The organism is Lentzea jiangxiensis, from assembly GCF_900104175.1.
In the GTDB taxonomy this organism is placed as follows: domain Bacteria; phylum Actinomycetota; class Actinomycetes; order Mycobacteriales; family Pseudonocardiaceae; genus Lentzea; species Lentzea jiangxiensis.
Genome location: NZ_FNIX01000005.1, coordinates 167609 through 393699 on the forward strand (window position 1 = coordinate 167609; position 226091 = coordinate 393699).

220 protein-coding genes, 4 pseudogenes and 1 riboswitch (2 of these 225 running past the window's edge) are annotated in these 226091 nt (G+C 71.0%); of the genes and pseudogenes, 130 read left to right on the top strand and 94 right to left on the bottom strand.

What is annotated here, in order from left to right; genetic code table 11:
- The 3 genes from BLQ91_RS17505 to BLQ91_RS17515 form a co-directional block, all read right to left on the bottom strand.
- On the bottom strand, positions 1 to 461 hold the 5' end (the start) of the coding sequence (locus BLQ91_RS17505) for a right-handed parallel beta-helix repeat-containing protein (protein WP_143022691.1). Its footprint begins 643 nt before the window's first position; only the first 461 of its 1104 coding nucleotides appear in the window; its start codon is at positions 459 to 461; the stop codon falls past the left edge of the window.
- A 271-nt stretch (positions 462 to 732) separates the two neighbouring features.
- Entirely contained in the window at positions 733 to 1500 is a 768-nt protein-coding gene (locus BLQ91_RS17510; protein ID WP_245733565.1) for an enoyl-CoA hydratase/isomerase family protein, read from the bottom strand.
- A 7-nt stretch (positions 1501 to 1507) separates the two neighbouring features.
- Entirely contained in the window at positions 1508 to 2464 is a 957-nt protein-coding gene (locus BLQ91_RS17515) for a magnesium transporter CorA family protein (RefSeq protein WP_090097939.1), read from the bottom strand.
- 69 nt (positions 2465 to 2533) lie between these two features.
- Between BLQ91_RS17515 and BLQ91_RS17520 the strand changes: the two genes are divergently transcribed.
- Positions 2534 to 3859, top strand: a complete 1326-nt coding sequence (locus tag BLQ91_RS17520) for a serine/threonine-protein kinase (RefSeq protein WP_245733567.1) — start codon at positions 2534 to 2536, stop codon at positions 3857 to 3859.
- Here BLQ91_RS17520 and BLQ91_RS17525 read toward each other — a convergent pair.
- Positions 3844 to 4710, bottom strand: a complete 867-nt coding sequence (locus BLQ91_RS17525; protein ID WP_090097940.1) for a hypothetical protein — start codon at positions 4708 to 4710, stop codon at positions 3844 to 3846. The two genes, BLQ91_RS17520 and BLQ91_RS17525, sit on opposite strands and share 16 nt — an antisense overlap.
- Positions 4703 to 5200, bottom strand: a complete 498-nt coding sequence (locus BLQ91_RS17530) for an RNA polymerase sigma factor (protein WP_143022692.1) — start codon at positions 5198 to 5200, stop codon at positions 4703 to 4705. Before BLQ91_RS17530 ends, BLQ91_RS17525 begins: the two co-directional genes overlap by 8 nt.
- A 79-nt stretch (positions 5201 to 5279) precedes the next feature.
- On the opposite strand from BLQ91_RS17530, the gene BLQ91_RS17535 reads away from it, so the two are divergent.
- Positions 5280 to 5774 carry a GNAT family N-acetyltransferase gene (locus BLQ91_RS17535; RefSeq protein ID WP_090097942.1) on the top strand — a complete coding sequence of 165 codons (495 nt, stop codon included), beginning with the start codon at positions 5280 to 5282 and terminating at the stop codon, positions 5772 to 5774.
- Positions 5775 to 5789: 15 nt separating this feature from the next.
- Positions 5790 to 7106, top strand: coding sequence for a YVTN family beta-propeller repeat protein (locus tag BLQ91_RS17540; RefSeq protein ID WP_245733568.1), 1317 nt, complete (start codon positions 5790 to 5792; stop codon positions 7104 to 7106).
- 20 nt (positions 7107 to 7126) lie between these two features.
- Here the strand turns inward: BLQ91_RS17540 and BLQ91_RS17545 are convergent, their stop codons facing one another.
- Positions 7127 to 7315: an MbtH family protein gene (locus tag BLQ91_RS17545; protein ID WP_090097943.1), complete on the bottom strand. Its 189-nt coding sequence runs from the start codon at positions 7313 to 7315 to the stop codon at positions 7127 to 7129.
- 113 nt (positions 7316 to 7428) lie between these two features.
- On the opposite strand from BLQ91_RS17545, the gene idi reads away from it, so the two are divergent.
- Positions 7429 to 8004, top strand: a complete 576-nt coding sequence (idi, locus tag BLQ91_RS17550; RefSeq protein ID WP_090097944.1) for an isopentenyl-diphosphate Delta-isomerase — start codon at positions 7429 to 7431, stop codon at positions 8002 to 8004.
- Positions 8005 to 8150: 146 nt separating this feature from the next.
- Here idi and BLQ91_RS17555 read toward each other — a convergent pair whose 3' ends face one another.
- On the bottom strand, positions 8151 to 8699 hold the full coding sequence (locus BLQ91_RS17555) for a LysE/ArgO family amino acid transporter (RefSeq protein WP_090098215.1): 549 nt from the start codon (positions 8697 to 8699) through the stop codon (positions 8151 to 8153).
- 99 nt (positions 8700 to 8798) lie between these two features.
- On the opposite strand from BLQ91_RS17555, the gene BLQ91_RS17560 reads away from it, so the two are divergent.
- From BLQ91_RS17560 to BLQ91_RS17590, 7 genes are all read left to right on the top strand, one after another.
- Positions 8799 to 9656 (top strand): LysR family transcriptional regulator ArgP, encoded by an 858-nt coding sequence (locus BLQ91_RS17560; protein WP_090098216.1) that lies wholly within the window; start codon positions 8799 to 8801, stop codon positions 9654 to 9656.
- A 93-nt stretch (positions 9657 to 9749) separates the two neighbouring features.
- The gene (locus BLQ91_RS17565; protein ID WP_245733570.1) at positions 9750 to 9899 is read left to right on the top strand and encodes an SDR family oxidoreductase; all 150 of its coding nucleotides are present in this window, start codon (positions 9750 to 9752) and stop codon (positions 9897 to 9899) included.
- Positions 9900 to 10035: 136 nt separating this feature from the next.
- Complete coding sequence (locus BLQ91_RS17570; protein WP_245733571.1) at positions 10036 to 10743, top strand: DUF998 domain-containing protein; 708 nt, start codon at positions 10036 to 10038, stop codon at positions 10741 to 10743.
- A complete protein-coding gene (locus tag BLQ91_RS17575; RefSeq protein WP_090097945.1) occupies positions 10668 to 11078 on the top strand; it encodes a type III secretion system chaperone family protein in 411 nt (136 codons plus the stop codon). Before BLQ91_RS17570 ends, BLQ91_RS17575 begins: the two co-directional genes overlap by 76 nt.
- A complete protein-coding gene (locus BLQ91_RS17580; RefSeq protein ID WP_090097946.1) occupies positions 11078 to 11644 on the top strand; it encodes a TIGR03086 family metal-binding protein in 567 nt (188 codons plus the stop codon). Before BLQ91_RS17575 ends, BLQ91_RS17580 begins: the two co-directional genes overlap by 1 nt.
- Before the next feature lie 20 nt (positions 11645 to 11664).
- Entirely contained in the window at positions 11665 to 11994 is a 330-nt protein-coding gene (locus BLQ91_RS17585) for a hypothetical protein (protein WP_143022693.1), read from the top strand.
- Between the two features lie 82 nt (positions 11995 to 12076).
- Positions 12077 to 12862: a hypothetical protein gene (locus BLQ91_RS17590; protein ID WP_143022694.1), complete on the top strand. Its 786-nt coding sequence runs from the start codon at positions 12077 to 12079 to the stop codon at positions 12860 to 12862.
- Here BLQ91_RS17590 and BLQ91_RS17595 read toward each other — a convergent pair.
- Positions 12789 to 13553: a class I SAM-dependent DNA methyltransferase gene (locus tag BLQ91_RS17595; RefSeq protein ID WP_090097949.1), complete on the bottom strand. Its 765-nt coding sequence runs from the start codon at positions 13551 to 13553 to the stop codon at positions 12789 to 12791. The two genes, BLQ91_RS17590 and BLQ91_RS17595, sit on opposite strands and share 74 nt — an antisense overlap.
- 111 nt (positions 13554 to 13664) lie before the next feature.
- Positions 13665 to 15143, bottom strand: a complete 1479-nt coding sequence (locus BLQ91_RS17600; RefSeq protein ID WP_090097950.1) for a glutamate-cysteine ligase family protein — start codon at positions 15141 to 15143, stop codon at positions 13665 to 13667.
- A gap of 450 nt (positions 15144 to 15593) precedes the next feature.
- Between BLQ91_RS17600 and BLQ91_RS17605 the strand changes: the two genes are divergently transcribed.
- Positions 15594 to 17339 (top strand): AfsR/SARP family transcriptional regulator, encoded by a 1746-nt coding sequence (locus BLQ91_RS17605; protein ID WP_090097951.1) that lies wholly within the window; start codon positions 15594 to 15596, stop codon positions 17337 to 17339.
- 1 nt (position 17340) lies between these two features.
- Here the strand turns inward: BLQ91_RS17605 and BLQ91_RS17610 are convergent, their stop codons facing one another.
- Positions 17341 to 17991: a 4'-phosphopantetheinyl transferase family protein gene (locus BLQ91_RS17610; protein WP_342670646.1), complete on the bottom strand. Its 651-nt coding sequence runs from the start codon at positions 17989 to 17991 to the stop codon at positions 17341 to 17343.
- A complete protein-coding gene (locus BLQ91_RS17615) occupies positions 17988 to 18806 on the bottom strand; it encodes a metallophosphoesterase family protein (RefSeq protein WP_245733573.1) in 819 nt (272 codons plus the stop codon). The genes BLQ91_RS17610 and BLQ91_RS17615 overlap by 4 nt, the downstream gene beginning before the upstream one ends.
- 659 nt (positions 18807 to 19465) lie before the next feature.
- Between BLQ91_RS17615 and BLQ91_RS42700 the strand changes: the two are divergent.
- Positions 19466 to 19819: pseudogene (locus tag BLQ91_RS42700) on the top strand (transposase); the annotation flags it as partial.
- Positions 19820 to 19991: 172 nt separating this feature from the next.
- Here the strand turns inward: BLQ91_RS42700 and BLQ91_RS17625 are convergent.
- From BLQ91_RS17625 to BLQ91_RS17645, 5 genes are all read right to left on the bottom strand, one after another.
- A complete protein-coding gene (locus tag BLQ91_RS17625) occupies positions 19992 to 21167 on the bottom strand; it encodes a sensor histidine kinase (RefSeq protein ID WP_090097954.1) in 1176 nt (391 codons plus the stop codon).
- A gap of 13 nt (positions 21168 to 21180) precedes the next feature.
- Positions 21181 to 22923, bottom strand: coding sequence for a sodium/solute symporter (locus BLQ91_RS17630; RefSeq protein WP_090097955.1), 1743 nt, complete (start codon positions 22921 to 22923; stop codon positions 21181 to 21183).
- Entirely contained in the window at positions 22920 to 23294 is a 375-nt protein-coding gene (locus tag BLQ91_RS17635) for a DUF485 domain-containing protein (RefSeq protein WP_245733575.1), read from the bottom strand. The genes BLQ91_RS17630 and BLQ91_RS17635 overlap by 4 nt, the downstream gene beginning before the upstream one ends.
- 23 nt (positions 23295 to 23317) lie before the next feature.
- Positions 23318 to 24241 carry a LytR/AlgR family response regulator transcription factor gene (locus BLQ91_RS17640; RefSeq protein ID WP_090097957.1) on the bottom strand — a complete coding sequence of 308 codons (924 nt, stop codon included), beginning with the start codon at positions 24239 to 24241 and terminating at the stop codon, positions 23318 to 23320.
- Between the two features lie 245 nt (positions 24242 to 24486).
- A complete protein-coding gene (locus tag BLQ91_RS17645; RefSeq protein WP_090097958.1) occupies positions 24487 to 24774 on the bottom strand; it encodes a hypothetical protein in 288 nt (95 codons plus the stop codon).
- A gap of 258 nt (positions 24775 to 25032) precedes the next feature.
- Here BLQ91_RS17645 and BLQ91_RS17650 point away from each other — a divergent pair, with 258 nt between their 5' ends.
- Positions 25033 to 26382: a hypothetical protein gene (locus BLQ91_RS17650; RefSeq protein ID WP_090097959.1), complete on the top strand. Its 1350-nt coding sequence runs from the start codon at positions 25033 to 25035 to the stop codon at positions 26380 to 26382.
- A 7-nt stretch (positions 26383 to 26389) separates the two neighbouring features.
- On the opposite strand, the gene BLQ91_RS17655 is transcribed toward BLQ91_RS17650, so the two are convergent.
- On the bottom strand, positions 26390 to 28876 hold the full coding sequence (locus tag BLQ91_RS17655) for a DEAD/DEAH box helicase (protein WP_090097960.1): 2487 nt from the start codon (positions 28874 to 28876) through the stop codon (positions 26390 to 26392).
- Between the two features lie 10 nt (positions 28877 to 28886).
- Positions 28887 to 30221 (bottom strand): glutamine synthetase family protein, encoded by a 1335-nt coding sequence (locus BLQ91_RS17660; RefSeq protein WP_245733577.1) that lies wholly within the window; start codon positions 30219 to 30221, stop codon positions 28887 to 28889.
- Positions 30222 to 30585: 364 nt separating this feature from the next.
- Here BLQ91_RS17660 and BLQ91_RS17665 point away from each other — a divergent pair, with 364 nt between their 5' ends.
- The gene (locus BLQ91_RS17665; protein WP_236219911.1) at positions 30586 to 31101 is read left to right on the top strand and encodes a MarR family winged helix-turn-helix transcriptional regulator; all 516 of its coding nucleotides are present in this window, start codon (positions 30586 to 30588) and stop codon (positions 31099 to 31101) included.
- Positions 31102 to 31372: 271 nt separating this feature from the next.
- Here BLQ91_RS17665 and BLQ91_RS17670 read toward each other — a convergent pair whose 3' ends face one another.
- Positions 31373 to 32722, bottom strand: a complete 1350-nt coding sequence (locus BLQ91_RS17670; RefSeq protein ID WP_090097962.1) for a pyridoxal phosphate-dependent decarboxylase family protein — start codon at positions 32720 to 32722, stop codon at positions 31373 to 31375.
- Between the two features lie 336 nt (positions 32723 to 33058).
- Here BLQ91_RS17670 and BLQ91_RS17675 point away from each other — a divergent pair, with 336 nt between their 5' ends.
- The 7 genes and pseudogenes from BLQ91_RS17675 to BLQ91_RS42100 all read left to right on the top strand — a co-directional run bounded on the left by BLQ91_RS17675 (position 33059) and on the right by BLQ91_RS42100 (position 36868).
- Positions 33059 to 33745: an energy-coupling factor ABC transporter permease gene (locus tag BLQ91_RS17675; protein ID WP_090097963.1), complete on the top strand. Its 687-nt coding sequence runs from the start codon at positions 33059 to 33061 to the stop codon at positions 33743 to 33745.
- The gene (locus BLQ91_RS17680) at positions 33742 to 34026 is read left to right on the top strand and encodes a PDGLE domain-containing protein (protein WP_090097964.1); all 285 of its coding nucleotides are present in this window, start codon (positions 33742 to 33744) and stop codon (positions 34024 to 34026) included. Before BLQ91_RS17675 ends, BLQ91_RS17680 begins: the two co-directional genes overlap by 4 nt.
- A gap of 41 nt (positions 34027 to 34067) precedes the next feature.
- Positions 34068 to 34661, top strand: a pseudogene (gene cbiQ, locus BLQ91_RS42705) (cobalt ECF transporter T component CbiQ); the annotation flags it as partial.
- On the top strand, positions 34650 to 35438 hold the full coding sequence (locus BLQ91_RS42710) for an energy-coupling factor ABC transporter ATP-binding protein (RefSeq protein WP_245733625.1): 789 nt from the start codon (positions 34650 to 34652) through the stop codon (positions 35436 to 35438). The pseudogene cbiQ and the gene BLQ91_RS42710, both read left to right, overlap by 12 nt.
- A 127-nt stretch (positions 35439 to 35565) precedes the next feature.
- Positions 35566 to 36465, top strand: a complete 900-nt coding sequence (locus tag BLQ91_RS17690; RefSeq protein ID WP_090097966.1) for a phosphotransferase — start codon at positions 35566 to 35568, stop codon at positions 36463 to 36465.
- 29 nt (positions 36466 to 36494) lie between these two features.
- Positions 36495 to 36692, top strand: coding sequence for a DUF4303 domain-containing protein (locus tag BLQ91_RS42095; protein WP_218130299.1), 198 nt, complete (start codon positions 36495 to 36497; stop codon positions 36690 to 36692).
- Positions 36692 to 36868, top strand: a complete 177-nt coding sequence (locus tag BLQ91_RS42100) for a DUF4303 domain-containing protein (protein ID WP_218130300.1) — start codon at positions 36692 to 36694, stop codon at positions 36866 to 36868. The genes BLQ91_RS42095 and BLQ91_RS42100 overlap by 1 nt, the downstream gene beginning before the upstream one ends.
- Here BLQ91_RS42100 and BLQ91_RS17700 read toward each other — a convergent pair.
- A complete protein-coding gene (locus tag BLQ91_RS17700) occupies positions 36865 to 37596 on the bottom strand; it encodes an RDD family protein (RefSeq protein ID WP_176959800.1) in 732 nt (243 codons plus the stop codon). The two genes, BLQ91_RS42100 and BLQ91_RS17700, sit on opposite strands and share 4 nt — an antisense overlap.
- A gap of 19 nt (positions 37597 to 37615) precedes the next feature.
- Between BLQ91_RS17700 and BLQ91_RS17705 the strand changes: the two genes are divergently transcribed.
- Positions 37616 to 38623 (top strand): stage II sporulation protein M, encoded by a 1008-nt coding sequence (locus tag BLQ91_RS17705; protein ID WP_090097968.1) that lies wholly within the window; start codon positions 37616 to 37618, stop codon positions 38621 to 38623.
- On the opposite strand, the gene BLQ91_RS17710 is transcribed toward BLQ91_RS17705, so the two are convergent.
- The 6 genes from BLQ91_RS17710 to BLQ91_RS17735 form a co-directional block, all read right to left on the bottom strand.
- Positions 38620 to 39909 carry a DUF58 domain-containing protein gene (locus tag BLQ91_RS17710; protein WP_090097969.1) on the bottom strand — a complete coding sequence of 430 codons (1290 nt, stop codon included), beginning with the start codon at positions 39907 to 39909 and terminating at the stop codon, positions 38620 to 38622. The genes BLQ91_RS17705 and BLQ91_RS17710 overlap by 4 nt on opposite strands.
- A 1-nt stretch (position 39910) precedes the next feature.
- Complete coding sequence (locus BLQ91_RS17715) at positions 39911 to 40873, bottom strand: AAA family ATPase (protein ID WP_090097970.1); 963 nt, start codon at positions 40871 to 40873, stop codon at positions 39911 to 39913.
- Positions 40870 to 41901, bottom strand: coding sequence for a DUF4350 domain-containing protein (locus BLQ91_RS17720; RefSeq protein WP_090097971.1), 1032 nt, complete (start codon positions 41899 to 41901; stop codon positions 40870 to 40872). The genes BLQ91_RS17715 and BLQ91_RS17720 overlap by 4 nt, the downstream gene beginning before the upstream one ends.
- On the bottom strand, positions 41898 to 42497 hold the full coding sequence (locus BLQ91_RS17725; RefSeq protein ID WP_090097972.1) for a DUF4129 domain-containing protein: 600 nt from the start codon (positions 42495 to 42497) through the stop codon (positions 41898 to 41900). Before BLQ91_RS17725 ends, BLQ91_RS17720 begins: the two co-directional genes overlap by 4 nt.
- The gene (locus BLQ91_RS17730) at positions 42484 to 43494 is read right to left on the bottom strand and encodes a DUF7847 domain-containing protein (RefSeq protein WP_245733579.1); all 1011 of its coding nucleotides are present in this window, start codon (positions 43492 to 43494) and stop codon (positions 42484 to 42486) included. Before BLQ91_RS17730 ends, BLQ91_RS17725 begins: the two co-directional genes overlap by 14 nt.
- Positions 43495 to 43564: 70 nt before the next feature.
- Complete coding sequence (locus BLQ91_RS17735) at positions 43565 to 44143, bottom strand: uridine kinase family protein (RefSeq protein ID WP_245733580.1); 579 nt, start codon at positions 44141 to 44143, stop codon at positions 43565 to 43567.
- Positions 44144 to 44237: 94 nt separating this feature from the next.
- On the opposite strand from BLQ91_RS17735, the gene BLQ91_RS17740 reads away from it, so the two are divergent.
- Positions 44238 to 45587 (top strand): replication-associated recombination protein A, encoded by a 1350-nt coding sequence (locus tag BLQ91_RS17740; protein WP_090097974.1) that lies wholly within the window; start codon positions 44238 to 44240, stop codon positions 45585 to 45587.
- Positions 45588 to 45705: 118 nt separating this feature from the next.
- Positions 45706 to 46341, top strand: a complete 636-nt coding sequence (locus BLQ91_RS17745) for a maleylpyruvate isomerase N-terminal domain-containing protein (RefSeq protein ID WP_090097975.1) — start codon at positions 45706 to 45708, stop codon at positions 46339 to 46341.
- Here the strand turns inward: BLQ91_RS17745 and BLQ91_RS17750 are convergent.
- Positions 46328 to 46930 (bottom strand): GNAT family N-acetyltransferase, encoded by a 603-nt coding sequence (locus BLQ91_RS17750; protein WP_090097976.1) that lies wholly within the window; start codon positions 46928 to 46930, stop codon positions 46328 to 46330. The genes BLQ91_RS17745 and BLQ91_RS17750 overlap by 14 nt on opposite strands.
- A gap of 339 nt (positions 46931 to 47269) precedes the next feature.
- Here BLQ91_RS17750 and BLQ91_RS17755 point away from each other — a divergent pair, with 339 nt between their 5' ends.
- Genes BLQ91_RS17755 through BLQ91_RS17780 form a run of 6 tightly spaced genes read left to right on the top strand, consistent with a single transcriptional unit; the run spans position 47270 to position 53167 of the window.
- Positions 47270 to 47662 carry a DUF948 domain-containing protein gene (locus tag BLQ91_RS17755; protein WP_090097977.1) on the top strand — a complete coding sequence of 131 codons (393 nt, stop codon included), beginning with the start codon at positions 47270 to 47272 and terminating at the stop codon, positions 47660 to 47662.
- The gene (locus BLQ91_RS17760; protein WP_065920541.1) at positions 47659 to 47928 is read left to right on the top strand and encodes a hypothetical protein; all 270 of its coding nucleotides are present in this window, start codon (positions 47659 to 47661) and stop codon (positions 47926 to 47928) included. The genes BLQ91_RS17755 and BLQ91_RS17760 overlap by 4 nt, the downstream gene beginning before the upstream one ends.
- A gap of 56 nt (positions 47929 to 47984) precedes the next feature.
- Entirely contained in the window at positions 47985 to 50654 is a 2670-nt protein-coding gene (gene alaS, locus BLQ91_RS17765; RefSeq protein ID WP_090097978.1) for an alanine--tRNA ligase, read from the top strand.
- Positions 50641 to 51129 carry a Holliday junction resolvase RuvX gene (gene ruvX, locus BLQ91_RS17770; protein ID WP_090097979.1) on the top strand — a complete coding sequence of 163 codons (489 nt, stop codon included), beginning with the start codon at positions 50641 to 50643 and terminating at the stop codon, positions 51127 to 51129. The genes alaS and ruvX overlap by 14 nt, the downstream gene beginning before the upstream one ends.
- On the top strand, positions 51126 to 52346 hold the full coding sequence (mltG, locus tag BLQ91_RS17775; protein WP_090097980.1) for an endolytic transglycosylase MltG: 1221 nt from the start codon (positions 51126 to 51128) through the stop codon (positions 52344 to 52346). Before ruvX ends, mltG begins: the two co-directional genes overlap by 4 nt.
- On the top strand, positions 52346 to 53167 hold the full coding sequence (locus tag BLQ91_RS17780; RefSeq protein WP_090097981.1) for a shikimate dehydrogenase: 822 nt from the start codon (positions 52346 to 52348) through the stop codon (positions 53165 to 53167). The genes mltG and BLQ91_RS17780 overlap by 1 nt, the downstream gene beginning before the upstream one ends.
- 107 nt (positions 53168 to 53274) lie before the next feature.
- On the opposite strand, the gene BLQ91_RS17785 is transcribed toward BLQ91_RS17780, so the two are convergent.
- Positions 53275 to 53487 (bottom strand): response regulator, encoded by a 213-nt coding sequence (locus BLQ91_RS17785; protein WP_425412502.1) that lies wholly within the window; start codon positions 53485 to 53487, stop codon positions 53275 to 53277.
- A 246-nt stretch (positions 53488 to 53733) separates the two neighbouring features.
- Here BLQ91_RS17785 and BLQ91_RS42715 point away from each other — a divergent pair.
- A pseudogene (locus BLQ91_RS42715) lies at positions 53734 to 54087 on the top strand (phosphatase PAP2 family protein); the annotation flags it as partial.
- Between the two features lie 198 nt (positions 54088 to 54285).
- Here the strand turns inward: BLQ91_RS42715 and BLQ91_RS41375 are convergent.
- From BLQ91_RS41375 to BLQ91_RS17800, 3 genes are read right to left on the bottom strand one after another with little or no spacing between them, the layout of a single operon-like run.
- A complete protein-coding gene (locus BLQ91_RS41375) occupies positions 54286 to 54552 on the bottom strand; it encodes an HPr family phosphocarrier protein (protein WP_176959819.1) in 267 nt (88 codons plus the stop codon).
- A gap of 30 nt (positions 54553 to 54582) precedes the next feature.
- On the bottom strand, positions 54583 to 55878 hold the full coding sequence (locus BLQ91_RS17795) for a PTS transporter subunit EIIC (protein ID WP_090097984.1): 1296 nt from the start codon (positions 55876 to 55878) through the stop codon (positions 54583 to 54585).
- Positions 55875 to 56630, bottom strand: a complete 756-nt coding sequence (locus BLQ91_RS17800; RefSeq protein WP_090097985.1) for a GntR family transcriptional regulator — start codon at positions 56628 to 56630, stop codon at positions 55875 to 55877. The genes BLQ91_RS17795 and BLQ91_RS17800 overlap by 4 nt, the downstream gene beginning before the upstream one ends.
- Before the next feature lie 111 nt (positions 56631 to 56741).
- Here BLQ91_RS17800 and BLQ91_RS17805 point away from each other — a divergent pair, with 111 nt between their 5' ends.
- The 7 genes from BLQ91_RS17805 (at position 56742) to aroQ (ending at position 61244) form a co-directional block, all read left to right on the top strand.
- Positions 56742 to 56978: a PTS sugar transporter subunit IIB gene (locus BLQ91_RS17805; protein ID WP_090097986.1), complete on the top strand. Its 237-nt coding sequence runs from the start codon at positions 56742 to 56744 to the stop codon at positions 56976 to 56978.
- Positions 56975 to 57430 carry a PTS sugar transporter subunit IIA gene (locus BLQ91_RS17810; RefSeq protein WP_090097987.1) on the top strand — a complete coding sequence of 152 codons (456 nt, stop codon included), beginning with the start codon at positions 56975 to 56977 and terminating at the stop codon, positions 57428 to 57430. Before BLQ91_RS17805 ends, BLQ91_RS17810 begins: the two co-directional genes overlap by 4 nt.
- A 111-nt stretch (positions 57431 to 57541) precedes the next feature.
- Positions 57542 to 57994 carry a prepilin peptidase gene (locus tag BLQ91_RS17815; protein ID WP_090098220.1) on the top strand — a complete coding sequence of 151 codons (453 nt, stop codon included), beginning with the start codon at positions 57542 to 57544 and terminating at the stop codon, positions 57992 to 57994.
- 13 nt (positions 57995 to 58007) lie between these two features.
- The gene (aroC, locus tag BLQ91_RS17820) at positions 58008 to 59207 is read left to right on the top strand and encodes a chorismate synthase (RefSeq protein WP_090098221.1); all 1200 of its coding nucleotides are present in this window, start codon (positions 58008 to 58010) and stop codon (positions 59205 to 59207) included.
- A complete protein-coding gene (locus BLQ91_RS17825) occupies positions 59204 to 59710 on the top strand; it encodes a shikimate kinase (RefSeq protein WP_090097988.1) in 507 nt (168 codons plus the stop codon). Before aroC ends, BLQ91_RS17825 begins: the two co-directional genes overlap by 4 nt.
- Positions 59707 to 60816: a 3-dehydroquinate synthase gene (gene aroB / locus BLQ91_RS17830; RefSeq protein ID WP_090097989.1), complete on the top strand. Its 1110-nt coding sequence runs from the start codon at positions 59707 to 59709 to the stop codon at positions 60814 to 60816. Before BLQ91_RS17825 ends, aroB begins: the two co-directional genes overlap by 4 nt.
- Positions 60813 to 61244, top strand: a complete 432-nt coding sequence (gene aroQ, locus BLQ91_RS17835; protein WP_090097990.1) for a type II 3-dehydroquinate dehydratase — start codon at positions 60813 to 60815, stop codon at positions 61242 to 61244. The genes aroB and aroQ overlap by 4 nt, the downstream gene beginning before the upstream one ends.
- 165 nt (positions 61245 to 61409) lie before the next feature.
- On the opposite strand, the gene BLQ91_RS17840 is transcribed toward aroQ, so the two are convergent.
- A complete protein-coding gene (locus tag BLQ91_RS17840; protein WP_090097991.1) occupies positions 61410 to 62345 on the bottom strand; it encodes a hypothetical protein in 936 nt (311 codons plus the stop codon).
- Between the two features lie 69 nt (positions 62346 to 62414).
- On the opposite strand from BLQ91_RS17840, the gene BLQ91_RS17845 reads away from it, so the two are divergent.
- Positions 62415 to 62792: a VOC family protein gene (locus tag BLQ91_RS17845; RefSeq protein WP_090097992.1), complete on the top strand. Its 378-nt coding sequence runs from the start codon at positions 62415 to 62417 to the stop codon at positions 62790 to 62792.
- Between the two features lie 19 nt (positions 62793 to 62811).
- On the top strand, positions 62812 to 63414 hold the full coding sequence (locus BLQ91_RS17850) for a hypothetical protein (RefSeq protein ID WP_218130301.1): 603 nt from the start codon (positions 62812 to 62814) through the stop codon (positions 63412 to 63414).
- Here BLQ91_RS17850 and BLQ91_RS17855 read toward each other — a convergent pair.
- Positions 63398 to 63808, bottom strand: a complete 411-nt coding sequence (locus BLQ91_RS17855) for a B-4DMT family transporter (RefSeq protein WP_143022696.1) — start codon at positions 63806 to 63808, stop codon at positions 63398 to 63400. The genes BLQ91_RS17850 and BLQ91_RS17855 overlap by 17 nt on opposite strands.
- Before the next feature lie 35 nt (positions 63809 to 63843).
- Between BLQ91_RS17855 and BLQ91_RS17860 the strand changes: the two genes are divergently transcribed.
- The 3 genes from BLQ91_RS17860 to nusB are packed head-to-tail and all read left to right on the top strand — an operon-like array spanning position 63844 to position 65937.
- Positions 63844 to 64920, top strand: coding sequence for a M24 family metallopeptidase (locus tag BLQ91_RS17860; RefSeq protein WP_090097994.1), 1077 nt, complete (start codon positions 63844 to 63846; stop codon positions 64918 to 64920).
- 31 nt (positions 64921 to 64951) lie between these two features.
- Entirely contained in the window at positions 64952 to 65518 is a 567-nt protein-coding gene (gene efp / locus BLQ91_RS17865) for an elongation factor P (protein WP_090097995.1), read from the top strand.
- Positions 65518 to 65937 (top strand): transcription antitermination factor NusB, encoded by a 420-nt coding sequence (nusB, locus tag BLQ91_RS17870; RefSeq protein ID WP_090097996.1) that lies wholly within the window; start codon positions 65518 to 65520, stop codon positions 65935 to 65937. The genes efp and nusB overlap by 1 nt, the downstream gene beginning before the upstream one ends.
- 42 nt (positions 65938 to 65979) lie before the next feature.
- Here the strand turns inward: nusB and BLQ91_RS17875 are convergent, their stop codons facing one another.
- Positions 65980 to 66621, bottom strand: coding sequence for an HD domain-containing protein (locus BLQ91_RS17875; protein ID WP_090097997.1), 642 nt, complete (start codon positions 66619 to 66621; stop codon positions 65980 to 65982).
- 210 nt (positions 66622 to 66831) lie between these two features.
- Between BLQ91_RS17875 and BLQ91_RS17880 the strand changes: the two genes are divergently transcribed.
- Entirely contained in the window at positions 66832 to 67641 is an 810-nt protein-coding gene (locus BLQ91_RS17880; RefSeq protein WP_090097998.1) for a sigma-70 family RNA polymerase sigma factor, read from the top strand.
- Between the two features lie 422 nt (positions 67642 to 68063).
- Here BLQ91_RS17880 and bldD read toward each other — a convergent pair whose 3' ends face one another.
- Complete coding sequence (gene bldD / locus BLQ91_RS17885; protein WP_030471611.1) at positions 68064 to 68552, bottom strand: transcriptional regulator BldD; 489 nt, start codon at positions 68550 to 68552, stop codon at positions 68064 to 68066.
- A gap of 257 nt (positions 68553 to 68809) precedes the next feature.
- Between bldD and pyrR the strand changes: the two genes are divergently transcribed.
- The 14 genes from pyrR (at position 68810) to BLQ91_RS42720 (ending at position 85716) form a co-directional block, all read left to right on the top strand.
- The gene (pyrR, locus tag BLQ91_RS17890; protein ID WP_090097999.1) at positions 68810 to 69382 is read left to right on the top strand and encodes a bifunctional pyr operon transcriptional regulator/uracil phosphoribosyltransferase PyrR; all 573 of its coding nucleotides are present in this window, start codon (positions 68810 to 68812) and stop codon (positions 69380 to 69382) included.
- Complete coding sequence (locus BLQ91_RS17895; protein ID WP_090098000.1) at positions 69379 to 70311, top strand: aspartate carbamoyltransferase catalytic subunit; 933 nt, start codon at positions 69379 to 69381, stop codon at positions 70309 to 70311. The genes pyrR and BLQ91_RS17895 overlap by 4 nt, the downstream gene beginning before the upstream one ends.
- On the top strand, positions 70308 to 71603 hold the full coding sequence (locus BLQ91_RS17900; RefSeq protein WP_090098001.1) for a dihydroorotase: 1296 nt from the start codon (positions 70308 to 70310) through the stop codon (positions 71601 to 71603). The genes BLQ91_RS17895 and BLQ91_RS17900 overlap by 4 nt, the downstream gene beginning before the upstream one ends.
- Positions 71600 to 72088 (top strand): PH-like domain-containing protein, encoded by a 489-nt coding sequence (locus BLQ91_RS17905; protein WP_090098002.1) that lies wholly within the window; start codon positions 71600 to 71602, stop codon positions 72086 to 72088. The genes BLQ91_RS17900 and BLQ91_RS17905 overlap by 4 nt, the downstream gene beginning before the upstream one ends.
- The gene (carA, locus tag BLQ91_RS17910) at positions 72055 to 73197 is read left to right on the top strand and encodes a glutamine-hydrolyzing carbamoyl-phosphate synthase small subunit (RefSeq protein WP_090098003.1); all 1143 of its coding nucleotides are present in this window, start codon (positions 72055 to 72057) and stop codon (positions 73195 to 73197) included. Before BLQ91_RS17905 ends, carA begins: the two co-directional genes overlap by 34 nt.
- Before the next feature lies 1 nt (position 73198).
- Positions 73199 to 76516, top strand: coding sequence for a carbamoyl-phosphate synthase large subunit (gene carB, locus BLQ91_RS17915; protein WP_090098004.1), 3318 nt, complete (start codon positions 73199 to 73201; stop codon positions 76514 to 76516).
- Between the two features lie 5 nt (positions 76517 to 76521).
- Positions 76522 to 77334, top strand: coding sequence for an orotidine-5'-phosphate decarboxylase (gene pyrF, locus BLQ91_RS17920; RefSeq protein WP_090098005.1), 813 nt, complete (start codon positions 76522 to 76524; stop codon positions 77332 to 77334).
- Positions 77335 to 77629: 295 nt separating this feature from the next.
- A complete protein-coding gene (gene mihF / locus BLQ91_RS17925) occupies positions 77630 to 77947 on the top strand; it encodes an integration host factor, actinobacterial type (protein WP_030471603.1) in 318 nt (105 codons plus the stop codon).
- On the top strand, positions 77944 to 78540 hold the full coding sequence (gene gmk / locus BLQ91_RS17930; protein ID WP_090098006.1) for a guanylate kinase: 597 nt from the start codon (positions 77944 to 77946) through the stop codon (positions 78538 to 78540). The genes mihF and gmk overlap by 4 nt, the downstream gene beginning before the upstream one ends.
- Before the next feature lie 2 nt (positions 78541 to 78542).
- A complete protein-coding gene (gene rpoZ / locus BLQ91_RS17935; RefSeq protein ID WP_045313812.1) occupies positions 78543 to 78821 on the top strand; it encodes a DNA-directed RNA polymerase subunit omega in 279 nt (92 codons plus the stop codon).
- Entirely contained in the window at positions 78818 to 80071 is a 1254-nt protein-coding gene (coaBC, locus tag BLQ91_RS17940) for a bifunctional phosphopantothenoylcysteine decarboxylase/phosphopantothenate--cysteine ligase CoaBC (RefSeq protein ID WP_176959801.1), read from the top strand. Before rpoZ ends, coaBC begins: the two co-directional genes overlap by 4 nt.
- A 36-nt stretch (positions 80072 to 80107) precedes the next feature.
- Positions 80108 to 81310: a methionine adenosyltransferase gene (metK, locus tag BLQ91_RS17945; RefSeq protein WP_176959802.1), complete on the top strand. Its 1203-nt coding sequence runs from the start codon at positions 80108 to 80110 to the stop codon at positions 81308 to 81310.
- 591 nt (positions 81311 to 81901) lie between these two features.
- On the top strand, positions 81902 to 83110 hold the full coding sequence (locus BLQ91_RS17950) for a hypothetical protein (RefSeq protein ID WP_090098007.1): 1209 nt from the start codon (positions 81902 to 81904) through the stop codon (positions 83108 to 83110).
- Between the two features lie 29 nt (positions 83111 to 83139).
- On the top strand, positions 83140 to 85716 hold the full coding sequence (locus tag BLQ91_RS42720; RefSeq protein ID WP_245733582.1) for a primosomal protein N' family DNA-binding protein: 2577 nt from the start codon (positions 83140 to 83142) through the stop codon (positions 85714 to 85716).
- Between the two features lie 4 nt (positions 85717 to 85720).
- On the opposite strand, the gene BLQ91_RS17965 is transcribed toward BLQ91_RS42720, so the two are convergent.
- Positions 85721 to 86188, bottom strand: coding sequence for a hypothetical protein (locus BLQ91_RS17965; protein ID WP_090098008.1), 468 nt, complete (start codon positions 86186 to 86188; stop codon positions 85721 to 85723).
- Positions 86189 to 86253: 65 nt separating this feature from the next.
- Between BLQ91_RS17965 and ggt the strand changes: the two genes are divergently transcribed.
- Complete coding sequence (ggt, locus tag BLQ91_RS17970; protein ID WP_090098009.1) at positions 86254 to 88023, top strand: gamma-glutamyltransferase; 1770 nt, start codon at positions 86254 to 86256, stop codon at positions 88021 to 88023.
- A gap of 1 nt (position 88024) precedes the next feature.
- Here ggt and BLQ91_RS17975 read toward each other — a convergent pair whose 3' ends face one another.
- A complete protein-coding gene (locus BLQ91_RS17975) occupies positions 88025 to 88543 on the bottom strand; it encodes a DinB family protein (RefSeq protein WP_090098010.1) in 519 nt (172 codons plus the stop codon).
- A 260-nt stretch (positions 88544 to 88803) separates the two neighbouring features.
- On the opposite strand from BLQ91_RS17975, the gene BLQ91_RS41385 reads away from it, so the two are divergent.
- The 4 genes from BLQ91_RS41385 to BLQ91_RS17990 all read left to right on the top strand — a co-directional run bounded on the left by BLQ91_RS41385 (position 88804) and on the right by BLQ91_RS17990 (position 91978).
- Complete coding sequence (locus BLQ91_RS41385) at positions 88804 to 88953, top strand: hypothetical protein (RefSeq protein WP_176959803.1); 150 nt, start codon at positions 88804 to 88806, stop codon at positions 88951 to 88953.
- Positions 88954 to 88999: 46 nt separating this feature from the next.
- Complete coding sequence (def, locus tag BLQ91_RS17980; protein ID WP_090098011.1) at positions 89000 to 89548, top strand: peptide deformylase; 549 nt, start codon at positions 89000 to 89002, stop codon at positions 89546 to 89548.
- Positions 89549 to 89550: 2 nt separating this feature from the next.
- A complete protein-coding gene (gene fmt / locus BLQ91_RS17985; protein WP_090098012.1) occupies positions 89551 to 90477 on the top strand; it encodes a methionyl-tRNA formyltransferase in 927 nt (308 codons plus the stop codon).
- Between the two features lie 64 nt (positions 90478 to 90541).
- Entirely contained in the window at positions 90542 to 91978 is a 1437-nt protein-coding gene (locus BLQ91_RS17990; RefSeq protein WP_090098013.1) for an RsmB/NOP family class I SAM-dependent RNA methyltransferase, read from the top strand.
- A gap of 153 nt (positions 91979 to 92131) precedes the next feature.
- Here the strand turns inward: BLQ91_RS17990 and BLQ91_RS17995 are convergent, their stop codons facing one another.
- Positions 92132 to 93133, bottom strand: coding sequence for a YncE family protein (locus tag BLQ91_RS17995; RefSeq protein WP_090098014.1), 1002 nt, complete (start codon positions 93131 to 93133; stop codon positions 92132 to 92134).
- An 87-nt stretch (positions 93134 to 93220) separates the two neighbouring features.
- Between BLQ91_RS17995 and BLQ91_RS18000 the strand changes: the two genes are divergently transcribed.
- The 7 genes from BLQ91_RS18000 to BLQ91_RS18030 are packed head-to-tail and all read left to right on the top strand — an operon-like array spanning position 93221 to position 98215.
- Entirely contained in the window at positions 93221 to 93721 is a 501-nt protein-coding gene (locus tag BLQ91_RS18000; protein ID WP_090098015.1) for a flavoprotein, read from the top strand.
- A gap of 26 nt (positions 93722 to 93747) precedes the next feature.
- On the top strand, positions 93748 to 94398 hold the full coding sequence (rpe, locus tag BLQ91_RS18005; protein ID WP_090098225.1) for a ribulose-phosphate 3-epimerase: 651 nt from the start codon (positions 93748 to 93750) through the stop codon (positions 94396 to 94398).
- Positions 94399 to 94412: 14 nt separating this feature from the next.
- Complete coding sequence (gene ribD, locus BLQ91_RS18010; protein ID WP_090098226.1) at positions 94413 to 95396, top strand: bifunctional diaminohydroxyphosphoribosylaminopyrimidine deaminase/5-amino-6-(5-phosphoribosylamino)uracil reductase RibD; 984 nt, start codon at positions 94413 to 94415, stop codon at positions 95394 to 95396.
- A gap of 8 nt (positions 95397 to 95404) precedes the next feature.
- A complete protein-coding gene (locus tag BLQ91_RS18015; protein ID WP_090098016.1) occupies positions 95405 to 96025 on the top strand; it encodes a riboflavin synthase in 621 nt (206 codons plus the stop codon).
- Complete coding sequence (locus tag BLQ91_RS18020) at positions 96022 to 97284, top strand: bifunctional 3,4-dihydroxy-2-butanone-4-phosphate synthase/GTP cyclohydrolase II (protein WP_090098017.1); 1263 nt, start codon at positions 96022 to 96024, stop codon at positions 97282 to 97284. The genes BLQ91_RS18015 and BLQ91_RS18020 overlap by 4 nt, the downstream gene beginning before the upstream one ends.
- Positions 97281 to 97778 carry a 6,7-dimethyl-8-ribityllumazine synthase gene (gene ribH / locus BLQ91_RS18025; RefSeq protein ID WP_090098018.1) on the top strand — a complete coding sequence of 166 codons (498 nt, stop codon included), beginning with the start codon at positions 97281 to 97283 and terminating at the stop codon, positions 97776 to 97778. Before BLQ91_RS18020 ends, ribH begins: the two co-directional genes overlap by 4 nt.
- A complete protein-coding gene (locus BLQ91_RS18030; RefSeq protein WP_425412497.1) occupies positions 97775 to 98215 on the top strand; it encodes a PH domain-containing protein in 441 nt (146 codons plus the stop codon). Before ribH ends, BLQ91_RS18030 begins: the two co-directional genes overlap by 4 nt.
- On the opposite strand, the gene BLQ91_RS18035 is transcribed toward BLQ91_RS18030, so the two are convergent.
- The 3 genes from BLQ91_RS18035 to acnA form a co-directional block, all read right to left on the bottom strand.
- The gene (locus tag BLQ91_RS18035) at positions 98212 to 98637 is read right to left on the bottom strand and encodes a DUF1761 domain-containing protein (RefSeq protein WP_176959804.1); all 426 of its coding nucleotides are present in this window, start codon (positions 98635 to 98637) and stop codon (positions 98212 to 98214) included. The genes BLQ91_RS18030 and BLQ91_RS18035 overlap by 4 nt on opposite strands.
- 137 nt (positions 98638 to 98774) lie before the next feature.
- Positions 98775 to 100484, bottom strand: a complete 1710-nt coding sequence (locus BLQ91_RS18040) for a VWA domain-containing protein (protein ID WP_143022698.1) — start codon at positions 100482 to 100484, stop codon at positions 98775 to 98777.
- A gap of 178 nt (positions 100485 to 100662) precedes the next feature.
- A complete protein-coding gene (gene acnA / locus BLQ91_RS18045; RefSeq protein ID WP_245733589.1) occupies positions 100663 to 103509 on the bottom strand; it encodes an aconitate hydratase in 2847 nt (948 codons plus the stop codon).
- Positions 103510 to 103712: 203 nt separating this feature from the next.
- Between acnA and BLQ91_RS18050 the strand changes: the two genes are divergently transcribed.
- The 3 genes from BLQ91_RS18050 to BLQ91_RS43360 are packed head-to-tail and all read left to right on the top strand — an operon-like array spanning position 103713 to position 107949.
- A complete protein-coding gene (locus BLQ91_RS18050) occupies positions 103713 to 104423 on the top strand; it encodes an ATP-binding cassette domain-containing protein (protein ID WP_090098023.1) in 711 nt (236 codons plus the stop codon).
- Positions 104424 to 104473: 50 nt separating this feature from the next.
- Positions 104474 to 105052 (top strand): hypothetical protein, encoded by a 579-nt coding sequence (locus tag BLQ91_RS40340; protein ID WP_176959805.1) that lies wholly within the window; start codon positions 104474 to 104476, stop codon positions 105050 to 105052.
- Positions 105052 to 107949: an ATP-binding protein gene (locus BLQ91_RS43360; protein WP_176959806.1), complete on the top strand. Its 2898-nt coding sequence runs from the start codon at positions 105052 to 105054 to the stop codon at positions 107947 to 107949. Before BLQ91_RS40340 ends, BLQ91_RS43360 begins: the two co-directional genes overlap by 1 nt.
- On the opposite strand, the gene BLQ91_RS18060 is transcribed toward BLQ91_RS43360, so the two are convergent.
- The 3 genes from BLQ91_RS18060 to BLQ91_RS18070 form a co-directional block, all read right to left on the bottom strand.
- Positions 107869 to 109170 (bottom strand): FAD-dependent monooxygenase, encoded by a 1302-nt coding sequence (locus BLQ91_RS18060; RefSeq protein WP_090098025.1) that lies wholly within the window; start codon positions 109168 to 109170, stop codon positions 107869 to 107871. The genes BLQ91_RS43360 and BLQ91_RS18060 overlap by 81 nt on opposite strands.
- Positions 109171 to 109255: 85 nt before the next feature.
- Positions 109256 to 110752, bottom strand: coding sequence for a hypothetical protein (locus BLQ91_RS18065; protein ID WP_090098026.1), 1497 nt, complete (start codon positions 110750 to 110752; stop codon positions 109256 to 109258).
- Complete coding sequence (locus tag BLQ91_RS18070; RefSeq protein ID WP_143022700.1) at positions 110749 to 111201, bottom strand: hypothetical protein; 453 nt, start codon at positions 111199 to 111201, stop codon at positions 110749 to 110751. The genes BLQ91_RS18065 and BLQ91_RS18070 overlap by 4 nt, the downstream gene beginning before the upstream one ends.
- A gap of 17 nt (positions 111202 to 111218) precedes the next feature.
- Between BLQ91_RS18070 and BLQ91_RS18075 the strand changes: the two genes are divergently transcribed.
- From BLQ91_RS18075 to BLQ91_RS18085, 3 genes are all read left to right on the top strand, one after another.
- Positions 111219 to 112028, top strand: a complete 810-nt coding sequence (locus BLQ91_RS18075) for an SIR2 family NAD-dependent protein deacylase (RefSeq protein WP_090098028.1) — start codon at positions 111219 to 111221, stop codon at positions 112026 to 112028.
- A gap of 10 nt (positions 112029 to 112038) precedes the next feature.
- Positions 112039 to 113553 (top strand): class I adenylate-forming enzyme family protein, encoded by a 1515-nt coding sequence (locus tag BLQ91_RS18080; protein WP_090098029.1) that lies wholly within the window; start codon positions 112039 to 112041, stop codon positions 113551 to 113553.
- A 133-nt stretch (positions 113554 to 113686) separates the two neighbouring features.
- The gene (locus BLQ91_RS18085; protein ID WP_245733596.1) at positions 113687 to 115027 is read left to right on the top strand and encodes an NlpC/P60 family protein; all 1341 of its coding nucleotides are present in this window, start codon (positions 113687 to 113689) and stop codon (positions 115025 to 115027) included.
- Between the two features lie 58 nt (positions 115028 to 115085).
- Here BLQ91_RS18085 and BLQ91_RS18090 read toward each other — a convergent pair whose 3' ends face one another.
- From BLQ91_RS18090 to BLQ91_RS18105, 4 genes are all read right to left on the bottom strand, one after another.
- Positions 115086 to 115643, bottom strand: coding sequence for a cysteine hydrolase family protein (locus BLQ91_RS18090; protein ID WP_090098030.1), 558 nt, complete (start codon positions 115641 to 115643; stop codon positions 115086 to 115088).
- Positions 115644 to 115716: 73 nt separating this feature from the next.
- Entirely contained in the window at positions 115717 to 116619 is a 903-nt protein-coding gene (locus tag BLQ91_RS18095; RefSeq protein ID WP_090098031.1) for a GlxA family transcriptional regulator, read from the bottom strand.
- The gene (locus tag BLQ91_RS18100; RefSeq protein ID WP_090098228.1) at positions 116616 to 117164 is read right to left on the bottom strand and encodes a cysteine hydrolase family protein; all 549 of its coding nucleotides are present in this window, start codon (positions 117162 to 117164) and stop codon (positions 116616 to 116618) included. The genes BLQ91_RS18095 and BLQ91_RS18100 overlap by 4 nt, the downstream gene beginning before the upstream one ends.
- Before the next feature lie 83 nt (positions 117165 to 117247).
- A complete protein-coding gene (locus tag BLQ91_RS18105) occupies positions 117248 to 117589 on the bottom strand; it encodes a DUF2203 domain-containing protein (RefSeq protein WP_090098032.1) in 342 nt (113 codons plus the stop codon).
- A gap of 27 nt (positions 117590 to 117616) precedes the next feature.
- Here BLQ91_RS18105 and BLQ91_RS18110 point away from each other — a divergent pair, with 27 nt between their 5' ends.
- Positions 117617 to 118489: an aldo/keto reductase gene (locus BLQ91_RS18110; protein ID WP_281199510.1), complete on the top strand. Its 873-nt coding sequence runs from the start codon at positions 117617 to 117619 to the stop codon at positions 118487 to 118489.
- Here BLQ91_RS18110 and BLQ91_RS18115 read toward each other — a convergent pair.
- Both BLQ91_RS18115 and BLQ91_RS18120 read right to left on the bottom strand, forming a co-directional pair.
- The gene (locus BLQ91_RS18115; protein ID WP_090098033.1) at positions 118476 to 119219 is read right to left on the bottom strand and encodes an ABC transporter permease; all 744 of its coding nucleotides are present in this window, start codon (positions 119217 to 119219) and stop codon (positions 118476 to 118478) included. The genes BLQ91_RS18110 and BLQ91_RS18115 overlap by 14 nt on opposite strands.
- The gene (locus BLQ91_RS18120) at positions 119216 to 120124 is read right to left on the bottom strand and encodes an ATP-binding cassette domain-containing protein (RefSeq protein ID WP_090098034.1); all 909 of its coding nucleotides are present in this window, start codon (positions 120122 to 120124) and stop codon (positions 119216 to 119218) included. The genes BLQ91_RS18115 and BLQ91_RS18120 overlap by 4 nt, the downstream gene beginning before the upstream one ends.
- Positions 120125 to 120200: 76 nt before the next feature.
- On the opposite strand from BLQ91_RS18120, the gene BLQ91_RS42110 reads away from it, so the two are divergent.
- The 5 genes from BLQ91_RS42110 to BLQ91_RS18145 all read left to right on the top strand — a co-directional run bounded on the left by BLQ91_RS42110 (position 120201) and on the right by BLQ91_RS18145 (position 124428).
- On the top strand, positions 120201 to 120884 hold the full coding sequence (locus tag BLQ91_RS42110) for a TetR/AcrR family transcriptional regulator (protein ID WP_090098035.1): 684 nt from the start codon (positions 120201 to 120203) through the stop codon (positions 120882 to 120884).
- Complete coding sequence (mobA, locus tag BLQ91_RS42115; protein ID WP_090098036.1) at positions 120881 to 121411, top strand: molybdenum cofactor guanylyltransferase; 531 nt, start codon at positions 120881 to 120883, stop codon at positions 121409 to 121411. The genes BLQ91_RS42110 and mobA overlap by 4 nt, the downstream gene beginning before the upstream one ends.
- A gap of 61 nt (positions 121412 to 121472) precedes the next feature.
- A complete protein-coding gene (locus BLQ91_RS18135) occupies positions 121473 to 122525 on the top strand; it encodes an AAA family ATPase (RefSeq protein ID WP_090098037.1) in 1053 nt (350 codons plus the stop codon).
- Positions 122526 to 122584: 59 nt separating this feature from the next.
- Positions 122585 to 123466, top strand: a complete 882-nt coding sequence (locus tag BLQ91_RS18140; protein WP_176959821.1) for a DUF58 domain-containing protein — start codon at positions 122585 to 122587, stop codon at positions 123464 to 123466.
- Positions 123463 to 124428 (top strand): VWA domain-containing protein, encoded by a 966-nt coding sequence (locus BLQ91_RS18145; RefSeq protein ID WP_090098039.1) that lies wholly within the window; start codon positions 123463 to 123465, stop codon positions 124426 to 124428. Before BLQ91_RS18140 ends, BLQ91_RS18145 begins: the two co-directional genes overlap by 4 nt.
- On the opposite strand, the gene BLQ91_RS18150 is transcribed toward BLQ91_RS18145, so the two are convergent.
- The 6 genes from BLQ91_RS18150 to BLQ91_RS18175 form a co-directional block, all read right to left on the bottom strand.
- The gene (locus BLQ91_RS18150) at positions 124413 to 124946 is read right to left on the bottom strand and encodes a dihydrofolate reductase family protein (protein WP_090098040.1); all 534 of its coding nucleotides are present in this window, start codon (positions 124944 to 124946) and stop codon (positions 124413 to 124415) included. The genes BLQ91_RS18145 and BLQ91_RS18150 overlap by 16 nt on opposite strands.
- The gene (locus tag BLQ91_RS18155) at positions 124943 to 125806 is read right to left on the bottom strand and encodes a TAXI family TRAP transporter solute-binding subunit (protein WP_090098041.1); all 864 of its coding nucleotides are present in this window, start codon (positions 125804 to 125806) and stop codon (positions 124943 to 124945) included. The genes BLQ91_RS18150 and BLQ91_RS18155 overlap by 4 nt, the downstream gene beginning before the upstream one ends.
- Positions 125803 to 127107 carry a sensor histidine kinase gene (locus BLQ91_RS18160; protein WP_090098042.1) on the bottom strand — a complete coding sequence of 435 codons (1305 nt, stop codon included), beginning with the start codon at positions 127105 to 127107 and terminating at the stop codon, positions 125803 to 125805. The genes BLQ91_RS18155 and BLQ91_RS18160 overlap by 4 nt, the downstream gene beginning before the upstream one ends.
- Positions 127108 to 127767, bottom strand: a complete 660-nt coding sequence (locus tag BLQ91_RS18165; RefSeq protein ID WP_090098043.1) for a response regulator transcription factor — start codon at positions 127765 to 127767, stop codon at positions 127108 to 127110. It lies immediately after the preceding gene.
- A gap of 56 nt (positions 127768 to 127823) precedes the next feature.
- A protein-coding gene (locus BLQ91_RS18170; protein ID WP_425412498.1) for an IS5 family transposase occupies positions 127824 to 128626 on the bottom strand; the annotation gives its coding sequence in 2 pieces (ribosomal slippage) (positions 127824 to 128281 and positions 128281 to 128626; 804 coding nt in all).
- 87 nt (positions 128627 to 128713) lie between these two features.
- Complete coding sequence (locus tag BLQ91_RS18175) at positions 128714 to 131287, bottom strand: FAD-binding and (Fe-S)-binding domain-containing protein (RefSeq protein WP_090098230.1); 2574 nt, start codon at positions 131285 to 131287, stop codon at positions 128714 to 128716.
- Positions 131288 to 131395: 108 nt separating this feature from the next.
- Here BLQ91_RS18175 and fabG point away from each other — a divergent pair, with 108 nt between their 5' ends.
- Genes fabG through BLQ91_RS18190 form a run of 3 tightly spaced genes read left to right on the top strand, consistent with a single transcriptional unit; the run spans position 131396 to position 133983 of the window.
- Positions 131396 to 132100: a beta-ketoacyl-ACP reductase gene (gene fabG / locus BLQ91_RS18180; protein ID WP_090098045.1), complete on the top strand. Its 705-nt coding sequence runs from the start codon at positions 131396 to 131398 to the stop codon at positions 132098 to 132100.
- A gap of 37 nt (positions 132101 to 132137) precedes the next feature.
- A complete protein-coding gene (fabI, locus tag BLQ91_RS18185) occupies positions 132138 to 132905 on the top strand; it encodes an enoyl-ACP reductase FabI (RefSeq protein WP_090098046.1) in 768 nt (255 codons plus the stop codon).
- Positions 132906 to 132957: 52 nt separating this feature from the next.
- On the top strand, positions 132958 to 133983 hold the full coding sequence (locus tag BLQ91_RS18190; RefSeq protein WP_090098047.1) for a ferrochelatase: 1026 nt from the start codon (positions 132958 to 132960) through the stop codon (positions 133981 to 133983).
- On the opposite strand, the gene BLQ91_RS18195 is transcribed toward BLQ91_RS18190, so the two are convergent.
- The 4 genes from BLQ91_RS18195 to BLQ91_RS18210 all read right to left on the bottom strand — a co-directional run bounded on the left by BLQ91_RS18195 (position 133980) and on the right by BLQ91_RS18210 (position 138524).
- Positions 133980 to 135305 (bottom strand): extracellular solute-binding protein, encoded by a 1326-nt coding sequence (locus tag BLQ91_RS18195; protein WP_143022701.1) that lies wholly within the window; start codon positions 135303 to 135305, stop codon positions 133980 to 133982. The genes BLQ91_RS18190 and BLQ91_RS18195 overlap by 4 nt on opposite strands.
- Positions 135302 to 137104 (bottom strand): vWA domain-containing protein, encoded by a 1803-nt coding sequence (locus BLQ91_RS18200; RefSeq protein WP_090098049.1) that lies wholly within the window; start codon positions 137102 to 137104, stop codon positions 135302 to 135304. The genes BLQ91_RS18195 and BLQ91_RS18200 overlap by 4 nt, the downstream gene beginning before the upstream one ends.
- Before the next feature lie 136 nt (positions 137105 to 137240).
- Positions 137241 to 138038, bottom strand: coding sequence for a hypothetical protein (locus tag BLQ91_RS18205; RefSeq protein ID WP_090098050.1), 798 nt, complete (start codon positions 138036 to 138038; stop codon positions 137241 to 137243).
- Between the two features lie 9 nt (positions 138039 to 138047).
- Complete coding sequence (locus BLQ91_RS18210) at positions 138048 to 138524, bottom strand: YcxB family protein (protein ID WP_090098051.1); 477 nt, start codon at positions 138522 to 138524, stop codon at positions 138048 to 138050.
- Positions 138525 to 138691: 167 nt separating this feature from the next.
- Between BLQ91_RS18210 and BLQ91_RS18215 the strand changes: the two genes are divergently transcribed.
- Positions 138692 to 140071 (top strand): sigma 54-interacting transcriptional regulator, encoded by a 1380-nt coding sequence (locus BLQ91_RS18215; RefSeq protein WP_090098231.1) that lies wholly within the window; start codon positions 138692 to 138694, stop codon positions 140069 to 140071.
- Complete coding sequence (locus BLQ91_RS18220) at positions 140068 to 141996, top strand: vWA domain-containing protein (protein WP_090098052.1); 1929 nt, start codon at positions 140068 to 140070, stop codon at positions 141994 to 141996. The genes BLQ91_RS18215 and BLQ91_RS18220 overlap by 4 nt, the downstream gene beginning before the upstream one ends.
- Before the next feature lie 104 nt (positions 141997 to 142100).
- Here the strand turns inward: BLQ91_RS18220 and BLQ91_RS18225 are convergent, their stop codons facing one another.
- Positions 142101 to 142667 (bottom strand): DUF4240 domain-containing protein, encoded by a 567-nt coding sequence (locus BLQ91_RS18225; RefSeq protein WP_245733598.1) that lies wholly within the window; start codon positions 142665 to 142667, stop codon positions 142101 to 142103.
- A 199-nt stretch (positions 142668 to 142866) separates the two neighbouring features.
- Between BLQ91_RS18225 and BLQ91_RS18230 the strand changes: the two genes are divergently transcribed.
- Positions 142867 to 143679 (top strand): SCO6745 family protein, encoded by an 813-nt coding sequence (locus tag BLQ91_RS18230; RefSeq protein WP_090098054.1) that lies wholly within the window; start codon positions 142867 to 142869, stop codon positions 143677 to 143679.
- On the opposite strand, the gene ctaD is transcribed toward BLQ91_RS18230, so the two are convergent.
- The 4 genes from ctaD to BLQ91_RS18250 are packed head-to-tail and all read right to left on the bottom strand — an operon-like array spanning position 143680 to position 151552.
- Positions 143680 to 145443, bottom strand: a complete 1764-nt coding sequence (gene ctaD, locus BLQ91_RS18235) for an aa3-type cytochrome oxidase subunit I (RefSeq protein ID WP_090098055.1) — start codon at positions 145441 to 145443, stop codon at positions 143680 to 143682.
- A 37-nt stretch (positions 145444 to 145480) separates the two neighbouring features.
- Positions 145481 to 146806, bottom strand: coding sequence for an esterase/lipase family protein (locus tag BLQ91_RS18240; RefSeq protein WP_090098056.1), 1326 nt, complete (start codon positions 146804 to 146806; stop codon positions 145481 to 145483).
- Entirely contained in the window at positions 146806 to 150702 is a 3897-nt protein-coding gene (locus BLQ91_RS18245) for an AAA family ATPase (protein ID WP_090098057.1), read from the bottom strand. Before BLQ91_RS18245 ends, BLQ91_RS18240 begins: the two co-directional genes overlap by 1 nt.
- 58 nt (positions 150703 to 150760) lie before the next feature.
- A complete protein-coding gene (locus tag BLQ91_RS18250; protein ID WP_090098058.1) occupies positions 150761 to 151552 on the bottom strand; it encodes a slipin family protein in 792 nt (263 codons plus the stop codon).
- 231 nt (positions 151553 to 151783) lie between these two features.
- Here BLQ91_RS18250 and mshC point away from each other — a divergent pair, with 231 nt between their 5' ends.
- On the top strand, positions 151784 to 153022 hold the full coding sequence (gene mshC, locus BLQ91_RS18255; RefSeq protein WP_090098059.1) for a cysteine--1-D-myo-inosityl 2-amino-2-deoxy-alpha-D-glucopyranoside ligase: 1239 nt from the start codon (positions 151784 to 151786) through the stop codon (positions 153020 to 153022).
- On the opposite strand, the gene BLQ91_RS18260 is transcribed toward mshC, so the two are convergent.
- Entirely contained in the window at positions 153019 to 153381 is a 363-nt protein-coding gene (locus tag BLQ91_RS18260; protein WP_143022702.1) for a hypothetical protein, read from the bottom strand. The genes mshC and BLQ91_RS18260 overlap by 4 nt on opposite strands.
- A 170-nt stretch (positions 153382 to 153551) precedes the next feature.
- The gene (locus tag BLQ91_RS18265) at positions 153552 to 155258 is read right to left on the bottom strand and encodes a S8 family serine peptidase (protein WP_245733600.1); all 1707 of its coding nucleotides are present in this window, start codon (positions 155256 to 155258) and stop codon (positions 153552 to 153554) included.
- A 502-nt stretch (positions 155259 to 155760) separates the two neighbouring features.
- On the opposite strand from BLQ91_RS18265, the gene BLQ91_RS18270 reads away from it, so the two are divergent.
- A complete protein-coding gene (locus tag BLQ91_RS18270; RefSeq protein WP_090098062.1) occupies positions 155761 to 156861 on the top strand; it encodes a S1 family peptidase in 1101 nt (366 codons plus the stop codon).
- Positions 156862 to 156945: 84 nt separating this feature from the next.
- Here BLQ91_RS18270 and BLQ91_RS18275 read toward each other — a convergent pair whose 3' ends face one another.
- A complete protein-coding gene (locus tag BLQ91_RS18275; protein WP_245733602.1) occupies positions 156946 to 157443 on the bottom strand; it encodes a GbsR/MarR family transcriptional regulator in 498 nt (165 codons plus the stop codon).
- Between the two features lie 82 nt (positions 157444 to 157525).
- Between BLQ91_RS18275 and BLQ91_RS18280 the strand changes: the two genes are divergently transcribed.
- Together BLQ91_RS18280 and BLQ91_RS18285 are read left to right on the top strand one after the other, a co-directional pair.
- Positions 157526 to 158413 carry an ABC transporter ATP-binding protein gene (locus tag BLQ91_RS18280; protein ID WP_090098064.1) on the top strand — a complete coding sequence of 296 codons (888 nt, stop codon included), beginning with the start codon at positions 157526 to 157528 and terminating at the stop codon, positions 158411 to 158413.
- The gene (locus BLQ91_RS18285) at positions 158410 to 159993 is read left to right on the top strand and encodes an ABC transporter permease (protein WP_090098065.1); all 1584 of its coding nucleotides are present in this window, start codon (positions 158410 to 158412) and stop codon (positions 159991 to 159993) included. Before BLQ91_RS18280 ends, BLQ91_RS18285 begins: the two co-directional genes overlap by 4 nt.
- On the opposite strand, the gene BLQ91_RS18290 is transcribed toward BLQ91_RS18285, so the two are convergent.
- Both BLQ91_RS18290 and BLQ91_RS18295 read right to left on the bottom strand, forming a co-directional pair.
- On the bottom strand, positions 159923 to 161083 hold the full coding sequence (locus BLQ91_RS18290; RefSeq protein ID WP_245733604.1) for an MFS transporter: 1161 nt from the start codon (positions 161081 to 161083) through the stop codon (positions 159923 to 159925). The two genes, BLQ91_RS18285 and BLQ91_RS18290, sit on opposite strands and share 71 nt — an antisense overlap.
- 82 nt (positions 161084 to 161165) lie before the next feature.
- A complete protein-coding gene (locus tag BLQ91_RS18295) occupies positions 161166 to 162065 on the bottom strand; it encodes a PAC2 family protein (protein ID WP_281199517.1) in 900 nt (299 codons plus the stop codon).
- Positions 162066 to 162113: 48 nt separating this feature from the next.
- Here BLQ91_RS18295 and metH point away from each other — a divergent pair, with 48 nt between their 5' ends.
- Together metH and BLQ91_RS18305 are read left to right on the top strand one after the other, a co-directional pair.
- Positions 162114 to 165656, top strand: coding sequence for a methionine synthase (gene metH, locus BLQ91_RS18300; RefSeq protein WP_090098067.1), 3543 nt, complete (start codon positions 162114 to 162116; stop codon positions 165654 to 165656).
- Complete coding sequence (locus BLQ91_RS18305) at positions 165649 to 166305, top strand: HAD family hydrolase (protein ID WP_090098068.1); 657 nt, start codon at positions 165649 to 165651, stop codon at positions 166303 to 166305. Before metH ends, BLQ91_RS18305 begins: the two co-directional genes overlap by 8 nt.
- Here BLQ91_RS18305 and BLQ91_RS18310 read toward each other — a convergent pair.
- From BLQ91_RS18310 to BLQ91_RS18320, 3 genes are all read right to left on the bottom strand, one after another.
- Positions 166302 to 167060, bottom strand: coding sequence for a CbtA family protein (locus BLQ91_RS18310; RefSeq protein ID WP_090098069.1), 759 nt, complete (start codon positions 167058 to 167060; stop codon positions 166302 to 166304). The genes BLQ91_RS18305 and BLQ91_RS18310 overlap by 4 nt on opposite strands.
- 16 nt (positions 167061 to 167076) lie before the next feature.
- A complete protein-coding gene (locus BLQ91_RS18315) occupies positions 167077 to 167265 on the bottom strand; it encodes a CbtB domain-containing protein (protein WP_089955709.1) in 189 nt (62 codons plus the stop codon).
- Positions 167266 to 167298: 33 nt separating this feature from the next.
- Positions 167299 to 167473, bottom strand: a riboswitch (cobalamin riboswitch).
- 48 nt (positions 167474 to 167521) lie between these two features.
- Complete coding sequence (locus BLQ91_RS18320) at positions 167522 to 168172, bottom strand: (2Fe-2S)-binding protein (RefSeq protein ID WP_090098070.1); 651 nt, start codon at positions 168170 to 168172, stop codon at positions 167522 to 167524.
- Positions 168173 to 168280: 108 nt separating this feature from the next.
- On the opposite strand from BLQ91_RS18320, the gene BLQ91_RS18325 reads away from it, so the two are divergent.
- The 3 genes from BLQ91_RS18325 to BLQ91_RS18335 are packed head-to-tail and all read left to right on the top strand — an operon-like array spanning position 168281 to position 169726.
- Positions 168281 to 168544: a phosphoribosyl-ATP diphosphatase gene (locus tag BLQ91_RS18325; RefSeq protein ID WP_090098071.1), complete on the top strand. Its 264-nt coding sequence runs from the start codon at positions 168281 to 168283 to the stop codon at positions 168542 to 168544.
- A gap of 13 nt (positions 168545 to 168557) precedes the next feature.
- Complete coding sequence (gene hisG / locus BLQ91_RS18330; protein ID WP_090098072.1) at positions 168558 to 169418, top strand: ATP phosphoribosyltransferase; 861 nt, start codon at positions 168558 to 168560, stop codon at positions 169416 to 169418.
- Complete coding sequence (locus BLQ91_RS18335) at positions 169415 to 169726, top strand: antibiotic biosynthesis monooxygenase family protein (RefSeq protein WP_090098073.1); 312 nt, start codon at positions 169415 to 169417, stop codon at positions 169724 to 169726. Before hisG ends, BLQ91_RS18335 begins: the two co-directional genes overlap by 4 nt.
- On the opposite strand, the gene BLQ91_RS18340 is transcribed toward BLQ91_RS18335, so the two are convergent.
- The 3 genes from BLQ91_RS18340 to BLQ91_RS18350 form a co-directional block, all read right to left on the bottom strand.
- Positions 169660 to 170301 (bottom strand): phosphoribosyltransferase, encoded by a 642-nt coding sequence (locus BLQ91_RS18340; protein ID WP_090098074.1) that lies wholly within the window; start codon positions 170299 to 170301, stop codon positions 169660 to 169662. The genes BLQ91_RS18335 and BLQ91_RS18340 overlap by 67 nt on opposite strands.
- 184 nt (positions 170302 to 170485) lie before the next feature.
- Positions 170486 to 171259 (bottom strand): thioesterase family protein, encoded by a 774-nt coding sequence (locus BLQ91_RS18345; protein ID WP_176959822.1) that lies wholly within the window; start codon positions 171257 to 171259, stop codon positions 170486 to 170488.
- The gene (locus BLQ91_RS18350; protein ID WP_090098076.1) at positions 171256 to 172101 is read right to left on the bottom strand and encodes a RecB family exonuclease; all 846 of its coding nucleotides are present in this window, start codon (positions 172099 to 172101) and stop codon (positions 171256 to 171258) included. Before BLQ91_RS18350 ends, BLQ91_RS18345 begins: the two co-directional genes overlap by 4 nt.
- Positions 172102 to 172197: 96 nt before the next feature.
- Here BLQ91_RS18350 and BLQ91_RS18355 point away from each other — a divergent pair, with 96 nt between their 5' ends.
- Positions 172198 to 173316 carry a site-2 protease family protein gene (locus BLQ91_RS18355; protein WP_090098077.1) on the top strand — a complete coding sequence of 373 codons (1119 nt, stop codon included), beginning with the start codon at positions 172198 to 172200 and terminating at the stop codon, positions 173314 to 173316.
- 15 nt (positions 173317 to 173331) lie between these two features.
- Positions 173332 to 174156, top strand: coding sequence for a tRNA (adenine-N1)-methyltransferase (locus tag BLQ91_RS18360; protein ID WP_218130318.1), 825 nt, complete (start codon positions 173332 to 173334; stop codon positions 174154 to 174156).
- A 304-nt stretch (positions 174157 to 174460) separates the two neighbouring features.
- Here BLQ91_RS18360 and BLQ91_RS41390 read toward each other — a convergent pair whose 3' ends face one another.
- Together BLQ91_RS41390 and BLQ91_RS18370 are read right to left on the bottom strand one after the other, a co-directional pair.
- A complete protein-coding gene (locus BLQ91_RS41390; protein WP_176959807.1) occupies positions 174461 to 175324 on the bottom strand; it encodes a hypothetical protein in 864 nt (287 codons plus the stop codon).
- 43 nt (positions 175325 to 175367) lie between these two features.
- Positions 175368 to 176186, bottom strand: a complete 819-nt coding sequence (locus tag BLQ91_RS18370; protein ID WP_090098079.1) for an Rv0361 family membrane protein — start codon at positions 176184 to 176186, stop codon at positions 175368 to 175370.
- 714 nt (positions 176187 to 176900) lie between these two features.
- Here BLQ91_RS18370 and arc point away from each other — a divergent pair.
- Positions 176901 to 178697, top strand: coding sequence for a proteasome ATPase (arc, locus tag BLQ91_RS18375; protein ID WP_090098080.1), 1797 nt, complete (start codon positions 176901 to 176903; stop codon positions 178695 to 178697).
- A gap of 51 nt (positions 178698 to 178748) precedes the next feature.
- Here the strand turns inward: arc and BLQ91_RS18380 are convergent, their stop codons facing one another.
- Complete coding sequence (locus BLQ91_RS18380) at positions 178749 to 179102, bottom strand: CPBP family intramembrane glutamic endopeptidase (protein ID WP_090098081.1); 354 nt, start codon at positions 179100 to 179102, stop codon at positions 178749 to 178751.
- Between the two features lie 127 nt (positions 179103 to 179229).
- Between BLQ91_RS18380 and BLQ91_RS18385 the strand changes: the two genes are divergently transcribed.
- On the top strand, positions 179230 to 179592 hold the full coding sequence (locus tag BLQ91_RS18385; protein ID WP_090098082.1) for a hypothetical protein: 363 nt from the start codon (positions 179230 to 179232) through the stop codon (positions 179590 to 179592).
- Here BLQ91_RS18385 and BLQ91_RS18390 read toward each other — a convergent pair.
- Both BLQ91_RS18390 and BLQ91_RS18395 read right to left on the bottom strand, forming a co-directional pair.
- A complete protein-coding gene (locus tag BLQ91_RS18390; protein ID WP_090098083.1) occupies positions 179575 to 180204 on the bottom strand; it encodes a response regulator in 630 nt (209 codons plus the stop codon). The genes BLQ91_RS18385 and BLQ91_RS18390 overlap by 18 nt on opposite strands.
- Positions 180201 to 181268, bottom strand: a complete 1068-nt coding sequence (locus BLQ91_RS18395) for a sensor histidine kinase (RefSeq protein WP_245733606.1) — start codon at positions 181266 to 181268, stop codon at positions 180201 to 180203. The genes BLQ91_RS18390 and BLQ91_RS18395 overlap by 4 nt, the downstream gene beginning before the upstream one ends.
- Positions 181269 to 181379: 111 nt before the next feature.
- Here BLQ91_RS18395 and BLQ91_RS18400 point away from each other — a divergent pair.
- From BLQ91_RS18400 to BLQ91_RS18420, 5 genes and pseudogenes are all read left to right on the top strand, one after another.
- Positions 181380 to 182027: pseudogene (locus BLQ91_RS18400) on the top strand (ABC transporter ATP-binding protein); the annotation flags it as partial.
- A 50-nt stretch (positions 182028 to 182077) separates the two neighbouring features.
- Positions 182078 to 182833 carry a hypothetical protein gene (locus BLQ91_RS18405; protein WP_090098085.1) on the top strand — a complete coding sequence of 252 codons (756 nt, stop codon included), beginning with the start codon at positions 182078 to 182080 and terminating at the stop codon, positions 182831 to 182833.
- 97 nt (positions 182834 to 182930) lie between these two features.
- Positions 182931 to 183986 (top strand): glycoside hydrolase family 5 protein, encoded by a 1056-nt coding sequence (locus tag BLQ91_RS18410; protein WP_090098086.1) that lies wholly within the window; start codon positions 182931 to 182933, stop codon positions 183984 to 183986.
- Between the two features lie 75 nt (positions 183987 to 184061).
- Positions 184062 to 184940, top strand: coding sequence for an aldo/keto reductase (locus BLQ91_RS18415; protein WP_090098087.1), 879 nt, complete (start codon positions 184062 to 184064; stop codon positions 184938 to 184940).
- A gap of 13 nt (positions 184941 to 184953) precedes the next feature.
- Positions 184954 to 185298: an antibiotic biosynthesis monooxygenase family protein gene (locus tag BLQ91_RS18420; RefSeq protein WP_090098088.1), complete on the top strand. Its 345-nt coding sequence runs from the start codon at positions 184954 to 184956 to the stop codon at positions 185296 to 185298.
- Here the strand turns inward: BLQ91_RS18420 and BLQ91_RS18425 are convergent.
- Positions 185295 to 185786 (bottom strand): NUDIX domain-containing protein, encoded by a 492-nt coding sequence (locus BLQ91_RS18425; RefSeq protein WP_090098089.1) that lies wholly within the window; start codon positions 185784 to 185786, stop codon positions 185295 to 185297. The two genes, BLQ91_RS18420 and BLQ91_RS18425, sit on opposite strands and share 4 nt — an antisense overlap.
- Positions 185787 to 185893: 107 nt before the next feature.
- Here BLQ91_RS18425 and BLQ91_RS18430 point away from each other — a divergent pair, with 107 nt between their 5' ends.
- From BLQ91_RS18430 to prcA, 5 genes are all read left to right on the top strand, one after another.
- Complete coding sequence (locus BLQ91_RS18430) at positions 185894 to 188287, top strand: FtsX-like permease family protein (protein ID WP_090098090.1); 2394 nt, start codon at positions 185894 to 185896, stop codon at positions 188285 to 188287.
- A gap of 73 nt (positions 188288 to 188360) precedes the next feature.
- On the top strand, positions 188361 to 189854 hold the full coding sequence (gene dop, locus BLQ91_RS18435; protein WP_090098091.1) for a depupylase/deamidase Dop: 1494 nt from the start codon (positions 188361 to 188363) through the stop codon (positions 189852 to 189854).
- 79 nt (positions 189855 to 189933) lie between these two features.
- A complete protein-coding gene (locus BLQ91_RS18440) occupies positions 189934 to 190128 on the top strand; it encodes a ubiquitin-like protein Pup (RefSeq protein ID WP_090098092.1) in 195 nt (64 codons plus the stop codon).
- 49 nt (positions 190129 to 190177) lie between these two features.
- The gene (prcB, locus tag BLQ91_RS18445) at positions 190178 to 191026 is read left to right on the top strand and encodes a proteasome subunit beta (RefSeq protein WP_090098093.1); all 849 of its coding nucleotides are present in this window, start codon (positions 190178 to 190180) and stop codon (positions 191024 to 191026) included.
- A gap of 34 nt (positions 191027 to 191060) precedes the next feature.
- Complete coding sequence (prcA, locus tag BLQ91_RS18450; RefSeq protein ID WP_090098094.1) at positions 191061 to 191825, top strand: proteasome subunit alpha; 765 nt, start codon at positions 191061 to 191063, stop codon at positions 191823 to 191825.
- Between the two features lie 122 nt (positions 191826 to 191947).
- On the opposite strand, the gene BLQ91_RS18455 is transcribed toward prcA, so the two are convergent.
- The gene (locus tag BLQ91_RS18455; RefSeq protein ID WP_090098095.1) at positions 191948 to 192481 is read right to left on the bottom strand and encodes a PadR family transcriptional regulator; all 534 of its coding nucleotides are present in this window, start codon (positions 192479 to 192481) and stop codon (positions 191948 to 191950) included.
- Between the two features lie 40 nt (positions 192482 to 192521).
- Between BLQ91_RS18455 and BLQ91_RS18460 the strand changes: the two genes are divergently transcribed.
- A complete protein-coding gene (locus BLQ91_RS18460; RefSeq protein ID WP_218130303.1) occupies positions 192522 to 193241 on the top strand; it encodes a GNAT family N-acetyltransferase in 720 nt (239 codons plus the stop codon).
- A 147-nt stretch (positions 193242 to 193388) separates the two neighbouring features.
- Here BLQ91_RS18460 and BLQ91_RS18465 read toward each other — a convergent pair whose 3' ends face one another.
- Genes BLQ91_RS18465 through BLQ91_RS18480 form a run of 4 tightly spaced genes read right to left on the bottom strand, consistent with a single transcriptional unit; the run spans position 193389 to position 198599 of the window.
- Positions 193389 to 194909, bottom strand: coding sequence for a glycerol-3-phosphate dehydrogenase/oxidase (locus BLQ91_RS18465; protein ID WP_090098096.1), 1521 nt, complete (start codon positions 194907 to 194909; stop codon positions 193389 to 193391).
- Positions 194902 to 196386 (bottom strand): glycerol kinase GlpK, encoded by a 1485-nt coding sequence (gene glpK, locus BLQ91_RS18470; protein WP_245733608.1) that lies wholly within the window; start codon positions 196384 to 196386, stop codon positions 194902 to 194904. The genes BLQ91_RS18465 and glpK overlap by 8 nt, the downstream gene beginning before the upstream one ends.
- A gap of 52 nt (positions 196387 to 196438) precedes the next feature.
- Entirely contained in the window at positions 196439 to 197194 is a 756-nt protein-coding gene (locus BLQ91_RS18475) for an IclR family transcriptional regulator (protein WP_090098098.1), read from the bottom strand.
- Between the two features lie 40 nt (positions 197195 to 197234).
- Positions 197235 to 198599, bottom strand: a complete 1365-nt coding sequence (locus BLQ91_RS18480; protein WP_090098235.1) for a bifunctional phosphatase PAP2/diacylglycerol kinase family protein — start codon at positions 198597 to 198599, stop codon at positions 197235 to 197237.
- 116 nt (positions 198600 to 198715) lie between these two features.
- On the opposite strand from BLQ91_RS18480, the gene pafA reads away from it, so the two are divergent.
- The 15 genes from pafA to BLQ91_RS18555 all read left to right on the top strand — a co-directional run bounded on the left by pafA (position 198716) and on the right by BLQ91_RS18555 (position 217664).
- Complete coding sequence (pafA, locus tag BLQ91_RS18485; RefSeq protein WP_090098099.1) at positions 198716 to 200074, top strand: Pup--protein ligase; 1359 nt, start codon at positions 198716 to 198718, stop codon at positions 200072 to 200074.
- 533 nt (positions 200075 to 200607) lie between these two features.
- Entirely contained in the window at positions 200608 to 200877 is a 270-nt protein-coding gene (locus BLQ91_RS18490; protein ID WP_090098100.1) for a hypothetical protein, read from the top strand.
- A gap of 236 nt (positions 200878 to 201113) precedes the next feature.
- On the top strand, positions 201114 to 203813 hold the full coding sequence (locus BLQ91_RS18495; RefSeq protein WP_090098101.1) for a helix-turn-helix transcriptional regulator: 2700 nt from the start codon (positions 201114 to 201116) through the stop codon (positions 203811 to 203813).
- A gap of 51 nt (positions 203814 to 203864) precedes the next feature.
- On the top strand, positions 203865 to 205025 hold the full coding sequence (locus tag BLQ91_RS18500; RefSeq protein WP_090098102.1) for a WD40/YVTN/BNR-like repeat-containing protein: 1161 nt from the start codon (positions 203865 to 203867) through the stop codon (positions 205023 to 205025).
- A 36-nt stretch (positions 205026 to 205061) separates the two neighbouring features.
- Positions 205062 to 205889, top strand: coding sequence for an alpha/beta fold hydrolase (locus tag BLQ91_RS18505; RefSeq protein WP_342670649.1), 828 nt, complete (start codon positions 205062 to 205064; stop codon positions 205887 to 205889).
- Between the two features lie 61 nt (positions 205890 to 205950).
- Positions 205951 to 206916 carry a helix-turn-helix transcriptional regulator gene (locus BLQ91_RS18510; RefSeq protein ID WP_090098104.1) on the top strand — a complete coding sequence of 322 codons (966 nt, stop codon included), beginning with the start codon at positions 205951 to 205953 and terminating at the stop codon, positions 206914 to 206916.
- A complete protein-coding gene (locus tag BLQ91_RS18515) occupies positions 206913 to 207884 on the top strand; it encodes a helix-turn-helix transcriptional regulator (protein ID WP_090098105.1) in 972 nt (323 codons plus the stop codon). The genes BLQ91_RS18510 and BLQ91_RS18515 overlap by 4 nt, the downstream gene beginning before the upstream one ends.
- Before the next feature lie 18 nt (positions 207885 to 207902).
- Entirely contained in the window at positions 207903 to 208175 is a 273-nt protein-coding gene (locus BLQ91_RS18520; RefSeq protein WP_143022704.1) for a bacteriophage holin, read from the top strand.
- Positions 208168 to 208476, top strand: coding sequence for a Sec-independent protein translocase subunit TatA (gene tatA / locus BLQ91_RS18525; protein ID WP_090098107.1), 309 nt, complete (start codon positions 208168 to 208170; stop codon positions 208474 to 208476). Before BLQ91_RS18520 ends, tatA begins: the two co-directional genes overlap by 8 nt.
- Positions 208477 to 208589: 113 nt before the next feature.
- Complete coding sequence (gene tatC, locus BLQ91_RS18530) at positions 208590 to 209498, top strand: twin-arginine translocase subunit TatC (RefSeq protein WP_090098236.1); 909 nt, start codon at positions 208590 to 208592, stop codon at positions 209496 to 209498.
- Positions 209495 to 210355, top strand: a complete 861-nt coding sequence (locus BLQ91_RS18535; RefSeq protein WP_090098108.1) for a diacylglycerol/lipid kinase family protein — start codon at positions 209495 to 209497, stop codon at positions 210353 to 210355. The genes tatC and BLQ91_RS18535 overlap by 4 nt, the downstream gene beginning before the upstream one ends.
- Before the next feature lie 45 nt (positions 210356 to 210400).
- Complete coding sequence (gene htpG, locus BLQ91_RS18540; RefSeq protein ID WP_090098109.1) at positions 210401 to 212242, top strand: molecular chaperone HtpG; 1842 nt, start codon at positions 210401 to 210403, stop codon at positions 212240 to 212242.
- 617 nt (positions 212243 to 212859) lie between these two features.
- Entirely contained in the window at positions 212860 to 215601 is a 2742-nt protein-coding gene (locus BLQ91_RS18545; RefSeq protein WP_090098110.1) for a DEAD/DEAH box helicase, read from the top strand.
- Positions 215602 to 215696: 95 nt separating this feature from the next.
- Positions 215697 to 216389 (top strand): DUF4333 domain-containing protein, encoded by a 693-nt coding sequence (locus BLQ91_RS18550; protein WP_090098111.1) that lies wholly within the window; start codon positions 215697 to 215699, stop codon positions 216387 to 216389.
- Positions 216390 to 216458: 69 nt separating this feature from the next.
- Positions 216459 to 217664, top strand: a complete 1206-nt coding sequence (locus BLQ91_RS18555; protein WP_090098112.1) for a GNAT family N-acetyltransferase — start codon at positions 216459 to 216461, stop codon at positions 217662 to 217664.
- A gap of 48 nt (positions 217665 to 217712) precedes the next feature.
- Here the strand turns inward: BLQ91_RS18555 and BLQ91_RS18560 are convergent, their stop codons facing one another.
- The gene (locus tag BLQ91_RS18560) at positions 217713 to 218657 is read right to left on the bottom strand and encodes a 5'-3' exonuclease (protein WP_090098113.1); all 945 of its coding nucleotides are present in this window, start codon (positions 218655 to 218657) and stop codon (positions 217713 to 217715) included.
- 28 nt (positions 218658 to 218685) lie between these two features.
- On the opposite strand from BLQ91_RS18560, the gene BLQ91_RS18565 reads away from it, so the two are divergent.
- Positions 218686 to 219807, top strand: coding sequence for a M24 family metallopeptidase (locus tag BLQ91_RS18565; RefSeq protein WP_090098114.1), 1122 nt, complete (start codon positions 218686 to 218688; stop codon positions 219805 to 219807).
- Positions 219804 to 220250 (top strand): Lrp/AsnC family transcriptional regulator, encoded by a 447-nt coding sequence (locus BLQ91_RS18570; protein ID WP_090098115.1) that lies wholly within the window; start codon positions 219804 to 219806, stop codon positions 220248 to 220250. Before BLQ91_RS18565 ends, BLQ91_RS18570 begins: the two co-directional genes overlap by 4 nt.
- A 110-nt stretch (positions 220251 to 220360) precedes the next feature.
- On the opposite strand, the gene BLQ91_RS18575 is transcribed toward BLQ91_RS18570, so the two are convergent.
- From BLQ91_RS18575 to BLQ91_RS18600, 6 genes are all read right to left on the bottom strand, one after another.
- On the bottom strand, positions 220361 to 220954 hold the full coding sequence (locus tag BLQ91_RS18575) for an ATP-binding cassette domain-containing protein (protein ID WP_090098237.1): 594 nt from the start codon (positions 220952 to 220954) through the stop codon (positions 220361 to 220363).
- Positions 220954 to 221529, bottom strand: a complete 576-nt coding sequence (locus tag BLQ91_RS18580; RefSeq protein WP_245733610.1) for an ATP-binding cassette domain-containing protein — start codon at positions 221527 to 221529, stop codon at positions 220954 to 220956. The genes BLQ91_RS18575 and BLQ91_RS18580 overlap by 1 nt, the downstream gene beginning before the upstream one ends.
- Before the next feature lie 20 nt (positions 221530 to 221549).
- Positions 221550 to 223994 carry an ABC transporter permease gene (locus BLQ91_RS18585; protein WP_143022705.1) on the bottom strand — a complete coding sequence of 815 codons (2445 nt, stop codon included), beginning with the start codon at positions 223992 to 223994 and terminating at the stop codon, positions 221550 to 221552.
- Between the two features lie 204 nt (positions 223995 to 224198).
- Positions 224199 to 225191 carry a proline racemase family protein gene (locus BLQ91_RS18590; RefSeq protein ID WP_090098118.1) on the bottom strand — a complete coding sequence of 331 codons (993 nt, stop codon included), beginning with the start codon at positions 225189 to 225191 and terminating at the stop codon, positions 224199 to 224201.
- Positions 225188 to 226081 carry a dihydrodipicolinate synthase family protein gene (locus tag BLQ91_RS18595; RefSeq protein WP_090098119.1) on the bottom strand — a complete coding sequence of 298 codons (894 nt, stop codon included), beginning with the start codon at positions 226079 to 226081 and terminating at the stop codon, positions 225188 to 225190. The genes BLQ91_RS18590 and BLQ91_RS18595 overlap by 4 nt, the downstream gene beginning before the upstream one ends.
- A protein-coding gene (locus tag BLQ91_RS18600) for an FAD-dependent oxidoreductase (RefSeq protein ID WP_090098120.1) crosses the window boundary here: on the bottom strand, positions 226078 to 226091 show its 3' end. Its footprint extends 1177 nt past the window's final position; 14 of the gene's 1191 nt are visible here — the last part of the coding sequence; its start codon lies beyond the right edge, outside the window — the gene reads right to left on this strand; it ends in the stop codon at positions 226078 to 226080. Before BLQ91_RS18600 ends, BLQ91_RS18595 begins: the two co-directional genes overlap by 4 nt.

Consider the following 226091-nt stretch of genomic DNA (forward strand, 5'->3'; position numbering starts at 1 on the left):
GTGATGAGGGGTGCGGTCTCGCCCAGGCGGGTGGGGCGGATGCAGGACTTCTCGACGGTGATGTCGCCCGCGAAGAGGACCAGGGCCTGTTCGACCCGCTTGCCGGAGATCACGGTGCCCGCGGGCGGGGCGGCGGGGCCCGTGTAGAGGGGCAGGGAGTCGCATTTCAGGCCGTGGGCGGCCAGGCCGGTGTTGGCCCGGGTGAGCTTCCAGCCCGGGGTGCCGGTCGGCACGGGGGTGCCGGGGTTCGCCGGGGGCTTCACGGGGCCGTTCGTGGCGGACGCCACCGAGGAACCGGGAGCCGGCGAGTTGCTGCTCGGGGCGGGGGAACTGCTGGTCGTGCCGGTCGAGGTGGCGCTGGTGCCGCCCGCGATCGGTGCCGGTTGGGCCGCCTCGGTCGGGGAGCAGGCGGCCAGCACGACGACACCACCGGTCAGCAGCACGGCCACTCTCAGTTTCACGGCTGGATCCACCTCCACGCGCGTTCACGACGGGGACCGTGAACGCGCTGATTGTGTCGTCGGCCGTTTCGGAATGCGCGTGGAACTCGTGCGACCGAGTTCGCACCGGGGCCTTTGAACGGTAGGCACACTGCACGTGCCGACGTGCGGAGTCAAGCTGATCCCGTTGCGCCGCAACATCATCTTCCCGTTCGGCCGGAATCGACCGGGAAGGGTGGGCAGGCAGATCACGGTTTCATCACCGCGGTATTCGGTTCTCCGATGTGTGAGATCAGCGACCGGTGAACGTCGCGCGGCCGGGACCCTCGGTGAGGAAGCTGTGCACGGCGCGCGGCAGGTCTTCCGTTTCGAACAACCCCGACGCGATCGTCGTGACGTGCGCGTCGGCCTCCGGGACTCCGCCGTTCTCGAAGTGCGCGAGAACCTGTTTGGTCGCGGAATGCGCCTTCGTCGGGCCGACGGCGAGCGCCAGTGCGAACTCCTCGGCGGCCAGCGCGAAGCCCTCGTCCGGGAACACGCGGTTGACGACGTTCCAGCGCTCCAGCTCCGCGGCGCCGTAGAGGTCGCCGGTCATGACGAACTCCTTCGCCCGCGCCACCCCCGCGCGGGCCGCCAGGCGCTGCGTGCCGCCCATCGTCGGCGTCAGGCCCACGACCTTCTCGACCAGGCCGAACCGCGCCGACTCCGCGGCCAGCAGCAGGTCGCACGCCACCGCCAGTTCGAAAGCCCACGTCAGGCACAGGGCGTGCGCCGCGAAGACGGTCGGGATCGGCAGCGCGGCGAGGCGCTGGGGGAGCAGCAGCATGCGGTCGAACAGCCGCTGCGCCTCCTCGCGGTACTCCTGCGCGGCGAACAGCGACACGTCGACGCCGCCCGACACGACCTTGCCCGTGGCGTTGACCAGCAACGCCCGCGCGTCGCCCAGCTCGTCCAGGGCCTCGTGGAACTCCGCGTCGAGGTCGAGGGCGTAGAGGTTGAGCGGCGGCGCGTCGATCGTGATCACGGCGAGCTCGTCGCGGCGGGTCAGGTGGATCTTCAAAACTGGCTCACAACCAATCGCGGCGCTTGAACATCACGTACAGGAAGTAGGAGAGGCCGAAGATACCCAGCGTGGCCACCCAGAAGCCCCACCTCTGCTCGAAGCCGGGATACGGGACGTTCATGCCGTAGTACCCGGAGATCGCGGTCGGCACGGCGATGATCGCGGCCCAGCTCGTCACCTTCTTCATGATCGAGTTCAGCCGGTTGCCCTGCACGGCGACCTCGGCCTCGCGCAGGTTCGTGACCAGCTCGCGCATCGACTCGGTCAGCTCCGCGATGAACAGCGTGTGGTCCTTGACGTCGAGGTAGTACGGCATCATCACGTCGTCGACGAGCTCGTGCTCGCGGTGCAGCAGCGACCCCAGCACCTCGCGCATCGGCAGCGCGGCACGCCGCAGCTGGACCAGGGCGCGCCTCAGCCGCAGCGCCTCGCGGCCCACGTCCGGCTTCTCGTCGTAGATCCGGTCCTCGAGGTCCTCGATCGCGTCGTCGAGCTGCTGCGCGGCGGCGTAGTGGCCGTCCACCAGGTCGTCGAGCAGGCCGTGCAGCAGGAACCCGATGCCCGCGCCCGCCAGCGTCGGCGCGGCGTCCCAGCGGCGCTGCACGCCGGCGAGGTCGTAGTCCTCGCTCTCGCGCACCGTCACCAGCGCGTTCCGGGTCACGAAGATGTCGACCTCGCACGTCTTGAGCTCGTGCTCCTCGTACCGGACCGCGTAGACGGAGAGGAAGAGGTGGGTGGGGTAGCGGTCGACCTTCGGGCGCTGCCGCTCGGCGAACGCGTCCTCGATGGCGAGCTCGTGCAACCCCAGCTCGTCGCGCAGCAGAGCCGTCTCGGCCTCCGACGGGGCGCACAGGTCGAACCACACGACGGCGGACGGGTCCCGGAGGTGGTCCGCGACCTCCTCGACCGGGAAGTTCGAGTCGACGAGTTCGCCGTCGCGGTACAACCTTGTCCGACCCATGGGTGATTAGCGTACGTAGATCTACTCAGATGTGAGGTTTCGGCCCGACTTCCCGCTACCCTCGAACCGGTGAAGGTGGACCAGCCACAGCGCATCGGCGACTACCTGCTCCTCGGCAGGCTCGGCCGTGGTGCCATGGGAACGGTCTACCTGGGACAAGGCAGCGACGGGCGGCAGGTCGCCGTCAAGGTCGCCCGCGCCGAGCTGGCCGACGACCCGCGCTTCCGCGAGCGGTTCCGCCGCGAGGTGCAGATGGCCCGCGCGGTGGGCAGCGCCGGCACGGCGGCGGTCGTGGACGCCGACACGCGCGCGCCGCGGCCGTGGATGGCCACGGAGTACGTGCCGGGTCCGACGCTGCAGGAGGCGATCGAACGCCACGGCCCGCTGCCCGAGCACCACCTGAGACGACTCGCCGAGGGACTGGCCGAGGCGCTCACCGCCATCCACCGCGCGGGTCTCGTCCACCGCGACCTCAAGCCGTCGAACGTCCTGCTGGGCGCGGACGGGCCGCGTGTCATCGACTTCGGCATCTCGCGCGCGATGGAGCACACGGCGCTGACGGAGACCGGCATGGTCTTCGGCACACCGGGCTTCCTCTCGCCCGAGCAGATCACCGGCCAGGAGGTCGCGTCCCCGAGCGACGTCTTCGCGCTGGGCGCGGTGCTGGTCTACGCCGCGACGGGCAGGGGCCCGTTCGGCGAGGGCCCGACGGCGACGCTGCTCTACAAGGCCGCGCACGGCGAACCGGACATCGACGGCGTGCCCAAGGCGCTGCGGCCGCTGGTGCAGAAGTGCATGCACCGCGACCCGGCCAAGCGCCCGGAGCCCGCCGAGGTCACCCGGATGCTCGCCCAGGTCACCACGCCCAAGCCGCCGACCACGAAGATGCCCGCGCCGATGACGCCCGCGGCGGCGACGTTCTCGACGTCGCGGTTCGTGCCGATGGCGTGGGGCGGGCTGAACCTCGCCGTGGCGCTGCTCGCCGCCGCGATCGCCGATCCGGCCGCCCGGGCCAACGGCGCCACGCAGCTGCTCGCGCTGGCCGCGTTCTGCGTGCTCATCGTGCGCGCGGCGCGGTACTTCAGCGCCGCCGCCCGTCGCAAGGTCGTCATCGAGATCAGCCGCGAGGGCATCGCGACGACGCGCAACGGCAAGTTCCACCAGTACTGGTGGTACGAGCTCGCCCGCGTGCGCGTGGTGCCGCACAAGAAGAGGCCGTGGGTCGTCGTCTGGCTGAAGGACCCGGCGCCACGCCGCTTCTTCGGCGCGCACCACGGCGGTGTGCGCGTGTTCCCGGTCGCCCACGAGCGCACCAGGAGGCGGCGCGAGCGCGACGTCGCCGAGCTGCGCGCCGCCCTGGCCTGGTACCTGCCCCGCTCCTACGACGGCCGCTGATCGGTCCACTCGTAGGTGACGGTGGTCGACTGGAGCACGGTGCCCGCCGGCAGCGCCCTGCCCGCGACGACCTGGCGTTCCTCGTAGCCGGTCACCTCGCCCGTGCTCGGGTCGAGGGTGAACGACGCCTTGCTGCCGTCCGCGGTCACCATGCCGTTGTCGTAGCGGACACCGGGAATCGCGGCGAGCTGGCGGTACAGCACCGCCTTGCGCTCGTTCGTGGTGAACGGTGAGAGCAACGCCGACGACCCGGAACCGATCGTCTCCGCGGGGTTCTGGCTCAACGGGTTCAGCAGGCTCGTCTCGTGGCACGGCGTCGTCGGGCAGACCGTGCCCCACATCAATGGCCCCGTGTAGACCTTGCTGAAGTCGTACTCGGCGGCCATCGCGACGCCGGGCACCGGACGCGTGCGGCCGGTGGGCCTGCGGTGGGTCTGCACGTGCTGGCCCTTGGCGGTCGGCAGCCAGACCTCGACGACGAACTCCGACTGCAGTGCGGTCGTCGTGCCGTGGCCGGTGATCGAGAACGTCTCCCACGTCTCGTACTTGATGTGCTTGTACTTGCCGCGCGGCTGCGACCGTTCCAGCAACGCCGCGGCCTCGGCGAGGTTCGTGGCGGGCGCGGTCGGCATCTCGGCGACGTCCGGGGCGGACCGGTCCGGGCGCAGGAACACCACGAGCCCGGTGATCAGCACGACCGCCACGACCGCCGCCGCGACGCCCGCCCAGTTGCGCGAACGGGGCCGCGCCTTCTCGGCGAAGAGCTGCTCGCGCAGGCGGGCCAGGCGCACGTCGTCGCTGCCCCGCACCGGGTACAGCTCCGCGAGGTCGTCGTCCAGCAGGTCACGCATGGCGGAGCTCCAGTTCCTTCAGCTTGGTGCGCAGCCGGTGCAGGCGGGACCGGGCGGTGGCGGGGTTCATCGCGAGGGCCTGCGCGGCCTCCTGCACGGTCAGGCCGGCGAGCGACACGAGCAGCAGCAGGTCGCGGTCCGAGGTCTGCATCCTGCTCAGCTCGCCGGCGATCAGCCTCAGGTGCGAACGGGCGACGATGCGGGTCACGACCGTGTGCTCCAGCGACTCGGCGACCCCGAGGTCGACGCCGTAGCGCTCGGCGGTGCGCAGCAGGCGGGTCTCGCGCTTGGCGTGGCCGCGCAACAGGTTCGTGGCGATGCCGTAGAGCCAGCCGACGACGCTGCCCTTCTCCGGGTCGTAGCTCTCCTTGCCGCGCATGGCGGCGAGGAAGGTCTCGCTGACGAGGTCGTCAGCCACGTCGACACCGACCCGCCGCGCCAGATATCGGTGCAGGGGGTGGGCGTGCTCGTCGAACAGCTCCGCGAACATCACGCCCCCAGTTGGCTTTTCGCGGTGTCGGTGTTGCAGTGATCTGAATCACAGTGGACGGGCTTCCGATGATGGTCCCATGACCACCTGGACCGTGACGGCCGCCGACGCCGCGCGTTCGCCGCTCAACCGCGAGTACAACGCCGAGATGATCAGCCGCTACTGGGGCCGGCCGGCGAACGACGCCGAGATCGACGCCTACGAACGCGACGAGCAGGACCACGACGTGCCGGTGTTCCTAGTGGCGTCCCGCGACGGCGACGACGCCGGGTGCCTGGGCATGCGGTTCCTGACCGGCGACGTCGGTGAGCTGACGCGGATGTTCGTGCGCGAGCCGTTCCGCGGCAAGGGTGTCGCGTCGGCGTTGCTCGCGGCGATGGAGGCCGAAGCCCTGCGACGCGGCATCACCGTGCTGCGCCTCGACACCCGCAAGGACCTCGTGGAAGCACGCACCCTCTACGCGAAGCACGGTTTCGTCGAGATCGAGCGCTACAACGACGCCGAGTACGCCGATCACTGGTTCGAGAAGGCCCTGGAGAGGCTAACGCCCGCTCCGCCGGTCGCGATGACCTGAGAAGGTCGGGATGACGTGCGCCAGGAGGCACTGAACATGCGGTTGCGCCCACTGGTGACGGCTGTTGCCGTCACCGCGGCACTGGTGGTGGTGAACCCGGCCGAGGCGGCCCCCGCCGGCCGGGTTCTGGGTTACGTCGCCAACAACGGCGGCGGGGTGTCGGTCATCGACACCGCCACCAACGCGGTGTCCGAGACGATCGCGGACAGCGGTGGCACCTCGCCGTACATGGCAGCGGTCGCCTTCGACGGCACCCGCGGCTACGTGACGAACTCCGTGCAGAACACGTTGACGGTCATCGACACGCCGACCAACACGGTCGACAAGGCCGTCCCCGTCGGGTCCCACCCGGCGGGCGTCGCGGTGGCGCCCGGTGGCGGCTTCGCCTACGTCACCAACTACCTCGACGGCACGGTCTCCGTGGTCGACACGGCCACCCTGGCGGTCACCGCGACCGTCGCGGTCGGGTCGAACGCGGACGGCGTCGTCGTCACGAAGGACGGTTCCGCCGTCTACGTCACGCACGACGTCCCCGGGCCGGGCAAGGTCTCGGTCATCGACACCACGTCCAACTCCGTCGTCGCCACCGTCCCGGTCGGCAACGCGGCGACCGCCATCGCCGCCTCGCCGGACGGCACGCGGATGTACGTGGTGAACAAGGGTTCGGACAGCGTCTCCGCCATCGACGTGGCCACGCGCACCGTCGTCGGCACCGCCGCCGTCGGCTTCACGCCGCACGGCATCGCGTTGACGCCGAACGGAACCCGCGCGTACGTAACGAACAGCGAGTTCGACACGGTCTCCGTCGTGGACCTCACGACGATGACCGAACTGCGGAAGGTCGTCGTCGGCGACCGCCCGATCAGCGTGGCCCTCACGCCGGACGGTGCGTCCGCCTACGTCACGAACTTCAACAGCAACACGGTGTCGATCATCGACACGGCCTCGGACACGGTCACCGGCACCGTCGCCGTGGGCCGGCGCCCGGTGGGCATCGCGATCGGCTTCGTGCCGCCCGCCACGTCGAAGCTCGTGTCCGGCACCGCCGCGCTGCAGTTGCGGCTCCTCGGTTTCACGGTCCGCGGTCTCAACGCGACGCTGACCGAGAAGCACACCGGGGGGCCGATCGCCGGTCAGCGGGTCGTCTTCCGCACGGTGAAGGGCAACCCGCTCTGCACCGCGACGACCGACTCGTCCGGCAAGGCCACCTGCGACGCCCAGGCGTCGCTGCTGATCGGCCTGTCGACGCTGCTGCAAGGCTTCACGGCGTCGTACGCGGGCAGCAACGAGCACGGCGCTGTCTCGTCGCACGGGTACATCAGGTTGCTCTAGCTATGTGGGGCTGCTTGTCGTTAGGCGGCCATCGGCACGTCGGCACGGAGCGCGTCCACGTAGTCCGCACAGGACTGCTTGGACGCGACTCCGTGGACGACCTGCCAGCCTGCCGGCACCTGCAGCACCGCGGGCCAGATAGAGTACTGGCCCGCCGGGCTGACCAGCACCAGGAACATGGTGTGAGCCTGAGCGAACGGGGATGTCATGACCCCAGAGTGACCTGCGCCACCTAGGAACCCGCTATCCCCGCGCTGGAGCGTTCACCCGGACGCTCGTTTCCCGATCCCGGTCCGGGTGTGATTACGTGGTGCGCGTGACTGTGGAACAGGTAGTGCTCCTGGCCGAGGACGGCTCCGCCATCGGCGTCGAGGACAAGGCAGTGGTGCACCACGCGGACACCCCGCTGCACCTGGCGTTTTCCAGCTACGTGTTCGACTCCGCCGGCAACACGCTGCTGACGCGCCGCGCGTTGCACAAGAAGACGTTCCCCGGTCTGTGGACGAACACCTGCTGCGGCCACCCGCTGCCGGAGGAGGACATGGCGCAGGCCGTGCTCCGCCGCCTGCGCGACGAGCTGGGCCTGCGGTGCTCTGCCCCCGAACTGCTGCTCCCGGCCTTCCGCTACCGCGCGGTCATGGACGGCGTCGTCGAGAACGAGATGTGCCCGGTGTTCCGCGTGCTCTGCGACGACGACGCGGTGCCGAACCCCGACGAGGTCGACTCGGTGGAGCGGGTGCCGTGGACCGAGTTCGCCGCCTCCGTGCTGGACGGCACGCGGGAGATCTCGCCGTGGTCCCGGCTGCAGGTCGCCGAGCTCGTCGAGCTCGGGCCCGATCCGCTGGCGTGGCCCGTGGCGGGCCGGGCCGGGCTGCCCGCGGCCGTGCGGCTGGGGTGAGCCGGGTCGGAATTCGCGGACGCGCGTCACGCGGAACCGGAAGCCGTCCGCCTCGACAGCGCTGAAGTGCACCTACGCGTCGCAGCCGGCCGGCAGCTCCGGGGAGGCGACCGGAATGGCTGTGCGGCCCTCCCGGTCGCGCCCGGTCACCACCCGGCGATCAGGGTTACCCCCAGAGTGGTCATCACGGCGGCGATCAGGCCGTCGAGGACCCGCCACGCGCGGGGTCGCGCGAACAGCGGGCTGAGCAGCCGGGCGCCGAAACCGAGCGCGACGAACCACGTGATGCTCGCCGTCACCGCGCCGACGCCGAAGAGCCACCGGCCGGCCGCGATGGAGCCGAGCAGCAGCAGCGTGTCGAGGTAGACGTGCGGGTTGAGCCACGTCAGCGCCAGCGCCGTCAGCACGGGCCGTCCGCTCGTCCGGGTTCCGGCGTTGAGCGCGGAAGGTCGGAACGCCCGCCGTGCCGCCAGGAACCCGTATCCCAGCAGGAAAATCCCGCCGACGACGGCCGCGACCGTGATCGCCCGCGGGAACGCTTGCGCGATCGCGCCGAACCCGGCGACGCCCACCGCGACCAGGATCGCGTCCGAGAGGGCGCACACGGCGACGACCCGCGCCACCGCGTGCCGGCGAAGTCCTTGGCGCAGCACGAAAGCGTTCTGCGCGCCGATCGCGACGATCAGGGTCATCATGGTGCCGAAGCCGAGGAACAGGTCTTTCACGCCGTTCACGGTATTGACGCGTTCTCGATGAGGCCAGCTACAGATTCTTACCTATCATTAGCAGCTGTGATGGACCTCGACCTGGTGCGCACACTGCTCGCGGTCGTCGACGCGGGCACGTTCGACGCGGCGGCGGCAGCGCTGCACATCACGCCTTCCGCTGTCTCGCAACGCGTCAAGGCCCTGGAGCAGCGCACCGGCCGAGTCCTGCTCGTGCGGGCGCGCCCGGTGCGGCTGACCCCGTCCGGCGAGGTGCTGGTCCGCTACGGCCGGCAACTGCTGGCCCTCGACCAGGACCTCGGGGCGGCGCTCGGCGAGGACGCCGTGGTGCGCGTGCCGATCGCGGTCAACGCCGACTCGCTCGCCACGTGGTTCCTGCCCGCCCTGCAACGGGTTCCGCTCGACCTGAGGATCTCGTTCGACCTCCACCGCGAGGACCAGGACCACACGACCGCGCTGCTGCGGCAGGGCGTGGTGATGGCCGCGGTGACGTCCTCGCGCGAACCCGTGGCGGGCTGCTCGGTGCGCAAGCTCGGCGACATCCGCTACGCGGCGATGGCTTCGCAGTCCTTCCTGGACGGACACCGCGACGGCCCGCTGAGGTCGTGGCTGCCCACCGCCCCGGTCGTGGTGTTCGACCGCAACGACGACCTGCAGGACCGCTTCGTGCGCACCCTGACCCGCGGCCGCGGCGCCTCCGAGCACCGCCACCACGTGCCGTCGTCCGAGGTGTACGTGCGGGCGATCGTGGCGGGCCTCGGCTGGGGGATGGTGCCGCCGCAGCAGCTGCAGGAGGGTCTGGTGGACCTGGCGCCGGGACGCACGATCTCCGTGCCGCTGTACTGGCAGCAGTGGAAGCTCGACTCGCCGGCGCTGAACGCGGTGGCGGAGGCCGTGGCCGCCGAGGCGGCGGTCGCGCTCCGCTGAGCCGTGCCGCTCGAGTGAAGGCCGGCGTTCGACGCGGTCGAGTCCCTGCGCCGGCAGCTCGCGGCGGAGCTGGGGCCGCACGGGGTCCGGGCGGTGACGTTGCAGACCGGCGGCATCCCCGAGTCGATCCCGGCGGAGCTCCGCGACCGGGTGGAACCGGACCTGGTCGAGCAGACGGTGCTCGGACGGGCGGCGACGCTGCTGGACGTGGGCAGGGCCGCGGTGTTCACGGCCTCGGACTAGGGCGCACGATCACGGGATCGCAGGTCAACATCACGTGCGGCAGCGTCCTCGCGCAGAGCTGCCGCGAGCCGGGGCGGAAGCTGTCGGGTTCCTGAATCCAGGAACCCCGCGCAGCGGCCGGGGCGTTGTCCGATGTGTGCTGATACCTCGTCTCGCCGCCACCGGCGGTTCGCTCGCCGTCGTCGTGACCGTGACCATGGTCGGTCTGCTGGACCTGACCGTCGGGCCGCTGCGGCGCACGATCAGCGAGTACGCGCTGGGTGACCACCGGCCGGTCTTCGACGTCGCGGTGGTGCTGCTGGCGGCCGGGTCGCTCGCGATCCTCCACGCGCTCGTGCACAAGGGCCTGACGAGGTGGCGGTCGACGGGGGCGATCGCGTTGACCCTGTGGTCCGTGGGCCTGTTCCTGGTCGTGGTGTTCCCCAAGACGAACTGGGCGATGGGCACCAACGAGGTCAGCGGCAGCATCCACCGGTTCGGCAGCATGCTCGCGTTCGTCAGCCTGCCGATCGCGATCATCGCGCTGGCGAGGCCGTGGCTGAAGGACAACATGTGGGGGCGACACGCCAGGTGGACGATGGCGTCCGGTTTGTTGAGCATCGTCGCATTCATGCCGCTGCTCTACGCCATTGCGCTAAGCGTGGTCTCGGACGTTCGGTGGTGGCGCGTGTTCCCATTGGGCTACATCGAGAGGATCTTGCTCGTCGCCGAGGTCGGCGCTGTGCTCGTCGTCGGGCTGTGGGCGATCGCGGCCAGTAGGGTTGCGGAATGGCGAGTTGGGGAGACCTCGCGGACTACGTCCGCGCCACGTACGACGTCGTCCACGACGACGGTGAGGAGCTGAGGATCCTCTTCACCTTCGGGGACGTGGAAGAGGACGAGGACGACCGCACGCAGGTCGTGATCATCGTCCGGGAAGTGCTCGACAAGATGCACGAGTGGGTGCAGATCGCCTCCCCGTGCGGGCTGGCCTCGCAGGTGGACCTGCGCACGGTGCTGGAGGAGGTGGGCAACTCCACGGTCGCCTGCGGTCTCGCGATCATGGGGGAGCACGTCGTGGTCCGGCACTCGCTGCCGCTGGCCGACCTCGACATCCACGAGTTCACCGACCCGTTGCAGCTGCTCGCCGGAACCGCGGACTCACTCGAGGAACAGTTCTGGGGAGGTGACGGGTACTGATGTTCGACCTGACTCCTGCGGCCGATCAGCTGGCCGAGGTGGTGCGCAACGTGACCGACGGCGACCTGAAGGCGCCGACCCCCTGTCCCGACTACACGGTCGGGGACCTGCTCGACCACGTGAACGGCCTGGCGGTCGCGTTCACGCTGGCGGCGAGGAAGACCCCGTTGCGGGGCGCGGCTTCCGGTGACGCGGCACGGCTGCCGCTCGACTTCCGCGAGTCGATCCCCCAGCGGCTCGGCGAGCTGGCCAGGGCCTGGCAGGTGCCGGCGGCGTGGGAGGGCATGACCGCGGCGGGCGGTGTCGACCTGCCCGGTGAGGTCGCGGCCGCCGTGGCGCTGGACGAGGTCGTGCTGCACGGCTGGGACCTCGCGCGGGCCACCGGTCAGCCGTTCGAGGTCGAGGAAGGCCTGCTGGAGGTCGTGCACGGCTTCGTGTCGTCCATCGGCCCGGACGACCGCGACAGCTCGCTCTTCGGGCCCGCGGTCGAGGTGGACCCGAATTCTCCGCTGCTGGACCGTGTCCTGGGCCTCAGTGGGCGCGACCCGAGGTGGAACCTAGGTTAGGCTCTCCTAATGTGAGAGCCATGACGGTGCAGGTTCGGGCAGGGCTGGGCGTGGGACGTCTGGCCGCCGCCATGGAGTCCCTGGTGGAACTGCACCCCGAACTGTGTCGCTCCGGCTTCGCGCACCACGAGGTCGCCGACCCCGCCGCCGCCACCCCCGCCGCCCTCGCGGAGGCGGAGGCGGGGCTCGACCTCCAGACGGGTGTGCTGATGCACGTCGTGTGGCTCGACGCCGGGCCCGTGCGGTCCGGCCGGATCGTGCTGGTGCTGCACGACATCGTGGCCGACCGGCTGCCGCGCGTGCTGCCGTGGCTCGTGCAGGCCTGGAGGCAACCGGCGCTCGTCAGCTGACCACTTCGGTTTGCTGCCAAATAGTGGACAGTTGGTGCGAACGCACCACAGGCCTATCCGCTTTGCCGCACCGTTGGTCCTCGTGGCAGGAGACAACGAGCAGTACCTGGCGGACCGGCTCGACCAGGTCCACAGGGCCATGCGCCAGGGTGACGTCGACGACGTGCTGCGACAGGTCGGTCATGTGCGCGGCGAGAGCGACCCGCAGACCGCCGACACCCTGATGCGGCTCGCCCTCGACCGCGAGCTCAAGGAGTCGCGCAAGAAGATCCGGCTCTGGATGGCGCTCGCGATCGTCCTGGCGGTGGGCGCCGCGATCACCATCGCCGTGCTCGTGCCGAAGACGAGGCTCGGCACCGTCGTCGACACCGCGACCACGGTGACGCAGACGATGGTGTCGACGGTGCCGGTTCCCGTCGCGACGCCGGCGGCACCGGGCTCCTCGGTCGTTCCTCCCGCGCCGGCGCCGGACGGGTCGAACTTCACCGTGCTGCACGAGTTGACCGACATCACCATGGGCGGTCCGATCTGCGGCGAACTCAACGAAGGCAAGCTCGACATCGACAACCTCGAACCCGATCACCGGACCGCGAGCATCTCGACCTGCACCTTGCAGTTCAAACTCGACGCCTCGGGCGGCAGGTACATCGCCAAGGCTCCTCTGACCCAGCCCACTGCTCAGGAATGCGCGACGCAGTCCAAGCGCGGCTCTCAGACGTGGTGGGACAGGGACGAGGTGAAGGCAGGCGAGTTCGCGGTGTGCGTGACGTCGAAGAAGGGCAACGTCGCCTGGGTCAAGGTCGTCGGCGTGGACGTCCAGGGCCGGATGACTCTCCAGGTCGTCGTGTGGGCGCCGGGGCAGCGCTGACCTTCCGCGCCACGAACACGTGCTCACGCCCCGGCCGGTCCGGGGCGTCGCGCACGTCCACGACCTCGAACCCGCACGCCACCAGGCCGTCCTCGACCTCGGCGCGCGACCGGAACCGCAGCGTCGAGTCCGAGGCGACCTCCGTGCCGTCCGGGAACCGGTAGGTGTGGCGGAACGAGACGAACGGCAGGTCCACGCCGAGCAGCTCGCGCCGTTCCGCCACCCCGTCCACCACCCGGTGCGTGGTCTCCGCCCAGCCCTCCCAGGCCCGAGCCTCGAGCCGCCGCGTCTCGAACACCAGGTGCCCGCCCGGCCGCAGCGCGTCGTGCACGCCTCGCAGCGCCGCTTCCCAGTCGTCGCCCAGGAACACCTGCGCCACGTTCGCCGTCATCGTCGCGAGGTCGGCCCGCAACGGGGGCAGCCCGGTCGCGTCGCCGTGGAGCCACGTGACGCGGGAGTCCTTGGCGCGGGCGAGTTCCAGCGACGCCAGTGCGGGTTCGACGCCGACGACCGAGAACCCGGCGTCGGCCAGCAGGACGCCGAAACAGCCCGTGCCGCACCCGATGTCGAGCACCGAGCGGGCGCCGAGCTCGGCCGCGATCGCGAGGTACGGGTCCAGGTCGTCGCGCGGCCCGTCGAAGGCGTCGTAGAGCCGGGCCAGCCGCGGGTCGGCGAAGAGCGCGTCAGGCATGCCACATCCCGGGTCCGACGACGAACGGCCTCGGCAACTCGATCACCTCTCGGTCCGGTCGTCCTGCCGCGAGTCCGCAGCCGGCCGGTGCCCGGGTGCGCGACCCGTCCCTCACGTCAGGGGCCAGGTGTGCACGGGTTCGTTGGCGTGCATGAGGTCCACATAGGTCTTCAACATCGTGCGCAGCGCGTCCGCCCGGTCCAGGTGCGAGTGGTCGTAGTGCCGGTGGAACTCGCGAGCCTGCCACGTCGCGCCGTTCACGCCGCTGAGGCAGCGCTGCTCGATGACGCCCAGCAAGCGGTCGCGCTCCGCCGAGTCGACGCCCCACCGGATCAGACCCTCGTGGGCGAGGGGGAGCAGCCGCCGCAGCACCAGCTCGACCACCGGCACCGTGCCGACGCCGGGCCAGTACATCTGCGCGTCCATGCCGTTGCGCGAGGCGGCGTTGAAGTTCTCCTCGGCCGCCTGGAAGCTCATCTGCGACCACAGTGGACGCTCGTCCTCGGCCAGTGCCCGCACCAGACCGAAGTACAGGGCGGCGTTCGCGAGGGTGTCCACGACGGTCGGCCCCGCGGGCAGCACCCGGTTCTCGACGCGCAGGTGCGGACGGTCGCGCACGACGTCGTAGACCGGCCGGTTCCAGCGGTAGATCGTGCCGTTGTGCAGCTTCAGCTCGCTCAACGAGGGCGTGTCGCCCTTGTCCAGCGCCGCGAGGGGGTCCTCCTCGTCGGTGATGGGCAGCAGCGCGGGGAAGTAGCGGACGTTCTCCTCGAACAGGTCGAAGATCGAGTTGATCCACCGCTCGCCGAACCACACCCGCGGCCGCACGCCCTGCGCCTTGAGCTCGTCCCCGCGCGTGTCCGTGGCCTGCTGGAAGAGCGCGATCCGCGTCTCCCGCCACAGCTCCTTGCCGAGGAAGAACGGCGAGTTCGCGCCCACCGCCACCTGCACGCCCGCGATGGCCTGGGCGGCGTTCCAGTAGGCGGGGAACTGCTCGGGGCTGACCTGCAGGTGCAGCTGCGTGCTCGTGCAGGCGGCCTCGGGGACGATCGAGCTCGACGTGAGGTGCAGGCGTTCGACGCCGTCGATGGCGATCTGCAGGTCCTCGCCGCGCGCGGCCAGGACCTGCTCGTTGAGCAACGCGTAGCGGGGGTTGCCCGACAGCAGGTCGGGCGAGATGTCCTTCGAGCGCAGCGTCGGCAGGATGCCGTTGATCACCATGTGCGCGCCGACCTCGCGCGCCTTCTGCTCGGCGTCGTTGAGGCTGCGGCGCACGGTCTCCTCGAACGCCGTGATGCCCCCGCCCGCGAGCCGGCGCGGAGCCACGTTGATCTCGATGTTCCACTGGCCGAGCTCGGTCACGAAGTCCGGGTCGTCGATGACGTTGAGGGCCTCGTGGTTCTTCATCGCGGGGTCGCCGTGCTCGTCGATGAGGTTGATCTCGATCTCCAGGCCGGTCATCGGCCTCTCGAAGTCGAACCTGGCCTCACGCAGCATCCTGGCGAACACGTCGAGGCACCGCCGCACCTTGGTGCGGTAACGCGTGCGGTCCTCGCGCGTGAACTCGTGCTTCGCGACGTCCTCGCCCATGGTGGCCTCCCGGCGGTCGGTCGAGGGTTCACCTCACCACTGTGCACCATGGTTGATCAATCCGACACTCGTGTGCGGTGATCCGGAACGTTCCGGATCACCGGCGTGGGTGGTGGGCCGCCCCCCGATCGGCGGCCCACCGGGATCGTGCCGGTCAGGCCGGCACGACGGTCCGGAGGAAGGCTCCGGCGAACCTGCGGAGCGCCTCCTGCGATTCCACGGTGATCGCCCCCGGCGAGCGGAGGCGGATTCCGCTGATACCGGTGCACTTTATTGGATTCGTCCTACACGTTCCCTACACGGCCGCGTGCAGCGCATTTCCCGGTCGTCGCGAATCGGGACGGCGTTGTCCACCTTTTGGCATCCCGGCCCCGGTCCCGTGCCGTGCCCGCGCTGCTACGCTCCGGCACCGTTGCGCATCCAGGTGGGGGAGACTTGGGTACTCCGGCGATGTTCGGGATTCTGGGGCCGTTGCGCGTGACCAACGCCGGCCAGGGGCTGAGATGCGCAGGTCACCGTCCGCGAGCCGTGCTGGCCGCGCTCGTCGTCGAGGCGGGGAGACCGGTCGGTCTCGACAGGGTGGTCGACGCGGTGTGGGGTGAACGCCCGCCCCCTTCGGCGATCGCGAACGTGCACACGCACGTGAGCAGGTTGCGGCGCCAACTCGCCGGCATCGGGCTTCCCGGGCGAATAGTCACCGAAAGCGGCGGATATCTCCTCGACGTGGAAAGCGGCGCGCTCGACTTCGTGCGCTTCGAAAAGGCGGCCGCGCGGGCACGCGGCCTGCTGGAGGCGGGAGACCCGGCCGGGTCCGTCGCCGCCTGGGAGGACGCGTTCGCGTTGTGGCGGGGCTCGCCGCTCGAGGACGTGTCGTGCTTCGGCTGGCTGGCGTACGAGGCGGCCAGGCTCGAGGAGGTGGCCGTCCTCGCGCACGAGAGCTTCGCGGACGCGCGGCTGGCGGCCGGGCACTTCGGCGCCGCGATCACCGAGCTGACCGCGCTCGTGCGGCAGGCCCCGCTGAGGGAGGGCCTGTGGCACCGGCTGGTGCTAGCCCAGCACCGCGCCGGGCGGCGCGCCGAGGCGCTCGAGACCTACCGGGCGTTGCGCGCTGTGCTGGTCGAGGCGCTCGGGGTGGAGCCGTGCGAGCAGATCCGGGAGCTGCACCAGGAGGTCCTCAGGGGAGGGCCGGCCGGGCGCCCGTCGCCGATGCAGCTGCCGCCGGACGTCGCGGACCTCACCGGGCGGGAGGCGGAGTCCGCGGAGCTCGAAGGGTTGCTCGCGCGGCCGGGAGCCGTCGCCGCCATCACCGGTGCGGCCGGGGTGGGCAAGACGGCGTTGGCGACGAGGGTCGCGCACGAGGTCAGCGGTCACTTCGGCGGCGGCCAGCTCTACGTCCGGCTCGGAGGTGCCGGTCCGGCGCCGCGGGACCCGGCGGAGGTGCTCACCGAGCTGCTCACGGCGTTCGGGGTGCACCCGGACGCCGTGCCGGAGGACGTCGAGGCCCGTGCCGCGGTGTACCGGTCGCAGCTCGCGGCGCGGCAGGTGCTGGTCGTGCTCGACGACGCCGCGAGCGCGGCGCAGGTCCGGCCGCTGCTGCCGGGAACGGCCGGGTCAGCGGTGCTGATCACCAGCCGGGCGGCGCTGATCGAGCCGGCGCGCACGGTCCGGCTCGGCGTGCTCGGGACCCGGGACGCGGTGCGGCTGCTCGCGGCGGTCGCGGGCGAGGCCCGCGTCGCGGCCGAACCGGATGCGGCCGCCGAGATCGCGCGGTGCTGCGGCCACCTCCCGCTGGCGCTGCGCATCGCGGGGACGCGGCTGGCCCGCCGCGCGCACTGGACGGTCGCGAGGCTCGCCGCCCGCCTCGCGGACGAGGGCACGCGCCTCGACGAGCTGCGCGTCGACGACCTGGCGGTGCGCGCGAGCCTGGCGTCGGGCTACGAGGCCCTGGACGAGGAGCAGCGGCGGACGTTCCGCCTGCTGAGCCTGCTGGAGGTGCGGGACTTCCCCGGCTGGGCGGTCGCCCCGCTGCTCGGCGTCGCGGTGCACGTGGCGGAGGAACTGGTCGACAGCCTCGTCGACGCCCACCTGCTGGAGTCCGCCGACGGCCGCTACCGCTTTCCCGAACTGCTGAGGATCTACGGCCGGGAACGTGCCCGTGAGCACGACGCCGTCCTGGCCCTGACCGCCCTCGCCTGAGCTACGACCCGGAAGGCACCGCGATCGCCGTGACCAGGACGTCGCCCTGCACGAGCCAGCGGCCGTCGAACCCCGCGACGGGGGTGTCGGCCAGCAGGACGCGCGAGTGGAACGTGCCGTCCGGGCGCAGCGTGATGTCGGCGTCCTCGAAGCCGAGCCACCGGTTCGTGATCGGGAACCACGCCTTGTAGGTGCTCTCCTTGGCGCTGAACAGCAGGCGGTCCCAGCAGATCTTCGGGTCCTCCGCCCTCAGGCCCGGCATGCGCTCCAGCTCGGCCGGCACCGCGATCGCGCCCAGCACGCCGTCCGGCGCGGGGGCGTGCGGTTCGGCGTCGATGCCGATGGCCCGGAAGTCGGTGCGCCGCGCGAGCGCCGCGGCCCGGTAGCCGGTGCAGTGCGTGAGGCTGCCGACGACGCCCTCCGGCCACAGCGGCTCGCGCTTCGGGCCCGGCAGGATCGCGGCGGGCCCGAAACCGAGGTCGCGCAGGGCCTCGCGGGCGCAGGCGCGGGCGGTGCCGAACTCGTGCCGGCGCTTGGGCACGGCGTTGGCGATCAGCAGTTCCTCCTCGGGGAAGAGCTCGACCGGCTGCTCGTCGTCGTAGCGTTCCACCGCCGCGATGGGCGGGGGCAGGAGCTGTTCCAGCACGGTCACGACTCCCTGAGCACGTCGTGCAGCTTCACCCGGGTGATGCCGCGCGGTTTCCACTCGCGCGGGTAGCCGAGCGAGACCTCGTCGAAGCGCACGCCGTCGTAGTGCGTCGTGCGGGGGATGTGCAGGTGGCCGTAGACCATCTCGACGGCGTTGAACCGCCGGTGCCAGTCCGCGGTCAGCGTCGTGCCGCACCAGAGCGCGAACTCCGGGTAGCGCAGCACGAACGTGGGGTCGCGGACCAGCGGGTAGTGGTTGATCAGCACAGTCGGGCCGTCGATCCGCGCGAGCCTCTCCGCGGTCTCCTCCACCCGCGCCTCGCACCACGCCTCGCGGGACGGGTACGGGTCGGGGTGCAGGAAGTACTCGTCCGTGCACACCACTCCCGCCTCGTGCGCGATGGCGAGGGCGGACTTCACGTCCGTGGCACCTTGTGGCCTGAACGAGTAGTCGTAACCGAGGAACAGTGGACAGACAGTGACCGGACCGCCCTCGCCGGGGAACGTGACGTACGGGTCCTCCGGCGTGATCACGTCGAGGCTGCGGCAGAGCTCCACGAGCTGCTTGTAGCGCATCTCGCCGCGGGACTGGTTGGCGTCGTCCTTGGTGGTCCAGAGCTCGTGGTTGCCCGGCGACCAGATCACCCGCCCGAACCGCGGGCGCAGCGTGCGCAGCGTCCACTCGATGGAGTCGAACTTCTCGGCGACGTCGCCGGCGATGATCAGCCAGTCGCCCTCCGCGGACGGCGCGATCGCCTCCACGACGTCGCGGTTCTCCTGGTAGGAGACGTGCAGATCGCTGGTCGCCAAGAGCTTCACACCTCGAACGGTAACCGTGGCGTCAACGAACCCGATCACTGCGGCCGGACGAGTCGGCTCGAATCACCCGTAAGTGGAACGCGTAACACGACCGGTTATCCGTTCGTCGCAGACAGTGCGCCACTCGTCTCAACAGGGAGAGCCGCGCATCGGCACCGCACGTCCGCTCATCGCCTATCCCGGCCTACCTACTTACCTCTTTCGTAAACGCCTTCTTACTGTGAGTGCTGTCACCTGACGGAAAAGTCCTGGCGGAGGACCACACCATGACCGACTCGCAGCAGTTCGCACGCACATCGGACCCGCGCCTCGCGCGCCAGGTCCCGCCCCGCCAGGTGCCAGGACGCCCCGTGCCGCCCCACCAGGCCCAGGTCCCGGTCCGCTACGGCCAGCCGATCGACCCGCGCCTCGTCGGCACCCCGTCGTTCCGCCGCACCGTCGGCGCCGAGATCGCCCGCCACGCCCAGCAGGCCTACGCCGTCCCGCAGCGCCGCACCACGGCCGACGACACCGCCCTGGCCACCCTGCTCCGCTCCCGCCAGCGCGCCGAGTCCGCCCGCCAGGACACGCGGCCCGCCGACGTCGCGCCGCGCACGGAGAGCTGGATGCGCTCCTCCGCGTGGCCCGAGCCGACCGCCGAGCCCGGCCGCGGTGACGTCATCGAACAGCTCTCCGCCCGCCTCGTGCCGGCGAACCTGTGGGCGGTCGTCGAACCGCTCATCCCGCCGGCCAAGGTGCGGCGGCAGGGCGGCGGACGCGGGCGCGTGTCCAACCGGGCCGTGTTCACCGCGATCGTGTTCGTCTTGTCGTCGGGGTGTGCTTGGCGGCATCTGCCGGCTTCGTTCGGGGTGACCGTGCCCACCGTGCACCGGCGGTTCCAGGAGTGGACCGACCTGGGGTTGTGGGTTCGGCTGCGGCGCGCCGCGGCTGAGGGTGCTTGCTCCGGGGACGAGCTGGCCTGGATTCGGGCGGTGCTGGACGCTGCTGATCGGCGGGCGGCGAAGGCTGCCAGCTGAGGGTTTGGCTTCGCCGGGGTCGCTCTGCGGAAGGGTGACCCCGGCGAGTTGTTCCGGCAGGCGGGCCGGCTTGCGTTGACCGGTGCTGTTCCGGCGGAGGGGTCACCTTCGCGGTGACGTCACCTCGATACCGCTCGCCGGACGGGTCTGGTTCCCGGCTTCCCAGGCGTCACATCCCGTTGATCCCGGCCTGGTACTTCGGAACCCGGACGGTGATCTTCGTGCCCAGGCCCAGGGCTGTCTCCACCACCAGGCCGTACTCGTCGCCGTACACCCGCCGCAGCCGCTCGTCGATGTTGCCCAGGCCGATGCCCGCGGACTCGTCCACCTGACCGGCCAGGGTGCGGCGGAGCTTTTCGGGGTCCATGCCGATGCCGTCGTCCTCGATCGTGATGTGGGCTTCGGCGCCGCCGTCGTCGGCGTAGATCTGGATGTGGCCCGGTTCCACCTTGCCCTCCATGCCGTGGCGCACGGCGTTCTCCACGAGAGGTTGCAGGCAGAGGAACGGCACGGTGACCGGGAGCACTTCGGGGGCGACCTGGAGGGTGACCCTCAGGCGTTCGCCGAAGCGGGCTCGTTCGAGGGCCAGGTACTGGTCGATGGAGCGGAGCTCCTCGGCCAGGGTGGTGAAGTCGCCGTGGCGGCGGAACGAGTAGCGGGTGAAGTCCGCGAAGTCGAGGAGCAGGGTGCGGGCGCGTTCCGGGTTGGTGCGGACGTACGAGGCGATGGCGGACAGCGAGTTGTAGATGAAGTGCGGCGAGATCTGGGCTCGCAGGGCGCGCACTTCGGCTTCGACCAGGCGCGTCCGGGAGCGGTCCAGCTCGGCGAGTTCCAGTTGGCCCGCCGCCCAGCGGGCCACCTGGTTCGTGGCGCGGACGAGGCCTGCCGATGCTTCGCGGGAGTAGGCGGCGAGGGTGCCTACTACGCGGCCTTCCACGGTCAGAGGGGCCACCACGGCGCAGTTGATCGGGCAGTTCGGTTCGGAGCAGCCTATGTCGAACGCCTGGGTGCGGCCGGTCAGGAAGACGTCCTCCGCCTGTGCCATGGCCTCGTGGGCGTGGTGCTCGGAAACGCCTTCCCACGCCACGACTTCCGTCTCGTCGGTGAGGGCGAGGGCGGGGGTGTCGAGCAGGGTGCGCAGGTGCCGTGCGGACTTCTTCGCCGCGTCGGGGACGAGGCCCGCTCGTAGTGGTGGGGCGGCGGACCAGGCCGTGTGCAGGGTTTCGTAGGTGACGCGTTGTGCTTCGGTCGAGAGCGACTGCTTGTTGCGGGTGCCCCGCCACAGCACGAGCACCGCCGAGCCGCCCACGACCAGGATCGCGGCGGCGGTGAGGAAGTCCGCCATTTCACGCCACCTTCTAGCTTCGCTCTTCGCCCGAGTGGGGGCCGGAGCTGTCGAGCCCGAGGTTCTCGGGCGCGTGGAGCTTGACCATCGTGCGCTGCACCCCGGACGGCACGTGGCGCTGGGTGAGCAGCGAGACGACGTACATGACCGCGAAGCCGAGCGGCGCGGTCCAGGCCGCCGGGCGGGACAGCAGGATCTCGTACCAGGCGTCGCCGGTGTCGGTGAACATCGTGACGAGGCCCGCGGTCAGGGCGGGCAGGCCGCCGGCGAGCATGCCGGCGATCGCGCCGACGGTCGTGATGCGCGACGACCAGATCCCCAGCATCAGCAACGGGCACAGGGAGGACGCCGCCACCGCGAACGCCAGGCCGACCATGTCCGCCACGGGCATTCCGGTCGACACGAACGTCATCGCGAGCGGCACGATGCCCGCCAGCACCGTCGACACGCGGAAACCGCGCACGCCGCCCACGCGCAGCACGTCCTGGGAGAGCACGCCGGCCAGCGACACGACCAGGCCCGACGACGTCGAGAGGAACGCCGCGAAGGCGCCGCCCGCCACCAGGGCGCCGAGCAGTTCGCCGCCTATGCCGTCGATCATGCGTGTCGGCAGCACGAGCACCACGGCGTCGGTCTGGCCCGTCATCAGCAGTTCGGGCGTGTAGATGCGGCCGAGCGCGCCGTAGATCGGCGGCATCAGGTAGAAGACGGACAGCAGGCCGAGCACGATCAACGTCGTGCGGCGCGCGGCCGTGCCGTTCGGGTTCGTGTAGAAGCGCACGATCACGTGCGGCAGGCCCATCGTGCCGAGGAACGTCGCGATGATGAGCGAATAGGCCCCGTACAACGGGAAGTCCGCGCCGCTCGACATCGGCAGCGACCACATCTCGTTGGTGTTGTGCGCCATTGTGGACAGGTGCGGGACGGCGGCGTCCTTCGGGAACACGAACTCCGAGCCCTGTCCGATGCGGTGGTAGCCCTCGGCGAGCAGCACCGCGGCGTTCTCGACGCGGTTGCCGTCGACCTCGCCCGTGCCCTTCACGACGAGCGGCCGCTCGGCGTGGACGACCGTGGGGCGCTGGAACGAGACCTCGGTGTCCTGCCGGAACGCCGGGAAGTCCGGCTTGGTCAGCGACTGGGCGCCGTGCACCTGCCAGACGAGAACCAGGAAGACGATCGGCACGGCGATCGCGGTGAGCTTGAACCAGTACTGGAACGCCTGCACGAACGTGATCGACCGCATCCCGCCGGACATCACGTTCGCCGTCACGACGACCGTCACGATCAGCGCGCCCACCCAGTCCGGTGCGCCCGTGACGGTGTTCAGGGTCAGACCGGCGCCTTCGAGCTGCGGCAGCAGGTACAGCCAGCCGATCGCGAGCGCCAGCACCGACGCGACCGCGCGCACGCCCCGCGAGCGGAACCGGGCCTCGGCGAAGTCCGGCAGCGTGTAGGCGCCCGACCGCCGCAACGGCGCCGCGACCATCGTCAGCAGCACCAGGTACCCGGCGGTGTAGCCGACCGGGAACCACAGCATGTCCGGCCCGTAGGCGAAGATCAGCCCGGCGATGCCGACGAACGACGCCGCCGAGAGGTACTCGCCGCCGATCGCGGAGGCGTTCCACCACGGCGACACCGTGCGCGACGCGACGTAGAAGTCCGACGTGGTGCGCGAGACGCGCAGGCCGTAGGTGCCGACCAGGATCGCGCCCAGTACGACGACCACCACCGCCACTACGGCGTAGCCACTCGTCATGGACGTTCGACCAGCTCCGCGAACTCCCGTTCACTGCGTTCGGCCTGCCGCACGTAGAACCAGCCGGCCAGCAGCAGCATCGGGAACGTCGCCACGCACAGCAGGAACCACGGCAGTCCGAGGCCGAGGACCCGGAACTTCCCCAGCCCCGGCTCGATCGCGAACAGCAGCGGCAACAACCCGAGCGCGCCGCACGTCACCAGGCACACCGACAGGCCGAGGCGTCGTTGCGCCCGGATCAGCGTGCGCATGTAGACGGCGCCGAGCTCACTCTGCTCCTTGATCTCGCGCGTGCCCGAGTACGGGCGGCGCGCGCGGGGCGCCCGCGTGCGCGGGCTCGTCACCACCACGCGCTGGGTCGGCTTCGGCACCGGACACCGGGGTGGTGGCGTCGTCACGACCCCAGCCCGTTCCTGGGCTGGGCCGCGCCGGTGGAGGCGGTCTGGCCCGCGACGGAGGCCGGGCGGGCACGGCGGACCAGCAGCTGGCGCAGGTGCCGGGCGTGCCGTCGGCTGACCGGCAGCACCGCGCCACCGATCGTGACGCTGAGGTGGCCCTCCTCGAGGCGCAGTTCGTCGATGTGGCCGAGCGACACCAGGTGGCTGCGGTGGATGCGGACGAACCCGGCGCTGCGCCAGCGTTCCTCCAGGCCGTTCAACGCCGCGCGCACCAGGCCGCTGCCGGTCGCGGTGTGCAGGCGGGCGTAGTCGCCGTGCGCCTCCACGTACCGGATGTCGGCGAGGCGGATGAACCGGGTGACGCCGCCGAGTTCGACGGGGATGACCTCGTCCCCCATCTCCGGCGGCGTGGAGTTCGCGGGCTGCGCCGGCGCCGCGGCGGTGGGCTCGCCGGACGTCTTCACGGCGTTCTTCGTGTCCCACACCTCGTGCACGATCCGGTGCACGGACTCGGCGAGCCGTTCGGGACGCACGGGCTTGAGCAGGTAGTCGAGGGCTTTGAGCTCGAACGCCTCGACGGCGGGCTGCTGGTGCGCCGTCACGAACACGACGGGCGGCGGCTGCGCGAACCGGGACAGCACGCGGGCGAGGTCGAGACCGTCGAGCCCCGGCATGCGGATGTCGAGGAACACCGCGTCCAACGGCTGACCGGCGTCCATCGCGCGGTGCAGCACGCGGAGCGCCTTCGTGGCGTCGGTGACCGCCTCGACGTGGGCGATGCGCGGATCGGAGCGCAACAGGTACACGAGGTCTTCCAGGGCCGGTGCCTCGTCGTCGACGGCGAGCACCCGCAAGGAGCGTTCGAGGCCGCCACGTCGATCAGGCCCCTCGCAGATGGGGCAGGGCAGACCTGAGGTCATTCGAGATCGAGTCCAAACTGTGTACGGCCGATCCTCCCGAGCGGCGATCAGACCGTGCTGCGGTCGTCACGCGCCCGGTGAGCCGAGGGCGTCGGATACGCGATCATGCACCGTCACGGAGGGTGATCCGCCCTGGGGGTCCGGTAGCACCGTGTGTGCACCACGTGACCCCTTCCGGTCGTGTGAACCCGATCGGCCGCATCATCCGCCAGGTGAACGACGGGCCGGAACCCTCCGATCGGGTGTCAGGACTGCCGTACGGCCCGCGGCTGGGCCGCCAGCGCGTCACCGAGTGTGATCTCCAGCTCGATGAACGACTCCTCGGCTCGGCGGGCGGCGACGCTCACGGAGGCGGCGGCGGCCGGGCCGATCAGTCTGCGGGTGGGCGCGCGCAGCGCCCCGATGGCCTCGGACCACTGGTTCGACAGCTTGGCGAGGCCGCTCAGCGTGTCGACGAGCTCGTCGGTGGTGTCCGGCGGCGATGCGATGATCTCCGCCAGCCGGTCGCGCAGGGCGTCCAGTGCCGGGTCCACTTCGTCCTCCAGTCGGCTGCGCCCGGGAATTTTCCCAGGCAATTCCCCAGTGCGCCTCACCATATCCCGGCCACCGCGTCCCCGTGCAATGGTGTTGCCCCCAACGGCTCCACGCGGTCAATCGACTGCCATTCCACCTCGGCGATTGCGTCTCAAATGGGGCGCGCTTTTGCCCCGGACCGGAAAAAGCGGCTTTTCAGGTGACTTCCCGCGGGCGGCCGGGGTATGACTGGGGTTCGGCCGATCTGGGGGGATGCGGTGAAGTATTTCGTGGTTCGGGACGGCGGTCCGCTTCCGCGCGCTCTCGTGCGGGTGGACGGCGACCGGGAACAGGAGCTGGCCGGCACGGGCGAGTGGGTCGGCTCCGCTCTTCTCGCCGCGCCCGAACCGGCGTGGACGGTCACGGAGGTCGAGAGCCACGCGTTCTACGACCACGCGTACGAGGCGATGCGTGAGGCACGGGCCGGGCTGCCGTGCGTGGCGGTGTTCTCGACGACCTTCCGCGTCGACGAGTTCCTCAACGTGACCGCGGTGATGCGCCGGCGGGACGGTGTGCAGGAGTGGCTCGGCCGCCACCTCACCCCGGACAACGTCTGGCGAGCCGGGAAACGCGCCTACCGGGGGTCGCTCTGGTTGCCGATCAGCGAGGAGGAGCTGGAGCGCCACCGGTGGGCGGCGATCTGGCCGTCGTGGTTCGTGGTGCGCGAGGAGAGCGGCCGGCTGCACGCGGTGGTCAGGAAGATCCCGTCGGCGGAAGAGGCTTTCACGCGCGACCTGCGCTGGGTCGCTTCCGACCTGCTCGGCCGCGAGGACCTCCGGGTCGAGGAGCTCGACCGCGCCGACTCCGGCAGGGCGCTGGAGGAGATCGAACTCGAGGTGCACCGCGAACGGCTGCGGGCGCGGGGCGGACCCGAGTACTTCACGGTGGAGAACGGGATCTTCGACCCCCGGGGCGTCTTCTGCGTGATCAGGCGGGCCGGGACGGGCGAGGAGGTCCACACGGGGGCCGGCTGGGCGCCCTCGGAGCTGCTCACGGAGGTCGAACAGCGCAAGCGGGTGTTCTACCGCCACCGCGCCGTGTCCGCCGAGGAAGCCGGGGCGGTCATCGCGGGACGGTCCGGCCGCCGGTGCTTCCTGCTGCTGGACGCACCGGGCGAGCTCCCGCTGCCGCTCGCGGTGGTCCGGGTCGACGGGGACCGCGAGCAGGCGTTCACCCGCGACCTGGTGTGGGCCCCGTCGGACCTGCTGGCGCGCGTGGCGGAGCAGCCGGGGGTGCGGGTCGAGGAGGTCCCGGCGGGCTTCGAGGTGAACCACGCGTTCACGATGGCCAAGAGGATCCGCCACGAGAGGCAGCGGACCGCCTGGCCGCACGACGGGCACCGGTACCACGCGTTCTTCCGCGACCGGGCCGCGGCGCTCGACCTCGCGAACCTGGACCACCTGCACCGCACCGGGCACCTGGGGGACGCCGAGTACCGCGGGGACGGCGAGTGGCATTCCACGCGCTGGTCGCTGGAGGACTACGACCGGGGCACGCGGGACGGTGAGCACCTGCCGGTCAGCCCCGACGAGGCCCGGTGGCTGACCGGGCTCCTCGACGACCGCTGAACACCGGTCAGAGGCGGCCGACGTCCGTGACGACCACGACCGCCTCGCCGAGCTCGTCCGACGCCGCCAGGTCGACCTCGGCGTTGAAGCCCCAGTCCTTGTCCCCAGCCGGGTCCTCGAAGATCTGCCGGCACACCCAGCGCTCGCGCTCGACGTTGATGATCAGGAACGCCGGGCCGCGCGCGTTCGGGCCCGCGCCGATGTCCGAGTGCTCCTCGAAGTACGGCTCCAGCGCGTCCATCCACTCCTTGGCCGTCCAGCCCGACTCGTGGTCGAGCTCGCCCAGGGAGTACCAGTCGCGCTTGGCGGCCAGCTCGACGCGGCGGAACAGGGCGTTGCGGACGAGCACGCGGAACGCGCGGACGTTGCGGGTCACGGCCGGCGGCAGGTCGACGCGGACCTCCTCGGCCGGGGAGTCCGGGTTCGTGAGCTTCTCCCACTCGTCGATCAGCGACGAGTCGACCTGGCGGACCAGCTCGCCGAGCCACGAGATCAGGTCCTGCAACTCCTCGGTCTTCGCCTCCTCCGGCACCGTCTGCGACAGCGCCTTGTAGGCGTCGGCCAGGTACCGCAGGACGAGGCCCTCGGAGCGGGCGAGGCCGTAGAACGACACGTACTCCGTGAACGTCATCGCCCGTTCGTACATGTCGCGCACGACGGCCTTGGGGGACAGCGAGTAGTCGCCGACCCACGGGTGACCACGGCGGTAGGTCAGGAACGCGGCGTCGAGCAGCTCGGCGAGCGGCTTCGGGTACGTGACCTCGTCCAGCAGCTCCATGCGCTGGTCGTACTCGATGCCGTCGGCCTTCATCGCGCCGATCGCCTCGCCGCGGGCCTTGTGCTCCTGCGCGCCCAGGATCTGCCTCGGGTCGTCCAAAGTGGACTCGATCACCGACAGCACGTCCAGCGCGTAGCCGGGCGCCTCGCGGTCGAGCAGCTCGATCGCGGCCAGCGCGAACGGCGACAGCGGCTGGTTCAGCGCGAAGTTGAACTGCAGGTCGACGGTCAGGCTGAAGTCGTCGCCGTCGCGTTCCACGACACCCGCGGCGACCAGCGCCCGGTACATCGCGAGCGCGCGGCGGATGTGCCTGAGCTGCTTCGGGCGGTCCTCGTGGTTGTCCTCGAGCAGGTGCCGCATCGCCTGGAACGCGCCGCCGCCGGGGCGGCCGATCACGTTGAGCAGCATGGCGTGCGAGACCTGGAACGACGACGTCAGCGGCTCCGGTTCGGCGCCGACGAGCCGTTCGAACGTCGACTCGCTCCACGACACGAACCCGTCCGGGGCCTTCTTGCGGACGACCTTGCGGCGCTTCTTCGGGTCCTCGCCGGCCTTCGCCAGTGCCTTGATGTTCTCGACCTCGTGCTCGGGCGCCTGCACGACGACCGTGCCGATGGTGTCGTAGCCCGCGCGGCCCGCCCGCCCGGCGATCTGGTGGAACTCGCGGGCCTTGAGGATGCGGGTGCGCTGGCCGTCGTACTTCGACAACGCCGTGAAGACGACCGTGCGGATCGGCACGTTGATGCCGACGCCGAGGGTGTCCGTGCCGCAGATGACCTTGAGCAGGCCCGCCTGGGCGAGCTGTTCGACCAGGCGGCGGTACTTCGGCAGCATGCCGGCGTGGTGCACGCCGATGCCGTGCCGGACCAGCCGCGACAGCGTCTTGCCGAAGCCGGAGGAGAAGCGGAAGTTGCCGATCGTCGAGGCGATCTGCTCCTTCTCCGCCTTCGTGGCGACGTTGACGCTCATCAGCGACTGCGCGCGCTCCAGCGCGGCGGCCTGTGTGAAGTGCACGACGTAGATCGGCGCCTCGCGACCGTGGAGCAGGTCTTCGATCGTCTCGTGCAACGGCGTGGTGACGTACTGGTAGTTGAGCGGCACCGGCCGTTGCGCCGAGCGGACCACCGCCGTCGGCCTGCCGGTGCGCCGCGTCAGGTCCTTCTCGAAGAACGCGACGTCGCCGAGCGTCGCCGACATCAGCAGGAACTGCGCCTGCGGCAGCTCGACGATCGGCACCTGCCAGGCCCAGCCGCGGTCGGGCTCGCTGTAGAAGTGGAACTCGTCCATCACGACCTGGCCGACGTCGGCCTCCGCGCCGTCGCGCAGCGCGATGTTCGCGAGGATCTCCGCGGTGCAGCAGATGATGGGCGCCTGGTCGTTCACCGAGGCGTCGCCGGTCATCATGCCGACGTTCTCCGGCCCGAACACCTCGCACAGCGCGAAGAACTTCTCCGAGACCAGGGCCTTGATCGGCGCGGTGTAGAAGCTGCGCTGGTTGCCCGCCATCGCGACGAGGTGGGCGCCGATGGCCACCAGGCTCTTGCCGGACCCCGTGGGGGTGCTGAGGATGACGTTGGCCCCCGAGACGAGCTCGATGACCGCCTCCTCCTGCGCCGGGTACAGCGCGAGGCCGCGCTCGGTCGCCCAGTGGGAGAAGGCGTCGAACAGTTCGTCTTCGTCGGCGATCGAGGTGAGCCGGTCCGTGAGTGCAGTCATCGCAGGTGAACTATAGGTGGTACGCGTATTCGGTGAACTCCCAGTCGGTCACGAACCGCTGGAACCGGGCCACCTCCTCCCACTTGAAGTCCACATAGGACCGCACGAAGTCCTTGCCGAGCACCTCGACCATCGCCGTGTCCTCCTCCAGGTAGGCCAGCGCGTCGGGCAGGGTGGCGGGCAGCGTCGGGGCCTTCGACGGGTCGTAGCCGTAGCCCGCCGACGGCCGCGGCGGCTCGATCCGGTCGCGTATGCCCAGGTAGGTGGCGGTGATGAGGCCGGCGATGCCGAGGTAGGGGTTCGCGCTCGCGTCGCCGAGCCGCAGCTCCAGCCGGGTCGTGTCGCCGCGCTCGGCCGGCACCCGCAGCATCGCGCTGCGGTTGTCGAGGCCCCAGTCGATCAGCCAGGGCGCGAGCGAGTCCGGCCCGAACCGCTTGTACGAGTTGACCGTGGGGTTGAGCAGCGCGGCCAGCGCCGGGGCGTGCTCGAGGATGCCGCCGATCGCCCAGCGCGCCTCCTCCGACAGGCCGCTCGCGGTGCCCGGCGCCTGGAACGCGTTGCGGCCGTCCGCCTCGTGGCAGGACAGGTGCAGGTGGAAGCCGCTGCCGCCGCCGTCGTTGAACGGTTTGGCCATGAACGTCGCCATCCGGCCTTCCCGCCTGGCCAGCTCCTTGACGCTCGTCTTGAACCGGAACGCGCGGTCGGCCGCGTCCATGGCGGACGAGTGGACGAGGTTGATCTCGAACTGCCCGCCCGCGTACTCGTGGTTCCCGCCGGTCGTCTGGAGGCCCGCGCTGCTGAGCGTCCGAAGAGTTCTCAACAGATGACCGTCGGAATCACCGCGGCGGCCGGTCGCGTACACGTTGCCCGGCTCGTCGCAGTAGGGCCGCCACCCGTTCGGGCGATCTTCATCGGGTTCGCAGAGAAAATATTCCAACTCGGGGCCGACCACCGGGTGCAGCCCGGTGGTCTCGAATATTTCCAGTGCCCTGCGCAACACCTGCCGGGGCGATTCGTCCACAGGTCTTTCGTCAGCGGGGCTCACGGCGTCGCCGATGCACCACGCCACCCCCGGCTCCCAGGGGATCGGGAGCAGCGTGTCGAGGTCCGGGACCACGATCACGTCGGGCAGCCCGGCGTCGAGCACACCCCCGTTCTCCGTGGTCTTGCCGCCGGGAGTCGTGCTGTACACGGCCCGGCAGAACGACAGCCCGCGGTGCACGACCGCAGGTAGGTGCTCCACCAGGACGTCACGGCCCCGGTCGGTGCCGAGCAGGTCGGGGAAGACGACGCGCACCACGTCGATCCCGTCCTCGCCGAGTCTTGCCGCGAGTTCCCGTGTCACCTGTTCACCGACCACGTCGAACTACCTTTCCGGCACAGTGTGTCGCTGGCGCGGAGGGGATAACGTCGAGGAGCGAACGCTATGGACCCGTCCGTGGAGCAAAGACCAGCCGGTGCTCCGCACTCATCGTCCACCACGGGGCAACAGTCCGTAACTGGACGGGTGACGACCGTCACGAGATCATGCACGATGTGGGATCGTGATCACAGCGGTTGCGGACCGACTCGCACCACATCACAGACATAGTTCGGAACCGCAAGTATTGTGCCGGGAACACCTGAGCTCGAGCACGGGAGACTTTGAGTTGTCTGGTCACCACACGATTGCCGAGACCGAGAAAGCCGTCCAGGCCAAGCTCGGTGCGGTGCCGCTGCATCGCGAGCAGATGGCAGCGGTGTCGAACATCCACCGCGCCGCGACCGCGATCCGGCAGCACCTCGAGAACTCGGTGCTGCGCACCAGCGATCTGACCTGGACCGGCTTCGTCGTGCTCTGGGTCGTGTGGATCTGGGGCGAGATGGAGACGCGCTACGTCGCCGAGGAGGCGGGCATCTCCAAGGGCACCCTGACGGGCGTCGCCAAGACGCTGCAGTCGCGGGGACTGCTGGAGCGCCTCGGCCACCCGACCGACGGGCGGCTCGCGGTCCTGCGGCTCACCCCCGAGGGTGAGGAGCTGATGGCCGACCTCTTCCCCAAGTTCAACGAGGAAGAGGTCTTCGTCAGCGACCCGCTGGAGTCGTCCGAGGCCCAGTCGCTGGCCGAGATGCTGCGCCGGATGGTGACGCACCTGGAGGCCAACGGCGAGCAGCGGCGCCTGGACCTGCGCGGCGACACGCCGTTGCCGCCTCGGCGGTCCGGGCGGCGGGCCAAGCACGGCTGATCGTCGCGCCGTGCGCGGGCGACTCACCGGGGGTGAGTCGCCCAGTTCGGCGTTGGTTCGGGGGCCTGGATGCGCAGAGGGCTCAGCGGCGGTGACGCCGGGGAGACGTCCGCGGCGGGATGCGGGTATGGGCGGGCGTCGGGTGGCCGGGTCCTGTTCCGGCGGAGAGGTCACCTCCTGGGACGACGTCACCCTTGCCGAGTGGTCGCCGCCGAGTGGCCGTCTTCGGCGTCATGTCCCGTTCACGGGGTGGTTCGCCTTCGGCTTGCCGTCAGAGCAGGCTGAGCACCCGCGCGTGCAGCGTGTCGAGGTAGTCCTCGGACTCCGGCTTCATCAGCACGCTGCGCAGCACCCGTGCGCCGTCCGCGTCGGCGGTCACCTCGGGGTGGCGGGCCGCGAACGCCTCCTTCGAGGCGCGTGCCACGCTCAGGAAGACCGGGTCGAGCGGGGCGTTCATGCCGGTCTCCATGACGCGGTGCGAGGCGGCGTCCACCGCTGAGAGGCTCAGCGGGGTGGTGCGCGGGAAGTACGTGACGATGTCCAGTTCGGGTTCCTGGTAGAGCTCCAGGGCGTCGGACTCGCGGATCGTCGACGCCCAGCGCACGGCTGCCCGTCGGCCTGCTGCCAGGACCTCGCCCAGGCCGTCGCGGGTCAGGGGGAGCAGACGCAGGGTCAGCCAGAGGCCGGCTGCGGCGGCACCGGCCCGGGAGCATTCCAGGCTGATCTCGCCCAGGTGCATCTCGTCGGACGTGAAGTACGTGTACGGGGAGTCGTGCAGGTAGAAGCGGCCCACGGAGGAGTCGCGGAACAGGACCGCGCCGCAGCCGTAGGGCTGCAGGCCGTGCTTGTGCGGGTCCACCACCACCGAGTCGCACTCCGCGATGGCCTTCCACGGTTCCGGTGCCAGGTCTGTGCCCGCCAGGAGGGTGAAGAAGCCTCCGTACGCTCCGTCCACGTGCACCCGTGCGTCGTAGCGGCGTGCCGCGTCCAGCACGAGGTGTACCGGTTCGATGGCGCCCAAAGCGGTGGTTCCCGGGGTGACCACGACCGTGCCGACCTTGCCGGTGCGCAGGAGGTCTTCCAGGGCGTCCAGGTCCATGCGGCCGCGGTCGTCCACGGGGACCGGGTGGCCCTTGATGCCGAGGACGCCGCACATGCGTGAGTGCGTGTAGTGCGCCTCGGAGGAGTAGGCGACGCCACGCGCCGGGTGCAGCGAGCGCGCCACGAAGAGGGCTTCGAGGTTCGCGATCGTGCCGCTGGAGGTGAGGTGGCCGAGGTGGCCTTCGTCATAGCCGAACATGGCCGCCAGGGAGTCGACGACCTCGCGTTCCATCGCCGCGGTGGCGGGGCCGCCGTCGAGGGCGTGGTTGTTCGGGTTGATCAGCATCGCGGAGAGGTAGCCGACCACCGCCGCGGGGTGCGGGGGCTTCAACATCTGGCCCGCGTAGCGCGGGTGGAAGAACGGGTAGTTGTCGCGCAGGCGGTCCTGCAGCTCGGCCAGCGCCGATCCGAAGACGGCCGGGTCGACGTGCAGCGACGAGTGGGGTGTGAAGGCGCCGTGCTCGGCGGTCCACTTCTCGTGGTTGGCCACCGCCTCGTTGAGCCAGTGCTGAAGATCCACCGCACACCCCACTCGTTCCCGCATCCGTCCGAATGTTCGAATTTGGACGTTACGGCAGACCCCAGCGCGAAGACGAGCCGTTGGCTTTCACATCACGTGCCGAGACGTCGGGCCGTGTGCCACGGCGCGCGATGATGGCGCTCTGACCTCGTCGAAGAGGGATTTCGACGGCAGTGCCGCGACTCCGGTGCTCCAGGCGGCGGCCGTGCGCGTCGCGGACGTCGACGTCGCCCGTGATCCCGTGCTCCAGCTGTGACGACCGCCGCGCTGTTGCCCGCAGATAGTTGTTGCACAGTTCTAGCCACAGCCGAGGTCGGGCAATTAGCGTCTGCCCACATGTCACCTGTTGCCATGCACATGAGCGACGGTCTGCTGAACGCGCCGGTCTCGGTCGCCTTCCTCGTCATCGCGGCACTCGGTGTCGGGTTCGCGTTGGTCAAGGCACGTGCGGACCTCGACGACCGCACGGCGCCGATGGCGGGCCTGGTGGCCACGTTCATCTTCGCCGTCCAGATGATCAACTTCCCGATCCTGCCCGGCGCCTCCGGCCACCTGCTCGGCGGTGCGCTCGCGGCGATCCTGGTCGGCCCGTACGTCGGCGCGCTGTGCGTGACGATCGTGCTCGTGGTGCAGGCCCTGCTGTTCGCGGACGGTGGTCTGACGGCGTTGGGGGCCAACGTCACGAACATGGCGCTGATCGGCACGGCGGCCGGGTTCCTCGTCGCCGTGGCGCTGCGGAAGTTCGCCCGGAAGGGCAAGGGCGGGCTCGCGGCCGTCGCCTTCGTCTCGGCGTTCGTGAACACGCTGCTCGCCGCGACGGGCTTCATCGTCGAGTACGCGATCGGCGGCGCCGGTGGCGTGGAGATCGGCAAGGTCGCGCTGCTGATGTGGGGCCTGCACGCGCTGATCGGCATCGGCGAGGGCCTGATCACCGCGGCCACCGTCACGTCGGTCGCCTCGATCCGCCCCGACCTCGTCTTCCTGCTGAAGGGCAACCGCAAGCCGCTGGAGGTGCGGTCGTGAAGAAGTTCTCCATCGGGTTCGCGTTCGTCTCGCTGCTGATCGCCGGGGTGCTGTCGTACTTCGCGTCCGGCGACCCGGACGGCCTCGACAAGACCGTCGAGGACACCGGCATCGCCGAGCACGCGCAGGAGCACCCGTTCGCCGGCGGCACGTTCGCCGACTACGCGCTCGGTGGCGACGACAGGTTCACCGGTCTCGCGGGCGTGCTCGGCGTGGTCGTCGTGCTGGCCCTCTCGTTCGGCCTGTTCTGGGTCCTGCGCAAGAAGTCCGGCGCACGGTGAGCGGAGCCCACGACGTCCTGCACCACGCCGGCGACTCGCCGGTGCACCGCCTCGCGCCCCACGTGAAGATCCTCGTGGCGTTCGGGGCGGTGCTGGGCGTCGTGGCGACCCCGCGCACGCTGTTCCCGCTGTTCGGCCTCTACCTGCTGGTGATCGTCGCGGTGTGGGGCGTCGCCCGGGTTCCCGCGCTGTGGTTCGTGAAGCGCGCGGTGATCGAGGTGCCGTTCGTGGTGCTCGCGTTCCTGCTGCCGATCTTCGGCACGGACCCGCGCACCGACCTCCTGGGGCTGTCGGTGTCGGTGGAGGGCTCGCTGGCGGGCTGGAACATCCTCGCCAAGGGCACCCTGGGCGTCCTGATCAGCTTGACCCTGGCCGCCACGACGGCGCCGGGGGAGCTGCTGCGCGGCCTGCAGACCCTGCGGGTGCCGGCACCGCTGATCATGATCGCCACGCTGATGCTCCGCTACGGCGAAGTCGTCGTCGGGGAGGCCAGGCGCATGCGCGTCGCCCGCATCTCCCGCGGCGACGATCCGCGGTTCCTGTGGCAGGCGGGCGCGATGGCGCGCTCCGTCGGCACGTTGTTCATCCGGTCCTACGAACGCGGAGAGAGGGTGCACCTGGCGATGGTGTCGCGTGGCTGGACGGGCAGTCCCGGGGGCTCGGTGGCGTTCGTGCCGGAGACCCCCGCCGCTGCCGCGCTGGAGGTCTCCGGGCTCGCCTTCGCCTACCCCGACGGGCACCAGGCGTTGTTCGGCGTCGACCTGCGCGTCGAGCGCGGCGAGCGCGTCGCGGTGCTCGGCCCGAACGGAGCCGGCAAGACCACGTTCGCCCTGCACCTCAACGGAGTTCTCTCCGGCGGCGCCGGCACGGTCTCGGTCGCGGGCCTCGAGGTGTCGAAGAAGAACCTCCGCGAGATCCGCCGCCGCGTCGGGCTCGTGTTCCAGGACCCGGACGACCAGCTCTTCAGCCCCACGGTCGCCGAGGACGTGGCCTTCGGCCCGCGCAACTTCGGCATGTCCGATGTGGACGCACGGGTGCTGGGGGCGTTGCGCGCGGTCGGCATGGAGTCGGTCGCCGACCGCTCACCGCTGCACCTCTCCGGAGGCCAGCGCCGCCGCGTCGCCCTGGCGTCGGTGCTCGCCTGCTCGCCCGAGGTCCTGGTGCTGGACGAGCCGTCGGCGAACCTCGAACCGGTGGCGCGCAGGGAGCTGGCCGAACTGCTGCTCTCGCTGGCGCCCACCATGCTCATGGTCACGCACGACCTGCCGTTCGCGCTGCAGGTCTGCCCCCGCAGCGTGCTGATCGACGACGGCGTGGTCGTGGCGGACGGCCCGACGCGCGAGATCCTCGCCGACACCGCGCTGCTCGCCCGCCACCGCCTCGAGCTGCCCTACGGCTTCCGGCTCGACTGAAGCCCGGCCGGCACGATCCGCGGCAACGCCGCGGGGCCGTCGCGATGCTCCACTTGCGCGACGGCGAGATCGTCCGCTACGACGACCACATGAACCCGCTGCTGCCGACCGTGCTGCTGGGAGCCTGATGGACGTGGCCGCCTGGTGCGCCGCCGAGCTGGGCAGCGCACCGGTCTCGGTGCTGTACGAGCGCGTGTCGATCTCGTCCGTGCACGGGGTGCTGCTGGCCGACGGCCGCTCCGTCTACGTGAAGGTCCGTCCGGACGACGGCAGGGCGCGTTCCTGCCTTGCCGCGCAGGCGTTCCTGGCGTCGCGCGGATTTCCCTGCCCCCGCCCCGCCACACCGGTGACGGTGGTGGACGGGATGGCCGTGCACGCCGAGGAAGCGCTGCCCGGCGGGGAGGTGCTGCTCGGTTCCGGGGCCGACGTCGCCCGGCGGTACGCGGTCGTGTTCGCCCGGTCGATGTCGTTGCTGGCCGAGGTGCAGGTCCCGCCGCCGGTGCCCGCGCCGCGCTGGGCCCGGTGGGACCACTCGGATCCGGGGCCCTGGCCCGCCGTCGACTTCCTGGACGCGCGCGACCAGAGCGCGGTGCCCGCGTTCGTGGTCGAGCTCGCCTCGCGGCTGCGCGGGCGGTTGCTCGCCACCTCGCTGCCGCGCGTCCTCGGGCACGCCGACTTCGAGGCGCAGAACCTGCAGTGGCGCGACGGCGAGGTGTGGGCGGTGCACGACTGGGACAGCCTCGCCTGGCAGCCCGAGGCCGCGCTGGTCGGGGCGGCCGCCGGGGCGTTCGCCAACGCCTCCCCGCCCTCGTTGGCGCCGATCGCCGGCTCCTCGGCGTTCATCGAGACCTATCAGCAGGCGCGCGGACGGCAGTTCTCCGCCGAGGAACTGGAGATCGCCTGGGCCGGGAGCCTGTGGACCGCGGTGCACAACGCCCGGTGGGAGGCCCTGCACGGAGATCCGCCGGTGTCGCTGGAGGCGGTGCGGGCGCAGGGGGAGCAACGGCTGCGGCTGGCGAACGCCTGACCGGCCGCCGCGGTGTGGTTCGATGCCCCGTGATCCCGACCGAAGCGGACCTGGCGGACGCGTTGACCTCGGCCGTTCGCGCCGCCGTCACGGACCTGTACCGGGACAACCCCGGCCACACCTTCTACTACGTCACGCTGACCACGCCGGGCGAGGCGTTCGGACCGGCGCTGTCGGCGTGGTCGCACGAGGCGCCGGCGCGGAGTGCGAACTCCGCCTGCGCGTGATGGAGACCGCACTGCGCAGGCTCGACGGCGAAGGGCTGTTCGGCGTCGGCGAGGCTCGCGCGGGCGTGCTGGTCCTGGTCGAGGTCGTCCCCGGTGGCGAGGAGAACGCCCCCGCGGCGCGCCGGCTCAACCCGCCCGGGCCGGCGCTGGACGCCTGGCTCGGCTCGTCGGCCTAGGCCTCCGCCCGCCGGCGCCGTTCCGCCAGCACCGCCGACAGGTACGGGTGCGGATGCGTGTGCTCCAGCCGAGGCGACCGCACCGCCGTCCCCACGTCGTCCGCCAGCCGCGACCCCAGGTCCCACCGCGCCTGCTCGCTCAGCTCCCGGTACCGGCTCAGGTACTGCCGCACCGCCAGCACCAGCTCGTCCGGCAGCTGCGACAGGTCCAGCCCGGACGCCCACGGCGCGAGCTGCGGCGGCATCGTGGCGAGCTCGACCCGCTGCTTCGGAACGCGGACGTGGATCACGACCGTGCCGGCGAGGTGGTCGCCGACGCGTTTGCCCTGCGGGGAGAACAGCGACACGAACAGGGCCACGGCGCCGCCCAGGCCGAGAGCCCAGAAGTCGACGAAGAAGCCGCCGAGCGCGCGTACCAGGGCGTGGCGGAAGCGGATGGCACCGCCGTCGTCGCGCACCACGCGCAGGCCCATCACCAGCTTGCCCAGCGAGCGGCCGCGGGTCAGCGACTCGACGGCCGTCGGGTAGCCGACGAGGACCAGCACCGCGAGGGCGAGGGCCATGGCCGTCTGCAGGGCGTCGTCGAAACCGATCGGGACGAGCAGCGAGACGAGCACGAGCAGGCCGCACTGCACGGCCACGTCGAACGCGAACGCGACGGCCCTGCTGGCCAGTTGTGCGACGCGCAGGTCCAGAACTACGGCTTCACCGGTGACGAGGTCCCCCACGCGGATAGTGTGACCCATCGTGGATCTGGACGTGTTCATCGAGCGCCACCGCGCGTCGTGGCAGCGCCTCGACCAGCTCGTGAAGCGGACCGGCAGGCTCAGCGGGGCCGAGGCCGACGAGCTCGTCGAGCTGTACCAGCGCGTCACGACGCACCTGTCGGTCGTGCGCAGCCAGGCCCCGGACCCGGCGACGGTCGAACGGTTGTCGTCGCTGGTCGTGCGGGCCCGGTCGGCGCTCACGGGCACGCACACGCCGGCGTGGCGGGTGTTCACGCGCTTCTTCACGCACCGGCTGCCCGCCGCCATCTACCTCGGCTGGCGCTGGTGGGTCCCGGCCGGACTCGCGTTCTACCTGGTCACGGGCATCATCGCGGCCTGGATCGCGTCCAGCCCCGAGGTGCAGGCGACGATCGCGGCACCGGACGAGCTCCGCGAGATGACCAGGGCCGGCGGCGGCTACGAGTCGTACTACTCCAGTGACCCCGCGGGGTCGTTCGCGGCGAAGGTGTGGACCAACAACGCCTGGATCTCCGCCGCGTGCCTGTTGCTCGGCGTGTTGTTCGCGATCCCGCCGATCTACTTCCTCTTCACCAACGCGGTGAACGTCGCCGTCGGCATCGGTTTGATGTTCGGCGCGGGTCGCGGCGAGCTGTTCCTCGGACTGTTGGCGCCGCACGGGTTGTTGGAGCTCACGGCGGTGTTCGTGGCGGCCGGGATCGGCATGCGGCTGGGGTGGCAGGTGATCGACCCCGGCAGGCGCACCCGCGCCCAGGCCCTCGCCGCGGAGGGCCGTTCGGTCGTGGCGGTGGCGCTCGGGCTCGTGGTGGTGCTGCTCGTGTCCGGTGTGCTGGAAGGGTTCGTGACGCCGTCGGGACTGCCGACGTGGGCGCGCGTCGGCATCGGGGTCGTGGCCGAGGTGCTGTTCCTGCTTTACGTGTTCGTCATCGGGCGACGGGCCGCGCGGCAGGGCGAGACCGGCGATGTCGACGCGAGCGAACGCGAGGACGTCGCACCGGTGGCCGTCTAGAGCTTGCCCGCCGCCTTCAACGAGAGATAACGATCCGCGAGAGCGCGTGGCAGGTCGTCCGGCAGTGCGTCCACGACGTCGACACCGTGCCGTGCGAGCAAAGCGGTGAGACGGCGTCGTTCGGCCAAAGTGCGTTCCGCGGCAGCAGCCGAGTACACGGCCTCAAGGTCACCACGGCCCGCCGCCATCGCGTGCACCGCCGGATCGGCCACTGATGCGATGAGCAGGTGGTGCCGTGACGCCACAGCAGGCAGCAGCGGCAGCAGACCGTGCTCGATCGACGGCTCCAGCGACGTCAGCAGCACCACCAGCGACCGGCGCCCGGCCCGGCGCAGCACCTCGGCGACGGCGGCACGCGCGTCGAACTCCACCAGTTCTGCCTCCAGCGGCGCCATCGCCTGCACCAGGGCCGGCAGCGCCGCCCGCGGCACCGAGGCGCGCACCTTGTGGCTGAACGCGAGGAAGTCGACCTGGTCGCGGGAGTGCGAAGCCAACGCGGACAACAGCAGCGCGGCGTCCATCGACGTGTCGAGGCGCGGCAGGCCGCCGAGAGCGCCCTCCACGCGGCCCGCCGACGTGCGGGCGGTGTCGAGCACGATCGTCACCTGGCGGTCGCGTTCCGGGCGCCACGTGCGCACCACGACGTCCGACGACCGGGCCGAGGCACGCCAGTCGATCGACCGCACGTCGTCACCGATCACGTACGTGCGCAGCGAGTCGAACTCCGTGCCGGCGCCACGGATCAACGAAGCACGGCGGCCGTCCAGTTCGCGCAGGCGTTCCAGCAACGGCGGCAGGTGGCGACGGCTGTGGAACGGCGGCAACGCGCGCACGGTCCACGGCACGACGTGCGAACCCTGCCGTGCCGCGACGCCCAACGGTCCGAGAGAACGCATGGTTACACGGTCAGCCGTGCGATCGCCACGACGCACGGGCCGTAGCTCGAACGACAACGTGCGCGATCCACCAGCGGGCACATCCACCGCGACGCGGTCGGCGACCACACCCGCAGAAGGCGCCCATGCGTCACGAAGAACGCCACGCAACCGACGTCCGGGGTTGTGCACCGTCAACTCGACCACGCACAACTCGCCGGTGCGCACGGACACCGCCCCGGCGCGCGAGAACGTCAGCCGCCGGACGCCCGCGGCGAGCACCAGGTCGACCGCCACGCAGGCCACCAGCACCGCGAACACGACGAGAACCCCTTGCCACGACGGCAAGAGCAGTCCGACGACGAGAACCCCGATGAGCGCGAGCAGACCCGCGCGGCCCGTGAGCGCCACGTCAGCGCGGCACCTGGACCGCGCCGAGCACGCCGTCGAGCACGCCGTCCGCCGTCACGCCCTCCAGTTCGGCCTCCGGGCGCAGCTCCAGCCGGTGCCGCAGGGCGGGCCGAGCCAACGCCTTCACGTCGTCCGGCGTCACGTAGTCACGGCCCGAGAGCCACGCCCACGCGCGCGACGCGGCCAGCAAAGCCGTTGCGCCACGCGGAGAAACACCCAGACGCACGGCCGGGGACTCACGGGTCGCACGGCACACGTCGACGATGTACGCGACCACTTCGGGAGCCACCGTCAACGCGCGCACGGCCGCCGAACCGGCGTTCAGGTGCGCCGCGCTCGCCACCGGCTGCAACGCCGACAGGTCGCGCGGGTCGAAGCCGGACGCGTGCCGGGTCAGGACGTCGATCTCGTGCTCCCGCGCGGGAACCGGCATCGTCACCTTCAGCAGGAACCGGTCCAGCTGCGCCTCGGGCAGCGGATAGGTGCCCTCGTACTCGACCGGGTTCTGCGTCGCCACGACGATGAACGGCGACGGCAGCGGCCGCGTCCTGCCGTCGGCGGACACCTGCCGTTCCTCCATCGCCTCCAGCAGCGCGGACTGCGTCTTCGGCGGCGTCCGGTTGATCTCGTCCGCGAGCAGCAGGTTCGTGAAGACCGGGCCCTCGCGGAAGGAGAACGCCGCGTTGTGCGAGTCGTAGACCAGCGAGCCCGTGAGGTCGCCGGGCATCAGGTCCGGCGTGAACTGCACACGCGTCGTCGAGAGGTCCAACGCGCGCGCAAGAGCACGCACGAGCAACGTCTTCGCGACGCCCGGCACACCCTCCAGCAGCACATGCCCCTTGCACAGCAACGCGAGGATCAACGACGTCACGGCCGCGTCGTTGCCCACCACGGCCTTGCCGATCTCCGCGCGCAACGCCACCAGCGCCGTGCGGGCTTCCTCGGTGGTGACCACTGCCGTCATCCCTTGCGCACCTCGTTCTCCAGAGCGTCGAGCTCGTCGGCCAGCGCGACCAGCCCCCGGTCGTCCACCGGCCCGTTGTCGTGGAGCAGCGCCCGCACCGAGGTGACGGGGCGCGAAGTCCTGCGGGCGATCTCCTCCGACGGGTCCTCGCCCGCCGGCAGCCCCAGCAGGGGCGCCAAGCGGTCCCGTGCCGCCTGCCGCAACACCTCGGCGGCATGGCCGGCCGCGTGCGACCGGCGGTACAACCGCGCCCTGCCCTCCACCGTCTCGGCGGCCCTGACCAGCACCGGCAACCGTTCGGGCACCACGCGGCCGAGCCTGCGGGCCCGCCACAGCGCGGTCAGCACGGCCGCGACGCCGAGTTGCAGGGCGCCGAACTTCCAGCCGGCTGGAACGAGGTCGCCGAACGACTTCTGCTGGGACCTGTCCGCCGCCGACGGCACGTACCAGACCAGCCGCTCGTGCTGGCCGAGCAACGACAACGCCAGCGCCGCGTTGCCCTCCGAGTCGAGGTCGCGGTTGGTGAAGATGCCGCCGTAGCCGATCGTCGTCACGGTGCCCGTGCGCACCAAAGTCGAGTCGTAGCAGCGTTGTTCGCCTTCGTAGACGACCCCGCCGGTGGTCGCCGCGCCCGCCTTGGCCGCCAGCGGGCAACCGGGCTGCCGCGTCCCGGGCTCCACGCGGCCGACGCCGGTCGCCGGGGCGAGCAGCACCGTGGCGGCGGCGCGGCCGCTGAGGTCCGCGAGCCGCCGCGGGTCGATCAGGTCCGGTTGCGTCACGAACAGCGTCGCGCCCTTCACGGAGGACGCGTTGTCGGTGAGCTCGACGCGCACGCCGTTGCGCTCCAGCAACGCGGCGACCGCGCGGCTGCCCTCCGGCCGGTAGGAGCGCGGGTCGAGCGAGCCGCCCTCACCGGTGCCGCGCAGCAACGTGATGACCACGGCCGCGAACAGGACGACCACACCGATCAGCAGCGGGCCGCGCGCGGCCGTCCAGATCCGCCGCGAGTCCGGGGACACCGCCGTCATCCGCGCACCTTGCCGTCGACGGAGACCACCCGCCGGTACCCCTCCTCGGTGGCGGGCCTGCCGCCGTACCAGACGTCGTCGAACTGCACCGCGGCGCCGCGCAGGTCGTCCGCGAGCGCCGGGAGCGCCGCGCCCGCCTCGGAGGCGACCTCGTCGACGGTGCGGCCCGCCCGCGCGTCGAGCACCCCGCGCTGCTCCAGTTCCCGCACCACGGCGCGGAAGCGTTCGCGCACGGCCTCCGCCAGGTCACCGGCCGCGGCGGCCTTCTCGGCGGCTTCGCGGTGCTCGGCGGCGGTCAGCGCGGCCGAGCCGAACACCTCGCCGCCCGAACGCAGGGCACGGCCGGTGCGCCCGGTGCGCAGCCTGATCACGACCGCGACGACCACCGCCAGGGCGACGATGGTCGTGACCGCGGTGAAGCCGCTCATGCCGCCCGCTCCGGCGAACAGCTCGCCGAGGCGTTCGAGGACCCAGTCGATGGCCCGCTCCAGCGGGTTCGGGTCGTCGGAGACGTACGCGGGGTCGCCGAGCTCCCGCGCGGCCGCCTCCCTCGCCTCGTCGCGGCCCGGATCCACCGGTACGTCAGAGACCGCCATGCCCCGCGGCCCGCTGGAGCTCGATGTCCATGCCCTCGGAGCGCATCCGGCGGTCGACGTAGACCAGCACGGTGACCGCGGAGCTGAACGGCAGCGTGATCGTCGCGGCGATGATCGCGCCGATGGTCGACAGGACCAGCGAGCCCAGGCCGAGCGCCGCCGCGGGGTCGGCGGTCAGGCCGGTCGACACCGCGCCCGCGAGGCCGAAGGGGAGGCTGACGATCCAGCTGATCACCCAGCTGATCACGAGGGTGAGCAGCAGGATGCCGAACGTGCGCCACCACGCGCCGTTGACGAGCTTCTTGGAACGGCCGAACGCCGCGCCGACGCCGCAGCGCTCCAGCACGAGCGCGGGGGTGACGAGGGCGAACATCACCCACAGCCAGACGCCCGGCACGATGCACAGGAGCGCGCCGACGGTGATCACGAGGCTGGAGAGCAGGGTCGCGCCGAGCAGCGGCAGCAGCCGCGGCTTGAACTCCTCCCACGCCTGCCCGAACGACACGGGCTCGCCGAGCACGGCGTGGCCGACGATCACCGTGATGTAGCCGGAGAGGAACACCGTGCCGATCAGCACCAGCAGCGTGCTGAGGAACGCGCCGCCGAGGACGCCGGGGAGCGTGTTCGTGAACTGCTCCAGGATCTGCTCTTCCGTCATGGTGTTCGGGTCGAGCGACACCGCGGCGGTGAGGTCGTCGAGGAACGGCAGCTGCACCAGCAGGCCGATGATCTGCGTGACCGCCGCGACGACCGCGGCCGCGCCGATGATCAGCTTCGGGTAGCGGCGCATCGTCGTGATGGAGCCGTCGATGATCTCGCCGGCGGAGAGCGGGCGCAGCGGGATCACACCGGGCTTGATCGACTGCTGCGGTCCGGGCGGCGGGGTGTGGTAGCCGTACTGCTGGCCGTGCTGCTGCCCGTACTGCGGCTGCTGGCCGTGCTGCGGCTGCTGGTTCGATGGCTGGTCTGGCGACGACCAGCCGGGCGTGTCGGACATCGCGGCTACCCCCGGTTGTGGTGTGAGCGGCATCCTGCCAGACCAGGTCCGGGGCAACCGGCCGACCCGATCACGAAACGAGCTCGGTCCTGGCCTTCTTCGGCGTGGTGGGGCGCATGCCGGCGCCGACGCAGCGCCGGACCACCTGGGGCTGCTCGCGCATCAGCCGCAGACCGCGCCGGAGCAGCGTCGGCACGGGCTTGCGGGCCTCGGCCACGTCGCGGGCGAACCGGCGCACGAACGTGACCGGCGGGCTCGGCGCGAGCACGATGGCGTCCCTGAGCACCCCGGCCTCGCGCGCGCCCGCCACCAGCAGGTCGGCGAACAGGCCCTCCGCGATGAACGCGGGCGCGTCGCCGAGAACGATCTTCTGCGTGCCGACCGCGCGGTCCTCGCCGATCGAGTAGACCGGTGCCTCGACCTCGCCCGTGGTGGACAGCTCGACGATCGCCCGCAGCGCCTCGTCCGCGTTCCACGACCCGATCGCGTCCCAGTCGGCGCGCCCGTGCTCGTCGCGGGGCAGCAGCGGGTCGTCACCGTCGCGGTAGAAGTCGTCCAGGCGCAGCACGGGCCAGCCGAGGTGGGCGGCGAGTGTCGACTTGCCTGAGCCGGAGGGTCCGGCGAGCAGCACGGCACGGGGGATGGGCACGGGACGCGATCCTCGCACACGGCCCGGCGGCGCCCCGCAGGTCCGTGCGACCCTTGCCGAACGGATCCGCCGGACACGGCTTAGGCTCGAACGCATGAGCGAAGGTCTGTTCGACGACGGCCTCTTCGGCGCGACCGACGAGGAGAAGGCCGAGCGCATCGCGGCCAACGCCCCGCTGGCCGTGCGGATGCGTCCGGCCACGCTGGACGAGGTCGTCGGTCAGGACCACCTGCTCGGACCGGGCGCGCCGCTGCGCCGTCTGGTCGAGGGCGCCACACCGGCGTCCGTGATGCTCTACGGCCCTCCCGGCACCGGCAAGACGACCCTCGCGACCCTGGTGTCGAAGGCGACCGGGCGCCGGTTCGTCGCGCTGTCGGCGTTGTCCGCGGGCGTGAAGGAGGTGCGGGCGGTCATCGACGAGGCCCGGCGCCGCCTGGTCCGCTCCGGCGAGTCGACCGTGCTGTTCATCGACGAGGTGCACCGGTTCTCCAAGACGCAGCAGGACGCCCTGCTCGGCGCCGTCGAGGACAGGATCGTGCTGCTGGTCGCGGCCACCACGGAGAACCCGTTCTTCTCGGTCGTGTCGCCGTTGCTGTCGCGGTCCCTCGTGCTGCAGCTCAAGTCGCTGACCGACGACGGGGTGCGGGCGGTGATCCGGCGCGCGGTGTCCGACGAGCGCGGCCTGGGCGGGTCCGTCGTCCTGGAGCCCGACGCCGAGGACCACCTGATCCGCCTGGCCGGGGGTGACGCGCGCCGGTCGCTGACCGCGCTGGAGGCGGCGGCCGACTCGGCGCTCGCGTCCAACGAGGGCGTGGTCACGCTGCCGCTGCTCGAGTCCACGGTGGACAAGGCGGCGGTGCGCTACGACCGCGACGGCGACCAGCACTACGACGTGACGTCGGCGTTCATCAAGTCGATCCGCGGCTCGGACGTCGACGCGGCGCTGCACTACCTCGCCCGCATGATCGAGGCGGGGGAGGACCCGAGGTTCATCGCGCGGCGGCTGGTGATCCACGCCAGCGAGGACGTCGGCATGGCCGACCCGACGGCGCTGCAGACGTGCGTGGCGGCGGCCCAGGCCGTGCAGCTCATCGGTCTGCCCGAGTGCGCCCTGAACCTCGCGCAGGCCACCATCCACCTCGCCACCGCGCCGAAGTCGAACGCCGTGACGACCGCGATCTACGCGGCGATCGAGGACGTCCGCAAGGGCGCCATCGGTTCTGTGCCCGCGCATCTGCGCGATGGCCACTACGCGGGTGCCGCCAAGCTCGGCAACGCCCAGGGCTACCGCTACCCGCACGACGTCCCGGAAGGCGTGCTGACGCAGCAGTACGCGCCGGACGACCTGGTGGGCCGCGACTACTACGAGCCGACCGGTCGTGGCAACGAGCGCGCTGTGGCGGAACGGCTGCCGCGCCTGCGCAGGGTGATCAGGGGCGGGTGAACCGCTGGGCGCCCTCCGCGTGACCGGGCGTGGAACTCGTGCCGCACGATCTTCGCCTTCCCGGGCACGACCGCGAAAACGGTGATCGCCGCTCGCTGGAGTCGGTAGGTTCGGCGAAGTGACCATCAGAGAAGACTTCCTGACCACCGCCCGCATCGCGCTCGGCCTGCTGCGCCACGACCGGGTGGCGGCGAGCTGGGACCGGCCGAGCGCCCTGCCGCAGTTCGGCGTCAGCGGTCTCGCCGGGCACCTGGCCTACCAGGCGCTGCCGCTGCCGTCGATGATCGGGACCCCCGCCGGTGACGAGCCGGTCGTCCCGCTGATGGAGCACTACGCGCGGGCCGGGTGGACCGACCTGGACGTCGACTCCGACTTCCACACGCGCATCCGGGCGGGTGGCGAGAAGGTGGCGGCCGAGGGTCCCGGTGCCCTGGCCGACCGGGTCGAGGCGGCGCTGCTGGAGCTTGAGACGTCGCTGCCCGGTCAGGAGAACCGGGGCGTCCGCATGCCGCACTGGGGGCCGTGGGCGGTGCCGCTGGACGAGTACCTCGTCAGCAGGCTGATGGAGCTCGTCGTGCACTCCGACGACCTCGCGGTGAGCGTCGGGGTGCAGACGCCGGAGTTCCCCCGCCACGTCAACGAGACCGTCATCGACCTGCTGACGCGCATGGCGCTCGACAAGCACAGCGGGATCGAGCTGGTGCGCGCGCTCAGCCGCAAGGAACGCGCACCGGGGGACATCACCGCGTTCTAGCGCCGGCGCTGGACCGGCGGCACACCATCAGCAGCGCGACCTTGCCCGGCAGCACGATCTCGTCGGCCGCCACGAACCCGCCCGCCTCGAACGACCGGATGGCACGCGTGTTGCGCACGTCCGGCTCCAGCACGATCCGCGTGCAGTGCGGGTCGGCCTCGAACAGCGCGTCGGTCAGCCGGGGGAGCAGCGAGCGCACCAGGCCGCTGTCGGTCATCGCCAGCTCGCCGACCGCGAGGTTCAGCCCGAGGTCGTGCGGGCGTGCCCGGTAGCAGCTCCCGACGGCGTGCCGGGCCGCGCGGCAGACCTCGGCGTAGATCACCGGGCGGCCGTGCCAGCTGATCAGCAGCGGGCGGACGTCGTCGCCGTCGAGCTGCGCCCGCAGCTCCGCCTCCCAGCGCGGCAGCGTCCAGGCCTGGCGCCGGAACGCCGCCACGTGCGGTGCGGAGTTCCAGCGGTGGACGAGGTGCAGGTCGTAGCCGTCCGAACGCGCCACGCGGGCGTCCCAGGGCATCGACAGCTCCGGGACCGGGGGCGGGCCCGCGGTGACCCTCGTCCGGTAGGAGTCCAGGTGCGTCACCGGCTTCACGGAGCCTCCTGCACGGATCGACTTGGGTATGCCTGACTCACGCTGTGCGAGGCCGCGGGTCAAGCTTTGTGTGACCGGTATTTCACAGGCGGTGACAGCCGCGCGTCAACGAGTGGTCCGTTCCAATCGGCTTGCGCAGGTCGGCCGGGCGCCGCAGACGCGGTGCGCACCGGTTCCCGGCGATGACCGGAACCGCCGTCGCGCCGACCTCGTCCGCGAGCCGGTCGACGGCGCGGCAGTCCGTTGAAGATCAACAAATGGTGCCGCCCGGCCGGGTGCCGGGGCAACGCGGTAATCTCACCCCACCAAAGCCTGAACGCTTGTTCACCAGGAGGATCTGTGTCGCCAGGGTGGCTCGCCGCCGGTGCCTTCGTGCTGCTCGTGCTGCTGCTGGCGATTCCGGCTTTCAAGGCGGCACGCTTCTTCGACGAGGCCACGATCGCGATGCGCAAGGCGCACGAGAACACGGACCCGTTGTTCAGTGAGGCCAACACGACGCTCACGCACGTGAACACGCAGCTCGAACGCGTCGACGGCATCACGGCCAACGCGCGCGCTGTCACGGGCAACGTCTCCGCGCTCACCAGCCTGTTCACCGCCACGCTCGGCGGGCCTCTGGTGAAGGCCGCCGCGCTGTCCTACGGCGTGAGCAAGGCCGTCAAGGCCCGCCGCAAGGCCGTTGAACAGCCGAACAAGCACACCAAGCGCCGCCTGAAGCGGGGTTCGCGATGAGCCGCCTCTTCTGGTTCGGCCTGGGTGCCGCCGCCGGTCTCTTCGCCGCGAAGAAGGCCGCCGAGGTGACAAAGCAGGCGACACCTGCCGGCATCGGCGCTAACGTCGGTGAAGGCCTGCGCGAGCTCGCCGGCGCCATCGGTTCCTTCGGGGCCGAGGTGCGCGCGGGAATGGCCGAACGGGAACAGGAGTTGCAGGACACCGTGGAGCGTCAGACGGGATTCACGCCGGGGCGTCGAGCGCCCAGGGCGAACGGGAAGCACTGACCGTTCGCCTCCGAAGCGTGCCCTGACCACCTCCAGCAACTCCCGAGGACCTTCCCGTGCAGACCCACGAGATCATCAAGCGCTTCCGCGAGCACTTCGAGAACGCCGGGCACAAGTACATCCCCAGCGCCTCGCTGCTGCTCGACGACCCCAACCTGCTGTTCGTCAACGCCGGCATGGTGCCGTTCAAGCCGTACTTCCTCGGCGAGGCCCCACCGCCCGCCCCGCGGATGACGAGCATCCAGAAGTGCGTGCGCACGCCCGACATCGACGAGGTCGGCAAGACCACGCGCCACCTCACGTTCTTCCAGATGGCCGGCAACTTCTCGCTCGGCGACTACTTCAAGGAAGACGCCATCCGGCTGGCCTGGGAGCTGATCACCAAGTCCCCGGACGAGGGCGGCTACGGCTTCGACCCCGAGCGCATCTGGGTCACCGTCTACGAGACCGACGACGAGGCCATCGAGCTGTGGCAGAAGGTCGCCGGCATGCCGCTCGAGCGCATCCAGCGGCGCGGCGTCGAGGACAACTTCTGGTCGATGGGCGTCCCCGGCCCGTGCGGCCCGTGCTCGGAGATCTACTACGACCGCGGCCCCGCCTACGGCGAGGAGGGCGGCCCGGTCGTCGACGAGGACAGGTACCTGGAGATCTGGAACCTCGTCTTCATGCAGAACGTCCGCGGCGAGGGTGGTGCCAAGAAGGACTACCCGGTCCTCGGTGAGCTGCCGTCGAAGAACATCGACACCGGCATGGGCGTCGAGCGCGTCGCCTACCTGCTGCAGGGCGTCGACAACGTCTACGAGACCGACCTGGTCCGCGCCGTCATCAACAAGGCCGAGGAGCTGTCGGGCCGCAAGTACGGCGCCGACGAGGTCGACGACGTCCGCTTCCGCGTCATCGCCGACCACGCCCGCAGCGGTGTGCTGCTGGTGGGCGACGGAGTCACGCCCGGCAACGAGGCCCGCGGCTACGTGCTGCGCCGCCTGCTGCGCCGCATCGTCCGCAGCTCGCGCCTGCTCGGCGTGACCGAGCCGGTGCTGCAGACGTTCGCCGAGGTCGTCCGCGACTCGATGGGCGAGGCCTACCCCGAGCTGGTCAGCGGCTTCGCCCGCATCCAGCAGGTCCTCAAGGCCGAGGAGGACACGTTCCTGCGGACCCTCGACGCCGGGTCGCGGATCTTCGAGAACGCCGCCGCCGAGGTGAGGTCCGACGGCCGCGCCACGCTGCCCGGCGACAAGGCCTTCCAGCTGCACGACACGTACGGCTTCCCGATCGACCTCACGCTGGAGATGGCCTCCGAGGCCGGCCTCTCGGTCGACGAGGACGGCTTCCGCAAGCTGATGGCCGAGCAGCGCGCCCGTGCCAAGGCCGATGCCGCCGGCAAGAAGACCGGCCACGGCGACCAGTCGGTCTACCGAGAGCTGCTGGAGCAGGGCCCGACCGAGTTCACCGGCTACACCGAGCTCGCCTCCGAGGCCACGCTGCGCGGCATCGTGCTCGGCGGTGCCCGGGTGAAGTCGGCCAGGGAAGGCGACATCGTCGAGGTCGTCCTCGACCGCACGCCGCTCTACGCCGAGTCCGGCGGCCAGGAGTCCGACGCCGGCACGATCGTCACCGGCAACGCCGAGCTCGAGGTGCTCGACGTGCAGAAGGTCGCCCGCAAGCTGTGGGTGCACCAGGTGCGCGTCCGCTCCGGCGAGATCGCCGAGGGCGAGCACGTCGAGGCCCGCGTCGACCCGGAGTGGCGCGTCGGCGCCCGCCAGGGCCACTCGGGCACGCACGTCGTGCACGCCGCCCTGCGCCAGGTGCTCGGCCCGTCGGCCCTGCAGAGCGGCTCGTACAACAAGCCCGGCTACCTGCGCCTCGACTTCGCCTGGACCGGTGGCCTGTCCGCCGAGGCCCGCTCGGAGATCGAAGAGGTCTCGAACCTCGCCGTGCGCAAGGACCTGCCGGTCAGCATCGTCTACACCGACATGGCCGGTGCCCAGGAGATGGGCGCCGTCGCCCTGTTCGGCGAGACGTACGACGAGACCGTGCGCGTCATCGAGATCGGTGGCCCGTGGTCGCGCGAGCTCTGCGGTGGCACCCACGTCGAGCACTCGTCGCAGATCGGCCCGATCACCCTGCTGGGTGAGTCGTCGGTCGGCTCCGGCGTGCGCCGCCTGGAGGCCTACGTCGGCATCGAGGCCATGCGGTTCCTCGCCAAGGAACGTGCCATCGTGCAGAACCTCTCCGACATGCTCAAGGTCGGCTCCGACGGTCTGCCCGAGCGGATCGAGTCCCTGGTCGAGCGCCTGAAGGCCGCCGAGAAGGAGCTCGAGAAGGTCCGCGCCGCCCAGCTGCTCGGCAACGCCGGGTCGCTGGCCGACAAGGCCCTCGACGTCCGCGGGCTGTCGCTGGTGGCCCTCGGCCTGGAGGGCGTGTCGGGCAACGACCTGCGCACGCTCGGTGGCGAGGTCCGCAACCGCCTGGGCAGCAAGCCCGGTGTCGTGGCCCTGTTCTCGGTCGACGGCGACAAGGTGAGCTTCGTGGTCGCCACGACGGCCGCCGCCCGCGACCTGGGTCTGGCCGCCGGCAAGCTCGTCCCGGTGTTCGGCCCGGCCATCGCCGCCCGCGGTGGCGGCAAGCCGGACCTCGCCCAGGGCGGTGGCACCAACCCCGCCGGTGTCCCCGAGGCCGTCAAGGCCCTCACCAACGAACTGGACAAGGTGCTTGAGCAGCACTGATTCGCCTGGCGTCGACGATCCGGGCCTCGGACGGAGGCTCGGCGTCGACGTCGGATCGGTTCGGGTGGGAATTTCTCTCAGCGACCCGGGCGCGTTTCTGGCGACTCCGCTGGTTACCCTCCAGCGTGACGAGAAGCGCGGCTCGGACCTCACCGAGCTCGTACGTCTCGTGGCCGAGCATGACGTCGTCGAGGTCGTGGTCGGTCTGCCCAGAACGCTGGCAGGACGGCACGGCCCGGCGGCGGAGGCGGCGACCAGGTACGCCACCGCGCTCGCCGAACGGGTCGCCCCCGTGCCGGTCCGGCTGAGCGACGAGCGGCTGACGACGGTCGTGGTGAGCCGGGTGCTGGCGCAGCGCGGTGTGAAGGGCAAGAAGCAGCGTGCCGTGGTCGACCAGGCTGCCGCTGTCGAGATCCTGCAGTCTTGGCTGGACGCGCGGGCCCGTATCGTGGCCGCCCGAAAGGACGAAGTGTGAGCGACGACCTCGGGTTGTTCACCGACCCCGACGTGGAAGAGCGACGCCCGGTCCGCAAGCGCGACCGCGAGCGTGACACCGCGCGCGCCAAGGCGAAGAAGCGCAAGAAGACGGTCCTGTGGCTGGTCGTCGCGCTCGTCCTCGCCGTCGGCATGGGCGGCGCGTACTACGGCTACCAGGAGCTGCGCGGCATAGGCTCGTTCGAGGACTTCTCGGGTGCCGGCGAGGCCGACGCGATCGTGGAGGTGCAGGACGGCGACCCGGTCAGCAAGATCGCGTCGACCCTGTACGACAACGGCGTCATCGCCTCCGCGCGCGCCTTCACCGAGGCCAGCAAGACCGACGCCCGCGTGACGTCGATCCAGCCCGGCTTCTACCTGATGAAGACGAAGATGTCGGGCCAGGAGGCCGTGGCCCGCATGATCGACCCGAAGACCAGGGTCCCGGCCGTGCAGATCGTCGGCGGCCTGAAGCTCACCGACATCAAGGTGGGCGACAAGACGGTCAAGGGCGTCTACTCCCAGCTCGCCGACGCGAGCTGCACGGAGAAGGACGGCGCGAAGAAGTGCCTGACGTTCGACGAGATCAAGGCCGCCGCCGAGCAGACCGACCCGGTCGCCCTCGGCGTGCCGGACTGGGCGATCTCCGACGTGAAGCGCGCCGACCCGCAGTTCCGCCTCGAAGGCCTGATCATGCGCGGCGTGTACCAGGTCAAGCCCGGCGTGAGCGCGGTCGAGCTGCTCCGCGGCGTCATCGTGTCCTCCGCCCAGAAGCTGCAGGGCGCGGGCATCCCCGGCGGCACCATGAACACCGGCTTCCGGCCGTACGAGGTCCTGGTCATCGCCTCGCTGATCGAGAAGGAAGCGATCGAGAAGGACTTCGGCAAGGTCTCGCGGGTCATCTACAACCGCATCAAGAAGCCGATGCCCCTGCAGTTCGACTCGACCATCAACTACAAGAACAACCAGCCCCACATCCGCACGTCCGACGCGGACCGCAACGCGCAGGGGCCGTACAACTCCTACATCAACCAGGGCCTGACGCCCACCCCGATCGGCTCGCCGTCGCAGCAGGCCATCGCCGCCGCGATCGCTCCCGAGGCCGGCGAGATGCTGTACTTCGTGAAGTGCCAGAAGGACGGCACCTCCTGCTTCGCGAACACGTTCGAGGAGCACAACGCCAACGACCAGAAGGCCCAGAGGGAGAACGTCTACTGATGCGGCGCAAGGCGGCGGTGATCGGTTCGCCGATCGAGCACTCCCTCTCTCCCGTGCTGCACGACGCCGCCTATGCCGCGCTCGGCCTGGACTGGGAGTACACGCGGCTGGAGTGCGCCGAGGACGCGGTGCCGTCGCTCGTGTCCTCGCTGGGGCCGGAGTGGGTCGGGCTGTCGTGCACGATGCCGACGAAGCGCGCGGCGTTGGCCTTCGCCTCGTCGGTGACTCCGCGGGCTTCGGCCGTGGGGGCGGCGAACACGTTGGTGCGCACCGACTCGGGGTGGCACGCGGACTGCACCGATGTCGACGGTGTCGTGGGGGCGCTGCGGGAGAAGGGGTTCTCCGGCGGCGCTCGCGGCGTGGTGCTCGGGGCGGGCGGGACCGCCACCGCCGCGCTGGCCGGGTTCGCCGAGCTGGGGGTCTCCTCGGTTTCCCTGGTGGTGCGGGATCCTTCCCGGGCAGGGGAGGCCGTCCGGACCGCTGAACGGGTGGGGGTGGCGGTGGAGGTCCTGCCGCTGTCCTCTGTGGACGTCGGTTCGCTCGCTGCCGGGTGTGATGTGCTGGTGTCGACCGTGCCCGCGGCCGCTACCGAGTCGTTGGCCGGTGACCTGGCTCGGGCGCCGTTCGTGCTGGACGTGATCTACCACCCCTGGCCCACACCCGTCGCCGATGCGGTCCGGGGTTCCGGGGCTCGGTTGGCGACCGGGCTGGACATGTTGTTGCACCAGGCTTTCGGACAGGTCGAGCTGTTCACCGGGATGGATGCGCCTCGGGACGTCATGCGGGAGGCGCTGGGGGCCGCGTTGGCGGCTCGCGCATAGCGTCTTTGCCGCTGGTGTTGTCGTCGAGGGCGAGTACGACGGGTTCTTGAGCGCGCTGATCGCCGTCCCTGTGCCGGGCGGGCGGTGCGACCGTTCCATGTGGACGGTTATGCGGTCTGGGGGCAGTTGACGTCCGACGTCGGCACGCCCGCCACTTTCACGCGGCTGATGTCGAGGACCACGATGTCGGGCCGGGACTCGCGCAGCTCCTCCACGCCTGCCTCGCCCGTCCCCGCCGCACGGACGTCGGGTCCCTGGCGGCGCAGCGCCAGTCCGAGTCCTTCGCGCACATCGGGGTCGTCCTCGACCAGCAAGACCATCGCCACGAGATCCATTATCGGCGGGCAGGAGCGCCGCCGGCGGTTCTGTAGCGGAACCATGACATGACGTGGACGTTCCCATATCCCGGCGCGCGGAGCCTCGAACGCATGGCCGGAAGCTTGCTGGGATTCCTCTTCACGTACTTCGCGCTGGTGTGGACGTCGTTCGGGCAGAAGGCGGAGAACGCCGCATTGCCCGAGCTCTCACTTCAACGCTCGTGGGCGTCCGACGTGGACATGGTGATCATGGTGGCCGCGATCCTCGTGGTCCTGTTCGCGCGCAAGAAGGCGTTCGCGCCGTTGCTCGTTCTCGGGGGATCGGTGCTGGGAGCCCAGGTCCTGAAGCTGCACGTGCTGGTGCGGCCGCCGTTGGACGACGACGCCGTGCTGGTGCACAACAGCTTCCCGAGCGGGCACACGACCGCGGCGGTGGCATCGGTGGTCGCGGTGACGATGGCGGTGCCCCGGCGGTTCGCGCTGTTCGTGGCGGTGCCGGGGGCTTTCGGCGCGGGGGCGGTGGCGGCGGAGACGGTGTCGCTCGGCTGGCACCGGTTCAGCGACACGCTCGGCGCGGCGCTGCTGGTCTCGGCTCTCGCGTTCCTCGTGCTGCGCAGGTGGACCGCGGGCCTGGTCGTGCCGCCGCTGCTGGCCGTCGGCGGGGTGTGGCTGATGGTGAGCTCCCCGCAGGCCACGCCGTCGGCTCTCGCCGGCGTCGTGACCGCGGGGGTGGTGCTGCACTTCGGGTGGGTCGCGGGTGGTCCCGCCCGTCGGGGCGACCGGGACCACCCGCGACCCGGATCACTCGTCGTGGTCGGTGGTGATCAGTTCGGCGATGGCGTCCAGAGCAGCGTCCGCTCCGTCCCCGTCGGCGCTGAGCACCACCTCGTCACCGTGCATGGCGCCCAGGGTCATCAGACCCAGGACACTCGCCGCGTCGACGGCTTCGCCGTCGTCCTTGCGGATGGTGACCGTCACCGGCTGGTCGGCGGCGGCCTTCGCCAGCAGTGCGGCGGGCCGGGCGTGCAGTCCGACCTTGCTGGCCACGGTTACCCGTCGCTCGGCCATGATGATTCCTCCCGGTAGGGCTGGCTGTGCTTACTGCTGCTGGTCGTCGCGGGTGCGCTTCTCGCGCACCGCCCTGTCACCGACCCTGTCACCGGCGCTGTCGACGACGCTCTCGTCGGCCTCCGGGGACTCGTCGTCCTCGCGTCCCGGCGTCTTCAGGTTCCACTTGGTGATGACGAAGCGGAACAGGAAGTAGTAGATCACCGCGTAGATCGCGCCGAGGATGAGCAGCAGCCACGGCTTGGTCGCGATGTTCCAGTTCAGGATGAAGTCGATCGCACCGGCCGAGAACGAGAACCCGTCGTGGGCGCCCAGGGCGTTGGAGATGGCGAGCGACGTACCGGTCAGCACGGCGTGGATCAGGTACAGCGGCCACGCGACGAACATGAACGCGAACTCGAGCGGCTCCGTCACACCGGTGATGAACGCGGTGAGGGCGGCGGAGCCCATGATGCCGCCGATGAGCTTGCGCTGGCTCGGGCGCGCGGTGTGCACGATCGCGAGCGCCGCGGCCGGCAGGGCGAACATCAGGATGGGGAAGAAGCCGGTCTGGAACGTGCCGGCGGTCGGGTCGCCCGCGAGGAAGCGCGGGATGTCACCGGTCTTGTCGTTGTACTCGCCGAACTGGAACCACACGACGTTGTTGACGATGTGGTGCAGGCCCAGCGGGATCAGCAGGCGGTTGACGACACCGTAGATGAAGGCACCGATGATCGTGCTGCCGGTGACCCACTCACCGATGGCGGTCAGGCCCGCGTCGAACCACGGGTAGACCAGGCCGAGCAGGACGCCGATGATCGTCATGACACCGGCGACGATGATCGGGACGAACCGGCGGCCACCGAAGAACGCCAGGTACGGGGGCAGCTTGATGCGGTGGTACCGCTGCCACAGCAGGGCGGTCAGGATGCCGACGACGATACCGCCGAGGACACCGTAGTTGATGACCTCGGGCTTGGCGGCCGGGTCGGTCGGCTGGTCGAGGACCAGCGGGGACATCGCCTTGAACACGCTCGTCAGCACGACGTAGCCGACGACGCCCGCGAGCGCCGTGGAGCCGTCACCGCGCCGTGCGAAACCGACGGCGATGCCGACGGCGAACAGCAGGGCGAGGTTGCTGAACAGCGCGTCGCCCGCCGCACCGATCACCGAGGCGACGGCGTTCCAGCCCAGGCCGTCCTTGCCCAGCATGTCGGGCTGACCGAAGCGGAGCAGCAGACCTGCCGCGGGCAGCACGGCGATCGGCAGCATGAGGCTGCGACCGAAGCGCTGCAACGTGGCGAGGCCCTTGATCTCACGACCACCGGTTGCGGCGTCCGTGCTCATCGGGTTCCTCCCTTGGCGGAGTTCGGTCCGGAACCCGGGACGGTCCGGTCCAGTTGCATGGTCACCTGGTAGAGATCGCCCCGGTACCAGGAAGTGACGTCTTCGCAGGGCCGCCCCTCGGAGCTGGCGACCCTCCTGAACACGAGGAGCGGGCTGCCCTTGCGGACGTCGAGCGCCTTCGCGGTCTCCGCGTCGGCGGTCTCGGCCCACACGGTCTGCCGCGCGTGGTCGAGCTGGATCCCGTACCGGGTCGCGATGATCTCGTAGATCGACCCGGTCAGATCGCATCGGTCGAGCTCGGGAAGCATGTGCGGGCTGTACCAGCCGGCCTCGAGCGCCAGGGGAGCGCCGTCGGCCTTGCGCAGCCGCACGACGCGGTACGCGTACTCGTCGGGTTCGAGGCCCAGCGAGGCCTTCGACCCCGGCGCGGCCTGGCCGCAGCTGATCACCTCGGTGCTGGGTTCGACCCCGCGCGCCTTCATGTCCGAGGTGAACGACGCGAGGAAGAGCTGCAGGTCGTAGCGCCGCTTGGCGGTGAACGTCCCGCGTCCCTTGGCCCGGGTGAGCAGGCCGTCGGCGACCAGCTGGCCGACCGCGGCCCGCACGGTGATGCGGGAGACCCCGTACCGCTCCGCCAGGTCCCGCTCCGAGGGGATCGGCGAGCCGGGAGCCAGCTCCTGTTCGGCGAGCCTGCGCAAGATCTCGCGGAGCTGCGCGTGCTTGGGCTTGGGCCCGTCCACGATCTCGTGCACTCGCTCACCTCCTCGCTAGTGGTACTTTCCGGTCTAGACCAGTTGGTGCGGGAGGATGCTCCGCGCACCGAGCGGGTGTCAACCGCTGTTACGGGAACGAGAGGTACGAACGTGGCTGACGAGAAGGCGAAGAAGATCCTCGAGGCGCTGGGCGGCGCCGACAACATCGTCGAGATCGAGCCGTGCATCACCCGTCTGCGGTGTGAGCTGGAGGACGGTTCCGTCGTCAACGAGAAGGCCCTGAAGGCCTTGGGAGCACACGGGGTCATGCGTTCCGGCAACGTCGTCCAGGTCGTCGTCGGTCCCGAGGCGGACACCATCGCGTCGGACATCGAGGACCTCCTGTGAGCCTCCGCGTCGGCAGCCCCGTGGCCGGCCGCGTGGTCGCGCTCTCCGCGGTTCCCGACCCGGTCTTCTCGCAGGCGATGGTCGGTCCCGGCGTCGCGGTCGACCCGCTCCGGTCGAAGGCCGACGTGGTCTCGCCGCTCGACGGCACCGTCGTGACGCTGCACCCGCACGCGTTCGTGGTCGCGGGCACCGACGGTGCCGCGGTGCTCGTCCACCTGGGCATCGACACCGTGAAGCGCAAGGGCGAGGGCTTCGAGCTCCACGTCGTCAAGGGCGAGGAGGTGCGCGCCGGCCAGCGGATCGTGACGTGGGACCCGGCCGAGGTCGAGGCGGCCGGGTTCGCGCCGATCTGCCCGGTGATCGCGCTGGACGCGTCGGCCGAGGTGCTCGGTGGCCTCGCGCTGGACACGGACGTGGCGGCGAACGACGCCCTGTTCGCCTGGTCTCGCTGAGACAACCGCTCCGGGCGCTCTCGCCGCCCGGAGCGACGCGCTGTCGTGAACGGACCGTTCACGACAGCCCGGGACTTGGTCCCGGACGTGCCGAGCAGGACCGTGGTCACCATGACCGCGGTCCTGCTCTCGTTCGCGCTGGCTTCGCTGTGGGCGGTCGCCGCCGTCCTGGACGCGCCGACCTCGTCGTACCTGCTGGCCTGGTTCGGCGTCGTGCTCGCGACGATCGACCTGCGGCACCACCGGTTGCCGGACGCGCTCACCCTTCCGCTGGGCGCCGGGCTGCTGCTCCTGCGGTTCCACGGACTGGGAGCGGCGGCGCTCGCGGCGGTGGTCTTCGGCGGCGCGCATCTCGCCGTCCGGCGCTGGAGACCGGCGCTCATGGGCGGCGGGGACGTCAAGCTCGCCTTCTCGCTCGGCGCCGCGCTCCCGCTGCCGTCGCTCCTACCTGCGGCGATCCTGGCCAGTGCGGTCACGCTCGCCGTCGCGGCCCTGAGACGTGCGCGCGCGGTGCCGCACGGGCCCGGCCTGCTGGCCGCCACCTGGGCGTTGGTGACATTGTGAAAGGATGGTCAACGTGCTGCGCTGGATCACCGCTGGAGAGTCACACGGCCCCGCCCTCGTCGCCGTCCTGGAGGGCATGCCCGCCGGAGTCGAGGTGACCACCGAGGACCTCGTCGCCCAGCTCGGGCGCCGCAGGCTCGGGTTCGGTCGCTCGCCCCGCATGGGCTTCGAGCAGGACGAGGTCCAGATCCTCGGCGGCGTGCGCCACGGCAAGACCCAGGGCGGTCCGGTCGCGGTCACCATCGGCAACTCCGAGTGGCCCAAGTGGCAGACGGTCATGTCCGCCGACCCCGTCGACCCGGGGCTGCTCAAGCCGACCGGCCGCAACGAGGCCCTCACGCGCCCGCGTCCCGGCCACGCCGACCTGCCGGGCATGCAGAAGTTCGGCTTCGACGAGGCCCGGCCCGTCCTCGAACGCGCGTCCGCCCGCGAGACCGCCGCGCGCACGGCCCTCGGCACAGTGGCCCGGCACTTCCTCCAGCAGCTGCTCGGCGTGCGGATCCTCAGCCACGTGGTGTCGATCGGCGGGGCCCGCACGCCCGACGACGCGGCGCTGCCCACGCCGGACGACCTGGCCGCGATCGACGACTCGCCGGTGCGCTGCCTCGACCAGCGCGGCACCGACGCGATGGTCGCCGAGGTCGAGGCCGTCAAGGACGCCGGTGACACCGTCGGCGGTGTCATCGAGGTGCTCGCGTACGGCCTGCCGCCGGGCCTTGGCTCGCACGTGCACTGGGACCGCCGCCTCGACGCCCGCCTGGCCGCCGCCCTGATGGGCGTGCAGGCGATGAAGGGCGTGGAGATCGGCGACGGCTTCACCACCGCCCAGCGCTGGGGCTCGCAGGCGCACGACGAGATCGACCGGGGCAGCGGCCCCGTCGGCGTCACCCGCCGCTCGAACCGCGCCGGTGGCCTCGAAGGCGGCATCACCAACGGCGAGGTCCTGCGCGCCCGCGTGGCGATGAAGCCGATCTCGACCGTCCCCCGCGCACTGTCCACAGTGGACGTTCGCACCGGCGAGCCCGCCGTCGCGATTCACCAGCGCTCGGACGTCTGCGCCGTGCCGCGCGCCGGCGTCGTGCTGGAGTCCGTGGTGGCGCTCGTGCTCGCCGAGGCCGCGCTGGAGAAGTTCGGCGGCGACTCGCTCGACGAGACGCGCCGCAACGCCCACGCCTACCTCAAGGCGCTGGAAGCCCGCTGGGAGGGCGTGTGAGCCCCCGCTGCGTGGTGGTCGGTCCTCCCGGAGCCGGGAAGACCACCGTCAGCGAGCTGCTGGCCGCCCGGCTCGGCGTGCCGTTCCGCGACGTCGACGCGGACATCGTCGCCCTGGCCGGCAAGCCGATCTCGGACATCTTCACCGATGACGGCGAGCCCGCCTTCCGCGCCCTGGAGGAGGACGCGGTCGCCAAGGCGCTCGTCGAGCACGAGGGCGTGCTGGCGCTGGGCGGGGGAGCGGTGCTGTCCGCCACGACCCGCGAGCGCCTGCGGGAGCACACCGTCGTCTTCCTGAACGTGGGCATGGCCGAGGGCGTGCGCCGCACCGGGCTGTCGTCCGCGCGGCCGCTGCTGTCCGGCGTGAACCCGCGCTCCACCTTCAAGGCGCTGCTGGACGCGCGCCTGCCGCTGTACCGCGAGGTCGCGACGGTCGAGGTCCTGACGGACGCGCTCGATCCGCAGCAGGTGACCGACGCGGTGATCGAGGGAGTCGGGGAATGACCGAGCCGCTGACCATCGAGGTCAACGCAGAGAAGCCGTACCTCGTCGTGATCGGCCGGGGCCTGCTGGGCGAGATCGTCGCGCACCTCGAGGGCACGGCCAAGGTCGCGATCGTGCACCAGCCGACCCTGGCCGCCACGGCCGAGGTGCTGGTCGACGAGCTGAAGGCGACGGGCATCGACGCGCACCGCGTCGAGGTGCCCGACGCCGAGGACGGCAAGGACCTCGCCGTCGCCGGCTTCTGCTGGGACGTGCTCGGCAAGATCGGCCTGTCCCGCAGCGACGTCGTGGTGGGCCTCGGCGGCGGCGCGGTCACCGACCTCGCCGGCTTCGTCGCCTCCACCTGGATGCGCGGCGTGCGCCTGGTCAACATCCCGACCACCATGCTGGGCATGGTCGACGCCGCCGTGGGCGGCAAGACCGGCATCAACACCGACGCGGGCAAGAACCTCGTCGGCACGTTCTACGAGCCCGAGGTCGTCTTCGTCGACCTCGCGACGCTGGAGACGTTGCCGCGCAACGAGCTCATCGCCGGCATGGCCGAGGTCGTGAAGGGCGGCTTCATCGCCGACCCGGTCATCCTCGACCTGATCGAGGCCGACCCGCGGGCCGCCCTGGACCCGACCGGCGACGTGCTCGCGGAGCTCGTCCGCCGCAAGATCCAGATCAAGGCCGACGTCGTCTCGAACGACCTGCGCGAGTCGTCGCTGCGCGAGATCCTCAACTACGGCCACACCCTCGGCCACGCCATCGAGCGCCGCGAGCGCTACCGCTGGCGCCACGGCGCCGCCATCAGCGTGGGCCTGGTGTTCGCCGCCGAACTGGCCCGCCTGGCGGGCCGCCTCGACGACGAGACCGCCGACCGCCACAAGCGCGTCCTGGAGCTGCTCGGCCTGCCGACGACCTACGACCCGGACGGCCTCCCGCAGCTCATGGAGGGCATGAAGGTCGACAAGAAGAACAAGGCGGGCGTGCTGCGCTTCGTCGTCCTCGACGGCCTCGCCAAGCCAGGCCGCCTGGAAGGCCCGGACCCGGCCCTGATCGCCGCCGCCTACTCGGCCGTCGCCGCCGAGCCGAAGTCCCCCGGCGGGACGGTGCTGCTGTGAAGGTCCTCGTCCTCAACGGCCCGAACCTCGACCGCCTCGGCACCCGCGAGCCGCTCATCTACGGCAGCACCACGCACGCCGACCTCGTCGACATGTGCGTGACCGAAGGCGAAGAACTCGGGTTCGAGGTCGAGGTCCGCCAAACCGCCTACGAGGGCGAGATGGTGAAGTGGCTGCACGAGGCCGCCGACGCCTCGATCCCGGTCGTGCTGAACGGCGCGGCTTGGACGCACTACTCGATCGCGCTGCGCGACGCGTGCTCGCAGCTCACCGCCCCGCTGGTCGAGGTGCACATCTCGAACATCCACCAGCGCGAGGAGTTCCGGCACCACAGCGTCATCTCGGCGGTGGCGAGCGGCGTCATCGCGGGCCTGGGCGTGGAGGGCTACCTGCTCGCGCTGCGCTGGCTCTCGCTCAAGCAGAAGTAGCGCAGACCCGCCTCGCGCTCGTCGTGCACCCGCTTCCTGTCCGCACGTCGCCCGGGATGTCGGTGCGCGAGCCGCCGTCCGGCAGCGCAGCCTGGGCGCCGCCCTGCGGATCGGGTCGCTCGCCGTTCGTCACGATCTTCATCGGCCGGTCGCAGGAGCCGGGTCCTATGGCAGGTGCTGGATCTGCAGCACTCGCGCGATGCCGTTGGCGACCCGCACCAGAGTCGCCCGGTAGGTGCCGAGCTGCGTGTACACCAGCCGGTCGTCCTGCGACCAGGCCATGACCGAGTAGCTCCCGGTCACCAGCACGAGCCCGAACTCGTAGTCGTTGTTCATGGCCTCGTTGAACACCCGGCTCTTGTTCAGCTCCCACTTCACCCCGTCCAGCAGCGGCGTGTCCTCGGCACGCGGACAGATGGGGGCCATAGGTGACGTGGTGGACCTCGTGCACAGGTCGAACGCCTCGTCGATCGCCTCCTTGGCGGCCGCTTTCGTGAGCTCGAAGTCGCGCTTCAGGATCGGCCCGAGGTCCCGGTACGGCAGCAGGTCGACGTCCTCCTCGGTCAGCGAGCCCTCGTGCCACCTGACCTCCGCGGAGAACCGCGTCTTGTCCAGGTTGTCGCCGGTGCCGTTGGGCGTGAGGTAGTTGATGGTCATGATCGCGGTACCGCTCACGAAGGCCCGCGTGCCGCGCCACACAACCCGCATGCCGTCGATCGGGAAGCCGCGGATCGCCCACTTCGCGCGGTGCACGCGCGGAGCGGTGGTGCTGCGCTGGGGGCAGTTGACGGGGATCGGGACGTGCTCCGAAGCGCAGCTCCTCAGCTTCATGTCCACCACCGTCTTGATCTCCTTCTCGTCCGCGCCGATGGGACGGACGGTCGCGGCGTCCGGGAACGTGCCGTCGCCGAGGGCGCTGATCGCGTACTGCCCGGCGGCGATCAGCAGCAGCAGGACCAGCGCCCGTGCCGTTCGCACCTTCGTCCGCCCGGCCCGGGCGCGGCGGGCCGGCCCGCGGTGGAGCACGATGTCGCCGCCGACCTCGTGGACCTGCAGCACCGTGCCGCCGTCGTGGACCGCACCAGACGCCTGGTTGCACATGCATTCGATTTCGGCACGTCCACCGCGTCGATCAATTGCCAAAAAACGGACACCACCGGGGGAGCGGGCATGATTCACCACATCGAGTTATGGGTGCCGGACCTCGGCCGCGCCGAGGCGTCGTTCGGGTGGATCTTCACCGCGCTCGGCTGGGCCGAGCACCAGCGCTGGAGCGCCGGTGTCAGCTGGAAGCTCGGCGAGACCTACGTCGTGGTCGAGCGGTCGCCGGCGCTGACCGGTTCCCACGACCGGATGAAAGCCGGCCTGAATCACCTCGCCCTGCACGCGGGCACCCGCGCCGACGTCGACCGGCTGACGCGGGAGTCCGAGGCGCACGGCTGGCGGCTCATGTTCGCGGACCGCCACCCCCACGCGGGCGGACCGGACCACTACGCGGCGTTCCTGGAGAACGAGGACGGCTTCGAAATCGAGCTGGTGGCCGCCTGAGCGTGCGAAGATGCCGCTCGTGCCGAGACCGTTCATCGCCGCGTTCGCCCTGCTCCTGGCCGGGTGTGCCACCGCGGGGCCGCAGCCCTCGCCCGTCAGCGCGACGACGCCGTCGGCGAGTGCCGAACGGTTGTCCGACAAGGACCTGCAGGCGCAGTGGTGGACGTGGGCGGCGGCGACGCCGGAGAACCGCAACCCGGTCGTCGACGACACGGGGCAGTGGTGCGCCGAGGCCCAGCCGCGGGACGTCTGGTTCTTCGCCGGGACGTTCGGTGGCGAGGTGAGCCGCAGGTGCGAGGTGCCGGCCGGGCGTCCGCTGGCCGGGCCCGCGGTCAACGCGACCGGGAACTGCACGTCGTTCCTGGCCGGCGCGACGGGCTCGGTGACGCTCGACGGGCAGGTGGTGGAGCTGCGGCGGATCGCGCCGGTCGGGATCAGCTTCCAGGCCGCGAAGGGCAACGTCCTGGGGGTGCGCGAGGGTCGCGTGCAGGCTCAGGCGTGCGGGCTGTGGGCGTGGATCCCGCCGTTGAGCCCAGGGGAGCACGAGCTGCTCGTCGAGGGGGACGCGGACGGTTTCCGCACGTCGGCGCGCTACCTGCTCACCGTCAGCGCTGCGGACTAGCCGAATCCTTGCGCGCCGGGAACCCGCCCAGCAGCATCCCGAGCCCCGCCGGCGCCAGCACGAGCAACGCCGTGAACGCCGCCCCGCCCGTGAGCGCCACCCACAGCGCCTCCTGACCGGTCTGGTCGACCAGCAGCGCCGACCCGATCACCCCCAGCGCCCCGGCGAACGGCCCGGCGATCAGCGCGGCGACGAACCACTGCATGCCGCGCCCCTCCAGGTCGCGCAGCGTGTCGACCGCACCCCAGATGACCGCGGCGGCGATCAGCAGCCCGACGGCGATCAGGCGGACCGACCCGGCCTCGGGGCTGCGCACGCCCACGGCCGCCACGCCGGTCTGCACGGCCCCGTGCAGGAGCCCCATCCACAACGCACGGACGAACCAAGGACGCATGCGGACAGCTTAGGACTGGCCGTACGCTGCGAGACATGTCGTCGTACGCCGCACGCCGAAACGCCCTGCGCCGGGAGCTCCAGGCCGCGAACCTGGACGCGCTGCTCGTGACGAACCTCCTGAACGTCCGGTACCTCACCGGGTTCACGGGCTCGAACGCCGCCGTGCTGGTCGACGCGGACGGCGACGACACCACGGTGTTCTGCACCGACGGCCGCTACCTCACCCAGTCGGCGCGGCAGGTGCCGGACCTGGAACGCGTCGTCGACCGGCCGTGCGACACCGCGCTCGCGCGCAGGGCGAAGGGCAGGCTCGGGTTCGAGAGCCACGTCGTCACGGTCGACGGGTTCGACGGGCTGACCGCGGCGGCCGGCAGGGCCGAGCTGGTCAAGGCCGGTGGCTTCGTCGAGAAGCTGCGGCTGGTCAAGGACGAGGTCGAGATCGAGGCGCTGCGGATGGCGTGCGCGGCGGCGGACCGGGCGCTGGCGGCGTTGATCGGGCACGGCGGCCTGCGGGCGGGCCGCACCGAACGCGAGGTCGCGCGCGAGCTGGAGAGCCGCATGCTCGACCACGGCGCGGAGGGCCCGTCGTTCTCCTCGATCGTGGCGTTCGGCGCGAACTCCGCGGTGCCGCACCACTCGCCGACGGACGCGACCCTGCACGTGGGCGACTTCATCAAGCTGGACTTCGGCGCGCTCGTCGACGGCTACCACTCGGACATGACGCGCACGCTCGTCCTCGGCAAGCCCGCCGACTGGCAGCGCGACCTGTACGACCTGGTGGCGCGCTCGCAGGCGGCCGGGCGCAACGCGCTCAAGCCGGGCGTGCGGGTCAGCGGAGTCGACCACGCGTCGCGCGAGGTGATCGAGAAGGCCGGGCACGGCGAGGACTTCCTGCACGGCCTCGGCCACGGGGTCGGGCTGGAGATCCACGAGGCACCGGCGTTGTCGAAGGCGGGTGCCGGTACACTTTCGGCCGGTATGGCGGTCACCGTCGAGCCCGGCGTCTACTTGCCGGGGCGGGGCGGGGTCCGCATCGAGGACACCCTCGTGGTCCGCGAGAGCGGGCCGGAGCTCCTCACCCTGACCACGAAAGAACTCGTGGTCGTCTGACACCCCCGTCCTACACAGGAGAAATCCCACCGTGGCCACCACGAACGACCTGAAGAACGGCCTGGTGCTGAACCTCGACGGCCAGCTCTGGACCGTCACCGCGTTCCAGCACGTCAAGCCCGGCAAGGGTGGCGCCTTCGTGCGCACGACCCTCAAGCACGTGCTGACCGGCAAGGTCGTCGACAAGACCTTCAACGCGGGCACCAAGGTCGACACGGCCACCGTGGACAAGCGCGGCATGACGTTCCTCTACAAGGACGGCGCCGACTTCATCTTCATGGACGGCGACACCTACGACCAGATCCCGGTCCCGGCTGAGACGGTGGGCGACGCCGCCAACTACCTGCTGGAGAACCAGGAGGCCGTCGTGGCCGTCCACGAGGGCGTGCCGCTGTTCATCGAGCTCCCGACCTCGGTCGAGCTCGTGATCGAACACACCGACCCGGGCCTGCAGGGCGACCGCTCCACCGGCGGCACCAAGCCCGCCCGCCTCGAGACCGGCGCCGAGATCCAGGTCCCGCTGTTCGTCACGACCGGCGAGAAGATCAAGGTCGACACCCGCGACGGCCGGTACCTCGGCCGCATCAGCGACAAGTAATGGGCGCACGGAGCAAGGCCCGCAAACGCGCGGTCGACTTCCTCTACGAAGCCGACCTGCTGGGCACCGACCCGGTGACGCTGCTGGCCTCACGCGTCGGTTCCCCCGACGTGCCGCCGGTGAACGACTACACGGTGACCCTGGTCGAGGGCGTCACCGCCCACCGCGCGCGCATCGACGACCTGATCTCCGAGCACGCCGAGGGCTGGACCCTGCAGCGCATGCCGGCGGTCGACCGGGCGGTCCTGCGCCTCGGCCTGTACGAGCTGCTGTGGGCGGCCGACGTGCCGGACGCGGTGGCCATCGACGAGGCCGTCGAGCTCGCCAAGGGCCTGTCGACGGACGACTCGCCGCGGTTCGTGAACGGCGTGCTCGGCCGGATCGCGGTGATCGCGGACCAGCTGCGCGCTGTTCTGTAGCTCTTCCCGTGGGCGCCACACGCAGCGTGTGGCGCCCACGGTTCAGCTCCGGGCCCAGCCCCGCCGCTCACCTTCGTCGATCAGGTGCAGCGCCGCTTCCCAGAGCTTCGCCGACCCGTCGCCGATCACGGCCTTGCGGGCACGCACGTCGTCCGCGGTCACCCCGGGCGTCCGCCAGGTCCCGCCCTTCGCCATCCAGTTGAGCAGCAACGGCTGCAGCCGGTCCATGGCCTTCGCGAACCGCGCCTCGGGCGTCCGGCGAGCCTCGAACTCGTCCCACAACGCGCGGAGCGTCCGTCCAGCGTCGTCGGGCAGGATCCCGAACAACCTCTCAGCGGCGGCCTCTTCGCGCTCCTGCTGGCTCACGGCCAGTTCGGTGTCGTAGATCGGCGTGTCCCCCGCGTAGATCTCGATGAGGTCGTGCACGACGACGAGCTTCATCGTGTGGCCGACGTCAATCGGTTCGTCGGCGTACTCCGCGAGCGTCATGACCATCAGCGCGAGGTGCCACGAGTGCTCCGCGTCGTTCTCACGCCTGTCCGCCGCCGCGAGAGGGGACGCTCGCAACACGGTCTTGAGCCGGTCGACCTCGATGAGGAACGTGAGGTGCTCGCGCAGCCGGGAGTCGACACCGGAGGGCAGCGGGTTCTGGTCGGCGAGAAGGCCGGCATCGGAGGTGGTCACGTTGCCGGGACTCTACAGCGACCAGGCAGACCGGCCTGGCCGCCAGGGCAGGAAGTCCTCCTGGGTGCGGGTGCCGACGTGTCTGCCGGGAGCGCCGGTCCCGCCCGCCACGAGGATCTTCACGGTTACCCTCCGGATGAGTCGCCGCCAGGCCGACCCGGCGGCGCGGGGGACCGTGACAGGCTGTGTGCCAGGCCACAGGGGGAAGAAGTGATCGCGCAGTTCCAGCAGGAGCGCACGCGTTTGCGTGCCATCGCCCACCGCATGCTGGGCTCGTTCGCCGAGGCGGACGACGCGGTGCAGGAAGCCTGGCTCCGGGTCGAGCGCGCGGACACGAGCGAGATCGAGAACCCCGCCGCGTGGCTCACCACCGTCGTCGGCCGTGTGTGCCTGAACATGCTGCGCGACAGGCGCGAGCACGCGTTCGAGATGCCGGACCCCGTGATCGAGACGGGGGAGGAGCCCGAGCACCGGGCCGTCACCCAAGACCAGGTCGGGCTCGCGATGCTGATCGTGCTCGACTCGTTGAAGCCCGACGAGCGGCTCGCGTTCGTGCTGCACGACATGTTCGCGGTGCCGTTCGACGACATCGCACCGTTGATCGGCAAGACGCCCGCCGCGACTCGGCAGCTCGCGTCGCGTGCGCGCAAGCGTGTGCAGGGCCGGCCGCAGCCCAACGTCGGTCTGCCGCAGCAGCGGGAGGTCGTGGAGGCGTTCCTCAAGGCGTCGCAGGAGGGCGATCTCGAAGGCCTCGTCTCGGTGCTGCACCCGGACGTCGTGCTCCGCGCCGGCGCGTTGGAGGTCATCGGCGGACGCAACGTCGCCGGGCGTGCCAGCACCTTCCGCAAGTACGCCGTGTCGGCGACCGCGGAGTTCGCGGTCATCGGCGACGAGATCGGCTTCATCTCGCGGGTCGGCGGAGTGCCGTTCTCCGTCATGGCGTTCACCGTCCGCGACGGACGGATCGCCGCCATCCACGTCATCCAGGACAAGGAGCAGCTCGCGGCGCTCGTGCCGTGAGCGGGGGCAAGTCGCCGTCGGAGGCGGGACCCGAGGGAGATGCGTTCATGCCGGACGGACGGGGCAGCGTCCGTGCTTCGACGAGCCGTTCGAGCGGATCGCGCCGTTGATCGGCCGCACGCCGCCGGGTGCGTCGCAGGTGGGGGCGCTGACGGGGGAGGCCAGGCCGGTGTCCGATGCGGATCTCAACGGCCAGCCAGCCCGGTTGTCGGAATGTTGACATTCGGACAAGCGGGTGCCGGCCGGTGAAAGCGAACACCCGGTTGGGCAGCGGAGCCACGTGCGGCAGCGCGACGACCTGGCGGTGGTTCGGTCCGGGGGCGCTCACTCCGCGCACCCCCGGCACAAAGCAGCAGTGGCTCCCCGGACGTCCTCAGGGCGACTTGCAGGACGTCAGGGGAGCCACAGCTCCAGGCGGAAGTTCAGTCTTCCTTGGCGGGACGGGCCTCGGGAGGCAGCACGCCCCAGTCGATGAGCTGCTCGGTCAGCTCGCCCGGCGTCATGTCGTAGATGATCGCGAGCGAACGCAGGTCCTCGGTGCGGATCGAGAGGACCTTGCCGTTGTAGTCACCGCGCTGCGACTGGATGGTCGCGGCGTAGCGGGCCAGCGGGCCGACCTTCTCGACCGGCAGCTGCTGGAGCCGCTCGAGGTTGATCACGATCTTGGTGGCCGGCTCGGCACCCGACGGCACGCGGCCCTCGGGCAGGAGCTCGGCGACGGGAACCCCGTAGAAGTCGGCCAGCTCGGCCAGCTTCTGCACGGTCACCGCGCGGTCACCGCGCTCGTACGAGCCGACGACCACGGCCTTCCAGCGACCGCCGGACTTCTGCTCGACGCCGTGCAGGGACAGACCCTGCTGCTGGCGGATAGCGCGGAGCTTGGCCCCCAGCGCCTTGGCGTAGTCGCCCATGTGGCGGTTCTCCGTTCATTCGCCCCGTCAGCAGTACGGGCGTGCTGCGGGGAGGCTTAGATCGATACGCAGAGTAATGATTACTCGCCGTGGTCGGCAGGTCAAGCTGATCTCGGGCAGAGACGCGCGCCACGCCTGGCGCACCACTCGGACGGCTGACCGCCCGTAGGTGATACCGTGCAGGTCAGCCTGGTTATGGCCAGGTGTCCGACGTCCTTTAAGGACCCGTCCAGTGAGGCGGGGAAGGAGGTCCAGCCGTGGCGTCACGTCAACGTGGCGCGACGGATCCGGCCGGGGATCGCGAGATCCTCTCGGCCGGTGACGTCGCGCGCACTGTCGCCCGAATGGCCCATCAGATCATCGAGAAGACCGCTCTCGATGCACCCAGCGCACCCGACGTCGTCTTGATGGGTATTCCCAGCCGGGGAGCCCCACTCGCACGGCGCCTTGCCGCTAAGATCGCCGAATTTTCCGGCCGGACGGTGCTCGAGGGCACGCTCGACATCACCCTCTACCGCGACGACCTGCGCCGCGGCCCCACCAGGCCGCTGGAGGCGACGAAGCTGCCCGAGGGCGGCATCGACGACAAGCTGGTCGTGCTCGTGGACGACGTGCTGTTCTCCGGCCGCACGATCCGCTCCGCGCTCGACGCCCTGCGCGACCACGGCCGGCCCCGCGCCGTCCAGCTGGCCGTGCTCGTCGACCGCGGCCACCGCGAGCTGCCGATCCGCGCGGACTACGTGGGCAAGAACCTGCCGACGTCCAAGACCGAGGACGTCGTCGTGATGCTCGAGGAGTTCGACGGCCGCGACGGAGTGGTGCTGAAGTGAAGCACCTGCTCTCCACCGACGGCCTCGACCGCGACCAGGCGATCGCGATCCTCGACACCGCGGACCGGCTGAAGCAGGCGCTGCTCGGCCGCGAGGTCCGCAAGCTGCCGACGCTGCGCGGCCGCACGGTGATCACGATGTTCTACGAGAACAGCACCCGCACCCGCGTGAGCTTCGAGATCGCCGGCAAGTGGATGTCCGCGGACGTGATCAACGTCAGCAGCTCCGGCTCCAGCGTCAGCAAGGGCGAGTCGCTGCGCGACACCGCGCTGACCCTGCAGGCCGCGGGCGCCGACTGCGTGATCGTGCGGCACCCGGCGTCCGGTGCCGCCCACCGGCTCGCGGGCTGGCTCAAGCACACGAACACGTCCGTCGTGAACGCGGGCGACGGCATGCACGAGCACCCCACGCAGGCGTTGCTCGACGCCGCCACGCTGCGCGACCGCCTCGGCAGCCTCGACGGCCGCCGGGTCGCGATCGTCGGCGACGTGCTGCACAGCCGTGTCGCCCGGTCGAACGTGCACCTGCTGACGACGCTCGGTGCCGAGGTCACGCTGGTCGCGCCGCCGACCCTGCTGCCCACCGGCGTCGAGAACTGGCCGGTCACCGTCTCCCACGAGATCGACTCGGAGCTGGCGAGCCAGGACGCGGTGATGTTGCTGCGCGTGCAGGCCGAGCGGATGACCGGCGGGTTCTTCCCGAGCTCGCGCGAGTACTCGATCGCGTACGGCCTCAACGAGCGGCGCCTGAAGCTGCTGCCCGAGCACGCCGTCGTGCTGCACCCCGGCCCGATGCTGCGCGGCATGGAGATCGCCTCCGTCGTCGCCGACAGCCCGCAGGCCGCCATCACCGAGCAGGTCCGCAACGGTGTCCACGTGCGCATGGCCGTGCTGTACCACCTGCTTGCCCACGAGGAGGAAACCGCGTGAAACCCTTGTTGCTCAAGGGAGTCAGGCCCTACGGCGAGGGTGAACCGATCGACCTGCTGATCCGCGACGGCGTGATCGCCGGCCAGAGTGATCCCACACAGCACGGAGCTGATGTAGAAGTCATCGAGGGCAACGGCGCGGTCCTGCTGCCGGGCTTCGTCGACCTGCACACCCACCTGCGCGAACCCGGCCGCGAGGACACGGAGACCATCGAGACGGGCTCGAGGGCCGCCGCTCTCGGCGGGTACACGGCGGTGTTCGCCATGGCCAACACCGACCCGGTCGCCGACAACGCCGTCATCGTCGAGCACGTCGCCCGCCGCGGTCAGGAGGTCGGCCTGGTCGACGTCCACCCGGTCGGCGCCGTCACGGTCGGCCTGAAGGGCGAGAAGCTCGCCGAGCTCGGCACGATGGCCAAGTCCAAGGCCAACGTCCGCGTCTTCTCCGACGACGGCCACTGCGTGCACGACCCGCTTGTCATGCGCCGGGCGCTGGAGTACTCGAAGGCGCTGGGCGCCGTCATCGCCCAGCACGCCGAGGAGCCGCGTCTCACCGTCGGCGCGCAGGCGCACGAGGGCGAGAACGCGTCACGGCTCGGCCTGCAGGGCTGGCCGGCGGCGGCCGAGGAGTCGATCGTCGCCCGCGACTGCATCCTCGCGAAGCAGGTCGACGCGAAGCTGCACGTCTGCCACGTCAGCACCACCGGCACGGCGGACGTCCTCAAGTGGGCGAAGGCGCGCGGCACCAAGGTCAGCGCCGAGGTCACCCCGCACCACCTGATCCTCACCGACGACCGGCTCGCCACCTACGACCCGGTCAACAAGGTCAACCCGCCGCTGCGCACGCAGGCCGACGTCGACGCGCTGCGCCAGGCGCTGGCCGACGGCACGATCGACTGCGTCGCCACGGACCACGCCCCGCACGCCGTGCAGGACAAGGACTGCGAGTGGTCGGCGGCCCGTCCGGGCATGCTCGGCCTGCAGACCGCGCTCGGCATCGTCGTCGAGACGATGGTGAGGACCGGGCTGCTGGACTGGCGCGGCGTCGCGCGGGTGATGAGCGAGAAGCCCGCCGAGATCGCCGGCCTGACCGACCAGGGCCGCCCGATCGCGGCCGGCGAGCCCGCGAACCTGGTGCTGGTCGACCCGGACGCCTCCTGGACCGTGAACGGCGCGCAGCTCGCGAGCATCGCGGGCAACACCCCGTTCGAGGGCATGGAGCTGCCCGCCGCGGTGACGGCCACCATCTTGCGTGGCCGGGTGACCGCACTCGCGGGGAGGATTGCGCGATGACCCGCGTTCTGCTGTCCCTGGCGGTCTTCCTGCTCTTCGCGCTGTGCGTGTACGGCATGTGGCACGGCTGGAAGCGACGCCAGCGCGCGCAGGCCGGCCTTCCGGCGTTCCCGTCGACACCGCGGCAGCTCGGCACGGCGCGGCTCACGACCACGGGCGTCTACATCGGAACGACGAACGCGGGCAACTGGCAGGACCGCATCCAGATCGGCGACATCGGCCACCGCGCCGAGGCGACGCTCAGCCTGGTGCCCGAAGGCGTCGCGATCGAACGCGTCGGCGCGACACCGATCTTCATCCCGGCCGCGTCCATCCGGGACGCCCGCACGGACCGGGGCCTCGCCGGGAAGGTCATGTTCAGCGAGGAAGGCTTGTTGGTGGTCCAGTGGGAAAACGATGGCCACCTGTTCGACACTGGTTTCCGCGGTGACGACAAAGACGTTTACGAAGAATGGGTAGCAGCACTCGTGGGAGGCAAGGCGTGACGAACGCGGCATTGGTGCTGGAAGACGGACGTGTCTTCCGCGGTGAGGCGTACGGAGCGACCGGCGTCTCGCTCGGCGAGGTCGTGTTCTCCACGGCCATGACCGGGTACCAGGAAACCCTGACCGACCCCTCCTACCACCGCCAGATCGTGGTGCAGACCGCACCGCAGATCGGCAACACCGGCTGGAACGACGAGGACGACGAGTCGTCGAAGATCTGGGTCGCCGGCTACGTGGTCCGCGACCCCGCGCGCACGCCGTCGAACTGGCGGTCCAGGCGCGGCCTCGACGAGGAGCTCGCGAACCAGGGCGTCGTCGGCATCTCCGGCCTCGACACCCGCACCCTGACCCGCCACATCCGCGAGCAGGGCGCCATGCGCGCCGGGGTGTTCTCCGGCGCGGAGCTCACCGACGACGCGTCGATGGTCGAGCAGGTCAAGGCGTCGGCGCAGATGGTCGGCGCGAACCTCGCGGTCGACGTGACCACGGACAAGCCGTACGTGGTCGAGGCGATCGGTGAGAAGAAGTTCACCGTCGCGGCGCTCGACCTGGGCATCAAGTCGAACACCCCGCGGATGATGGCGGCGCGCGGCATCGAGGTGCACGTCCTGCCGCTGACGAGCACCTTCGACGACGTCCTGGAGGTCAGCCCGGACGGGTTGTTCCTGTCGAACGGCCCCGGTGACCCGGCCACGCAGGACCACGCCATCGCCCTGACGAAGGAGGCGCTGAGCCGGGAGCTGCCGCTGTTCGGCATCTGCTTCGGCAACCAGATCCTGGGCCGCGCCGTCGGGCGCGGGACCTACAAGATGCGCTACGGCCACCGCGGCATCAACATCCCGGTCATCGACGTGACCACCGGCAAGGTCGCCATCACCTCGCAGAACCACGGGTTCGCGCTGGAGGGCACGCCGGGCGAGGAGTTCTCCTCGGAGTTCGGCCGCGCCGTGCTGTCGCACTACTGCCCGAACGACGGCACCGTCGAGGGCGTCCGGCTGCTCGACGCGCCGGCGTTCTCCGTGCAGTACCACCCCGAGGCCGCGGCCGGACCGCACGACGCCGCGCCCCTGTTCGACGACTTCGTGACCATGATGAACGGCGGCCGCTGACATGCCCAAGAGGACTGATCTCAAGCACATCCTGGTCATCGGCTCCGGCCCGATCGTCATCGGCCAGGCGTGCGAGTTCGACTACTCCGGCACCCAGGCGTGCCGGGTGCTGCGGGAGGAGGGCATCAGGGTGAGCCTGGTGAACTCCAACCCGGCGACGATCATGACCGACCCCGAGTTCGCGGACGCCACCTACATCGAGCCGATCACGGCCGAGTTCGTGGAGAAGGTCATCGCGCAGGAACGCCCGGACGCGATCCTGGCGACGCTGGGCGGCCAGACCGCGCTGAACACCGCGATCGCGCTGCACGAGCGCGGCGTGCTGGAGAAGTACAACGTCGAGCTGATCGGCGCGAACGTCGACGCGATTCAGCGCGGCGAGGACCGGCAGATCTTCAAGGACCTGGTGCGCAAGATCGGCGCCGAGGTGCCGCGTTCGGCCGTGTGCAACACGATGGACGAGGTCCGCAAGACCGTCGCCGAGCTGGGCCTGCCGGTCGTCATCCGGCCGTCGTTCACCATGGGCGGCCTGGGGTCCGGCATGGCCTACACCGAGGAGGAGCTGGAACGCCTCGCGGCCATCGGCCTGGAGGAGTCCCCGGTCACCGAGGTGCTGATCGAGGAGAGCGTGCTCGGGTGGAAGGAGTACGAGCTCGAGCTGATGCGCGACCGCAACGACAACGTCGTCGTCATCTGCTCGATCGAGAACATCGACCCGATGGGCGTGCACACCGGTGACTCGGTGACGGTCGCGCCCGCGATGACGCTGACCGACCGCGAGTACCAGCACATGCGCGACGTCGGCATCCAGGTCATCCGCGAGGTCGGCGTCGACACCGGTGGCTGCAACATCCAGTTCGCGATCCACCCCGAGAACGGCCGCATGGTCGTCATCGAGATGAACCCGCGCGTGTCGCGGTCGTCGGCGCTCGCGTCCAAGGCGACCGGCTTCCCGATCGCCAAGATCGCCGCGAAGCTCGCCATCGGCTACGCGCTCGACGAGATCACCAACGACATCACGGGGGAGACCCCGGCGTCGTTCGAGCCGACGCTCGACTACGTGGTCGTGAAGGCGCCGCGGTTCGCGTTCGAGAAGTTCCCCGGTGCGGACCCGACGCTCACGACCACGATGAAGTCGGTCGGCGAGGCCATGTCGATCGGCCGCAACTTCGTCGAGGCGCTCGGCAAGGCGCTGCGGTCGCTCGAGACCAAGTCGGTCGGCTTCTGGACCCAGCCCGACCCGCGCCAGAGCGATGGTTCCAGCGTGACGCTGGAGTCCACGCTCAAGCAGCTGGAGCGCGGTCACGACGGCCGCCTCTACACGGTCGAGCGCGCGCTGCGGCTCGGTGCGTCCATTGAGGACGTTCACCGGGCATCGGGCATCGACCCGTGGTTCATCGAGCAGATCGCGTGGCTGGGCGAGCTCCGCCAGGAGCTGCTCGACGCACCGGTGCTCGACGAACCGTTGCTGCGCAAGGCGAAGCGCGCCGGTCTCTCCGACCGGCAGATCTCCGTGCTGCGGCCGGAGCTTGCCGGTGAGGACGGCGTGCGCACGCTGCGGCACCGTCTGGGCGTGCGGCCGGTCTACAAGACGGTCGACACGTGCGCGGCGGAGTTCAAGTCGGAGACGCCGTACCACTACTCCGCCTACGAGCTCGACCCGAACGCGGAGTCGGAGGTCGCGGAGCAGCGGGAGAAGCCGAAGGTGCTGATCCTGGGCTCCGGCCCGAACCGCATCGGCCAGGGCATCGAGTTCGACTACTCCTGCGTGCACGCCGCGATGGCGCTGCGGGCGGCCGGGTACGAGACCGTCATGGTCAACTGCAACCCGGAGACGGTGTCGACGGACTACGACACCTCCGACCGCCTGTACTTCGAGCCGCTGACGTTCGAGGACGTGCTGGAGGTCGTGCACTCCGAGCAGCGCTCCGGCGAGGTCGCCGGCGTGATCGTGCAGCTCGGCGGCCAGACGCCGCTCGGCCTCGCGAAGCGCCTGGCCGACGCCGGCGTGCCCGTCGTCGGCACGACGCCGGAGGCGATCCACCTCGCCGAGGACCGCGGCCAGTTCGGCAAGGTGCTGACCGAGGCCGGGCTGCCCGCGCCGAAGTTCGGCACCGCCACGTCGTTCGACGAGGCCAAGGAGATCGCGGACGAGATCGGCTACCCGGTCCTCGTGCGGCCCTCCTACGTGCTCGGCGGGCGCGGCATGGAGATCGTCTACGACGAGGAGTCGCTGTCGGGCTACATCGCCCGCGCGACCGAGGTGACGCCCGAGCACCCGGTGCTGGTCGACCGGTTCCTCGACGACGCCATCGAGATCGACGTGGACGCGCTGTGCGACGGCGACGAGGTGTTCATCGGCGGCGTGATGGAGCACATCGAGGAGGCCGGCGTGCACTCCGGCGACTCCTCCTGCGCGCTGCCGCCGATCACGCTGGGCGCGTCGGACATCGAGAACGTCCGCCGCTCCACCGAGGCCATCGCCCGCGGCATCGGCGTGAAGGGCCTCCTGAACGTCCAGTACGCGCTCAAGGACGACGTGTTGTACGTCCTGGAGGCAAACCCGCGTGCGTCGCGCACGGTGCCGTTCGTGTCCAAGGCGACGGCCGTGTCGATGGCCAAGGCCGCGTCGCGCGTCATGCTCGGCGCCACGATCGCGGAACTGCGCGAAGAGGGCGTGCTGCCGGCCACCGGCGACGGCGCCCGGCTGCCCGAGCACGCACCGGTCGCGGTCAAGGAAGCCGTCATGCAGTTCCACCGCTTCCGCACGCCCGAGGGCCACGGCGTCGACTCGTTGCTCGGCCCGGAGATGAAGTCCACGGGCGAGGTCATGGGCATCGACTCGTCGTTCGGCAAGGCGTTCGCGAAGTCGCAGACGGCCTCGTACGGCTCGCTTCCGACCTCCGGCAAGGTGTTCGTGTCGTTCGCGAACCGCGACAAGCGCGCGATGATCTTCCCGGTCAAGCGCCTCGCGGACCTCGGCTTCCAGATCCTCGCGACCTCCGGCACCGCGGAGGTGCTGAAGCGCAACGGGATCTCGTGCACCGAGGTGCGCAAGCACTTCGAGGGCGAGGGCAACGTCGTCGACATGATCCTCAACGGCGAGATCGACATGATCTTCAACACGCCGTACGGCAACAGCGGTCCCCGCGTGGACGGGTACGAGATCCGCACCGCCGCCGTCGCCAAGGACATCCCGTGCGTCACCACGATCCAGGGCGCCGCCGCGGCCGTGCACGGCATCGAGGCGCTCATCCAGGGTGACATCGGCGTCCAGCCGCTGCAGGCCCTCCAGGCCGCGCTGCGGGGTGACGCGTGACGGCGGTGAACTTCGGGGAGAAGCTCGCGAAGGCCGTCGCGGAGCACGGACCGCTGTGCGTCGGCATCGACCCGCACCCGAGCCTGCTGGAGGCGTGGGGCCTCTCACCGACCGCGGAGGGCCTCGAACGGTTCGCCCTCACGGCCGTGGAGGCGTTCGGCGGCAAGGTGTCCATGGTGAAGCCGCAGGCGGCGTTCTTCGAGGCCTGCGGGTCGCGTGGCGTCGCCGTGCTGGAGCGGGTGATCGCGGAGCTGCGCGACTCGGGCACGCTGGTGCTCGTGGACGCCAAGCGCGGCGACATCGGCTCGACCATGGCCGCCTACGCGCAGGCGTACCTCGCTGACGGCTCGCCGCTCGCCGGGGACGCCGTCACGGTCTCGCCGTTCCTCGGCTTCGGATCGCTGCAACCCGCGCTCGACACGGCGCGGGCGACGGGCCGGGGGGTGTTCGTCCTCGCCCTCACCTCCAACCCGGAGGGCGCCGAGGTCCAGCGCTCGGTTGCTCCGGACGGGCGAACCGTGGCGCAAACGATCATCGATTTCGCCACGGCTCGGAATTCCGGCATTTCCCCGTGCGGCGATGTCGGTCTCGTCGTAGGTGCCACGATCGGGGAAACGGATGCAGACCTCGCGGGGTTCAACGGACCGATCCTGGCGCCCGGTTTCGGCGCTCAGGGTGGCTCGGTGACCGATCTGAAACGGCTCTTCGGACCCGACATGCGCAACGTCTTTCCAACTTCTTCACGAGATGTTCTCAAGCATGGCCCCGACGTGTCTTCGCTGGTCAGCGCCGTGCGGAAGGTTCAGGAGAGCCTCTGAGGAGGGGCGCGCCGCAGCTTTTGGGGTGTGGCGCGCTCACCTGGGGAAACATGTGTTGGTAGGGTCCACGCCACCGGCTGCCCCGCTGGTCACCGGCCTCATAGCACACCTGGAGTGTGCGACGGGTAGTCGGTGGCGGTGATCAGGCGGCCGGAGGGTGTTGGTACTACTACCACCCGCCGCATCACTCATGACCGCTGAAGATTTACCTGACTGGGTCACGTTGTACTCAGGCAATTGCGGTCGGTACGGTCGCGGCACCGATCCGAAAAGAATCCACACCACGGAGGAAATCGTGGCTCTTCCCCAGCTTACCGAGGAGCAGCGAGCCGCAGCGCTGGAGAAGGCTGCTGCCGCTCGTCGCGCTCGGGCTGAGCTCAAGGAGCGCCTCAAGCGCGGCGGCACGACCCTGACGGACGTGCTCAAGGCCGCCGAGAGCGACGAGGTCCTGGGCAAGATGAAGGTGTCCGCGCTGCTCGAGGCCCTCCCGGGCGTCGGCAAGGTTCGCGCGCAGCAGATCATGGAGCGCCTCGAGATCGCTCCCAGCCGTCGCCTGCGCGGTCTCGGTGACCGCCAGCGCAAGGCCCTGCTCTCCGAGTTCAGCGGAGAGTGATTGGCACCGAGGCGGGGGCGGGTTCCACCCGTCCCCGCCTCACCGTCTTGTCCGGGCCGTCCGGCGTTGGCAAGTCCAGCGTCCTGGCGGAGCTGCGCAGGCAGCAGCCCGATGTGTACTTTTCCGTCTCGGCGACCACCAGGAAGCCGAGGCCGGGCGAGGTCGACGGAGTGCACTACCACTTCGTGGACCACGAGAAGTTCCAGCAGATGGTCGACGCGGGCGAGTTCCTCGAACACGCCGACTTCGCCGGAAACCGCTACGGAACTCCTCGCAGGCCCGTCGAGGAAGCGCTGGCTTCCGGCCGTCCCGCACTGCTGGAGATCGAACTGCAGGGCGCGCGGCAGGTCCGCGTGGCCATGCCCGAGGCCCAGCTGGTCATGCTGATGCCCCCGTCCTGGGAGCACCTGGTCGGCCGGCTGACCGGGCGCGGCACCGAACACCCGGACGTCGTCGCCCGCCGTCTCGAGATCGCCCGCGAGGAGCTGGCGGCCGAGAAGGAGTTCGACGAGGTCGTCGTGAACGCCGACGTGCAGTCGGCCGCCGCCGACTTGCTATCCTTGATGGTCGGACCACGAATTTCAGGAGTCTGAAAGTGATCACCCACACCGAGCTCGGTCACCTGACCGGTTCCCCGGAGGGCATCACCAACCCGCCGATCGACGACCTGCTGGAGCAGGTGAGCTCGAAGTACGCGTTGGTGATCTACGCCGCGAAGCGTGCCCGCCAGATCAACGACTACTACGCGCAGCTCGGAGAAGGCCTGCTCGAGTACGTTGGCCCGCTCGTCGAGCCGGGTCCGCGCGAGAAGCCCCTCTCGATCGCTCTGCGAGAGATCCACGCGGGTCTCCTCGAGCACACCGAGGGCGAGTGACCTCCGCGTCCAGTGACGCTGATGCCCCCACCAAGCCCAGGATCATCCTGGGCGTTGGCGGGGGCATCGCCGCGTACAAGGCCTGTGAGGTGCTGCGGCGGCTGACGGAGTCCGGTCACTCCGTGCGGGTCGTCCCGACCGAGGGCGCGCTCAAGTTCGTGGGAGCGGCCACGTTCGAGGCGCTGTCGGGCCAGGTCGTGTCCGCCGACCCGTTCGACGACGTGCACGAGGTGCCGCACGTCAAGCTGGGGCAGAACGCCGACCTCGTCGTGGTGGCCCCGGCGACGGCGAACCTCATCGCGAAGGCCGCGCACGGCCTCGCCGACGACCTCCTGACGAACACCCTGCTGACCGCGCGCTGCCCGGTCCTGCTGGTGCCGGCGATGCACACCGAGATGTGGGAGCACCCGGCCACCCAGCACAACGTGGCGCTGCTGCGCTCGCGCGGTGTCCTCGTCGCCGAGCCCGCGTCCGGCCGGCTGACCGGCAAGGACACCGGCAAGGGCCGTCTGCCCGACCCCGCCGAGATCGTGGAGCTGGCCCGGCTCCTGCTCGTGCGGCCGGACGCCCTGAAGCGCTCGCTCGAAGGCGTGCACGTGGCCATCTCCGCCGGCGGCACGCGCGAAGCGCTCGACCCGGTGCGGTTCATCGGCAACCGGTCGTCCGGCAAGCAGGGCTACGCACTCGCGCGGGTGGCCGCGCAGCGGGGTGCACGAGTGACTTTGGTCGCGGGCAACACGGCGGACCTGGCCACTCCGGCGGGCGTCGACCTGGTGCGCGTGGGCTCGGCGGTGGAGCTGCGCGACGCCATGCACAAGGTCGCGGCCGACGCGGACGTGGTCGTGATGGCCGCCGCGGTGGCCGACTTCCGGCCGGTGTCGCTCACCGGCCACAAGATCAAGAAGACCGGCGGCGACCCCGACCCGATCGCGCTGACGAAGAACCCCGACATCCTCGTGGAGCTCGTTTCCGCACGTCGCACCGGCCAGCTGATCGTCGGGTTCGCCGCGGAGACCGGCGACGAGACGACGTCGGTGCTCGACTACGGCCGGGCCAAGCTGCGCCGCAAGGGCTGCGACCTGCTGGTGCTGAACGCGGTCGGCGACGGCAAGGCGTTCGAGCAGGAGGACAACGCCGGCTGGCTGCTGTCGCCGGACGGCTCCGAGACGCCTATCCCGCACGGCCCGAAAACGCAAGTCGCGTCCGCGGTGTGGGACGCGGTTACCGCTCGCTTGACCGAGTCTCAGTAGAATTCCCGAAGTCCAACCCGCAATTAAGGAGTGTCCGTGAGCCAGCACAGCAGCAGGCTGTTCACCAGTGAGTCGGTGACCGAGGGACACCCGGACAAGATCTGCGACGCGATCAGCGACTCGATCCTGGACGCGTTGCTGGCCAAGGACCCGCGCTCCCGCGTCGCGGTGGAGACCCTGGTCACCACCGGTCAGGTCCACGTCGCGGGTGAGGTCACCACCGAGGCGTACGCGGACATCCCCACGATCGTCCGCGAGAAGATCCTGGAGATCGGCTACGACTCGTCGCAGAAGGGCTTCGACGGCAACTCCTGCGGCGTGAACGTCGCCATCGGCGCGCAGTCCCCGGACATCGCGCAGGGCGTCGACACGGCGTTCGAGGAGCGCGTCGAGGGTGCCGCGGACGAGATCGACAAGCAGGGCGCCGGCGACCAGGGCCTGATGTTCGGCTACGCGTGCACCGACACGCCCGAGCTCATGCCGCTGCCGATCGCGCTGGCCCACCGCCTCTCGCGCCGCCTGACCGCGGTCCGCAAGGACGGCACCGTCCCGTACCTGCGCCCCGACGGCAAGACCCAGGTCACCATCGAGTACGCGGGCGACCAGCCCGTGCGCCTCGACACGGTCGTCATCTCCACCCAGCACGCCGACGGCATCGACCTCGAGAAGCTCCTCGGCGTCGACCTGCGCGAGCACGTCGTGGCCCCCGAGATCGCCGAGCTCGGCCTCGACACCGCGAACGTCCGCCTGCTGACCAACCCGACCGGCCGCTTCGTCATCGGCGGCCCGATGGGCGACGCGGGCCTCACCGGCCGCAAGATCATCGTCGACACCTACGGCGGCATGGCCCGCCACGGCGGCGGCGCCTTCTCCGGCAAGGACCCGTCGAAGGTCGACCGCTCCGCCGCCTACGCCATGCGCTGGGTCGCGAAGAACACCGTCGCCGCCGGCCTGGCCACGCGCGTCGAGGTCCAGGTCGCCTACGCCATCGGCAAGGCGGCCCCCGTCGGCCTGTTCGTCGAGACCTTCGGCACCGAGACCGTCGACCCGCAGAAGATCCAGCAGGCCATCACCGAGGTCTTCGACCTCCGGCCCGCCGCGATCATCCGCGACCTCGACCTGCTGCGCCCGATCTACGCTCCGACCGCCGCGTACGGCCACTTCGGCCGCACCGACGTCGACCTCCCCTGGGAGTCGACGGACCGCGCCGAGGCCCTGCGCAACGCCGCCGGCGCCTGATCCGGCTTCCGGACGGCCCGCTTCCCCTCGGGGAGGCGGGCCGTCCGTCGTTCGTGGAGCCTGCGCGCGTTGTGCTCGGGCGGCGGGCAGGGCGACAGTTGTCCGGGCGAACGGCGACTTCGCCTTCACCGACGCGGAAACGTCTGCGCTCGCTGAGAACCACCGCCGGCTCGTGCCGATCAGGCTGTCGCTCACGGCCGGACCGGGTGTGTCGTGGCGTTACGCCGCCGAAGAAGTGTGGAGTCGTCTGTCCCAAAAGACCCGGCAACATCGGCGGCGTTGGTGGTGTCGGGATCAGCGAGCAGGAAATCACTGTGGCTGCAGGAAGAACAGCCTACGCGGAGCATCTCGTCCACGAGGTGCCGTTGGCCGACCGGCGACGACGGCCGGTGTCGGACGCACGACCTCGTGCTGCTGGGACCCAACGGTTTCCGCCGTGAGCTCGCCGGCTCGTCTGACCGTGCGGGTGGCTCGTCGTCGGTGCGCGGATACAGCCGTGTGCTGACGTTCGGGAACTCCGGCTGGTACGACCTGACCGTCACGGTCACATCGAGAACGGTCAGGAGTCGATCTCAGGCTAACGTCTGACCCGTGGAGATCACGGGGGACGAGATCCGGCGGCAGATGGTCGACCACGAGTCGCTGGAACCGAGGGGACTGGTCATCACCGGTGCGCGGATCACCGGTCAGCTCGACCTCTCCGACGTGGTGGCGAAGCGGCCGTTGGTGCTGCAGGACTGCACCACCGAGGAGACCGTGCTGCTCGACCGCGCGCACTTCTCCGCGCTGGACCTCTCGGGCCTCGTGGCGCCCGCGGTGCACGCCCGCGGTCTGGCGGTCGACCACCACCTGCGGCTGAGCGGGGCCAAGCTCAGCGCCGAGGAGTCGGTCGACGCGCTGCACATGCGGATCGGCGGCAGCGTCTACCTGGAGGACGGGTTCCACGCGGCGGGCATGGTGACGTTGAGCAGCTCGCGCATCGCCGGGGTGCTGGCGTGCCGGGGCGCGCGGTTCGACGCCCGGCTGAACATCGTCGACCTGCACGTCGGGGACGGGATCTTCCTCATGCAGGGCTGTCAGGTCACCGGCTCCGACGACGACCACGCGGCGGTGCGCATGCGCGGCACGCACATCGACGGCCAGCTCGTGCTGCGGCAGGGGCGGTTCCGCTCGCCCGGCGTCGCGCTCGACCTGCGGCACGTGCGCGTCGGCAAGGAGCTGCTGATGCCGTTGGACGGCATCGAGGGCCGGGTGCAGCTCGAAGGCCTGGTCTACGAAGGTTTACCGCGCGACGCCACTGTGGACGAATGGCTGACGCTGCTCTCCACCCGCACGCCCTACTACTCGACGCAGCCGTGGGTGCAGCTCGCCGCGGCGCACTCCGCCGCCGGCCACGAACGCGACGTGCGCCGGATCCGCATCACCGCGCAACGCGACCTGCGCCGCCGCGGCCAGCTCTCCCGGTGGGGCCGCACGTGGCACCTCGTCCGCGGGGTGACCGTCGGGCACGGTTACCGCCCCGGGCTCGCCCTGGTGTGGCTCGCGGGAGTGCTCGCCGTGTCGGCGGGTGTGGTGCTCCTCTCCGGTGCCGTGCGGTGCTCGACCGTCGAACAGGTCGGCTACGCCCTCAACGTCGCGACGCCGCTGGTCAAGGTCGACGCGGCGCGCTGCACCGTCGACGCGGCCTCGGGAGCGGGCCAGTTCGTGCTGGCGTCGACGTGGCTGCTGCAGATCCTGGCGTGGGCGTTCGCGACCCTGTTCGTGGCGGGCTTCACCGGTTTGGTGAGGCGCAACGCGTGACTGTCGGTGGTGTCTGATACACCAGGGGCATGAGCGAGAAGACCGGAGCGAGAAAAGGGGAGCGCGTCCCCGCCGAGTCGCTGCCGGTCGCCCGGATCGTGGTGGACGTGCCGCTGGCCCACCTCGACCGGCCCTTCGACTACGCCGTTCCGTCCGAACTGGACGCGACCGCCGTCCCGGGCTGCCGCGTGCGCGTGCGGTTCGCGGGCCAGCTCGTCGACGGCTACCTCCTGGAACGCGTCGAGACCTCCGAGTACGGCAAGAAACTGGCGTTCCTCGAGAAGGTCGTCTCGCCCGAACCGGTGCTGGCACCGGAGATCGCCGCACTGGCGCGCGCCATCGCCGACCGGTACGCGGGCGGCATGATCGACGTGCTGCGCCTGGCCATCCCGCCGCGCCACGCCCGTGCGGAGGCCGCGCCGTCGGGGGAGGCGCCGCCGCTGCCACGGGTCCCGGCCTGGGTGGGGGAGCAGGCGGCCCAGGTGGTTTCGACGGCAGGAGCCGCGGACTCGCCGGATGAGGCCGACCTCGCTGTGGCCGAGGACCCCGCTGTGGCTGGGGATGCTGCTGTGGCTGGGGATGCTGCTGTGGCTGGGGATGCTGCTGTGGCTGGGGATGCTGCTGTGGCTGGGGACGGGACCATCAAGGCCACCGGCTCCTCCGACTCCGCCGGCTCTGCCGTGTCCGCCGATGGCACCGACTTCGCCGTGGATGGCGAGTCCGCTGTGGGCGGCGATTTCCGTGCGGCTGTTGACACTGCCGTGACCGCCGACTCCGGTGCGACCCCTGACCCCACAACGGCCGGCGGCCCCGCCCTGTCCGCCGAGCCCGTCGATCCCATCGCGCTCGCCGCACCTGCCGACCAGACGTCGCCCGCCAACCCGGCGGCGTCCGGCGGCGCGGAGTCGTCCGGCTCGCCCGACGCCGCACCCGACGCCGTCGCGGTGCCCGCCACGCCGGTCGACCCCACCGCCGGCCGCGGCGTATCGGCCGATCCCGCTGCACATTCCGCCGAACAGCCCGTGCGCTCCCAGTTGCCGCCCGTTCCCGCCGACGCCTGGTCGCGATACCCCCGCGGCCCCAAGTACCTGGAGGCCCTGCGCGAGGGCCGTCCGGCGCACGCCGTCTGGCAGGCGTTGCCCTCCGAGGACTGGCCCGCCCGCCTCGCCGAGGCGGCGGCCGCCGTCGCGTCGACCGGTCGCGGCGTGGTGATCGTCGTTCCCGACCACCGCGACCTCGCGCGGGTCGCCGAGGCGTGCGCCGAGCTGATCGAGGGCGTGGTGACCCTGTCGGCCGACCTCGGGCCGTCGGAGCGGTACAAGCGCTGGCTCGCGGTGCGCCGGGGCGTGGCGCGGGTCGTGGTCGGCACGCGCGCGACGGCCTTCGCGCCGGTCGAGGACCCCGGGTTGCTCGTGGTGTGGGACGACGGTGACGACCTGCACGTCGAGCAGCGGTCGCCGTACCCGAACGTGCGGGACGTGCTGGTGCAGCGTGCGCACATGACGGGGGCCGCGCTTCTGATCGGAGGGTTCGCGCGCACGGCCGAGGCGCAGTTGCTGGTCGAGACCGGCTGGGCGCACGAGATCGTGGCGTCGCGCGAGACGTTGCGCGCCATCGCGCCGCGTGTGGTGTCCGTGGGCGACAACGAGTGGCAGGACGTCAAAGACCCCGCCGCTCGCACGGCTCGGCTGCCGTCCATCGCGTTCGAAGCGGCGCGGTTCGCCCTCTCCGACTCGCCGGTGCTCATCCAGGTGCCACGGCGCGGGTACGTGCCGTCCCTGGCGTGCGGTCAGTGCCGTGGCCCGGCCCGGTGCCGTCGCTGCGCGGGGCCGTTGGCGTTGCCGGGCGGCACCGAGGACGGCTTGCCGAAGCCCGCGTACTGCCGGTGGTGCGCGGCGACCGAGGCCGGGTTCCGCTGCCCGACGTGCGGCTCGCGCAAGCTGCGGGGTCAGATCATCGGCGCCCGGCGCACGGCGGAGGAGCTCGGGCGCGCGTTCCCCGGTCACCCGGTGCGGACCAGCGGTGCGGACGAGGTGCTGACCAAGGTGCCGGGCAAACCCGCCCTGGTCGTCGCCACGCCCGGTGCCGAACCCGTCGCCGAAGGCGGCTACGGCGCGGTGCTGCTGCTCGACGGCTGGGCGTTGCTCGGCCGAGCCGACCTGCGCGCCTCCGAGGAAACGCTCCGGCGGTGGATGACGGCGGCGGGTCTCGTGCGCCCCGGCACTGGCCGCGTGGTCGTGATCGCCGACTCGTCCCTGACCCCGGTGCAGGCGCTCGTCCGCTGGGACCCGGTGTGGCACGCCGCCACCGAACTGGCCGCGCGGACCGAACTGGGCTTCCCGCCGGCGGTCCGGATGGCGACCGTCGACGGCACCCCGGACGCGGTGAACGCCCTGCTCGACGAGCTGCGGCTGCCGCCGACCGGCGAGGTCCTCGGCCCGGTGCCGCTGGGCGACGACGAGACCAGAGAGCGCGCACTGGTGCGCGTCTCGCGTGCCGAAGGCCGTCAGCTCGCCGCTGTGCTGGCCGAGGCGCAGGCCGTCCGGACGGCGCGCAAGGAGCAGGAGCTGGTGCGCATCAAGCTCGACCCGCTCGAGGTCCTGTAGGGCTTCAGCTCTCGTAGTGGGAGCGCAGGCCCGCGATGTGCTCGCGGATGTCCTCGTCGGTGAGCTTCTCGTACTCGAGGTACTCGCTCATGTAGGTCATCAGGTCGTCGCGCTCGGCGTGCTGCTCGCTCGCGATCACGTGCGCCGTCGTGCCCGCGATGCCCGCCGGGAACAGCAGGAAGCCGTCGAGGCCCGCCATGGTGTCGAACGAGGCGTTCTTGGCCTCCCAGAGCGCCCAGACGTCCTCCTCGCGGCCGCACTCGGCGAGCAGCAGGGCGGCGAGCACCATGGCGTCGCGCACGCCCCAGCCCTCCTGGTGGGCGGCGGTCTCCTCGGCGAGCAGGTGGCGTAGCAGGTCTGCGTCGTCGTCGCGGCGTTCGCGCAGCAGGAGGTGCAGCGCCTCCTCGCGGTCGGCCTCGTCGAGCGGGGTGTTCGTGAAAGTGGTTCGCAACTGGTCAAGATCGATCGACACGCTCGCACCTTAGGCCTTCCTCAAGGGGTGTTGCCATCCGGTCGCAAGGGAGTAGAAGTTTCCGCATGTTGCGAACGGTTGCCGCAGTGACGCTCTCCGTCGTACTGGTCGCCCCTGCCACGGCAGGGGCGGCGGAACCACCGCCACGCGTGCCCGAGCAGGTGGGCTGGGGAGGCGCTGTGTCCAGCGTCGACCCCGACGCGTCCCAGATCGGCATCGACGTGCTCCGCCGCGGTGGCAACGCGGTCGACGCCGCCGTGGCCACCGCCGCCGCGCTCGGCGTGACCGACCCGTTCAGCGCCGGGATCGGCGGTGGCGGGTTCTTCGTCCACTACGACGCCCGCACCGGTCGCGTGTCCACATTGGATGGACGCGAGACCGCGCCGCGCTCCGCCACCGACCAGCTCTTCGTGGAGAACGGCCAGCCCCTGCCGTTCGCCGAGGCGATGACCAGCGGCCTGTCCGTCGGCGTCCCCGGCACCCCGAAGACGTGGCAGCAGGCGCTGCGCCGGTGGGGCACGCTCGACCTGCGGGAGGCCATGGCGCCCGCGGAAGCGCTGGCTCGGCGCGGGTTCGTCGTCGACAAGACGTTCAACACCCAGATCACGAGCAACGCCGCCCGCTTCGCCGACTTCACCTCGACCCGCGACCTCTTCCTGCCGGGGGGCCAGCCTCCGGCGATCGGCAGCACGTTCCGCAACCCGCAGCTCGCCGACACCTACCGCGAGCTCGCCCGCACCGAGCTCGCGTCGCTGTACGGCGGAGCCGTGGGCCGCGACCTGGTGAAGGCCGTGCGTCAGCCGCCGGTCGTGCCCGGATCGACCCGCAACGTCCGCGCCGGCGACATGCAGCTCTCCGACCTGGCCCGCTACCGGGTCGAACGCCGCGACCCGACGCACACGCGCTACCGCGGCCTCGACGTCTACGGCATGGCGGCGCCGTCGTCCGGCGGCACCACCGTCGGCGAGGCCCTCAACATCCTCGAGTCGACCGACCTGTCGAAGGCCTCCGACGTCGAGTACCTGCACCGCTTCATCGAGTCGACGAAGCTCTCCTTCGCCGACCGCCTGCGCTGGGTCGGTGACCCGGCCTTCTCGCGCGTGCCGACCGAGGGCCTGCTGTCGCAGGAGTTCGCCGACAGCCGCGCGTGCCTGATCAAGCCCGACGCCGTGCTGCCCGCCCCGCAGCCCGCCGCCGGCCCCCGCAACCCCCGGGCCTGTGAAGCCACCGCGGGCATCTCCGCGCTGCGCGAGGACGCCGAACGCACGACGCACCTCACCACCGCCGACCGCTGGGGCAACGTCGTCGCCTACACCCTCACCATCGAGGCGGAGGGCGGCAGCGGCATCGTCGTGCCGGGGCGCGGCTTCCTGCTCAACAACGAGCTCACCGACTTCGAGTTCGTCGCCCCCACGCCGGGCGTCCCGCACCCGAACCTCCCCGGCCCCGGCAAGCGTCCGCGCTCGTCCATGGCCCCGACCGTCGTCCTCGACCACGGCAAGGTCGTCCTCGCCGTCGGCTCGCCGGGCGGCTCCACCATCATCACCACGGTCACCCAGATCCTGACCGCGCGCCTGGACCGCAAGATGTCCCTGCTCGACGCCGTGGCGGCCCCGCGCGCCTCGCAGCGCAACGCGGCCACCACCCCGGCCGAAGCGGCGTTCCTCGCCGCCTCGACCACCGCGGGCCTGCAGGCGATCGGGCACAGGTTCAGCCAGAACGCCGAGATCGGCGCCGCGACGGCCGTCGAACGGGCCTCCCACGGCCGCTGGCGCGCCGTGGCCGAACCGACCCGGCGCGGAGGTGGTGCGGCCCGCGTGGTGACGGTGGGCTGAGCTAGGCGTTGGTGCGTCCGTCGATGCGTTCCCTGATGAGGTCGGCGTGGCCGTTGTGCTGCGCGTACTCCTCGATCAGGTGGAGGTAGAGCCACCGCACCGACATCTCGCCCGCCTGCTCGTGCAGGAACACGTCGTCGAGGTCCCGCGCCGCCACCGCGGCGCGGGCCTCGGCCATCTCGGCGACGAGCTCGGCGTACTCGGCCTCGGCACGGGCCGGGTCCAGGTCGCCGAACGCGAGGTCGGGAACGTCCGGCGCGCGGTGGAGGGGCTCGACGTCCTGCCTCGCCAGCCGGATGCGCCACCACATGCGCTCCACGTCCGCGAGGTGCCGGATCAGGCCCTGCAGCGTGAGGTTCGACGGGGGCGCGGACACCGTGGCGAGCTGCTCGCCGGTGAGGCCCGCGCAGTTGCGCAGGAACATCGCCCGGTGGCGGTCCAGCAGCGCTTCGAGCAACGTGCGCTCCGCGCCGACCAGCGGTTCCTCGGTCAGTTCTACTTCGGGTGCCTTCCAGGTCATGGTCCATGCCTAGCGGATGACGCCCTCGCGGACGATCTCTTTACCGCCGGGCGAGCCGGAGCCTCCCGGCTCGAAGGTCCGGTGGTCACCGCGTCCGGGCCAGTTCGACACCGAGCCTCAGTGCGGCCACATCAGCCTGCTGACCTGGCGGTGTCCCCCTTGCGGCCGAGCGGGGCGGCCGATCTTCCCACCTCGGGCTGATGCGGGGTCGACCCGCGAGACGATGTGCGGTGACCTGCGCGAACGGCACAGTTGACGCCATGACGACAACCACGGTCTCCCGTTCCCGCGCAGCCCACGTCGACCTGCACGCGGTGTTCCGGCCCGTGCTGACCGCCCTGCGCCTCACCGGCCACTTCGTCGTGGCGCTGATGGGCGTGATCTTCCTCGGCAGCGCGTCCGGGCACTGACCGCGCTCCTCGTAGACTGGCCTCCAGTCCACACGAGGAGCACTGCGTGACCGTCCAACCCATCCGCCTGTTCGGCGACCCCGTGCTGCGCACCGCGGCCGCCGAGGTCACCGACTTCGACAAGGAACTGCGCACCCTGGTCAAGGACCTGTGGGACACGATGCAGGACGCGGGCGGAGCCGGCCTCGCCGCGCCTCAGCTCGGTGTGGGGCTGCGCGTGTTCACCTACCACTGCGACGGCTTCGCGGGACACCTCGTCAACCCCACGTGGGACGTGGTCGGCGAGGAGATGCAGGACGGCTCCGAGGGATGTCTGTCCATCCCCGGTATGTCGTGGGACTGCAAGCGCCACCTGCACGTCGTGGCCAAGGGCTGGAACATGCACGGCGAGCCCGTCGAGGTCGAAGGCACCGAGACGCTGGCGCGCTGCATCCAGCACGAGAGCGACCACCTCGACGGCGTGCTCTTCCTCGACCGCCTCGACGCCGAGACGCGCAAGCAGGCCATGCGCGAAATCCGGCAGTCCGAGTGGTTCGACGGTACGGTGCCCACCTTGAAGCAGAGCCCGCACCCACTCTTCGGCAGGTCCAGCTGACCATGCGACTCGTGTTCGCCGGCACGCCCGAGGTCGCACTGCCCTCGTTGCGCGCCTTCATCGACTCCTCCCGCCACGACGTCGTCGCCGTGGTCACCCGTCCCGACGCCCCCTCCGGCCGCGGTCGCAGACTGGAGCGCTCCCCGGTGGGCGCGCTCGCCGACGAGCACGGCATCGAGGTCCTCACGCCCGCCAAGGCGGGCGACCCCGAGTTCCTGGAGCGCCTGCGCGCGCTGGAACCCGACGTCTGCCCGGTCGTCGCCTACGGCAACCTCCTGCCGCAGCGGACGCTCGACGTCCCCCAGTTCGGCTGGGTCAACCTCCACTTCTCCGTGCTGCCCGCGTGGCGCGGCGCGGCGCCGGTGCAGGCCGCCGTGCGCAACGGCGACGACATCACGGGCGCCTCGACGTTCCGGATCGTCAAGGAGCTCGACGCCGGCCCGGTCTTCGGCGTGGTCACCGAGAAGGTGCGCGACCGCGACACCTCCGGCGACCTGCTGACCCGGCTGTCGATCTCCGGCGCCGACCTGCTTCTGTCCACTGTGGACGGCATCGAGGACGGCACCCTCCGCGCGGTCGAGCAGCCCTCCGACGGCGTGACCTACGCGCCGAAGATCGCCGTCGAGGACGCGCGCCTCGACTTCACGACGCCCGCGACGGCCGTCGACCGCCTGGCGCGCGCCGTGACGCCGGAGCCCGGCGCGTGGGCCGAGTTCCGGGGCGAGCGCCTCAAGCTCGGGCCCGTGACGCCGGTGGACGACGTGACGCTGCCCGCGGGCGAGGTGCTCGTCGAGCGCAAGCGCGTGCTCGTGGGCACCGCGACCACCGCCGTGGCCCTCGGCGAGGTCCAGGCGCAGGGCAAGAAGCGCATGGCCGCGACCGACTGGTCCCGCGGCATCCGGATCGAAGCAGGGGAGCGCATCTCATGACGTGCTCCCGACCGAGCTTGGCAAGCGTCGCCGTCGAGCGACCCAGGACAGTGGAGCACAGCGCATGACCGGCCACCCGCGAGGCGCTTCCAAGCCTTCCCGCCCGAGCAGGCCGCACCCGCCGCGCCGGCGCACCGGACCCTCCCGGCCGCCGGTGGAGGACCCGGCACGCCTCGCCGCGCTGGAGACGTTGCGCGCCGTGCGCCAACGCGACGCGTACGCGAACCTCGTTCTGCCGCAGATGCTTCGCGACCGTCGCATCACCGGTCGCGACGCAGCTCTGGCCACCGAGCTCACCTACGGCTCGGCGCGGGCACAGGGCCTGCTCGACGCCGTCATCGAGGCGTGCTCGGACCGCCCTCTGTCCGAAGTGGACGGCTCGGCGCTCGACGCGTTGCGGCTCGGTGCGTATCAGCTGCTGCGCACGCGCATTCCGTCCCACGCCGCGGTCGCCTCGACCGTCGACCTCGTGCGGGCCGAGCTCGGGTCCGGCATCGCCGGCTTCGTCAACGCCGTCCTGCGCCGGGTCGCCGAGCAGGACGAGGCCGCCTGGGTCGACGAGCTCGCACCCGACCCGGACACCGACCCGGTCGGCAACCTGGCCTTCACGCACGCCCACCCGCGCTGGATCGCGCAGGCGTTCGCGGAGGCCCTCGGCAGCCGCGAGGAGCCGCTGAAGCTGGCTCTCGAGGCCGACGACGCGCGGCCCGCCGTGCACCTCGTGGCACGTCCTGGCGAGGTGAGCGCCGACGAGCTCGCCGCCATCGTGGGCGGCGACGTGGCGCCGTACTCGCCTTACGGCGTGCACCTGGAGGCCGGGGCGGGCGACCCGGGCGATCTCGAGCCCGTCCGGGAACGCCTCGCCAACGTGCAGGACGAGGGCAGCCAGCTCTGCGCGTTGGCCCTCACTCGCGCGCCGCTCGAGGGCACTGATGACCGCTGGCTGGACCTCTGCGCGGGCCCGGGCGGCAAGGCCGCCCTGCTGGCCGCGCTGGTGGGCCTCGAAGGCGGCGAGCTGATCGCCGTCGAGAAGGCACCTCACCGCGCCGAGCTCGTCCGCAAGATCACCACCGGCCTGCCGGTCACCGTGGAGGTGGCCGACGGCCGCGAGACCGACTTCCTGGAAGGGGCGTTCGACCGAGTGCTGGTCGACGCGCCCTGCACCGGTCTCGGTGCCCTGCGCCGGCGCCCGGAGGCGCGGTGGAGGCGCCAGCCCGCCGATGTCGGCACGCTCACGAAGCTGCAGCGGGAGCTGCTGACCGAGGCGTTGCGACTGGTGCGGCCCGGCGGCGTCGTGGCTTATGTCGTGTGTTCACCTCATCTCTCCGAAACAGTCGGGGTCGTCACCGACGTCGTCCGCAAGACCGGGGCCGAGGTGCTGGACACGCGCGAGCTCTTCCCCGGAGTTCCGGACCTCGGGGACGGGCCGCACGTCCAGCTCTGGCCGCACCTGCACGGAACCGATGCGATGTTCTGCTCGGTGCTGCGACGTCCTGTCTGAGCGCTCGGGAACGACGTTAGCGACGGGGTCCGACAGTGCCGGGCCCCGTCGGCTCGTCCTGGGGCACAACGGCTCCGCGATTCACCGGTTCGAGTGACGGACGAGGAGAGGCCGGGCGAGTGCACGCCCGGCCTCCCGTCGCAAAGCCTCGGATCAGGACTTCAGCACGTGCAGAGCCGGCGGCTGGTTCGTGTAGGCACCACCGACGGCGTAGACCCACCTGCCGCCGGGACCCCACGCCAGACCCGCCGGGTAGAGCCCCCGCACCTCGTAGGAACGGGACTCGGTCAGAGAACCCGCCGGGAAGAGCCGCACCGACGTGTCGTCGTCGACGCCCGCGGCGAGCGCACCGCTGTCGGCGCTCGTCGAGACCGCCAGCGGGTAGGGACCGGTGTTGTAGCTGCCGCGCACGGCGAGCGTGTCGCTCGTGAACGACTGGACGTGGTACGGCGCACCGGACGCCACGTGGACCTGCGTGCCGTCCTTGGAGAACTCGACGTCACGCAGGTTGCTGCCCGCTTCACGGGTCGACGCCTGGACGACGAGCCCGTCCCCCTCTTCGCGCAGCAACTGCACCGTGGTGGGCGACAGCCCCGGCTGACCCGTCACCAGCACGCCGGGCTTGGCCGGGGACGACGCCAGCTGCTGCGGGCTGTAGTGCCCGGTCACCAGGCCCGTGCGGGCCTCCGCGCCGTTGAACCCGACGCGGCCGATGCCACCGTCCCACTGGTTGCAGCCGTGGCTGAAGTACAGGCGGTTGCCCGAGATCGCCAGGTCGGACGGGCACACCTCGCCGACCGGGTAGCGGGCGCGTTCGGTCAGCGTCAGCGTGTCCAGTGCGGCCACCGCGCCGTACTGGGACAGCGCGACGAAGACCGTGCCGCCGTCCGGGCTCAGCGCCAGACCCGTGGCGCCGGGCAGGTTCGACAGCTTGGTGACGACGTTGCCCGACAGGTCCGTGACGGCCACCGCGTGGTCGGTTCTGCTGCTCACGAACACGTGCCCCAGCGTCGGGTCCACCACGATGTCCGAGAAGGACGTCAGCGGCAACGGCACCGTGCGCTGCGGCGGTTCCGCCATCGCCGGCAGGGCGGTGGCCGCCACCAGGGCGGCCGAGATCGCGGTGGCGCTGAGCCACCGGTTCCACTTGCGCATCTTGCTCCCCTCAGTGTGCGGGTGATCACCCGCGGTGGGGACGTTATCGGCAGGGTCCGACGAAGTTGACCGCCTAACATCGCAGCGGTGACGACCCGTGGATTGCTCGGATTGGTCGCTTCCGGTTGTGGCGGCGTCGAGTCGTGGTTCCGCACGGAGCTCGCAGAACCCGCTGTGCAACGGGGGTGGCGGTTGGCCATCACGCTCACCCCGGCGGTCGTGCCGTGGTTCGAGGAGGCGGGTGAGCTGGCCGGGATCCAGGCGCTCACCGACCTGGAGGTCCGCTGGAACCCGCGGCTGCCGAGCCAGCCCAAGCCCTACCCGACCCCCGACGCGTTCATCTTCGCCCCCGCCAGCGCGAACTCGGTCGCCAAGCTGGCCCTGGGCATCGGCGACAACCAGGCGCTGACGGCGCTGAACGAGGCCATCGGCGTGGAGGGCTGCAAGGTCGTCGTCATGCCCCAGGCCAACGCCGACAAGCGCCGCCACCCGATGTGGGAGACGCACGTCACGACACTCACCGGTGCAGGTGTCGTCGTGGTCTCAGACGTGGCTCCCGGCAGGCTGCTCGACCTGCTGGACACCTAGACTCCACCGTTGTGGTCCACACGCCGATGATCGCCCCCAGCATCCTGTCCGCCGACTTCGCGCGCCTCGCCGACGAGCTCGCCGCGGTGCCCACCTCGGACTGGATCCACGTCGACGTCATGGACAACCACTTCGTGCCGAACCTGACCCTCGGCCTGCCCGTGGTGAAGTCGCTGCTGGAGGTCACCGACATCCCGATCGACTGCCACCTGATGATCGAGGACCCGGACCGCTGGGCCATCGGGTACGCCGAGGCGGGCGCCTACAACGTGACCGTGCACGTCGAGGCGGCGAACGACCCGATCGCGCTGGCCAAGAACCTCAGGGCCGCGGGCAGCAAGGCAGGCCTCAGCATCAAGCCGGGCACCCCGCTCGAGCCGTACGTCGAGGTCCTCAAGCACTACGACACGCTGCTCGTCATGTCGGTCGAGCCGGGCTTCGGCGGCCAGAGCTTCATGGCCGACGTGCTGGACAAGGTGCGCCAGGCGCGTCACCTCGTCGACACCGGGCACCTCAAGCTGCTGGTGGAGATCGACGGCGGGATCAACGCCGACACGATCGAGCAGGCCGCGCAGGCCGGGGTGGACTGCTTCGTCGCGGGCTCCGCCGTGTACGACGCCGCGGACCCCGGCAAGGCCGTGGAAGCCCTGCGCGCGCAGGCAGCCGGGGCGAGGTGACACCCGAGGACGCGATGGCGCTCGCCATCGCGGAGAGCGAGCGGGTGAGGGGTACGACCAGCCCCAACCCGCCGGTCGGGTGCGTCATCCTCGACGACGCCGGCAGGGCGGTCGGGTTCGGCGGCACGCGGCCGGCCGGTGGTGCGCACGCCGAGGTCATGGCGCTCAAGGAAGCGGGCACGAAAGCACAGGGCGGCACGGCCGTGGTCACCCTTGAGCCGTGTTCGCACTACGGCCGCACACCGCCGTGCACCGAGGCCCTCCTCGAAGCAGGCATCAAGCACGTCGTCCACGCCGTCAGCGACCCGAACCCGAAGGCGGCGGGCGGAGCGTCCGTGCTCAGGAAAGCCGGCGTCACGGTCGAAAGCGGCGTGATGGAACGCGAAGTCAGCACCGGTCCCCTCAGGGCGTGGCTGCACTACGCGCGCACGGGCCGTCCGCACGTCACGTGGAAGTACGCGGCCTCGCTCGACGGCCGGATCGCGGCGCGGGACGGCACGAGCCGGTGGATCAGCTCCGAGACCTCCCGCAAGGAGGTCCACGACCTGCGCGCGAAGCTCGACGCGATCGTCGTCGGCACGAACACCGTCATCAAGGACGACCCGGCGCTCACGGCCAGGGACGCGGACGGAATGCCGCTGGCCCGCCAGCCGTTGCCCGTGGTCGTGGGCATGAGCGACCTGCCGGGCGGGGCGAAGCTCCGGCACACCGCGCTGCACCTGCGCACGCACGACCCGGACGAGGTGCTGACCGCCCTCGCCGGACGGGGCGTCGTCGAGGTGCTGCTGGAGGGCGGGCCGACGCTGGCCGGTGCGTTCTGGCGGGCCGGCAGGGTCGACCGCGTGCTCGCCTACATCGCTCCAGCGCTGCTCGGGGACGGTCCCGCGGCGGTGCTGGACGCGGGCGTGTCGACCATCACGGACGCTGTCCGGTTGACAGTGGAAGACGTCACCATGAGCGGACCGGACTTGCGGATCAGCGCGGTTCCGCGAACTTAGGAGGAGCGGTGTTCACCGGGATCGTCGAGGAACTCGGCCAGGTCGTCGCGACGGAGGACCTGCCCGACGCGGCACGGGTCCGCATCGCCGGGCCGATCGTGACCAGCGACGCGAAGCACGGCGACTCCATCGCGGTGAACGGCGTCTGCCTCACCGTCGTGGAGGTCGCGGACGGCACCTTCACCGCGGACGTGATGCGCGAGACCCTCACGCGCAGCAGCCTCGCGAAGGTCGCCCGGGGCGACAAGGTCAACCTGGAGCGCGCGGCCGCGGTCGGCCAGCGCCTCGGCGGCCACATCGTGCAGGGTCACGTCGACGGCACGGGCACCATCCTCGCGCGCGAGAAGGCCGAGCACTGGGAGATCGTCCACATCGGACTCCCGCCGACCCTCGCCCGCTACGTCGTCGAGAAGGGCTCCATCACGGTCGACGGGGTCTCGCTGACGGTCGTGACCGTCAGCGAGGACGAGTTCACCGTGAGCCTCATCCCGACGACCCTCGAACTCACCACGCTCGGGCACCGGCTGCCCGGCGACCTGGTGAACCTGGAGGTCGACGTGCTGGCGAAGTACGTTGAACGACTGGCGATCCCGCACCTGCGGGCCATCGCGGGCGAGGAGGCCCAATGAGCACCGACTTCGCCGAGATCGAGCGCGCGATCTCCGACATCGCCGCCGGACGGCCCGTGGTCGTCGTCGACGACGAGGACCGCGAGAACGAGGGCGACCTCATCTTCGCCGCCGAGAAGGCGACGCCGGAGCTGCTCGCGTTCATGGTCCGCTACACGTCCGGGTACGTCTGCGTGGCGCTGACGGACTCCGACTGCGACCGCCTCGACCTGCCGCCGATGTACCACACGAACCAGGACCAGCGCGGCACCGCGTACACGGTCACGGTGGACGCGCGCGAGGGCGTCAGCACCGGCATCTCGGCCGCGGACCGCGCGCGCACGATCCGGTTGCTGGCCGACCCGACCGCGAAGGCCACCGACTTCAACCGGCCCGGTCACGTCGTCCCGCTCCGCGCCAAGGACGGCGGCGTGCTGCGCCGGCCCGGCCACACCGAGGCCTCCGTCGACCTGGCGCGTCTCGCGGGCCTGGCGCCCGCCGGCGTGCTCTGCGAGATCGTGTCGCAGAAGGTCGAGGAGGACATGGCCCGCCGCGACGAGCTCGAGGTCTTCGCCGCGGACCACGACCTCGCGCTGGTCACGATCGCCGACCTCATCGCGTACCGCCGCCGCGTCGAGACCCAGGTCGTGCGCGCCGCCGAGGCCCGCATCCCGACCGCGCACGGCGTGTTCACCGCGTACGGCTACGACAGCGTGCTCGACGGCATCGAGCACGTCGCGATGGTGTACGGCGAGATCGGCGACGGCGAGGACGTGCTGGTGCGCGTGCACTCCGAGTGCCTCACCGGTGACGTGCTCGGGTCGTTGAGGTGCGACTGCGGTCCGCAGCTCGACGCGGCGCTGGAAGCCGTCGCGGCGCAAGGACGCGGTGTCGTGCTCTACATGCGCGGCCACGAGGGCCGCGGCATCGGCCTGATGCACAAGCTGCAGGCCTACCAGCTGCAGGACGAGGGCGCGGACACCGTGGACGCGAACCTCGTGCAGGGCCTGCCGGCCGACGCGCGCGACTACGGCACGGGCGCGCAGATCCTCGTGGAGCTCGGCATCAAGTCCATGCGGCTGCTGACGAACAACCCGGCCAAGCGCGTCGGCCTGGAGGCCGGATACGGTCTGCGCGTGCTGGACCGGGTGCCGCTGCCGATCTCCCCGAACCCGGAGAACCTGCGGTACCTGCGCACCAAGCGCGACAGGATGGGCCACGAGCTGAACCAGCTGGAGCAGTACGAGGCCGTCGTTTCCGCAACGGAGGACCAGGAATGAGCGGCGAGGGCCGTCCAGAGCAGACGAAGCTCGACGGCAGGGGCCTGAGCGTCGCGATCGCGGCGACGCGCTGGCACACCAAGATCACCGATCAGCTCGTCGAGCGCGCCCTCAAGGCCGCCGAGGACGCGGGCTGCGTCGACACGACCGTCGTGCGCGTGGCGGGGGCGATCGAGCTCCCCGTCGTGGTGCAGGAACTGGCGCGCCACCACGACGCCGTGGTCGCGCTGGGCGTGGTCATCCGCGGTGGCACCCCGCACTTCGAGTACGTGTGCGACTCGGTGACCGACGGCCTCACGCGCGTCGCCCTCGACGAGTCGACGCCCGTGGGCAACGGCGTGCTGACCACCGACACCGAGGAGCAGGCGCTGGCCCGTGCCGGCCTGCCGGACTCGGTGGAGGACAAGGGCTACGAGGCGACCGTCGCCGCGATCGACACCGCACTGGTGCTGCGCGGCCTGCGCCAGCCGTGGACGGAGCGGGGTTTCGAATGATGACCGCGGAACGAATCGTCCTGCGCCCCAAGAAGATCCGCCGCGTCGCGTGGGCGTGCGCGATCGGTCTCGTCGTGGTGTTCACCGTGGTGGGCCTCCTGCTGGGCAACACGCCGACCGGCGTGATCTTCCGGACGTCCGACCAGGTCGCGATGATCGTGCTGGGCGTCCTGCTGGCGGGCGGCGTGCTGCTGCTGACGCGTCCGCGCGTCACCGCCGACGCCACGGGGATCGACGTGCGCAACGTCGTGACGTCGCACCACTTCGACTGGAACGACGTGCTGTCGGTCAGCTTCCCGGACGGTGCCGCGTGGGCCCGGCTGGAACTGCCGGACGACGAGTACATCTCGGTGATGGCCGTGCAGGCCGTGGACCGCGAGTACGCCGTGTCGTCCGTGCGCGCGTTGCGTGAGCTGCACAAGGCAGCACGCATCTAGGTCCACTGACCGAGGATCGCGCCCGCGAGCGTGAGTCCGACGACGTGATAGCCCGCTCCGATGGCCGCGAAGGTGATCGGGGCGGGCTTCGTCATGTCGTAGGCGCCCGTCACGAACCTGACCGGCGACGCGATGCCGACACCGATCACGAGCCCCAGCAGGAGACCTTCCATGACGGTGTCGGTGTCCGAGGCGGCGCCGATCATCGCGGTGACGAGCGTGAGGACGAAACACGTGGCCAGGGGCACCAGGTAGACGACGGGACTCGTCTTCTCGGGCTTGTTGAGGTCCCAGCCGGACGCCCGCTCCCAGGCCCTGCCGAAGGCGTGGTCGGCGTACCAGACCGTGCCCAGCGCGAAGTAGGCGATCGTGGCCACGATGACGGCCAACCAGTTCAGGTCGCCGAGCACGGTCAAGCTCATGTGGGTCTCCCGCGGTGGATCAGGGTGACTTGGCATCGCGGGGTGGTGGTGAGCTGTTACCGGTGGTCCGGGTTCCGGCATCACCGCGACGAATGGACCGCTCGCCCGCCGGAGAACGAGCGGTCCACGCCGTCACGTCACTTCGGCGGTGGCGGGACGTTGCAGCGCAGGGGCGCCGACTCGTTGCCGGACGCGTCCTTCGCGCTCACCAGGGCGTCACCCCGGAGCGTGATCTTCCAGTCGATGTCACCGGTGCCGGGCTTCTGCGTCGGCGTCGCTCCCGGCGCCTGCACCAGCTTGATCTTGGTGCCGCTGAGGAAACCGCCGAACACCGCGGCGCTCGCCGTGTCGCGGACGTAGATCTGCGGGTTCGGGTCGACGGCGTCTGTCGCGCTCAGCAGGTAGAACCCGTCCTCGTTGGTCGGCGGCGGAACGGTGCCACCGCCGGGGTTGTTCGTCGGGGTGCACGTCACGACCGGCGGGGTGGTGTCCACCCAGTCCTTCGTGACGTCGTCGCACACCGCGGTCCCGTTGCCGTGCGTGAAGCAGCCGCGGATCGTGTCGGTGCCGAGTCCCGCGAGCCCCTGCGTTCCGGGATAGGTGAAGTCCGTCAGACCGTTGGCGGCCGTCGTGCCGTTGCCCGCCGCACCGGTGTTCGGGCCCGACAGCACGCCGAACGTGACGCCGGTGCCGGACACCGGGTCACCGAAGTCGTCGGTGACCTTGGCGGTGACGGTGTGGGTCTGGCCGGGCGTGCCCAGCTCGTTCACCGCGTGCTCGGGCTCGACGTCGATGTGGGCCGCGCAGCCGTGCACCTTCACCGTCGGGTTCGGGAACGTGACGGTATGTCCCTCGGTGTCGCTGTAGACGACGCCTGGGTTCACGGCGAGCGCGCCACCGCCGGCGGCAGGCAGGTGCGTCGCGGTGAACGTCAGCGTGGCGCTCTCCGTGCGCAGCTCGCCGATCGTCCAGGTGAGATTGTTGCCGTTCTGGGAGACGGTGCCCTTGGAGGCCGCGGCGCCGCTCACCGAGAACGCGGCGCCGACGGTGTCGACCACCTTCACGTTCGTCGCCGCCGGCACGACGATCGCCGCGCCGATGTTCGCGAAGATCTGCTGCAGCTGGGCGGAGTCGGGCGCGAAGAAGTAGTGCACGCCGTCGTCGGGGTCGGTCGTCCAGTCCTTGATCTCGGCCTGGAAGTCGGTCACGCGCAGTCCGATGCCGAAGATCTCGGTACCGGCGGCGCGGGCGGCCGCGGCGGCGGGACTGGCGTCCACGCCTTCGGTCGTCTGACCATCCGTGATGATGATCATCTTTTTGGCGTTGCCCGGTACGGAGCCCGCAAGCTGGGCCTGGCCGGTCGAGATGGCGTCGGAGTGGTTCGTCTGACCGACTGCCACCAGCGAGTCGATGGCCGATTTCACCGCCGCGGCGTCACCGGTCAGGCCGACGTCGACCGAGGCGCTGGTCGCGAAACTCGTCACGCCCACGCGGGAACCGTTGGCGATCACGCCGTTCAGAGAACCGTCGGTCGCCTGGTCGATGATGTCGACAAAAGATTTCGCCGCGGCTTTCAAATCGACGATCGGCTGGCCCTGCATGCTGCCCGACCGGTCGAGCACGAGCTCGATGTCCGCTGGATTGCCCGCGATGCCGGTCTCGGCGTTCAGCGTGACCGTCACCGGAACGCTGCCGCCGCACTGGATGTCGGTGACGCCCAACGACTTGTCACCGGTCACGGTGCCGTCCGCGGCGGCGCCGGCCTGGCCGGCGAACGGGACGGTCATGGTCGCGACCAGCGCCGCCACGGTGATCCCGGCTCTTCGTCCGAATTTTCTGACTTCCATGGGAATGCTCCTCCTGGCCCAGTTCGGGTGGGTCAGAAGAGGCTAAGTCCGACTAAACCGGATGGCGATGAAGTTCACCCGGGCGTAGCAGCGAAAAGTGTTAGCCGACTTTATTGAACTGTGACGAAAAGGCCCGCCCGGAACGTGTCCGGACGGGCCTTTTCGCATTGATCAGATATTAGCTGCGGACCATCTTGCGCAGCACGTACTGCATGATGCCGCCGTTGCGGTAGTAGTCGGCCTCACCGGGCGTGTCGATGCGGACGACCGCGTCGAACTCGACCTTCGAGCCGTCCGCCTTGGTGGCGACGACGTGCACCGTCGACGGCGTGGTGCCGTTGTTGAGCTCCGTGACACCGGTGAAGTCGAACGTCTCGGTGCCGTCGAGGCCCAGCGACGACGCGCTGTCGCCCTGCGGGAACTGCAGCGGCAGCACGCCCATGCCGATCAGGTTCGAGCGGTGGATGCGCTCGTAGGACTCGGCGATGACGGCGCGGACGCCGAGCAGCGAGGTGCCCTTGGCCGCCCAGTCGCGCGACGAACCGGAGCCGTACTCCTTGCCCGCCAGCACGACCAGCGGGACACCGGCCTCCGCGTAGGCGACCGACGCGTCGTAGATCGTCGTCTGCGGGGCGTCGGTCTCCAGGAAGTTGCGGGTGAAGCCGCCCTGGACGTCGTCGAGCAGGAGGTTGCGCAGGCGGATGTTCGCGAACGTGCCGCGGATCATCACCTCGTGGTTGCCGCGGCGGGAGCCGTAGGAGTTGAAGTCCTTGCGCTCCACGCCGTGCTCGGTCAGGTACTTGCCCGCGGGCGAGTCGGCCTTGATCGAACCGGCGGGGGAGATGTGGTCCGTGGTGACCGAGTCGCCCAGCAGCGCGAGGACGCGGGCGCCCGCGATGTCGGTGACCGGCTTCGGCTCCATCTCCATGCCCTCGAAGTACGGGGGCTTGCGCACGTAGGTGGACTCGGCGTCCCACTCGAACGTGTTGCCGGTCGGCGTGGGCAGCGACTGCCAGCGCTCGTCACCGGAGAAGACGTTCGTGTAGCCCTTGGTGAAGCCCTCCGCGGAGATCGAGGTCGAGATGACCTCGGCGATCTCGGCCGGCGACGGCCAGATCTCGGAGAGGTACACCGGCTTGCCCTCGGTGTCCGTGCCGAGCGGCTCGGTGGTGATGTCCTTGTCCATCGAACCGGCCAGCGCGTACGCCACGACGAGCGGCGGCGACGCGAGGTAGTTCATCTTGATGTCCGGGTTGATCCGGCCCTCGAAGTTGCGGTTGCCGGACAGCACCGAGACGACCGCGAGGTCGCCTTCCTGCACGCCCGCCGAGATCTCGTCCTGCAGCGGGCCCGAGTTGCCGATGCAGGTGGTGCAGCCGTAGCCGACCAGGTGGAAGCCGAGCTTCTCCAGGTACGGCATGAGGCCGGCGCGCTCGTAGTAGTCCATGACGACCTTCGAGCCCGGCGCCAGGGTCGTCTTGACCCACGGCTTGCGCTCGAGACCGCGCTCGACGGCCTTCTTCGCGAGAAGGGCCGCGCCGAGCATCACGGACGGGTTCGAGGTGTTGGTGCACGACGTGATCGCGGCGATCGCGACGGCGCCGTGGTCCAGCTCGAACTCGTTGCCGTCGACGGTGACCTTGACCGGGTTCGAGACGCGGCCGGTGGCGCCCTCGGCGGCGGTGTGGACCACCTTCGGCGTGCCGGAGCCGTTCTCGCCCTCTCCGACGGCGACCGGGTCGCTGGCCGGGAACGTCTCGTCGACGGCCTCGTCCACGCCGGAGAGCTCCGGGGAGTCGGTGTGCGCGACGTAGGCACCCAGGGCCTGGCGGAACGCCTCCTTGGCGGAGGTCAGCTCGATGCGGTCCTGCGGGCGCTTCGGGCCGGCGATGGACGGGACGACCGTCGCCAGGTCGAGCTCCATCGTCTCGGAGTACACGGCCTCGCGGGACGGGTCGTGCCAGAGGCCCTGCTCCTTGGCATAGGCCTCGACGAGCGCGATCTGCTCCTCGGACCGGCCGGTCAGGCGCAGGTAGTCGATGGTCTCGCCGTCGATCGGGAAGATGCCGACCGTGGAGCCGAACTCCGGCGACATGTTGCCGATGGTGGCGCGGTTCGCGAGCGGCACGGCGCCGACGCCCTCGCCGTAGAACTCGACGAACTTGCCGACGACGCCCTGCTTGCGCAGCATCTCGGTGATCGTGAGCACGAGGTCGGTCGCGGTGGCGCCGGCGGGCAGCTCACCGGAGAGCTTGAAGCCCACGACGCGCGGGATCAGCATGGAGACCGGCTGGCCGAGCATCGCGGCCTCGGCCTCGATGCCGCCGACGCCCCAGCCCAGCACGCCGATGCCGTTGACCATCGTGGTGTGCGAGTCGGTGCCGACCAGGGTGTCCGGGTACGCCTGGCCGCCACGGACCATGACGACGCGGGCCAGGTACTCGATGTTGACCTGGTGGACGATGCCGGTGCCGGGCGGGACGACCTTGAACTCGTCGAACGCCGTCTGGCCCCAGCGCAGGAACTGGTAGCGCTCGCGGTTGCGCTCGTACTCCAGGTCGACGTTCAGCTCGAACGCGTCCGGGCGGCCGAAGACGTCGGCGATGACCGAGTGGTCGATCACGAGCTCGGCGGGCGCGAGCGGGTTCACCTTCTCGGCGTCGCCGCCGAGCTGGGTGACGGCCTCGCGCATGGTGGCGAGGTCGACGACGCAGGGCACACCGGTGAAGTCCTGCATCACGACGCGCGCGGGCGTGAACTGGATCTCGGTGTCGGGCTCGGCGCTGGGGTCCCAGTTGGCGAGAGCGCGCACGTGGTCGGCGGTGATGTTCGCGCCGTCCTCGGTCCGCAGCAGGTTCTCCAGCAGGATCTTCAGGCTGAACGGCAGACGCTCGGCGCCGTCCACGGCGCTCAGCCGGAACACCTCGTACGAGGCGTCGCCGACGTTGAGCGTGCCGCGGGCGCCGAAGCTGTCCAGGCTGTTGCCTCCATCGCCGGCAGGCGAGGGCGTAGCTGGCTGAGTCACGTGCAACTCCATCTGGTGACAGCGCGGTGGTCAGTTCGGGGTACGGGGGGAGTCTTCCTCACCAGGTCGACCCCTGCCCCTCCACCCCAAACAGTACGCTTGTCCTGTAAGCCGGTTCAACCCAGGTTGCCCTAAGTCACGCCCCGTGCACCGGGCTCACCGACTTCACGCCGTTCGAGAGCGTGCGTGGCTATCTTGGCGAGGTGCTCCTCGACCAAGTCTCCAAGCGGTACGGGCGCGGGCCGTGGGTGCTGCGCGACCTGACGCTCGAGGTGTCCGGCCTGACCGTGCTGACCGGCGCGAACGGCACCGGGAAGTCGACGTTGCTCAGGATCGCCGCCGGGATCCTGAAGCCGACGTCCGGACGGGTCGTGCGGCCGGCTTCGGTCGGCTACGTTCCCGAGCGGTTCCCCTCGGACGTGAGGATGTCCGCTTCGTCCTACCTGGCCCACCTGGGACGGGTGCGCGGGGCTGTCGCCGGTGACGTGCTGGAGCGGCTGGGGTTCGTCGGCTCGATGACGGCGCCGATGTCGGAGCTGTCCAAGGGCAACGCGCAGAAGGTCGCGCTGGCGCAGGCGTTCCTCGCCTCGGACGTGCTCGTGCTCGACGAGCCGTGGACCGGGCTCGACCCGGCGGCGGCCGACGAGCTGGTGTCCTTGCTGGAGGGGCGGACGGCGCTGGTGTCCGATCACGAGGGCCATCTCGCTCCGGCCACACGGCTCGACCTCTCCGGCGGGCACGTGATGATCGAGCTGAGCCGGGTGCCGGCGCTCGACGCGTTGGAGGCGTTGGAAGGCGTGCGGTCCGTGCAGACGCGTGGCTCGTCGGTGCGGGTGGAGGTGGCGCCGGACCGCAGCGACCACGTGCTGGCGGAGGCGTTGCGGCTCGGGTGCTCGGTGCGGAGCGTGCGGTGATCTCCCTGGTGCGGTACCTCGCGGCCGATGTCCTTCGGGGACAACGGTATTTGGCGCCTCTGCTGGTGTTCCTCGGTGTGATGGGGATGTTGTTCGGCGGCGACGCGGGGGAGCCGCTGGAGGCCTACTCGGGGTCGTCGGCGTTGCTGTACCCGGTCGCGGCCTGGATGGCGGTCGTGGTGGCGACGTCCGAGGACGTGGTGCGGCGTGAGATCACCGTGGTGACCGCCGGCGGGTGGTCGCGCGTGCTGACGGCCGCGGCGCTGGTCTCGGTGCTGTTCGCGGTGGCCATGGCGCTGCTCGCGGCGGTGTGGCCGGTCGTGACGAACCCGCACCCGTACACGGCGGGTCAGTTCTTTGTCGGACTCGGCGCGCATACTGGGTGTGCGCTGCTCGGCGTCGGGGTGGGCCTGATGTTCGCCCGCCCGGTGTTCGACTCCACCGGGCGCACCGTGCTGGCGGTGTTCTCGGTGGTGGTGCTGACGTACCCGCTGGGGCGGGTGACCCCGCTCGGATGGGTGCTGGACGCGTTGGGCCACAACGAGGTGTCGCTGTCCTTGCTGTGGGCCGGTGTCGCCGGTGCCGTGCTGGTGGCGGCGGCGGTGCTGGTCGGAGTGCGGCGGGCCTGATGCGGGTCAACGTGCTCGGGCCGTTGCAGGTGCTGTCCGGTGGCGTGCCCGTCGAGGTGCGCGGCAGGCGGCTGCGCTGGTTGCTGATCCGGCTGGCGGCGCAACCGGGCCAGGTCGTCGCGCCGGACCGGCTGGTCGCCGACCTGTGGCCGGACGAGCCGCCGGTGGACGGTCACGCGGCGTTGCAGTCGCTGGTGTCGCGGCTGCGGCGGACGCTCGGCGCCGCGGTGATCTCGTCGCACGCGTCGGGGTACCGGCTGGAGGCCTCGACCGACGTCGAGGAGTTCTGCCGGACGCGCGACGCGGCGCTGTGGCGCGGTGCGGCGTTCGAGGACGCGCCTTTCGCGGCCGAGGAGGCCGTGCGGCTGGCGTTGCTGCGCGACGACCTCGCCGGGCTGGAGGCCCTGGCGGCGGCGCACCCGCTGCGGGAGGACATGCAGGCGCGGCTGATGCTGGCGTTGAACGCCGCCGGGAGGCGGTCGGACGCGCTGGCGGTGTTCGCGCGCGTTCGTTCGGCGCTGGCCGACGAACTGGGCGTGGACCCCGGTGAGGCGCTGGCGGCCGCTCACCTCGCGGTGCTGCGCGAGCGTTCGGTGCGCGGGAACCTGCCGGCGCCGGTGGGGTCATTCATCGGGCGGGACGCGGACCTGACGGCGCTGGCGAGGTTGTTGCGCGGCAACCGGTTGGTGACGCTGACCGGGTTCGGCGGCGTGGGCAAGACGCGGCTCGCGCTGACGCACGCCGCGACGGAACCGCAGGCGTGGTTCGTCGAGCTGGACTCGGCGGCGGACCCGCTGGCGGCGCTGGACGCCGCCCTGGGGCCGAACCCCCTGGCGGCACCGTTGTTCTCGCGGCTCGGGTCGTCGCTCGTGGTGCTGGACAACTGCGAGCACGTCGTGGACTCCGCGGCGGCTCTGTGTGCTCGCCTGCTGGCGGAAGCGCCGGACGTGCGGGTGCTGGCCACGTCGCGGGAGCCGCTGGGCATTCCCGGCGAGGTCGTGCGCCCGGTGGCGCCGCTGGACCTCGACCACGCCGTGCGGCTGTTCTCGGCACGGGTCGGCGCGGCGCTGGACCTCGACGTGGTGCGGCGGGTGTGCGCCGCGCTGGACGGCATCCCGCTCGCGCTGGAGCTCGCGGCGGCGCGCGCCCGGTCGTTGTCGCTCGCGCAGCTGGAGTCGCGTGTGGACAGCCGCCTGCGGTTGCTCGACCGCGGCGCGCGGACGGGGCCGGCGCGGCACCGGACGTTGCGGGCGGTGGTCGACTGGAGCTGGGAGCTGCTGGACGACTCCGAGCGGCTGTTGCTGGCGCGGCTGGCGGTGTTCGTCGGCGGAGCCGGCGGCTCGGCCGTGCACGAGGTGTGCGGGGCAGGCTTGCGCAGGGGTACCCCCTTCTCGGGAACCCCTGCGTCTCAACGTGCTCAGGACCCCCGACAAGACCAGGAACCCGCGCCCGCGGGTTCTGACGCGACCCACCGGAGTGCGCGCCACACGCAGGCCGTGCTTCCGCCAGGCGATCCGGCGCACGACGGTGTGGACGACGGGCAGGAAGGCGACCTCTGGGACACCGAGGACCTGCTGGCGGCGCTCGTCGAGAAGTCCTTGGTCGTCCGCGCCGGCGAGCGCTACCGGCTGATGGAGACCGTGCGCGAGTACGCCCTGGAACAGGGACAAGCCGACCAAGCGAAGCACGCCGAGTACTACACGACCCTGGCCGAGCAGAACGAACCGTTGCTGCGGGGGCCGCGGCAGTTGGAGGCGCTGCAGGTCTTCGAGGCGGAACGGGCCAACCTCGACGCGGCGATGGCCTGGGCGGTGGAGCACGACCAGGGAGTCGCGCGGCGGATGCTGGCCGCGCGCACCTGGCACTGGCTGGTGATGACCAAGCGGGTGGAGGAGGTGCGCCGCTGGGCGTCGCGGGTTCCCGGCGATCCGTTGGCCGAGGTGCTGGCGGCGCTCGGCACGGCGGAGGTCGTCGGTGCGGTGGAGCGGTTGTGGCGGGAGGACGTGCCGACCGCTCTGTGCGCGTTGATGCTCACCAGCGGTCGGGTGTGGGGGCAGGCGGAGCTCGGCGATCAGCTCGTCCTGCTGGCCGACAGGCTGGAGCGGTCGGAGGACGCGTGGATGCGGGCGTTCTCGGCGCTGGTGCGCGGGGTGGTGGCCGGGGAGTTCAGCGAGGGGGCGGCTCCGGAGGCGGAGGCGCAGTACCGGCGAGCCTTGGAGGGGTTCCGGGGCGTCGGGGATCGGTGGGCCGTGGTGTTCGGGTTGTCGTGCCTGGTCATGGTGCTGATCAACCGCGGCGCGTTCGCCGAGGGGGTCCGGGCGGTGTCGGAGGCTCGGCGGGTGGTGGAGGAGCTGGGCGAGTCGGAGAACGTGCTCGTGCCGATGTCGGTGCTGGTGCAGGCGGCCCGGCTGAAGATCAGGATCGGGGACCTCGACGGGGCGCGCGACGACCTCGGGCGGGTGCCGGCCGCGCGGTTCGAGCTCGACCGGGGGCGGATCGCGCAGGCGCACGGCGAGATCGCGTTCTTCGGCGGCGACTTCCAGGAGGCCGTCCGGCTCTACCGGCAGGCGCTGGCCACCACGGCGGGCTCGATGGCCGACCAGTTCAAGGCGACCGTCCACGCCGGACTCGGGCTGGCGCTGACGCGGCTCGGTGACCTCGAGGCGGCGGGGCGGGAGCACCAACGGGCGCTCGACGCCGTCGGGCGGAGCGCGGACGGGCCGGCGCGGGCGTCGGTCCTCGAGTGGCACGCGGACTGGCTGCTCGCCCAGGGCGACCCGCGCGGTGCGGGCAACGCCCTGGACGAGGCGCAACGGCTACGCGGCGGTCCGAGCAGCGATCCGGCGGTGGTGCAGCTGCGTGACCGGGTTCGCGCCGAAGTAGGCGTCGACGGCTGAGCGGCCGATCGCGGCCACGTAGCCGTCGGGGCGCACCAGGACCGGGCCGCCGGGGAAGTCGAGCGTCACGAAGTCGGGCCCGCGCAGCAGGTCGAAGATCCGGCCCTGGTCGGTGATCCCGTCCGGCATGCGGTCGCCCGGCTGCAGGCCCTCACCGTCGGTGGTGCGGTAGGAGAGCGAGAGCTGCAGCGTCTCGTCACCGCGGCGCTCGAACGCCTGGCCGGACATCATCAGCGCGGTCGTCATGCCCAGCAGCCACTCCGCGACGGGCTTGCGCTCGGCCTCGTAGGTGTCGAGCAGCGTCTCCATCGCGAGCTTCCAGCCGAGGTTGTAGGCGTCCTGGATGCCGGTGTTCATGCCCTGCGCACCGGCCGGGGAGTGCACGTGCGCGGCGTCGCCCGCGAGGAACACGCGGCCCACCCGGAACCGGTCGACCATGCGGATGTTGGTGCGGTACAACGATGTCCACGTCGCGTCGTGCACGACGAGGTCGTCGCGGCCGGTGCGGTCGCGGATGATCTCGCGGTAGAGCTCCGGCGACGGGTCGCCGTCGCCGTTCGCCTGGAACTGGAAGAGGTCCGTGCCGGGCAACGGGCACAGCGCGAGCCACCGGTCGGTGCCGCCGCCCCACTGGTGCCAGTGGTCGCGGTCGAGACCGGAGATCCGGAGGTCACCGATGAGCATGCGTTGGTCCTCGTGCGTCTCGCCGACGAACGAGACGCCGAGTTGCTTGCGCACGAACGATTTGCCGCCATCGCACCCGACGAGGTACTTCGCGCGCACGGTCTCCCCGCCGACCACGGCGGTGACTCCGGAGTCGTCCTGGGTGAACGACGTCAGCGGCTTGCCGTACTCGACCGGCTGCGGGAACGCCTCGCGAAGCACCTGCTCGACGCGGAACTGCGGGATGAGCATCGTGCGCGCGTAGGGGCGTTCGACCGTGGGGTGGCGGCCCTCGTGCACGTCCCACTCACGCACGACCTCGCGGCCCCGGTAGGCGCGCATCTTCAGGTCGAGCCGCCCGGAGGCCAGCACGGGCTCGATGACGCCCAGGTCGTGGAGGACCTCCATGCTGCGCGGCTGCAGGCCCTTGCCGCGCGAGCCGGCGAACGGCGCGGGCGCGGCGTCGACGATGCGGAACGGCACCCCGCGGCGGTGCAGGTCGAGGGCGAGGGTGAGGCCGGTCGGGCCGGCTCCGGTGATCAGAACGTGGATGTCCATGACGAGGACACTCCGCCCACGCACTGCCACGGCCCTGCCACCGCGCTGCCGCGGGTGCCAGGGCCGTGGGTTGACCTGCGGGAACTTACTTCTTCATCAGCTCGATGAGCGCGTCGACGTCCTTGGGCTCGAAGCCGCGGAACAGCGTCAGCGCCAGCTCGTAGTAGGAGCGGATCGGGCTCACGTACCACTTGCCGTCCACCTCGGTGGCGACGACGCCGACACCGGACTTCATCACGGACCCGGCGACCCGGCCGATGACCTCGACGGCCTCGGCGGGGATCTTCTTGCCGCCCTGCTGCTCCAGCAGCTGCGTGATCTCGTCCGCGCAGAGCTTCTGCGTGCCCTGGCGCGGCACCTCGGCCGCGTAGCAGTCGCCCTCACGCGTGATGGTGACCGTCTCGCCCTCGGCCGTGATCGACAGCTTCTTGACCGTCACCTGCTTGCCGCCGGTGACGTCCTTGACGTCGGTCTCCAGGGCTTCCAGCTTGGCGCCGGTCGGCTTCGTCGCGCCGGCTTCCTCGAGCAGCAGCGGGCCCAGGTCGTGCAGCACACCGGCCTCGTCCGGCGGCAGCAGCGTGATGACCTTCTTCAGGTCGCCGTCCAGAGCGGCGTTGACGAGCTGCTTCGCCGCGTCCTCCGCGGAGCCCGCGCCCTCGGCCGTGAAACCGGACTGCGGCCACTTCTGCTTCTCCTCCTCCAGGATCGCGTTGGCGATCGTGTAGAAGGCGCTCGGGTACCACTTGTCGCCGACCTTGATCGACGCGATGCCGATCGGGGTGCCGCGCTTCTTCACCTCGGCGGTGATGTCGACGGTCTCGGACTTCGACGAGGTCAGGTTGATCTCGTCACCCAGCGCGTCGACGAGCTTGTCGGTGAGCGGGATCTTCGAGGCGTCCGAGGTGATCGTGATCTTGCCCTCGACCAGCTTGTTGATGGTGAGGTGGTCGTTGATCTTCTCGGCGGCGGCCTCGTCGAACTTGATGTTCTCGCTCTTGAACTCGACGCCGGAGAGCTTGTTCGGGTCGGCCTCGGGCTTCAGGATCTCGAGGCGCTTCATCTCCTTGGTCATCGACTCCATGTAGTCCTTCGACAGCGCCGCCTCCGCGGGCGCCAGCGAGGCCATGATGCCGACGACGTCACCGCTGCCGAGCTGCTCGATCAGGTTCTTCGCGGCGATCGCCGGGGTGTCCTGACCGGCGTTCGAGCCCGGGTCGGCCTTCTTGAGCGCGAAGAACGTGACGCCGCCGCCGATCAGCAGCAGCACGGCCACGACGGCCGTGACGACCAGGCCGGTGCGCTTCTTCTTCGGCGGCTCGCCGCCCATCGGCGCGTAGCCGTACGGCTGCTGCTCGAAGCCCTGCTGCGGGAAGCCCTGGGGACCCGTCTGCGGGTAGCCCTGCTGCGGGAAGCCCTGCGGCCCGGTCTGCGGGTGACCACCCTGCTGCGGGTAGCCGCCCTGCTGGTAGCCACCCTGCTGCGGCTGCTGCGGCTGCTGCGGGTAGCCGCCCTGCTGGGGCTGCTGCCCGTACGGGTTGTTCTGCGGCTGCCACTGGCCACCGCCACCACCTGGGTAGCTCACGGGTTCCCTCCTGGAGTTCTCACTGCGCTGCGCCTGGTCGAGGTGAGCACCGTGATCGCCCCCACGATCGTCAGTACGGCACCGGCAAGAGTGGTGATCGGACCGGAGATGCTGATCCCGACCAACGCGCCCTTGCTATCCCCTTGGACTGTGGCTACTAGGGCCACGGTTCCGCTGATCGTGCCAAAAAGAAGGGCGACGCACGCGGCGATTCGTGGAAATCGGACCACGTACAAGGCGGCGGCGATCATCGCCAACGGGGTCAGACCCACCCAGATCGACGTGACGACGCCTCCTGCCACCCCGTCCAACCCGGCGAGATCACGGAGCGAGAGCACCTGGTAACTGTCCCTCGTGGTCGATCCGGATTTCAGCCAGGGCAAGAAGGTCCCGGCGATGGAGGTGACCAAGCCCACTGCCGCGACGGCGGCTCCCACAACGCTGCGCACCCGGATAGTGTGAACCGATGGCCTCCCAGGCGTGCGCAGCGGCACGGGCGCTGGTCGCGTCCGCCCACCGGATCACGGTGCTGACGGGAGCCGGGGTCTCCACGGATTCGGGCATCCCGGACTTCCGCGGGCCCGACGGCCTGTGGGCGCGCGACGCCGACGCCGGGCTCGGGGCGACGCTCGACGCGTACCTGGCGGACCCCGAGCTGCGCAGGCTCACCTGGCGCGCCCGGCTCGAGAGTCCCGTGTGGACCGCGAAGCCGAACGCGGCGCACAAGGCCCTGGTGGAACTGGAGCGGTCCGGCCGGCTGCGCACGGTGGTCACGCAGAACATCGACGGCCTGCACCAGAAGGCCGGTTCCGATCCGCACCGGGTCCTGGAGCTGCACGGCACGCTGCACGCCACCGTGTGCCTGGGCTGCGGTGCCACGGGGTCGATGCGCGAGGCGTTGCGGCGCGTCGCCGAGGGCGAAGCGGAGCCGGACTGCCCGCGCTGCCGGGGAGTCCTCAAGTCCGCCACGATCTCGTTCGGACAGGAGCTCGACGCCGAGGTGCTGCGCCGCGCCCGCCTCGCCGCCCTCGACTGCGACGTGCTGCTGGTGGCGGGAACGTCGTTGCAGGTGCAGCCCGCCGCGGGCCTCGTGCCGCTGGCGGCCAAAGCGGGTGCGCAGGTCATCATCTGCAACGCCGAACCGACACCCTGCGACTCCGTGGCGGCCGTTGTGCTGCACGAGTCCGTCAGCGAGGTGCTCCCCGACCTCAGCGCCGTTCCTCCATCCGGGGGAGGCAGCTTCTCGTCCTGGGGAGATCCGAGCACCTGGTCGTAGTGTCGGCTCCATGCGCGTACCGCTGATCACCACGGACTTCCTGGACCGGGCGTCGTTCGCGTTCGCGGCGACCACGGCGACCGTCGACGAGCCGGACCAACCGGCCAAGCCGGTCCCGACGACGACGTACGCGGAGATGGCGACCCGCGTGCGGGCGTGGCAGGCCGGGTTCGACGCGCTGGGCGTGGGCGAGGGCGAACGCGTCGCGGTCGTCAGCCACAACTCCGCGCGGATGCTGGAGCTGTTGCACGCGCTGCCCGGCAGCGGGCGCGTCTGCGTGCCGGTGAACTTCCGCCTGCGGCCCGACGAGGTGAAGTACATCGTCGAGCACAGCGGCGCGTCGGCGTTGTTCGTCGACCCCGAACTGCAGCTGGACGACGTCGTGGCGCGGCACCGGTTCACGCTCGGCGAGGAGTCCGAGGCGCTGCTTCGGTTCGATGTGGAGCCACGGCCGTGGAGCGCGCCTTCGGAGGACGCGACGGCCACGATCAACTACACGTCGGGCACCACCGCGCGGCCCAAGGGCGTGCAGCTGACGCACCGCAACATCTGGCTGAACGCGGTCACGTTCGCCATGCACACCCGTGCGTGGGAGGGCGACGTCTACATGCACGTGCTGCCGATGTTCCACTGCAACGGCTGGGGCATGCCGTTCGGTCTCGCGGGCCTCGGCGTGCCGCAGGTGGTCCTGCGCAAGGTCGACGGCGCCGAGATCCTGCGCCGTGTGCGCGACCACGGCGTCACGCTCATGTGCGGCGCACCGGCCGTGTGGAACTCCGTGCTGGACGCCGCCCAGGAGTGGGAGGGTGAGATCCCCGGCCGTGACCAGGTGCGGATCGTCTGCGCCGGCGCGCCGCCGCCCTCGCGCACGATCCAGCGCGTGACCGAGGAGCTCGGGTGGGAGTTCCTGCAGATCTACGGCCTGACCGAGACGGCACCGCTGCTGACGTTCAACCGCGCCCAGCCGGGCCCCACCGGCGAGGAGAAGGCGAAGAAGCAGTCGCGGGCGGGCGCCCCGGCACTCGGCGCGCAGCTGCGGATCTCCGGCACCGGCGAGGTGCTCGCGCGGTCCAACGTGGTGATGGAGGGCTACTGGGACAACCCGGAGTCCACCGCGGACGCGCTCGAGGACGGCTGGTTCCACACCGGCGACGGCGGCCACTTCGACGACGAGGGTTACCTGACGATCTCGGACCGCAAGAAGGACGTGATCATCACCGGCGGCGAGAACGTCTCGTCGATCGAGGTCGAGGACTGCCTGTTCTCACACCCGGCCGTCGCCGAGGTCGCGGTCATCGGGGTGCCCCACGAGAAGTGGGGTGAAACGATCAAGGCGCTCGTCGTGCTGTCGGGCGAGGCGACCGAGGCGGAGCTGATCGGGCACTGCAAGGAGCGGCTCGCCGGGTACAAGGCGCCGACCTCGATCGAGTTCCGCGACGCGATCCCGCGGACGGCGACCGGCAAGATCCAGAAGTTCAAGCTGCGGGAGCCGTACTGGGCCGGCAGGGACCGGCTCGTCAACTAGTCCACACGGGGCTCCGATCGTCCCAAAAGGACCACCCATCGTGCTCCGCTGTGACACGTGTGGTTGACGGTGCGTGAGTTCCAGATGCGCACGGTGGGTCTGATTGGTCTAATTCGGTCGGAGGTGATGCCCTGTGTTGACACGACTCCCCGCCGTGGTGGTGTTGATGACGGCCGTCCTCACGGGGACGGCCGTCGCCGTTCCCCCGCCTCCGCCGAACCCGAGCGACTCGGCGATCTCGGCGTCCCGGGCGGAGGCGGACGCGAAGGCCGCCCGCGTGGGTGAGTTGACCGGCCGGCTCACGCAGGCCGAGTCGCGGCTGCAGGAGCTGTACGACGACGTCTCGTACAAGCGCGAGCTCGCCAACAAGGCCCGCGTCGACCTGGAGACGGCGATCGCCGAGGCCGAGGCGGCCCGCCGCCAGGCCACGGCCGCGCGCGTGCAGGCCGACGCCGCGTCCAAGGCCGTCGAGGACAGCCGCCGCGCGCTCGACGAGTTCGCCGCCGCCTCGTACGCGCAGGGCAGCACCGTCGGGTCCTTCTCCGCCTACATCGGGGCGAAGTCGCCGGAGGACCTGCTGGCCCGCGCCCAGATGCTCGAGGCGGTGTCGGCGTCCAGCCTGAACCGCCTGGACCAGGTGACCCGCGACCAGGGCACGGCCGCGAACCTCGACTCCGCCGCGCGCGCCGCGCTGCAGAAGGCCGAGTCGAAGCAGGCGGCCGCCGACGAGGCCAGGAAGGTCGCCGACCAGGCACAGCAGGTCGCCGTGGACGCGCACACCGCCCAGGCGTCGGCCACCGCCGCGTTGCAGGCCGACAGGGACGCCGTCGAGCAGGAGCTCGCCGCAGCGCGAGGCGAGGTCAACGGCCTCGAAGCGCAACGCCGGCAGTACGACCAGTGGGTTGCGGCGAAGAAGCGCGAGGACGAGGAGAACGCCCGTCGTGCCGTAGCCGCTGCCGCCGCCGCTCCCCAGGCCGCGCCTCAGGTCGCACCTCAGGTCGCACCTCAGGCCCCGCCGAAGCGCCGCCCGGTGGCGTCGGCCCCAGCCCCGTCCGGCAACCGCGTGCAGACCGTGATCAACCGGGCGTTGTCCCAGCGCGGTGTCATCTACGCGTGGGGCGGCGGCAACTACAACGGTCCGACGTACGGCGTGCGCGACGGCGGCGTGGCCGACTCGTTCGGCGACTACCGCAAGATCGGCTTCGACTGCTCCGGCCTGATGATGTACGCGTTCGCGGGCGTCGGCGTGTACCTGCCGCACTACAGCGGTTACCAGTACAACTCCGGCCGCAAGGTGCCGCTGTCGCAGATGGCGCCGGGGGACATGATCTTCTGGGGTCCCGGCGGCGGCACGCACGTGGCGCTGTACCTGGGCGGCGGGATGATGGTCGAGGCGCCGCACTCCGGTGCGGTCGTGCGGATCTCCCCGGTGCGGTACGGCGGCATCATGCCGTACGTCACTCGCTTGTTGTGATCTCGTCGTGGGTGATGTCGCTCCGCGTCGAGCGACTACCTGCCGAGCGGGCACCTCGTCACGCGGGCTTGAACGCGTCCTCGGTCTTGACCACGCCGGCCGTGCGGCCCGGTGCGGTGTGGTTCTCCCAGTAGAGGTTCGTGTGGGCGATGACCTTGTCCGGGGTGGGAGCGCCCCACTCGGACAGGTCCTCGGTCGTGTGCGCGTCGCTCACCAGCAGGGCGTCGTAGCCGCGGACGATGGCGCCGTGCAGCGTCGAGCGGATGCATTCGTCGGTCTGCGCGCCGGACACCACGAGGCTGCCGATCCCCTTGTGCGCCAACACCTCTTCGAGGTCGGTCGCCTCGAACGAGTCGGCGTACGCCTTGTGCACCACCGGTTCGCCCTCGGCGGGCTTCAACTCCGGCACGAACTGCCAGCCGTCGGACTCCTTCGGCATGTGCTCGGCGTTGCTGTGCTGCACCCACACCACGTCGACGCCGGCCGCGCGCGCCTTGTCGACGAGCGCGGCGACGTTGGCCACCACCTCGTCGCGGTTGTGGGCGTGGTCGACCACGCCGTTCTGCACGTCGATCACGAGCAACGCGGTGCTGGGGCGGTTCGCCAGGGTCGTCACGCGGCCAGCTTAGGCCGGTTCCGGTGGCGTGCAAGGGTGTTCGGTCGACAGTGGACGGCCGCACGCGTGCGGCTCAGCGCGAACGCAACCGGCGCAGCATGCGGGCGTCCTCGAAGCCGACGTTGCGCGCGGCGGTCTCGACCGTGGCGCCCTGACCGATGAGGTGTTCGGCCCGTTCGACGCGCAACGCTTGCTGGTACTTCAACGGCGTCATACCTGTCGCACGGCCGAACAACCGTGTCACGGTGCGTTCGCTGCATCCCGCGTGTGCGGCCAGTTCCGCGAGTGAGAGTCGGTCCGCGAGCCGTGACTCGATCACGTCCTGAATGCGGTGCACCGTCTCGTTGATGTGCGACCGGTACCGCAGCAGCACGCTCGCCTGCTGGTCGTCACCGTTCCTACGCGCGTAAATCACCATCGTGCGTGCGATCGCGGCGGCTGTGGAAGGCCCGTGGCGCACGGCGACCAAGTGCAGCGCAAGGTCGATCCCGCTCGCGATACCTGCCGACGTCACGACGCGATGGTCTTCCACGAACAAGACATCGCGCACGACCTGTGCGCGCGGGTAGCGTCGTTCGAGCTCCTCTTGCAGTTCGTGATGCGTGGTGCAGCGGCGGCCTTCGAGCAGGCCCGCGCGCCCCAACGCATCCGCGCCGGCGCACACACTCGCGACCATGCCGCCGGCGGCGTGGTGCGAGCGCAACCACGCCAACGCGCGTTCGGACAGGTGCCCCGTGCCCGCGATCTTCGGTGACCGCCACCCCGGCACGAACACCAGGTCGTCCGCGTCGAGAGAGGGCAGCTCGGTCGACGCCCCCAGCGGCACGCCCTGATGGCTCAGCACGGTGTCCGCGTCGCCCACATACGACAACATGTAGCCGCCCACGAGGTCGGCGGCGCTGGAGAACACCTGCGCCGGCCCCGCGAGGTCGAGCAGGTGCACTCCGGGCACGAGCAGGAAGACGACTCTGGTCACGATCCGGTCAGCGTAGCGACGTCCGAGATCCGCGCGAACCGGCCCGCCAGCACGTACTCCGTCCGTTCGACGACCTCCTCGACGCCGAGCACCTTGCCGGTCCGCCAGTGCGGCAGCGGCGTGGTGGCCGTCGCGTCCGTCACGAACGTCATGTCGAACCCGAGGTCGGACCCGACGCGGGTCGTCGTCTCGCAGCACTGCTCGGTCCGGATGCCGCTGACCAGCAGCTCCCGCACCCCGTGCTGCGTCAGGGTCTGCTGGAGGTTCGTCGTGGTGAACGCGTTGTGCGACGTCTTGGTCAGCACCTGCTCGTCGTCGAGGGGCTCGAGGCCGTCGATCAGCCGCACGTGCCCGAGCGCGGGGTCGAACACGTCGCCGGAGCCGGGTTCGGAGTGCAGCACCCACACGACGAGGTCACCGGCGTCGCGACTCATGTCGACGAGCTGGTTGACCTTGCCCACGACGCCGGGGTTCGACACCTCGGCCCAGCTGGCCCGCTGGCGGAACGACTCCTGCACGTCGATGACGATCAATGCTCGCTTCATGACCACCAGCCTCGCCGTGCGCGACGCCGGCCACGAGGCACGACCCGGCCGAGGAGCGGACGGATCCGGTCACGCCCTGGAGATCACAGCGGACGGCGGCCGGCGAACCCCAGATCGGTCCGGTGGTACCAGCCCAGCTCCCGGTCGCCCTCGAGCCAGCACAGCAGCACCGGCACCCCGTCCCTCTCGCTGGGGAAGTCGACCAGCAACGGGGCGAAGCCCTTCAGCTCGGCCCCGGTCCGCTGCACCGACTCCATCAGCTCGTCCAGCCTCGCCTGCGCGGCCTTGAACTCCGGCAGCCCGCCCAGCGAGGACCCGCCCGCGGCCAGTTCGGCGGCGTCGGCGCGCAGGCGCACGATCTCGTCGAGCACCGGCAGCAGGCGCGCCAGTTCGGTCCGGGCTTCGGCGAGCGTGAACAGTCCCACGGGACCAAGGCTGGCACAGTGGCAGGGGTGCAGTGGCGACTGGGTGACCTCACCGTGAACCGGATCGGGTTCGGCGCCATGCGCCTGCCGCAGGAGGGGACCGCGTTCGACCCCGCTGCGCGGCCGCGCGACCGCGGGCAGGCGATCCGGGTCCTCAGGGAAGCGGTGGAGCTCGGGATCAACCACGTCGACACGGCCGCGTTCTACTTCTCGGCCACGCGGTCGGCCAACGAGCTCATCAACAGCGCGCTGTCGCCGTACCCGGAGGACCTGGTCGTCGTCACCAAGGTCGGTCCCGGGAGGACGCCGCAGGGGGAGTGGCTGCCGCTCGCCACGCCGGGGCAGCTCCGCGGCCAGGTCGAGGAGAACCTGCGGCAGCTCGGCCGCGACCACCTCGACGTGGTGAACCTGCGGGTCAGCGGGCTCGACGACGTGAGCGCGCACTTCGAGGCGTTGGCGGAGCTCCGGGAGACCGGTCTCATCAGGCACCTGGGGTTGTCGAACGTGAAGCTCCACCACCTCGACCAGGCGCAGCGGATCACGGACGTCGTGTGCGTACAGAACTCCTACGGGCTGGGGCACCACCCCGAACAGGACGACTTCCTCGGCGTCTGCGGGGAGCGGGGGATCGCGTTCGTGCCGTTCTTCGCCCTTGCCGGCGCGAACCAGGAGGCCGGCACGTCGGCCGATGACGACGAGGTCACCGCGATAGCGCGCGACCGGGGCGTCTCGCCCGCGCAGGTCCGGCTCGCGTGGACGCTCGCGAGGGGGCCGCACGTGCTGGTCATCCCCGGCACCGGTGATCCCGGGCACCTGCGGCAGAACGTCGAGGCGGGCGAGTTGCGGCTCACCCCCGAGGAGCTCACCCGCCTCGACGCGGTCCACCTCAGCGGGAGCTGATCCGCCGGAACAGCCACGTGGCCCAGGTGAAGGCCACCACCAGCAGGCCGCCCGACCACGCCAGAGCCGGCCGGCCCGAGGTGACGGGCTGGTCGGTGAGCAGGGCGCGCACGGTCTCGATGACCGGGGTGATCGGCTGGTGCTCGCTGACGGCGCGCAACCAGGGCGGCATCGTCGCCACCGGGACGAAAGCGCTGCTCAGGTAGGGGAGGAAGAGCATGAAGAACCCGAGCAGGCTCGCCGACTCGACGGACCGGGCGATCACGCCGAAGCCCGCGGCCAGCCAGGACAGCGCCAGCACGTAGACGAGCAGCAGGCCCATCGCGAGCGCCCACGCGCCGACCGACGCCGTGGGCCGGAAGCCCATCAGCAGGGCCACGAGCACGACCGCGAACGTCGCCAGGGCGTTGCGGGCGACCGAGGCGACCACGTGGCCGGTCAGCACGCTGAAGCCGCTGATGGGCATCGAGCGGAACCGGTCGACGACGCCCTTCTTCATGTCGTCGGCCACCGGCATCGCGGTGGACGTGGCGCCGTAGCCGGTGCACAGCACCACTATGCCGGGCACCACGTAGTCCACATAGGACTGCACGGAGCTGATCGCGCCGCCGAACACGTAGACGAACAGCGCCATCATCAGCACCGGCAGCACCACCGCCATGATCGCGGTGTCGAGGTTGCGGCGGCTCAGCCGGATGCTGCGGCCGACCATCGTCGTCGCCGCGCTCACGCCGCCACCGCCGTCAGGGTCGTGAAGACGTCGTCCAGGGTCGGCCGGTGCGTGGCCACGCGCAGCACGTGGATCCGTGCGGCGAGCAGGTCGTCCAGGACGCGGTGCAGGTGGGCGGCGCTGCCGTCGGACGGCAGGCCCAGGGTGGGGCCGTCGGCGAGCCCGCCGACGGCGGATCGGGCCCGCAGCGCCTCCTCCCGGCTCGCGAAGGTCAGGTCGAGCCGGGTGCCGCCGACCGAGTTCTTCAACGCGTCCGCAGTGCCGTCCGCGACGACGCCCCCGTTGTGCAACACCACGATCCGGTCGGCGAGCCGGTCGGCCTCCTCCAGGTACTGGGTCGTGAGGAAGATCGTCACGCCGTCGCGCACGAGGTCGCCGATCGCGTCCCACGTCGTCGTGCGGCTCACCGGGTCGAGGCCGGTGGTCGGCTCGTCCAGGAACAGCAGCCGCGGCCTCGCCACCAGGCTCATCGCGAGGTCCAGGCGCCGGCGCATGCCGCCGGAGTAGGTGCGCACCCGCCGGTCCGCGGCGTCCACCAGGCCGAACCGCTCCAGCAACTCGGACGCCCGCGCGCGTGCCGCCGGCCTGGTGCGGCGGTGCAGGCGGGCGATCATGACCAGGTTCTCGCGGCCGGTCTGCTCCTCGTCGACCGCCGCGTACTGGCCGGTCAGGCTGATCACGCCGCGGACGTCCGCGGCCTGGCGCACCACGTCGAACCCGCACACCCGAGCCGAGCCGCCGTCGGGCCTGGTCAGCGTGCTCAGGACGCGGATCGTGGTCGTCTTGCCCGCGCCGTTCGGCCCGAGCAGCGCGAGCACTGATCCCTCCGCCACCTCCAGGTCGAGCCCGTTGAGCACCGTCCGGGTGCCGTACCTCTTCGTCAGACCCTCTGTCTCGACGATCATCGAACCCCCTTTATGCGTACCGGATACGCAATATGTGGATTAGCGTATGACATACGCATCTGTTTGACTAGAGGGCATGAAGAGGGGGCGCAAGCCGACCATCGACGCCGCCGACATCACGCGGACCGCCATCGCGATCGCGGACGCCGAGGGGCTCGCCGCCGTCTCCATGGCCCGCGTCGCCCAGGAGATGGGCAACGCCACGATGGCGCTCTACCGCCACGTGAAGAGCAAGGACGAGCTGCTCGCCCTCATGTGGGACGAGGCGATGGAGGACCCGCCGCCGCTGCCGGACGGGGAGTGGCGCGACAAGCTCGGCTTCTGGGCGAAGGCGGTGCTGGCGGCGATCCGCAGGCGCCCGTGGTTCCTGCAGATCCCGGTCAGCGGACCGCCCTCCGGGCCGCGCAACCTCGCCTGGTTCGACCGCGCGCTCACCGCCCTCGACGACACGCCGCTCGAACCGGGGGAGAAGGTCGGCGTGGTCATGGGGCTGTCGACGTTCGTGCAGGGCGAAGCACGCCTGAGCGTCACGCTGGCCAGCGGGTTCGAGCAGGACCCCGGCCAGTTCGGCCACCGGTACGGGCAGCGGCTGCGCCAGATCGTCGACCCCCGCCGGATGCCCGCGCTCGCGGAGGTCATCGCCGCCGGCGTCTTCGACCTCGACGACGTGCAGGACGTCGGGGACCTCGACGCCGACTTCGACTTCGGCCTGCGCCTGTTCCTGGAAGGCGTCGCGGCGCACATCGGAGGCCGGGCGTGACGTACGCGGTGGTCGTCCTGACCGGGGGCAGGGGCGAACGGCTCGGCGGCGTCGACAAGGCCGCGCTGTCCTTCCGGGACGCGACCCTGCTCGACCACGTGCTGTCCGTTGTGGACGACGCGAGCCAGAAGGTCGTCGTGGGGCCGGAGAAGGACCTGCCCGGCGTGGTCTGGGCGCGCGAGGACCCGCCCGGCGGCGGACCGCTCGCCGGGCTGGCCGCCGGGCTCGCGGAGGTCACCGAGGAGTGGGTCGCGGTGCTCGCCGTCGACCAGCCCGGCCTGACGAAGGACACCATCGCCCGGCTGCGGGCGGCGGGGCGCAACGCCGTGCTCAGGGACGACCGCGTCCAGTGGCTGATCGGCTTCTGGAACACCGCGCAGCTGCGCGAGGCCCTCCCCGGGGATCCGCGGAACCTGCCGCTGCGCAAGACTCTCCTGCAGCTCCACCCCGTCGAAGTGCCCGCTTTGCCCGGTGAGGCCCAGGACGTCGACACGCCCGCCGACCTGGACACCCTTCACAGCGGTTGAACAGGCGGGGAGTAAGACTGTTCGACGATCGGTAAACCCTGTTCCGCATGGAGGCCCGCACGTGACCGAGCCCGCCGCCGAGGCAACGCCGAACGCATCGGCGCCCGTCACCCCGGCTCGTGACGCCCAGTTGCTCGAACGCACCGTGTTCGAGGTGAAGCGGGTGATCGTCGGCCAGGACCGGCTCGTCGAGCGGATGCTCGTGGGTCTGCTGGCCAAGGGCCACCTGTTGCTCGAAGGTGTGCCGGGCGTCGCGAAGACGCTCGCCGTCGAGACGTTCGCCCGTGTCGTGGGCGGCTCGTTCTCGCGCGTGCAGTTCACGCCCGACCTGGTGCCCGCCGACATCCTCGGCACCCGCATCTACCGCCAGTCCAGCGAGGCGTTCGACGTCGAGCTCGGCCCCGTCGTCGCGAACTTCGTGCTCGCCGACGAGATCAACCGCGCACCCGCCAAGGTGCAGTCGGCGATGCTCGAGGTCATGGCCGAGCGGCACGTGTCCATCGGTGGCAGGACCTTTCCGATGCCGAACCCGTTCCTCGTGCTGGCGACGCAGAACCCGATCGAGAACGAGGGCGTGTACCCGCTGCCCGAGGCGCAGCGCGACCGGTTCCTGTTCAAGATCCAGGTCGAGTACCCCACGGCCGAGGAAGAGCGCGAGATCGTCTACCGCATGGGTGTCGAGGCGCCCACGCCGAACCAGGTCCTCTCCGCGGAGGAGCTGGTGCGCCTGCAGGGCGTGGCGTCGCGCGTCTTCGTCCACCACGCGCTCGTCGACTACGTGGTGCGCCTCGTGATCGCGACCCGCGCCCCCGCCGAGCACGGCCTCACCGACGTCGCCGGCTGGGTCGCCTACGGTGCCTCGCCGCGCGCTTCGCTCGGCATCATCGCCGCCGCGCGTGGCCTCGCGCTCGTGCGCGGCCGTGACTACGTGCTCCCGCAGGACGTCGTGGACGTCGTTCCGGACGTGCTGCGCCACCGCCTCGTGCTGTCCTACGACGCGCTGGCCGACGGCGTCCCGATCGACCACATCATCACGCGCGTGCTGCAGATCGTGCCGTTGCCGCAGGTGTCGGCCCGTCCGCAGCAGCCGCCGGTTCCGGCTGGTAGGCAGTGAGCAGGGAGAAGACCGAGGAGCGCCCTTCGTGGGCGCCGCCCGTGCTGCGCGGTGTCCGCATGGAGGCCGCGCTGCGCATGCTCGAGCTCGACGTCCGGCGCCGCCTGGACGGCCTGCTGCAGGGCAACCACCTCGGTCTCGTCCCGGGACCGGGCACCGAGCCCGGCGAGGCGCGGACCTACCAGCCCGGTGACGACGTGCGCCGGATGGACTGGGCGGTCACCGCGCGCACGACGGTCCCGCACATCCGCGAGACCGTCGCGGACCGCGAGCTTGAGACGTGGCTCGCCATCGACCTGTCGCCGTCGCTCGACTTCGGCACGGCGGCGTGCGAGAAGCGCGACCTGGCCATCGCCGCGACGGCCGCGGTCGCGCACCTGACGCGCGGCGGCGGCAACCGCATCGGCGCCGCGGTCTCGACGGGCGCGGAGAACATCCGCATCCCCGCCCGCGGCGGACTGGCGCACGCACGCGGCATGATCCGCAAGATCGCCGAGACGCCCCGGGCGGCGGAAGGCACGCGCGGCGACCTGGCGGCGTTGCTGGAGCAGCTGCGCAGGCCTCCACGCCGGCGCGGCCTGATCGTGGTGATCTCCGACTTCCTCGGCGGCGTGGAGTGGCAGCGACCCCTGCGGGCCCTGTCCGCACGGCACGACATCGTCGCCATCGAGGTCGTCGACCCGCGTGACGTCGACCTGCCCGAGGTCGGCACCGTCGTGCTGTCCGACCCGGAGAGCGGGCGGCAGCGCGAGGTGACCGCGTCGGCGTTGCTGCGCAAGGAGTTCAACGCCGCGGCCGCCGAGCACCGGGCCGACGTGGCGGCGGGGCTGCGGCGCGCGGGCGCCGGGCACCTGGTGCTGCGGACCGACTCGGACTGGATCGCGGACACGGTTCGATTCGTGGTGGCGCGCAAGCGCCGCTGGTCCGGGGGTGTCGCGTGAGCTTCTCGAACTTCGTCACCCCGTGGTGGTTCCTGCTGCTCGTCGCGGTCGGCCTGCTCGCCGCCGGGTACGTGGTGGTGCAGCGGACGCGCCGCAAGCGGGTGCTCCGGTTCACGAACCTGGAGCTGCTGGAGAAGGTCGCGCCCAAGCGGGACCGCTGGTCGCGCCACGTCCCGGCGGCGTTCCTGCTGGCGGCCCTGGCTCTGCTGACGGTGGCTCTCGCCGGGCCGACCTCGGAGCAACGGGTGCCGCGCAACCGGGCGACGGTCATGCTCGTGGTCGACGTGTCGCTGTCGATGAAGGCGACGGACGTGAAGCCCTCACGCCTGGAAGCCGCGCAGGTGGCCGCCAAGTCGTTCGCCGAGGGCCTCACGCCGGGCATCAACCTCGGCCTGATCTCGTTCGCCGGCTCGGCCACCGTGCTGGTCGCGCCGACCACCGACCGCGCCGCCGTCTCGCAGTCGATCGACGGGCTCAAGCTCGCCCAGTCGACCGCGACCGGTGACGCGCTGGTGGCCGCGATGGCGTCGATCGACTCGTTCGGCAAGGTCGTCGGCGGCGCCGAGGGCCCGCCGCCCGCCCGCATCGTGCTGATGACGGACGGCAAGGAGACCGTCGGCACCCGCAAGGCGTTCGACGCGGCCGAGGACGCGAAGAAGGCCGGGATCCCGATCTCCACGATCTCGTTCGGCACCGAGGAAGGCGTGGTCGACATCGAGGGCCGGCAGCAGTCCGTGCCCGTCGACGACGACTCGATGAAGGAGATCGCGAAGATCTCCGGCGGCGAGTTCTTCAAGGCCGCCTCGGCCGAGGAGCTGCGGCGCGTCTACGACACGCTCGGCGAGCAGATCGGTTATGAGAAGAAGCAGGCGGACGCGTCGAAGCCGTGGTTGCTGCTCGGCACGCTGACGGCGATGTTCGCCGCCGCCGCCGCTCTGCTGCTGGGTCAGCGCCTGCCGTAGGTGAGCAGCACCACTCCGTTGCCGAACGCCCTGGTGCCCCTGAGCGCCAGGGCGTTCGGCTTGCGGAAGAACGGCGTACCGGAGCCGATCGCGACGGGGTTGACGTAGAGCCGGATCTCGTCGACCAGGTCGTGCTCGAAGAACGTCTGCAGCAGCTCGTTGCCGCCGACCATGACGTCGCCTTCGAGCGCGCGGATCTCGTCCGGGTCGACCTCGGTGCGCGTTTCGGTGTTCCACTCGGTGAACGTGCGCGTGCGCGAGTAGACGATCTTGCGGGTGTTGCGCCAGATCGGCGCGAAGTCGAGCATCGCCCGCGGCCACTCGGGGTGGTCCTCGGCGTGCGGCCAGGCGTCGAGCATCAGGTCGTGGTTGCGGCGGCCGTTGACGAACGTGCCGAACGTGGCGAGTTCGGCGTTGATGTGGCTGTGCAGCTCATCGCTCATGTGGTGCCAGTCGATGTCGTGGTCCGGGCCCTCGAAGAACCCGTCCAGCGAGATCGACGCCATCGTGCTGATCATCCGTGAAGCCTCCGGTACTCCGCCGCCGCACCGGGGTGCAGCGGCACCTTGCCCGTGTCGATGAGACTGCGCACGTCGAGGTACTGGGTGCCGAGCGCCTGCTGCGGCACGAGCTGCGCCGCCTTGCCCACGAGCATCCGCACGACGGCGCCCGCGTGGGCCGCGCTCAGGTCCGGGCGGCACACCAGCAGGTTCGGCGTGCCGATCGTCGGGATGTCGACGGGGGAGCCGTAGACGCCCATGCGCACGTCGACGCGTTCGTAGACCTTGCCGTGCTGCTGGCGCAGCCTCGGCAGGAAGCCGTCCAGCGGCAGCAGCCTGATGCCGGTGGCCTTGTCGAGCTCCGGGGTCGGCACGCCGCCGGACCACAGCAGCGCGGCGATCTCGCCCGCCTTCAACGCGTCCACGGCGTTGCGCAGCGGGTAGTGCTCCTCCCGCACGCCCAGCGCGAGCCGTTCGCCCTGCAGCGCGGCACCGGATCCCGTCGCGCCCAGCGAGACCGGTTCGCCGGCGAGGTCGGCCGGCGTGCGGTACGGGGATGAGTCGAGGACCACGAGCTGCAGGTAGTTCTCGTAGACGCGGCCCAGGGCGACGAGACCGGGTTCCAGGTGCGCGCTGTCGCTCAGCGTCAGGCCGATCTCGGCGGTGCCCTCGCGCAGGTGCTTCAGGTTGTCCGCGCTGCCGCCGGTCTGGATCGGCGTGATGGTGAGCGGGCTCGGGGCGAGGCGCGAGATCAGGGCGGCGAAGTCGTGGTAGAAACCGCCGGGCTCGCCGCCGGCGATCCTGATGGTGCCTTCGGGTTCCGAGGTGCCGCACGCGGTCAGGGCCAGCGCGCCGAGCAGGAAGGCGCGTCGCTTCACAGCAGCGGCTCCTTCGGCAGGTCCACCGTCACGACCAGGCCGTGGTCGGTGTGCAGCGTCAGCTTCCCGTTGTGCGCGGTGACGATCCGTTCCGCGATCGCCAGGCCGAGGCCGGTGCCCCGCTGCGAGTCGTCGCCGCGCCAGAAGCGTTCGGTGGCGTGTTCGATATCCTTTTTGGACAGACCTGGTCCGTTGTCCCGCACGGTGAGCGTGGCGCGGTCGCAGGTGACGACGACTTCGGTGCCGCCGTACTTGATGGCGTTGTCCAGCACCACGTCCAGCACCTGGGCGAGGTCCGAAACCGCGCACCGCACGAGGCCGGGCGCGCGGTCCTCGACGGTGATCGTGACGCCCTTCGCCTGCGCCGCCGCCCGCCACGCGTCGACCCGGTCGTGCGCGACGACCTGGAGGTCGGCGAGCTCGGGTTCGACGCCTCCCGCGGCGCGTTCGGTGGCGGTGCTCTCGGCCGAGGCGAGGGCGAGGAGGCCGTCGAGCAGCGACTCCAGGCGTTCGACCTCGGTGAGCAGGGAACCGTTGGACGGCAGCATGTCCACGCGCAGCCGCAGTGCCGCCATGGGGTTGCGCAGCTGGTGCGAGGCGTCGGCGATGAGGCGCCGTTGCTGGTCCGCGGCCTCGGCGACCGCGTCGGACATGCGGTTGAACGACTCCGACAACGCCCGCAGCTCGGCCGGCCCGGCGGTGTCGGCGACGTGCGTGCGCTGCTGCCCTTCCGCCACGGCCCGCACGCCGCGGTCGAGCTCCTTCAACGGCCGCAGCAGCCAGCGGGAGACGACGAGCGCCAGCAGCACGCACGCGCAGGCCGCCAGCAGGGCGCCGGCGAGCACGAGGGTCCAGCGCCGTGCCACGTCCAGAGCGGCCACACGCGTGGAGGCACGCAGCACCACGGCGCCCGCGACCTTCGTGCCGATGCCCACGGGCCGCGCGAACAGCACGTCGCCGGCGCTCCACGGCATCACCGTCGGCACGGGCGCGGACGGCTGGTTCCGCAACGCCGCGTCGATCTGCGCCGACACGTCCGCCGCCTTCATGCCCGACTCGACGACCGGTGTGCCGGACGCGTCGACGACCACGATCTCCTCGCCGTAGACCTCGGCGTACCGCTCCGCCTCGGACACCACGACGTCCACGGGCAGCGTGGCGAAGCGGTCCAGGTCGGCGGTCCGGCTGATCACGAACTGCTGGGTGCGTTCCGACGCCGTGCTCATCAGCAACGGGAAGGCGAACGCCGTCACCGCCGAGAGCGAGAACAGCAGCAGCACCAACAGAAGCCGTTGCCGCATCTATTCACCGAGCCGGTAGCCGAAACCGCGGATCGTGTGCAGCAGCCCGGGCCGGTCGAGCTTGGCGCGCAACTGCGTGAGGTGCACGTCGAGCGTCCGCGACACCGCCACGAACGCGTTGCCCCACACCTCGTCCATCAGCTGCTGCCGGCTCACCGCCGTGCCGGGCCTGCGCGCCAGCACGGCGAGGACGTCGAACTCCTTGGTGGTCAACGAGATCTCGCGTCCGCCGACCACGACCTGGCGGCTCTGCAGGTCGATCTCCACGTCGGACACCCGCACCACGTCGTCCGGTTCCCGCGACCGCGCCGCGCTGCGCCGGGCCACGGCGTCGATGCGCGCCAGCAACTCGGCCAGCCGCACCGGCTTGACCAGGTAGTCGTCCGCGCCGAGCCGGAGCCCTCGCACCACGGTGCGCTCGTCACCGCGGGCGGTCAGCACGAGCACGGGCACCGGATCGATCTTGCGGAGCTTGCGCAGCACCTCCAGCCCGTCCTGGTCGGGCAGGCCGAGGTCGAGCAGCACCACGTCGGCGTCGCGGTGGGCGATCAGCGCGTCGGCTCCCCGGCGCACGCGGGCAGGCCGGTGGCCGTTCGCCCGCAGCGCTTCCACCAGGGCGTCGGCGACACCGTCGTCGTCTTCGACCAACAGCACCCGCATGGGAGCAGTATCGCCCCCGACGCCCGTTTCCGGGGCGTGTCGACGCGCCTAAGAGATCAGTTCAGAATGAGTTTGCGCAGGCAGATGATCGAGCAGGCAAGGCTGAGCATGGCCTGATGGACGTCGGCTCGGCGTTCGGTGCGGATGCGGAGTCGTCGGAAGCCTTTGAGCCAGGCGAAGGTGCGTTCGACCGGCCAGCGGACCGTGCCCAGGCCGGAGCCGTGTTCGACGCCGCGGCGGGCGATGATGGGCGTGATGCCGCGGGCGCGGACCAGGCGCCGGTACTTGTCATGGTCGTAGCCGCGGTCGGCGTAGATCCGGCGCGGTCGGCGGCGTGGTTTGCCGACCACGCCGCGGATCGGCGGGATCGCGTCGATGAGCGGAATCAGCTGAGTGACGTCATTGCGGTGCCCGCCGGTGAGTGTGACGGCCAGCGGGATGCCACCCGCGTCGGTGATCAGGTGGTGCTTGGAGCCGAGTTTGCGGCGGTCGACCGGGCTCGGCCCGGTGTGGTCCCCCCTTTGAACGCGCGCAGGTGGGTGGAGTCGACCAGGGCAGCGGACAGGTCCAGCAGCCCGGCGGCGCGTAGCTCGGCGAGCAGCAGCTCGTGCAGTTGCTGCCAGACGCCGGCTTCGTGCCATTCGGTCAACCGCCGCCAGCAGGTCGAGCCTGATGCGCCGAACAAGGCGGTGGGCAGCCGGTTCCAGCCGATGCCAGTGCGCACCGCGTAGAGGATGCCCTCCAGCGCGGCGCGGTCGTCGGCACGCCGGCGACCCGGATAGCGGAAACGCCTCGGAGACATCGGGATCAACGGTTCCAGCCGAGCCCACAGCTCGTCGGTCAGGACCTCCTCACGCACACCATGATCTTTGAATGTCCTGCCCCGCAGGCAAAGCCGACACGCCAGCTCATTTTGAACTGGTCACTAAGTGACTGTAAAGAAGCCTCAGAGGCCGAGTCGGGCCGCCAGCGCGCTGGCGAGGTGGACGGGCTCGCGGTCGGTGGTGTGGCGGATCTGCGTGCGGCAGCTGAAGCCGTCCGCGATCACCAGGGCGTTCTCGTTGTCCCGCAACGCGGGCAGCAGGTCCTGCTCGGCGCACGCGATCGAGACGTCGTAGTGGCCCTTCTCGAAGCCGAAGTTGCCGGCGAGGCCGCAGCAGCCCTCGACGACCTCCGGCTTCAGGCCCGCCTTCGCCATCGCGGCGCGGTCGGGCTCGAAGCCGAGCTCGGCGTACTGGTGGCAGTGGGTCTGCACCACGGCGTCCCGCGCGCCTTCCAGCGACGGCAGCTTCGGCTCCACGTGCTCGGCGAACGTCCGGGTGGCCCGCGCCAGCGCCCGCACCGCCGGGTCGCCGGACAGCTTCGGGGCCTCCACGCGGAGGAACGCGGTGCAGCTCGGTTCCAGGCCGATCACGGGGACGCCCTCGCTCGTCCACGGGGACAGCGCCCTCGCGGTGCGTTCGACGACCCGGCGCGCCTTCGGGAGCTGGCCCGTCGAGTGCCACGTCAGTCCACAGCAGACGTTCGCGGCCGGCACCTCGACGCGGTTTCCCAAGTGCGCCAAAACGTTCGCGGCGTCGAGGCCGACGCCCGGCTCGAAGTGGTTCGTGAACGTGTCGGGGAACAGCAGCACCGGGTCGCCCTGGCCGAGCGGGCGCAGCCGGCGGACCAGGCTCGTGGTGGGGCGGGGCAGCTCGCGTTCGGGGGTGAGGCCCGCGAACCGGCCGAGCTTCGCGGTGAACCTGGTGACCAGGCCGTACTTCAGCCACGTCGGCAGCCAGCCCATGGCGTAGTGCGACCGCGGGCGCGGACGTCGCTTGTAGTGCTCGTGCAGGAACTCGGCCTTGTAGCTCGCCATGTCGACGTCGACCGGGCAGTCGCGCTTGCAGCCCTTGCAGCCCAGGCAGAGGTCCAGCGCCTCGGCCACCTCCGGTGACCGCCAGCCGCCCTTGACCACGTCACCGTTGAGCATCTCGAACAGCAGGTGCGCACGGCCTCGCGTGGAGTGCTTCTCCTCGCGGGTGACCCGGTAGCTCGGGCACATCACGCCGCCGCGGGTGTTCAGGCACTTGCCGACGCCGACGCACCGCCGGGTGTCGCTCGCGAACTCCGCGCGGGTCGGGATCTTCGGTGGCGCGACGAGGATGCGCAGGTCGTCGTCGAGTTTCGACGGCTCCACGATCCGGCCCGGGTTGAGCAGGTTCGCCGGGTCGAAGGCGTGCTTGAACTCCCGGAACGCCCTGATCGCCTCGGGCGGGTACATGCGGCTGAGCAACTCGGAGCGCGCCTGGCCGTCGCCGTGCTCGCCGGACAGGCTGCCGCCGTGGCTCACGACGAGGTCCGCGGCGTCCTGGAGGAACTCCCGGTAGCCGTTCGCCAGGTCGAAGTCGATGCGGACGTGGATGCACCCCTCGCCGTAGTGGCCGTAGGTGATGCCGCGGCGGCCGTAACCGGTCAGCAGCCGGTCGAACTCGCGCAGGTAGGCGCCGAGGCGTTCCGGGGGGACGGCCGAGTCCTCCCAGCCGGACCAGGCCTCGCTGCCGTCGGCCATGCGGGTGGCGAGCCCGGCGCCGTCCTCGCGGATCCGCCACAGCGCCCGCTGGTGCGCCGGGTCGTGGATGACCATCGAGTTCTTCGTGATCGCGGCGACGCGCTCCGGGTGGTCCTCCACCTCGACGAACAGCCAGCTGCGGCCCTCCGGCAGGTCGGGGCGCGTGCGGACGCCGCGCACGAGGGACTCGTTCACGCCCTCGATCGCGAGCGCGTCCTCGATCTGGGTGACCTGGTCGGCGGCCTCGTAGGTGTCCGCGAAACCGAGCACGACGAGGATCCGGCGCTCCGGCCGTCGCACGAGCTGGAGCTCCGCACCCAGCAGCACCACGCACGTCCCCTCGGAGCCGACGAGCTGCTGCGTCAGCGTCGGGGCGTCCAGCGCGTACCCGCTGACGCGGCGGCTGAGCTGCGGGAACCACGCCGGGTCGTGCGATGGGAGGGCGAGCGGCGGGGGACTGGTCGTGTCGAACGTGCGGCCGTCGACGGTCAGCACCCGCAGGTTCGCGACGTTCTCGCTGGTCTTGCCCCATTTCACCGAGTGCGCGCCGCACGCGTTGTTGCCGATCATCCCGCCGATCGTGCAGCGCGAGTGCGTGGACGGGTCCGGGCCGAAGAGGTACTCGCCGGCGCTGGCGTTGATCTTGTCGAGCACGGCGCCCGGCTGCGCGAAGGCCCGGTCGCCGCTGATCTCGAACGCGTTCAGGTACCGGCTGAAGTCGATCACCAGGCCGGTGCCGCAGGCGTTGCCCGCGACGGACGTCCCCGCGCCGCGGCTCGTGATCGGCACGCGGTGCCCGGCGGCGATCCCGACGGCCGCGACCACGGCGTCCGTCGTGCGGGGACGGACGACCACGCGGGGCACGTGCCGGTAGTTCGACGCGTCCGCCGAGTACAGCGCCCGGCTGGCCGGGTCGTCGAGGACGTCGCCGTCGACCTCGCGGCGAAGCTGATCGAGAAAGGCCCGCATCACCCGATCATGCCCGCCCGGATGTGACATGGCTCCGCCGATGCCGGTCTACCTGTCGGTAGCCGATAGCCTCACCCGGTCAACCAGCGGCGATTGCAGGGAGAGCTAGTGAGTCGGTCCGTTCTGGTCACCGGAGGCAACCGCGGTATCGGCCTCGCCATCGCGCAGGCGTTCGCGGCGCAGGGCGACAAGGTCGCGGTGACGCACCGCGGGTCCGGCGCTCCCGAAGGCCTGCTCGGCGTGAAGTGCGACGTGACGAACTCCGAAGAGATCGATGCCGCCTTCAGCGAGGTCGAGGCCGCGCACGGTCCCGTCGAGGTGCTCGTCTGCAACGCGGGCATCACGCAGGACACGCTGCTGCTGCGCATGAGCGAGGAGCAGTTCACCCAGGTCGTCGACGCGAACCTGACCGGCGCGTTCCGGTTCGCCCAGCGCGCCTCGCGCGGCATGCTGCGCAAGAAGTTCGGTCGCATCATCTTCATCTCGTCGGTCGTCGGCCTCACCGGTGGCCCCGGCCAGGTCAACTACGCGGCGTCCAAGGCGGGCATGGTCGGCATGGCGCGCTCGATCGCGCTGGAACTCGGCTCGCGCAACATCACCGCGAACGTGGTCTCGCCCGGCTTCATCACCACGGACATGACGAACGAACTGCCCGAGGCCGTCCGCGAGGCCGCGCTGAAGCAGATCCCCGCCGGTCGCTACGGTGCGGCCGACGAGATCGCGCGCGCCGTCACGTTCCTCGCGGCGAACGAGGCCGGCTACATCAACGGTGCCGTGCTGCCGGTCGACGGCGGCCTCGGCATGGGCCACTGAATTTTCTGTTCTTCTTTCTGCGAAAGGGTTGGACCAAGTGACCGGACTGCTCGAAGGCAAGCGGCTGCTGATCACCGGTGTGATCACCGACGCGTCGATCGCCTTCCACGTCGCACGCGTCGCCCAGGAACAGGGCGCCGAGGTCGTGCTGACCGGGTTCGGCCGGATGAGCCTCGTGCAGCGCATCGCCCAGCGCCTGCCCAAGCCCGCGCCCGTCGTCGAGCTCGACGTGCAGGACCAGGAGCACCTGGACACGCTGGCCGACCGCGTCCGCGAGCACGTCGACGGCCTCGACGGCGTCGTGCACGCCATCGGCTTCGCCCCGCAGAGCTGCCTCGGCGCGCCGTTCATGGACGCGCCGTGGGAGGACGTCTCGGTCGCGATGCACGTCTCCGCGTACTCCTACAAGGCGCTCGTGCAGGCCGTTCGCCCGTTGCTGTCGCACGGCTCGTCGGTCGTCGGCCTCGACTTCGACGCCCGTCAGGCGTGGCCCGCCTACAACTGGATGGGCGCGGCGAAGGCGGCGTTCGAGTCGATCAACCGCTACATGGCGCGCGACCTCGGCCCGGACGGCATCCGCGTGAACCTGATCTCGGCCGGTCCGGTCCGCACCATGGCCGCGAAGTCCATCCCGGGCTTCGGCGAGCTGGAGAAGATGTGGGGCGAGAAGGCTCCGCTGTCGTGGGACGTCGACGACCCGACGCCGGTCGCGAAGTCGGTCTGCGGCCTGCTGTCCGACTGGTTCCCGGCCACCACGGGCTCGATGGTTTTCGTCGACGGCGGCGTGCACTTCCTCGGTCTCTGAGGTCACATCTGTTCGTCGTGTGAGGTGTTCGGGCGTCTGATTGGATGGAGCGGTGAGTTTCGATGCGCTGCTCTGGCTGTCGTTCGGCGGCCCAGAAGGTCCTGAAGACGTCCGCCCCTTCCTGGAGAACGTGGTTCGCGGACGTGGCGTGCCGCCGGAGCGGCTGGACGAGGTCGAGGCCCACTACCAGCACTTCGGCGGCGTGTCGCCGATCAACCGCCTGAACCTCGAGGCGATCGAGGCCGTGCGCGCCACCGGTTTCGAGCTGCCGATCTACTTCGGCAACCGCAACTGGCACCCCATGGTCGAGGACACCGTCGCGCAGATGAAGGCGGCCGGTGTTCGCCGCGCGCTCGTGTTCCCGACGAGCGCGTACGGCGGCTATTCCGCGTGCCGCCAGTACGACGAGGACATCGTGCGGGCGCTGCAGGCCGTCCCGGACGGCCCCGAACTGGTGAAGCTGCGCCATTTCTTCGACCACCCGCTCTTCATCTCCGCCTTCGCCGACGGCGTGCGTGCCGCGGCGGCGTCCCTGGAGGGCGCGTACCGCCTGGTGTTCACCGCGCACTCGGTGCCGGTGTCCGCCGACAAAGCCGCCGGCCCGCCCTCCGAAGGCGGCTTCCGCTACTCGCGCCAGGTCGTCGAGGCGTCCCGCCTGGTCGCCGCCGAACTGGGCGTCACCGAGTACGACGTGGTGTGGCAGTCCCGGTCCGGCCCGCCGCAGATCCCGTGGCTGGAGCCCGACATCGTCGACCACGTCGACGCCCTGCACGCCAAGGGCGTCACCGGCGTCGTCGTGTGCCCGATCGGGTTCGTGTCCGACCACCTCGAGGTGGTGTGGGACCTCGACACCGAGGCGCGCGACCGTGCCGCGGAGCTGGGCATGGAGTTCGCCCGCGCCGCCACGCCGAACGCGGACCCCCGCTTCGCCGAGCTCGTGGTGGAGCTGGTCGCGGAGCACACGTCCGGGGCTCCGGCGCGGAAGCTCTCGTCGTTCACCTCGGCCGGGTGCACGGTGAACGGGGCTCCTTGTGCGCCGTTGTGCTGCGAGCCGGTGAAGAGGCCCGCGCGGGCCTAGCGGCCCTGCAAGGCGGCGGTCAGCGCCTGCTCGGCGTTGCCGGGCAGGGCGCCGTCGTGGTCGAGGGCGTACCGGATGACCGCGCGGAACTCGTCGCTGAAGCGCGAGTAGTACGGGGTGACCGGGCGCAGGCGGGCGTCCTCGATGGCGTCCAGCAGGGTGCCGGCGTACGGGTGCTGGGTGGCGATCCGGCTGTCCTGGTAGACGATGCCGCGGGTGGCGGCGAGCCCTCCTCGTTCGAAGAGGAGCTGCTGGCTGCGGGGGCCCGTGAGGAACTCGATGAGGGCCTGGGCGGCGCGGGGTTTGGTGGACGTGGCCGAGATGGCGAGGTTCTGGCCACCCAGCACGCTCGGTCCCGTCAGCTGCGTCACCTCGAAGTCGATGCGCGGGCGGCCCGCCGACTCGTCCTGGTTGCCCTGCAGGATGCGGTGCGCCACCGGCCAGTTGCGCATGAAGGCGATCTTGCCGTCGCGGAACGCCTGGGTCGTGAGCTGCTCGCTCTGCTCACGGGACTCCGGCAGCACCACCGGCGGCTCACCCCGCAGGCCGTCGGCGAGCCAGCGCAGGGCGCGGCGGGTGCGCTCGGAGTCGATCACGACCTTGCCGGTCTCGTCGACGACGTCGCCCTTCTCCGCCCAGATCAGCTCCAGGGCGTTGACCGTGAGGCCCTCGTAGTCGGCGAGCTGGCCCGCGTAGCCCGCGGTGAGCCGGACGTCCTGCGAGGCCCGCAGCAGGCGGGTGGAGGTCCTGGTGATGTCGTCGAGCTCGAGCGGATCTTCCTGCACCAGGTCCTTGCGGTAGAAGAGCAGGCCCGCGTCCGTGTTGAACGGCAACGCCCACAGCACGCCCTGGTAGCGGCAGCTCTCCAGCGGGCGGCGCAGGAACCCGCTGGTGTCCACTGTGGACAGCGGGCGCAGGTGGCCGGAGTGGGCGAACTCGGCGGTCCACGTGACGTCGAGGTTGAACACGTCGACGGAACCGGTCTTCTCCTTGGCCCGCGCGACCATCTCACTGCGCTGGCCGTCCGCCTCCACCGGCAGCTCGACGATCTCCGCCGGGTGCTCGGGGTGCTCGGCGTTCCACTGCTTGATCAACGCGCTGCGCTGGCCGCCGTCGCTCTGGTCGCGGCCGCTGAGCACGACGAGCTTGCCCTTCTCCCACTCGGTCGACTCGCGGAAGAGGGGCTGCACCCCGTTGGTGAACAGGATCGTCAGCACGATGCCGACGGCCACGCCCATCGCGAGCCACGACCGGTTCGCCCAGACCACGCCGGGCGGGCCCAGTCTCGGCAAGGCCGCCCACGTGCGCCGCAACCACCTCATCCGGACCCTCCCCACACCCGGCGGAACAGGGCCGCCAGGTCGTCCCCGAGCGTGTCGGTCGTCGAGTCGTGGCACTCGCCGCCCGACGCGTCCGTGATCGCCGTCAGCGCGTGCGTCGCGCAGCTCGCGCCGCCGACGGCGATCACGAACACGCGGATCCCCTTGCGCCGCACGGCGTCCACGACGTCCTGCCGGGTCTGCGGGCTCGTCGTGTCCTCGCCGTCGGTCAGCGCGATCACCGCGCCGACGTGGCCCGCGTCGTCGGCGCCGATCCGGTCGAGGCTGTCGACGACAGCCTGGTGCAGCGGTGTGCCCCCAGACGGCCGGACCGTGCTCAGCGCGGCGGCCGCGGCCTCCTTGTCGCGGCGGCCGACCGGGATGAGCGGCCGCACCTCGGTGCCGCTGAACACGGACAGGCCGTAGGTGTCCCTCGGACCCATCTGGGCGAGGGACTTGGCGACGCCGTCGACCGCCACGGCGAACCGCGTCTCCCCGGTCGGCGTCGGCTCGGTCATCGACCCGGACGCGTCGAGCGTGAGCCAGACGCGGCCGTCCCTCCTGGCCTGCTCGTACCTCTTCTGGAACGAGGCCTGCGCCGCCTCGTCCGGAACGGCCTCGGCGCGGTCGAGCGCCAGACCGGCCCGCACCCCGAGCTCCTCGCGGAACTCGGCGCCCGCCGCCTGCGCCGCCGGACGCAACCCGGCGGCGTTGAGCGCCGTCATGCCCTCCTGCGTGCCCAGCCAGGCCTGGAACCGCCTCGCCGGCTCGCGGGCGGCGTGGTTCGACACGTCCGCCGCGTCCCACGAGACCAGGTTCACCGGGTAGTCGGCGAGGTAGGTGTCCGCCGGGTACAGGGCCGTGAGGCACGGCTTGCGCGCGCAGTTCGTCCTGTTGTAGCGCAGCAGCACCTGCTCGGTCGTGATCATCGCCGCCCCCGGTCGCGGCCGGTCGGCCTCTTCGACCCGGCGCTCCACGACGGCGGGGGTGAGCGACTCGTACAACGCCGTCGTGGCGAGCCTGCCGTCGGTCGCGACCAGCGGGTTCGGCCTGATGACCGGGATGGCCGCCCCGGTCACGGCGGTCAGCGCCTCGCCCCACGTCGCCGGTGTGGCGGGGACGTCGCCCCGCACCTGCTCAGCGGGCACCCCGAGCACGACGGGGGAGAACGCGACCGGCTTGCCCTGCTCGACGTGCACCGCCGACCCGATGCCCCTCGTGCGGCGCACCACCTCGGCCGTCTCCGCGGTCGAGTCGGGCACCCACACGTCCGGGTGCGGCCCGATCTCCCGCAGCGCCTGCGACGACCAGGAGGACCGCAGGGCGACCGCGCCCTGGTCACCCGCCGCCGAGAAGACGTACAGCCGCGCCGTGCGGCACCCGTGGTTCTCCGCCGCCGTCCGCAGCTCGAACTTCCGCGCCACCTCCCCGAAGGCGGGCGCGGCGTCCCTCGACGTCAGCACGCGCACCTCGGTCGGCTGGGGGCAGCCGAGCAGCAGCACCCGCCCGTACGCGACCACCGGTGGCCCGGCGAGCGCGATCACGCCCGCCGCGACCAGCAGCACGGCCGTGAACACCACCCAGCGCAACCGGATGCGCTTGGCCAGCCGGTTCAGCCAGTCGATCGCGGACGCGGACAGCACGAGGAGCGTGGCACCGATGCCGTAGAGCACCCACGACTGCCACGTCGTGAGCGAGCCCGTGGCCGTCTCCGACAGCAGGTGCCCGGCGACCGCGGCCAGCATGAGAGCGCCCGCGTACCGGGGTGCCGTGCTCGACCGGCGCTGGTCGACGTCCTCCATCCCGCGTCCTCCCCACCGGGCACCTTATGCGGCGCCACCGACAGATCCGGGGGAGTTGCCGGGTCAGGTGGGACAGCGGGAGGAGAACCACTCGTTCGGGTCAGTGCGGAACCGGGGGATCAGCTCCTGGCGAACGTCAGTGCCGGCCGGCGCCGCTGTCCGCGAGCACGCGCACGGCCTCGTCGACCGCCGCGCACCGCGCCCGCCGCACGGCCTCCGACACCGGGCGCAGCGCCTCGGCGCGGGCCGTGCTCGCCGACGCCGACAGCGCCCCGCCGGGGGAGTCGGACCGTGCCACCCGCACGATCGCGTCCACCTCCGCGGCGCGCTGCAGCACCCGCAGGGCGCGGGGCGGCATGGCGTCGGGCCAGGGCAGCGTGGAGTTCTCCGCGGCCAGGTCGGCGATCTCCTTGCGCACGTTCGGGCGGTGTTTCGCCACGTCGAGAGAGGCCAGTGCGGCCGTCGCCCCGCGCAGGGCCGCACCCAGGCCGTGTTCGGCCTCGCCGATCGGGATGTGCTCGAGGCCCGTGGAGGACGGCAGGTCGAACACCGTCCAGCGCATCACGCCGTCGGCGACGATCTTCGGCACGAGGCCGATGTGGACCGACGGGACCACGAGCGCCTCGCCGGAGCGCAGCGCGCAGGTCGCGAGCGTTCCCTTGCCGCCCAGGCCCCGGACGTCGCCCGGTACCGGTAGCACCAGCCTCGCGGAGGTCGCGCCCGCGCGCCGCAGGGCGGCCAGCAGCAGGGCGGGGCCCACCGGGGCCTCGTCGGGACCGGGGAGGTCGAGCGCCGTGGCGGTGCCGTCGTCGTCGGCCACCACCTCGTGCTGCTCGGCCCACGTGTGCAGGGCGTCGAGGACGTCGTCGGCGGCGGCCAGACCGTGCAGCCAGCCCGAAGTCCACACGACCAGCGTGGCACTTGCACAGGACACCCGACGAGATTACGTGGCCGGGCGCCGGGAGCCCCACCCGGTGTGCCCGATCAGAGGCACCTGCTTCGCCGGGCCGATGTGCCGTCGCAGGAGCGCGCGGAACGACGCCAGGTCCTCGTCGGACGCGAACGCCCGGTGCGGCACGGACAGCGACGCCGCGCCCTCGTCGAGGGTGTCCAGCACGAAGCCCTGCCGGGTCTCGGTCCAGCCGGGCAGCTCGTCCCAGGCGATCTCCTCGCGGATCGAGCGGCCGACCGCCATCCGGAACGACTGGTCGTCGGCGCTGCCCACCACGGTCCGGCTGATCATCTCGTCCGACGAGAAGCGCCACCACACCGCGACCGGCTCCATGAACCCGATGACCAGCGCGCACACCAGGCCGAAGACCGCCACGACGACCGTGTCCTCGAAGCCGAACAGCAGCACGAGCGAGATCACCGCGAACACGAGCGCGAACCACGGCGCCCACCTGAACATCGGCACCATCGCGCGCAGGCTGGCACGCCAGTCCGCCGGTGATGGGGCCCACCTGAAATCAACGCTGCTACTCATGTCGCCCCGCATTCTGGCGCACGGCGTCCGCCCGCGCCTGGAGTTGCTCCACATCGACGGGTCCGGGTTCGGTGCGTAGCGTCGACCGGGTGACCCAGAACATGGCCCGCACGGCGGGCGAACTGCGCGCCGCCGGGCACCTGCCGCGCGGCGTCAAGACCGAGATCAGGGAGAACCTCCTCGCGGCCCTGCGCGAGGGGCGCAACCCGTGGCCCGGCATCGTCGGTTTCGACCGCACGGTGCTGCCGCAGCTCGAACGCGCGCTGCTGGCGGGCCACGACGTCGTCCTGCTCGGTGAGCGCGGGCAGGGCAAGACCCGGCTGCTGCGCACCCTGATCTCGTTGCTCGACGAGTGGACCCCCGTCATCGAGGGCTCCGAGCTGGGCGAACACCCGCTCGACCCGATCACCCCGGAGTCGAGGCGGCGTGCCGCGGAGCTCGGCGACGACCTGCCGGTGGTGTGGCGGCACCGCGACGAGCGCTACGCGGAGAAGCTCGCGACGCCCGACACGTCCGTGGGCGACCTGGTCGGCGACGTCGACCCCGTGAAGGTCGCCGAGGGCCGCTCGCTGGGCGACCCGGAGACCATCCACTACGGCATGCTCCCGCGCGCCCACCGCGGCATCATCGCGATCAACGAGCTGCCCGACCTGGCCGAACGCATCCAGGTGGCGCTGCTCAACGTCATGGAGGAGCGCGACATCCAGGTCCGCGGCTACACGCTGCGGCTGCCGCTCGACGTGCTGCTCGTGGCGACCGCGAACCCCGAGGACTACACGAACCGCGGCCGCATCATCACGCCGCTCAAGGACCGCTTCGGCGCCGAGGTGCGCACGCACTACCCGCTGGAGGTCGACGCCGAGGTCGACATGGTCCGCCAGGAGGCGGAGCTCGTCGCCGAGGTGGGCGACCACCTGCTGGAGATCATCGCCCGGTTCGTGCGGCACCTGCGCGAGTCGTCGTCGATCGACCAGCGCTCCGGCGTCTCGGCCCGGTTCGCGATCGCGGCGGCGGAAACCGTCGCCGCGTCGGCACTGCGCCGGTCCGCGCTGATCGGCGAGACGCCGGCCATCGCGCGCCCGATCGACCTCGAGTCGGTGCCGGACGTGCTGCGCGGCAAGCTCGAGTTCGAGGCCGGGGAGGAGGGCCGCGAGGAGGAGGTGCTCGTGCACCTGCTGCGCCGCGCGATCGCCGACACCGCCCGCGCCCGCCTGGCCGGGCTGAACCTCCGCGCGCTCGCCGAGGCCGTCTCGGACGGCCACCCCGTCGCGACCGGCGACCGCGTGCACGCGGGCGACCTGCTGGCGGCGTTGCCGGAACTGCCGGTCCTGCACGAGGTGGCGGCCCGCCTGGGCGCGGGCCCGAAGGACCCCGTCGGGCGCATCGCGTCGGCCGTGGAACTGGCCCTCGAGTCGCTCTACCTGACTCGCCACCTGTCGAAGGACAACTCCTCCGACGACGACCGATCGGTGTACGGATGAGATACCGCTACGGACGCTGGGGCGGCGGCGCCGATCCGCTGGCGCCGCCCGTCGACCTCCGCGCGGCCGTGGACGAGCTCGGCCGCGAGATCATGGAGGGCGCGTCGCCGGCGTCCGCCCTGCGCGAACTGCTGCGCCGCGGCGTCGACGGCACCCGCGGCCTCGACGACCTGACGTCGCGCCTGTGGCAGCGCAGGTCCGCCCTCCAGCGCCGGCACCGGCTGGACGGCACGCTGACCGAGGTCGGGCAGCTGCTCGCCAAGGCCCTGGAAGCCGAACGCAGGGCGTTGTTCCCGGACCCGTCCGACGACGCGCGCTTCCGCGAGGCCCAGCTCGACGCCCTGCCACCCGGCACCGCCGCGGCCGTGCAGGAGCTGTCGTCCTACGACTGGCGTTCCGAGGAGGCCCGCGAGGCGTTCCAGCAGATCCGCGACCTGCTCGGCCGCGAGCTGCTGGACCAGCGCTTCCAGGGCATGAAGGAAGCGCTGTCCAACGTGGACTCGCGTGACGTCGAGCGCATCCAGCGAATGCTGCGCGACCTCAACTCGCTGCTGGAGGCGCACGCCGCCGGCTCGCCGGACACGCCGCGCCAGTTCGACGAGTTCATGCGCAAGCACGGCGAGTTCTTCCCCGAGAAGCCCCGCGACGTCGACGAGCTCATCGACGCGCTGGCCGCCCGCTCGGCCGCCGCGCAACGCATGATGAACTCGATGACCGAGGAGCAGCGCGCCGAGCTGTCCGCGTTGTCCCAGCAGGCTTTCGGCGGCATCGGCTCTTCGCTGTCCACCCTGGACTCGCTGCTGCGGCGGTTGCGCCCCGGTGAGGACTGGACGTCGTCCGCGCGCTTCCGCGGCCAGGACCCGCTGGGCCTCGGCGAGGGCGCGCAGGCGATGGCGGACCTCGCCGAGCTCGACGCCCTGGCCGAGCAGCTCTCCCAGTCCTACCCCGGCGCCCGCCTGGAGGACATCGACCTCGAGGCGCTCGAACGGCAGCTGGGCGAGTCGGCCTCGGTCGACGCCCGCCGGCTGGCCGAGCTGGAGAAGGCGCTGCGTTCGCAGAACATCGTGGAGCGGGCTCCCGACGGCACCTTGAAGCTGACGCCGAAAGCGTTGCGGCGCCTGGGGGAAACGGCCCTGCGCGGCGTCGTGGACCAGCTGCGCTCGTCGCAGGGGTCGCGCGAGACGTCGTCGGCCGGCGCCGCGGGCGAGCTGATCGGGTCGACGCGGCCGTGGCAGTTCGGCGACACCGAGCCGTGGGACGTACCGCGAACGCTGCGCAACTCCGTGCTGCGCTCCGGCTCGACGTCTCTGGACGTCGTGGACCTCGAGGTGTCCGAGACCGAGCACCGCACACGTGCGGCCGTCGCGTTGTGCGTGGACACCTCCTGGTCGATGGTGCAGGACGGGCGTTGGGTGCCGATGAAGCGCACGGCTCTCGCGTTGCACCACCTCGTGCGCACCCGTTTCCGGACGGACGCGTTGCAGCTGGTGACCTTCGGGCGCTACGCCGAGACCGTGGACATCGGTCAGCTGACGGCGCTGGAAGGCGTGTGGGAGCAGGGCACGAACCTGCACCACGCACTGCTGCTGGCCGGGCGGCACGTCCGGCGGCATCCGGACGCGCAGCCGGTCGTCCTCGTGGTGACCGACGGCGAGCCGACGGCGCACCTGGAACCGGACGGGGACGCGGAGTTCCACTACCCGCCGCTGCCCCGGACGTTGACGAAGACGCTGAACGAGGTCGACGCGCTCGCGCGGCTCGGGGCGACGATCTCGGTGTTCAAGCTGGGGGACGACCCCCGGCTGGCGGCGTTCGTCGACATCGTGGCGCGGCGGGGCGGTGGGCGGGTGGTGTCGGCTGACGAGGAGGGGCTCGGGGCCGCTGTGGTCAGCGACTACCTGAGGTCTCGGCGCCGGCGGCGGTGACGTCCACGTGCCCTGTGGCCGGCGAGTAGCGGGTGCGGGGTGGCGGGCAGCGGCTTCCGGGCGTACCCGCTCCTCCTCGCGTGCGGTGTCGTGGCCGGGCCGCGTCAGAGGTCGTAGAGCGCGGCCAGGCGGGGCAGCCGGGGAGCCAGCCTGGCGCTGTCGTCGAAGTCGAAGTCCCAGTCCGGGTCGAGCTCCGGGTAGCGGATCCGGAAGGCGTCCTGCGGCAGCTGCATGCCGGTGGCCTTGATGTGGGCGTTCCAGGCGATCGACAGGGCCTCCTGGCACTCGAGCTCCTCGCCGGACTCGGCGGCGGCCACGACCGCCGGCAGGTCCGCCAGCGAGTCGGGGGAGGCCAGTGCCGCGTGGTAGGTCTCCTCGCCCTGCGTCAGGAGCCAGCCGCGGAAGTAGTCGAAGCCGTCGTCCGAGCAGCCGCCGTTGATGACGTACGCCGCCGCCCACAGCGGGTTCCGGTACGAGGCGGCCAGCAGGTCCCACAGGACCTGCTGGGTCGCCATGATCTCGCCGGGCGGGCGCTCGGCGAGCAGCACCACCGCGGCGGCGGCCACCTCGTAGCCGTCGGACGGGTCGGCGACGCTCGCTCTCGCGTCGGCGATGAGCTTCCAGAAGGTGTTCGGGTCCACGGCGAAGAGCTTGGCAGAGGGGTCTGACATTTTTTCGAGCCTGGCTTGCGAGCCGTGACGTTCCAGCGTGTGGCTCCGAACGTCGCCGGGGGAACCAGCGGTCAGACGGGTGCATCGTGGTGCCGCGCCCACGTCCTGTTGTCCGGGGCGTGGGGGCGGTGCCGGGAGAAGCCCCGCCGAGCGCCGATTCGCTCGCCGACGGGCCGGGCCGCACCGCTAGGTTGTAACCATGATCAAGACTCTGTTCCGCTCGCTCGAAGCAGTGCACGGAATGATCTACTTCGTCCCCGAGGCGGACTCCCGGTACGCGAGCGCCGGGCTCGACCGGCCCGGCGGGTACTTCGCGTCACGCGCCGCGGCGATGGGCGCGGTCGGGCCGGAGGTCGTGATCGCGACGTTCTACAACTTCAACCCCGACCTGGTGCGGGCGCGCATCCCGCAGGTGTGGGAGAAGGTCACGCCGCAGCGCATCCTCGAGCTGCGCTGGGAGGCGGCGGACGAGGCGTTGCGCAAGGTGCTGCCCGACGACCTCGCGGAGATCACCGCGCTGGCCAAGCGCGCCGCCGAGCGGTCGAAGGACATGCCGCACGGGCGCACGCTGTTCGCCGCGCACGCGAGCCTGCCCTGGCCCGACGAGACGCTCCTGCAGCTCTTCCACGCCCAGACGCTGCTGCGCGAGTTCCGCGGCGACGGGCACCTCGCGGCTCTGCTGAGGCACAACATCACCGGTATCGAGGCATTGGTGCTGCACGCCGCGACGGGCGACTATCCGGCCGATACGTTGCGCAAGACGCGTGCGTGGTCGCAGGAGCAGTGGGACGCCACGGTCGAGGACCTGCAGCACCGCGGACTCGTCGGTGAGGACCAGCTCCTCACCGACAAGGGCCGCGAGCTGCGGCAGGGCGTCGAGGACGACACGGACCGCATGGCCGCGCCGGCCTACGACGTCCTGTCCGACCAGGAGAAGCAGCGGTTCGTCGAGCTCGCCGCACCGCTGAGCAAGGCCGTGGTCGACGGTGGTCTGCTGCCCGGCAAGAGGTAGCTACTCCGGCTCGTCGTCGCGGTGCGTCGAGGCGAGCGCCTTCTCCGTCGTCTCGTCCTTGCCCACCTGGTGCTTGCCGGGGTGGACGAGGGAGAAGTGCGCCTCATCGCGCATCCGCTCGACCATGTGCGGGTAGTGCAGCTCGAACGCCGGGCGCTCCGAGCGGACGCGCGGCAGCTCCATGAAGTTGTGCCGCGGCGGGGGTGAGGTCGTCGCCCACTCCAACGAGTTGCCGTAGCCCCATGGGTCGTCCTGCGGGGCCGGTTCGCCGTAGCGGTACGAGCGGAAGACGTTCCACACGAACGGGAGCACGGACGCGCCGAGGATGAACGAGCCGATCGTCGAGAACGTGTTGAGGAACGTGAAGCCGTCCGACGGCAGGTAGTCGGCATAGCGGCGCGGCATGCCCTCGTTGCCCAGCCAGTGCTGCACCAGGAACGTGCCGTGGAAGCCGAGGAACGTCGTCCAGAAGTGCAGCTTGCCCAGCGGCTCGTCGAGGAACCGGCCGGTCATCTTCGGGAACCAGAAGTAGATGCCCGCGTAGGTGGCGAACACGATCGTGCCGAACAGCACGTAGTGGAAGTGCGCCACCACGAAGTACGTGTCGGACACGTGGAAGTCGAGCGGCGGGGAGGCCAGCAGGATGCCGGACAGGCCGCCGAAGAGGAACGTGACGAGGAAGCCGATCGAGAACAGCATCGGCGACTCGAACGTCAGCTGCCCCTTCCACATCGTGCCGATCCAGTTGAAGAACTTGATGCCGGTCGGCACCGCGATCAGGAACGTCATCAGCGCGAAGAACGGCAGCAGCACCGCGCCGGTGGCGTACATGTGGTGCGCCCACACGGCCACGGACAGCATCGCGATCGCCAGCGTCGCGAACACCAGGCCCTTGTAGCCGAACAGCGGCTTGCGGCTGAAGACCGGGAAGACCTCCGTCACGATGCCGAAGAACGGCAGCGCGACGATGTAGACCTCGGGGTGGCCGAAGAACCAGAACAGGTGCTGCCAGAGGATCACGCCGCCGTTGGCCGGGTCGAACACGTGCGCCCCGAGGTGCCGGTCCGCCGCCAGGCCCATCAGCGCGGCCGTGAGGATCGGGAACGCCAGCAGGATCAGCACGGACGTCACCAGGATGTTCCAGGTGAAGATGGGCATCCGGAACATCGTCATGCCGGGCGCCCGCAGGCACACGACCGTCGTGATCATGTTGACCGCGCCGAGGATCGTGCCGAGGCCGCCGACCGCGAGGCCCATGATCCACAGGTCCGCGCCGACGCCCGGCGAGTGCACCGCCGACGACAGCGGCGTGTAGGCGAACCAGCCGAAGTCCGCCGCGCCACCGGGCGTCACGAAGCCCGCGACGGCGGTGAGGGCGCCGAACAGGTACAGCCAGTACGAGAAGGCGTTGAGGCGGGGGAACGCGACGTCCGGCGACCCGATCTGCAGCGGTAGGACGAAGTTCGCGAACCCGAACAGGATCGGCGTCGCGTAGAGCAGCAGCATCACGGTGCCGTGCATGGTGAACAGCTGGTTGTACTGCTCGTTGGACAGGAACTGCAGACCAGGCCGCGCCAGCTCACCGCGCATCAGCAGCGCCATCACGCCGCCGATCATGAAGAACACGAACGACGTGGTCAGGTACATGATCCCGATCTGCTTGGGATCCGTCGTCCTGAACAGCGAGAGGAGGTACGAGCCCTTGCGCCGTGCGCGCGCCGCCCCGGGATGGGGGACTACGGGCGTTGGCTTGATCGTGGTCATCGCGCCTCCTCCGTGCAGGGGACAATCGTCCTCCCGGTCAGACCGGGGGGCAATCCACGACCAGCGCCGCGGACGTCACCGGAACGACCGGAGCGCCTGCTCTGATGCCGCTGACCTGCACGTAGTAGGCGCCGGGGGCCAATCCGCCGAATCTGATCGCCATGCTCTCGGATATGGCCGGGCTGCGCGATTCGAGCTGTCTGCCGTTCTCGTCGAGCAGCGCGACCTTCAACGCCCGCGCGGTCGTGTTCTTCAGCTCGACGGTGACCTCCAGGTCCTCGCCGGCCAGCACCAGGTCGGGCACGCTGACCTGCGGTTCCGTGTCGGTGATGTTGCGCGGGACGATCTCCTTGGCTGTCAGGAACGACTCGACGGCGTCCAAGACGGCGGCGTTGTCCTGCAACGACGTGTGCTGCTCCGTCACGCGGTGCAGCGTGTTCGACGACAACGCGAGCCCACGCCGTGCGGCTCCGACCATCGGCACGGTCGCATCGCCGTACAGCTCTTCGCCCTCGTACGTCCGGTAGCAGGTGACCTTGCCGTCGGCGATACGCGCCGTCGTCGGCGTGGGCTGCTTACCGCCGAGGATCGCGTACGTGCGGTCGGCGAACGAGTCGGTCAACGCGTCGTGGAACGCCATCGCGTCCGCGACCATCTTCGTGTCCAGCTCGGGCAACGAGGTCTCAGTCGTCTTCACCAGGCCTCCGGGCGTCTCGATGCACGCGTACTCGGGCAGCAGCTGGTGCAACGACGGCATGGACCGCGCGAACTCCGTGAGGTCGACCGCCAGCGGCCCGAGCCCCTTGCGCACGCCGTTGACCAGCTGGTCCAGCGCCGAGGCGGCCCCGCGGTAGGGCGTGCCCATCGTGATCAGCTTGTCGGTCCGCTCGGCCATCCCGCACTGCTCCACGCACCACCGCGCCACCAGCCCGCCCATCGAGTGGCACACGAAGCTGACCTTGGCGTCCGGGCCGATCCGGTCCAGCGCCTCGTCCACCCGCCGGGCCAGCAGCGCGCCGTTGTAGCGGTTCGACAGCCGCCAGTCGTAGGCGAAGAGCAGCAGGTTTCCCTTCTCGGCGGTGTAGCCGAGCGAGTTCATCCTGCGCGTCACCCGGTCGTAGCCCTTGAGCGGCGTCCAGATGCCGGGGACGACGTGCAGGTCCGCCATCAGCCCCACGGGCTCGACGCCGTCACCGGGGTGCTCGTCGCCGATGCCGGCCGGGAGTTTCAGCCGCTTCAGGTTGCGGCCCAGCGTCAGGACGGCGCGCAACGCGGCCTTGGGCGACACCTCCCACACCATGCCGTCGGCGTTGCGGAGCGTGCTGCCGAGAATGCCGGGCAGGACGACGACCAGATCGCTCATCAGGACTCCTCGGCGAGCTTGCGGATGAGGGTAAGCAGTGCGAGGTTCGCGGGCACCAGGTGGGTCAGCTCGCGGATCCACGCGAGGCGCTGGTCCGGCACGGGCAACGCCAGCCGTTCGTCACCGGCGCGAGCGCGCGCGACCGCCTTGTAAAGCGCGGCCAGCGCGTGCGGCTCCAACGCCGTCACGGCCTGGGTCAGTGCCTGAGGTGACGCGGACGCCGCCAGCTCGCGCAGGACCTCCGTGGCGCGGGCGGGGTCCTGCACGGCGTCCAGCACGCGGTCGAGCACGTCGGCGTCCTGCCCGGCCAGCAGCAGCAACGCGTGCACGGGGCGGTTGTCGCGGACGTTCTTGAGGACTTCCTTGTCCAGCAGCTCGGCCCGCCGCGTGGCGAGCAGCTCGCGGCGGCGGGCGGGGGTGGCGTCGACGAACTCGTCCGCGAGGCTGGCGAGCAGCCACGGCCGGTAGGCGAGCTCGACGCCCTTCTGCCGCGCGGTGGCCCGCCGCGACTGGATGGCCTGGGCCTCGATCAGGCTCGTGCCGTACAACGCCTCCGTCACCGCGACGTCGGCGTCGGCGGACAACAGCTCGGGGTGGCGCAGCAGGACCGCGCACTCCTCGGCGTACGAGCGCGCGAACACCCAGGCGCGGGCGGTCCGCAGCAACGTCCGGTCGACCGTCAGCCAGTCCGGCGTCGTGTCCCACGGCCACGGACCCGAGTCGTAGTGGCGGCGCGCGATGTCGTGCACGTCGTGGATCGTCTGCCGCGACTGGCCGACGTGCGCCAGCGCCTGGCAGAGCCACTTCGCCGCCGCCGGATCACCCGCCGACGTGGCCGCCGCCCGCAGCATCAGCAGCGTGGCGAGGTGCGGGCCGGTGAACCGCGCGGTCACCCGCTCCCAGGCCCTCTCGACGGTTTCGGGCTGCCCGAGGCCGGCGCAGAGCGTGTCGAGGGTGAACAACGCCGCTGCCAGCGTCGAGAGGCGGTCGGCGTTCTCGGGCAGCAGGCAGACCTCGATGGTCTTCTCGCCGGTCTCCAGCGCCTCGGAGGGCTTGTCCGCGTCGCGCTGGCGGCGCATCAGGTTGTGCAGGGCCTGGGCGTGGAGCCGCTGGCCCTCGGCGAGGGTGGCGGCCTGCCGGGCGGCGGTCAGGGCCGCGTCGGTCCGGCCGGCCATGCTGTGGGCGACGCTCAGGCTCAGGGCCGCGTCGGCGAGCTGCGGGCGGAACGCCGCGTGCCTGCCGAGCGTGCCGCTGATCTCCGCGGCCTGCCCGGTCGCGCCGTCGGCGTCGGCGAGCCTGCCGAGCGCCAGGTAGTCGCGGCTCAGCTCGACCAGCGCGCTGACGAGGTCCGCGAGGAACACCGGGTTCGTCTGCGCGAGCGTCCAGAAGAGCTCGACTGCCTGCCTCGACCGGTGCATGGCCTCGTACCGGAGCCCGGACTCGCTGCACCGCGCGGCAAGACACGTCATCGCGCGCGCAAGGGGAGCATCGGACTCAACGGCCGCGACGGCATCACGAGCCGTGGACAACGCATCTCGCCTACGCCCGAGCATCGCGTACGTATCGCTCAGGTCCACCAACGCACCGCTGAGGTGCGCCGCGTACGTCGGGTTGTCACCGCCGTGCGTCGTCGTTTTGGCGATGCGTTGCGCCAGCCGTTTGTGCGTCAGGCTTTCCGCCGTCGTCGGGGTCGCCGCCACCAGCTCCCGGTAGCGCACCGCGGCCTCCTCGGCGGGCCCCACGGCCTGCTGGAGCCGTCCCGCCTCGCGGAACCGCCGGCCGAGCTTGTTCAGCACGAACGCCAGGTCCGCCAGGTACATCCGCAGTTCCGGCACCAGGGCGCGGAAGTGGTCGGCCGCCTCCTCCAACGGCGGAATGGCTTCATCGCCACGACCCCAGTGCATCAGCTCGTTCGCCGCCGTCGTAGCCGCGAGAGCGATGTCCGGCAACAACATCCGATTCGTCACCGCGAGAGCGCGCAGCCCGTCCAACGCCCGTGTGCCCGCGTGTCCGCAGTGCCGCCACGCGTACTTCCACAGGTAGCCCGGCACGTTCGGCGGCACTCCGGCCTCGATGCGCTGCCGGTACAGTTCGATGAGCGCACATGCGACCTTCTCGGCGTCCGGTGCGAAAACCTCGTCCCGGCTCGGCGCGAACGGCGGCCGCAGGTGGTCCGCGAACGTCTGGTGCGTCAGCTTGAAGACCGCCGTGCCCTCCTCGCCGTCCTGCACGACGTGACGGCCCAGCTCGGTGAGCACCGCGGTGATGTCGTCCCGCGTGAAGTCCTGCCCCGCCAACGCCCGTGCGACCGCGATCCACTCCGCTTCGGGGAATCCGGCGCCGTAGCTCCACGTCAGCGCCGTCAGCAGCGCACGTGCCGATGGAACCTTCGAGAGCTCGCGTTCGAACGCCGCGTCCAGCGACAGCTTCAGGTCGGCGCCGCCGTCCGCCAGCACCTGGTCGGTGATCATCCACGCGGTGAGGAACGGCAGCTCCGCCAGCTCGTCCACAGTGGACTTCGCGGCGCCGGCGCCCAGGCGTGCCAGGACGTACTCGCGGACGTCGGTCTCGCTGCCGGCCTCGTCGAGGTCGAGCACCTCGACCGGCGACAGCTCGGTCAGCAGGGGAGCGCCGCCCGCGACCCGCTGGGCCTGGCGCGTCGAGACGATCACGACCGCGCAGGCCGCGAGCTTGGTCAGCAGCGAGGTGGCGATCGAGAACGACTCCCCGCGCGCCTCGTCCAGGCCGTCCACGACGAGCACCGGCGGCGACGGCAACGCGCTGACGACGCCCACCAGCTCCGCGGCACCCCGCCGCGGCCCCTCCGGCGCGGCGACCAGGCCCGCGGCGACGAGTTGGCGGCTGAGCAGGTCGGCCACGCGGTCGGCGTCCATCGCGCGGGCGTGCACGGCCGCGTCCACCGAGTCGGGACCGGGGTCGGCGTGCCGGAACGGCGGCCCGGTCGTCAGCAGCAGGTCGCGCTCGGCTGGGTTGGACAGGCTGACGACCCGGCCGACGACCGCGGACTTGCCGGTGCCCGGCGACCCGGTGACCACCCGCAGGCCGGGGACGCCGGACCGCACCCAGCTCACGACCTTGTCGACCTCGGCGGTGCGGCCGGTGAACCACGACCGGCCGGACGTCGAGTCGCCACCACGTGCCGCGAGCAAGAGGTGCTTCACCACCGTGTTCGCGGCGTAGAGCGGATTCGGCAGCATCGGCTGTGCGGAGCCGTACTGCATGAAACGCGGCCGTTGGACGTCGCTGTCCCACGCGTTCAGCAGCGCCATCCCGACCGCGCTGCCATCGACGAACGCCGTGCGGTCGCTCCACCGCCGTGCGTCCTCATCGGCCGTAGGCCCCGCACGCAGCAGCTTGCGCAACTTCCCGCCGAACAGGCCGTCACGGGCCGTTTCGATGTCGGAGCACGACACGAGCACGCCTGCCCAGTGCACCTGACCCGTCAGGAGCTCGCTCTGGATCTCCGCGATCGTCCGGACGGCCTCGTCGAGCTGCGTGCCGGAGTAGCAGGCGTCGATGATGATGAGAACCTGCCGTGCCCCCGAGGCGGCGCACGACAGCGCGAAGTCGTGCAGCGTGATGCCGTCGAAGTTGCCGGTGTTGTCCTTGGCCAGGAGCCGGAGGTTGCTCGCCGCGGGGATCGCGTGCCCGCTCCACAGCGCCACGAGCGCGCCGCCGTCCTGCGGTGCCGCCTGCAGGTCTTTCAGCTGCGCGCGGACCTCGGCCTCGGTCGGGTCGGCCAGCGGGTCGCCGTCGTAGCCCTTGAGCAGGGCGTGCAGCTCCCGCACGTCGCTCACGGCGTGCTGCAGCGGCTGCACCGACTCGTAGGAGCCGACACCGATGCCGACGAACCTGTTCCTGACCCTTTCCCGCATGCGCCACTACCCCCTGTCCACACGTCGTCCGCGCGCGAGGGGCGTTACTCCGGTTAACTCACATGGACGAGTCCTTCGTGTCCTCGGGCAGCTCCACGTTCGTGTTCTTCTCCAGGAACCTCAGCAGCTCCACGGGGAACGGCAGCACCAGCGTCGAGTTCTTCTCCGCCGCCACCTCCACGATGGTCTGCAGCAGCCGAAGCTGCAGCGCGCCGGGCGTCTCCTCCATCGTCCCGGCTGCCTCCGAAAGCTTCTTGGACGCCTGCAACTCGCCGTCCGCGGTGATGATGCGTGCCCGCCGCTCGCGTTCGGCCTCCGCCTGCCGCGACATCGAGCGCTTCATGCTCTCCGGCAGCGCCACGTCCTTGATCTCGACCCGGTCGATGTCGATGCCCCACGCGATCGCGGGGGTGTCGATCATCAGCTCCAGGCCCTGGTTGAGGCGCTCGCGGTTGGACAGCAGGTCGTCGAGCTCGCTCTTGCCGATGATCGACCGCAGCGACGTCTGCGCCACCTGCAGCATCGCGAACCGGTAGTCCTCGACGCTGATGACGGCTTTCGCCGGGTCCTGCACCTTGAAGTACACGACGGCGTCGACGCGCACGGTGACGTTGTCGCGCGTGATGCCGTCCTGCGCCGGCACGGGCAGCGTGACGATCTGCATGTTGACCTTCCGGAGCTGGTCCACCCCGGGAACGAGCATCGTCAGCCCCGGCCCGCGCACGGCCTGCTGGAGCTTGCCGAACCGGAACACCAGCCCCTGTTCGAACTGCTTGATCACCCTGGCGCTCGTCGCGAGGCCGATGCCCCCGAGCACGACGATGCCGCCGAGGATCTCGAAGAAGACCATGAGACCCGCCTTTCCCCGGCGAATGCCCTTGACCTGCAACGGTACGCCTAGGGTCCGACAATTTTCAGCAGCTCGGGACCGTCTCCGCCCGTCCGGGGCGGCAGTCGGTCGTCACCGCCGCGGAGGCCGGCGGTCCCGGGGTCCGGGCACTCAGCCCCGCCCCGACCGGAGTGGTGGTTCCAACAACCGGGAGGTGCCCTCCACTCGGCGGCACGCGTTAATGTCGGAAGCATGCAAACCTGGTCATCGATTCCTGTGCCGCGGGTTCCGGGGGACCCCCGCCCGCTGCGGCTGTTCGACACGGCTACGGGCGAGGTGCGCCCCACGGCTCCAGGAGACACCGCCAGGTTGTACGTCTGCGGCATCACGCCGTACGACGCGACTCACCTCGGCCACGCCGCGACCTACCTCGCGTTCGACCTCGTGCAACGCGTGTGGCTCGACAACGGCCACAACGTGCACTACGTGCAGAACGTCACCGACGTCGACGACCCGCTGCTGGAGCGGGCACTGCGGGACAAGGACGACTGGGTGGTGCTCGCCATGCGCGAGACGGCCCTGTTCCGCGAGGACATGGAGGCGCTGCGCGTCCTGCCGCCGCAGGACTACGTGGGCATCGTCGAGGCGATCCCGGAGATCGTCGAGGTCGTCGCGAAGCTCCTGGCCGACGGTCACGCCTACCGCGTGGACGACCCCGAGCACCCCGACATCTACTTCGAGCACAACGCCACCGGGCGGTTCGGCTACGAGTCGAACTACTCGGAGGAGACCATGCTCCGGTTGTTCGGCGAACGCGGCGGCGACCCCGACCGCCCCGGCAAGCGCCACCCGCTCGACGCCCTGCTGTGGCGCATGAAGCGCGACGGCGAACCGTCGTGGCCGTCCGAGCTGGGCGAGGGCCGCCCCGGCTGGCACATCGAGTGCAGCGCCATCGCCCACAACCGCCTCGGCACCGGCTTCGACGTGCAGGGCGGCGGCTCCGACCTGATCTACCCGCACCACGAGTACTCGGCCGCGCACGCCGAGGCCCAGACCGGCCAGCACCCGTTCGCGCGCCACTACGTGCACGCGGGCATGATCGGCCTCGACGGCGAGAAGATGTCGAAGTCGCGCGGCAACCTGGTCTTCGTCTCGAAGCTGCGCGCCGAGAAGGTCGACCCGAACGGCATCCGCCTCGCCCTGCTGGCGGGCCACTACCGCGCCGACCGCCCGTGGACCCAGGCCCTGCTCGACGAGGCACTGACCCGCCTCGCCCGCTGGCGCCGCGCCGCGGAGCTGCCGTCCGGACCGTCCGCTGTGGACACCGTGACGCGGCTGCGCGACCACCTGGGCAACGACCTCGACACGCCGCGCGCCCTGGCGGCCGTCGACGCGTGGGCCGACGAGGCGCTGGCGCACGGCGGTTCGGACAAGCACGGGCCGTCGCAGATCCGCACGGCCGTGGACGCGCTGCTGGGAGTGGAGCTCTAGGGATTCGCGCTGGTGGCCGCCTTCCGGGCGGCCACCGCCACGGCCTGCGGGATGACCACCTCGGGGTCGACCGCCGCCACCAACTGGTGCTGGATGTGCGCGATGGTGTGGAACTGCGGCGGTGTGGCCTTGCGGAGTTGCCGGTGCAGCGCGCGGATCTGGCCGAACACCACGATCCAGTCCTCGGCCTCGGCGGTGGTCGGCACGAGCGACTCGGCGTTGATCCACCGCTCCCACACCCGGTCGACCAGCGCGCGGTCGGCGAGCACCTCGCGGTGCCGCCGCCGCACCAGCGCGGACCGCCACCGCGACTCGGCGACGTCGGGGAACATCCTGCGCGGCAACGGCCGCCGCGTCATGACGCGATCGCAATCCAGCTCAACGGCCGCCCACGCAAAACGCTCGACTGGGATACCCCAGCCGAGCGTCTCGCCAAGCTGCCGGCCGACGCCAGCTAGCCACTTGTGTTGCGACGACCTCTGGAAGCCCCCCGGAAGCACCGGGGGCGGTTCGTTCAGCGGTGGAGCGATCAGACGTCAAGCGTCCAGTTGTTCAGCGTGCCGGTGTCGAGGAGCGCCGCGTCGCGCACGCGCAGCGTCCAGGTGCCGTTGGCCGCCTCACCCGAGAGGTCGCGGGTGAAGGTCTCGTTGATGTTGTCGGCCGAGCCGCCGGAGCGGTTGTGCAGGTTGTAGGCCGTGCCGTCGGGCGCGACCAGGTCCACCACGAGGTCGCCCTTGTAGGTGTGCGTGATCGAGACCTTGATCGACGCCGTGGCCGAGGCGTTGCCCGAGCAGCCGGAGACGACGATCGTGCTGTTCACGGTCGACAGGTCGCCGATGGCGACCGGGGTGGAGTTGGTGCGGGCGTCACAGCTGCCGCCGACCGCGTTGACGACCCACGAGAACGTCGCCGTGCCGGTCTTGCCGGCCGAGTCGGTGACGGTCGCGGTCACCGTGGAGGTGCCCGCCGTGGTCGGGGTGCCGGAGATCGCGCCGGAGGCGTTCGCCGTCAGGCCGGCCGGGAGGCCGCTCACGGACCAGGTGTACGGCGGGGTGCCGCCGGAGGCCGAGAGCTGCAGCGACACCGGCGTGCCGACCGTGGAGGTCTGCGTGCCGGGGTTCGTGACCGACGGGTTGCCCGGCTGCACGCCACCGAAGAGGGTGTAGAGCAGCTTGTTCGGGGAGCCGGTGCCGGGGTTGGTGATCTTGTTGGGGGTCGACGCGCCGTTCAGGCCCGCCCAGACGGCGGCGGGGCTGTCGGTCGGGTGCGTGGCGAGCCACAGGGCCGCGCCACCCGCGACGTGCGGCGACGCCATCGAGGTGCCGGAGATGTTGTTCGTGGCGGTGTCGCTGGTGTGCCACGCCGACACGATGTTCTGGCCCGGCGCGAAGATGTCCGTGCAGGTGCCGTAGTTGGAGAACGAGGCGCGCGCGTCGGTGTTGGTCGACGCGTTGACGGTGATCGCCTCGGCCACGCGGGCCGGGGACGACGAGCAGGCGTCGGTGTTCGAGTTGCCGGACGCGACGGCGTAGGTCACGCCGGACGCGACCGAGTTGCGGACGGCGGTGTCCAGGGCGGCCGCGGCGCCGCCACCGAGGGACATGTTCGCCACGGCGGGCTTCACCGCGTTCGCGGTCACCCAGTTGACGCCGTCGACGACGCCCTGGATGGTGCCCGAGCCCTGGCAGTTGAGCACCTTCACCGCGACGACCTTGGCGGCCTTCGCGATGCCGTACTCGGCACCCGCGACGGTGCCGGCGACGTGCGTGCCGTGGCCGTTGCAGTCGCTGTTGTTGCCGTCGCCGGAGGTGTTGGCGCCCCAGGTGGCGCGGCCGCCGAACGTCTGGTGCGTGGTGCGCACACCGGTGTCGACGATGTACGCCGTCACGTTCGAGGCGGTCGTGTCGTACTGGTAGCTGTTGCTCAGCGGCAGGTCGCGCTGGTCGCTGCGGTCGAGACCCCACGACGGCGGGTTCTGCTGGACGTCGAGGAGGCTCACCTCGGCGTCCTGCTCGACGAACGCGACCTTCGGGTCCGCGGCGAGGCGGGCGGCCTGCTTGGCCGTCATCTTCACCGAGAAGCCGTTGAGCGCGTGCTGCCAGATCTTGCCGACCTGGCCGCCGTAGCGTCCCGCGAGCTCCGGAGCGGCGGCCCTCGACGCCGTTCCGGCCTTGAGCGAGACGATGTAGCTGTCCTTCACGACCTTGGCGCGGTCGGCGCCGAGAATCGTCCCCACGTTTTCTTGAGCAGATGCGGCTGGAACCACGGCGGCGGCCAAACACAGGGTGGCGGCGGCCGTGAGTCCCGTACCCAAGACTCTTCGCATTGCAGGGTTCTCCCTCGTGCAGGGAACAGGGTGAACTGCACGCTAGACCTAAACCGCAGGTCAGAGGGATACGCCGTCGAGTGCGAACTGTTGACAGATTTGTCGTTTCGTGTCAATACAAATGGTCGCTCTGAGTCACGGAAATAGACTGAGAGGACGCATTTCGATTCCCTATATCAACTCGAACGCCGAGAGGTCCACCCCTCGATCGGCCCTACCGGCCGGTAGACAGCGCGACATAGCGTCGCCCAGACGGAGGAACGAACTGATCGGGCAGTTCGACCGCCTGGGGACGCCTGTCATCCGGTGTCGTGCGAGCTGTGTTGCAGCACAGCTGATCTCCTCATCGCGGTTGCCCGGTCCGGCGTTACACCGGCCCTGCGGAAAAACCGAAGATCAAGGAGAACTGCCTATGAAGCGCATGGCTGTCGCGGCTGTGGCCGTGCTGACGGGTGCACTCGCGGCCACGGCATCCCCTGTCGCCGTCGCCGCGCCGCAACCGTCGGCCGAACTGCTCGCCGCGATGCAGCGCGACCTCGGGCTCGACGCCGGGCAGGCGGTGGAGAGGCTGCGCCAGGAGAGCGCGGCCGCGGCCCTGCAGCGGGTCGTGGAGGGTTTCGCCGGCGAGAGCTTCGGAGGGGCGTGGTTCGACGCGTCGTCCGGCAAGCTCGTCGTGGGCGTGACCGACGCGGGCAAGACCGATCGGCTGCGCCGGCTCGGCGCGGAGCCCCGGACGGTCGCGCACAGGGCGAGCGACCTCGACGCGGCCAAGGCCGAGCTGGACGCCTCGCCGGCCCCTTCCGAGGTCACCGGCTGGTACGTCGACACCAAGGCCAACGCCGTGACGATCACCGTCAGGCGCGGCCAGGCCGACGCGGCCAAGCCGTTGGTGGAGAAGGCGGGCGCCGTCGCGAAGGTCGTCGAGACCGACGAGGCTCCGCGGCTGTTCAAGGACATCCGCGGTGGTGACGCCTACTACATCAACAACGCCGGACGGTGCTCGGTCGGCTTCGCGGTGCAGGGCGGGTTCGTGACCGCCGGTCACTGCGGTTCGCCGGGTGACTCCGTGGCGGGCGCCGACCGCACCGCGCTGGGCGCGTTCGAGGGCTCGTCCTTCCCGGGCAACGACTACGGCTGGGTCAGGGCGAACGCCTCGTGGACGCCCACGGCCAAGGTGAACCACTACGGCGGCGCCGACGTCGTCGTGTCCGGCAACACCGAGTCCGCGGTCGGCGCGTCCATCTGCCGTTCCGGTTCGACCACGGGCTGGCACTGCGGCGAGGTCCAGGCCAAGGCCCAGACGGTGAACTACCAGGAGGGCGCGGTCAGCGGCCTCACGCGCACGAACGTGTGCGCGGAGCCCGGTGACTCGGGTGGCTCGTGGGTCAGCGGCACGCAGGCGCAGGGCGTCACCTCGGGTGGCTCCGGCGACTGCAGCAGCGGCGGCACGACCTACTTCCAGCCGGTCAACGAGATCCTCTCGGCGTACAACCTGAAGCTCGTCACGGGCTGAGGTCGCCGAGACTGGCGAGGGGGAGCTTTCAACGGCGAAAGCTCCCCCTCGTCGCGTCTCGTGACGATGCCTCCGACGACGCCGTCAGGACTTCCGCTCCTCCAGCCACTTCTCCCGGTGCGTCCGCCACCGGTCGAGCAGCGACCCGAGCTCGGAGTGCACGAACCGGAAGAACTCGCGCGTCTCGTCCAGGCGGGCCCCGGCCTCGGTGCCCGCGCCCAGCGCGGCGACCCCCTCGGCGAGCACCTCGTCGATCATCCCCAGCATCTGGTCCTTGCGGAACGTCGACTCGTACCAGACGTTGTCGCGCATCCGGTAGACGTCGCGGCGTGACCCCGGCTCCCGTTCGCGGCTCACGACCTGCACCGTGGTCAGGTAGCGCACCGCGCCCGACACCGCCGCCGGGCTGATCTGCAGCACGTCGGCGATCTCGGCCGCGGTGAGCCGCCCGGAGTCCGTCGTCAGCAGCGCCGCGAGGATCCGAGCCGGCATGCGCGCCATGCCGGTGTCCGCCAGGATTCCGCCGAACCGCTCGACGAACTGGTTCACCGCCTGCTGGTCACGCTGTGTAGCACTCGTCACGGCCGCATCATCCCTTTCGTCAGCTGATCGGGCAAAATTTACGAGCTTCACGAAGTTGTGAAAGAAGCGTAGCTTACCGGCCATGACATCTGCGATATCCGTGTCGGGCCTGGTGAAGACCTTCGGCCCGACGCGTGCGCTGGACGATCTCACCCTGGACGTCCAGACCGGTGAGGTGCACGGCTTCCTCGGCCCGAACGGTGCCGGCAAGTCGACGACGATCCGGATCCTCCTCGGCCTGCTGCGTGCCGACTCCGGCACCGCGCGGCTGCTCGGCGGCGACCCGTGGAAGGACACCGCGGCGCTGCACCGCCGGCTCGCCTACGTCCCCGGCGACGTGAACCTCTGGCCCAACCTGACCGGCGGCGAAGTCATCGACCTGCTCGGACGGCTCCGCGGCGGCGTGGACAGGGTCCGCCGCGAGGAGCTCCTGGAGCGCTTCGAGCTGGACCCGCGCAAGAAGGGCCGCACCTACTCCAAGGGCAACCGGCAGAAGGTCGCGCTGGTCGCCGCCCTGGCGAGCGACGTCGAGCTGCTGATCCTCGACGAGCCCACCTCGGGTCTCGACCCGTTGATGGAGGCCGTCTTCCAGGACTGCGTCAACCACGAGCGCGAGCGCGGCCGCACGGTGCTGCTCTCCAGCCACATCCTCGCCGAGGTCGAGGCCCTGTGCGACAGGGTGAGCATCATCCGGGGTGGCCACGTCGTCGAGACCGGCACGCTCGCCGACCTGCGGCACCTCACCCGCACGTCGATCTCCGCCGAGCTCGCGGGCCCGCCCGACGGCCTCGCGGGCCTCACCGGCGTCCACGACCTCGTCGTCGAGGGCAACCGCGTCAGGTTCGAGGTCGACTCGGACGAGCTCGACCCCGTGCTCAAGCAGCTGGTGGCGTCGGGCGTGCGCACGCTGACCTCGCAGCCGCCCACGCTGGAGGAGCTGTTCCTGCGCCACTACGAGGACGCGAAATGATCGGCACCTGGCAGCTGGTCCGCCTCGCACTGCGCCGGGACCGCGTCCTGCTCCCCGTCTGGGTCCTGTTCCTGGTGGGCGTCACCTACTCCACGACGACGGCGCTCGAGGAGCTGTACGGGTCGCAGGAGTCGCGGGCGCTGCTCGGCCTCACCGCCAACGCGAACTCGGCGTTCCTCGCGATGCTCGGCCCGCTGCACGACTGGTCGTCGCTCGGCGGCCTGGTCGTCTGGCGCTGGGGCGTCTTCTCCGGCCTGTTCATCGCCGTCATGGCGATGCTGGTCGTCACGCGGCACACGCGCGCAGAAGAAGAAGCGGGCCGCACGGAACTCATCAGCGCCACCGTCGTCGGTCGGCACGCGCCCCTGGCCGCGGCCGTGGTCGTGGCGGGCGGCACCAGCCTGCTGATCGGGCTGCTGCAGGCGCTGGCGCTGATCGGCGCGGACCTCGCCCCGGCGGGCGCGTTCGCGTTCGGGCTCTCCACGGCGAGCGTCGGACTGGTCTTCACCGGTGTCAGCGCGTTCACCGCGCAGCTGTCGGAGAACTCGCGCGTGTCGAACGCGGTCGCGGGCGGGTTCCTCGGCGTCACCTACCTGCTGCGGGCCGCGGGCGACGCGGCGGGGGAGTCGGGGCCGCGGTGGCTCACCTGGTTCTCGCCGATCGGCTGGACCGAGCAGGTGCGGTCCTTCGGCGACGACAGGTTCTGGGTGCTGCTGATCCCGCTGGTGGCGTTCGCGGGGCTCGTCGGCGTCTCCGCGTACGTCGTGACGCGCCGCGACGTCGGTCTCGGCCTGTTCGCGGCACGCCCCGGGCCTGCGCGGGGCTCGATCGGCAGCCCGTCCGGGCTGGCCTGGAGGTTGCAGAAGGGGTCGCTCATCGGCTGGTCCACCGCGCTGTTCGGCGTCGGCGTGATCTACGGCAGCGTGGCGCAGGCGGTCGGGCAGATGGTGCGGGACAACCCGGCGCTCGGCCAGGTCGTGCAGCGGATCGGCGGTGCCGACGCGATGGTGGACGCGTTCTTCGCGACCGTCACGCAGCTGCTGGGACTGATCTCGTCGATCTACCTCGTGCAGGCGCTGCTGCGGCTGCGTTCGGAGGAGACGTCGTTCCGCGCGGAGCCGGTCCTCGCCACGCCGGTCTCGCGCTGGGGCTGGGTCGCCTCACACGCGGTGTTCGCCCTGGTGGGCGGCGCGGTCGTGCTGGCGTCGGCGGGGCTCGGCCTGGGGCTGGTCCACGGCCTGCAGATCGACGACCTGGGCGCGGTCCTGCCGCGGATGCTGGGCGCGGCGCTGGTCCAGCTGCCCGCGGCCTGGGTCCTCGCCGGCGTGGCGCTGCTGCTGTTCGGGGTGTTCCCGCGGCTCACGGGCGTGAGCTGGGCGGTGGTGTCGGTGTCGCTGGTGCTCACGCTGCTGGGGCCGACCCTGGGCCTCGACCAGTGGGTCCTCGACGTCTCGCCGTTCACGCACGTCCCGAAGTACCCGGACATCACCTTCGGGCCGCTCGCGTGGCTCACCGCGGTCGCGGTGCTCCTCCTCGTCGCGGGGTTCGCCGGGTTCCGGCGCCGCGACCTGACAACGTGACGATCGCGGGGATGGTGAGCAGCAGTCCCGCCGGGACCAGGAACCCCAGCAGCGGGTGCGCCTGGTAGAGCGGGACGAACGCCAGCGGGGCCGCGGCGGCGCCCATGAAGCGCAGTGACTGCACGACGCTGACGCTGCCGCCCCTGTTGGCGCTGTCGCCGGTCAGCACCAGCGCGTTGATGCTCACCAGCACGCCCTGGGCGGCCGCGCCGGTCAGGGCCCACGCGAGGACCACCACCGCGGCCAGGGGCGAGGTGCCGGCCGCCGCGACCAGGCCCGCGCCGAGCGTCGCGCCGACGACGACGGTGGTCGTGGCGCCGAACCGGTCGATCGCCCTGCCGACGTGCCGCGCGGTGAGGAAGCCGACGACGCCGAAGCCCGTCAGCAGCACACCGCGCTGGCCCGCGCCGAGCCCGAAGACGTCGTCGAGCCGGAACGCCACCAGGAACGACAGGCCGCCGAGGCAGCCCCAGCCGATGAACCCGATGAGCGCCGGCCACAACGTGCTCGGGACGAAGGCGCTGCGCAGGCTCGCGTCGCGCTCCGGCTCGGCGTCGGTCCGCGGCACGCCCAGGACCGCCAGCGCCACGGCCACGACCGCGATCACCACGAACGCGAGCCGCCAGTCGACCTCGGCCGCGAGCCCGCCGACGAGCGGGGCGGAGGTCTGCCCGGCCGCCTGCATCGCGCCGAAGAGCCCCAGCGCGCGGCCGAGCTTCTCCTTCGGCGTCGAGGCGGCGATCACCGCGAGCAGCACCGGCGTCGTGAACGAGTTCGCCGCGCCCTGCAACGCGCGCGAGGCCAGCAGCACCTCGAAGGTCCAGGAGGAAGCGGCCAAAGCGGACGTGACGGCGTAGGCGACGTACGCGATCCGGACAGTCCGTTGTGGACCCCAGCGTTGCGCGAGCGTGCCGGAAGCCAGCATCAGCACGGCGAACGGCACGAGGTAGAACGTCAGCGTCGAGGCCGCGGAACCGGCTGACCGGCCGAAGCCGGCACCGATCTCGGGCAGGATCGACGTGGTGACCGCACCCCCGAACGGTCCGATCAGGGCCCCGGCGTACAGCCCGGCACGTGCCAACCGTCCCACGGACACCTCCGCGCCCACCCTATTGGGGTGAGCGGCGGAGAGCGCGCAAAAGTGTTTCGTATCCCTAAGTTTTCGGGGAGGCTCAGCGAGGACCGGTCGACGGCCAGCCGGGACCGCGGCCGCGGCGGCGCAGGTAGCGCTCGAACTCCGCGGCGATGTCGTCGCCGGACGCCTCGGTGATCTGCATGGCCGCGTCGCCGCGCTCCTCCAGGGCGCGCACGTAGTTGCGCACGTCCTCGTCCTCGTCGGCCATCTCGGAGACCGTGCGCTCCCACTCCTCGGCCTGCTCCGGCAGCGCGCCGAGCGGGACCTCGATGTCGAGCACCTCCTCCACCCGGTGCAGCAGGGCCAGGGTGGCCTTGGGGGAGGGCGGCTGCGAGACGTAGTGCGGCACCGCGGCCCAGAACGAGATCGCCGGGATGCCCGCCTGCACGCACGCGTCCTGGAACACGCCGACGATGCCGGTCGGGCCCTCGTACTTCGAGTGCTCCAGACCGAACTTCTCGGCGGCGTCCGCGTCGTAGGCCGTGCCGGTGACCGGGACCGGACGCGTGTGGGGCGTGTCCATCAGCAGGGCGCCCAGCGTCACCACCGTCGTCACCCCGAGCGCGTCGATGTGGCCGAGCAGTTCGGCGGCGAACTTGCGCCACCTCATGTTCGGCTCGATGCCGTGCACCAGGATCACGTCCACGTCGGACCCGGGAGGCCTGCACACCGACAGCCGCGTCGTCGGCCAGTCGACCCTGCGGGTGACGCCGTCCACCATGCGGACCGTCGGGCGGGTCACCTGGAAGTCGTAGTAGTCGTCCGGGTCGATCTCGGCGAGCGGGGTGGCGTCCCAGGTGAGTTGGAGGTGCTCGATCGCGGTGCTGGCGGCGTCGCCGGCGTCGTTCCACCCTTCGAACGCGCAGACCATGATCGGAGCCGTGAGCGGTTTGCGCGGGTTCGAGGGGGTCGGGGATTCCTGGGACGGATCGTTCACGGCGCCAGACTACGGCCTCCCCCGCCCAAGTCATCGTAGGCTTGGCCCATGCGTGATCACGGAGAGTCGCCGTTGCTGGAAGCGCTGGTCAACCGCGTTGTCGTCGCCGACGGCGCCATGGGCACGATGCTCCAGGCCGCGGATCTCTCCCTCGACGACTTCCGCGGTCTGGAGGGCTGCAACGAGATCTTGAACGTCACGAGGCCGGACGTCGTGAAGGCCGTGCACCGCGGCTATCTCGAGGTCGGCGTCGACGCCGTGGAGACCAACACGTTCGGCGCGAACCTCGCGAACCTGGCCGAGTACGACATCGCGGACCAGATCTTCCACCTGTCCGAACGCGGTGCCGCCCTGGCGCGCGAGGTGGCGGACGAGTTCAGCGGCCCGGGGCAGCCGAGGTTCGTGCTCGGGTCGGTCGGTCCCGGCACCAAGCTGCCGACGCTCGGCCACGCGCCCTACGCGACGTTGCGCGACGCCTACGAGCAGCAGTGCAAGGGCTTGCTCGCCGGTGGCGTGGACGCGATCATCGTCGAGACCTCGCAGGACCTGTTGCAGACCAAGGCGTCCGTGATCGGCGCCCGGCGCGCGATGACCGCGGAGGGCCGCCGGGTCCCGGTCATCGCCCAGGTGACCGTCGAGACGACCGGCACGATGCTGCTCGGCACGGAGATCGGCGCCGCGCTGACCGCCCTGGAACCGCTGGGGATCGACCTCATCGGCCTCAACTGCGCCACCGGCCCCGCCGAGATGAGCGAGCACCTGCGCACGCTCGCCAAGCACGCGCGCATCCCGCTGTCGGTGATGCCGAACGCCGGACTGCCCGAGCTCGGCCCGAACGGCGCGGTCTACCCGCTCTCGCCGGAGGAGCTGGCCCAGGCGCTCGCGGGGTTCGTGCGGGAGTTCGGCACACGCCTGGTCGGCGGCTGCTGCGGCACGACCGCCGAGCACCTGCGCCAGGTCGCGGAAGCGGTGAAGGACCTGGGACCCACGCCGCGCCGCCCGCGTCCCGAGCCCGGTGTGTCCTCCTTGTACCAGGCCGTCCCGTTCAAGCAGGACGCCTCGGTGCTGATGATCGGCGAGCGCACCAACGCCAACGGCTCCAAGGCGTTCCGCGAGGCGATGCTCGCGGAGAAGTGGGAGGACTGCGTCGAGATCGCGCGCGACCAGACGCGCGAGGGCGCCCACCTGGTCGACCTCTGCGTCGACTACGTCGGCCGCGACGGCGAGGCGGACATGCGGGCGCTGGCCTCGCGCCTGGCCACGGCGTCGACGTTGCCGATCGTGCTCGACTCGACCGAGCCCGCGGTGCTGCGGGCCGGTCTGGAGTGCCTCGGCGGCCGGTCGGCGGTCAACTCGGTCAACTACGAGGACGGCGACGGTCCCGACTCGCGGTTCCAGAAGATCATGCGGCTCGCCTCGGAGCACGGTGCCGCGGTCGTGGCGCTGTGCATCGACGAGGAGGGCCAGGCCCGCACCGCCGAGTGGAAGGTCCGCGTCGCCGTCCGGCTGATCGAGGACCTCACGGAGAACTGGGGCATGCGGGTCGGCGACATCATCGTCGACTGCCTGACGTTCCCGATCTCCACCGGCCAGGAGGAGGTCCGCCGCGACGCGGTCGAGACGATCGAGGCGATCCGCGAGCTCAAGCGCCGCTACCCGGACGTGCAGACGACGCTGGGCCTGTCCAACGTCTCCTTCGGGCTCAACCCGGCCGCGCGCCAGGTGCTGAACTCCGTGTTCCTGCACGAGTGCGTGCAGGCGGGCCTCGACACCGCGATCGTGCACGCGTCCAAGATCGTGCCGATGGCGCGCATCCCCGACGAGCAGCGCGCGGTCGCGCTGGACCTCGTGTACGACCGCCGCCGCGAGGGCTACGACCCGTTGCAGAAGCTGATGGAGCTGTTCGAGGGCGTCACGACGAAGTCGAACTCCGCCTCCCGCGCCGAGGAGCTGGCCGCGCTGCCGCTGTTCGAACGGCTGGAGCGCCGGATCGTCGACGGCGAGCGCAACGGCCTGGAAGCCGACCTCGACCTCGCCCTCGACGAGCGCCCGGCGTTGCAGATCATCAACGACACGTTGCTCGCGGGCATGAAGACCGTCGGTGAGCTCTTCGGCTCCGGCCAGATGCAGCTGCCGTTCGTGCTGCAGTCCGCGGAGGTCATGAAGACCGCCGTCGCGCACCTCGAACCGCACATGGAACGGTCCGAGGACGACGGCGGCAAGGGCCGGATCGTGCTCGCCACCGTCAAGGGCGACGTCCACGACATCGGCAAGAACCTCGTCGACATCATCCTGTCCAACAACGGCTACGAGGTCGTGAACATCGGCATCAAGCAGCCGATCAACGCGATCCTGGAGGCCGCGCAGGAGCACCGCGCGGACGCGATCGGCATGTCCGGCCTGCTGGTCAAGTCGACGGTGGTCATGAAGGAGAACCTTGAGGAGATGAACTCCCGGGGTGTCGCCGCGCGGTGGCCGGTCCTGCTCGGTGGCGCGGCGCTGACCCGTGCGTACGTCGAGAACGACCTGACCGAGATGTACTCCGGCGACGTCCGCTACGCCCGCGACGCGTTCGAGGGCCTGCGGCTGATGGACGCGGTCATGGCGGCCAAACGCGGTGAGGCGCCCGTGGTCGACGAGGAGGCCCGGGCGAAGGCGGCCGAACGCAAGGCGCGCCGGGAACGGGCGCTGCGCCTAGCCGCGGCCCGCAAGGCCACCGTCGAGGAGGAGGCGCGCACCGGCCGTTCCGGCGTGGCGGCGGACAACCCGGTCCCGGCACCGCCGTTCTGGGGCAGCCGGGTCGTGAAGGGCATCCCGGTCGCGGACTACTCGGCACTGCTGGACGAGCGGGCGACGTTCATGGGCCAGTGGGGCCTCAAGGGCACGCGCGGCGGCAACGGACCGTCCTATGAGGACCTGGTCGAGACCGAGGGCCGCCCGCGCCTGCGGTACTGGATGGAACGCCTTGCCACGGAAGGTGTTCTTGCCCACGCCGCCGTCGTCTACGGCTACTTCCCGTGCGTCTCCGACGGAGACGACCTGATCATCCTGGAGGAGCCCTCGCCGGACTCGCCGGAGCGCTTCCGGTTCACCTTTCCGCGCCAGAAGAGGGATCGGCGGCTCTGCCTGGCCGACTTCTGGCGCCCGAAGGAGTCCGGTGAGGTCGACGTCATCGCGTTCCACCTCGTGACGATGGGGCAGCCGATCGCCGACCACGCGAACGAGCTGTTCGGCAAGAACGCGTATCGTGACTACCTGGAAGTCCACGGACTGGGGGTCCAGCTCACCGAAGCGCTGGCCGAGCACTGGCACAAGCGCGTCCGCGAGGAGCTCGTGTGGCCGGGTGGCGGGTCAGTCGCCGCGGAAGACCCCGCCGACGTCGAGGAGTACTTCAAGCTCGGCTACCGCGGTGCGCGCTACTCGTTCGGCTACGGCGCCTGCCCGGAGATGGAGGACCGCCGGCGCGTCGTCGAGCTGCTCGACCCGGCGCGCATCGGGGTCTCGCTGTCCGAGGAACTCCAGCTCCACCCGGAACAGTCCACCGACGCCTTCGTGGCGCACCACCCGGAGGCGAAGTACTTCAATGTCTGACCCGCAAGCGGTCCTGTGGGACATGGACGGCACGCTGCTGGACTCCGAGAAGCTGTGGGACATCCCGCTCTACGAGTACGCGGAGAAGCTGGGCGGCGTGCTGTCGCCGGAGACCCGCGAACGCATGGTCGGCAGCAACGTCCCCACCACCATGCGCCTGCTGTTCGCCGACGTCGGCATCGAGCCGACCGACGCCGACATGGCCGACGGCGCCGCGTGGATCTCGCGCCGCACCGAGGAGGTCTTCCGCGCCGGCCTGCCCTGGCGGCCGGGCGCCCAGGAGGCGTTGAAGGCCGTGCGCGCGTCCGGCGTGCCGATGGCGCTGGTGACGTCCACCGAGCGCTCGCTGACCGAGGTCGCGCTGGACACGATCGGCCGCGACCTGTTCGACGTGACGGTGTGCGGCGACGAGGTGGACGGCCTGAACAAGCCGCTGCCCGAGCCGTACCTGAAGGCCGCGCGGCTGCTGGACGTCGACCCGGCGCGGTGCGTGGCGGTCGAGGACTCGCCCACGGGCGTCGCGGCGGCGGTGGCGGCCGGGTGCACCGTGCTGGTGGTGCCGTGCGACGTCGAGGTGCCGGCGGGGCAGAGGCGGGTCTTCCGCGACTCCCTCACCGGCGTCGACCTCGAGGTGCTGCGCAGGCTCTAGTGGTGTGGCGCTGCGGCGGGCGTCTTCGCCCGGCGCGTGGCCGGGTCGACCAGCAGGCCGAACACCACGCCGATGCCGACGTAGAGCGTGGCGAGCTGGGCGAGCGAGCTGAGGCGGAACTGCCACAGCACGGCGACCGGCATGTCCGCGGGGATGGTGTCCGGTGACGCGGGGAACGCCAGCAGCACCACCGCGACGGCCGCGGTGACCGCGAGCAGCACGGCGGTCGTGCGGACCGGCTGCGACTGCTCGCGCAGCCGGTCGGCCAGCAGGCTCGCGCCCCACACGATCACCAGGCCCGCGACCACCACACCGAGGTAGAGCGCGGTGCGGTGGTCCACCGTCTCCGGGTCGCCCACGGCGGGTGGGTTGGCCGGGTACTTGAGCCACGGCAGCAGCGCCACGGCGCCGAAGACCGCGGCCCCGAACGCGAAGCTGCGCGTGAACGGCGTGCCGGCGGCGAACCAGCGCTTCGACAGCGCGTAGGCGGTGGCGAACACCAGGCCCACCGCGACGCCGACGATCACCACGCCGAGCATGCCGCCCACGACCTGCGCGCCGCGGCCGACCAGCTCCTCCTCACCGCCGTGGGAGTGGCCGTGGCCGTCACCGGAGGGTTCCCGCGCCGCCTCGACCGCGAGCGCGGCGCGGATCGGGATCTCGGTGACCAGGAGCTGCACGAGCGCGGAGGCGACGCCGGCGACGGCGCCGGCCGCGACCCCGCGCAGCGCGATGGACCTGTACGTCGTCGTCATCTGCTCGAACAGCGGATCAGTGGCAGGGAACGCCGAGGGCGTGGCGGCCGTCGTGGAAGAACTCGTGCAGCAGCTCCGAGCTCGCGCCGAGCGCGAGGCCGTTCTCCTGCAGGACCAGGTAGGTGACGATCAGGCCGAGCAGTGAGACGGCGAAGGCCCACTTGGGCACGCGGACGGCGGACAGGCTTGCTGCGGGGCTCGTCATGACGGGCTCCTCCATACCTCGTGGAAGGTCAACTCTCCTTGCGGCGCCGCAGCCGGTCTCCTGACTCCCGGATCAACGCTGCCCCCGCGTCTTCCCAGTCCCTCGCGGGACCAGTGACGTGCTCGGCGGGGATCGCTTCCCGGTCACAGTGGCGAGGACCGCGCCGGATTCACACCGGCTTCCCGTCACTGCGGCGCGTGCACCGTAAGTTCCACGGCCGGTTGTGCACAACCGGCCATAAGAGTTGTTGCGTTCTTCACTTCACGAGCGGACAGTCGCCACACTTCCCACCTGCGGCGACGCGGTAGTAGAGGCAGCAGCTCCTGCGCACGAACCCGACTTCGCCGGGAAAGCTCAGGAATTTCCCGGCTTGTTCGAACGGCGGTGCGCTCATGAGCAGTTCGCCCCGTTCTTCCGCTTCCTCCGCCGTGAGCATCCGTGCGCGTACAACCATTTTCAGCGCACCCGCGATGTTCGACATCGCGTTGCCCCACAACAATCCGCGCGCCACCGGCGTGACCGACCGGATCGCCTCGACCACGGGTTCCAGCGCCTCGGCGGCGGGTGGGCCGAGCCGTGGTTCGTCGATGCGGACGCTCAGGCCGTTGACCGGGTGGTGCCGCCACCACAGGTTCTCCGGCCGGACGTCGACCGGGAGGTTCGCGGCCGTGAGCGGGCTGAGCAGCCGCGCGGTGTAGCTGAGGAAGAACAGGCTCGCCGCGACGCGGGGTTCTTCCGCCCGGTACCGGGCCGCGATGGCGTCGATGGTGTTCTTGAGCGCCGGGCCCTCCAGGAGCGCCGTTCCCGGCGACCAGGAGCCGTCCGGACGGCCCACGTCGAGCGCGAAGAACGGGTTGATCCCGCGCACCCGGCGCAGCGCTGCGAGGACCTCGGCGAATTCGGACACGGGAATTCACGCTACCGGGTGTTCATGCAGGACAGATCACGTCCACGGCCTGGGACAGGTGCGACCGCGGTGTGGACCGGGGTCCGGGGGATGGGAGGATGTGGAGTCGTGAAGACCTTCGATTCCCTGTTCGCAGAGCTGACCGGACGAGCCGCCACCAAGCCGGAGGGATCCGGCACCGTCGCAGCGCTCGAGGCCGGGGTCCATGCGCAGGGCAAGAAGGTCCTGGAGGAGGCGGGCGAGGTCTGGATCGCCGCCGAGTACGAGTCCGACGAGAAGCTCGCCGAAGAGATCTCGCAGCTGCTGTACCGCCTCCAGGTGCTGATGCTGGGCCGCGGCCTGACCCTCGAAGACGTCTACAAGTACCTCTGACGGAGACCCCCACATGCTGCGCGTAGCAGTCCCGAACAAGGGTGCGCTCGCCGAACGCGCCTCCGCCATGCTCACCGAGGCCGGCTACCGGCAGCGGCACGAGCCGCGCGACCTGACCGTGCTCGACCCGAACAACGAGGTCGAGTTCTTCTTCCTGCGCCCCAAGGACATCGCGATCTACGTGGCGTCCGGTGACCTGGACCTCGGCATCACCGGCCGCGACCTGGCCGCCGACTCGGGCGCCGACGACAACGGCTCCTCCGTCGAGGAGCTGCTGGCGCTGGGCTTCGGTGCCTCGACCTTCCGCTACGCGGGCCCCAGCGGCACCGACTGGAAGGTCTCCGACCTCGAGGGCAAGCGCCTCGCCACCGCCTACCCGAGGCTGGTGGGCCGCGACCTCGAGGCACGCGGCATCACCGCGCAGGTCATCCGCCTCGACGGCGCCGTCGAGATCTCGATCCAGCTGGGCGTGGCCGACCTGATCGCCGACGTGGTGGGCTCCGGCCGCACGCTGCGCCAGCACGACCTGGTGCCGTTCGGCGAGCCGATCTGCGAGTCCGAGGCGGTCCTGATCCACCGCAACGGCACTGAGCTGACCGCCGCCAAGAAGCAGCTGACGGCCCGCCTGCAGGGCGTCGTGTTCGCGCAGCAGTACCTGATGCTCGACTACGACTGCCCGCGCTCGCTCCTCGACGACGCCATCGCCCTCACCCCGGGCCTGGAGTCGCCGACGGTCGCCCCTCTCGCGAACCCGGAGTGGGCCGCCGTGCGCGCGATGGTGTCGCGCAAGGAGGCGAACAAGGTGATGGACGAGCTGGCCGCCATCGGCGCCAAGGCCGTGCTGGCCTCGGACATCAGGTTCTGCCGACTGTGATCACGGAGCACGCCCTGCTGGACGTGCTGCCGGGTTCCGAGGTCGAGTTCGAGTGGGCGTTCGGCGAGGCGCGGGAGCTGATCTCCGCCTCGCCGGGCTTCCGCGGCCTGGAACTGCTGCGGTGCCTGGAGGCGCCGTCGCGCTACCTGCTGCTCGTGCGCTGGGACACGCTGGAGGACCACACGGTCGGCTTCCGGCAGGGGCCTTCCTACGAGCGCTGGTCCTCGTTGCTGCACCGCTTCTACTCGCCGTTCCCGGTGGTGTCCCACTTCGAGAGCGCGCTGAGCACCTCGTCGTCCGTGGTCTGATCGAAGTTCTCGTACCAGCTGCTGACAGCCCGGAAGTGCCTCGGGACGAGGACGGCGACGGTTCTCGTCGTGAAGCGCCGGAGCGACTCCCCGGCCGCCACCGGGACGGCCAGGGTGGTGCTGCGCGGGTGGTGGTGCGCGATCCACCCGAGCGCCGCCTTGGCCGTGACACCGGTGGCCAGGCCGTCGTCCACGAGGATGACGTCGCGGTCCCCGATGACCAGCGGCTTCGCGCCCCGGTAGAGGGCGGTGCGCCTCCGGGCTTCCGCGCGTTCCTCGGCGCAGATCCCGCCCAGCTGCTCCTCGGTGAGGTTCAGGGCTCGCAGCACTGCCCGGTCGTAGATCGGTTCGCTGTCGGCCGTCACCGCGCCCACGCCGTACTCGGGGTGACCAGGAGCGCCGATCTTCCTCGCCACGACCACGTCGAGCTCGGCGTGCAGGTGCTCGGCCACCTCCTTGGCGACCGGGACGCCGCCTCTGGGCAGGCCGAGGACCAGCGGGTCGTGCCACGAGCGGTCCGCGAGTCGCGCGGCCAGGGCGCGGCCCGCTTCCCGCCGGTTCGCGAACCTCTTCACAGTCCCGTTGACGCTACGCCCCTCCGAGGTCGGTCGGACAGGCCGATGACACCGGTGGTCGCGGGGCCAAGCCCGCGCCGGTGGCGGTGGCGGTGGCGAACCAGAACAGCATCGAGGGCCACGTCCCGCGGCTGGTCTCCGTGACGGTGCTGGGGCCGCGAGTCCTGTGGTGTCCTGCGAGGTGTCAGCGTTCGCGGACGAACAGCGCCTGCGCCGTCGTCCCCACCGGCCCTTCCACGTCGTGCACCACGCTGGTCGCGAGACCGACGCCGTCCGGCCCGATGGTGGTCCGCGCGTCCAGGCCGATCCACTCGCCGACGGGCGAGCGGTGCAGGTGCACCGTCAGGTCGGTGTTGATGGCGTACCACTTGCGGATGTCCACACGGGACGAGACGCCGCTGGCCGAGTCCACCACGGAGAACAGGCGTTCCAACGGGGACGGCTCCGAGCCCTCGACCACGGCCACGCGGGGGCGGGCCCACACCTGCGCGTCGCCCGGCGTGAAGATGCCGCCGGACAGGGACAGCCACTCGACGGCGGCCAGGTAACCGCCGGACCAGTGGTCCGGGATCTCCATCGGCACGGCCGACGTGGGGGGTGCGAGCGGCGGCGGTGCGCCGGCGGCGACGGCGGTGGTGTCCGCGCCGACGATGCGCCACGCGCGGGCCGTCAGCACCGCGCGGCCCTGGAAGGACAGAGAAGCCGCCAGCAGCTCCACCGAGCGGCCGGGGCGTTCGACCGAGGTGGCGACCGCCAGGTCGGCGACCGGGACGGGGCCGAGCACCTCGAACGTCACGCGGGCCAGGGCGGACGACGGGGTGCCCAGGCCCTGCAGCGCGCGGACCAGCAGGGCCGAGGGCGGCCCGAGGTGCTGGCTCTCCGGGCCCCACGGGCCGACCGTGTGCTGGGTGGAGCGGAACGTGCCGTCGCCCAGCGGCTCGTAGAAGGCGGCCATCAGTCGCGGTCCTGGAGGGCCTCGGCGTCGTCGGGCTCCGGCCAGCCGGGGTAGGGCGGCGGGGTGCCGTCGAAGGCCGGGCAGAACGCCTTGTGGTCGCAGTAGTCGCACAGGCGGCTGGGGTTCGGGCGGAAGTCGCCCGTCGGGGCGGCGCGCATGATGGCCTGCCAGATCGCCTCGAGGGTGCGTTCGAAGCGGGCCAGCTCCGACTCGTCCGGCGTGTAGGCGAGGGCCTGGCGGTCGGCGAGGTACATCAGGCGCAGCTGGCGCGGGACGACGCCGCGCAGCTTCCACAGCACGAGGGCGTAGAACTTCATCTGGAACAACGCCTTCGCCTCGCCGATCTCGCGGGGCGCGGCGCCCGTCTTGTAGTCGACGACGCGGATCTCCCCCGTCGGGGCCACGTCCACGCGGTCGATGTAGCCGCGCAGCAGCACGCCGGAGGCCAGTTCGGACTCCACGAGCAGCTCGCGGGACTCCGGTTCGAGGCGCCGGGGGTCCTCCAGGCCGAAGTAGCCGTCGAGCAGCTTCGTGGCCGACGCGAGCCACTCCGCTTCCTCAGCGCCGCCCGGCTCCTCGAACAGCGTGGCGAACTCCGGGCGTTCGGCCTTTACGCGCTCCCACGCCGGGGTGATCATCGCCCGCGCGCGGTCCGGCACGCGTTCGGCGGCGGGCAGGGCGAACAGGTCTTCCAGCACCGCGTGCACCACCGTGCCGCGCACCTGCGCCTTCGTCGGCCTCTCCGGCAGCCGGTCGACCGCGCGGAACCGGTAGAGCAGCGGGCACTGCTTGAAGTCCCCTGCCCGGGAAGGCGAGAGCGCGGGCCTGCGCAACGTGGTGCTCATGCTTCGCACCCTAGGACAGGGGTCTGACAATCCCGTTCCCGCCACCTGGCCGCGCGTCAGACCGCGAGATCACACCGGCGGCTCTACAGTGCTCCCGTGGGCGCGCGGACCAGCGAACGAGAGGGCGGCCTGCTGCTGTTCCGGGTGGCGGGCATCCCGGTGCTGCTCGCGCCGTCGTGGTGGATCGGCTCGGCGATCATCGTCGCCTTCTACGCCCCGCTGGTCGACGACATCGCCCCCGGCACACCGGCGGGGACCGGACTGCTCGTCGCCGCGCTCTTCGCCGTGTTCCTCGGTCTGAGCGTCCTCGCGCACGAGCTCGGCCACTGCGTCGCCGCCCTGCGGCTCGGCCTGCCGGTGCGAAGACTGCGCCTGTACCTGCTGGGCGGGCTGTCCGAGATCATGCGCACCCCCGGCAGACCCAGCCACGAGGGGCTGGTCGCGGGCGCGGGACCGGCGGTGTCGGTGGTGCTGGCGGTGGTCTTCGGCGTCGGCGGCTTCGCGATGACGCCCGGTGGCCTGCTGTGGCTGCTCGTCGTGCAGATCGCCGGGGCGAACCTGGTGGTCGCCATCTTCAACCTCCTGCCCGGCCTGCCGCTGGACGGCGGGCGGATCGTCCGCGCGGGAGTGTGGGCCGCCACAGGCCAACGCGCGGCGGGCACCCGTGTCGCCGTGTTCGGTGGTTTCGCCGTGGCCGTCGCATTGGTGGCGTGGGCGCTCTACGGAGTCGCGGCGGACGCGGAAGACCGTTGGCTGCGCTTCGGTGTGTGCGTGCTCACGGCGTGGGTCGTCGTCGCGGGCGCGAGAAGTGAGCTGGCCAGCGAACGGCGCCGTACCTGGCCTGTCGGCGTGACCCTCGAGGACCTGATCCTCCCCGTGCTCCAGCTCCCCGCCGAGAGCCCCGTCGCGGACGCGCTGAGCACCTCGGCCGGCCGAGGCGTGGTGCTGGTGCGCGCGGACGGCGTCGCGGCGGGGCTGCTCGACGCCGTGGCGGCCGAGAAGCTCGCCGCGGCAAGCCCTTTCGCCCCCGCGGAGCAGGCGGCCGAGCCGATCCGGCCGGAGACGGTGCTGCTCACCGACGAGCCCGGCGAGGAGATCGTGGAACGCGTCCGGGGCACCGCCGCGTGGCAGTTCCTCGTCGTCGACCTGGAGGGACGCCCGGCGGGCGTGCTGCGCAGGGAGGACCTGCGTGCGGCCATCGAGAAGGGCGTTTGACACCATTGCGCGGTGATTAGCGCAAGTGGACCGTTCCAGCCGGGTGACCGGGTTCAGCTGACCGACCCCAAGGGACGGCACTACACGGTCGTCCTGGAGCCCGGCAAGGAGTACCACACCCACCGCGGCGCCATCCCGCACGACCTGCTCATCGGCCAGCCCGAGGGCTCGGTCGTCGCGTCGGTGGGGGGCACGAACTTCCTGGCGCTGCGCCCGCTGCTGCCGGACTACGTGCTGTCGATGCCGCGCGGCGCGCAGGTGATCTACCCGAAGGACGCCGCGCAGATCGTCATGTACGGCGACATCTTCCCGGGCGCGCGAGTCCTGGAAGCGGGCGCCGGCTCCGGCGCGCTGTCGTGCTCGCTGCTGCGCGCGGTGGGGGAGAAGGGCAGCGTCCAGTCCTACGAGGTGCGCGACGACCACGCGGTCCACGCCATCCGCAACGTGGAGACGTTCTTCGGCGAGCGCCCCGGCAACTGGTCGATCACCGTTGACGACGTCAAGAACCACCAGGGCGAGGTCGACCGGGTCATCCTCGACATGCTCTCGCCGTGGGAGGTGCTGCCCACGATCGCGGAGAACCTCATCCCCGGCGGCGTCCTGGTCGTGTACGTCGCCACCACCACGCAGCTGTCCGTGGTCACGGAGGCGTTGCGCGAGCAGACGTGCTGGACGGAGCCGCACGCGTGGGAGACGCTCGTCCGCCCGTGGCACGTCGTCGGCCTCGCCGTGCGCCCCGAGCACCGGATGATCGCGCACACCGCCTTCCTGCTGACCGCGCGCAAGCTCGCGCCCGGCGTGACGGCGCCCAAGCCGCAGCGCCGCCCCAGCAAGGGCTGACGCCTGTCCGGTTCCGGACGGGGATCGTCGTTCCGGCCCGCGCGCGGAGCCGGAACCCGGTTCGGCCGGGAGCGGAAGCAACCGGGAGATCCGTCTCGCCCGAGGTGATGATTCCCGACGTCGCACCGGCCGTGAGCGTGCTCGCGGCTCCGGCGGCCGAGTCCGCGGGGTGCTGCTGACCTGCCGGCAGCCGCCCTGCCCCCAGCACGCCTGCGATCGGCGCGTCCGCGCAGTTCCCGTAGAGCCGGCGCGGAACGACGAGGGCCCCGCACTCCACCGGAGTGCGGGGCCCTCGTGCGTCAGGTCAGTTGCCCTCGATCTTGTCGATGCCGCAGACCTTCCAGTCGCCGCCTTCCTTGGTCAGCTTGTAGATGATGCTGCCCGAGGTGGTCTTGCCGGGGTTCGCGGGATCGACGAGCCCGGTGAGCTTCTGCGTGAACGTGCCGGTGCTGCCCGACGTCTTGACGTCCGTCACGATGGCCGTGGCGGACGTCTGCGGCTGGCCGGACTGCGCCTTCAGCTTCGGGAACTCCGCCGTGCACACGAGGTCCTTGACGTCGTTCGGGCTGCTGCTGCCCGCGCGGACGCCCTTCAGGACGATCTCGGTGAACTCCTCGGCGACGTCCCTGGCCGCCGAGTCACCGCCGCTCGACGAGCTCTTGGAGGACGGCGCGGCCGGCTTGCTGCTGCCGTTCGCCGGGTCCTGGGACGCCGCGGTGGGCGCGGCGACGGTGCTGTTGTCGTCCGACTTGTCGGTGAGGAGGAAGAACGCCGCGATGCCGCCGCCGACGAGCACCAGCACACCGACGAGAACGCCGATGACCAGGCCGGTGTTGCCCTTCTTGGGCGGCGGGCCGCCGAACCCTCCGGGCTGGCCGTAGGGCTGCTGGCCGTAGGGACCCGGCTGGCCGGGCTGCTGGCCGTAGGGCTGCTGGCCGTACGGGCCGGGCTGGCCCTGCTGCGGGAAACCGCCGCTCTGCGGTCCCTGCTGGCCGAACGGGTTCTGCTGGGGCTGGCCGTAGGGCCCGGGCTGGCCGGGCTGTTGGGCGGGACCGGGCTGTTGGGCGGGACCGGGCTGGCCGTAGCCCGGCTGCGGCTGCTGGCCGTACCCCGGTTGCTGCGGCGGCTGCTGCCCGTAGGGCCCTGGCTGCTGGGGCGGGTAGGTCATGGAGCTTCCCCCGGAGGTGGTGTGAGGACCCGGCGGTGACTTCTCACCTGGTCGTCGGGATCTTGATGTCCTTGGTGAGCGAGCAGAACTTCCAGTCGCCCGAGATCTTCTTGAACTTCACCTCGGTGTCGGCGCTGGAGCTCTGGCCACCGACGGTCGTGGAGATGGTGACCTTGACGGTGGCCTCGTTCCCGTTCACCGTCGCGTCCTTGACCTTCGCCTGGGGCTTGAACTGCTTGGCGAGCTCCTCGGCCTGCTTGCGCTGCTCGGGGGAGAGGCTCTCGAGCTTCTTCTCGGCCTCCTTGGCCTCGTCGAGCACCTCCTGGCAGGCCATCGACTTGGCCTTGGAGGTGTTCCCGGAGAGGCCGGCCGCGTAGTACTCCTCCGCGACCTTCTTGACCTCGGCCGCCTCGTCGGAGCCGCTGCTGTTCGAGTTGCCGGGGTCCGACGAGCTGTTCGAGCTGCCGGAGTCGTTGCCGCTGAACACGACGGCGGCCGTGATGCCACCACCGACGAGCACGAGGACGCCCAGGACGACGCCGATGATCAAACCGGTGTTGCTCTTCTTCGGGGGCGGGGGACCACCGAACCCGCCGGGCTGGCCGTAGGGCTGCTGGCCGTAGGGGCCGGGCTGGCCGTACGGGCCGGGCTGGCCCTGCTGCGGGAAGCCGCCGCTGTGCGGTCCCTGCTGGCCGAACGGGTCCTGCTGGGGCTGGCCGTACGGCTGTCCGTAGCCGGGCGGCTGCTGGCCGTACCCGGGCTGCTGGCCGTGACCCGGCTGCTGCGGCGGCTGCTGCCCGTACGGCCCACCGGGCGGCGGCTGCTGCCCGTAGGGCCCGGGCTGCTGCGGCGGGTAGGTCATCGAAACTCCCCCGAATCGGATGAGGTGATCTTTCCTCGACATTGTGGTACTTCACCGGGCGGTCCGCGGCCGAATGATGCCTATCGACCCGCGCGAGTGGGCATGCACACGCCCTGCAGCCGCGCTCCGGTCACGCGAAGGTCGTCTCTGATAACGATTGCGGCAACTCCAGCGGGAATCGAGCGCGATGCTCTGCGCTGTCGACGTGGTCCACCGGACGCGTAGGTGAAACCACCCGGTTGGCCGTACGCCCACCGGTCGCACCGGCGGTCCGCTCGCGCGGGTTCCCGGACGGGCACGAACGGAGTGGGTCGCGGTGCGTGACCGCCGAACGGATCAACGGCTGGTCCACCTGGTGGGACTGCGGAGGATCGCCGCCCGTCGCCGGGCCGTGAGCCGCACCGGCCGCGTTCGCGGTCGTCCCGGGATGGTCGCGGAGCGTGGGGGCCGGGTGCCCGCACAGGTGCTCCCATGACCCTCTCCTCGGACTTGTTCGCAGGTGGGCTGGCGTGTCGCGGTGCGAAACGCCGGTGGTGGTCTCCGGAACGCACCGTAGCGGGTGGGTGGACGGGCCGAACACCGAGATGGAGCAGTTGACCTCTCCCGGAGGTGTGGTCGTTGCGTCACACGAGCGAAGATGATGTTGTGAGTACCCCATTTTGTCGGTGATCGCCGGTACCGTAATCGGTACGAACACGGGAGGAGGGTGCCGACATGCAGCACGGTCATCCCGGCAGCCAACCCGATGAGGGTGGCGAGCTGAACCAGGGCAACAATTCCGCTGAGCTGACTGCGCAGATCAGGTTCCTCGAGGACGAGATCGCGTCGTTGCGTCGCAAGCTGACCGAGTCGCCGCGGCACACGCGGCTGCTGGAGCAGCGCTTGGCTGAGGCGACAGAGCGCGTCAGCCAGCTGACCGAGCGAAACACGAAGCTCATAGACACCCTCCGAGAAGCACGAAGCCAGCTGCTCGCGCTCCGCGAGGAGGTCGACCGGCTGGCGCAGCCGCCCAGCGGGTACGGCGTCTTCATGGCGCGGTACGACGACGGGACGGTGGACGTCTTCACCTCCGGCCGCCGGATGCGGGTCGCCGTGTCCCCTGCGGTCGAGCCGGAGAAGATCGCCTACGGCCAGTCGGTGCGCCTGAACGAGGCGCTGACGGTGGTCGAGGCCGGCGGGTTCGAGCGTTCCGGTGAGGTCTGCGCACTGCGGGAGGTGCTCACCGACGACGGTGAGGACACGATCGCGCGTGCGCTGGTCGTCGGCCACGCGGACGAGGAGAGGGTGGTCTGGCTCGCCCAGCCGTTGCTCGACGCGCCGCTCAAGCCCGGCGACTCGCTGCTGGTCGACTCGAAGGCGGGCTTCGCCTACGAACGGGTCCCCAAGGCCGAGGTCGAGGACCTCGTGCTCGAGGAGGTCCCGGACATCGACTACAACGACATCGGTGGCCTCTCCCGGCAGATCGAGCAGATCCGCGACGCCGTGGAGCTGCCGTTCCTGCACGCCGACCTGTTCCGCGAGTACGAGCTGCGCCCGCCCAAGGGCGTGCTGCTCTACGGCCCTCCCGGCTGCGGCAAGACGCTCATCGCCAAGGCGGTGGCGAACTCCCTGGCCAAGAAGGTGCGGGAGATCCGCGGCGAGACCGACAAGCAGGCCAAGTCCTACTTCCTCAACATCAAGGGTCCCGAGCTGCTCAACAAGTTCGTCGGTGAGACCGAGCGGCACATCCGCCTGATCTTCCAGCGGGCTCGTGAGAAGGCGTCCGACGGCACCCCGGTGATCGTGTTCTTCGACGAGATGGACTCGATCTTCCGCACCCGTGGTTCGGGTGTGTCGTCCGACGTCGAGACGACGATCGTGCCCCAGCTCCTCGCCGAGATCGACGGCGTCGAGGGCCTGGAGAACGTCATCGTCATCGGCGCCTCCAACCGTGAGGACATGATCGACCCGGCGATCCTCCGCCCGGGCCGGCTCGACGTGAAGATCAAGATCGAGCGGCCTGACGCCGAGGGCGCGAAGGACATCTTCAACAAGTACCTGACTCCGAACCTCCCGCTGCACGCCGACGACCTCGCCGAGTTCGGCGGGGACCCGAAGGCCTGCATCGAGGGCATGGTGCAGCACACCGTGGAGCGCATGTACGAGGAGTCCGAGGACAACCGGTTCCTGGAGGTCACCTACGCCAACGGTGACAAGGAGGTCCTGTACTTCCGGGACTTCAACTCCGGCGCCATGATCCAGAACATCGTCGACAGGGCCAAGAAGGCGGCGATCAAGTCGCTGCTCGACACCAAGCAGCCCGGACTCTCCGTCCGGCACCTGCAGGCGGCCATCCTCGACGAGTTCGCCGAGAACGAGGACCTGCCGAACACGACGAACCCGGACGACTGGGCTCGCATCTCGGGCAAGAAGGGCGAGCGGATCGTCTACATCCGCACGCTCGTCACCGGGAAGAACCAGGACACCGGCCGCGCGATCGACACGGCCACGAACACCGGCACGTACCTGTAGCACGGCTTCGGACGGAACCGCCCCGGTCGCTTTCTCGCCGCCGGGGCGGTTTCACGCTGTCACGCGTCCGCGGGCGGTGAGCACCGCGATCAGCAGCGCCATCACGGCCCAGCCCGTCCAGCCGCTCAGACCCAGCGTCCACGGGTCGGGCGGGCGGAGCTCCGAGGCGTCGGTGAAGGCGATGTTCACGAAGGCGATCACCAGGGTGTTGTTCGCGGCGTGCACGACGGAGCACGCCCACACGGCGTTCGTGTGCAGCCGCAACATCCCCAGCAACGTGCCGAGGAGCACCGTGAACACGGCGAACGGCAGGAACGTTGCCGGTGAGCCGACATAGCCCGGTAGGTGCCACACGGCCCAGATGACGCCGCCCAGATGACGCCGCTCGGCCCGAACGCACCCCATCTGTCGAACCGCATCAGCCGCGGCAGCAGGAACCCGCGCCAGCCCCACTCCTCGCAGAACGCGAGCACGGTCTTACCGCGCGTACCTGACCGGCACCCTGCGCATCCTCGCGCTGCTGTCCACGGCCGTGATCGCCGCACTGGCCGTGAAGGCGTCGGAGCTGTGGGGACTCGTGTCCGGACCCGGCTGGACGGTGCTGGCGGTCGCGCTGGTCGCCGTGCCGTCCGCGGGCGCGGTCGTGTGGCTGGTCCGGGCGGGCGACGCCGGGCACCGCCTCGACCACGACGACAGCGAGAGCACCGGTGTGGCGCAACGCGATGATGACCGCCATTGGCACGTGGGCGGCCTCGTGTACGCGAACCGCGCCGACCCGGCGTTGCCGGTGCACCAACGCGTCGGCTCGCGGTGGACGTTGAACCTGGGGCACCCGGCGTCGTGGCTGACGCTCGCGGCACTGCTCGTGGTGGCGCTGCTAGCGGACCAGGCCTGACTCGTAGGCCGCGATCACCAGCTGGGCGCGGTCGCGGGCGTGCAGCTTCGCCAGCAGGTTCCCGATGTGCGTCTTCACCGTCCCGGTGCTGACGTGCAGCTCGGCCATGATCTCCGCGTTGGACAACCCGCGGGCGATCAGCAGCAGGACCTCCTTCTCCCGCTCGGTCACCCGCTCCAGGCCGCGCACCACCGGCGAGGCGGGCTGCCGGGCGAACTCCGAGATCAGCCGGCGCGTCACCGACGGCGACAGCAGCGACTCGCCGGACGCCACCACGTGGATCGCCGTCAGGAGCTCGGCGGGCGGGGTGTCCTTGAGCAGGAAACCCGAGGCGCCGGCGCGCAACGCGCCGAAGACGTACTCGTCGAGGTCGAACGTCGTCAGCACGAGCACGCGCGGTCCGTCGATCAGCCTGGTGGCCTCGATGCCGTCCATCTCCGGCATCCGGATGTCCATCAGCACGACGTCGGGCCGCAGGGAGGCCGCCAGCGCGACGGCCTCGGCGCCGGTGCCCGCCTCGCCGACGACGGTCAGACCCGGCTCGTTGCCGACGAGGAGGCGGAAGCTGGCGCGCAGCAACGCCTGGTCGTCGGCGATCAGCACGCGCGTCATCGGTGCGGCAGCTCCGCGACGACGCGGAAACCGCCGCCCCCGCCCGGTCCGGCGCTGAACGTGCCGCCGTAGACGGCGACGCGTTCGCGCATGCCGATCAACCCGTGTCCCACTCCGAGCTCCTTCACGCCGGGGCCGTCGTCCGCCACCTCGACGCGCACCGTCTCGGGTGTCACGTCGACCAGGACCCTGCACGACGCGGGCGCCGCGTGCTTCACAACGTTCGTCAGCGCCTCCTGCACGATCCGGTACGCGGACAGCCCGACGCCTTCGGGCACGGCGGAGTCGCCCCGCACCTCCAACGAGACGCGCACGCCCGCGAGCGACGCGCGGTCGGCCAGGTCGGCGAGGCCGTCGAGACCGGGGGAGGGGGCGAGGCCGGCGTCGGAGCGCAGGACGCCGAGCAGGCCGCGCATCTCGTTCAGGGCGGCGCGGCTCGTCTGCGAGATCACCTCCAGCGCCTGGTAGGCGTGCTCGGGTGAGCGCACGTGTGCGGCGTTGCCCGCCTGCACGGCGATCAGGGAGAGGTTGTGCGCCACCACGTCGTGCAGCTCGCGGGCGATGCGCAGGCGTTCGTCGGACAGCGCCTGCTCGGCCTGCTGCGCGGTTTCCAGTGCGAAGTAGGACCGCCGCATCCGGGTCGTGTAGCCGATGACCCAGACGGCGCTCATCGCCGCGAGGACGACCAGGACGTTCTCGGGTTCGCCGCCGGAGACGCCGGAGATCGCGACGACGGCGAACGCGAGGCAGGCGAGCGACCACGTCCGGGAACGGTCGACGGCCACGGTGTAGAGCGCGAAGCACACGGCTCCGGTCGGAGCGCCGAGCGCCTCCGTCGGCAGCACCTGGCCGACCACCACAGCCGCCGTGGCGACCGTGCTGATCACCAGGCAGGTCCGGGGCCAGATCCGGCGGACGGTGACCGGCAGCGCGACGAGGAGGGTGCCGGGGACCACCAGCCACCACGGCTTGTCCTGGTGCTCCACCATCGCGTAGCCCACGAGGACGCCGATCACCACCGCGGCGGTGAGGTCGACCAGGTAGAGGTGCAGTCGTGCGATCACGGCGACGACGTTAACGAGCGTGCGCCCGAACCGCCTCGGACCACGGTCCGATACCGAGGTTCGGCCCTCGGTCCGATCCGTCCGCACGGCGAACGGCCCACTCTCTTCCGCATGATCGAGGTACGGAACCTGACGAAGAGATACGGCGGTACGACGGCCGTCGACGACCTGTCGTTCACCGTCCGGCCGGGACGGGTGACGGGCTTCCTCGGCCCGAACGGCGCCGGCAAGTCCACGACGATGCGGATGATCCTCGGCCTCGACCGGCCCACGGGCGGTGAGGCGCTGGTCGGCGGCAAGCGGTACGCGGACCTCGGCCAGCCGTTGCGGCACGTCGGCGCGCTGCTCGACCCGGCCGCCGTGCACCACGGCCGCAAGGCGCTCGACCACCTGCGCTGGATCGCCGCGAGCAACGGCATCCCGAGGCGGCGCGCGGTCGAGCTGCTGGAGCAGGTGGGTCTGGGAGGTGTGCGGCACAAGAGGATCCGGGCGCTGTCGCTCGGCATGAAGCAACGGCTCGGCGTCGCGGCGGCGTTGCTCGGCGACCCGCGGGTGCTGATGTTCGACGAGCCCGTCAACGGCCTCGACCCCGAGGGCGTGCGGTGGATCCGCGACCTCATGCGCAGCCTCGCGAACGAGGGCAGGACGGTCTTCGTCTCCAGCCACCTGATGAGCGAGATGGCGCTGACCGCCGACCACGTCGTGATCGTCGCAAGAGGACAGCTGGTCAAGGAGACGCCGATGGAGGCGTTGACGCGCAACGGGTCCCTGGAGGACGCCTACCTCGAACTCACCTCCGGGAGGGGACTGTGAAGAACGCGCTCGCCGCGGAGTGGCTGAAGCTCCGGACCGTCCGGGCTCCCCACGGCATCGTGCTGGCCATCGGCCTGATCCTCCTGTTCGGCGCGTCGATCTCCTTCTTGATCGTGCGGGACTACGACACGTCTCCGGCCGCCGAACAGGCGAAGTTCGCCTCCGCCGACTCCAGCGTGGTGATCACGCCGGTCGTGCAGTTCCTCGTCGCCGCGCTCGGCGCTCTCGTCGCGACCTCGGACCCGCGGCTCACCGCGCTGACCGCCGTGCCGGACCGGAAGCGCCTGCTGGTGGCCAAGACCGCGCTCGTCGCCGCGACGTCCGCGGTGCTCGGAGCCGCGGCGCTGGCGGTCAGCACCGGCGTCAGCTGGTGGATCGCGGGGGACCGGCCGCCACCGATCGCGCCGTGGGAGGGCCTGGGCGATGTGTTGCCGTGGGCGGGTGCCGCGGTGCTGTCGATCCTGGTGACGGGCCTGACCGGGCTCGGGATCGGTCTCGCGGTGAGGTCCACGGCCGTGACGGTCGTGGTGGTGGGCGTGCTGCTGTGGGGCCTGCCGGCCATCACGCCCATGCTGCCCGACCCCTGGAACGTCGACGCGTCCGCCGTGATGGTGCCGTACCTGGTGTGGGAGGTGGCCGGGGTCGTCGAGGACGCCCCGCTGGCCCCGCTCGCCGCCACCGCTGTTTTGGTGCTTTACGCACTGGTCACGATGGGTGCCGGAACTGCGACTCTCCTGCGACGAGACGCTTGACTCCCCCTGGGGCCGGCTCTATGGTCGTCTGTACCTTTAATCGGTAAGGAAACTTACCTAACTAATCCGCCGCCGGCAGTCCGAGAGGAGACGCTGAATGGCTTGGCAGAAGTCTGTGGTGACGCTCGCCGCGGCAGTCGTGCTTCCGTTGACCGGCGTGACAGCGGGCAGTTCCGTCGCCGCCGCACCCGCGGGCGACGTCTCCGCCGCCGCGCTGCCGCCGGGTTCACCCGCGGCGGTCAACGGCCAGCTCAAGGTGTGCGGCGTCAAGCTGTGCAACCAGAACGGCAAGCAGATCCAGCTGCGCGGCATGAGCACGCACGGCATCCAGTGGTACTCCCAGTGCGTCAAGACCGCGTCGCTGGACGCGCTCGCGAACGACTGGAAGGCGGACATCCTCCGCATCTCGATGTACATCCAGGAGGGCGGCTACGAGTCGAACCCCCGGAAGTTCACCGACATGGTGCACGGCTACATCGAGGAGGCCACCAAGCGCGGCCTGTACGCGCTGGTCGACTGGCACCAGCTCTCGCCGGGCGACCCGAACCACAACACCGAGCGCGCCAAGACGTTCTTCAAGGAGATCGCCCAGCGCCACAAGGACAAGACGAACATCATCTACGACATCGCGAACGAGCCGAACGGCGTCACGTGGTCGCGGGTGAAGTCCTACGCGGAGGCCGTCATCCCGACGATCCGCGCGGCGGACCCGGACAGCCTCGTGCTCGTGGGCACGCACGGCTGGTCGACGTTCGGCCTGTCCGACGGCCGTGACGTCAGCGAGGTCAGCCGCAACAAGGTCAACGCCTCGAACCTGATGTACACGTTCCACTTCTACGCGAAGGACCACCGCGACTCGTACCTCAACGCGTTGCGCACGGTCTCGAGCCAGGTGCCGGTCTTCGTCACCGAGTTCGGGTCGCAGGAGGCCTCCGGTGACGGTCCCAACGACTTCACCATGGCGAACAAGTTCATCGCGTTCATGAAGGAGGCCAAGATCTCCTGGACGAACTGGAACTTCTCCGACGACCACCGCACGGGCGCGGTGTTCAAGAGCGGCACCTGCTCCGGCAGCAGCTTCTCCGGTGAGGCTCCGCTGAAGGACGCCGGCAAGTGGGTGCGCAACCACATCCGCACGGCCGACGACTTCTGATCCCTCCCGGTTCGGCCGACCCCGGCGGGTCACGTGAGCGGCGGTCCTGCGGGGCCGCCGTTTACCGTGGGGGGCATGGCACAACTCGCGCTCGGTCTGGCGTCGCTCGGTCGTCCCGCCTACATCAACCTCGGCCGTGAGGACGCGTTGCCGCGCGTCCGCGACGTCGACTCGATGCGCGCGCAGTGCCACCGCGTCCTCGACACCGCCTACGAGCTGGGCATCCGCTGGGTCGACGCGGCCCGCTCGTACGGGTTGTCCGAGGACTTCCTGTCGTCCTGGCTGCCCGGCCACGACGACGTGACGGTCTCCAGCAAGTGGGGCTACGCCTACACCGCGGACTGGCGGCCCGACGCGCAGGTGCACGAGGTCAAGGAGCACTCCCTGACCCGGTTCACCCGGCAGTGGCGGGAGACCTCCGCGCTGCTGCCGCGCGTCGACCTCTACCAGGTGCACTCGCTGACGGCCGACAGCCCGCTGTTCGAGGACGCCCGGCTGCGCGACGCGATGGTCGGGATCGGCGTCCCGCTCGGGTTCTCGACGTCCGGGCCGAAGCAGGCCGACACGATCCGCAAGGCGCTCGACCTCGGCGTCTTCCAGTCCGTCCAGTCCACCTGGAACCTCCTGGAGACCTCGGCGGGCGACGCGTTGCAGGAGGCGCACGACGCCGGGCTGCGCGTGATCGTCAAGGAGGGCCTGGCCAACGGGCGGCTCGTCGTGGACCCGCCGCGAGCGGTCGCGGCACAGGCGGAGGCGCTCGGCGTCGGCCCGGACGCGGTCGCGCTCGCCGCCGTCGCCCGCCAGCCGTGGGCGGACGTCGTGCTGTCCGGCGCGGCGAGCCCGGAGCAGCTGCGGTCCAATGTGGAGGCATTGCGCGTCGGCGTGGACCTGCCGGAGCTGTCCGAACCCGCCGAGCGGTACTGGAAAACCCGTTCCGGGCTCGCCTGGAACTAGTTACGGTGGCGCCGTGAGCGCTGCGCCCGTCGAGGCTTTCGACCCCCCGTACTACGCCGTCGTCTTCACCACCGTCCGCACCGACGACCAAACCGGCTACCGCGAGACCAACGCGCGCATGGAGGAACTGGTGCGCGAGGTCCCCGGCTACCTCGGGATGGACCACGCCCAGAACCCCGGCGGGCTCGGCATCACGGTCGCGTACTTCCGCGACGCCGACGCCCTCACGCGGTGGCGGACGGACTTGGAGCACCGGGCGGCGCAGAAGCGCGGCCGCGCCGACTGGTACGAGAGCTACACCCTGCACGTGGCCAAGGTCGAGCGCAGCTCCGGGTTCAAGCGCTCCGAACAGCCCTAACCCCGGCGCCGCAACCACTCCCGGCCGATCGCGCGGCCGTCCGGGACGAGCGGCCAGCCCGGGTCCTCGATCCTGCCGCGCAGCTCGCCGGCGTCCATCCACCCGCCCCAGGCGACCTCCTCGGGCTGGTGGGTGAACGGGCCGTCGGTGTGCGTTTCGTAGACCCACGCGTGGTAGCGCGTCAGCTCGTCGACGTAGGTCGTCCGGAACAGCGGCGTCAGCGGTGCCTCCACGCCGAGCTCCTCGCGCAGTTCGCGGACCGCCGCGGCGTCCGGGGTCTCGCCCGCGTCGATCACGCCGCCCGCCGAGAAGTCGTACAGGCCGGGGTAGATGTCCTTGGTGTCCGTGCGGCGGTGGACGTAGACCCGTTCGCCGTCGCGGGAGAACACCACGGTCAGGACGCAGCCGTGCCAGAGGTTCTCCGCCCGCATCCGCTCGCGCGTCACCTCGCCGATGACGTTGGCGTCCTCGTCGTAGAGGTTGATCATCCCCGTGTCCTCCTGTGGTCGTACGCGAGCTTGCTACCCCAGTCCGACGCCCGCTGATCGCCCCCCTTCCTACCTTCGTGACCATCGGACGTCACCGAGGAGGATTCGTGTCCACTTCCCTGCGGCTCGGCGTCGCCGAGTTCCGCGCCCGGCCGGGCCGCGCGCTGCTGCCCGGCGTCGCGCTCGTCGTCGGCGTGGCCTGCCTGCTGGCCGCCCTGGTGCTGAGCGACGCGCTCAGCCGGTCGGTCGACGAGGGCGCGCCTCTCACACCGTCCTCCGTCGGGCACGTCGTGCAGGTCAAGCCGCAGTCGTACGACGACGACACCCCCGCGGCGAACCAGGCGGAGCTCGACGACGCGTTGCTGGGCAAGCTCTCCGCGGTCGGCAGGGCGGTGCCGGTGCAGGTGGCGCAGGCGGACCTGCTCGACGCGAACGGCCGCGCGGGGCAGCACCGGGCCGAGGTGAACGTCCAGCAGCCGGACCTGGTGCGCTGGCCGCTGGCCGAGGGGAGGCAGCCGGCCGCCGGCGGCGAGATCGCCGTCGACAAGATCACCGCGTACGAGCGCGGGCTCGAGCCCGGTGACGAGATCTCGCTCGCGGCCGCCGACGGCAGGCCGTTCGAGGTCACCGTCAGCGGTGTCCTGAAGAGGGGCGCGGTCGACTCGCGGCCCGTCCTGGTCGCCGGACCCGATCTCGCGCGCAAGCTCGACCCGCGGCCGCACACCAAGCAGGTCTGGGTGATCGGTGGAGCTCGCGAGGCCGTCAAGGCCGCGGCGGGCGCCTCCTACGTCGTGTGGAACCCGGACCCGGACGCCGGCAGGGTCGGTGACGACCTGAAGTTCGTCCTCCTGCCGTTCAGCATTCTCGCGCTGGCGACCGCTGTGTTCGTCGCCGCCGCCACGTTCCGTGCGGTCTATGCGCAGCGTCAGCGGCAAACGGCGTTGTTGAGGTGCATCGGGGCGCAGCGCGGGCCGTTGGTGCGCAGGAGCTTGTTCGAGGCGCTGGTGACGGGTGCGGTCGCGGGGATCGGCGGTGCGCTGCTCGGCGGGCCGATGGCGTGGATCCTCGCGAGGACGTTCGACGTCACGGGCATCTCCGTGCTGTTCGGGGCGGTCGAGCTCAGCCCCGACCTGCTGCCGTCGGTCGGGTACGTGGTCCTCGGCGTCGTCGTCGCCGCGGTGCTCTCGGTCGCCGCCGCCGTTCGTCCCGCGATCAACGCCGCGCGTGTGTCGCCTCTCGCCGCGTTGCGGGACGCCGACAGCGAGGTGCCGAAGCGGTCCGTGCGTCGTCTTCGGCTCGTGTTCGGTCTTCTGTTCACCGGTGGCGCCGCGGTCCTCGCGCTGGCGGCCATCGCGGCCAAGGGCTCCGCGGCGGCGCCTCTCGCCGTCACCTTCTCCGCGATCGCCGCCGTGACGGGCCTGTTCTGGATCCTCGGCCCGGTCACGGTGCCGTTCATCGCGCGGCTGTTCGGCGGGATCGGCGGCACGCACTGGAAGCTCGCCGGCGCCGAGGTGCGCAGGATGCCGCAGCGGTCGGCGTCGGTCGCGCTGCCGTTGCTGCTGGCCAGCTCGATGGTGACGTTCTTCCTGGTCCTGCTCGGCACCGCGCAGGAGATCACCTACACGTTCGCCAACGAGGAACGCCCGGACGCCACCGTCGTCGACGCGGGGGAACGGCCGCTGCCGCCGATCCCCGCGCAGGACGGCGTGGCCGCGAGCGTCGCGCTGCACCGGGCCGAGACCGGCGCCGGCGCCGACCCGGAGGAGTTCAAGGCCTGGCTCAGGGCGCAGAACGTCCCCGGCGCCGAGCGGTTCACCTCCGGGACGGCGATCGTGCCGCGGCACTGGGAGGACCGGCCGTTCGTCGAGGCCGGTGGCAAGCAGTACGAGGTCGTCGGAACGGTGCCCGGCACGCTCACCGGCTACACGCCGATCCTCGGCGGCCTGACCTCGGGACCGACCGAGAAGGTGCTCGTCGCCCTGGAGCAGGGGACGGACCCGGCGCGGTTCCGGGCGGGGCTGCAGGCGGCGCTGCCGGACAACCCGACGGTCATCGTGCAGACCGACGCCGACGAACGCGCGGAAGCCGACCGGTACATGCACCTCGGCACCGTGCTGATGATGGTGCTGCTCGGCCTGAGCGTCGCGGTGGCCGTGACCGGCATCGGCACGGCGCTCACGATCTCCGTCCAGGAGCGCCGCAAGGAGCTCGCCCTCAGGCGCGCCTTGGGCGTCACCCGCGGCGGGCTGCAGGGCGGCGTCATCGCCGAGGCGGTCATGCTCGCCCTCGTGGGGGTCGTCGGCGGCGGCGTGCTCGGGTTCGGATACGCGGTGATCGCGGTCCTGTCCATCGGGATTCCGCTGGTGCTGCCGGCCGTCTCGGTGGTGTTGCCGCTGGTCCTCGGCGCGGTGGCGGTCGTCGTCCTCGCCGTGCTGGCCGCTTTCGGTCCTTCTCGCGGCGCCTCGCGGATTCGTCCTGCAGCAGGATTGGCTTCCGGGTGAATAGGGTGGGGGGAGTTTCACCGTGAAGCTCCCCTCACGCTGTTGTCCGGGGTCAGGTCATAAGGTGTGGCGTATGCGGCGGATCATGGGAACCGAGGTCGAGTACGGCATCGCGGTGCCGGGAGACGCGACCGCGAACCCGGTGCTCACTTCGACACAGGTGGTGCTCGCGTACGCGGCGGCGGCGGACATACCGCGCGCCAGGCGGGCGCGCTGGGACTACGAGGTGGAGTCGCCGCTGCGCGACGCCCGCGGGTTCGACCTGGGCAGCCCCGGCGGGCACTCCGCCGACTCCGACATCGAGGACCTGGGCGCGGCGAACGTCATCCTCACGAACGGCGCGCGGCTCTACGTCGACCACGCGCACCCCGAGTACTCGGCGCCCGAGGTCACCAACGCGCGGGACGCGGTGATCTGGGACAAGGCGGGGGAGCGGGTGATGGAGGAGGCGGCGCTCAAGGCCGCCACCGTGCCCGGCCAGCCCCGCCTGCAGCTCTACAAGAACAACGTCGACGGCAAGGGCGCGTCCTACGGCACGCACGAGAACTATCTGATGCAGCGCTCGACGCCGTTCACGGCCGTCATCGCGGGCCTCACGCCGTTCTTCGCGTCGCGCCAGGTCGTGACCGGGTCCGGCCGGGTGGGCATCGGGCAGTCCGGCGAGGAGGCCGGCTTCCAGCTCTCGCAGCGCTCCGACTACATCGAGGTCGAGGTCGGCCTCGAGACGACGCTCAAGCGCGGCATCATCAACACCCGCGACGAGCCGCACGCGGACGCGGACAAGTACCGCCGCCTGCACGTCATCATCGGCGACGCGAACCTCGCCGAGTACTCCACGTACCTCAAGGTCGGCACGACCTCGCTGGTGCTCGACATGATCGAGGCGGGCCAGCGGTTCGACGACCTGCGCATGGTCGACCCGGTGCGCGCCGTGCACCAGATCAGCCACGACCCGACGCTGAAGGCCAAGGTCGAGATGACCGGCGGGCGCAAGTTCACCGGCCTCGACGTGCAGTTCGCCTACCACGAGCGCGCCCTGGCGTTCGTGGAGAAGGAGGGCGTCGGCGACCGCGAGGTCCTGCGCGTCTGGGGCGAGGTCCTGAACGACCTGGCCGAGGACCCGTCGCTGTGCGCCGACCGGCTCGACTGGGTCGCCAAGCTGCGGCTGCTCGAGGGTTACCGCCAGCGCGACGGCCTCGCCTGGGGTTCCGCGCGGCTCAACCTCGTAGACCTGCAGTACTCCGACGTCCGCCTGGACAAGGGCCTCTACAACCGCCTGGTCGCGCGCGGCTCGATGAAGCGCCTGGTCAGCGAGGAGGAGGTCATCGCGGCCATCACCACGCCGCCCGAGGACACGCGTGCGTACTTCCGCGGCCGCTGCCTGGAGCGCTACCCGACCTCGGTCGCGGCCGCGTCGTGGGACTCGGTGATCTTCGACCTCGGTCGGGAATCACTCGTGCGGATTCCGACGCTCGAACCGCTCCGAGGCACGAAAGCCCACGTCGGAGCGCTGCTGGAAGCCTCCGACACCGCCGAGCAGCTGGTGGACGCGCTGACTCGCGGGTGATCGTCTACCCGAGTGGCTCACAATTTTTGTCGGTGCCGCTGGGTAGTGTTCTTGTCAGGCGAGTCAGTGGGAGGCCGAGATGTCCCAGGAACAGAAGCAGCGCCAGGGCGGTGGCGACGGCGACGAAGGTGCCGACGGCGCTGCCGGAGCAGGTCAGGAACGCCGCGAGAAGCTCGGCGAGGACGTGGACGCGATCCTCGACGAGATCGACGACGTGCTCGAGGAGAACGCGGAGGACTTCGTCCGCGCATACGTGCAGAAGGGTGGTCAGTAGGCCTTCGGGGGCCTGTTGACCACTTCGGGGACGGGAGAACAACCAACACATGGACAACAGCTCGACCGGGCGTCACCCGGCCGCGGCGCTGCCGACTGCGTACCTCACGCCGGGCTCGTCGTCGTTCACGGACTTCCTGCGGGCCCAGGCACCCGACATGCTGCCCAGTGCCCGGAAGCTCCCGGAGGGGACCGTCCAGGCCCCGCACGGGACGACGATCGTCGCGGCCACCTACAAGGGTGGTGTCGTGATCGCCGGTGACCGGCGGGCCACGATGGGCAACGTCATCGCCCAGCGCGACATGAAGAAGGTCTTCGTGACCGACGACCACTCGGCCGTCGGCATCGCGGGCACCGCGGGCATCGCGATCGAGATCGTGCGCCTGTACACGGTGGAGCTGCGGCACTACGAGAAGATCGAGGGCGTGCCGCTGTCGCTCGACGGCAAGGCGAACCGCCTCTCGGCGATGATCAGGGGCAACCTCGACGCGGCCATGGCGGGCCTCGCCGTGGTTCCCCTGTTCGCCGGGTACGACACCTCCGCCGCCGACCCGGAGCGCGCCGGCCGCATCGTGTCCTACGACGTCACCGGCGGCCGTTACGAGGAGTCGCAGGGCTACCAGGCCGTCGGCTCCGGCTCGCTCTTCGCGAAGTCGGCGCTGAAGAAGCTCTACGACCCGGACGCGGACGTCGACACCGCCATCCGCGCGGTCGTCGAGGCGCTGTACGACGCGGCCGACGACGACTCTGCGACGGGCGGCCCGGACCCGGTCCGCCGCCTCTACCCGATCGTGGTCACGATCAACGGCGCCGACGGTGCCGTGGAGGTACCGGAGTCCCAGGTCCAGACGATCGCCGACGCGGTCGTCGAAGGCCGCCGGTCCCGCCCCGCAGGCTGAGTCCCCCACAGGTTCGACGTCAGGAGCACCACCCATGACGATGCCGCTGTACGCATCGGCAGAGCAGGTGATGCGCGACCGCTCCGAGTACGCCCGCAAGGGCATCGCCAGGGGTCGCAGCGTCATCGTGCTGAAGTACGCGGACGGCATTCTGTTCGTCGCGGAGAACCCCTCGAGCACGCTGCACAAGGTCTCGGAGATCTACGACCGCATCGGCTTCGCCGCCGTCGGCCGCTACAGCGAGTTCGAGAACCTGAGGCAGGCCGGCATCCGGTTCGCCGACGTCCGCGGGTACCAGAACGACCCGCGCGACGTCACCTCCCGTTCGCTGGCGAACGTCTACGCCACGACCCTCGGCACCTACTTCACCGAGCAGATCAAGCCCTTCGAGGTGGAGATCTGCGTGGCCGAGGTCGGGGACACGGCCGAGTCGGACACGCTGTACCGGCTGACCTACGACGGGTCCATCGTGGACGAGCCCCAGTACATCGTGATGGGTGGCACCGTCGATGCCGCCAACACGGCGCTGAAGGAGGCCTTCGCCGACGGCTTGTCGTTGGCCGAGGCCGTTCCTGTTGCCGTGAAGGCGTTGTCGGCCGGGTCTTCGTCCACCGGGAACGGGTCCGCTGAGCTGCTTCCGGCCGCGAAGCTGGAGGTCGCCGTGCTGGAGCGGGCTCGGCCTCGGCGGGCTTTCCGGCGGATCGCCGGGGCGGCTCTGGACGCTCTCATGCCCGCGCCCGTCAAGGACGGGAAGGCCGTGGAGGATGTCGAGCTGCCCGGGGACGAGTCCTCGAAGTAGGCGTTGAGGTCTGGTGCTGGGCCCCTGGCTTTCGCCGGGGGCCCTTCGCACGTCCTGGGTTTGCGCGGGCGCGTCGAGTTGGGTGAGTCGTCCCCTTGTGGTTCTTGCTGCCGCCGGCACCGTCAGACGTCGGTCGTCTCCGGCACGGGCTGTGACCGGTGGCGCAGCAGGCTCGACTCGCAGTGGTCGAGCCAGCGCAGCTCGGCCTCGGCCTGGAAGATCATCGCGTCGAGCACGAGCAGCCACGGCAGGTCCGCGGGCTGGGTCTTGAGCCTCGTGCACTCCTGCAGCGCGCGCATGGTGGCGGTGCGCTGCGTCATCACGACCTCGGCGGCGTCGACGCCCGGCGTGGTGACGGCGAGCGCGAGCTTGATCGCCACCTCGTCGCGGGGGCGGTCGCTGCGCCGCACGGGCGTGGCGAACCACTTCTCCAGCTCGTCGCGGCCGTGCGGGGTGAGCTCGTAGGGGCGCTGGCCCTGGTTCTCGGGCAGCGCGGCGACCAGGTCGTCGCGCTCCAGGCGTGACAACGTCGTGTAGACCTGCCCGATGTTCAACGGCCACGTGCCGCCGGTGGCCGAGTCGAACGCCGCCCGCAGCTGGTAGCCGTACATGGGCCCGCGCTGGAGCAGCGCCAGCAGACCGTGTTTGACCGACATGCACGTCGAGTCTGCCTACCGGGTATGTACCTGGCAAACGGTGAAGCGGAAAGAGGCGTGCGGGCGGCTCCGGCATCAGGAACCCTGGACGGTGCCGGAGACGTCCGGCGTGCAGTCGGACTGGGGGAACGACGTGGTGGACGTCGCACGGGGGCGAGCCGGGGAGGTGTGCCTGCTGGGAGCACCGGGCCGCTCCAGGGGCACGCCGGGGCTGCCCGTGGAGATCAGGAGCTACGAACCGGAGGACGAGGTCCCGTGGTTGCGGTGCCGGGTGCTCGGGTTCCTCGGCACCAGCTACCACGACGACGTGTGGCAGGTCAGGCGCCGCACCGACCTGGAGCTCGTCGCGGTCGTCGAGAACGTGGTGGCCGGAATCCTGGACGTGTCGGTGCCCGGAGCGGAGGCGACCATCGACACCGTGGTGGTGCACCCGGACCACCAGGGCCGGGGGATCGCCACGGCGCTGCTGGAGGAGGCGGTGCCGAGGCTGGAGCGGTGCGGGGTGCGGACGCTCGACGCCTGGCCGCGGGAGGACGGTCCCGCGCTGAAGTGGTACGCGCGCAACGGTTTCAGGGAAGAGCAGCACTACCTGCACGTGCACGCGACCGCCGAGGAGCTCGGCACGGTGCTCGTCGCGAAGCACGGACTGGTCCCCGCCGGGGCGTTCCTGCACGCGCGGATCGAACGGGAAACCGAGATGCGCCAACGGTTCGAGCGCGTCCACGTGTGCCGCAGGGTGGTGCGCGAACTCAGACCGTGATGCCGGTGAGCCGGGGGATCGTCGCGAAAACCGCGCTGCGCCACGGGAAGAGGTCGTGCTCGGGTGCGACGGGACGCCGGCGGTGCGCGGCGCGTTCCACTCGGAACCCGAACTGGCCGGGTACCTTCTGGAACGCGCCGCGGCGTTCTAGGAAGCCAGCAGCTCCGACACCCGCGTGCGGACCTCCGGCGAGTCGAGCCCGCGCACCACCACGGTGGTGCGGCGGCGCAGCACGTCGTCCACTTCGGACGCCCACTCGGTGCGGCGGGCGTGCTCGACCTGCGCCCAGATGTCCGGGCCGTCCGGGTGGACGCGCTCGAGCAGCGCCGGGTTCTCCAGGCCGAGTGCGACGACCTCGTGCGACGTCGTGCCGTAGTGGGTGGCGAGGTGGCGGACCACGTCGTCGGGCAGCGCGTCGAATGCGTGGTTCAGCACCGAGCCGACGGTCTCGGGCGACGCCGAACCGGGCAGCGCCACGCCGTCCAGCGGGCCGTCGAAGGTGCGGCCGAGCTCGGAGTTCACGCGCGCGAGAACGGTGGCGCCGATCTTGCGGAACGTCGTCCACTTGCCGCCGGCCACGCTGATCATGCCGCCGGAGCCCGCGGTGATCACCGTCTCGCGCTTGGCGTGCGAGGTGTCGCCGGGGCCGCCGGGCAGGACCCGCAGGCCCGCGAACGTGTACGCGATGCGGGAGCGGTCCAGGCCGGTGACTGCGGTGCCCGCCTCGTCGAGGATCTGGTCGACGTCCGCGTCCGTGCAGGCGACCGCGGCCGGGTCGCCGTCGTAGGCCTCGTCGGTGGTGCCGAGCAGGAGGTGGCCCTCCCACGGGATCGCGAACGACACGCGCACGTCGTCGACCGGGATCGTCAGCGCGGCCTTCCACTGCGAGGTCTGCCTCAGCACCAGGTGCGAGCCCTTGGACAGGCGGATCGACGGGTCGGCGGCGGGGTCCTCCATGCGCCGCAGCACGTCCAGCCACGGGCCGGTCGCGTTCACGACGACCTTCGCGTCCACCCCGAACTCGCCGAGCGGGTCGCGCAGGTCGACACCCGTGACCTTCGCGCCGGTCTTGCGCAGGCCCACGACCGAGATGTGGTTGAGCAGCACGGCACCGGCCTCGGCGGCGGCGCGCGCGGCGGTGATCGCCACGCGGCTGTCGTTCATCTGGTGGTCGTAGTACATCGCGGCACCGCGCAGACCGCCGGCGCGCAGGTCAGGCACCCACTCCGCAGCCCTGCGGGCCGACAGCACCTTCCCCATGCCGTCGCCGAAGCCGGACAGCGCGGAGTACAGCGTGACGCCCGCGCCCAGCACGAACCGGCTGTGCGGACCGCCCTTGTAGACGGGGACGAGGAACGGCAGCGGCCGCACCAGGTGCGGGGCGAGGTGGTCGCCCAGCGCACGCCGTTCCTTGTGGTTCTCGTGGACCATCGGCACTGCCGACGGGCCCATCGCGAGGTAGCGCAGGCCGCCGTGCACGAGCTTCGAGGACGCGGACGACGTGGCGCCCGCGAAGTCGCCGCTCTCCACCAGGGCGACGCGCAGGCCGGAGCGGGCCGCGGCCCACGTGGTCGCGATGCCCAGGATGCCGCCGCCGATCACGACGACGTCGAACTTGCCGTGCTGCAGTTCTTCGCGGGCGCGTGCCCGCTGTGTTGAGTCAGTCATCGTCCTCGTCCATCCAGCCGACGGTCCGCTCGACCGCCTTCTTCCACTTCCGGTAGCCCCTGTCGCGGGCGGCCGGTTCCATCGACGGCTCCCATTGGGCCGCCTTGTGCCAGTTGGCCTTCAGCTCGTCGGTGCCGGTCCAGTAGCCGACCGCGAGGCCTGCCGCGTACGCCGCGCCGAGGCACGTCGTCTCGGCCACGATCGGGCGCACCACCGGCACGTCCAGCACGTCCGACAGGAACTGCATGAGCAGGTTGTTCGCCGTCATACCGCCGTCGACGCGCAACGTCGTGAGGTCCGCTGCCGAGTGGGCATTCACAGCGTCTGCGTTCATCGCGTCCACGACCTCCCGCGTCTGCCACGCCGATGCCTCCAGCACGGCCCGTGCGAGGTGCCCGCGCGAGATGTAGCCCGTCAGGCCCGCGATGACCCCACGGGCGTCCGACCGCCAGTGCGGTGCGAACAGCCCGGAGAAGGCGGGCACGAAGTACGCGCCGCCGTTGTCGTCGACCGTGCGCGCGAGCGTCTCGATCTCCGCCGCCGAACCGATGAGGCCGATCTTGTCGCGGAACCACTGCACCAGCGCGCCGGTCACCGCGACCGCGCCCTCGAGGGCGTACGCGGCCGGTTCGTCGCCGATCCGGTAGCCGACCGTGGTGAGCAGGCCGTTCCGGCTGAGCACCGGCTTGGCGCCCGTGTTGACGAGCAGGAACGCGCCCGTGCCGTAGGTGCACTTGCCCTCGCCGGGGGAGAAGCAGGTCTGGCCGAACAACGCGGCCTGCTGGTCGCCGAGCGCCGACGCGACCGGGACGCCCTCGTAGCTGCCGTAGACCTCGGAGGAGGACCGGATCTCGGGGAGCACGCCCCGCGGGACGTCCATCGCCTCGACGAGCTCGGGGTCCCAGTCGAGGGTCTCGAGGTTCATCAGCATGGTGCGCGACGCGTTCGTCACGTCGGTGACGTGGCGGCCGGTGAGGTTCCAGATCAGCCAGGTGTCCATCGTGCCGAACAGGACCTCGCCGTTCTCGGCGCGGGCGCGCAGGCCGTCGACGTTGTCGAGCAGCCAGCGCAGCTTCGGGCCGGAGAAGTAGGTGGCGAGCGGCAGGCCGGAGCGCTCGCGGAACCGGTCCTGGTCGCCGAGCTGCTTGATCAGCGCGTCCGTGCGCGTGTCCTGCCAGACGATCGCGTTGTGCACGGGCTCGCCGGTCGCCTTGTCCCACACGACCGTGGTCTCGCGCTGGTTCGTGATGCCGAACGCGGCTATGTCGGCGTACGTGAGCGATGCGTGCGCGAGGGCGTCGCGCACGACGGCCTGCACGTTCGTCCAGATCTCGGTCGCGTCGTGCTCCACCCAGCCGGGCCTGGGGAAGATCTGCCTGTGCTCGCGCTGGGCCACCGACACGATCCCGCCGGACTGGTCGAAGACGATGCACCGGGACGACGTCGTGCCCTGGTCGATCGCCGCGATGTACGCCACGTGCACACTCCTCTGTGTGAACCATTCGACAATGTCGAACGCTTCCACAGTACTACCAGGAGAGGCCGCCCAGCTCCCGGGAAACGCTGCGAGCTGCCTCACGCACGTAGGAGACGAGCTCGAGGCGCGGGGGCTGATCAGGCGATTCGCACAGCCGCTCGACCGGTCCCGACACGCCGATAGCGCCGACGACCACGCCGCGCCGGTCGCGGATCGGCGCCGCGGCGGACGCCTCACCCTCGACGAGCTCGTGCAGGTCGTAGGCCCAGTCGCGGTCGCGGACGACGTCCACCGCCGCCCGCAGCTCCTCGGGGTCCAGCGTGTGCCGGGTGAACCGCTGCAGGTCGCCGTCGGGCCACTCGCCGAACGCGACCAGCGCCTTGCCGAGCGCGGTGGCGTGCCACGGCAGCAGCGAGCCGGTGTCGAGCGTCTGGCGGCTGTTGTCCGGCCGGAACACGTGATGCACGACCAGCACGTGCCTGCCGTGCATCACGCCGATGCGCACCGCCTCGCGCGCACGCATGGCCAGCGTGTCCGACCAGTTCAGCGCTTTGGCTCGCAGTTCGTTGCCGTCGAGGTAGCTCGTGCCGATGTGGAACAGCGCGGCGCCCAGGCGGTACTTGCCACCCTCGACCTCCTGCTCGACGAACCCGACCTCCTGCAGCGTCCGCAGGATGCCGTGCACCGTCGGTTTCGCGAGGCCCAGGGCGCGGGCGATCTCGCCGACGCTCAGCTGGTGCGCGCCGCCGCGGGCGAGCAGCTTGAGGACCTCGGCCGCGCGCTGGATCGACTGGATGGGTCCGGGCACGCACCCCACTCTAGCTGCGCACGTTCGACAATGTCGAACACTAGGGCCGATAGATGCCCAGCGCCGCCGCCCGTGACCGGAACCGGAAGTGGTTGCCCCGCTCGCGCACCTCGCCGTCCGTCGCGATCGAGATGGGCGGGCCGTGCACCTCGACGTTCAACGAGGCCACCTCGAAGTGCTTGTACATGCGCGAGTGCTCCAACGCCCCGAACAGGGCGCCGAGGAAGAACCTGGTCCGCGAGTACCTCCGGTCCGCCCGGACGAAGCGCACGTCGAGCAGCCCGTCGTCCAGCCGCGGGCGCATCGTGGGCGCGAAGCCCTTCGGCCGGTACGGCCCGTTGCCGACGAACAGCAGCCAGACGAGGTGCTTGTCGCCGTCGATGGTGATGTCGAGCGGTTTGGCCCGCTGCAGCACGCGGAACAGCGCCATGCCCGCCGCAGGCCACTTGCCCCAGCGCTGCTCGAGCTTCTCGCGGATCCGCACCATGTCCGGGTAGCCGCCCAGCGAGGCCGTGTTCACGAACCACTGGTCGTTGACCTGCGCCAGGTCCACCCGCACGCCCACGCCGTCGGCCACCGCCTGCGCCGTGTCGTGCAGGCCGGTGATGCCCACGTCGCGGGCGAAGTGGTTGAGCGTGCCGGAGGGGATGAGCACCATCGGCAGGTCGCGCTCGGCGGCGATGGAGGCCACGGCGGCCACCGTGCCGTCGCCACCGGCCACGCCCAGTGCCTTCGCGTCCGGGAGCGAGCCGAGCTCCTCGATCGTGACGACCTGCGCCTTCGGCCACTCCTCGACGATCTGCGGCGTCGGGTCGGGGCCGATCCCCGAGTGCGGGTTGACCACCACGACCAGGCCGTCACCGTCCTGCAGCGACGTCAGGTCGGCGTGCTCGTAGGCCGACGCGGGCTCGTTCATCCCGAGCGGCCACCACCGGCGCGTCAGGAACGCCGCGCCGACGCCGACCGCCGCGCCGGCCACGACGTCGGTCGGCCAATGCACACCGGTGTGGACACGTGAATAGGCCACGGCGGCCGCGATCGGAGCGACCACGGCGCCTGCTCGGGGCGATTCCAGGGCCACCGCCGTGGCGAATGCGGCCGCCGACGCGGAGTGCCCGGAAGGGAAGGACGACGACGTCGGCCGTTTGGACAGGCGGCGTTCGAGCGAGATCAGGTCGGCGGCGGGTCTGCGGCGCGGGAAAAGCGACTTCCCGACCAGGTTCGCGCTGGCGGAAGCGCCGGCGATGGCCGCGAGACCGCGGAACGCGCCACGCCGGAACGGCCCTTTGCCCGTGGCCAGGATCGCCGCGATGACGAACCACAGCAGGCTGTGGTTCGCGGCTTTCGAAAGCCTCTTCATACCCCCGTCGAGCCTGCTCGGAGGCAGTCCGGCGGAGGAGCTCATGAGCTTCTTGTCGAGAGCGCTGACCCGTTTCCACACCCTGGTGACACTAAACCGCAACCGGCGCGCCGCCCGAACGGATCACCCTGCTCCGCCTGCAAGTCGCCTACTGTTGACGTATGCAGCGGCGGATCTTCGGCATTGAGACAGAGTTCGGGGTGACCTGCACCTTCCACGGGCAGCGTCGTCTGTCCCCGGACGAGGTCGCGCGGTACTTGTTCCGCCGGGTCGTGTCCTGGGGGCGTTCTTCCAACGTCTTCCTGCGCAACGGCTCCCGGCTCTACCTCGACGTCGGCTCGCACCCCGAGTACGCCACGGCCGAGTGCGACGACCTGGCCCAGCTCGTCACGCACGACAAGGCGGGGGAGCGGATCCTCGAGGACCTGCTCGTCGACGCCGAGCGCAGGCTCGCCGACGAGGGCATCGGCGGCGACATCTTCCTGTTCAAGAACAACACCGACTCGGCGGGCAACTCCTACGGCTGCCACGAGAACTACCTGGTCGCACGGGCCGGCGAGTTCTCGCGCATCGCGGACGTGCTGCTGCCGTTCCTGGTCACCCGCCAGCTCATCTGCGGCGCCGGCAAGGTGCTGCAGACCCCGCGCGGCGCCGTGTACTGCCTCTCACAGCGCGCCGAGCACATCTGGGAGGGCGTGTCGTCCGCGACGACCAGGTCCCGCCCGATCATCAACACCCGCGACGAGCCGCACGCCGACGCCGAGCGCTACCGGCGCCTGCACGTCATCGTCGGCGACTCGAACATGTCCGAGGTGACGACGCTGCTCAAGGTGGGCAGCGCGAACCTCGTGCTGGAGATGATCGAGCAGGGCGTCCAGTTCCGCGACTTCTCGCTCGACAACCCGATCCGCGCGATCCGCGAGATCTCCCACGACCTGACGGGCCGCCGCACGGTGCGCCTGGCGGGCGGCAAGGAGGCCTCCGCGCTCGACATCCAGCGCGAGTACTACGAGAAGGCCGTCGAGCACTGCGCCAAGCGCTCCCCGGACCCGATGGCCGAGCGCGTCCTCGAACTGTGGGGCCGGACGCTGGACGCCGTCGAGTCGCAGGACCTCACCAAGATCGACCGCGAGATCGACTGGGCCATCAAGAACCGCCTGATGGAGCGGTACATGGCCAAGCACGACATGGACCTGTCGAACCCGCGCATCGCCCAGCTCGACCTCGCCTACCACGACATCCGCCGCGGCCGGGGCATCTTCGACCTGCTGCAGCGCAAGGGCCAGGTCGAGCGGGTGACCGACGACGGCGAGATCGAGGCCGCCAAGGACACCCCGCCGCAGACGACGCGGGCGAAGCTGCGCGGGGACTTCATCGCCGCCGCGCAGGCCGCCGGCCGTGACTTCACCGTCGACTGGGTGCACCTCAAGCTGAACGACCAGGCGCAGCGGACCGTGCTGTGCAAGGACCCGTTCCGGGCGGTGGACGAGCGGGTGGAGCGGCTGATCTCGTCGCTTTAGGACGGTTTCGGGCAGACAGAGGCGAGGGGCGCGCTCCGGTGTGGAGCGCGCCCCTCGCGTTGTCCGGGTGTGGTCGGCTGAGGGGTGCGCGGTATGGATCCCGCACCGCTGATTCGGATCGACTGGTAATCGCGGGCGAACACGGCCATGTGAGACGGTCGGTTCCACGGAAATCTCCGCCCGTCACCAATTGAGTCGCAACGGCGGATCGATCGGATGTTTCCGCGGGCGAACTGATGCGCGCGCAACTCGTCGGTTCCTCGGCTGAGTTGCCGGCGGTATGGCGCGCTTTCGCACTACGACACGAGCCGTTCGCCGGCTGGCCGTCGTCGCCGTGGAACGGTCTTCGGCCGCCGCGAAGTGGACCACGTCCGCCACGGGTGTGGGCGCGTCGGTGCACCGGTCGGAGCAGACCGTGACCGGTCTGTCATTCACGGCAAAACGGGCACGTTCGAGCCCGAGCGGGCAGTGCCGCCGCTGTGGCGGATCGCGCAGGTCGCCGGCCGGGAACCGCGGGCCGGACAAGATCGGCGATGGACCCCGTCGACCCCGATTCGGGCCGCAGCGCCGCCAGCGGGGACGACGCGTTGTGCGCCGGCCTCGGACGCCTGGCGGGCCTGCCCCGCGGCACCACCTGCCGCGTGCCCGGCCACCTGCGCGAGGCCGACCTGGGATGCACGACTCCGGCACGCGGGAAAGATCCGATCGATCGCAGTGCGGTGAACGCGGCGGTGCGGTGCGTCTCAACCGGTGACATGTCCCGGACGGTGATCGGGCCGTGCCGTGGCGGCGACGGCGGTTGACATCCCGGGTGGCACCGCGCAATTCTCCGGGCAGATCGGGTGGGAGGTTCTCGGGTGAAGTCGGCAAGCGGTGTCCCGCTGGAAATCCACGTCTTGTCCGGCTCGGCGCAGCACGTGTGAAGAAATCGTTTCCTGCTGTTGCCGGCCGGTCACCTCAGGACGGGAAAACAAGCGTGGGCACACCTCCCAGCGAGAATTCCGCGCAGTGGGACCGTTGCGCCGGACCACCCCTCCCGATGCGCGGACGTGAGGACGAGACCCGGAAGCTGGAGCGGCTCGTCCTCGCGGTGCGGACCGGGCAGGCACGCCTGCTCGTCGTGGCGTCCCCCGCGGGCACGGGGGTCACCAGGCTGGTCGCCGAGGGCGCTTCCCTGGCCGCCCTGCACGGCTTCTCGGTGGTCGACCTGTCACCGGCCGCCTTCCCCGCCGGGGGACCGAGGCATGCGCACGCCTCCGGCGTCGGCGCGCTCGCCGCGCAGCTCGAACCGCGCGTGGTCCAGCGGCTCCGGCAGGGCCCGGTGCTGGTCACGCTCGACGACGCCCACCGCACGCCGACGTCGGTGCTCGCCGCCGTGAGCGCGGTGATGGCCGAGCTCAGGGACCTGCCCGTGGGCTGGTTGATCACCCTGCACGGCGACCCGTTCGCGAACGCCGTCCTCCAGGACATGGCGACCGTCCTGCCGTGCGACTGGATCGAGCCGCTCACGCCGTTGTCCGACGACGCGGCGCTGCTGATGGCCGCCGACCTCCTGGGCGCGGCACCGGACCCGGACGTCGCCTCGCTGGTCTGCAGCGCCGGGGCGACGCCGTCCGCGTTGACCGGCGTGGTGAGGGGGCTGCTGGCGGAGAACCACGTCCAGGTCGTCGCCGACGTCGCCCGGTTGACCGCGGGCCCGATGCCGTGCGGCACCGCCGCCGCCGTCTCGCCGCAGCCCGCCGAGCAGCTGCCCGCGTCGTTCCGGCAGATGATCGCCGAACGGCTGGCGGGCCTCTCGCCCGAGGCGCAGGACGTGCTGCAGGTCGCGGCGGTGCTGGGCAACGGCTTCGCCCCGGACGACCTCGCCGAGATGCTGGGGAAGTCCGTGGCCGTGCTGCTGCGGCCTCTGAGGGAGGCGCTGGCGGCCGGGTTCCTGGGCGCGGACGGTGCCGAGTTCGTCTTCCACCGCGAGCCGGTGTGGCGGGCGGTGCTCGGGTCCGTGCCGGCGCCGATGCGGTCGGCGCTGCACCGGCAGGTGGTCACGATGCTGCTCGGCCGCGAACGCCAGGACGTCGTGCGGATCGCCGTGCACCTGGTGCACTGTGCGCGCACCGGCGACGCGCGCGCCGTCGCGACCGTCGACGAGGCCGCGCGGAGCCTGCTGCCGTTCTCGCCCGAGGCCGCCGCGGCACTCGCGACCAGCGGCCTGCGGATCACCGAGCCGGGGGAGCCCGGCCGGGTGGCGCTCGGCGTCACCGCGGCCGCCGCCCTGGTCAGGGCGGGCAGGCTCAGCGAGGCGGTGGAGCTCGCGCGGGAGTTCCCGCACCCCGACGACCCCGGCCGCGGGGCGCCGCCGAACGTGCTGGGCACGTGGCAGACCATCGCGCACATGCCGGGCGGTGACGCCCACGAGTTGTCGCCGGAACTGGTGCTGCTCACCGTCCTGTCGCTGCACGACCTCGACGCGGCGGCCGGCATGGCCGACCAGGTGCTGGCGCTGTGGGAGCACTGCGGCTCGGACGTGCTGGCGGGCGCGCTCACCGTGCGGGCGATGACGAGCTGGCGCGAGGGGCGGCTGGACTCGGCCGTCGACGCGGCCCGGGCGGCGGTCGTCGTGCGCGGTGAGCTGACCGGCGTTGGGCCTGGCGATCCTCTGTGGACGAAGGTGTGGATCCTGACCCGCCTCGGCAGGCTGGGCGAGGCGCTCGACGCGGTGGACCAGGCGTGCGTCACGGCGCAGGCGCACGGCACCGGCGTGATGAACTCGGTCCCGATCGCGCTGCGGGCCGAGGTCCTGCTGGCCCGGGGTGACGTGGCCGCCGCCGAGGCCGCCGCGGCCACCGGTCTCGCCGTCTCCGGCCAGGCCGGGACGCCGGTGTTCCAGCCCCAGCTCGACGCGGTCCTCGTGCTCTGCGCGCTCCGGCGGGGTGATCTGGTCGCCGCCACCGACGGCCTGCGGAGACTGGAGGAGTCCGTCCCCGCGGGGCACACCCACCCGTGCGCGGTGGCGCTGCGGCTGATCGCGGGGCAGGTGGCGCTGGCCGGCGACGGTCCGGCGGCCGCGATCGCCGAGATCCGCGCCACGGCGGAGGATCCCGCCCTGCGCACCCAGCTGCTGCTGGAATCGCCCACCGCGACCCCGTGGTGCGTGCGCACCGCCATCGCCGCCGGCGACCCGGCCCTCGCCGAGCTGCTCGCGAGCGCCGCCGAGGACCTCGCCGCCGCCAACCCGGGCCATGATTCCGTGGTCGTGGCAGCAGCGCACGGCCGTGCCCTGCTGAAGCAAGACGTCGCCGTGCTCGCGGAACTCGAAGCGGGCTGCTCCGACCCGTGGACGAAAGCCTCTCTCGCGGAGGACATCGGGTCCATGCACCTCGAAACCGACCGCCGGCAGGCCGTCGTCGCCCTCAACCGCGCGCTGTCCGGGTACGACGGGGTCGAGGCCGAACTGGACTCCGCCCGAGTGCGCCGCACCTTGGGGCGGTTCGACGTCCGGCGGCGCCGTCCCACGCCGACGAGGCGGGACGACCACGAGCACGAACCCCGGCCCCGCAGCGGGTGGGGCAGCCTCACCGGCGCCGAGCAGGAGGTCGCGCGGCTCGTCGCGGACGGGCTGACCAACCGCCAGGTGGCCAGGGAGCTGTTCGTCTCCCCGCACACCGTCGGGTTCCACCTGCGGCAGATCTACCGCAAGCTCGCCATCGGCTCGCGGGTGGACCTCGCGAGGATCGCGCCATGACCGCCGATCGGAGGGTGGGAGGCAGGCGGCCGCCTGGACGAGAGTGACCCCATGAGGATCATCGCGGCGACGCTCGCCGCCTTCCTGGTTCTTCCCGGGGTCGCGTCCGCGGACCCCTACTGGGAGCTCAAACCGACCGGCACGGACGCGCGCCTGCGCGGGCTGTCCGCCGTGTCCGGCCAGGTCGCGTGGGTCAGCGGCTCGAAGGGCACCGTCCTGCGCACGACGAACGGCGGCCGGACCTGGGACTCGGTCGGCCCTCCCGGCGCCGAGGCGCTCGAGTTCCGCGACGTCGAAGCCTTCGACGCGCGCAACGCCGTGGCCCTGTCGATCGGCGAGGGCGAGTCGTCGCGGATCTACCGCACGTCCGACGGCGGCAGGACGTGGCAGGAGTCGTTCCGCAACACCGATCCGAAGGCGTTCTACGACTGCGTGGCGTTCTTCGACCGGTTCCGCGGACTGGCGCTCAGCGACCCCGTCGACGGCAAGTTCCGCGTGCTGCGCACGGGGGACGGCGGCCGGTCGTGGCACGTCGACGACACGAAGGGCATGCCGGACGCGCTGCCGGGCGAGTTCGCGTTCGCGGCGTCCGGGCAGTGCGTGACGACCAGCGGCAACCACGCGTGGATCGCGACCGGCGGCGGCGCGAGGGCACGGGTGCTCGAGTCGCGGGACGGCGGCCGGTCGTGGCACGTCGACGACACGAAGGGCATGCCGGACGCGCTGCCGGGCGAGTTCGCGTTCGCGGCGTCCGGGCAGTGCGTGACGACCAGCGGCAACCACGCGTGGATCGCGACCGGCGGCGGCGCGAGGGCACGGGTGCTCGAGTCGCGGGACGGTGGCCGGTCGTGGAAGGCGTCGGACGTGCCGCTGCCCTCCGGTGCGGCGGCCGGGGTGTTCGCCGTGGCGTTCAAGACGCCGTGGCGCGGGGTGGCCATCGGCGGTGACTACCTCAAGCCCACCGACCCGACTCCGGCGTTCGCCACGAACGACGGCCGGGGCTGGACGGCGGGGACCACCGCGCCGGTCGGGTACCGGTCCGGCATCGCCTACCGCGGCTCCGGCCTGGTCGCGGTCGGACCGTCCGGTACCGACACCAGCAGGGACGGCAGGACGTGGGAGGTCGTGGACACGGGCAGCTTCGACACCGTGGACTGCGTCGGCGGCACCTGCTGGGCCGCCGGCGAAAAGGGACGTGTCGGCCGCGCGTAGCCGGGGTAGTCGTAGCGGGTGTTCGAAGGATTCTCGTTGCGGCACATCGATGTCGGCGAGGCCGTGCTGCGAGTGAGGACCGGTGGGGCAGGGCCACCGGTCCTCCTCCTTCACGGCCATCCCCGGACGCACACGACGTGGCACCGCGTCGCGCCGTTGCTCGCCACGGACCACACAGTCGTGTGTCCGGACCTGCGTGGCTACGGCGAGTCCAGCAAACCCGGCGACTACTCGAAGCGCGCGATGGCCCGCGACTTCGTGGCTCTCATGGACGAGCTCGGCCACGAGGCGTTCGCCGTCGCCGGGCACGACAGGGGCGCGGCCGCGGCGATCCGGCTCGCCCTCGACCACCCGCGGCGGGTCACGCACCTCGCCGTGCTCGACGGACTGCCGATCGGCGCCCACCTCGCGCGGGCGGACGACCGGTTCGCGCAGGCCTGGTACCACTGGTTCTTCCTGGCGCGGCAGGAGCTCGCCGCCTCGATGATCAACGAGAACCCCGACCTGTTCTACGGGGGGCGCTACGGCGACACGCCGCTCGCGATGGGCGTCGAGAACTGGGCCGACTACCAGCGGGCCATCCACCACCCCGAGACCGTCCTCGCCATGTGCGGCGACTACCGCGCCGGGCTGGAGGTCGATCGCCACCACGACGACGAAGACTTCGCCGCGGGCCGGAGGATCACCTGCCCGGTGCTGGCCCTCTGGTCGGCCAAGGACGACCTCGGCGACCTCTACGGCGACCTGGCCCCGATCTGGGCCGAATGGGCGGACGAAGTGCAGGTCCGGGCCATCGACTGCGGGCACCACATGGCCGAGGAAGCACCCGTCGAACTGGTCCGCGAACTTCGCACCCTGTTCTGAACGGACCGTTCACCACAGGTGGTGATGAGGTTTCGGCGCGCGCACGCGTTAGGGTTTGTCCGTGGCCATCGCACGTGCCGAACGCCTTGTCAACCTGGTGCTGTGCCTGCTGTCGACTCGTCAGTACCTGACAGCGGAGCGCATCCGCGCCATCGTCCCCGGCTATCACGAAGCGCCGACGGACGAGGCGTTCTTCCGCATGTTCGAGCGGGACAAGTCCGAGCTGCGCGATCTCGGCGTGCCGCTCGAGACCGGGCGCCAGACCAACGCCGAGGGCGCGGAGGACGGGTACCGCATCGCGCGCCGCGACTACGAGCTCGGGGACATCGACCTCGAACCCGACGAGGCCGCCGCGGTCGCCCTGGCCGCCCGGCTGTGGGACTCGCCGCAGCTCACGGGTGCCGTGCACGGTGCGTTGATCAAGCTCCGCGCCGCCGGGGTCGACGTCGACCAGGACACCCCCGCGGCCGTCGAGCCCAAGGTGCGCGCGAGCGAGCCGGCGTTCCCGCCGCTGCTGCAGGCCGTGCAGGCGGGGCAGGCCGTCGCGTTCGACTACCGCAAGCCGCCACCGGGCGGGCAGAAGGAGCGCACGGTCGAGCCGTGGGGCGTGGTCGCGTGGCGCGGCAAGTGGTACCTGGTCGGCTGGGACCGCGAACGCGACGACACGCGCTGCTTCCGCCTCTCCCGGGTCGTGGGGACCGTGCGGACCGTCGGCAAACCCGGCGCGTTCACCGTTCCCGAGGGCACCGACCTGATGAGCCTCATCGCGCGCACGGAGGCCGATCCGCACCACACGGCGCCGGCCAAGATCTGGGTGGCCAAGAACCGGGCGCAGGGTGTGCGGCGGCACGCGAAGGTCGTCGAGGAACGCGACGGCGGCGACGTGGTGGAGATCGACCTGAAGTTCCCCGACTCGGCGGCCAAGTGGCTCGCCGGGTTCGGGCCCGACGTCGTCGTGCTGGAGCCCGAGGTCCTGGCCAAGTCGGTCCGCGACCGCCTGCAGGGCGCACTGGAAGGAGCGCGGTGACCGCGTCGAACGAACGGCTGCCGCGCCTGCTCGCACTCGTTCCCTACCTGCTCAACCGGCCCGCCATCACCGTCAAGGAGGCGGCGGCCGACTTCGGCATCACGCCGAAGCAGCTGCGCAAGGACCTGGAGCTGCTGTGGATGTGCGGCCTGCCCGGCTACGGACCCGGTGACCTGATCGACCTGTCGTTCGAGGGCGAGACGATCACCGTGTCGTTCGACGCGGGCCTCGACCGGCCGCTGCGGCTGACCGCGGCCGAGGCGGCATCGCTGCTGGTCGCGCTGCGGGCGCTGGCGGACACGCCCGGCGTGGTCGACACGGACGCGGTGCAGCGGGCGCTCGCGAAGATCGAGGCCGCGGTCGGCAAGGCCCAGCCCGCCGGCATGGTCGTCGGGCTCGGGGCGTTCGAGCGCGGGGAGACCGCGGAGATCCGTGCCGCCGTCCAGGACGCCGTGAAGCGTGAACGGGCCGTGCGCATCCGCTACTACTCGCAGTCGCACGACGCGATGAGCGACCGTGTGGTCGACCCGATGCGCCTGCTGCTCGTCGAAGGGCGCGGCTACCTCGAAGGATGGTGCCGCTCGGCGCTCGGCGTGCGGTTGTTCCGGCTCGACCGCATCGACGCCGTAGGGGTGCTCGACGAGCCCTCCGCGCCCCCGCCGCACGCCCAGCTGACCGATACGTCGGAGGGGTTGTTCCAACCGCGGGACGATCAGAAGATCGCGGTCCTTCTCCTCGAACCGGACGCGCACTGGGTCGCCGAGTACTACCCCGTGGACCACGCGGCGGAGCTCTCGGACGGCCGCACGCGTGTCCTCATGCGCTACGACGACCCGTCCTGGATGGTGCGCCTGCTCCTCGGGCTGGGCGGTGACGTGCACGTCGAACAGCCGTCGGAGCTCGCTGCCGAAGTGCGCCGCCAAGCGCAGGAAGCGTTGCGCCGGGCAGATCACCTGCTGTCCACCTAAGCCGTATAACGTGTGTTCGTGCCGTCTACACCGACCCTGGCGCTGATCGCGCTCGGCCTCGTCGTCCTCGTGGCGATCGGGGTTCGAGTCCTCCGATCCTTGCGCCGACTCGCCCGCGCCCGCACTCTGGTGGGGGACGGGGTCGGGAACGGCGTCGGCCTGCTGAAGGCGCGGTCCGCAGCGCTGAAGGTGGCCCTCGCCGGACGGCGGCCCCAGGAACAGGCCCGCACCAGGGCGAACCCCGCGTACGATCGTCGTGGCGGGGGAGACAGGAGGATCACCAATGGGTAACCTCGGACCCACCGAGCTGATCATCATCGCTGTGGTGATCATTCTGCTGTTCGGTGCGAAGAAGCTTCCTGACATGGCCCGGTCGATCGGCAAGTCGGCGAAGATCTTCAAGGCCGAGACCAAGGGCCTGCGCGACTCCGACCCGGACGACGCGCCTGTCCAGCAGCAGCCCGTGCAGCAGCCGGTCCAGCAGCTCCCCCCGGTCCAGCAGCTCCCCCCGGCCCAGCCGCAGGTGCAGCAGCAGCCGCAGGTCGCTCCCCCGATCGAGCAGACCGCGCAGAACAAGGCCACCAACAACTGACCTCCCGGGTCCCGTGACTTGTAAGGACGGTCAGCGAGGTGGCGAGTCCGTTCCGGTGGTTCGCTGAACGCCGGGAACGCGGCAGGCGCCGTCGGGGCAACGCCGACGGCACGATGTCGCTCAAAGAGCACCTTTACGAGCTGAGGTACCGCCTCGGCCTGGCGATGCTCGTCATCGCCGTCGGTGCGATCTTCGGCTTCATCTGGTTCCAGGTGCGGCTCGGCCCGATCCCGTCGCTGGGCGACATCCTGACGGGGCCGTACTGCCAGCCCGACCTGGAGCCCTATCGGGCCGACATCACCAAGGACGGCCGCTGCGCGCTGCTGCAGACCGAGCCGTTCGAGATCTTCCTCGTGCAGCTGCAGGTCGGCACGGCCGCGGGCGCTGTGCTGCTCAGCCCGTTGTGGCTGTACCAGATCTGGGCGTTCATCACGCCAGGGCTCTACCAGAAGGAACGCAAGTTCGCGCGGGTCTTCGTCGGCGCCGGCGCGCTGCTGTTCGTCGCGGGTGCGGTGCTCGCCTACCTGGTCGTGCCCGAGGGGTTGAAGGTGCTGCTCGGCTTCGGCAGCGGCAACTGGACCACGGCGCTCACCGGCAGCAAGTACATCAACTTCGTCATCACGATGCTGTTCATCTTCGGTGTCAGCTTCCTGATCCCGCTGGTCGTGGTGATGCTCAACCGCGCGGGCGTGCTGTCCTACGAGCGGCTGTCCCAGTGGCGGCGCGGCCTGATGATGGGCCTGTTCGTGTTCGCCGCCGTCGCGACGCCGGGCACCGACCCGATCTCGATGGTCGTGCTGGCGATCGCGCTGGTGCTGCTGTTCGAGATGGCGATCCAGATCGCGCGCGTCCACGACAAGCGCAAGGCCAAGCTCCGCGCCGCCGACGGCTGGGACGCGCTCGACGACGACGAGGCGGCGCCGTTCCACTACGTGGCCTCCGACGCCGAGGGCAACGACCCCGGTGAGAAGGCCGTCGCGCCGGAGCAGCCGAAGCGCGTGAACTACGACGACGCCACGTGACGCGGGCGGCTCTGCTGGTCTGCCCGGCGTCGGGCAAGGGGCGGGCGGCCCGGATGGCCGGGTCGACCGCCGCCGCGCTGCGCCCGCACGTCTCGTCGTTGACACAGCTCGTGGCGCACGACGCCGAGGGCACGCTGGCGATGGCCCGCGAGGCCGTCGCCGACGGTGTCGACCTGCTCGTCGTGCTCGGCGGTGACGGAGCAGCGCACCTGGGCGTCCAGGCGTGCGCGGGCACACCGACCGCTCTGGGCATCGTCCCGGCGGGCACCGGCAACGACTTGGCGGACGCCATCGGGTCGCGGACCGTCGAGGACGTCGTCCACGGCACCCGCAAGACCCTCGACCTGGGGCGGCTGTCGACGGGGCAGTGGTTCGCGACGGTGCTGTGCGCCGGGTTCGACTCCGCGGTGAACGAGCGGGCGAACGCGATGCGCTGGCCCGCCGGCCCTCGCCGCTACGACCTCGCGATCCTCGCCGAGCTGGCGTCGCTGAGGTCGGCGCCGCTGGTGGTGACGACCGAGTCGGAGACGTTCTCGCTGGACGCCACGCTCGTGGCGGTCGGCAACACGCCGAACTACGGCGGTGGCATCCCCGTGTGCCCCGGCGCCGACGCGAACGACGGGCTGTTCGACGTGACGGTCGTGGAACACGCGAGCCGCGCGATGCTGATGCGAATGCTGCCGACGTTGCGCACGGGCAAGCACACCGAGCACCCGGCCGTGCGGACGTTCCGCGCGCGGGAGGTCTCCCTGGCCGGGGGCAACGGCTGGGTCGCCTACGCCGACGGGGAACGCCAGGAGGCGCTGCCGGTGGCGATTCGGACGGTTCCCGGCGCCCTCACCGTCGTGGGTCGCTAAGTTATAGGGCTGATCGTTCCGCTCCAGTTCTTTCGGTAGGGATTCATGGAGACTCTTGAGTTTCAGTCCGAGGCGCGTCAGCTGCTGCAGCTGATGATCCACTCGATCTACTCGAACAAGGACACGTTCTTGCGCGAGCTGGTGTCGAACGCCTCCGACGCGCTGGACAAGCTGCGCCTGGAATCCTTCCGCGACAAGGACATGCAGGTCGACGTCGACGACCTGCACATCGTGATCGAGACCGACCCGGCGGAGCGCACCCTCACCGTGCGCGACAACGGCATCGGCATGACGCGCGAAGACGTCGTGCGCCTGATCGGCACGATCGCCAAGTCCGGCACCGCGGAGTTCCTGAAGCAGCTCAAGGAACAGCAGTCCTCGACGTCCGACCTGATCGGCCAGTTCGGCATCGGCTTCTACTCGTCGTTCATGGTGGCCGACAAGGTCACCCTCGTGACGAAGTACCCCCACGCCGAGAAGGGCGTGCGCTGGGAGTCGACCGGCGAGGCCACGTACACGATCGAGGACGTCGACGACGCCCCGCAGGGCACCTCGGTGACGCTGCACCTCAAGCCGTCCGACGACGAGGACCGCCTGCCCGACTACACCGAGCCGTCGAAGATCCGCGAGATCGTCAAGCGCTACTCGGACTTCATCACCTGGCCGGTCCGCCTGGGCGGCGACGAGATCAACTCGCGCAAGGCCCTCTGGGCCCGCCCCGCCTCCGAGGTCACGGAGGAGGAGTACGCGGAGTTCTACCGCCACATCAGCCACGACTGGAACGCGCCGCTCGAGACCATCCGCATGCAGGCGGAGGGCACCTTCGAGTACCAGGCCCTGCTGTTCCTGCCCTCGCAGGCCCCGATGGACCTCTTCATGCGCGACGCCAAGCGGGGCGTCCAGCTCTACGTGAAGCGCGTCTTCATCATGGAGGACTGCGCCGAGCTGATGCCGGAGTACCTCCGCTTCGTCAAGGGCGTCGTCGACGCGGCGGACCTCTCGCTGAACGTCTCGCGCGAGATCCTGCAGCAGGACCGCCAGATCCAGCTGATGCGCCGCCGCCTGGTGAAGAAGGTCCTCTCGTCGATCAAGTCGCTCATGGGCTCCCGCCCCGACGACTACCGGAAGCTCTGGGGCGAGGTCGGCGCGGCGCTGAAGGAGGGCCTGCTCTCCGACCACGACAACCGCGACGCGATCCTCGAGATCTGCTCCTTCGCCTCCACGAACTCCGAGGACACGCCCACCACGCTGGCCGAATACGTGGGGCGCATGAAGGACGGCCAGGAGCACATCTACTACATGACCGGCGACTCCCGGGTCGCCGTCGAGAAGTCCCCGCACATGGAAGCCCTGCGCGCCAAGGGCTTCGAGGTCCTCATCCTCACCGACCCGATCGACGAGATGTGGGTCGACTCCGTCCCGTCCTTCGACGGCAAGACCCTCCAGTCCGTCGCCAAGGGCCAGGTGGACCTCGAGACCGACGAGGAGAAGTCCGCGAACGAGGCCAAGGCCGCCGAGCTCGCCGACCTGCTCACGTGGCTGAAGGAGCAGCTCGCGGACGACGTGAAGGAGGTCCGCCTCTCGTCCCGCCTGACCACCTCGCCCGCCTGCGTGGTCGGCGACGCCCACGACATCACCCCGACCCTGGAGAAGATGTACAAGGCGATGGGCCAGGAGCTGCCGAAGATCAAGCGGATCCTCGAGCTGAACCCGTCCCACCCGCTGGTCGAGGGCCTGCACGGAGCGTTCGCGGCCGGCGAACGCGACGGTCTGGCCGACACCGCCGAGCTCCTCCACGGCCTCGCCCTGCTGGCCGAGGGCGGCGAGCTGGCCGACCCGTCCCGCTTCGTGAAGCTCGTGGCCGACAGGGTGCAGCGCACCTTCTAGCGGCCGGCCCCGTCGCAGGCGTGGCGGGTGGCTGTGCGAACGCGGCCACCTGCCACGTCCGGTGCCGACGGGGTGGCGTCAGGCAGGCGGAGTACCGCCTGCCGGGCGTGGCAGTGCCGAGCGGAGTGCCGCCCGCCGGGCGTGTCAGTGCCGAGCGGAACGGTGCCGGGCGAGGTGGCGGCCGGGCTCCGAGCACTGCGGCGCCGGGCAGGCTCGCGCAGGGGTCCCCTCTGATTTCGGGTCCCCCGCGACCCAACGTACTCGCGGGGTCTGACAGTCCCCGCCGGTCCGGAACGACGTGAGCCACCATCGACAACCGCGACGGCGAAGCCGAGCCGTGCGGGCCAACAGCCTCTGACCAGCGGTGATAGCGCAATCGTCGCGAAGCGGCGATGACGCGAGCACGTGCGATACGGGACCCAAGGCGACCCACCCGGCAAAGTGACATCGCCCCACCGAAGTGACCACCCCGCTGGAACAGGAGTCGGCCACCCCCGAGCCGACCCGCACAGCCGGCGACCCAGCTCGGAATCCACAAACCCCTCGATAGCTTCAGTGCAGCCTGAAGTTAATCAATCTCAACGGCAATTGTCGGTGCGATGTGAAAGCCTGAAGGGGTGTCACGTGCTTCGCGGTCCCCGGCCGAGGCCTACGCCGCTTCCCGGCGTCGCGCTCAGCGGCCCAAGCTGACCGACTTCGGCTCCGTCATCTCGTTCGAGCTGGACCCGTTCCAGCGCCAGGCCTGCGAGGCCTTGGAGGACGGTCACGGAGTGCTCGTCTGCGCCCCCACCGGCGCCGGCAAGACGGTGGTGGGTGAGTTCGCCGTGCACCTCGCGCTGAGCGAGGGGCGCAAGTGCTTCTACACCACGCCCATCAAGGCGTTGAGCAACCAGAAGTTCGCCGACCTCACCGCCAGGTACGGGCCGGAGAACATCGGTCTGCTCACCGGCGACACGAGCGTGAACGGCGGTGCGCCGGTCGTGGTGATGACGACCGAGGTGCTGCGGAACATGCTCTACTCGGGTTCGTCCACTCTGGACGGTCTCGCGTACGTCGTGATGGACGAGGTGCACTACCTGGCGGACAGGTTCCGCGGTCCTGTGTGGGAAGAGGTGATCCTGCACCTGCCCGAGCACGTCCAGGTGGTCGGGCTGTCCGCGACGGTCAGCAACGCCGAGGAGTTCGGCGAGTGGCTGGTCGAGGTGCGCGGCGACACCACGGTCGTGGTCGACGAGCACCGGCCCGTGCCGCTGTGGCAGCACATGATGGTCGGCAACCAGATGCTCGACCTGTTCGAGGGCGACGAGACGCACGCGCGGATCAACGCCCAGGTCCTGCGCAAGACCGAGGAGCTGACGCGGTACCACGTGCCGTTCAGCCGCGGGCGCAACCGGGGTGGTGGCGGGGGCCGGCCGCCGCGCAACACCGGGTACAAGCCGCCGTCGCGCACCGACATGATCCAGCGGCTCGACGCCGCGAGCCTGCTGCCCGCGATCGTGTTCGTGTTCAGCCGCGCGGGCTGTGACGCGGCGGTCGCGCAGACGGCGCGGGCCGGGTTGAGGCTCAACACGCCGGAGGAGACCGAGCAGGTCCGCCGGATCATCGACGAGAAGACGCGCGACCTGCCCGAGGCCGACCTGATGGTCCTCGGGTTCTGGGAGTGGCGGGAGGCGCTCGAACGCGGCATCGCGTCGCACCACGCCGGGTTGCTGCCCGCGTTCAAGGAGACCGTCGAGGAGCTGTTCGTCCGCGGTCTCGTGAAGGTCGTGTTCGCGACCGAGACGCTCGCGCTGGGCATCAACATGCCGGCGCGCACGGTCGTGCTCGAGAAGCTCGTGAAGTACAACGGCGAGGCGCACGTCGACCTCACGCCCGGCGAGTACACGCAGCTCACGGGCCGTGCGGGGCGGCGTGGCATCGACGTCGAGGGGCACGCGGTCGTCGTCTGGCAGCCGGGGATCGACCCGAAGTCGGTCGGTGGTCTCGCTTCCACGCGCACGTACCCGCTGCGGTCGTCGTTCCGGCCCGGCTACAACATGGCCGTCAACCTCGTGCTCCAGCTCGGTGCGGCGTCCGCGCGCGACATCCTGGAGCAGTCGTTCGCCCAGTTCCAGGCGGACCGGTCGGTCGTCGGCCTCGCGCGCCGCATCGAGCGCAACAAGGAGGCGCTCGAGGGCTACTCCGAGTCCATGATGTGCCACCTCGGCGACTTCGCGGAGTACGCGTCGCTGCGCCGGCGCATCGCGGACCGGGAGAAGCAGCTCGCGAAGCAGAACACGAACGCGCGCCGCATCGAGACGGCCAAGTCGCTCGAACGGCTGCGCAAGGGCGACGTGATCGCGGTGCCGTCCGGCCGCCGCAGCGGTCTCGCCGTCGTGATCGACCCCGGTCTCGAGCCGATGGGGGAGGCGAAGCCCCTCGTCGTCACGGAGGACCGCTGGTCGGGGCGCCTCACGTCGGCGGACTTCCCGTCGCCGGTCGAGGTGCTCGGCCACATCCGGTTGCCGCGGCAGGTCGACGTCCGCTCGCCCAAGTCGCGGCGCGACCTGGCCTCGACGATCCGCAACACCGGCATCACCGTGCCCTCGCGCGGCGGCAAGCGGACGACGGCGGACGACGACCCCGAGCTCGCCACGCTGCGCCGCGCCCTGCGCTCGCACCCGTGCCACGGCTGCGACCAGCGCGAGGACCACGCGCGCTGGGGCGAGCGGTTCCACCGGCTGAAGGCCGAGACCGAGCAGCTGGAGCGCAAGGTCGCGGCGACGACGCACTCGCTCGCGCGCCAGTTCGACCGCATCCGCGCGTTGCTGCGCGAGCGCGGCTACCTGAGCGAGTCGGAGGAGGTCACGGCCGACGGCAAGCGCCTGACCAGGCTCTACAGCGAGTCGGACCTGCTGGCGGCCGAGTGCATCCGCCACGGCGTGTGGAAGGGCCTCAAGCCGGAGGAGCTCGCCGCCGTCGTGTCGTCGCTGGTCTACGAGGCGCGCCGGGACGGTTCCGTCGAGGCGCGCCTGCCGCAGGGCCCGGTGGCCGACGCGATGCTCAAGACCGTGCGGTTGTGGGCGGAGATCGAGGACGACGAGCGCCGTCTCAGGCTGGAGCGCATCACGCGGCAGCCGGACGCGGGCTTCGCGTGGCCGGTGTTCCGCTGGGCGCGCGGCGAGTCGCTCGAGAAGGTGCTCAGCGCCGCCGAGGCGGGCGGCAACGAGCTCGGCGCGGGCGACTTCGTCCGCTGGTGCCGGCAGGTGATCGACCTGCTGGACCAGATCCGTGATGTGGTCGGCCGGCAGGACCCGGTGGGCGCGGCGGCGGCGAAGGCCGTCGACGCGCTGCGCCGCGGAGTCGTGGCGATGATGTGACGTGGCCTGACGAAGGTTTTGCGAGTCGGAGTAAAGACTGACGTCAACGGTGTGATTGGATTTCGCCGCAACGTCGTACACACGGAGGTCGACAGATGAGCAGCCCGTACGGACCGTCCGGAGGGAACGATCCGCAGCAGCCCTGGGGCCAGCCGCAGCAGCCGCAGCAGCCCTACGGTGGCGGTTTCCCTCCCGGCACCCCGTCTGGCGGCTTCCCGGCTCAGAACCCCTACGGCCAGCCGCAGCAGCCCCAGCCGGGTCAGCAGCAGCCGTACCCGGGTTTCGACCCGTCGCAGCAGCAGACGCAGCAGTACGGCGTGCCCGGCCAGCAGCCGCAGTCGAACCCGTACGGCACCCCGCAGCAGGACCCGTACGGGCAGCAGCCGCAGCAGTACGGCATGCCGGGCCAGCAGCCCAACCCGTACGGCCAGCAGCCGGGCTACGGCCCGCCGATGCCGCCGAAGAAGAAGTCCAGCGCGGCGATCTGGGTCGCCGCGGTGGTCGTGGTCCTGCTCGTCGGCGCCGTGCTGTTCACCGGCTTCGTGTCGCCGGCCTTTTTCAAGAAGAAGATCTTCGACAACACCGCCGTCCAGAACGGCATCGTCCAGATCCTGAAGGACGAGTACAAGATCTCCGACGTGGGAGCCGCGACGTGCGGCGGTGAGAACGAGGTCAAGCCCAACACCTCGTTCGAGTGCAAGGTCCAGGTCGGGGGCAAGGACAAGAAGGTCAAGATCGTCGTCAAGACCGAGGACGGCGAGTACGAGGTCGGCCAGCCCACCGGCTGATCGCGGTCGTGCCGGAAGGCGCCCCTTCGCACCAGCGGAGGGGCGCCTTCCGCGTCCGGGGAAAACGAGGTGCGTTCGCCGTCGCGCTGGGCGACGATCGCGGGCGTGACGGAGATCCGCGTTCTCAGCGACGAATCGCAGTACCGCGCCCACAACACGCTCTTCCGCCGTGCGATGCACTGGGGCCCGCCCACCGACGAGCAGTGGAAGGTCACGCTGCCCTCCTACGAGCCCGGCAGGGTGCACGCGGCGTTCGAGGGCGACGAGATGATCGGGACGACGCAGTCCTACGGCGGCTCGATGGTGGTACCCGGTGGCGCAGTCGTGCCGCACTCGGCCGTCTCACGTGTGGGCGTCCGCGCCGACTACACGCGCCGTGGCGTGCTGAGCGCTCTCATGCGCGAACAACTCTCCACGCTCCCGGACCCCGTGGCGACGTTGCGCGCGTCCGAGGGCCGCATCTACGGCCGCTTCGGCTACGGCCTGGCGGGCCGGGTGCGGTTCCTGCGCGTGGACGCCCGCCGCGCCGTGATCCCGGGCGGCCCGACCGGCCGGGTGCGCATGGTGGACCTCGACACCGCGGACAAGCTCCTGCCGGAACTGCACACCGCGTTCGGCCTCGGCAGGCCCGGCCAGATCTCGCGCTGGCCGGGGTGGTGGGCCAAGGCGCTCGACCGCAAGTCCGACGGCGACAACATCGTGACCGTGGTCCACAGTGGACCGGACGGCGACGACGGCTACGTGTCCTACAAGGCTTCCTCCGACACGGACTTCAAGCACACGTTGCAGGTCGTGGACTTCGCATGGGCCAACGCCGACGCGTGGCGCGACCTGTGGATCTACCTGACCCGTCTCGACCTGGTCGGCACCGTCGAGGTCGACGCGGCACTCGACGACCCGCTCACCTGGCTCTTCGACGACCCGCGCGCCGTCCACACCAAGGACGTCTTCGACCAGGTCTGGCTGCGCCTGGTGGACGTCCCGCGCATGCTCGCCGCCCGCACCTACGGCGTCGCCGAGCCCGTCGTCCTCGAGGTCCACGACAGGCTCCTGCCCGCCAACACCGGCTGCTACCGCGTCTCGGCCGACGGCGCCGAACGCGTCGAGGCACGACCGGACATCACGATCCCGGTCGACCTGCTCGGCGCGGTCTACTTCGGCGACACGAGGTTCTCGGACCTGGCCGCGGTCAGGCGGATCGAGGGCGCGCGGTTCGGCGACGCGGACGCGTTGTTCGCGAGCCCCGTCGCACCGCTGTGTTCGACTTTCTTCTAGAGCCGCGCAGACGGGGTCCGGAGCGGTGACCGTCCCGGACCCGGTCCGTCAGGCGCGCCGCTCCATCGCGTTCACCAGCCGCGGCACCGAGCTGCCCAGCCCCCAGCGCTGCGTCAGCTCACGCAGCCGCTCCGGGTCGGCGGGCACGCGCGGCACCTCGTCGGAGCGGTCCAGCACGACCGGGGCGTCCAGCGCGGTGCGGACGACCACCGGTGCCGCGGCCAGGTACTCCCCGGCCGCGATGAGGGAGTTGCGGGCCTTGGTGGTGAGCTTGCGGTCCATCGGGTCGGTGACGGCCTTCAGCACGGCGTCGAGGGAACCGAACTCCGTGATGAGCTTGGCGGCCGTCTTCTCGCCGATGCCCGCGACGCCCGGCAGGCCGTCGGAGGGGTCGCCGCGCAGCACGGCCATGTCGGCGTAGGCGGAACCCGCGTTCTCGACCGGCAGCGAGTACTTGGCGGCCAGTTCCTCCGGGCCGAGGACCTCGACCTTGTTCCAGCCGCGGCCGACGTACAGGACGTGCACGGGCGTCGGTTCCCTGCGCACGACCTGGAACATGTCGCGGTCGCCGGTGACCACCTCGACCGGGGACCTCTCCTCGCGGTGGGCCAGCGCGCCGATCACGTCGTCCGCTTCGTGGCCCGCCGCCTCGCCGGTGCAGATGCCGGCGGCGTCGAGCACGTCGAGGATGATCGGGATCTGCGGCGTCAGCGTGTCCGGGACCTCCTCGGACCCGTCGGTCGCGTCCTCGGCGACGCGGTGCGCCTTGTAGGACGGCAGCGCCTTCACCCGGAACTCGGGGCGCCAGTCGGCGTCGAGGCAGGCGACCAGGCGGGCCGCGCCGCGGTCGGTGATGACGCGCGCGATCGTGTCGACGAACCCGCGCACGGCGTTCACCGGCGTGCCGTCGGGCGCGGTCATCGAGTCCGGCAGCGCGTAGTACGACCGGAAGTAGAGGCTCGCGGAGTCGAGCAGCACCAGGGGAGAGCTCACGGGTGGACAAGCTACTAGGCTTTCCGGCATGGCAACGATCACCGGGCCCATCGACGTGTCCGCGCTGCGTGCGCGGCTCGACCGCGCTTGCGCCGCCGCCGAGCAGGCGGGCGTCGACGCCCTGCTCATCTCGCCCGGCTCGGACCTGCGGTACCTGATCGGTGCCGGGGGCGACTCGTTCGAGCGCCTCACCTGCCTCGCGCTGCCCGTGGGCGGCACGCCGAGGCTGGTCGTGCCGAAGCTGGAGCAGCCCGGCTACGCGGCCATCCCGACCGACGAGCTGGGCGTCGAGGTCGTCACGTGGGTCGACGGTGAGGACCCGTACGCGCTGGTCAAGGCCGCGCTGAAGGGCACGCGCGTCGCCGTGGCGGACATGATGCCCGCCCTGCACACCATCAAGCTCGGCAACGCCGTCGGCGGCGAGCAGTCCCTGGCCGGCCCGATCCTCCGCGAGCTGCGCATGCGCAAGGACGCCGCGGAGATCGCCGCCCTGCGCAAGGCGGGCGCCGCCATCGACCGCGTCCACGCCCGCATGGGCGAGTTCCTCCGCGTCGGCCGCACCGAGCGCGAGGTGGCCGAGGACATCGCCGCCGCCATCGTCGAGGAAGGCCACACCGTCGCCGACTTCGTGATCGTCGGCTCCGGCCCGAACGGCGCGTCCCCGCACCACCGCGACTCCGACCGCGTCGTCGAGGCGGGCGAGGTCGTGGTCATCGACATCGGCGGCCCGGTCGCCGAGGGCTACAACTCCGACTCGACCCGCACCTACGTGATGGGCGAGCCCGCGCACGACGACGTCCGCGAGACCTACGCGGTCCTGCAGGCCGCGCAGAAGGCCGCCGTCGAAGCCGTCCGCCCCGGCGTGACGTGCGAGGAGATCGACGCGGTCGCCCGCAAGGTCATCACCGACGCCGGTTTCGGCGAGTACTTCGTCCACCGCACCGGCCACGGCATCGGCCTGGACGTGCACGAGGAGCCCTACATCGTCAGCGGCAACTCCCTGCCGCTGGAAGCGGGCATGGCCTTCAGCGTCGAGCCCGGCATCTACCTGCCCGGCCGCTGGGGCGCGCGCATCGAGGACATCGTGGTCGCCACCCCGGACGGCGTCGAGTCCTTCAACAACCGACCTCACGACCTGGTGGTGCTTTGACCCTCGAGCAGATCGACAGGGCAATACTGAAGGAACTCGCCTCGGACGGCAGGTGCAGCTTCACCGACCTGGCCGAACGCGTGGGCCTGTCCGTCTCGGCTGTGCACCAGCGGGTGAAGCGCCTGGAACAGCGAGGCGTCGTCAAGGGCTACGCCGCCCGCCTCGACGGCGCGGAGGTCGGCCTGCCGATGTCCGCGTTCATCTCGCTGTTCCCGATCAACCCGTCGGAGCCCGACGACTACCCGAAGCGCCTGGAGCACCTCCCGGAGATCGAGGCCTGCTACTCCGTGGCGGGCGACGCCTCCTACGTCCTGCGGGTCCGCGTCGCGTCTCCGGTCGCGCTGGAGGAGCTGCTGCAGAAGATCCGGGAGTCGGCCAACGTCTCCACGCGCACCACGGTCGTGCTGTCGACGCCTTACGAGGACCGCCCGCCCGCGGTGTGAGCGCGGGCCGCACGCGCTGCCGAGGTGGGCGTGCTGGTCATGGGTCGGACGTGACGCTGCGGTGGGGAGGAGCCCGCCGCAGCACCGAGAGCCGGGGTGCCCACCCGAGCTCAGCCGACCCGCCCGTCGGCCAGCACCAGCACCCGGTCAGCCACCTCGTGCACGGCCTCGTGATGGGTGGCGATCAACACCGCGGCCCCCTCATCGGCAACCCGCCGCAACACCGAAACCGCCGCCACCGCACTGGCGGCGTCCAGGTGCGCGGTCGGCTCATCGGCGAGCAGGGCGGCCGGCCGAGCCACCACGGCCCTGGCCAGAGCGGCCCTCTGCCGCTGCCCGAACGAAACCTGCGGGGGAAACCGCCCGCCCACAGCGGAGATCCCCAGCTCCTCCAGCAACGGCGCCACCCCGTCGACGGGCAGCCCGGCCAGCCGCAACGGCAGGGCGACGTTCTCCTCCAGAGTCAACTCCGAAGCCAGCCCCAGAGCCTGGGGCAGAACGGCGCAGTCGGACCAGGGAGCAGGACCGGGCGACACCGACCCGCGATCCGGGACGTCGAACCCGCACAACAACGACAGCAACGCGGTCTTCCCCGACCCGGAAGGCCCGCTCAGCGTCACCAGCTCACCGGCGGACACGGCCAGGTCGACCCCGCGCAGCACCGGGACCCCGCCGAAGGTCCGGTGCACCCCCGCGGCCCGGATCACGACGCGGCCAGCGGGACGCACAGGTCCGCCAACGCGACCAGCCGGGGATCGTGCGACGCCACGACCGCGGGCACCGGCAGCGAGGCCAGCGTCTCCAGCACGAGGTCGGCGGACCGGACGTCCAGCTGCGACGTCGGCTCGTCCGCCACCACGACGGACGCGCCCCGCGCCACAGCGCACCCGAAGGCCAGCCGTTGCTGCTGCCCGCCGGACAGCGCGCCGACGCGCCAGGTCGCGGACCCGCCCAGCCCGAGGCGGTCGAGCAGCGACAGGTCGCCGGCGCCGGCCGCGCGCAGGTTGTCGCCGACGGTCAGGTGCGTGATCAGGTTGTCCTGCGGGTTCTGGAACACGACCGCGATCTCCTTGCGCCGCAACGCGCGCAGGTCCGACCACGACAGGGCCGAGGTGGGCACGTCGCGCACGTAGACCTCGCCGGCGGACGGTCGTTCCACGAGGGACAGCACGCGCAGCAGGGTCGACTTGCCGGAGCCGGAAGGGCCGGACAGCACGGTGAGGCCGGGCGCGATGGACAGCGACATGCCCGAGACGGCGCGCACGGAACCGTAGGACACCTCTACGCCACAAGCGCGGATCACCTGAGCAGCTCTCCCATCCGCGCGGTTCGCACACCGCGCAACGCAAGCCATGCCGCGACGAGGACCACCACGGCACCACAGCCCACCATGACACCGAGCAGCGGCAGCAGGTTCGGAAGCATCGGTGCAGGGTTGAGCCAGGGGGCGGGGTCCAGGCGCGGCACGGCCGCTCCGGTGCTCGTGAACGACGCCAGCAGGCCGACGGCCAGCGCCAGCGACGCGAGCGCGCCCACTTCCAGCAGGTGGCTCGACCACAGCACCGACGGGCGCATGCCCATGCGGGTCGAGAGGGCGCCGGAGACGGCGTTCTGGCGGCGGCGCACCTCGATCGCCAGCAGCAGGGCCACGGCGGCGACCACGGCCAGCACGACGCCGATCGCGGCCACGAAGCCGAACGTCCACTCCACGGTCAGGAACGGCAGGCCGTCGAGCACGCGGGCGCGGTCGGCGACGTTCGTGTAGTGGATGCCCTGCGCCTGCAGCGCGGAGGTCAGGTCGGCCAACGGCAGCGCCGACCACAGGTGCCACGAGCCGACCTGGTCGACGGCGGGCACCGAGTCGCGCGCGAGGACGTAGCCGCGCGTGCCGAGCTTCGGGAACGACGGCAGCGACGCCACGGGCTTGAGCAGCGGCAGACCCGGGATCTGGATCTCCTGGTTCGCCGAGCGGCCGATGCGCACCGCGGGTGCGATGTCGCCGGTGCGCTTCAGGTCCGAGATGAGCGCACGGACCGAAGCGGCGTCGTCCAGGACAGCCGCGTCGGTGAACGTCGCCGGGTCCACCACCAGCGCACCGGTGCTGACGCCGACGAGAGTTGTGTTGCCGCGCAACGACGACGGCAGCTCGACGCGTCCGAGGGCGATGTCCTGCGACACCTGCACGGTGCTGTTCGCGCCGACGAACACGCCCGACTTCGAGGCCAGCGCCGACTGCTGCGCGCCCGCCACCGTGCTGCCGACGGCGATCGTGCCGACCGCCAGCACGCCCACGAGCAGCACGCCGGTCACGGGTCCGGCAGCCGCGGCCAGCCGGCGCACCGCGAACTGCGCGGCCGGGACCTGCCACCACCGCACGCGGTGCGACCAGCCGAGCGACCAGCGCAGCAGCCTGGTCGCGAGCAGTGCCGCCGCCAGCACCACGAGCAGCGGGAACGCCAGCGCGGCCACGTCCACGCGCGGCAGTGAGCCCGCTTTCGGCGACGTGCCGAGCCCGTTGTCCGACAGCCGGAACCAAGCGAGCACGGCGAGGGACGCCACGACCAGCTCCCACGGCACGAGGCTGAACCGTCGCGCCCGCGCCCGCCGCTGGAACGTCCGATGCGCCCGCCACGACGCCACGAGCACCGTCACCGCCAGGCTCAGCACCACGACGCCGAGCACGAACCCCGGTGCCACCCACAGCGTTCCGGGAGCCAGTTCGACGCCCGGCGCGTACAGGGGCAGCAGCAGCCGCGCGGCCACCAGCCCCAGCACTCCGCCCAGCACCAGCGGCAGACCGAGCTCCAGCACACCGCGGAAGCCCAGCGCCAGCGGACTCGCCCCGCGCACCCACAGCAGCCGCAGCTCCGAGTGCCGCCGCTGCGCCCACTGCACGGTCACGGTGCCGACGCCCGCGAGACCGACCAGCACGCTGATGAGCACCAACGGCAGCAGCGCCGAGGAGACGTTGCGCTCGGACGTCCGCGCCGCCGCGATCGCACCGGACAGCAGGTCGGTCCGCGTCAACGGCAGCCCGAGCGCCGTCAGCCGCGCGTTGCCCTGATCGCGCAGGGATTCGGCCTCGTCGAGCGTCGAGAGCCGCGCGGAGGCGAAGCGCAGCGTCACGGTGGCGTTCGACGCGAACTCCGGCGGCAGCAGCGCGAGGTCGGACGGGCTGGACACCCAGATCACCGACGTGCTGGCGCCGTCACCGCCCAGCGGGTTCGGCACCGCGGTCTTCGCCTCGGAGCACCACCACCCGTCCACCGGCTGCGCCAGGTCGGCGTAGATGGCGGTCACCACGAGAGAGGATCCGGTCAGCCGGTCGCCGACGCGCACCTTCGCGGCCGTGGCGATCGTCCGCGGCACCCACAGGCCGGTGCCGCCGCCCTGCAGGACGGTCAGGTGCGCCTGCGCATCCGGCCGGTAGCCGAACCGGCCGTAGGTCGCGATGCCGCCGAAGTCCGGCCTGCCGATCCGCGAGTAGGCGCCGCCGAGGTCGCTGCGGGCGGCCATCGAGACGGCCTGCGACAGCGGCAGGCCCTCGCCGTCGAGGCCGGGGTGCACGGTGTGCGGGCAGATGCGGTCCTGCTGGTAGGCGAGCGCGGCGCTGCCCGAGGCGGACGAGTGCAGCGCGGCGGCGGCCACCACGAAGCCCAGCAGCAACGTCGTCACGATGCTCACGACGAGGGTGAGCGGACTCGACAGCGCTGCCCTGGGCGCGGCTCTCCACGGCAACTGCACGAGCGCACGCTAATCGGCGTTCGTCGTTTTGGGGAGGCTTCAGGAGGTAACGGAACGCATGACGCCGACCCGTCCAGGTCGTGCGGCGCGTCCAGCACGCTGTCGGGGAGGCGGCCGCGCGGTCCACGTCGGCCACGTCGGCCACCTCGGCCACCTCGGCCACCTCGGCCACCTCACAGTGCGGCGACTTGAACGGTCCGACGGCTAGAGCGCGAACCCCTCCGGGAACGGATCGGTCGGGTCGAGCAGGTACTGGCCCATTCCCGTGATCCACGCGCGTCCGGCCACGGTGGGCACGACGGCCGTCCGGTCCCCGAGAGGCACCTCCTCCAGCAGACGGCCGATGAACCTGGTGCCGATGAACGACTCGTTGACGAAGTCCTCCCCGATCCCCAGTTCGCCGCGGGCGTGCAGCTGGGCCATCCGGGCGCAGGTGCCCGTGCCGCAGGGGGAGCGGTCGAACCAGCCGGGGTGGATCGCCATCGCGTTGCGCGAGTGGGCGCCGTCCTCGCCGGGCGCGGTGAACTGGACGTGCTTGCAGCCGCTGATCGCCGGGTCCACGGGGTGCACCGGGCGGTTCACCGCGTTGATCCGGTCCATGATGGACAGTCCGGCGGCCAGGACCCTGTCCTTCTCCGCCCTGTCGAACGGGATGCCCAGGTCCGCGAGCGGCACGATCGCGTAGAAGTTGCCGCCGTAGGCCATGTCGTAGCGGACCTCGCCGAGCCCCGGCACCTCTACGACCGCGTCCAGCTCGTGCGCGTACGCCGGGACGTTGCGGATCGTCACGAGCTTCGTGCGGGTGTCGTAGTCGGCGAGCACCAGCCCCGCCGGGGTGTCGAGGCGGACGGTGGTGACGGGTTCGGTCACCTCGACCATGCCGGTCTCGACGAGCACCGTCGCCACGCCGATGGTGCCGTGCCCGCACATCGGCAGCAGGCCGGAGACCTCGATGAACAGCACACCCCAGTCGGCGTCCCGGCGGGTCGGCGGCTGCAGGATCGCGCCGCTCATGGCCGCGTGGCCGCGTGGCTCGTTGACGAGGAGCCTGCGGACGTGGTCGTGGTCCTCGATGAAGTTCAGGCGCTTCTCGGCCATCGTCTCGCCGGGGATCACGCCGACGCCACCGGTGACGACGCGTGTCGGCATGCCCTCGGTGTGGGAGTCGACGGCGCTGAAGTACTTCGCGAACCTCATGACGTGGCCAGCGCCATGTCGGCGTCGACCTGCGCGAGCTGCTCGGCGCTCAGCGGGCCGCGCGGGGGACGGCACGGACCGCCGTAGCGGCCGACGTAGTCCATGGAACGCTTGATGGCCTGGACGAACTCGGTGCGCGAGTCCCAGCGGAACGCCGGCACGAGCTTCTCGTACAGCGCGCGTGCCTTGTCCAGCTCGCCGTCGCGCGCCAGGGTGAACAGCTCGACGCTCTCGGCGGGGAACACGTTGGGGTAGCCCGCGAACCAGCCGGTCGCGCCCATCAGCAGGCTCTCCAGCACGACGTCGTCCGCACCCGCCACGACCGTGAGGTGCGGGGCGGCCGCGCGGATCTCCAGCACGCGCCGGACGTCGCCGGAGAACTCCTTGACCGCCACGACGTTCTCGATCTGGCCGAGCTCGGCGAGCAGGTCCGGGGTCAGGTCCACCTTGGTGTCGATCGGGTTGTTGTAGACCATGATCGGCAGTCCTGCCTTCGCGACCTCGCGGAAGTGGTGCACCACCTCACCGCGGTTGGCCCGGTACGTGGTGGGCGGCAGGCACAGCACGCCGTCCGCGCCGTCCTCGGCCGCGAGCTCGGCCCAGTGGCGGGCCTGGTGCGCGCCGACGCCGTGCACGCCGATGACCGCGATGCCCTTGCCCTTCACCGCGGCGATGGCGGTCTGCGCGACCTCGCGGCGTTCGGCATCGGTCAGCGACGAGTACTCGCCCAGGGAGCCGTTCGGGCCGACGCCGCGGCAGCCGTTCTCGACGACCCACCGGCAGTGCTCGGCGAACCTGTCCAGGTCGGGGCGCAGTCCTGCCGGGGCGTTCTGGTCCTCGGCGTAGGGGAGCGCGGTGGCGACGATGACGCCGTCGAGGCGTTCGGTCATGACTTCTCCT

Coding starts and splice junctions, on each gene's coding strand:
- BLQ91_RS17515 (WP_090097939.1), bottom strand. CDS start 2,464: ATGGGTCGGACAAGGTTGTACCGCGACGGCGAACTCGTCGACTCGAAC.
- BLQ91_RS17525 (WP_090097940.1), bottom strand. CDS start 4,710: ATGCGTGACCTGCTGGACGACGACCTCGCGGAGCTGTACCCGGTGCGG.
- BLQ91_RS17530 (WP_143022692.1), bottom strand. CDS start 5,200: ATGTTCGCGGAGCTGTTCGACGAGCACGCCCACCCCCTGCACCGATAT.
- BLQ91_RS17535 (WP_090097942.1), top strand. CDS start 5,280: ATGACCACCTGGACCGTGACGGCCGCCGACGCCGCGCGTTCGCCGCTC.
- BLQ91_RS17545 (WP_090097943.1), bottom strand. CDS start 7,315: ATGACATCCCCGTTCGCTCAGGCTCACACCATGTTCCTGGTGCTGGTC.
- BLQ91_RS17555 (WP_090098215.1), bottom strand. CDS start 8,699: ATGATGACCCTGATCGTCGCGATCGGCGCGCAGAACGCTTTCGTGCTG.
- BLQ91_RS17560 (WP_090098216.1), top strand. CDS start 8,799: ATGGACCTCGACCTGGTGCGCACACTGCTCGCGGTCGTCGACGCGGGC.
- BLQ91_RS17575 (WP_090097945.1), top strand. CDS start 10,668: ATGGCGAGTTGGGGAGACCTCGCGGACTACGTCCGCGCCACGTACGAC.
- BLQ91_RS17580 (WP_090097946.1), top strand. CDS start 11,078: ATGTTCGACCTGACTCCTGCGGCCGATCAGCTGGCCGAGGTGGTGCGC.
- BLQ91_RS17585 (WP_143022693.1), top strand. CDS start 11,665: ATGACGGTGCAGGTTCGGGCAGGGCTGGGCGTGGGACGTCTGGCCGCC.
- BLQ91_RS17595 (WP_090097949.1), bottom strand. CDS start 13,553: ATGCCTGACGCGCTCTTCGCCGACCCGCGGCTGGCCCGGCTCTACGAC.
- BLQ91_RS17600 (WP_090097950.1), bottom strand. CDS start 15,143: ATGGGCGAGGACGTCGCGAAGCACGAGTTCACGCGCGAGGACCGCACG.
- BLQ91_RS17605 (WP_090097951.1), top strand. CDS start 15,594: ATGTTCGGGATTCTGGGGCCGTTGCGCGTGACCAACGCCGGCCAGGGG.
- BLQ91_RS17625 (WP_090097954.1), bottom strand. CDS start 21,167: ATGGCGGACTTCCTCACCGCCGCCGCGATCCTGGTCGTGGGCGGCTCG.
- BLQ91_RS17630 (WP_090097955.1), bottom strand. CDS start 22,923: ATGACGAGTGGCTACGCCGTAGTGGCGGTGGTGGTCGTCGTACTGGGC.
- BLQ91_RS17640 (WP_090097957.1), bottom strand. CDS start 24,241: ATGACCTCAGGTCTGCCCTGCCCCATCTGCGAGGGGCCTGATCGACGT.
- BLQ91_RS17655 (WP_090097960.1), bottom strand. CDS start 28,876: ATGACTGCACTCACGGACCGGCTCACCTCGATCGCCGACGAAGACGAA.
- BLQ91_RS17675 (WP_090097963.1), top strand. CDS start 33,059: ATGTCACCTGTTGCCATGCACATGAGCGACGGTCTGCTGAACGCGCCG.
- BLQ91_RS42710 (WP_245733625.1), top strand. CDS start 34,650: ATGGTGTCGCGTGGCTGGACGGGCAGTCCCGGGGGCTCGGTGGCGTTC.
- BLQ91_RS17690 (WP_090097966.1), top strand. CDS start 35,566: ATGGACGTGGCCGCCTGGTGCGCCGCCGAGCTGGGCAGCGCACCGGTC.
- BLQ91_RS42100 (WP_218130300.1), top strand. CDS start 36,692: ATGGAGACCGCACTGCGCAGGCTCGACGGCGAAGGGCTGTTCGGCGTC.
- BLQ91_RS17715 (WP_090097970.1), bottom strand. CDS start 40,873: ATGACGGCAGTGGTCACCACCGAGGAAGCCCGCACGGCGCTGGTGGCG.
- BLQ91_RS17720 (WP_090097971.1), bottom strand. CDS start 41,901: ATGACGGCGGTGTCCCCGGACTCGCGGCGGATCTGGACGGCCGCGCGC.
- BLQ91_RS17725 (WP_090097972.1), bottom strand. CDS start 42,497: ATGGCGGTCTCTGACGTACCGGTGGATCCGGGCCGCGACGAGGCGAGG.
- BLQ91_RS17730 (WP_245733579.1), bottom strand. CDS start 43,494: ATGTCCGACACGCCCGGCTGGTCGTCGCCAGACCAGCCATCGAACCAG.
- BLQ91_RS17740 (WP_090097974.1), top strand. CDS start 44,238: ATGAGCGAAGGTCTGTTCGACGACGGCCTCTTCGGCGCGACCGACGAG.
- BLQ91_RS17760 (WP_065920541.1), top strand. CDS start 47,659: ATGAGCCGCCTCTTCTGGTTCGGCCTGGGTGCCGCCGCCGGTCTCTTC.
- BLQ91_RS17780 (WP_090097981.1), top strand. CDS start 52,346: ATGCGGCGCAAGGCGGCGGTGATCGGTTCGCCGATCGAGCACTCCCTC.
- BLQ91_RS17785 (WP_425412502.1), bottom strand. CDS start 53,487: ATGGTCTTGCTGGTCGAGGACGACCCCGATGTGCGCGAAGGACTCGGA.
- BLQ91_RS41375 (WP_176959819.1), bottom strand. CDS start 54,552: ATGGCCGAGCGACGGGTAACCGTGGCCAGCAAGGTCGGACTGCACGCC.
- BLQ91_RS17795 (WP_090097984.1), bottom strand. CDS start 55,878: ATGAGCACGGACGCCGCAACCGGTGGTCGTGAGATCAAGGGCCTCGCC.
- BLQ91_RS17815 (WP_090098220.1), top strand. CDS start 57,542: ATGACCGCGGTCCTGCTCTCGTTCGCGCTGGCTTCGCTGTGGGCGGTC.
- aroB (WP_090097989.1), top strand. CDS start 59,707: ATGACCGAGCCGCTGACCATCGAGGTCAACGCAGAGAAGCCGTACCTC.
- BLQ91_RS17840 (WP_090097991.1), bottom strand. CDS start 62,345: ATGTGCAACCAGGCGTCTGGTGCGGTCCACGACGGCGGCACGGTGCTG.
- BLQ91_RS17845 (WP_090097992.1), top strand. CDS start 62,415: ATGATTCACCACATCGAGTTATGGGTGCCGGACCTCGGCCGCGCCGAG.
- BLQ91_RS17855 (WP_143022696.1), bottom strand. CDS start 63,808: ATGCGTCCTTGGTTCGTCCGTGCGTTGTGGATGGGGCTCCTGCACGGG.
- BLQ91_RS17860 (WP_090097994.1), top strand. CDS start 63,844: ATGTCGTCGTACGCCGCACGCCGAAACGCCCTGCGCCGGGAGCTCCAG.
- nusB (WP_090097996.1), top strand. CDS start 65,518: ATGGGCGCACGGAGCAAGGCCCGCAAACGCGCGGTCGACTTCCTCTAC.
- bldD (WP_030471611.1), bottom strand. CDS start 68,552: ATGGGCGACTACGCCAAGGCGCTGGGGGCCAAGCTCCGCGCTATCCGC.
- BLQ91_RS17905 (WP_090098002.1), top strand. CDS start 71,600: ATGACCCGCGTTCTGCTGTCCCTGGCGGTCTTCCTGCTCTTCGCGCTG.
- carA (WP_090098003.1), top strand. CDS start 72,055: ATGGGTAGCAGCACTCGTGGGAGGCAAGGCGTGACGAACGCGGCATTG.
- carB (WP_090098004.1), top strand. CDS start 73,199: ATGCCCAAGAGGACTGATCTCAAGCACATCCTGGTCATCGGCTCCGGC.
- BLQ91_RS42720 (WP_245733582.1), top strand. CDS start 83,140: ATGAGCGAGAAGACCGGAGCGAGAAAAGGGGAGCGCGTCCCCGCCGAG.
- ggt (WP_090098009.1), top strand. CDS start 86,254: ATGTTGCGAACGGTTGCCGCAGTGACGCTCTCCGTCGTACTGGTCGCC.
- BLQ91_RS17975 (WP_090098010.1), bottom strand. CDS start 88,543: ATGACCTGGAAGGCACCCGAAGTAGAACTGACCGAGGAACCGCTGGTC.
- BLQ91_RS41385 (WP_176959803.1), top strand. CDS start 88,804: ATGACGACAACCACGGTCTCCCGTTCCCGCGCAGCCCACGTCGACCTG.
- fmt (WP_090098012.1), top strand. CDS start 89,551: ATGCGACTCGTGTTCGCCGGCACGCCCGAGGTCGCACTGCCCTCGTTG.
- BLQ91_RS17990 (WP_090098013.1), top strand. CDS start 90,542: ATGACCGGCCACCCGCGAGGCGCTTCCAAGCCTTCCCGCCCGAGCAGG.
- BLQ91_RS17995 (WP_090098014.1), bottom strand. CDS start 93,133: ATGCGCAAGTGGAACCGGTGGCTCAGCGCCACCGCGATCTCGGCCGCC.
- rpe (WP_090098225.1), top strand. CDS start 93,748: ATGATCGCCCCCAGCATCCTGTCCGCCGACTTCGCGCGCCTCGCCGAC.
- ribD (WP_090098226.1), top strand. CDS start 94,413: ATGGCGCTCGCCATCGCGGAGAGCGAGCGGGTGAGGGGTACGACCAGC.
- BLQ91_RS18020 (WP_090098017.1), top strand. CDS start 96,022: ATGAGCACCGACTTCGCCGAGATCGAGCGCGCGATCTCCGACATCGCC.
- ribH (WP_090098018.1), top strand. CDS start 97,281: ATGAGCGGCGAGGGCCGTCCAGAGCAGACGAAGCTCGACGGCAGGGGC.
- BLQ91_RS18030 (WP_425412497.1), top strand. CDS start 97,775: ATGATGACCGCGGAACGAATCGTCCTGCGCCCCAAGAAGATCCGCCGC.
- BLQ91_RS18035 (WP_176959804.1), bottom strand. CDS start 98,637: ATGAGCTTGACCGTGCTCGGCGACCTGAACTGGTTGGCCGTCATCGTG.
- BLQ91_RS18040 (WP_143022698.1), bottom strand. CDS start 100,484: ATGGAAGTCAGAAAATTCGGACGAAGAGCCGGGATCACCGTGGCGGCG.
- BLQ91_RS43360 (WP_176959806.1), top strand. CDS start 105,052: ATGCGGGTCAACGTGCTCGGGCCGTTGCAGGTGCTGTCCGGTGGCGTG.
- BLQ91_RS18060 (WP_090098025.1), bottom strand. CDS start 109,170: ATGGACATCCACGTTCTGATCACCGGAGCCGGCCCGACCGGCCTCACC.
- BLQ91_RS18075 (WP_090098028.1), top strand. CDS start 111,219: ATGGCCTCCCAGGCGTGCGCAGCGGCACGGGCGCTGGTCGCGTCCGCC.
- BLQ91_RS18080 (WP_090098029.1), top strand. CDS start 112,039: ATGCGCGTACCGCTGATCACCACGGACTTCCTGGACCGGGCGTCGTTC.
- BLQ91_RS18100 (WP_090098228.1), bottom strand. CDS start 117,164: ATGAAGCGAGCATTGATCGTCATCGACGTGCAGGAGTCGTTCCGCCAG.
- BLQ91_RS18120 (WP_090098034.1), bottom strand. CDS start 120,124: ATGATCGTCGAGACAGAGGGTCTGACGAAGAGGTACGGCACCCGGACG.
- BLQ91_RS42110 (WP_090098035.1), top strand. CDS start 120,201: ATGAAGAGGGGGCGCAAGCCGACCATCGACGCCGCCGACATCACGCGG.
- BLQ91_RS18140 (WP_176959821.1), top strand. CDS start 122,585: ATGGAGGCCGCGCTGCGCATGCTCGAGCTCGACGTCCGGCGCCGCCTG.
- BLQ91_RS18150 (WP_090098040.1), bottom strand. CDS start 124,946: ATGATCAGCACGATGGCGTCGATCTCGCTGGACGGGTTCTTCGAGGGC.
- BLQ91_RS18160 (WP_090098042.1), bottom strand. CDS start 127,107: ATGCGGCAACGGCTTCTGTTGGTGCTGCTGCTGTTCTCGCTCTCGGCG.
- BLQ91_RS18165 (WP_090098043.1), bottom strand. CDS start 127,767: ATGCGGGTGCTGTTGGTCGAAGACGACGACGGTGTCGCCGACGCCCTG.
- BLQ91_RS18175 (WP_090098230.1), bottom strand. CDS start 131,287: ATGCGGGCCTTTCTCGATCAGCTTCGCCGCGAGGTCGACGGCGACGTC.
- BLQ91_RS18195 (WP_143022701.1), bottom strand. CDS start 135,305: ATGAGGTGGTTGCGGCGCACGTGGGCGGCCTTGCCGAGACTGGGCCCG.
- BLQ91_RS18200 (WP_090098049.1), bottom strand. CDS start 137,104: ATGGAGGACGTCGACCAGCGCCGGTCGAGCACGGCACCCCGGTACGCG.
- BLQ91_RS18210 (WP_090098051.1), bottom strand. CDS start 138,524: ATGGTGCCGATGTTCAGGTGGGCGCCGTGGTTCGCGCTCGTGTTCGCG.
- BLQ91_RS18215 (WP_090098231.1), top strand. CDS start 138,692: ATGGCCCGCACGGCGGGCGAACTGCGCGCCGCCGGGCACCTGCCGCGC.
- BLQ91_RS18220 (WP_090098052.1), top strand. CDS start 140,068: ATGAGATACCGCTACGGACGCTGGGGCGGCGGCGCCGATCCGCTGGCG.
- BLQ91_RS18225 (WP_245733598.1), bottom strand. CDS start 142,667: ATGTCAGACCCCTCTGCCAAGCTCTTCGCCGTGGACCCGAACACCTTC.
- BLQ91_RS18230 (WP_090098054.1), top strand. CDS start 142,867: ATGATCAAGACTCTGTTCCGCTCGCTCGAAGCAGTGCACGGAATGATC.
- ctaD (WP_090098055.1), bottom strand. CDS start 145,443: ATGACCACGATCAAGCCAACGCCCGTAGTCCCCCATCCCGGGGCGGCG.
- BLQ91_RS18240 (WP_090098056.1), bottom strand. CDS start 146,806: ATGAGCGATCTGGTCGTCGTCCTGCCCGGCATTCTCGGCAGCACGCTC.
- BLQ91_RS18245 (WP_090098057.1), bottom strand. CDS start 150,702: ATGCGGGAAAGGGTCAGGAACAGGTTCGTCGGCATCGGTGTCGGCTCC.
- BLQ91_RS18250 (WP_090098058.1), bottom strand. CDS start 151,552: ATGGTCTTCTTCGAGATCCTCGGCGGCATCGTCGTGCTCGGGGGCATC.
- mshC (WP_090098059.1), top strand. CDS start 151,784: ATGCAAACCTGGTCATCGATTCCTGTGCCGCGGGTTCCGGGGGACCCC.
- BLQ91_RS18260 (WP_143022702.1), bottom strand. CDS start 153,381: ATGACGCGGCGGCCGTTGCCGCGCAGGATGTTCCCCGACGTCGCCGAG.
- BLQ91_RS18270 (WP_090098062.1), top strand. CDS start 155,761: ATGAAGCGCATGGCTGTCGCGGCTGTGGCCGTGCTGACGGGTGCACTC.
- BLQ91_RS18280 (WP_090098064.1), top strand. CDS start 157,526: ATGACATCTGCGATATCCGTGTCGGGCCTGGTGAAGACCTTCGGCCCG.
- BLQ91_RS18285 (WP_090098065.1), top strand. CDS start 158,410: ATGATCGGCACCTGGCAGCTGGTCCGCCTCGCACTGCGCCGGGACCGC.
- metH (WP_090098067.1), top strand. CDS start 162,114: ATGCGTGATCACGGAGAGTCGCCGTTGCTGGAAGCGCTGGTCAACCGC.
- BLQ91_RS18305 (WP_090098068.1), top strand. CDS start 165,649: ATGTCTGACCCGCAAGCGGTCCTGTGGGACATGGACGGCACGCTGCTG.
- BLQ91_RS18310 (WP_090098069.1), bottom strand. CDS start 167,060: ATGACGACGACGTACAGGTCCATCGCGCTGCGCGGGGTCGCGGCCGGC.
- BLQ91_RS18315 (WP_089955709.1), bottom strand. CDS start 167,265: ATGACGAGCCCCGCAGCAAGCCTGTCCGCCGTCCGCGTGCCCAAGTGG.
- hisG (WP_090098072.1), top strand. CDS start 168,558: ATGCTGCGCGTAGCAGTCCCGAACAAGGGTGCGCTCGCCGAACGCGCC.
- BLQ91_RS18350 (WP_090098076.1), bottom strand. CDS start 172,101: ATGAGCACCACGTTGCGCAGGCCCGCGCTCTCGCCTTCCCGGGCAGGG.
- BLQ91_RS41390 (WP_176959807.1), bottom strand. CDS start 175,324: ATGACCTACCCGCCCCAGCAGCCAGGGCCCTACGGGCAGCAGCCGCCG.
- BLQ91_RS18370 (WP_090098079.1), bottom strand. CDS start 176,186: ATGACCTACCCGCCGCAGCAGCCCGGGCCCTACGGGCAGCAGCCGCCG.
- arc (WP_090098080.1), top strand. CDS start 176,901: ATGCAGCACGGTCATCCCGGCAGCCAACCCGATGAGGGTGGCGAGCTG.
- BLQ91_RS18380 (WP_090098081.1), bottom strand. CDS start 179,102: ATGGGGTGCGTTCGGGCCGAGCGGCGTCATCTGGGCGGCGTCATCTGG.
- BLQ91_RS18390 (WP_090098083.1), bottom strand. CDS start 180,204: ATGACGCGCGTGCTGATCGCCGACGACCAGGCGTTGCTGCGCGCCAGC.
- BLQ91_RS18410 (WP_090098086.1), top strand. CDS start 182,931: ATGGCTTGGCAGAAGTCTGTGGTGACGCTCGCCGCGGCAGTCGTGCTT.
- BLQ91_RS18415 (WP_090098087.1), top strand. CDS start 184,062: ATGGCACAACTCGCGCTCGGTCTGGCGTCGCTCGGTCGTCCCGCCTAC.
- BLQ91_RS18425 (WP_090098089.1), bottom strand. CDS start 185,786: ATGATCAACCTCTACGACGAGGACGCCAACGTCATCGGCGAGGTGACG.
- dop (WP_090098091.1), top strand. CDS start 188,361: ATGCGGCGGATCATGGGAACCGAGGTCGAGTACGGCATCGCGGTGCCG.
- BLQ91_RS18440 (WP_090098092.1), top strand. CDS start 189,934: ATGTCCCAGGAACAGAAGCAGCGCCAGGGCGGTGGCGACGGCGACGAA.
- prcB (WP_090098093.1), top strand. CDS start 190,178: ATGGACAACAGCTCGACCGGGCGTCACCCGGCCGCGGCGCTGCCGACT.
- prcA (WP_090098094.1), top strand. CDS start 191,061: ATGACGATGCCGCTGTACGCATCGGCAGAGCAGGTGATGCGCGACCGC.
- BLQ91_RS18455 (WP_090098095.1), bottom strand. CDS start 192,481: ATGTCGGTCAAACACGGTCTGCTGGCGCTGCTCCAGCGCGGGCCCATG.
- BLQ91_RS18465 (WP_090098096.1), bottom strand. CDS start 194,909: ATGACTGACTCAACACAGCGGGCACGCGCCCGCGAAGAACTGCAGCAC.
- BLQ91_RS18480 (WP_090098235.1), bottom strand. CDS start 198,599: ATGAGCTCCTCCGCCGGACTGCCTCCGAGCAGGCTCGACGGGGGTATG.
- pafA (WP_090098099.1), top strand. CDS start 198,716: ATGCAGCGGCGGATCTTCGGCATTGAGACAGAGTTCGGGGTGACCTGC.
- BLQ91_RS18490 (WP_090098100.1), top strand. CDS start 200,608: ATGGACCCCGTCGACCCCGATTCGGGCCGCAGCGCCGCCAGCGGGGAC.
- BLQ91_RS18495 (WP_090098101.1), top strand. CDS start 201,114: ATGCGCGGACGTGAGGACGAGACCCGGAAGCTGGAGCGGCTCGTCCTC.
- BLQ91_RS18500 (WP_090098102.1), top strand. CDS start 203,865: ATGAGGATCATCGCGGCGACGCTCGCCGCCTTCCTGGTTCTTCCCGGG.
- tatA (WP_090098107.1), top strand. CDS start 208,168: ATGGGTAACCTCGGACCCACCGAGCTGATCATCATCGCTGTGGTGATC.
- tatC (WP_090098236.1), top strand. CDS start 208,590: ATGTCGCTCAAAGAGCACCTTTACGAGCTGAGGTACCGCCTCGGCCTG.
- htpG (WP_090098109.1), top strand. CDS start 210,401: ATGGAGACTCTTGAGTTTCAGTCCGAGGCGCGTCAGCTGCTGCAGCTG.
- BLQ91_RS18550 (WP_090098111.1), top strand. CDS start 215,697: ATGAGCAGCCCGTACGGACCGTCCGGAGGGAACGATCCGCAGCAGCCC.
- BLQ91_RS18565 (WP_090098114.1), top strand. CDS start 218,686: ATGGCAACGATCACCGGGCCCATCGACGTGTCCGCGCTGCGTGCGCGG.
- BLQ91_RS18590 (WP_090098118.1), bottom strand. CDS start 225,191: ATGAGGTTCGCGAAGTACTTCAGCGCCGTCGACTCCCACACCGAGGGC.
- BLQ91_RS18595 (WP_090098119.1), bottom strand. CDS start 226,081: ATGACCGAACGCCTCGACGGCGTCATCGTCGCCACCGCGCTCCCCTAC.